At 62.1% G+C, this 227937-nt stretch carries 207 protein-coding genes, 2 tRNA genes and 6 pseudogenes (1 of these 215 only partly in view); 123 read left to right on the forward strand and 92 right to left on the reverse strand.

What is annotated here, in order from left to right; genetic code table 11:
* Window positions 1–2: 2 nt before the first annotated feature.
* The 6 genes from NKJ35_RS11545 to NKJ35_RS11570 form a co-directional block, all read right to left on the reverse strand.
* Window positions 3–1367: an NAD(P)H-dependent oxidoreductase gene (locus NKJ35_RS11545; protein WP_352647064.1), complete on the reverse strand. Its 1365-nt coding sequence runs from the start codon at window positions 1365–1367 to the stop codon at window positions 3–5.
* Window positions 1368–1414: 47 nt separating this feature from the next.
* A complete protein-coding gene (gene rfbC / locus NKJ35_RS11550) occupies window positions 1415–1948 on the reverse strand; it encodes a dTDP-4-dehydrorhamnose 3,5-epimerase (protein WP_352647067.1) in 534 nt (177 codons plus the stop codon).
* 105 nt (window positions 1949–2053) lie between these two features.
* Complete coding sequence (locus NKJ35_RS11555; RefSeq protein WP_352647069.1) at window positions 2054–3211, reverse strand: GHMP family kinase ATP-binding protein; 1158 nt, start codon at window positions 3209–3211, stop codon at window positions 2054–2056.
* Window positions 3168–4223 carry an NAD-dependent epimerase/dehydratase family protein gene (locus NKJ35_RS11560; protein WP_352647070.1) on the reverse strand — a complete coding sequence of 352 codons (1056 nt, stop codon included), beginning with the start codon at window positions 4221–4223 and terminating at the stop codon, window positions 3168–3170. The genes NKJ35_RS11555 and NKJ35_RS11560 overlap by 44 nt, the downstream gene beginning before the upstream one ends.
* Entirely contained in the window at window positions 4216–5484 is a 1269-nt protein-coding gene (locus NKJ35_RS11565) for an HAD-IIIA family hydrolase (protein ID WP_352647072.1), read from the reverse strand. The genes NKJ35_RS11560 and NKJ35_RS11565 overlap by 8 nt, the downstream gene beginning before the upstream one ends.
* Complete coding sequence (locus NKJ35_RS11570) at window positions 5484–6134, reverse strand: SIS domain-containing protein (protein WP_352647075.1); 651 nt, start codon at window positions 6132–6134, stop codon at window positions 5484–5486. The genes NKJ35_RS11565 and NKJ35_RS11570 overlap by 1 nt, the downstream gene beginning before the upstream one ends.
* 477 nt (window positions 6135–6611) lie before the next feature.
* Between NKJ35_RS11570 and NKJ35_RS11575 the strand changes: the two genes are divergently transcribed.
* Window positions 6612–7400, forward strand: a complete 789-nt coding sequence (locus NKJ35_RS11575; RefSeq protein ID WP_352647078.1) for a WecB/TagA/CpsF family glycosyltransferase — start codon at window positions 6612–6614, stop codon at window positions 7398–7400.
* Between the two features lie 163 nt (window positions 7401–7563).
* Window positions 7564–8883, forward strand: a complete 1320-nt coding sequence (locus NKJ35_RS11580; protein WP_352647080.1) for an oligosaccharide flippase family protein — start codon at window positions 7564–7566, stop codon at window positions 8881–8883.
* A 101-nt stretch (window positions 8884–8984) separates the two neighbouring features.
* Here the strand turns inward: NKJ35_RS11580 and NKJ35_RS11585 are convergent.
* Window positions 8985–9584, reverse strand: a pseudogene (locus NKJ35_RS11585) (DUF4372 domain-containing protein).
* 70 nt (window positions 9585–9654) lie between these two features.
* Here NKJ35_RS11585 and NKJ35_RS11590 point away from each other — a divergent pair.
* From NKJ35_RS11590 to NKJ35_RS11610, 5 genes are all read left to right on the forward strand, one after another.
* Window positions 9655–11340 (forward strand): Wzz/FepE/Etk N-terminal domain-containing protein, encoded by a 1686-nt coding sequence (locus tag NKJ35_RS11590; RefSeq protein ID WP_352647082.1) that lies wholly within the window; start codon window positions 9655–9657, stop codon window positions 11338–11340.
* A gap of 15 nt (window positions 11341–11355) precedes the next feature.
* Entirely contained in the window at window positions 11356–12666 is a 1311-nt protein-coding gene (locus tag NKJ35_RS11595) for a hypothetical protein (RefSeq protein ID WP_352647084.1), read from the forward strand.
* A gap of 763 nt (window positions 12667–13429) precedes the next feature.
* On the forward strand, window positions 13430–14614 hold the full coding sequence (locus tag NKJ35_RS11600) for a glycosyltransferase family 4 protein (protein WP_352647086.1): 1185 nt from the start codon (window positions 13430–13432) through the stop codon (window positions 14612–14614).
* A 298-nt stretch (window positions 14615–14912) separates the two neighbouring features.
* Window positions 14913–16070, forward strand: a complete 1158-nt coding sequence (locus NKJ35_RS11605; RefSeq protein ID WP_352647089.1) for a glycosyltransferase family 4 protein — start codon at window positions 14913–14915, stop codon at window positions 16068–16070.
* Entirely contained in the window at window positions 16067–16471 is a 405-nt protein-coding gene (locus NKJ35_RS11610) for a recombinase family protein (protein ID WP_352647092.1), read from the forward strand. The genes NKJ35_RS11605 and NKJ35_RS11610 overlap by 4 nt, the downstream gene beginning before the upstream one ends.
* A 37-nt stretch (window positions 16472–16508) precedes the next feature.
* On the opposite strand, the gene NKJ35_RS11615 is transcribed toward NKJ35_RS11610, so the two are convergent.
* Complete coding sequence (locus NKJ35_RS11615; protein ID WP_352647093.1) at window positions 16509–17726, reverse strand: hypothetical protein; 1218 nt, start codon at window positions 17724–17726, stop codon at window positions 16509–16511.
* 195 nt (window positions 17727–17921) lie between these two features.
* Between NKJ35_RS11615 and NKJ35_RS11620 the strand changes: the two genes are divergently transcribed.
* The 5 genes from NKJ35_RS11620 to NKJ35_RS11640 all read left to right on the forward strand — a co-directional run bounded on the left by NKJ35_RS11620 (window position 17922) and on the right by NKJ35_RS11640 (window position 24868).
* Window positions 17922–19577 carry a GMC family oxidoreductase gene (locus tag NKJ35_RS11620; RefSeq protein WP_352647096.1) on the forward strand — a complete coding sequence of 552 codons (1656 nt, stop codon included), beginning with the start codon at window positions 17922–17924 and terminating at the stop codon, window positions 19575–19577.
* Window positions 19578–19611: 34 nt separating this feature from the next.
* The gene (locus tag NKJ35_RS11625) at window positions 19612–20772 is read left to right on the forward strand and encodes a glycosyltransferase (RefSeq protein ID WP_352647098.1); all 1161 of its coding nucleotides are present in this window, start codon (window positions 19612–19614) and stop codon (window positions 20770–20772) included.
* A 428-nt stretch (window positions 20773–21200) separates the two neighbouring features.
* Complete coding sequence (locus NKJ35_RS11630) at window positions 21201–22646, forward strand: undecaprenyl-phosphate glucose phosphotransferase (protein ID WP_352647100.1); 1446 nt, start codon at window positions 21201–21203, stop codon at window positions 22644–22646.
* Window positions 22647–22697: 51 nt separating this feature from the next.
* Complete coding sequence (locus NKJ35_RS11635) at window positions 22698–23870, forward strand: PqqD family peptide modification chaperone (RefSeq protein WP_352647102.1); 1173 nt, start codon at window positions 22698–22700, stop codon at window positions 23868–23870.
* Window positions 23867–24868 carry a nucleotidyltransferase family protein gene (locus NKJ35_RS11640; RefSeq protein ID WP_352647104.1) on the forward strand — a complete coding sequence of 334 codons (1002 nt, stop codon included), beginning with the start codon at window positions 23867–23869 and terminating at the stop codon, window positions 24866–24868. The genes NKJ35_RS11635 and NKJ35_RS11640 overlap by 4 nt, the downstream gene beginning before the upstream one ends.
* 1034 nt (window positions 24869–25902) lie before the next feature.
* Here NKJ35_RS11640 and NKJ35_RS11645 read toward each other — a convergent pair.
* Window positions 25903–27639 carry a right-handed parallel beta-helix repeat-containing protein gene (locus tag NKJ35_RS11645; RefSeq protein WP_352647107.1) on the reverse strand — a complete coding sequence of 579 codons (1737 nt, stop codon included), beginning with the start codon at window positions 27637–27639 and terminating at the stop codon, window positions 25903–25905.
* A gap of 367 nt (window positions 27640–28006) precedes the next feature.
* On the opposite strand from NKJ35_RS11645, the gene NKJ35_RS11650 reads away from it, so the two are divergent.
* A complete protein-coding gene (locus tag NKJ35_RS11650) occupies window positions 28007–28243 on the forward strand; it encodes a hypothetical protein (RefSeq protein ID WP_352647109.1) in 237 nt (78 codons plus the stop codon).
* 611 nt (window positions 28244–28854) lie between these two features.
* Window positions 28855–29634, forward strand: coding sequence for a LuxR C-terminal-related transcriptional regulator (locus NKJ35_RS11655; RefSeq protein WP_352647111.1), 780 nt, complete (start codon window positions 28855–28857; stop codon window positions 29632–29634).
* A 113-nt stretch (window positions 29635–29747) separates the two neighbouring features.
* Here NKJ35_RS11655 and NKJ35_RS11660 read toward each other — a convergent pair whose 3' ends face one another.
* The 4 genes from NKJ35_RS11660 to NKJ35_RS11675 form a co-directional block, all read right to left on the reverse strand.
* A complete protein-coding gene (locus tag NKJ35_RS11660; protein ID WP_502904630.1) occupies window positions 29748–30506 on the reverse strand; it encodes a LuxR C-terminal-related transcriptional regulator in 759 nt (252 codons plus the stop codon).
* A gap of 743 nt (window positions 30507–31249) precedes the next feature.
* The gene (locus NKJ35_RS11665) at window positions 31250–31906 is read right to left on the reverse strand and encodes a Crp/Fnr family transcriptional regulator (protein ID WP_352647113.1); all 657 of its coding nucleotides are present in this window, start codon (window positions 31904–31906) and stop codon (window positions 31250–31252) included.
* 304 nt (window positions 31907–32210) lie between these two features.
* Window positions 32211–33188: an FAD-binding oxidoreductase gene (locus NKJ35_RS11670; protein WP_352647116.1), complete on the reverse strand. Its 978-nt coding sequence runs from the start codon at window positions 33186–33188 to the stop codon at window positions 32211–32213.
* A gap of 190 nt (window positions 33189–33378) precedes the next feature.
* Complete coding sequence (locus NKJ35_RS11675; RefSeq protein WP_352647118.1) at window positions 33379–34236, reverse strand: LysR family transcriptional regulator; 858 nt, start codon at window positions 34234–34236, stop codon at window positions 33379–33381.
* Between the two features lie 133 nt (window positions 34237–34369).
* Between NKJ35_RS11675 and NKJ35_RS11680 the strand changes: the two genes are divergently transcribed.
* The 7 genes from NKJ35_RS11680 (at window position 34370) to NKJ35_RS11710 (ending at window position 42096) form a co-directional block, all read left to right on the forward strand.
* Window positions 34370–35452, forward strand: coding sequence for an amidohydrolase family protein (locus tag NKJ35_RS11680; protein ID WP_352647120.1), 1083 nt, complete (start codon window positions 34370–34372; stop codon window positions 35450–35452).
* Between the two features lie 11 nt (window positions 35453–35463).
* Window positions 35464–35817, forward strand: coding sequence for a Rieske (2Fe-2S) protein (locus tag NKJ35_RS11685; RefSeq protein ID WP_292653661.1), 354 nt, complete (start codon window positions 35464–35466; stop codon window positions 35815–35817).
* Between the two features lie 113 nt (window positions 35818–35930).
* Window positions 35931–37538 (forward strand): ABC transporter substrate-binding protein, encoded by a 1608-nt coding sequence (locus NKJ35_RS11690; RefSeq protein WP_352647123.1) that lies wholly within the window; start codon window positions 35931–35933, stop codon window positions 37536–37538.
* Window positions 37539–37638: 100 nt separating this feature from the next.
* Entirely contained in the window at window positions 37639–38685 is a 1047-nt protein-coding gene (locus NKJ35_RS11695) for an ABC transporter permease (protein ID WP_352531700.1), read from the forward strand.
* Window positions 38682–39566 carry an ABC transporter permease gene (locus NKJ35_RS11700; protein WP_352647125.1) on the forward strand — a complete coding sequence of 295 codons (885 nt, stop codon included), beginning with the start codon at window positions 38682–38684 and terminating at the stop codon, window positions 39564–39566. Before NKJ35_RS11695 ends, NKJ35_RS11700 begins: the two co-directional genes overlap by 4 nt.
* Window positions 39556–41187 carry an ABC transporter ATP-binding protein gene (locus NKJ35_RS11705; RefSeq protein WP_352647127.1) on the forward strand — a complete coding sequence of 544 codons (1632 nt, stop codon included), beginning with the start codon at window positions 39556–39558 and terminating at the stop codon, window positions 41185–41187. Before NKJ35_RS11700 ends, NKJ35_RS11705 begins: the two co-directional genes overlap by 11 nt.
* Window positions 41188–41367: 180 nt before the next feature.
* Window positions 41368–42096: a protein-L-isoaspartate O-methyltransferase family protein gene (locus tag NKJ35_RS11710; RefSeq protein WP_352647130.1), complete on the forward strand. Its 729-nt coding sequence runs from the start codon at window positions 41368–41370 to the stop codon at window positions 42094–42096.
* A 542-nt stretch (window positions 42097–42638) separates the two neighbouring features.
* Here the strand turns inward: NKJ35_RS11710 and NKJ35_RS11715 are convergent.
* Window positions 42639–43151, reverse strand: a complete 513-nt coding sequence (locus NKJ35_RS11715) for a phosphatidylglycerophosphatase A family protein (protein WP_352647132.1) — start codon at window positions 43149–43151, stop codon at window positions 42639–42641.
* A gap of 235 nt (window positions 43152–43386) precedes the next feature.
* Here NKJ35_RS11715 and NKJ35_RS11720 point away from each other — a divergent pair, with 235 nt between their 5' ends.
* From NKJ35_RS11720 to NKJ35_RS11730, 3 genes are all read left to right on the forward strand, one after another.
* Entirely contained in the window at window positions 43387–44013 is a 627-nt protein-coding gene (locus NKJ35_RS11720) for a CDP-alcohol phosphatidyltransferase family protein (protein WP_352647135.1), read from the forward strand.
* A 68-nt stretch (window positions 44014–44081) separates the two neighbouring features.
* Window positions 44082–44516 (forward strand): Xre family toxin-antitoxin system antitoxin, encoded by a 435-nt coding sequence (locus NKJ35_RS11725; RefSeq protein WP_254819913.1) that lies wholly within the window; start codon window positions 44082–44084, stop codon window positions 44514–44516.
* Entirely contained in the window at window positions 44513–44995 is a 483-nt protein-coding gene (locus tag NKJ35_RS11730) for an RES family NAD+ phosphorylase (RefSeq protein WP_352647137.1), read from the forward strand. Before NKJ35_RS11725 ends, NKJ35_RS11730 begins: the two co-directional genes overlap by 4 nt.
* A gap of 52 nt (window positions 44996–45047) precedes the next feature.
* On the opposite strand, the pseudogene NKJ35_RS11735 reads toward NKJ35_RS11730, so the two are convergent.
* The 6 genes and pseudogenes from NKJ35_RS11735 to NKJ35_RS11760 form a co-directional block, all read right to left on the reverse strand.
* A pseudogene (locus tag NKJ35_RS11735) lies at window positions 45048–46066 on the reverse strand (LLM class flavin-dependent oxidoreductase).
* A 217-nt stretch (window positions 46067–46283) separates the two neighbouring features.
* Entirely contained in the window at window positions 46284–46490 is a 207-nt protein-coding gene (locus tag NKJ35_RS11740; RefSeq protein WP_352647140.1) for a hypothetical protein, read from the reverse strand.
* A 17-nt stretch (window positions 46491–46507) separates the two neighbouring features.
* The gene (locus tag NKJ35_RS11745; protein ID WP_352647142.1) at window positions 46508–47650 is read right to left on the reverse strand and encodes a DegT/DnrJ/EryC1/StrS family aminotransferase; all 1143 of its coding nucleotides are present in this window, start codon (window positions 47648–47650) and stop codon (window positions 46508–46510) included.
* Between the two features lie 252 nt (window positions 47651–47902).
* Window positions 47903–48826, reverse strand: a complete 924-nt coding sequence (locus tag NKJ35_RS11750; RefSeq protein ID WP_352647144.1) for a carbohydrate kinase family protein — start codon at window positions 48824–48826, stop codon at window positions 47903–47905.
* The gene (locus tag NKJ35_RS11755) at window positions 48823–49269 is read right to left on the reverse strand and encodes an RbsD/FucU family protein (protein WP_352647146.1); all 447 of its coding nucleotides are present in this window, start codon (window positions 49267–49269) and stop codon (window positions 48823–48825) included. The genes NKJ35_RS11750 and NKJ35_RS11755 overlap by 4 nt, the downstream gene beginning before the upstream one ends.
* Window positions 49270–49271: 2 nt before the next feature.
* The gene (locus NKJ35_RS11760; RefSeq protein ID WP_352507573.1) at window positions 49272–50501 is read right to left on the reverse strand and encodes an ROK family transcriptional regulator; all 1230 of its coding nucleotides are present in this window, start codon (window positions 50499–50501) and stop codon (window positions 49272–49274) included.
* 266 nt (window positions 50502–50767) lie between these two features.
* Here NKJ35_RS11760 and NKJ35_RS11765 point away from each other — a divergent pair, with 266 nt between their 5' ends.
* The 10 genes from NKJ35_RS11765 to bglA all read left to right on the forward strand — a co-directional run bounded on the left by NKJ35_RS11765 (window position 50768) and on the right by bglA (window position 66978).
* Window positions 50768–51745 (forward strand): sugar ABC transporter substrate-binding protein, encoded by a 978-nt coding sequence (locus NKJ35_RS11765; protein ID WP_502894341.1) that lies wholly within the window; start codon window positions 50768–50770, stop codon window positions 51743–51745.
* Between the two features lie 154 nt (window positions 51746–51899).
* Window positions 51900–52961, forward strand: coding sequence for an ABC transporter permease (locus NKJ35_RS11770; RefSeq protein ID WP_352479482.1), 1062 nt, complete (start codon window positions 51900–51902; stop codon window positions 52959–52961).
* Window positions 52962–52963: 2 nt separating this feature from the next.
* The gene (locus NKJ35_RS11775; RefSeq protein WP_254819893.1) at window positions 52964–53746 is read left to right on the forward strand and encodes an ATP-binding cassette domain-containing protein; all 783 of its coding nucleotides are present in this window, start codon (window positions 52964–52966) and stop codon (window positions 53744–53746) included.
* A gap of 175 nt (window positions 53747–53921) precedes the next feature.
* Window positions 53922–56390, forward strand: a complete 2469-nt coding sequence (locus NKJ35_RS11780; protein WP_352647149.1) for a glycogen/starch/alpha-glucan phosphorylase — start codon at window positions 53922–53924, stop codon at window positions 56388–56390.
* Between the two features lie 141 nt (window positions 56391–56531).
* Complete coding sequence (gene glgB, locus NKJ35_RS11785) at window positions 56532–58745, forward strand: 1,4-alpha-glucan branching protein GlgB (RefSeq protein ID WP_352647151.1); 2214 nt, start codon at window positions 56532–56534, stop codon at window positions 58743–58745.
* 35 nt (window positions 58746–58780) lie between these two features.
* Window positions 58781–60046, forward strand: a complete 1266-nt coding sequence (gene glgC, locus NKJ35_RS11790) for a glucose-1-phosphate adenylyltransferase (protein WP_254819896.1) — start codon at window positions 58781–58783, stop codon at window positions 60044–60046.
* A 3-nt stretch (window positions 60047–60049) separates the two neighbouring features.
* Window positions 60050–61495, forward strand: a complete 1446-nt coding sequence (gene glgA / locus NKJ35_RS11795; protein ID WP_352647153.1) for a glycogen synthase GlgA — start codon at window positions 60050–60052, stop codon at window positions 61493–61495.
* Between the two features lie 3 nt (window positions 61496–61498).
* Complete coding sequence (locus NKJ35_RS11800) at window positions 61499–63127, forward strand: alpha-D-glucose phosphate-specific phosphoglucomutase (RefSeq protein ID WP_352647155.1); 1629 nt, start codon at window positions 61499–61501, stop codon at window positions 63125–63127.
* Between the two features lie 226 nt (window positions 63128–63353).
* Window positions 63354–65360, forward strand: coding sequence for a glycogen debranching protein GlgX (gene glgX, locus NKJ35_RS11805; RefSeq protein ID WP_352647157.1), 2007 nt, complete (start codon window positions 63354–63356; stop codon window positions 65358–65360).
* A complete protein-coding gene (bglA, locus tag NKJ35_RS11810) occupies window positions 65350–66978 on the forward strand; it encodes a beta-galactosidase BglA (RefSeq protein WP_352647159.1) in 1629 nt (542 codons plus the stop codon). Before glgX ends, bglA begins: the two co-directional genes overlap by 11 nt.
* A gap of 16 nt (window positions 66979–66994) precedes the next feature.
* On the opposite strand, the gene NKJ35_RS11815 is transcribed toward bglA, so the two are convergent.
* Window positions 66995–68734, reverse strand: coding sequence for a pilus assembly protein TadG-related protein (locus NKJ35_RS11815; protein WP_352647408.1), 1740 nt, complete (start codon window positions 68732–68734; stop codon window positions 66995–66997).
* A gap of 45 nt (window positions 68735–68779) precedes the next feature.
* Window positions 68780–69259: a TadE family protein gene (locus NKJ35_RS11820; protein ID WP_352647161.1), complete on the reverse strand. Its 480-nt coding sequence runs from the start codon at window positions 69257–69259 to the stop codon at window positions 68780–68782.
* A gap of 380 nt (window positions 69260–69639) precedes the next feature.
* Here NKJ35_RS11820 and NKJ35_RS11825 point away from each other — a divergent pair, with 380 nt between their 5' ends.
* From NKJ35_RS11825 to NKJ35_RS11840, 4 genes are all read left to right on the forward strand, one after another.
* The gene (locus NKJ35_RS11825; protein ID WP_352479492.1) at window positions 69640–71232 is read left to right on the forward strand and encodes a peptide ABC transporter substrate-binding protein; all 1593 of its coding nucleotides are present in this window, start codon (window positions 69640–69642) and stop codon (window positions 71230–71232) included.
* Window positions 71233–71395: 163 nt separating this feature from the next.
* The gene (locus NKJ35_RS11830; RefSeq protein WP_352479493.1) at window positions 71396–72319 is read left to right on the forward strand and encodes an ABC transporter permease subunit; all 924 of its coding nucleotides are present in this window, start codon (window positions 71396–71398) and stop codon (window positions 72317–72319) included.
* Complete coding sequence (locus tag NKJ35_RS11835) at window positions 72312–73430, forward strand: ABC transporter permease (protein ID WP_254819905.1); 1119 nt, start codon at window positions 72312–72314, stop codon at window positions 73428–73430. The genes NKJ35_RS11830 and NKJ35_RS11835 overlap by 8 nt, the downstream gene beginning before the upstream one ends.
* Before the next feature lie 3 nt (window positions 73431–73433).
* Window positions 73434–75053 carry an ABC transporter ATP-binding protein gene (locus tag NKJ35_RS11840; RefSeq protein ID WP_352647163.1) on the forward strand — a complete coding sequence of 540 codons (1620 nt, stop codon included), beginning with the start codon at window positions 73434–73436 and terminating at the stop codon, window positions 75051–75053.
* A 70-nt stretch (window positions 75054–75123) separates the two neighbouring features.
* Here the strand turns inward: NKJ35_RS11840 and NKJ35_RS11845 are convergent.
* Window positions 75124–75200 (reverse strand) — tRNA-Pro (locus tag NKJ35_RS11845).
* Between the two features lie 205 nt (window positions 75201–75405).
* Here NKJ35_RS11845 and NKJ35_RS11850 point away from each other — a divergent pair.
* Both NKJ35_RS11850 and NKJ35_RS11855 read left to right on the forward strand, forming a co-directional pair.
* Window positions 75406–76920, forward strand: coding sequence for a phosphomannomutase/phosphoglucomutase (locus tag NKJ35_RS11850; RefSeq protein WP_502904635.1), 1515 nt, complete (start codon window positions 75406–75408; stop codon window positions 76918–76920).
* A 17-nt stretch (window positions 76921–76937) separates the two neighbouring features.
* On the forward strand, window positions 76938–79208 hold the full coding sequence (locus NKJ35_RS11855) for an AGE family epimerase/isomerase (RefSeq protein ID WP_352647167.1): 2271 nt from the start codon (window positions 76938–76940) through the stop codon (window positions 79206–79208).
* Here the strand turns inward: NKJ35_RS11855 and betB are convergent.
* Genes betB through betI form a run of 5 tightly spaced genes read right to left on the reverse strand, consistent with a single transcriptional unit; the run spans window position 79172 to window position 85474 of the window.
* On the reverse strand, window positions 79172–80635 hold the full coding sequence (gene betB, locus NKJ35_RS11860) for a betaine-aldehyde dehydrogenase (RefSeq protein WP_352647169.1): 1464 nt from the start codon (window positions 80633–80635) through the stop codon (window positions 79172–79174). The genes NKJ35_RS11855 and betB overlap by 37 nt on opposite strands.
* A gap of 59 nt (window positions 80636–80694) precedes the next feature.
* Window positions 80695–82347 carry a choline dehydrogenase gene (gene betA, locus NKJ35_RS11865; RefSeq protein WP_352647171.1) on the reverse strand — a complete coding sequence of 551 codons (1653 nt, stop codon included), beginning with the start codon at window positions 82345–82347 and terminating at the stop codon, window positions 80695–80697.
* A gap of 3 nt (window positions 82348–82350) precedes the next feature.
* On the reverse strand, window positions 82351–83358 hold the full coding sequence (locus NKJ35_RS11870; protein WP_502904632.1) for a threonine/serine dehydratase family protein: 1008 nt from the start codon (window positions 83356–83358) through the stop codon (window positions 82351–82353).
* The gene (betC, locus tag NKJ35_RS11875) at window positions 83358–84887 is read right to left on the reverse strand and encodes a choline-sulfatase (RefSeq protein WP_352647176.1); all 1530 of its coding nucleotides are present in this window, start codon (window positions 84885–84887) and stop codon (window positions 83358–83360) included. Before betC ends, NKJ35_RS11870 begins: the two co-directional genes overlap by 1 nt.
* Window positions 84884–85474 carry a choline-binding transcriptional repressor BetI gene (gene betI, locus NKJ35_RS11880; protein WP_352479501.1) on the reverse strand — a complete coding sequence of 197 codons (591 nt, stop codon included), beginning with the start codon at window positions 85472–85474 and terminating at the stop codon, window positions 84884–84886. The genes betC and betI overlap by 4 nt, the downstream gene beginning before the upstream one ends.
* Window positions 85475–85702: 228 nt before the next feature.
* On the opposite strand from betI, the gene NKJ35_RS11885 reads away from it, so the two are divergent.
* Together NKJ35_RS11885 and NKJ35_RS11890 are read left to right on the forward strand one after the other, a co-directional pair.
* The gene (locus NKJ35_RS11885; RefSeq protein WP_352647179.1) at window positions 85703–86869 is read left to right on the forward strand and encodes an acetyl-CoA acetyltransferase; all 1167 of its coding nucleotides are present in this window, start codon (window positions 85703–85705) and stop codon (window positions 86867–86869) included.
* Between the two features lie 26 nt (window positions 86870–86895).
* Entirely contained in the window at window positions 86896–87900 is a 1005-nt protein-coding gene (locus NKJ35_RS11890) for an asparaginase (RefSeq protein ID WP_352647181.1), read from the forward strand.
* On the opposite strand, the gene NKJ35_RS11895 is transcribed toward NKJ35_RS11890, so the two are convergent.
* Complete coding sequence (locus NKJ35_RS11895; protein WP_352647183.1) at window positions 87893–89269, reverse strand: TIGR03808 family TAT-translocated repetitive protein; 1377 nt, start codon at window positions 89267–89269, stop codon at window positions 87893–87895. The two genes, NKJ35_RS11890 and NKJ35_RS11895, sit on opposite strands and share 8 nt — an antisense overlap.
* 121 nt (window positions 89270–89390) lie before the next feature.
* Here NKJ35_RS11895 and NKJ35_RS11900 point away from each other — a divergent pair, with 121 nt between their 5' ends.
* Window positions 89391–89864 (forward strand): GreA/GreB family elongation factor, encoded by a 474-nt coding sequence (locus tag NKJ35_RS11900; RefSeq protein ID WP_254819923.1) that lies wholly within the window; start codon window positions 89391–89393, stop codon window positions 89862–89864.
* Here NKJ35_RS11900 and NKJ35_RS11905 read toward each other — a convergent pair.
* From NKJ35_RS11905 to NKJ35_RS11920, 4 genes are all read right to left on the reverse strand, one after another.
* Complete coding sequence (locus tag NKJ35_RS11905; RefSeq protein ID WP_352647185.1) at window positions 89861–90247, reverse strand: type II toxin-antitoxin system death-on-curing family toxin; 387 nt, start codon at window positions 90245–90247, stop codon at window positions 89861–89863. The two genes, NKJ35_RS11900 and NKJ35_RS11905, sit on opposite strands and share 4 nt — an antisense overlap.
* Entirely contained in the window at window positions 90244–90474 is a 231-nt protein-coding gene (locus NKJ35_RS11910; RefSeq protein WP_352647187.1) for an AbrB/MazE/SpoVT family DNA-binding domain-containing protein, read from the reverse strand. The genes NKJ35_RS11905 and NKJ35_RS11910 overlap by 4 nt, the downstream gene beginning before the upstream one ends.
* A gap of 73 nt (window positions 90475–90547) precedes the next feature.
* The gene (scpA, locus tag NKJ35_RS11915) at window positions 90548–92671 is read right to left on the reverse strand and encodes a methylmalonyl-CoA mutase (protein ID WP_352647189.1); all 2124 of its coding nucleotides are present in this window, start codon (window positions 92669–92671) and stop codon (window positions 90548–90550) included.
* On the reverse strand, window positions 92668–94110 hold the full coding sequence (locus NKJ35_RS11920; RefSeq protein WP_352647191.1) for a methylmalonyl-CoA mutase subunit beta: 1443 nt from the start codon (window positions 94108–94110) through the stop codon (window positions 92668–92670). The genes scpA and NKJ35_RS11920 overlap by 4 nt, the downstream gene beginning before the upstream one ends.
* A 275-nt stretch (window positions 94111–94385) precedes the next feature.
* On the opposite strand from NKJ35_RS11920, the gene NKJ35_RS11925 reads away from it, so the two are divergent.
* On the forward strand, window positions 94386–95918 hold the full coding sequence (locus tag NKJ35_RS11925; protein ID WP_352647193.1) for a helicase HerA-like C-terminal domain-containing protein: 1533 nt from the start codon (window positions 94386–94388) through the stop codon (window positions 95916–95918).
* 272 nt (window positions 95919–96190) lie between these two features.
* A pseudogene (locus tag NKJ35_RS11930) lies at window positions 96191–97959 on the forward strand (adenylate/guanylate cyclase domain-containing protein).
* Between the two features lie 109 nt (window positions 97960–98068).
* On the opposite strand, the gene NKJ35_RS11935 reads toward NKJ35_RS11930, so the two are convergent.
* Both NKJ35_RS11935 and NKJ35_RS11940 read right to left on the reverse strand, forming a co-directional pair.
* A complete protein-coding gene (locus tag NKJ35_RS11935) occupies window positions 98069–98893 on the reverse strand; it encodes a L,D-transpeptidase (protein WP_352479511.1) in 825 nt (274 codons plus the stop codon).
* A gap of 173 nt (window positions 98894–99066) precedes the next feature.
* Complete coding sequence (locus NKJ35_RS11940) at window positions 99067–99729, reverse strand: haloacid dehalogenase type II (protein WP_352647197.1); 663 nt, start codon at window positions 99727–99729, stop codon at window positions 99067–99069.
* 151 nt (window positions 99730–99880) lie between these two features.
* Between NKJ35_RS11940 and NKJ35_RS11945 the strand changes: the two genes are divergently transcribed.
* The 4 genes from NKJ35_RS11945 (at window position 99881) to NKJ35_RS11960 (ending at window position 103040) form a co-directional block, all read left to right on the forward strand.
* Entirely contained in the window at window positions 99881–100759 is an 879-nt protein-coding gene (locus NKJ35_RS11945; RefSeq protein WP_352479513.1) for a branched-chain amino acid aminotransferase, read from the forward strand.
* A 107-nt stretch (window positions 100760–100866) separates the two neighbouring features.
* Window positions 100867–101463 carry a superoxide dismutase gene (locus NKJ35_RS11950; RefSeq protein ID WP_023677850.1) on the forward strand — a complete coding sequence of 199 codons (597 nt, stop codon included), beginning with the start codon at window positions 100867–100869 and terminating at the stop codon, window positions 101461–101463.
* Between the two features lie 173 nt (window positions 101464–101636).
* The gene (locus NKJ35_RS11955; RefSeq protein WP_254819933.1) at window positions 101637–102080 is read left to right on the forward strand and encodes a c-type cytochrome; all 444 of its coding nucleotides are present in this window, start codon (window positions 101637–101639) and stop codon (window positions 102078–102080) included.
* A 9-nt stretch (window positions 102081–102089) separates the two neighbouring features.
* Window positions 102090–103040 carry a cytochrome c gene (locus NKJ35_RS11960; RefSeq protein WP_352647200.1) on the forward strand — a complete coding sequence of 317 codons (951 nt, stop codon included), beginning with the start codon at window positions 102090–102092 and terminating at the stop codon, window positions 103038–103040.
* Window positions 103041–103051: 11 nt separating this feature from the next.
* Here NKJ35_RS11960 and NKJ35_RS11965 read toward each other — a convergent pair whose 3' ends face one another.
* The 3 genes from NKJ35_RS11965 to NKJ35_RS11975 all read right to left on the reverse strand — a co-directional run bounded on the left by NKJ35_RS11965 (window position 103052) and on the right by NKJ35_RS11975 (window position 106391).
* A complete protein-coding gene (locus NKJ35_RS11965) occupies window positions 103052–103435 on the reverse strand; it encodes an SET domain-containing protein (protein ID WP_254819935.1) in 384 nt (127 codons plus the stop codon).
* 138 nt (window positions 103436–103573) lie between these two features.
* A complete protein-coding gene (locus NKJ35_RS11970; RefSeq protein WP_352647202.1) occupies window positions 103574–104200 on the reverse strand; it encodes a LysE family translocator in 627 nt (208 codons plus the stop codon).
* A gap of 79 nt (window positions 104201–104279) precedes the next feature.
* Window positions 104280–106391 (reverse strand): S9 family peptidase, encoded by a 2112-nt coding sequence (locus NKJ35_RS11975; RefSeq protein WP_352647205.1) that lies wholly within the window; start codon window positions 106389–106391, stop codon window positions 104280–104282.
* 115 nt (window positions 106392–106506) lie between these two features.
* Here NKJ35_RS11975 and NKJ35_RS11980 point away from each other — a divergent pair, with 115 nt between their 5' ends.
* Both NKJ35_RS11980 and NKJ35_RS11985 read left to right on the forward strand, forming a co-directional pair.
* Window positions 106507–106878 carry an SH3 domain-containing protein gene (locus tag NKJ35_RS11980; RefSeq protein ID WP_352647207.1) on the forward strand — a complete coding sequence of 124 codons (372 nt, stop codon included), beginning with the start codon at window positions 106507–106509 and terminating at the stop codon, window positions 106876–106878.
* A 414-nt stretch (window positions 106879–107292) separates the two neighbouring features.
* Complete coding sequence (locus NKJ35_RS11985) at window positions 107293–107718, forward strand: Ros/MucR family transcriptional regulator (RefSeq protein WP_023677844.1); 426 nt, start codon at window positions 107293–107295, stop codon at window positions 107716–107718.
* A 104-nt stretch (window positions 107719–107822) separates the two neighbouring features.
* Here the strand turns inward: NKJ35_RS11985 and NKJ35_RS11990 are convergent, their stop codons facing one another.
* Window positions 107823–108251 carry a SufE family protein gene (locus NKJ35_RS11990; protein ID WP_254819994.1) on the reverse strand — a complete coding sequence of 143 codons (429 nt, stop codon included), beginning with the start codon at window positions 108249–108251 and terminating at the stop codon, window positions 107823–107825.
* 113 nt (window positions 108252–108364) lie between these two features.
* The gene (locus tag NKJ35_RS11995; RefSeq protein WP_352647411.1) at window positions 108365–108733 is read right to left on the reverse strand and encodes a DUF5330 domain-containing protein; all 369 of its coding nucleotides are present in this window, start codon (window positions 108731–108733) and stop codon (window positions 108365–108367) included.
* Between the two features lie 519 nt (window positions 108734–109252).
* Here NKJ35_RS11995 and NKJ35_RS12000 point away from each other — a divergent pair.
* Together NKJ35_RS12000 and NKJ35_RS12005 are read left to right on the forward strand one after the other, a co-directional pair.
* Window positions 109253–110998: an ATP-binding protein gene (locus tag NKJ35_RS12000; protein WP_352647413.1), complete on the forward strand. Its 1746-nt coding sequence runs from the start codon at window positions 109253–109255 to the stop codon at window positions 110996–110998.
* Window positions 110973–111746 carry a peptidoglycan-binding domain-containing protein gene (locus tag NKJ35_RS12005; protein ID WP_352647209.1) on the forward strand — a complete coding sequence of 258 codons (774 nt, stop codon included), beginning with the start codon at window positions 110973–110975 and terminating at the stop codon, window positions 111744–111746. The genes NKJ35_RS12000 and NKJ35_RS12005 overlap by 26 nt, the downstream gene beginning before the upstream one ends.
* A 23-nt stretch (window positions 111747–111769) precedes the next feature.
* Here NKJ35_RS12005 and NKJ35_RS12010 read toward each other — a convergent pair whose 3' ends face one another.
* On the reverse strand, window positions 111770–112060 hold the full coding sequence (locus NKJ35_RS12010; RefSeq protein WP_254819939.1) for a type II toxin-antitoxin system RelE/ParE family toxin: 291 nt from the start codon (window positions 112058–112060) through the stop codon (window positions 111770–111772).
* Complete coding sequence (locus NKJ35_RS12015) at window positions 112053–112328, reverse strand: type II toxin-antitoxin system ParD family antitoxin (RefSeq protein ID WP_502904633.1); 276 nt, start codon at window positions 112326–112328, stop codon at window positions 112053–112055. The genes NKJ35_RS12010 and NKJ35_RS12015 overlap by 8 nt, the downstream gene beginning before the upstream one ends.
* A 156-nt stretch (window positions 112329–112484) precedes the next feature.
* On the opposite strand from NKJ35_RS12015, the gene NKJ35_RS12020 reads away from it, so the two are divergent.
* Window positions 112485–112832 carry a DUF1491 family protein gene (locus NKJ35_RS12020; RefSeq protein WP_352647211.1) on the forward strand — a complete coding sequence of 116 codons (348 nt, stop codon included), beginning with the start codon at window positions 112485–112487 and terminating at the stop codon, window positions 112830–112832.
* Window positions 112833–112842: 10 nt separating this feature from the next.
* Here NKJ35_RS12020 and NKJ35_RS12025 read toward each other — a convergent pair whose 3' ends face one another.
* Window positions 112843–113853: a DUF2336 domain-containing protein gene (locus NKJ35_RS12025; protein WP_352647213.1), complete on the reverse strand. Its 1011-nt coding sequence runs from the start codon at window positions 113851–113853 to the stop codon at window positions 112843–112845.
* Between the two features lie 187 nt (window positions 113854–114040).
* Here NKJ35_RS12025 and NKJ35_RS12030 point away from each other — a divergent pair, with 187 nt between their 5' ends.
* On the forward strand, window positions 114041–114226 hold the full coding sequence (locus NKJ35_RS12030) for a hypothetical protein (RefSeq protein WP_352647215.1): 186 nt from the start codon (window positions 114041–114043) through the stop codon (window positions 114224–114226).
* A gap of 14 nt (window positions 114227–114240) precedes the next feature.
* On the opposite strand, the gene NKJ35_RS12035 is transcribed toward NKJ35_RS12030, so the two are convergent.
* The 6 genes from NKJ35_RS12035 to NKJ35_RS12060 form a co-directional block, all read right to left on the reverse strand.
* Entirely contained in the window at window positions 114241–114789 is a 549-nt protein-coding gene (locus tag NKJ35_RS12035) for a DUF1254 domain-containing protein (protein ID WP_352647217.1), read from the reverse strand.
* The gene (locus NKJ35_RS12040) at window positions 114782–115366 is read right to left on the reverse strand and encodes a DUF1214 domain-containing protein (protein ID WP_352647219.1); all 585 of its coding nucleotides are present in this window, start codon (window positions 115364–115366) and stop codon (window positions 114782–114784) included. The genes NKJ35_RS12035 and NKJ35_RS12040 overlap by 8 nt, the downstream gene beginning before the upstream one ends.
* A 98-nt stretch (window positions 115367–115464) precedes the next feature.
* Window positions 115465–117624: a transglycosylase domain-containing protein gene (locus NKJ35_RS12045; RefSeq protein ID WP_352647221.1), complete on the reverse strand. Its 2160-nt coding sequence runs from the start codon at window positions 117622–117624 to the stop codon at window positions 115465–115467.
* A gap of 153 nt (window positions 117625–117777) precedes the next feature.
* The gene (locus NKJ35_RS12050; RefSeq protein WP_352479526.1) at window positions 117778–117939 is read right to left on the reverse strand and encodes a hypothetical protein; all 162 of its coding nucleotides are present in this window, start codon (window positions 117937–117939) and stop codon (window positions 117778–117780) included.
* Window positions 117940–118021: 82 nt separating this feature from the next.
* Window positions 118022–119641, reverse strand: coding sequence for a chaperonin GroEL (gene groL, locus NKJ35_RS12055; protein ID WP_352647224.1), 1620 nt, complete (start codon window positions 119639–119641; stop codon window positions 118022–118024).
* Between the two features lie 98 nt (window positions 119642–119739).
* Window positions 119740–120078, reverse strand: coding sequence for a co-chaperone GroES (locus tag NKJ35_RS12060; RefSeq protein WP_352479528.1), 339 nt, complete (start codon window positions 120076–120078; stop codon window positions 119740–119742).
* A 242-nt stretch (window positions 120079–120320) separates the two neighbouring features.
* Here NKJ35_RS12060 and NKJ35_RS12065 point away from each other — a divergent pair, with 242 nt between their 5' ends.
* The 16 genes from NKJ35_RS12065 to NKJ35_RS12140 all read left to right on the forward strand — a co-directional run bounded on the left by NKJ35_RS12065 (window position 120321) and on the right by NKJ35_RS12140 (window position 136791).
* The gene (locus NKJ35_RS12065) at window positions 120321–120593 is read left to right on the forward strand and encodes a hypothetical protein (RefSeq protein ID WP_352647226.1); all 273 of its coding nucleotides are present in this window, start codon (window positions 120321–120323) and stop codon (window positions 120591–120593) included.
* Entirely contained in the window at window positions 120590–120856 is a 267-nt protein-coding gene (locus tag NKJ35_RS12070; protein WP_254819951.1) for a DUF1488 family protein, read from the forward strand. Before NKJ35_RS12065 ends, NKJ35_RS12070 begins: the two co-directional genes overlap by 4 nt.
* A 255-nt stretch (window positions 120857–121111) precedes the next feature.
* On the forward strand, window positions 121112–121522 hold the full coding sequence (locus NKJ35_RS12075; RefSeq protein WP_352647228.1) for a DUF3168 domain-containing protein: 411 nt from the start codon (window positions 121112–121114) through the stop codon (window positions 121520–121522).
* 382 nt (window positions 121523–121904) lie between these two features.
* Window positions 121905–122204 (forward strand): hypothetical protein, encoded by a 300-nt coding sequence (locus NKJ35_RS12080; RefSeq protein ID WP_352647230.1) that lies wholly within the window; start codon window positions 121905–121907, stop codon window positions 122202–122204.
* 64 nt (window positions 122205–122268) lie between these two features.
* Window positions 122269–122934 carry a response regulator transcription factor gene (locus NKJ35_RS12085; RefSeq protein ID WP_352588745.1) on the forward strand — a complete coding sequence of 222 codons (666 nt, stop codon included), beginning with the start codon at window positions 122269–122271 and terminating at the stop codon, window positions 122932–122934.
* 82 nt (window positions 122935–123016) lie between these two features.
* The gene (locus tag NKJ35_RS12090; RefSeq protein WP_502904636.1) at window positions 123017–124372 is read left to right on the forward strand and encodes an ATP-binding protein; all 1356 of its coding nucleotides are present in this window, start codon (window positions 123017–123019) and stop codon (window positions 124370–124372) included.
* Between the two features lie 109 nt (window positions 124373–124481).
* Window positions 124482–124916 (forward strand): RT0821/Lpp0805 family surface protein, encoded by a 435-nt coding sequence (locus NKJ35_RS12095; protein ID WP_352647234.1) that lies wholly within the window; start codon window positions 124482–124484, stop codon window positions 124914–124916.
* 78 nt (window positions 124917–124994) lie between these two features.
* Window positions 124995–126131: a c-type cytochrome biogenesis protein CcmI gene (ccmI, locus tag NKJ35_RS12100; protein WP_352647237.1), complete on the forward strand. Its 1137-nt coding sequence runs from the start codon at window positions 124995–124997 to the stop codon at window positions 126129–126131.
* A gap of 3 nt (window positions 126132–126134) precedes the next feature.
* Complete coding sequence (gene ccmE / locus NKJ35_RS12105; protein WP_023718386.1) at window positions 126135–126578, forward strand: cytochrome c maturation protein CcmE; 444 nt, start codon at window positions 126135–126137, stop codon at window positions 126576–126578.
* 71 nt (window positions 126579–126649) lie between these two features.
* Entirely contained in the window at window positions 126650–128638 is a 1989-nt protein-coding gene (locus NKJ35_RS12110) for a heme lyase CcmF/NrfE family subunit (protein ID WP_352647239.1), read from the forward strand.
* Window positions 128635–129099, forward strand: a complete 465-nt coding sequence (locus tag NKJ35_RS12115) for a cytochrome c-type biogenesis protein (RefSeq protein WP_352647241.1) — start codon at window positions 128635–128637, stop codon at window positions 129097–129099. The genes NKJ35_RS12110 and NKJ35_RS12115 overlap by 4 nt, the downstream gene beginning before the upstream one ends.
* Window positions 129100–129215: 116 nt before the next feature.
* A complete protein-coding gene (locus NKJ35_RS12120) occupies window positions 129216–130760 on the forward strand; it encodes a Do family serine endopeptidase (RefSeq protein WP_352647243.1) in 1545 nt (514 codons plus the stop codon).
* A gap of 289 nt (window positions 130761–131049) precedes the next feature.
* Window positions 131050–131724 carry a response regulator transcription factor gene (locus tag NKJ35_RS12125; protein WP_254819962.1) on the forward strand — a complete coding sequence of 225 codons (675 nt, stop codon included), beginning with the start codon at window positions 131050–131052 and terminating at the stop codon, window positions 131722–131724.
* Window positions 131725–131730: 6 nt separating this feature from the next.
* Window positions 131731–133200 carry a sensor histidine kinase gene (locus tag NKJ35_RS12130; RefSeq protein WP_352647245.1) on the forward strand — a complete coding sequence of 490 codons (1470 nt, stop codon included), beginning with the start codon at window positions 131731–131733 and terminating at the stop codon, window positions 133198–133200.
* The gene (locus NKJ35_RS12135; RefSeq protein ID WP_352647246.1) at window positions 133200–136166 is read left to right on the forward strand and encodes a bifunctional [glutamine synthetase] adenylyltransferase/[glutamine synthetase]-adenylyl-L-tyrosine phosphorylase; all 2967 of its coding nucleotides are present in this window, start codon (window positions 133200–133202) and stop codon (window positions 136164–136166) included. Before NKJ35_RS12130 ends, NKJ35_RS12135 begins: the two co-directional genes overlap by 1 nt.
* Window positions 136167–136311: 145 nt before the next feature.
* Window positions 136312–136791, forward strand: coding sequence for an EF-hand domain-containing protein (locus NKJ35_RS12140; RefSeq protein ID WP_352479540.1), 480 nt, complete (start codon window positions 136312–136314; stop codon window positions 136789–136791).
* Between the two features lie 51 nt (window positions 136792–136842).
* On the opposite strand, the gene NKJ35_RS12145 is transcribed toward NKJ35_RS12140, so the two are convergent.
* A complete protein-coding gene (locus tag NKJ35_RS12145) occupies window positions 136843–139167 on the reverse strand; it encodes a PAS domain-containing sensor histidine kinase (RefSeq protein WP_352647248.1) in 2325 nt (774 codons plus the stop codon).
* 191 nt (window positions 139168–139358) lie between these two features.
* Window positions 139359–142004, reverse strand: a complete 2646-nt coding sequence (gene pepN, locus NKJ35_RS12150; RefSeq protein ID WP_352647250.1) for an aminopeptidase N — start codon at window positions 142002–142004, stop codon at window positions 139359–139361.
* A 154-nt stretch (window positions 142005–142158) separates the two neighbouring features.
* On the opposite strand from pepN, the gene NKJ35_RS12155 reads away from it, so the two are divergent.
* Both NKJ35_RS12155 and NKJ35_RS12160 read left to right on the forward strand, forming a co-directional pair.
* Entirely contained in the window at window positions 142159–142371 is a 213-nt protein-coding gene (locus NKJ35_RS12155) for a hypothetical protein (RefSeq protein WP_352647433.1), read from the forward strand.
* Window positions 142368–143345, forward strand: coding sequence for a DMT family transporter (locus NKJ35_RS12160; RefSeq protein ID WP_502904634.1), 978 nt, complete (start codon window positions 142368–142370; stop codon window positions 143343–143345). Before NKJ35_RS12155 ends, NKJ35_RS12160 begins: the two co-directional genes overlap by 4 nt.
* Here NKJ35_RS12160 and NKJ35_RS12165 read toward each other — a convergent pair whose 3' ends face one another.
* The 3 genes from NKJ35_RS12165 to NKJ35_RS12175 form a co-directional block, all read right to left on the reverse strand.
* Window positions 143346–144164, reverse strand: a complete 819-nt coding sequence (locus tag NKJ35_RS12165; protein ID WP_352647252.1) for a helix-turn-helix domain-containing protein — start codon at window positions 144162–144164, stop codon at window positions 143346–143348.
* Between the two features lie 105 nt (window positions 144165–144269).
* Entirely contained in the window at window positions 144270–145151 is an 882-nt protein-coding gene (locus tag NKJ35_RS12170) for a uracil-DNA glycosylase (protein ID WP_352647254.1), read from the reverse strand.
* A 37-nt stretch (window positions 145152–145188) separates the two neighbouring features.
* Window positions 145189–145833, reverse strand: coding sequence for a hypothetical protein (locus tag NKJ35_RS12175; RefSeq protein WP_352647256.1), 645 nt, complete (start codon window positions 145831–145833; stop codon window positions 145189–145191).
* 239 nt (window positions 145834–146072) lie between these two features.
* On the opposite strand from NKJ35_RS12175, the gene NKJ35_RS12180 reads away from it, so the two are divergent.
* Entirely contained in the window at window positions 146073–147752 is a 1680-nt protein-coding gene (locus NKJ35_RS12180; RefSeq protein WP_352647258.1) for an electron transfer flavoprotein-ubiquinone oxidoreductase, read from the forward strand.
* A 111-nt stretch (window positions 147753–147863) separates the two neighbouring features.
* Window positions 147864–148460 (forward strand): DUF922 domain-containing protein, encoded by a 597-nt coding sequence (locus tag NKJ35_RS12185; protein ID WP_352647259.1) that lies wholly within the window; start codon window positions 147864–147866, stop codon window positions 148458–148460.
* A 30-nt stretch (window positions 148461–148490) separates the two neighbouring features.
* Here NKJ35_RS12185 and NKJ35_RS12190 read toward each other — a convergent pair whose 3' ends face one another.
* From NKJ35_RS12190 to NKJ35_RS12210, 5 genes are all read right to left on the reverse strand, one after another.
* Window positions 148491–149513, reverse strand: coding sequence for an endonuclease/exonuclease/phosphatase family protein (locus NKJ35_RS12190; RefSeq protein ID WP_352647261.1), 1023 nt, complete (start codon window positions 149511–149513; stop codon window positions 148491–148493).
* Between the two features lie 80 nt (window positions 149514–149593).
* Window positions 149594–151096, reverse strand: a complete 1503-nt coding sequence (locus tag NKJ35_RS12195) for an AMP nucleosidase (protein WP_352647263.1) — start codon at window positions 151094–151096, stop codon at window positions 149594–149596.
* 85 nt (window positions 151097–151181) lie between these two features.
* On the reverse strand, window positions 151182–151376 hold the full coding sequence (locus NKJ35_RS12200; protein WP_352647265.1) for a hypothetical protein: 195 nt from the start codon (window positions 151374–151376) through the stop codon (window positions 151182–151184).
* 30 nt (window positions 151377–151406) lie between these two features.
* Window positions 151407–151559 (reverse strand): hypothetical protein, encoded by a 153-nt coding sequence (locus NKJ35_RS12205; RefSeq protein WP_023718367.1) that lies wholly within the window; start codon window positions 151557–151559, stop codon window positions 151407–151409.
* Window positions 151560–151765: 206 nt separating this feature from the next.
* Entirely contained in the window at window positions 151766–152110 is a 345-nt protein-coding gene (locus tag NKJ35_RS12210) for a DUF2147 domain-containing protein (protein ID WP_352647268.1), read from the reverse strand.
* Between the two features lie 459 nt (window positions 152111–152569).
* Here NKJ35_RS12210 and NKJ35_RS12215 point away from each other — a divergent pair, with 459 nt between their 5' ends.
* Window positions 152570–152836, forward strand: coding sequence for an SEL1-like repeat protein (locus tag NKJ35_RS12215; protein WP_115145099.1), 267 nt, complete (start codon window positions 152570–152572; stop codon window positions 152834–152836).
* Window positions 152837–153210: 374 nt separating this feature from the next.
* Window positions 153211–154332 carry a branched-chain amino acid ABC transporter substrate-binding protein gene (locus NKJ35_RS12220; protein ID WP_254819977.1) on the forward strand — a complete coding sequence of 374 codons (1122 nt, stop codon included), beginning with the start codon at window positions 153211–153213 and terminating at the stop codon, window positions 154330–154332.
* Window positions 154333–154414: 82 nt separating this feature from the next.
* Here NKJ35_RS12220 and NKJ35_RS12225 read toward each other — a convergent pair whose 3' ends face one another.
* The 11 genes from NKJ35_RS12225 to NKJ35_RS12275 all read right to left on the reverse strand — a co-directional run bounded on the left by NKJ35_RS12225 (window position 154415) and on the right by NKJ35_RS12275 (window position 164774).
* Window positions 154415–156403, reverse strand: a complete 1989-nt coding sequence (locus tag NKJ35_RS12225; protein ID WP_352647270.1) for an acetyl/propionyl/methylcrotonyl-CoA carboxylase subunit alpha — start codon at window positions 156401–156403, stop codon at window positions 154415–154417.
* Window positions 156404–156452: 49 nt separating this feature from the next.
* Window positions 156453–156827 carry a hypothetical protein gene (locus NKJ35_RS12230; RefSeq protein WP_352647273.1) on the reverse strand — a complete coding sequence of 125 codons (375 nt, stop codon included), beginning with the start codon at window positions 156825–156827 and terminating at the stop codon, window positions 156453–156455.
* Window positions 156828–156933: 106 nt separating this feature from the next.
* On the reverse strand, window positions 156934–157464 hold the full coding sequence (locus tag NKJ35_RS12235) for an O-acetyl-ADP-ribose deacetylase (protein ID WP_352647275.1): 531 nt from the start codon (window positions 157462–157464) through the stop codon (window positions 156934–156936).
* Window position 157465: 1 nt separating this feature from the next.
* Window positions 157466–159073: a carboxyl transferase domain-containing protein gene (locus tag NKJ35_RS12240; protein ID WP_352647277.1), complete on the reverse strand. Its 1608-nt coding sequence runs from the start codon at window positions 159071–159073 to the stop codon at window positions 157466–157468.
* 4 nt (window positions 159074–159077) lie between these two features.
* Complete coding sequence (locus NKJ35_RS12245) at window positions 159078–159461, reverse strand: type II toxin-antitoxin system VapC family toxin (protein WP_352647278.1); 384 nt, start codon at window positions 159459–159461, stop codon at window positions 159078–159080.
* Window positions 159458–159850, reverse strand: coding sequence for an AbrB/MazE/SpoVT family DNA-binding domain-containing protein (locus NKJ35_RS12250; RefSeq protein ID WP_352647280.1), 393 nt, complete (start codon window positions 159848–159850; stop codon window positions 159458–159460). The genes NKJ35_RS12245 and NKJ35_RS12250 overlap by 4 nt, the downstream gene beginning before the upstream one ends.
* An 82-nt stretch (window positions 159851–159932) precedes the next feature.
* The gene (locus NKJ35_RS12255) at window positions 159933–161096 is read right to left on the reverse strand and encodes an isovaleryl-CoA dehydrogenase (RefSeq protein WP_352647283.1); all 1164 of its coding nucleotides are present in this window, start codon (window positions 161094–161096) and stop codon (window positions 159933–159935) included.
* 48 nt (window positions 161097–161144) lie between these two features.
* A complete protein-coding gene (locus NKJ35_RS12260; protein ID WP_352480314.1) occupies window positions 161145–161807 on the reverse strand; it encodes a TetR/AcrR family transcriptional regulator in 663 nt (220 codons plus the stop codon).
* A 130-nt stretch (window positions 161808–161937) separates the two neighbouring features.
* The gene (locus NKJ35_RS12265; protein ID WP_352647285.1) at window positions 161938–162216 is read right to left on the reverse strand and encodes an acylphosphatase; all 279 of its coding nucleotides are present in this window, start codon (window positions 162214–162216) and stop codon (window positions 161938–161940) included.
* 91 nt (window positions 162217–162307) lie between these two features.
* Entirely contained in the window at window positions 162308–163414 is a 1107-nt protein-coding gene (locus NKJ35_RS12270; RefSeq protein ID WP_352647287.1) for a pyridoxal phosphate-dependent aminotransferase, read from the reverse strand.
* Between the two features lie 154 nt (window positions 163415–163568).
* Window positions 163569–164774 (reverse strand): porin, encoded by a 1206-nt coding sequence (locus NKJ35_RS12275; RefSeq protein ID WP_352647289.1) that lies wholly within the window; start codon window positions 164772–164774, stop codon window positions 163569–163571.
* A 206-nt stretch (window positions 164775–164980) separates the two neighbouring features.
* Here NKJ35_RS12275 and NKJ35_RS12280 point away from each other — a divergent pair, with 206 nt between their 5' ends.
* Window positions 164981–165262 carry a hypothetical protein gene (locus NKJ35_RS12280; protein WP_352647291.1) on the forward strand — a complete coding sequence of 94 codons (282 nt, stop codon included), beginning with the start codon at window positions 164981–164983 and terminating at the stop codon, window positions 165260–165262.
* Window positions 165224–165314, forward strand: a tRNA-Ser gene (locus NKJ35_RS12285). Before NKJ35_RS12280 ends, NKJ35_RS12285 begins: the two co-directional genes overlap by 39 nt.
* A 51-nt stretch (window positions 165315–165365) precedes the next feature.
* Here NKJ35_RS12285 and NKJ35_RS12290 read toward each other — a convergent pair.
* Together NKJ35_RS12290 and NKJ35_RS12295 are read right to left on the reverse strand one after the other, a co-directional pair.
* A complete protein-coding gene (locus NKJ35_RS12290; protein WP_352647293.1) occupies window positions 165366–166256 on the reverse strand; it encodes an alpha/beta fold hydrolase in 891 nt (296 codons plus the stop codon).
* A 223-nt stretch (window positions 166257–166479) separates the two neighbouring features.
* On the reverse strand, window positions 166480–168519 hold the full coding sequence (locus tag NKJ35_RS12295; RefSeq protein ID WP_352647420.1) for a lytic transglycosylase domain-containing protein: 2040 nt from the start codon (window positions 168517–168519) through the stop codon (window positions 166480–166482).
* A 227-nt stretch (window positions 168520–168746) separates the two neighbouring features.
* On the opposite strand from NKJ35_RS12295, the gene dapA reads away from it, so the two are divergent.
* From dapA to NKJ35_RS12315, 4 genes are all read left to right on the forward strand, one after another.
* A complete protein-coding gene (dapA, locus tag NKJ35_RS12300) occupies window positions 168747–169628 on the forward strand; it encodes a 4-hydroxy-tetrahydrodipicolinate synthase (RefSeq protein ID WP_352647295.1) in 882 nt (293 codons plus the stop codon).
* Between the two features lie 25 nt (window positions 169629–169653).
* Entirely contained in the window at window positions 169654–170133 is a 480-nt protein-coding gene (gene smpB, locus NKJ35_RS12305) for an SsrA-binding protein SmpB (protein ID WP_352647297.1), read from the forward strand.
* Between the two features lie 102 nt (window positions 170134–170235).
* Entirely contained in the window at window positions 170236–170964 is a 729-nt protein-coding gene (locus tag NKJ35_RS12310) for a glycoside hydrolase family 25 protein (RefSeq protein ID WP_352647300.1), read from the forward strand.
* A gap of 498 nt (window positions 170965–171462) precedes the next feature.
* The gene (locus NKJ35_RS12315) at window positions 171463–171594 is read left to right on the forward strand and encodes a hypothetical protein (protein WP_352508496.1); all 132 of its coding nucleotides are present in this window, start codon (window positions 171463–171465) and stop codon (window positions 171592–171594) included.
* Window positions 171595–171624: 30 nt separating this feature from the next.
* On the opposite strand, the gene NKJ35_RS12320 is transcribed toward NKJ35_RS12315, so the two are convergent.
* Window positions 171625–172302 (reverse strand): uracil-DNA glycosylase, encoded by a 678-nt coding sequence (locus tag NKJ35_RS12320; protein ID WP_352647302.1) that lies wholly within the window; start codon window positions 172300–172302, stop codon window positions 171625–171627.
* Window positions 172299–172880 carry a LabA-like NYN domain-containing protein gene (locus NKJ35_RS12325; RefSeq protein WP_352647304.1) on the reverse strand — a complete coding sequence of 194 codons (582 nt, stop codon included), beginning with the start codon at window positions 172878–172880 and terminating at the stop codon, window positions 172299–172301. Before NKJ35_RS12325 ends, NKJ35_RS12320 begins: the two co-directional genes overlap by 4 nt.
* Before the next feature lie 290 nt (window positions 172881–173170).
* Between NKJ35_RS12325 and rpoZ the strand changes: the two genes are divergently transcribed.
* The 9 genes from rpoZ to era all read left to right on the forward strand — a co-directional run bounded on the left by rpoZ (window position 173171) and on the right by era (window position 180756).
* A complete protein-coding gene (rpoZ, locus tag NKJ35_RS12330) occupies window positions 173171–173572 on the forward strand; it encodes a DNA-directed RNA polymerase subunit omega (RefSeq protein WP_023677773.1) in 402 nt (133 codons plus the stop codon).
* 111 nt (window positions 173573–173683) lie between these two features.
* The gene (locus NKJ35_RS12335; RefSeq protein ID WP_352647306.1) at window positions 173684–175912 is read left to right on the forward strand and encodes a RelA/SpoT family protein; all 2229 of its coding nucleotides are present in this window, start codon (window positions 173684–173686) and stop codon (window positions 175910–175912) included.
* An 86-nt stretch (window positions 175913–175998) separates the two neighbouring features.
* Complete coding sequence (gene pyrE / locus NKJ35_RS12340; RefSeq protein WP_352647308.1) at window positions 175999–176577, forward strand: orotate phosphoribosyltransferase; 579 nt, start codon at window positions 175999–176001, stop codon at window positions 176575–176577.
* 95 nt (window positions 176578–176672) lie between these two features.
* Window positions 176673–177053, forward strand: a complete 381-nt coding sequence (locus tag NKJ35_RS12345; RefSeq protein WP_352480324.1) for a VOC family protein — start codon at window positions 176673–176675, stop codon at window positions 177051–177053.
* 231 nt (window positions 177054–177284) lie between these two features.
* Window positions 177285–177866 (forward strand): DUF2062 domain-containing protein, encoded by a 582-nt coding sequence (locus NKJ35_RS12350; RefSeq protein ID WP_254820192.1) that lies wholly within the window; start codon window positions 177285–177287, stop codon window positions 177864–177866.
* On the forward strand, window positions 177863–178276 hold the full coding sequence (gene acpS / locus NKJ35_RS12355) for a holo-ACP synthase (protein WP_352647311.1): 414 nt from the start codon (window positions 177863–177865) through the stop codon (window positions 178274–178276). The genes NKJ35_RS12350 and acpS overlap by 4 nt, the downstream gene beginning before the upstream one ends.
* Window positions 178277–178353: 77 nt before the next feature.
* A complete protein-coding gene (gene lepB / locus NKJ35_RS12360; protein WP_352508500.1) occupies window positions 178354–179103 on the forward strand; it encodes a signal peptidase I in 750 nt (249 codons plus the stop codon).
* 4 nt (window positions 179104–179107) lie between these two features.
* The gene (rnc, locus tag NKJ35_RS12365) at window positions 179108–179833 is read left to right on the forward strand and encodes a ribonuclease III (RefSeq protein ID WP_352647313.1); all 726 of its coding nucleotides are present in this window, start codon (window positions 179108–179110) and stop codon (window positions 179831–179833) included.
* The gene (era, locus tag NKJ35_RS12370; protein ID WP_352647315.1) at window positions 179830–180756 is read left to right on the forward strand and encodes a GTPase Era; all 927 of its coding nucleotides are present in this window, start codon (window positions 179830–179832) and stop codon (window positions 180754–180756) included. Before rnc ends, era begins: the two co-directional genes overlap by 4 nt.
* 46 nt (window positions 180757–180802) lie before the next feature.
* On the opposite strand, the gene NKJ35_RS12375 is transcribed toward era, so the two are convergent.
* Together NKJ35_RS12375 and NKJ35_RS12380 are read right to left on the reverse strand one after the other, a co-directional pair.
* Window positions 180803–182308, reverse strand: a complete 1506-nt coding sequence (locus tag NKJ35_RS12375) for a winged helix-turn-helix domain-containing tetratricopeptide repeat protein (RefSeq protein ID WP_352647317.1) — start codon at window positions 182306–182308, stop codon at window positions 180803–180805.
* A 106-nt stretch (window positions 182309–182414) separates the two neighbouring features.
* Complete coding sequence (locus NKJ35_RS12380) at window positions 182415–183218, reverse strand: CPBP family intramembrane glutamic endopeptidase (protein WP_352647319.1); 804 nt, start codon at window positions 183216–183218, stop codon at window positions 182415–182417.
* Window positions 183219–183565: 347 nt separating this feature from the next.
* Between NKJ35_RS12380 and NKJ35_RS30890 the strand changes: the two are divergent.
* The 11 genes and pseudogenes from NKJ35_RS30890 to NKJ35_RS12430 form a co-directional block, all read left to right on the forward strand.
* Window positions 183566–183787, forward strand: a pseudogene (locus NKJ35_RS30890) (antitoxin Xre/MbcA/ParS-like domain-containing protein); the annotation flags it as partial.
* 49 nt (window positions 183788–183836) lie between these two features.
* A pseudogene (locus tag NKJ35_RS30895) lies at window positions 183837–184031 on the forward strand (antitoxin Xre/MbcA/ParS-like domain-containing protein); the annotation flags it as partial.
* Window positions 184032–184268 (forward strand): antitoxin Xre/MbcA/ParS-like domain-containing protein, encoded by a 237-nt coding sequence (locus NKJ35_RS12390; protein WP_352647323.1) that lies wholly within the window; start codon window positions 184032–184034, stop codon window positions 184266–184268. It begins immediately after the preceding pseudogene.
* A gap of 360 nt (window positions 184269–184628) precedes the next feature.
* Window positions 184629–185798 carry a porin gene (locus tag NKJ35_RS12395; protein WP_352647422.1) on the forward strand — a complete coding sequence of 390 codons (1170 nt, stop codon included), beginning with the start codon at window positions 184629–184631 and terminating at the stop codon, window positions 185796–185798.
* Window positions 185799–185926: 128 nt separating this feature from the next.
* Window positions 185927–186712 (forward strand): DNA repair protein RecO, encoded by a 786-nt coding sequence (gene recO / locus NKJ35_RS12400; RefSeq protein WP_352647326.1) that lies wholly within the window; start codon window positions 185927–185929, stop codon window positions 186710–186712.
* Window positions 186713–186962: 250 nt separating this feature from the next.
* Window positions 186963–189677, forward strand: a complete 2715-nt coding sequence (locus tag NKJ35_RS12405) for a DUF2339 domain-containing protein (RefSeq protein WP_352647328.1) — start codon at window positions 186963–186965, stop codon at window positions 189675–189677.
* A 153-nt stretch (window positions 189678–189830) separates the two neighbouring features.
* Window positions 189831–190349: a sigma-70 family RNA polymerase sigma factor gene (locus NKJ35_RS12410; protein ID WP_254820200.1), complete on the forward strand. Its 519-nt coding sequence runs from the start codon at window positions 189831–189833 to the stop codon at window positions 190347–190349.
* On the forward strand, window positions 190346–191137 hold the full coding sequence (locus NKJ35_RS12415; protein ID WP_352647332.1) for an anti-sigma factor family protein: 792 nt from the start codon (window positions 190346–190348) through the stop codon (window positions 191135–191137). Before NKJ35_RS12410 ends, NKJ35_RS12415 begins: the two co-directional genes overlap by 4 nt.
* Before the next feature lie 208 nt (window positions 191138–191345).
* Window positions 191346–192452 carry a peptidase C39 family protein gene (locus tag NKJ35_RS12420; protein ID WP_352647334.1) on the forward strand — a complete coding sequence of 369 codons (1107 nt, stop codon included), beginning with the start codon at window positions 191346–191348 and terminating at the stop codon, window positions 192450–192452.
* Window positions 192449–193912: a RimK family ATP-grasp domain-containing protein gene (locus tag NKJ35_RS12425; RefSeq protein ID WP_352508512.1), complete on the forward strand. Its 1464-nt coding sequence runs from the start codon at window positions 192449–192451 to the stop codon at window positions 193910–193912. Before NKJ35_RS12420 ends, NKJ35_RS12425 begins: the two co-directional genes overlap by 4 nt.
* Before the next feature lie 20 nt (window positions 193913–193932).
* Entirely contained in the window at window positions 193933–194205 is a 273-nt protein-coding gene (locus NKJ35_RS12430; RefSeq protein WP_352647336.1) for a DUF3303 domain-containing protein, read from the forward strand.
* Window positions 194206–194335: 130 nt separating this feature from the next.
* On the opposite strand, the gene NKJ35_RS12435 is transcribed toward NKJ35_RS12430, so the two are convergent.
* The 3 genes from NKJ35_RS12435 to ygfZ all read right to left on the reverse strand — a co-directional run bounded on the left by NKJ35_RS12435 (window position 194336) and on the right by ygfZ (window position 198031).
* Window positions 194336–196474, reverse strand: a complete 2139-nt coding sequence (locus tag NKJ35_RS12435) for a putative bifunctional diguanylate cyclase/phosphodiesterase (RefSeq protein WP_352647338.1) — start codon at window positions 196472–196474, stop codon at window positions 194336–194338.
* A gap of 64 nt (window positions 196475–196538) precedes the next feature.
* On the reverse strand, window positions 196539–197171 hold the full coding sequence (locus NKJ35_RS12440; RefSeq protein WP_352647340.1) for an HD domain-containing protein: 633 nt from the start codon (window positions 197169–197171) through the stop codon (window positions 196539–196541).
* Window positions 197171–198031, reverse strand: a complete 861-nt coding sequence (gene ygfZ / locus NKJ35_RS12445) for a CAF17-like 4Fe-4S cluster assembly/insertion protein YgfZ (RefSeq protein ID WP_352647342.1) — start codon at window positions 198029–198031, stop codon at window positions 197171–197173. The genes NKJ35_RS12440 and ygfZ overlap by 1 nt, the downstream gene beginning before the upstream one ends.
* Before the next feature lie 83 nt (window positions 198032–198114).
* Here ygfZ and NKJ35_RS12450 point away from each other — a divergent pair, with 83 nt between their 5' ends.
* The gene (locus tag NKJ35_RS12450; RefSeq protein ID WP_352647344.1) at window positions 198115–199446 is read left to right on the forward strand and encodes a dihydroorotase; all 1332 of its coding nucleotides are present in this window, start codon (window positions 198115–198117) and stop codon (window positions 199444–199446) included.
* Window positions 199447–199479: 33 nt separating this feature from the next.
* Here NKJ35_RS12450 and NKJ35_RS12455 read toward each other — a convergent pair whose 3' ends face one another.
* The 4 genes from NKJ35_RS12455 to NKJ35_RS12470 form a co-directional block, all read right to left on the reverse strand.
* The gene (locus tag NKJ35_RS12455) at window positions 199480–200283 is read right to left on the reverse strand and encodes a hypothetical protein (protein WP_352480334.1); all 804 of its coding nucleotides are present in this window, start codon (window positions 200281–200283) and stop codon (window positions 199480–199482) included.
* An 80-nt stretch (window positions 200284–200363) separates the two neighbouring features.
* Window positions 200364–200621 carry a hypothetical protein gene (locus tag NKJ35_RS12460; RefSeq protein WP_008874920.1) on the reverse strand — a complete coding sequence of 86 codons (258 nt, stop codon included), beginning with the start codon at window positions 200619–200621 and terminating at the stop codon, window positions 200364–200366.
* A 372-nt stretch (window positions 200622–200993) separates the two neighbouring features.
* Window positions 200994–201371 (reverse strand): TIGR02301 family protein, encoded by a 378-nt coding sequence (locus NKJ35_RS12465; RefSeq protein WP_023677748.1) that lies wholly within the window; start codon window positions 201369–201371, stop codon window positions 200994–200996.
* 48 nt (window positions 201372–201419) lie between these two features.
* Window positions 201420–201845, reverse strand: coding sequence for an NUDIX hydrolase (locus NKJ35_RS12470; protein WP_352508519.1), 426 nt, complete (start codon window positions 201843–201845; stop codon window positions 201420–201422).
* A gap of 121 nt (window positions 201846–201966) precedes the next feature.
* Here NKJ35_RS12470 and NKJ35_RS12475 point away from each other — a divergent pair, with 121 nt between their 5' ends.
* A complete protein-coding gene (locus NKJ35_RS12475) occupies window positions 201967–202728 on the forward strand; it encodes an SOS response-associated peptidase (protein WP_352647424.1) in 762 nt (253 codons plus the stop codon).
* A 57-nt stretch (window positions 202729–202785) separates the two neighbouring features.
* Here NKJ35_RS12475 and NKJ35_RS12480 read toward each other — a convergent pair whose 3' ends face one another.
* Window positions 202786–202935, reverse strand: coding sequence for a hypothetical protein (locus tag NKJ35_RS12480; protein WP_254820210.1), 150 nt, complete (start codon window positions 202933–202935; stop codon window positions 202786–202788).
* Between the two features lie 418 nt (window positions 202936–203353).
* Here NKJ35_RS12480 and cysS point away from each other — a divergent pair, with 418 nt between their 5' ends.
* The 8 genes from cysS to rarD all read left to right on the forward strand — a co-directional run bounded on the left by cysS (window position 203354) and on the right by rarD (window position 210516).
* A complete protein-coding gene (gene cysS / locus NKJ35_RS12485; RefSeq protein WP_352647346.1) occupies window positions 203354–204886 on the forward strand; it encodes a cysteine--tRNA ligase in 1533 nt (510 codons plus the stop codon).
* Window positions 204887–205166: 280 nt separating this feature from the next.
* Window positions 205167–205574 carry an endonuclease domain-containing protein gene (locus NKJ35_RS12490; RefSeq protein WP_352479205.1) on the forward strand — a complete coding sequence of 136 codons (408 nt, stop codon included), beginning with the start codon at window positions 205167–205169 and terminating at the stop codon, window positions 205572–205574.
* Window positions 205571–205957 carry a VOC family protein gene (locus tag NKJ35_RS12495; protein ID WP_254820212.1) on the forward strand — a complete coding sequence of 129 codons (387 nt, stop codon included), beginning with the start codon at window positions 205571–205573 and terminating at the stop codon, window positions 205955–205957. The genes NKJ35_RS12490 and NKJ35_RS12495 overlap by 4 nt, the downstream gene beginning before the upstream one ends.
* Before the next feature lie 6 nt (window positions 205958–205963).
* Window positions 205964–206455: a GFA family protein gene (locus NKJ35_RS12500; RefSeq protein ID WP_352479207.1), complete on the forward strand. Its 492-nt coding sequence runs from the start codon at window positions 205964–205966 to the stop codon at window positions 206453–206455.
* On the forward strand, window positions 206452–206928 hold the full coding sequence (locus NKJ35_RS12505; protein WP_352448982.1) for a GFA family protein: 477 nt from the start codon (window positions 206452–206454) through the stop codon (window positions 206926–206928). Before NKJ35_RS12500 ends, NKJ35_RS12505 begins: the two co-directional genes overlap by 4 nt.
* The gene (gene pip, locus NKJ35_RS12510; protein ID WP_352647349.1) at window positions 206925–207881 is read left to right on the forward strand and encodes a prolyl aminopeptidase; all 957 of its coding nucleotides are present in this window, start codon (window positions 206925–206927) and stop codon (window positions 207879–207881) included. The genes NKJ35_RS12505 and pip overlap by 4 nt, the downstream gene beginning before the upstream one ends.
* Entirely contained in the window at window positions 207878–209500 is a 1623-nt protein-coding gene (gene cimA, locus NKJ35_RS12515) for a citramalate synthase (protein ID WP_352647351.1), read from the forward strand. Before pip ends, cimA begins: the two co-directional genes overlap by 4 nt.
* 83 nt (window positions 209501–209583) lie before the next feature.
* Complete coding sequence (gene rarD, locus NKJ35_RS12520) at window positions 209584–210516, forward strand: EamA family transporter RarD (RefSeq protein ID WP_352647353.1); 933 nt, start codon at window positions 209584–209586, stop codon at window positions 210514–210516.
* 160 nt (window positions 210517–210676) lie between these two features.
* On the opposite strand, the gene NKJ35_RS12525 is transcribed toward rarD, so the two are convergent.
* Window positions 210677–211288 (reverse strand): LOG family protein, encoded by a 612-nt coding sequence (locus NKJ35_RS12525; RefSeq protein WP_254820219.1) that lies wholly within the window; start codon window positions 211286–211288, stop codon window positions 210677–210679.
* Window positions 211289–211401: 113 nt separating this feature from the next.
* Here NKJ35_RS12525 and NKJ35_RS12530 point away from each other — a divergent pair, with 113 nt between their 5' ends.
* From NKJ35_RS12530 to NKJ35_RS12545, 4 genes are all read left to right on the forward strand, one after another.
* Window positions 211402–212847, forward strand: coding sequence for a LysM peptidoglycan-binding domain-containing protein (locus NKJ35_RS12530; protein ID WP_352647355.1), 1446 nt, complete (start codon window positions 211402–211404; stop codon window positions 212845–212847).
* Between the two features lie 81 nt (window positions 212848–212928).
* Entirely contained in the window at window positions 212929–213282 is a 354-nt protein-coding gene (locus NKJ35_RS12535; RefSeq protein WP_352479323.1) for an ArsR/SmtB family transcription factor, read from the forward strand.
* 20 nt (window positions 213283–213302) lie between these two features.
* Window positions 213303–215189 (forward strand): ABCB family ABC transporter ATP-binding protein/permease, encoded by a 1887-nt coding sequence (locus NKJ35_RS12540; protein WP_352647359.1) that lies wholly within the window; start codon window positions 213303–213305, stop codon window positions 215187–215189.
* An 89-nt stretch (window positions 215190–215278) separates the two neighbouring features.
* Window positions 215279–215626: an antibiotic biosynthesis monooxygenase gene (locus NKJ35_RS12545; RefSeq protein WP_352647426.1), complete on the forward strand. Its 348-nt coding sequence runs from the start codon at window positions 215279–215281 to the stop codon at window positions 215624–215626.
* 5 nt (window positions 215627–215631) lie between these two features.
* Here NKJ35_RS12545 and NKJ35_RS12550 read toward each other — a convergent pair whose 3' ends face one another.
* Window positions 215632–216498, reverse strand: coding sequence for an SMP-30/gluconolactonase/LRE family protein (locus tag NKJ35_RS12550; RefSeq protein ID WP_352647361.1), 867 nt, complete (start codon window positions 216496–216498; stop codon window positions 215632–215634).
* Window positions 216499–216741: 243 nt separating this feature from the next.
* On the opposite strand from NKJ35_RS12550, the gene NKJ35_RS12555 reads away from it, so the two are divergent.
* The 4 genes from NKJ35_RS12555 (at window position 216742) to NKJ35_RS12570 (ending at window position 220159) form a co-directional block, all read left to right on the forward strand.
* Entirely contained in the window at window positions 216742–218055 is a 1314-nt protein-coding gene (locus NKJ35_RS12555) for a DMP19 family protein (RefSeq protein ID WP_352647363.1), read from the forward strand.
* Window positions 218056–218188: 133 nt separating this feature from the next.
* The gene (locus tag NKJ35_RS12560) at window positions 218189–218887 is read left to right on the forward strand and encodes a phosphatidylserine decarboxylase (protein ID WP_352647365.1); all 699 of its coding nucleotides are present in this window, start codon (window positions 218189–218191) and stop codon (window positions 218885–218887) included.
* Between the two features lie 3 nt (window positions 218888–218890).
* Complete coding sequence (locus NKJ35_RS12565) at window positions 218891–219706, forward strand: CDP-alcohol phosphatidyltransferase family protein (RefSeq protein ID WP_023677728.1); 816 nt, start codon at window positions 218891–218893, stop codon at window positions 219704–219706.
* A gap of 189 nt (window positions 219707–219895) precedes the next feature.
* Window positions 219896–220159, forward strand: coding sequence for a hypothetical protein (locus NKJ35_RS12570; protein ID WP_254820228.1), 264 nt, complete (start codon window positions 219896–219898; stop codon window positions 220157–220159).
* Window positions 220160–220177: 18 nt separating this feature from the next.
* Here the strand turns inward: NKJ35_RS12570 and NKJ35_RS12575 are convergent, their stop codons facing one another.
* Together NKJ35_RS12575 and NKJ35_RS12580 are read right to left on the reverse strand one after the other, a co-directional pair.
* Window positions 220178–222400 carry an AMP-binding protein gene (locus NKJ35_RS12575; protein WP_352647428.1) on the reverse strand — a complete coding sequence of 741 codons (2223 nt, stop codon included), beginning with the start codon at window positions 222398–222400 and terminating at the stop codon, window positions 220178–220180.
* A gap of 139 nt (window positions 222401–222539) precedes the next feature.
* Complete coding sequence (locus tag NKJ35_RS12580; RefSeq protein WP_352479219.1) at window positions 222540–222947, reverse strand: tautomerase family protein; 408 nt, start codon at window positions 222945–222947, stop codon at window positions 222540–222542.
* Between the two features lie 113 nt (window positions 222948–223060).
* Between NKJ35_RS12580 and NKJ35_RS12585 the strand changes: the two genes are divergently transcribed.
* Window positions 223061–223915 (forward strand): LysR substrate-binding domain-containing protein, encoded by an 855-nt coding sequence (locus tag NKJ35_RS12585; protein ID WP_352647367.1) that lies wholly within the window; start codon window positions 223061–223063, stop codon window positions 223913–223915.
* A 195-nt stretch (window positions 223916–224110) separates the two neighbouring features.
* Here NKJ35_RS12585 and NKJ35_RS12590 read toward each other — a convergent pair.
* Window positions 224111–225000 (reverse strand): annotated as a pseudogene (locus NKJ35_RS12590) (DMT family transporter).
* A gap of 346 nt (window positions 225001–225346) precedes the next feature.
* Between NKJ35_RS12590 and NKJ35_RS12595 the strand changes: the two are divergent.
* Complete coding sequence (locus NKJ35_RS12595) at window positions 225347–225853, forward strand: OsmC family protein (protein WP_352647369.1); 507 nt, start codon at window positions 225347–225349, stop codon at window positions 225851–225853.
* A 161-nt stretch (window positions 225854–226014) separates the two neighbouring features.
* On the opposite strand, the gene NKJ35_RS12600 is transcribed toward NKJ35_RS12595, so the two are convergent.
* The 3 genes from NKJ35_RS12600 to purF form a co-directional block, all read right to left on the reverse strand.
* Window positions 226015–226236, reverse strand: coding sequence for a hypothetical protein (locus NKJ35_RS12600; RefSeq protein WP_254820234.1), 222 nt, complete (start codon window positions 226234–226236; stop codon window positions 226015–226017).
* 133 nt (window positions 226237–226369) lie between these two features.
* The gene (locus NKJ35_RS12605; protein ID WP_352647371.1) at window positions 226370–227110 is read right to left on the reverse strand and encodes an SDR family NAD(P)-dependent oxidoreductase; all 741 of its coding nucleotides are present in this window, start codon (window positions 227108–227110) and stop codon (window positions 226370–226372) included.
* A gap of 74 nt (window positions 227111–227184) precedes the next feature.
* Window positions 227185–227937 carry the 3' portion of an amidophosphoribosyltransferase gene (gene purF / locus NKJ35_RS12610; protein ID WP_352479226.1) on the reverse strand. Its footprint extends 717 nt past the window's final position, so the window shows 753 of its 1470 coding nt (coding positions 718–1470); its start codon lies beyond the right edge, outside the window; it ends in the stop codon at window positions 227185–227187.

Raw genomic sequence — 227937 nt, forward strand, 5'->3', positions numbered from 1 at the left:
AACTACGCTCGTAAGGACGACCTTAAGAGCGCAGCCTCGCTACCATGCCATGCTCCCGCAAGGCGGCCTTCGCCGGAGGCGTACGCAAGATCCTGCTCCCGGCGCAGCGCGTCGCAAAGCCGCCCGACCGGAAGCTCGATGTCGTCATAGCCGAGCACCTCGTCCCGCTTCACGTCGCGCAGCAGCCGGCAGCCCTCGGCGAGCCCGATCGGCACAAGCCGCTCGGCGTGCACCGTCCGCGCGTTCTCGCAGAGCCCGTAGGTCATGTAATGTCCAAGGCCATCGAGGATCTCTCCGGCACTAAGATCCCGCTTGGCGGCGGCCACCACATCAACGGTCGGCGCGCCCAGGGGCGCAATCGCAGCATCGCGGAATATTGCGGCTCTCGCGACCGTAGAGGGCACCTCGAAATGACACAGATGATAAGGCCAATAGAAACAGTAGAGCGGTCCGGGGCCCATCTTGTAGAGTGAGAGATAATGCTTCTCTACGGTATCCTCTGTGGTGCCAAGAACGAAGATGCCGGGGTTGGGCATGGCGCCGACGCAATAATCAACTATCCCCGGCCCCTCGAGGAGCTGATTGAGCGGATACCAGCCGACCGCCCCCTGGATCGGGCTGCCAGGCTCGACAACAGGCCCGTACATGCCGCGCTTCGCCACCCGCATGCCCGTGGCGTTGGCTACGATGGCGTTCTCGAACGAGATCTTCGTGCCGTCCGCGAAGGAGGTGACCATCGGGGCCTTCATCCCCCACTTCTTGGCAAAGCCCTCCTGGGTCGTCGGGTTTCGGTAGGGATCGTGCAGGCCCTTGATATTCCCGCAAAGCACCGGACGTATGCCCAGGCCCCTGACCCAACGGTAGAGGTTCATGATTACACCGGGCTGATCCCCCTCCACGTTGGTGAGGACCACTCCTGCCTGGTCGGCATACACTTTCAGGATCGGTCCGATCGTGCCGTCGAGCTCGGCATTCATCAGGGCAACATGCTTGCCGTGCCGGATCGCGCACATTGTGACGTGGGCAGCGAACTCGATCGCGCCTGTCGCCTCGACGATGACGTCGATGCCGTCGGCCTCGCAAATGTGCATCGGGTCCGCCGTGATCGCCCGGCGACGGCACGCCACGAGATCCTCAAGCGCTTTGGTGCTGGTCGCCTCCGTCACATCGTCTTCGCCTGCAGCGGCATAGGCATCTCGGGCCTTTTCCACGTGCCTGTTGGAAATCGCCGCGAGCTCCATGCCTGGGACATATCGCAGCATCTGAAGCGCGATGCCTTGGGCCATGAAGCCGGCCCCCACCATACCCACGCGAATTGGCCGCCCCTGAGCGTGGAGCCTCTCCAACTCCCTGTCGACAATGAACATTTAGGTTTCCCCTGTGCTGCTCCCCAAAAGGTCGGGGCGGCGGAAGGTTAGCGGTCATAATCCGGCCAGCTTCGGTCCTTGTCAGAAATCTGCGCCGGCGCATCCACCGGCCAATTCACAGCGAAGGCAGGATCGTTCCAGCGAACACCGCGCTCGGCTGCCGGTGTGTAGAATTCGGAGACGAGATATGTCGCCTCGGAGTGGTCCTCCATGGTGAGAAAGGCGTTCGCGCAGCCCTTCGGTATCACCAGCATCCGTTGGTTCGCCGCTGAAAGTTCCACCGTGAGGTGCTCCTTGTAGGTGGGCGATTGGGGCCGCAGGTCGAGCAGCACGTCGTACAGGCTGCCCCGGATGCAGCGAAGCATCTTGTCCTCGCCATGGGGAGCCAGCTGGTAATGGAAGCCGCGCAGTGTGTGCTTGTGCCTGTTGTATGAAATATTCATCTGTACGACACGATCCGGAAGCCCCTGCTCGGCAAACTCCCGCGAACACCAGCCGCGTGCGAAAGAGCCTCGTTCGTCTTCGAATTTCTGCAGTTCCACCAGGGTGGCGCCGGGAATATCGGTCTTTATGAAAAACATCGTAGATCCATTAGGCAAATGAGTGTCACGTCGGGTCGCACCTTCGACAATCTCTCCTGAGGGTTGCTCGCGCCGGCGGTCCGCTTGTGCAATCGCGGGACGGCATCAGACTTGCGCCGGATGCAAGAGGCGCGAGCCGTGGACTTCATAGCCGATAGGCACATAGGCTAGGTGTGAGAGTGCGCGTCTTACGCTCTCCCGGCGTTCCGGCTTGACCGCGAACATAAGGAATCCGCCGCCGCCGGCGCCGCACAGCTTGCCGCCTTCCGCACCTGCATCCCTTGCGAGGTCGTAGTGGACATTGATCTCCGCGTTGCTCACGCGGGACGCCAAACTCCGCTTCATCTCCCACCCTGCGTGAAGGACGGCACCGAAGCGTTCTATGTCGATGACGGGCTCCGAAAAGATCTCCTGAAGCATGAAGGCATCGTCCCGCATCCGCCTGAGCGTATCGAGATTGCTTGTCGTTTTCGCCTTCTGCTCTGCCAGCACGGAACTGGCCGGTCGCTGATGCGATGTCCAGAACATCATCAGGTTGCTGAAGAGATGTTCGACGGCGCCATTGCGCACCCGCTGTGGCTCGACCGTTACCGCGCCGCCCGGCTGGAAGCGGAACAGGTTCATGCCCCCGAACGCGGCGGCATACTGGTCCTGCTTGCCAATCGGCTCCTTGAGGATGTCCATCTCGATGTGACATGCCTCTTCGGCCAGTTGGCCAGGGGTGACACGTTCTCCCCGGAATGCATGCAGGGCGTTGAGCAGTCCCACCGTGAACGAGCTCGACCCCCCCATGCCCGTCGAGGCTGGCATGTCTCCGACCGTCGAGATGTAAATTGGCGGGTCGACCTCCAGGAAACGCAGGCATTCGCGAGCGATGTTGTTCTTGATCTCCCCTATGGTGTTTACCTGCTCCGTCTGTGAATAGTTCAAGCGGATGGGTTCATTAAAGATCACGCTGTGACGCTTGACGGTGACATAGATGTACTTGTCCACTGCCGCGCTGAAGACCGCGCCGCAATCGAGATTGTAGAAATCGGGCAGATCGGTACCGCCGCCAGCAAAACTGACGCGCAAAGGAGTGCGCGTCAGGACCAGAGACGGTAAACGCTGCGCAGCGCGATCGATGATGGTCGGAAGGTCCGGTCCTGAGCGGCGCTCCACGACTTTGGTCCCGTCTAGCTGTTCCATATTTTGCCCTCGAAAATCGACGGAACGAAAATTAGGCAACACGCGGCTGTGCGGTTCGCCAGCGCAGCTGATCATCGAGCATCCCCGCCTTGAGCAAATGATCGAGCCAGCGCAGCCGCGTGAAGCGCTTGTCGGTAAAGTCTTCAAATGTAAGTGCGATCGAGCGAAACGCCTCGTAAAGCTCCTGCGCTCCCATTCGCGCCGTCCACTGAAACTCGAAATCCGGGAAAGTCCGTGAGAACTTGCTGAAGTCCGCCTTGTAGGTCCTTTGATCCGCGCCCGGCTTCGGTGTCATTGTGAGCTGCGCGCCGGGGACGGCCTCAACGGCGATCTCCGCTATCTCGCGCACCTGAAGATTGAGGCTTTCAACACCCATGTTGAACGCCTCATTGTGGATGTCCTGTAGCGGCGCCTCCAGCATCAATTTGAAATAGCGCGCGACATCCTGGACATGAACCACGGGCCGCCATGGCGTGCCATCGCTATGGACTTCGACACGTCCAGTGGTGAAGGCGCTGCCCATGAAATTGTTCAGCACGGTGTCGAAGCGCATTCGCGGCGAGAGACCGTAGACGGTGCCGTTGCGGCAATAGACGGGCGAGAACCGGTCGTCCGCCAGCGCGCGCAGCGCTTCTTCGGCAACAGCCTTCGATCTTGCGTATTCTGTTTGCGGCGCCAGCGGGGAGGTTTCGTCGACGACGGCGGCTTCCGACATGCCATACATGATGCAAGAGGAGGAAAATAGGAACCGCCGGACGCCGGCCGCCTTGGCCATCGTGGCAAGACGAACTGTCCCTTCCGCATTGATCTGCTTCGTCCAATCCGCGTTGAGATTTCCGATAGGGTCGTTCGAGAGTGCCGCCAGATGGATCACCGCGTCAAAGCCCTGCAGATCCGAGGATTCGATGGCGCGCAGATCCTTTGTGATCTCGGGCACACTGGTATTGTCCGTTCCCAGGGTGCACGCACGAAAATATCCTATGTCCAGCCCGACCACCTCATAGCCCGCTGCCTGTAACACGGGCACCATGACAGAACCGAGATATCCATTGTGTCCGGTGACGAGAACGCGTGTTGGTTCATTCATGTCTGCCCTGCTCCGTTTTCGAAAGGAGTTGACGGGTGAGGTCCAGAAGCGAGCATTGCTCGCTTACTTGCGCATATAGGCAGTCCGCGGCTTCGGCCGCTTGATGGTCACGATCGTCATCGCCGACAAAGAGTGTGCGTGTGAGGTCGAGATCAAAGTCGCGTTGTGCCTGATACAGCATGCCGGGTTTGGGCTTGCGGCAGTCGCAGCCGTCGTCCCAGCCGTGTGGGCAGTGGTAGATCTTTGCGATCTTGCCGCCCACGGCCTCGCATTCGGCGCACATGCGCTGGTGAAGCGCCTCGAGATCAGCGGCGGTCATCGCTCCGCGCGCTATCCCTGCTTGGTTGGAGATGATGACTGTGCGGTAGCCGGCCTCGTTCAGGAGGGCCAACGCCTGCTTTGCACCCGGAACCCACTCCCACTGATCCCATGAACACACATATTGAGCCGGTGGCGGTCTGCAGTTGAGTACGCCGTCCCTATCTACGAGCATGGTTTTTTCGCGGCTCATAAAGCGCTCCGTCGCGGGTAGACGCTCGATCGAGCCCACGCTGTAATAGCGGTGCTCGCTCACGAAGCTGGCGAGGCGATGCTGCGTCGCGAGCGGCGTGTAGATGGCCTCCTCGAAGAGGGTGTCCTCGTCGGGCAGGAGTTCGAGGGCGAGATCGGTCAGTATGGCATAGCTGATCTCGACTCCCTGCAGCCCGGGCGTGGTGCGGAGCCGGTCGAAGACGGTTACATTGTCGTTCGCATCAAGGATCACGCTACCGCGTGAATAGCCGTCCTTGTTGCCGTAGACCGTGATCATTGCAGGCTTGCCGGCCGCACAGAAGCGTTGCCACAGCCGCTCCATGCGCATCGGCCAGTAATTGTCGCAGTACAGCAGCAGGAAGCACGGATCTATGAGGTGACGGGCATTGGATACCCGGCGGCTGGTGAGGTCGTCGGGACGGGTAACGGCGTATTCGATACGGAGGCCGAACCTGCTGCCGTCGCCGAAGTGGTCCATCACCACATGGGGCAAATACCCAAGTAGAAGAAGAACCCTTTCGAACCCCTCCTGCCGCAGCTGTTCGATTTGGTATTCCAAAAAAGGGCGGCCGAGCACCGGCACCATTGGTTTCGGGCGATCGAGTGTGATCGGCCGCATGCGCGTGCCACGCCCGCCGGCCAGGATGACCGCCTGGCGCGGCCGGCTGTAGGTGCGGCCTTCGACATCTGCGTTTTGCAGGCAGGGAGAGCTCCGCAAGACAATATTCATTAACCGCGCTCCGGTCGGTCGGCGACGAGGTATCGCGTGATGGCGTGACAGATCGCGGCGTGGACGTCCTCGACGAGTTCGTAGGTGCCTTTTTCGGACCGCACCCATACTGGCTGATCGACGAGCTCTTTAAGTGTGCCGCCGTCAAAACCGACAATGCCGATGGTGGCTACCTTCCTTTCGCGAGCGAGTTCGACTGCCCGCACGAGATTGAGCGAGTTCCCGCTGGCTGAAATCACTATGAGCACGTCACCCGGCCTGGCGAAGTTCTCCATCTGGCCGGCAAAGATACGCTCGTAGCCTTCGTCATTGCCGAGCGCCGTCATCCAGGAGACGTTGTCTGTCAGGCCCATGACCCGGATTGGCTGCCTTCCTGAGCGTTTCGTGGCCTTACCGAGGTCATTGACCCAGTGGGAGGCGGTCGCTGCGCTGCCGCCGTTGCCAGCGACGAAGACTGTGCCGCCCGCATCGCGTACGGCGCGCAGCAACTGTATCGCCTCCTCCACGGCATCCGTATCGATCTGCGCCAATGCGGTGCACAGCGATGCCAGATAATCCTGCGTGAATTCTTTAGGCTCCAACCAGAGGGCATCATCCCGCGAACATTTGCGAGATGCCACCACTCCCTGATCGATCGCGAGCTCTGTCATGCCACCCTCGATTGCTGCAATGGGGAAGCCATCATCAGCGTGCGAGCACTTCGAGTTCAATTGCTATTCCGAACGGGAAGCTGGCGGGCGGCGCTCATCAGAGGTACGTACAAGGAATATCCCTTGTTCTCTCCGTTGCGGCCGGCACGTCGGCAGGTGGCCATATCGGGGCGTCAAGACCGTCACGGTGTCGCCCGACAACAATGCCTTAGGCAATCCGCGGTGATTGGCTTGCCTCCTGGTCGACGCGCGACCGGCTGCGCATTCCATGCGCTATAGCGCGGCCGATCAAGGAGAGATCTCATCCTGATCGCCGCGCCGCAATGCGCTCTTTCGGCACCACAGAGAGAACAAGGGATATTCCTTGTAAGTACCTCCGATGAGCGCCGCCCGCCAGCTTCCCGTTCGGAATAGCAATTGAACTCGAAGTGCTCGCACGCTGATGATGGCTTCCCCATTGCAGCAATCGAGGGTGGCATGACAGAGCTCGCGATCGATCAGGGAGTGGTGCGCGAGCAAGTGCTTGGGGTACCCGTGCACGCCCTGGGCTTAGCGCAGGCAGTCAACTGCGTCTTCGACTGGGCCCTACGGCGGGAGAGCCGAACGGTTTTCCTGTGTAACGTCCACAGTGTCGTCACCGCCCGCCGCAATCGCGCCCATGCCGAAGCGATGGATAGCGCCGACCTTGTCGCGCCGGATGGAGCGCCGGTGGCCTGGATGCTGAGGCGGCAGGGACACGCGGATCAGCCGCGCATCGCCGGACCGGACCTGATGTGGATTTGTTGCGGGAGGGCATCGGAACTCGGCTCGGCAATGTTCCTGTACGGCGGCAGCCCGGGCACCCTCCAGCGTCTCGAACAGCGCATTCGAACCGAGTTTGCCGGCATAAACATCGTGGGCGCTTACTCACCTCCGCTCCGCCCTCTGTCGGCCGAGGAGGATGAGGCAGTGGTCAGAATGATCAATCAGTCCGGTGCGAGGATCATGTGGGTGGGGCTCGGATGTCCCAAGCAGGAAAGCTGGATGCAGGCGCATCGCGGCCGGATCAATGCGGTTATGTTGGGGGTAGGAGCAGCTTTCGATTTCCACGCCGGAGACGTCAAGCGGGCGCCGCAATGGATGCAGAAGAGCGGGCTGGAATGGCTGCACCGGCTCTTTCAGGATCCCCGCCGTCTGGCGAGCAGGTATCTCGTGACGAACGGCCTGTTCATGCTGGCTTTGCTGCAGGCGCCGCTCCTTCCCAGGCGCAGACTTCGTGACGGTTAGAGGGAGGCGGAACCGGTGAACACACTCGGACCGCCATATTGCCGATCTTCGCCAACTCCTTCACGGGCGGCTGTTCTTTGGCGCTGCTTCTGGGAGGCGGCGCTGCCCATATCTGGACGGTGTGGCTTGCAGTGCCTCGAGGGGCACCTGACTGGAGGCTACCATGACTTTGAGCAAACAGGCCGCCAGTCTGGCTGTCCTGCATGTCGCCGACGTCCTGCAGCCGCTGATCATCTTGCCCTATGCCGGGCATGTCCTCGGACCCTTGAGTTTCGGGCGGTATGCCTATGCGCTCGCCATCGGACAACTCGCTACCGTCGTCGTGGCCTATGGATTTCATTGGACCGCGCAGCGCAGGGTTGCTTCCCTTCGATACGAGCCGGCGGCGATTGCGTACCTCGTTGCTCAGGTCATGGCCACCAAGGCAGTGCTGTTCGTTGCCGTATGCCTGGTTGGCCTCGTGCTGGCCGGCGATGTCCTGGCGCTCAGTAGGCCGACATTCCTGTGCGCGATGCTCTCGGCCGCCGGCAACATTATTTTTCCAGCCTGGCTCTTCATCGGCCTGGAACGCGCCTGGCAGGCAGCCGTGGCGGTGGTTGTTGCTCGCGTTCTGGCGCTCGTCTGTTTCGTCGCCATGGTCGCATCACCTGACCAGGTCGCGCTCGCCGTCGCCATCCAGAGCGCAGTTCCCGTCCTCAGTGGCGTCATCTGCTTACCTTTCATCCTTCCGATTGGGTTCGGCGGCTTCAGGTCCGTGACGCTATCGACGATTGGAATGCAGCTGCGCAATGGCTGGAAGGGATGCCTCTTCATAGCCGTGGAGACCGCCCTCGTCACCCTCCCTGTTGCCCTTGTCCAGCATTTCGAAGGTTATGTGGCAGCTGGACAATACTCTGTCGCCGAAAAATTTCTACTATCGGCACGTGTATTTTTCAAGTTACTTATGGATACATTCATACCGAGGGTATCATACTACGCTCATATCGACCCTGCTGCCGGGATACGACTTATAAGGAGATCACTATTCACCGTAGCAGGCGGAGCGGCGATGAGTATTGGAATGTTCTTTGTCGCTCCGTATATAATATTGCTCCTCTTTGGAGATCAATTTTCAGGCGCGACACCTATCGTGCGCGCAATGGCCATCATACCATTGCTGATGAACATAAATACATTCACATCGAATATATTCATGTTTAGTTACGGATATGAAAATGAATGGGCCGCCCTTAACGCATCCGGTCTGCTAGTATTCCTGGTGGCCGCATATTGTTTTTCTTTCCTCATGGCGGATCAAGCTATTGTTTATGCGATGGTGACGAAGGAAGTCCTGGTGCTGGTGGTTTCAGCCGGCTTCTTCCTCATTGGCGGAGCAGCCGTCCTTCGCACGGCGGCGGCTTGTGACGCAGGTCGGGTGCGAGGATATCCGCCGACGTCCCAATCCGCGCCGTTGGAGCACGAGGCCGACCGTTTCCGGTCATAGGAGTCTGGATGTTCGCCACTGATCAATTTGTCGTTCAACCGTCCGGGTCGCCTCACCAGCCGATTCCCCCCAAGGATCGCAGGGCTGTCCGGGGAAAAAACTCAAGCATAGGTAAAGCCGATCTGGTTGGGCGAGATGCGCTGCTTTCGGCGGCTTGGATTGATGGGCGGAGGCTTGTCGATAGCGATCCTTCGTCGCTGGAACAAGTATTGAGCCACAAGATCGGTGAACCTCAGGACGGGAATGATGATGCGATAGGCGCCGACTGCAATGCGCAGCAGCGCGTAGGCGAGCATTGCGGTGAAAAGCTGCAGGCGGATTGCATTGTGGGTCGAGTCGATCAGACGCAGAATTGCCGTGCCCTCGCAGGGCGTCTGCCGGTCGAGTTGGTCAGTCACCAGGCTGAACGTCTCGGAAAAAGCCGCTACGGGACGCCGCTTGTTGGCATCCGACAAGGTCGACCGCATCGGCGGATCGCTGGCCAGATGGTAATGATGCTGGCTGTTGGCGTCCCAGTTGGCCTCCAACCCGCGCGAGGTGGTGCTCCCACAGAACTGCGCTTAGATCTGCGCCACCAGATGGTCCCAGCTCCTGAACGATTTGTCGTAGGCATCGCCGTCGTGACGCTCGACGATCTCTTGGAGCTGACGTCGGTTGATGTTTTTAAGCAGCTGTCCGAAAATGCTAGGTGTAAAGCGCATGCCCCGTTCCTTTTCTGAGTCTCGTAAACCAGAAAATAGACAGAAAAACCCCGTCCTACGGGACATGCACGTGCGGCATTTCGATTCACCAGATACTTTCCCCGGACAGCCCTGCAAGGATCGCGACGAGCTGACCGCGAAAGACATCTTGAGATTTGTTCGAAGCAGTTGGCGCCTTTGCCTCCTCTGGATGGTTGTGAGCCTTGGTGTCGGCGGCGCATATGCGGTCCTTTCGCCTAGATATTACAGCGCCTATGCGACGATCCTCCTTTCATCTCCGCCCGCTTCGCAGCCGGGCGAAGCTGAGGCAGATGAGCGGGTCTATGTAGAGAGCCAGATACAGGTCATTCAGTCGGACGAGGTCATCGGAAGGGTTGTTGATGACACTGGCTTAGCGGAAGACGAAGAGTTTGTGATGGATGACAGCTTGCGCACGCGGATCTCCAGCTATGTGCGGGGCCAACTGGCGTCTCTCTTCGGCACCAAACTGCCGACGGCAGAGCCAAACATTCGGCATGAGGCGATGGTCCTTGTGAGGCGGGCGTCTTCCGTTCATCAGCTGGGTTCCTCCAGCGCCGTCGAGATCGGGGTCACCTCTTCCGATCCTTTGTTCTCGGCCATGCTCGCGAACGCGATCGCCGGCGGTTACATCGGAAATCAGCGTGAACGCCGGCAGGAGGCTCGCGCGGAAGAAACATCTGATCTGCACAAGCGGCTGGCGGAACTTCGGGAAAAGGCTTTTGTGACCGAATCACTGACGGAGGTGCCATCGGACCCTGAATCTGCGGAGAGGGTACGAGTCCTTATCCGCGAGCAGCAGAGCGCGGCCGAGGTTTATCGCTCGCTTTACAATGCCCTTCTGCAGCGGGCCCACTCCGATTTTGGCGCCTCGTTGATCCCGAGCGCAAGGGTCATCACGGCGGCCGAACCGCCTCGCCGACGCAGTTGGCCGCCAACCGTCCTGACGGTAGCGCTCTCCGTTATGGCCGGTGGGGTTGCCGGCGTTGGTCATGCATTGATCAAGCAAGCAATGAACCACCGCCTGATAAGGGTGGAGGATGTCCGCAGGTCGACCGGCCTTGATCGGATTGTAGGGATCCCCAGAATTCCCCGCCGCAGGTGGAATGTTGTGGGCCCATGCGAACAGTCTTTGCAGCCTGTCTACTCAAAGGACGCTCCCGAGCTTCACAGCTCGCTGAGCAAGATCGCCGCCCGGATGCGCGGAGTTCAGGGCCGCCAAGGCGGATTTGTAATCGGCGTTGCTTCACCCCTCGGCAAGTCCGGAAGCTCCACGGTGGCGGTTCATCTCGCAAGGATCATTGCGGCGACCGGGCAAAAGACACTGCTCGTTGATGCCAATTGGCAAAAGCCATCAATGGACCAGCCAATGCTGAACGCGGAGCCAGGTCGCAAGCTCGCCAGGGCGTTTGCCACCATTCCCGCGGATCAGGAAAGGCTGGAAGTTCTGGTTCTCAGGCCCACGGGGTCAATCCCCGACTTGAATGCCTCGCTCTCCATCTCCGCCGCACTCCAGCATCTGCAGCAAGAATACAGTTGTATAGTGGTTGATTTTCACAGCACCGACCGCACCGCTGATCTGGAAGTCGCCATGGGTGTCATCAGCGAGGTCCTCCTGGTGCTGAAGGCACGCCGCACTTTCGCTGACCACCTCGAGGGAATCCTGCGCATCATCCCTGCAGAGAAACTCGCGGCAGTAATTTTGACCAGGATCAACCGTGCGGGTTCCAGTTCCTAACCGGGAATACAGGCCATGACCTCGCCAGCGACCTTGTCACGCAGAAAGGGTTCAAAGCCGGTCGACCTCGTTTGCAGCCATTCCCCTGACGTGCTCGACTACACCCTCTTTCTCTCCGGCATTTGGCTGGCCTGCGCGCTCGCAGTATCCCTGCGCCTGCTTGGCCATTTTTTCATAGTGATCCCGATCGGTGTCTGTCTGGCCTATGCCGTGCTGCGGCAGACGGTGCCGCCTCGTCTGCTGGCGGTCTACACCGCCTTCTGCCTCTTCATTGCCCTGCTGTCCAGATACGGGCTGATGCCGGATTCGTGGCAGGTTCACTTCCTTCAAGAAGCAGTCATAAGGCAAATCGTCCCCATTGTAGGATTCTTCGCTGTCGCGTGGGCATCCAAGGCTTATTTCCGCCGCAGGTTGATCAGCGGCAATGCCTTTTTTGGTGCACCCGTTTTCCTGTTCCTGTCTCTCGTTGTCGCGCCGGCGGTGATGTTTCAGCAGGACGTGCAATATCAGGGCGCATCTCCGCAAGCCACGATACCGATTCTTTATGGTTCGCTGATCAACAACATGGCCATTGCCGTGTTTTTCATTGCAGGCGGTGTTTTTCTGACGAACGACTGGCGCCGATACGGCGGAATTTTGCTCTTATCGGGAATAGCCCTCGCCAGCCCCTTGGCTCAGTTCAAGGTGCTCGCGGTCACGATGATCGTCATTCTAATTGGCGTGCCCGGCCGGTTGATGGCCGCAGCTCTGGCGACCGCACTGGCTTTGGCCTATGCCGTCGGGCTGAACTTCATACCTCAAACCTTGGCTCTGGACCCGAACGCCGGGATCCGACTCGCGTTCATTTCGGACGCATTCGTATCCGTTGCGGATACATACGGATTTGGCATCGGGTTTGGGAAGGAATCGGTCCGATGGCGATATGAGTTTCCCGGGTTCGAGGATATTACCTTTCTTCCCGACACCAGCAATATTACGCATACCAAAATGCTTGAGATACTCTCGACAGGAATTCACAATTCGTTCGCTCAAGCCATGTTGCGGACGGGGGTCATTGGTTTCATTTTGATCGTGTCTGCCATTTTGGTGGCCTTCCCGCCAAGTCGACTGCCACGCGGTGTTCGCAATCATGCGTCCACAGTCTTCATCATGATTTTCCTCGCCATGTTCGTTAATCCAGTCCTGGAGAGCCCTCTACAAATTGTGGGAATTGCTTTCTCGTACGGCTATTTGATTGCGCTTCGCGCCAGCGTTCCGGCCTTGGCTGTGGAACTTCCTCCAGTTGAACCGGATCGAACGCAGCATTGCGCTTGCTCATACACCTGACCGCACATGGATGCGGCCCACCCGACATCGGCGGGCTATCGGTCTCGGTAGAAGGGGATCGCATTGTACCGATTTTGGCGCGGCAAGAGCAGGAGAGCCCTCCAATGATGTGCCCGCTCATGCGGCGGCGACGTGCCGCTTCCATGAGGAGTGCCTCGAAAGAGCCAGCGAGCCAGCCATTTTGCTTCGGCCTCGGCTATGCCTCCTCTGGTAGCATGGGGCCATCCACTGCGCAGGATCGCCTGCGCAGGTTCGCCCGCGCCGGAAAAACCCGAGCCAAGTCGCCCGTAGAGATCCGGGGGCAACCCGTTGGGGGACCTCATGAAGCTGCTGAGATCCTTGTTGTCGGCGCTGTCGATGACCATGGCTTCGACCCGCCTTTATCGTCCAGGCATCGAACATCGAGCACCAGCGCGGCGAATATATATCAGACAGATGAACAAGATCGACAGTGGACGCGAAATCGCGGCCTTGGGGGGAGCTACAGGAGGGCTATGAACCTCGGCCAGGTCTTGGTGCGTCTTAAGGGTACGGCGCAGAAGCTGGCGCTTACAGGACAAGTGGTAGCTGCGGACCGGCCCGACATAACAGTCCATAGAAAGCGAGAGGAGGGGGCCGAGACGCTCCCCGGCAGCGAAGATCTCTGGCTTGCGCCCGGCGACGTTGTGGAGATGGGTTTGCCAAAGGCCGACTTTGCCGGAGCCGTTGCGTCCTCGCACGTGCGTCAACGGTGCCGAACTGACATTCAACGGAGCGATCCCCGATGCGCGTTTTGCTAGTTCACAATTTCTACAGGATAAGGGCTGGTGAGGAGAGCGTTGTTGGGGAGGAGCTCGCGTGCCTCAAGCAGAATGGGGTCGAGGTCGAGTTGTTCTCCGCCACCAATGACGATGTCGTGGGGGTCTCTCGAAAGATTTCGACCGCCCTAGGGGTTGTCTACAATCCTCATTCACGGCGGGCCTTGTCCCGAAAATTGGCGGAATTTTCACCGGACGTCGTCCACGTTCACAATTTCTTTCCCCTCCTGAGCCCCTCCATCCTGGATGCGTGCCGGGATGCCGGCGTGCCATCGGTAATGACCTTGCACAATTTCAGGATCATCTGTCCCAGCGCCCTGCTTTATCCCGATGAGAGGCTTCGGGAGCGAAGTCTCCACCACGCCTGCTGGTGGACCGTTCCGAAGAAGGTCTACAGGAATTCCCTGCTAGGCACGCTCGCCCTTGCCGCAATGGTAGAGTTTCACAAGAGAGCCGGCACCTGGTCTCGCAAGGTCGACCGGTTCATTGCCCTCAACGATTGGGTCAGGGGCAAGCTTGTGGAAGGAGGCCTGCCTGCCGAGCGTATCGTCGTTAAGCCGAACACGGTTGCCAGGCCGCCGATCTTCGGTGACCTTCGTCGCAATGGAGGGCTGTTCGTCGGACGACTGGATGAGCATCACAAGGGGGTGGCCACACTGCTCGAGGCGTGGAAGCAGATCGATTACCCGCTGCGGATCATCGGCGACGGGACTCTTGCTCCGCTCGTCGAGCAGTCCGCGGGCGGGCGCGTGGAATATCTAGGGCCTCAGCCGCGCGAGACGGTGTTGAAGGAGATGCAGGCCGCAGAATTCCTGCTCTTTCCGTCGAAGGGCGCTGAAATGTTTCCTACTATGACCGTCCTCGAAGCCTTCGCGAGCCGGCTGCCGGTCATCTGTTCGGATATGCCGTGGATCAAGGGGGTCGTGGAGCCAGGCCTCACCGCCCTTGTCGTTCCTGCGGGCAATGCCGGCGCGTTGGCCGACCAGGTGCGTTGGGCGCTTTCAAACCGATCCGCCCTTGAGGAAATGGCAGACAGGGCCTATGCCGCCTATGAGGAGCGGTACACACCCGAGGCAAACCTCCGTCGGCTGATGGCGATCTACGAATCGGTGATCAGGCGTCCAGTCCTGGCCTTTGCGGCGGTGCCGTGAGGTGACCTCGGCGCCCGGCGGGAGCCTACCAGGACCGAGCGAGTTTCACGCGTTGTTGAGCGCGGCGCGGCCATGTCGGATGGCCGGGGGTACTCCCTGTTCGTTGTTGATCAATTCGATCTTAGCGTGCCATGTGCTTCATAGAGGTTCAAAGGCATGTCCCGATCATGACCACGTCTCTTGTTTTCGTTGCTGTAACAGCTACGGGTGCATCGGGAGTTGTGGGCAGCCAATTAAACGGCTTGGGAAAATGCGTATCATACTGACCCGGCGCGAACCTTTGGATTCGCCTGACGGAGTGAGCATTTTCATCGTGGCACTTGCCCAGGCGTTGCTCGAACTGGGGCACCAGGTCCAGATCGTAGTCGGTGCCTTCGAAAGCCACGCAAAATTTGAGCGGCTCCTTTCTCCTCGTCTCGTCTTGCCGATAACGGGATTGAGCCGGACACCTTTGACCGGGCCGGCCTCGGTCGCGGCGTGGCTGCGAGCGATAGGCATCATCAATCGCTTCCGGCCGGACCTTGTCATTCACAGCGAGGCGGTGCCGCTTCCGCTGCATGGCACGATCGTCCAGATCGTCCACGATCTTCAAAGGCGGAAAGGGGCGCTTGCGGCAGCCTGGCGAGCCATTCGACGGATAAGCACGCGGCGCTGCCACCACGTCGTCGCCACGACGACCGAGCTTCAGGAAGAACTCGCGCGAGATCTTGGGCTGCCAAGGGACCAAATCCTGAAAATTCCCGAATGCATCGATCGCCAGTCATACGCGTCTCGTGGGCTGGTAGATCGCGAGCGGGCAATCCTCCATGCCGGCACTTCGCCCTACAAGGTGCCGGAGGCGACGATCCGGGCATTCGGCGCCCTCAACGACACTTCCATACGGCTCTACGTGACGGGTGACATCACAAGACCGGTGCGGGAGGCGGTCGATGCTCTTCCTGAACCTATAAGGCGGCACGTGGTCCTTCTCGGCATGGCAGAGGGAGCACGCGTTCGCGAGCTGCACAGCCGTGTTCGCGTCGCCGCTTTCCCCACGCGCTATACGGTTCCTGTTGCCTCCGCAACGGTGATGGAGGCGATCGCCACCGGCACGCCCATCGTCGGATCTTCAAGGCTCAGCCGAGATCTGCTCGCGGATGACGTGAATGGGGCAGTGGTCGAACCACAGGCCGACGCGATGGCCGCAGCGCTGAAGGCGGTGCTGGACGATGATGACCTTTGGTCGCGTTTGTCGGCGGGTGCCCGCGAGAGGGTTAGACAGTTCGATGCTCACAGTGTTGCAAAGCAATATCTGGAGCTCGCGAACCCCTCTGGATTGCGGTCCAACATCGGAATCTTCGTGAAGGGGGAGGAAGACAAAGAGATTGACGAACCGCGGCTCGCAGATCGTCAGCGGCTTGTCGGGCCCCTTGCATCCCATTCCCTGAACGCTTCTTACGGTTGGGCAGGGCGGTGATCATCGGCTACTGTCGTATCAACATCTTCGAACCCGCTGCCAGGCTGGAGGCGCAAAAGCTTTATCTTGCCCGTTTGGGAGCGGAGAACTTCTTCTGCGAGAAGACCACCATATTCGGTTCGACGCCGGAGTTGGAGAGGGCGATCGCCTGTGCCAGGAAAGGAGACGTGATCGCGGTCACGAAGCCGTACCGTGTTGCGCGCACAACCGGCGAAGTGCTGGCGCTCATCGAAAGGCTTGGCACCAAGGATGTCGGTCTTCGCATCGTCGACACACCTGTCGATACGAGCACGACGACGGGACGTATGATTCTTGCATCAGCGCCTCTCTGGACGCTTGGGATGTCCCCGCCGCGGTCAATCCTAGCAGACCTGTTTCTCTTTTGGCGTCGTCGTCGGTAGGGCCTCGTCGGATTCTACGCACCAGCGCACCCTCCGCTCACCGCCAGTTGAAGGCAAGCCGCAATGGAGGCCTAGGATCAAATGTCTTGCGCTCGATGGACCACCCGGCATGCACGGCCGCCGTTTCCCAGAGGATGTTGCCGGGATTGGCGAGAGTGTAGACGCAGCAGTCCCTAATACTGTGCTTTTCAGCGCCTTCCGATATCCGGGTATGGAACGACAGGCCGTTGGATGTCGGGGCGCCCCTGCCGTCCCGTGGCTCATTGTAGGTGTCCCGGCTCCGGCAGCGGGTGAACGAGCAACCGCCACTGCCGACCTTACCCTGCGGAACGGCCGAGAAGGCGCCGTTGCCCTGTTGAACGGCATCGACGTCATCGACCCGGCAATTGAAGCTTCCCTCCAACATGACGCCAGCGCCCGTGGGGCTGTTGTTGTAGAAGACGAGTCCACGTCGAATGGTACAGCGATCCGAGTGAAAGGCGGAAATATTGTCCTCGGTCCAGGAGGTGGGACCGTTCTCGGCCGAGAATTCTTCCAGGCTCGTATCCGGAGAGCGGTTGAACTGCGCATTCTGTCCACGCGGGAACGGCCCGCGCGCGTCGCGAAGTTCGAGGAAGCTCATCTGGGTGCCCGGACAGTCGACGACATAGATATTGGAGGAGCCGCGGGACGCCTTGACACGGATGATGATCGCATCGGGGCAGCTTTCCAGCTCTATGTTGTTGCGGTTCTGGCTTGGTCCGGTCCCCGAGGGGGGAACGCCGACATGATCGATCTCGAGATCCTGCAAGCGTATTCCGGCGGCTCCGCGGGCGTATATCCCGCTGCCCATGGCATGACGAATGCGGCAGCTGCGGACGATGACGCCCTGATGGAGTGCCGTGATCCCGTTGCCACGGGGGGCATAGATGTCAAGGTTTTCAATGACCTGCCCATCTGCGCGCGAGAGCACCGGTCCGCTTGGACGCAGAAAGGTGGCCGCGCCCCCGAACCATTTACCGCCGCCCGATCGCCCCATGCCCAGATGCAGCGCTGCGCCGACGACGCCCGAGACGGACAGCGCCAGCCCGGCAAGGAGACAGCGCCGATTAAGGCGGGACTTCAAGAGATTGCCGGCCGCGCGACCCGTTCGGGTGTCAGACGTCGGCTCCGCTTGCGCGGAGACGTCGAGGTGGCCGACGAGATGATGTGGAAGGTCATGCCGCATCCGTCCTCTCGGGAAGGCGGTTTCCTCGACGAGGTTGTCGTCAGGCATCCCCATCTCCCCCTGTGCGCCAGCCGGCGCAGGTTCCCCAAGAATGCAGATTGGCAGCAGACTTATGCCCGCACAGCATCTCTCCATTCAGCCCGCCGCGAAAGACCTTCATAAGGCTTAATACCGATGGGCAAAGTGCCATCTACCGGATTTCCTGCCATTCTTTGAAGCTGGCGATAAGCGGAGCGCGAACCGATGTCGGTCGAGGCGGATGTCTTTGACTATGTGATCGTCGGAGCAGGCGCGGCAGGCTGCGTCTTGGCCAATCGTCTGGCGGCTGACGGGACCAATACGGTCTGCTTGCTCGAGGCGGGGCCGTCCGACAGGAGCATCCTTCTGCACATTCCGGCGGGGCTCTACAAGACATGCTCGAATCCTAAATATGCCTGGCGGTACGAAACGGAGCCGAGCCCGGGGACGGCCAATCGTGCCATTCCGATGGCGCAGGGCAAGACGCTAGGCGGGTCGACTGCAATTAACGGGATGATCTACAACCGTGGCGCCGCTGCGGACTTCGATGAGTGGGCCCGCCATGGCAATCGCGGCTGGGGCTACGCCGACCTGCTGCCTTACTTCAAGAGAACCGAGCGCAGGCTTGGGGCATGCGATGCCTACTACCGCGGAACGGACGGGCTGCTTCCGGTTACAGACTGCGATTGGCGACATCCGCTTTGTGATGCATTCATCGAGGCCGCGCTCAATGCCGGTGTCCCGCGCAATCCCGACTACAATGCGGCGAGCCAGACCGGCGTAGGCTATTATCAGCACTATATCTACAAAGGATGGCGCGTGAGCGCAGCGCGGGCCTTCCTACGGCCGATCGCCAAAAAGAAGAACCTGGAGGTCCGCACGAAAGCGTGGGCAACTGCCGTCCTGTTCGAGGGAAAGCGGGCTATCGGCGTTCGGTATGCACGAGGGCCGGGTCATCCCCTGAGCGAGGTGAAGGCCCGGAGCGAGGTGATCCTCTGCGCCGGAGCCGCGAACTCACCCAAGTTGCTGCAGCAGTCCGGCGTCGGTGCTGCGAATATGCTCTCCGAGCTCGGCATTCCGCTCGTGCACGAATTGTCCGGTGTCGGCGCAAATGTCCAGGACCACTATGCGGTCCACCTGATCGCCCGGGTAGAAGGCATTGAAACGGTTAGCGGACACGGCGTCGCCCTGCTGCGGGAGGCGGCCAAATGGATGCTTGGCCGCCCGAACTTTCTCGCAGTCGGCCCATCGCTGGTCTACGGGTACGTCAACTCGCGGGATCTTCACTCCACCCCCGACATTCAGCTTGAACTTGCCTTGGGCAATTATGCCGACAACAGCGCGCGGCGGTTTCCAGTCATCAAGCTGGGCTACTATCAGTTGCGGCCGAAGAGCATCGGACACGTGCGGGCCGTCTCGGCCGATCCGTTTCGAGCTCCGCTCATCCAGCCCAACTACCTCGCCGATGATCAGGACCGGCAGGTCGTTGTCGACGGCATGAAGACTGTGCAGCAGCTGTTTCGCGCCCCCGAGCTAAGGCGCTACAACTGCACGGAAGAGCTTCCCGGCCCGAAGATAACTGACGACGCCGACCGTCTTCAGTTCGCCCGCGAAATCGGGCTGACCACCTATCATTTGTGCGGATCGTGCCGGATGGGCCCACTTGTCAGTGCTGCATCTGTCGTGGACGACCAGTTGCGGGTCCACAAAATGCAGGCCTTGCGGGTGGTCGACGCCTCCATCATGCCCGCCGTTCCCTCGGCCAACACGTCGGCCGCTGTGTTTATGATCGCAGAGAAGGCGGCAGACATGATTCTTGGCCGACAGCCTCTTGCGGCGCTGGAGCACGCTGGGCCGGCCCAACTTGCAGCGGCCGAATAGTCGAAAGTTGAACGACAATTGGCGGGAGAATTCCTTGAAGAGACGTACACTTGTTGCCTCTGAATTCAACGCGAAGGACCGGGCACACTTTGCATTGGCTTACGAGTTCTGCCGCATCGTTGCCGAATGCGAGGAAGGCGATTTGATCGCCCCCGGCATCGACAACTATCTCACGCGGCGCTTTCACGCCATCTTGCCAAAACACGACGCCCACAACGTCCAGCGTGACTTCAACAGACTGACGAACGGGATTCGCAAAGGTCTGGGGTTAATGAATGCGCCAAGCATTGAGCATGTTCGGCTCACGCAAGATTATGACCTTTTCTTCTTCGTGGCTTGGAGCCCGCAAAGCCTTGTAGAATTGTCTCGCATCCACGAATGGCGCGGCCGCTGCAAGGTCGCTGTCGCGTATCTGTTCGAACTCTGGTCGAGCACGCTCGAACAGGACCGCCAATATCTCAAGCTCCTGGACCAGTTCGACTACGTGTTCCTGTTGCACAGCGCCTGCATACCGCGCCTGCCTCAATACACCCGCACGCCCTGCTCCTTTCTCCCCACGGCTGTCGACGGCCTTATTTCAACGCCGTATCTGTCGCCGGTTAAGCGCGTGGTCGACGTATATTCGATCGGCAACCGAGCCGCGAAGATACACGGACAGCTTCTAAAGCTGGCCGAAGAGCGGGACCTCTTCTATCTGTACGACACGCTCGCAAGCACGGGTTCACGGGTCAAGGACTGGCGTGAGCATCGGTCGCTGCTCGCCAACATCATCAGGCGCACGCGTTATTTCATGGCTTTCAGTCCAGCGACGCTGGCAAACCACAGGTCTGGCACGGTTGTCGGCGAGCAGGTGCTGCCTGCCCGTTTCTTCGAAGGGGCCGCGGGCGGCGCCGTCATCCTTGGGACCGCCCCGCAATGCGCCGAATTCGGCGAGCATTTTGACTGGCCAGACGCGGTGATCGAGGTATCACCAGACTCGGGCAGTATCGCAGACGTAATTAGCGAACTCGACGCAAACCCCCGCCGCACAGAATTGTTGCGCCGAACAAACGCGGTCCGTTGCCTAGAGATGCACGATTGGGCTTACCGTTGGGAGCACATCCTTGTCACGATCGGAATGGAGCCGTTCCCGCGACTCCACATTCGCAAGTCCCTGCTGCGACAGATCGCCGCCGATGCGATGGCGCTCGCCTAGACGATCAGGCCCGAAAGTGGGGACCGGTTTCGGGTTCGGTGCTCAAACGGTGCTCAAAAGAGAAAGAGCGGCAGTTCCGAACCGGTTGCTTCCGTCGGAGCGTCCGCCGCTCCAGTTCTGCGCGCGAGCATTTCATTCGAGGCACTCCGAAGGGCTAACAGGCGCCGGAAGCGGGCAAGGAGAAGGTCGTGTGTCCGCCGGCTCTGCCCTTTGGGGTTAGAGCTTATGCCGAATTGGATTCGCACAGTGTCGCTGCCAGTCTGTTAACCAAGAACCGAGTGCTACAGCAGCCACCGCAATCGAACTTCGCGTGAAGGGGCAATGACCGCAGGCGGCGGATGCGTCGCGCTGGGCTTTCTCGCGGCGTTCAGCAGAGGAGGGGGGCGTTGCGATATTGGTGGATGCGGCTTTGAACGCAGGTGAACGTCATGGCACTTCTTCATGAAGGCCCCCGTGCAGGCGCCACGTTAAACGCACCGCAGCGGAACGTGCCCCTCAAGGTCAATGTTCTTCTGCAGTCGCTTCCCCTTCTCGAGGCAATGTCCGTCGTGCTGCTCAGCCTCGTCTCGGGAATGGTATATGATCTTGTGAATTTCGGACATTTCGGCGAGTACGGCCGGAACTTCGGGCTCGGCGTAGCTGTAGCTGCCCTTTTTTCGACTTCCGCATATGCGCGCGGCCTGTATCTGAGTTCCGAGCCGCGGTCGCTGGCCTCTCAGATCAAGGAGGTCGCGCTGATCTGGATGGCGGTCTTTCTTTGCCTGTCGGTTGTGGCGCTTGCACTCAAGGTGGGAGACATGTTTTCGCGCCAAGCCGTCATGCTGTTCTTCGTGACGGGACTTGGCGGCATCATCTTCGTGCGCTTGGGGGCCGGACGACTGTTTGCCTCGTTGACCAGGTCGGACATGCTTGCCAAACCGCAGGTAGTGATCGTAACGCAATCGGACGTGCGCGTGCCAAGTAGCGTAGTCCAGGCAATCGAGGCTTCCGGATGCGAGGTCTGCCAAACGATTACATTGCCGGCTGCATCCAGCGAGGGCTCGCTCGTTGAGTGTATGGATAAGCTCATTGAATATGTGCGTCGGCGTTCTGTCGACGAGATAATCCTTGCTGTCAGTTGGGCTGACATAACCCTGATTGAGAAAATCACGGCTCACCTTTGCGTGGTTGCAGTACCCGTAAGGCTCCTTCCGGACAACGTCGTTAGCGCGCTCTTGAAGAGACCTGTGGTCAACCTGGGAGGGACGAGGGCGATAGAACTGCAGCGCGCGCCCCTGACGGCGCCTCAGCTCCTTACGAAGCGGCTCTTCGATCTTGTGCTGACCACTGTCGCCCTTCCATTCCTTCTGCCCACTTTGGCCGTTGTAGCGGCGCTGATTGTGCTCGAATCCAGGGCACCTGTGCTCTTCTGTCAGCGTCGGGCCGGGTTCAATGGCCGCACGTTCAAGATCTATAAGTTCCGAACGATGACGATCCTGGAGGACGGGCCCGTTGTCCCTCAAGCCTGCAGGGGCGATCCCCGCGTCACCCGCGTTGGGCGCATATTGAGAAGATTCAGTATCGACGAGATTCCGCAGCTGTGGAACGTGCTCAAGGGCGACATGTCGTTGGTAGGCCCACGACCGCACGCGTTGGCGCATGACAGCGAATACAGCCAGATCATCTCTCTCTATCCGGCTCGGCACAAGGTGAAGCCGGGAATCACCGGCTGGGCACAAATAAATGGCTGGCGCGGCGCGACGCCTGATGTCCACATGATGATCAAGCGTGTCGAACACGATATGTGGTACGTCAACAACTGGTCGGTCTGGCTCGACGTAAAGATCCTGCTTCTGACCATTCCCCGCATCTGGACGGGGCGAAATGCAGTCTAGCGCAACTTTGCCGATTCGAGGCCGCTGGAGGCAATTTTTGTGGCGAGCAGGATGACGGCTTCTGTGAGTCCGCAACAAACCCGAACCGCTGACCGAACCGCGGGGCCTCCCCTTGTCGAGTATGCTACGGCGAGGTTAGTTCCCCAAGGTCGGCTTACATGCATCAAAGGGCAAAATATCCTGCTCAGTGCAACGCAGGGGGCAGTTTTTGCGCTCAATGACACTGCGGCGGATATCTGGCGCTCGCTTGAAGAGGGCGTGCCGGTCGAGGCTATCTTGGGCGAGATGGCAGCCGGTGGAGTTGATAGGCAAGAGGCCTATGGCTATGTCGAGGCTGCCCTTCAAGACTGGGAACGGCTCGGCCTAATCCAGCCTGCTCCACCGCCGTGCCCAACCGAAACTCATCAAGGTATCTGCCAGGTCGTTGCTGTTCCGGGCGTGTGTGTGCGCATACTGTATCCGGCGGCGGTCGCCTTTCCGGCTGCGACCGTATTTCAGCATCTCGAGGTTCGAAACAGGGTCGTCGACGTTCTATTCCATTTGGTTGAACGTGGGGAGCGGATCCACCTGTTCCGGGATGGCCACTGGACTAATTCCTGTGCTCGAGACGAGATACCCATTATGGTCAAAGGCCAATTGCTGGCCGAAGTGCTTGGGCACAGCGAATATGAACTCGCCCTCCATGCGGCGGCGCTGTTCAAGAACGGCCGCACGCTCCTCCTTTGTGGGAACCCTGGTTCGGGCAAGACGACGCTGACCTTGGCGCTGGTCCACGCGGGGTTTGGCTTCGCGGCAGACGATGTGACACTTCTCGACTCGGCCGGACAGAGTATCGGCCTTGCTTTTGCGCCTGCAGTCAAATCGGGATCATGGTCCATACTCGGACATTATTTCCCCGAACTCGGCAGGTCTCCGGTCTACCGTCGCCCCGATCGCAGGCGCGTGCGTTTTCTTGTGCCTAAGGATCATGTCCCTCCCGTTCCCCGGCCCGTGGGCTGGGTGGTCTTGCTCTGTCGGACGCAGGATGCCAAACCTTCCCTGCGGGTGATTGACCCGACCGACATCCTCGGCGGTTTGCTGAACGGCGCCTTTGCGCGGAATAAAGAGCTAAGCAGCACCGCGTTCGACGTTCTTTGCCAAGTCATCCGATCGGCACAGGGCTTTTGCCTGACCTATGCCAAATTGGATGACGCGTTGGAACAGCTGAAGGCGGCGTGCCGATGAAGCCCACCGGGGATGCGCTCGAGGCCTTGATCGCGGGACTTAACGGCCGCCTGGTGGTAACGGCCGACTGGCTGTCGGTGATTGCACTCGCCAACCACACTCTGCTTACGCCTGTCTTGTTCGCCACTCTTGCGCACACGGGCCAGCTTGAACGCCTCCCCGAAGACGTGGGCCAGTATCTTCAGTTCATTCACCGCTGCAACCGGGAACGCAATTTGCGCTTGCGCAGGCAGCTGAATGAAGCCGTTGCTGCCCTCAATCAGGGGGGCATCGTTCCGGTCCTGCTCAAAGGGGCCGTTCCCTTGTTCCTTTCGTCGAGCGGCCGGGTTCCCGACAGAATGATGAGCGATCTCGACTTGGCTGTGGAAGCTGCCAAAGAAGGAGCTGCCCGGGCTTGCCTTGCCAAGCTTGGCTACGCCGAAGTGACAGGCCCTGGTGGCATGGCGCGCCCGCAAGACGTCGGTCTCCTGGAGCTCCGGCGATACCGGGAGATTGACCGCGAGCCCCCGAGGCTTGCCCGCCGTCACGGCCTTAGGGCGAAAATCCCCGCCCCACAGTCACGGGCCCTCCACTGGATCATGCATGATCTCATCAAGGAGGCGGACTACTGGCGCGGAAGGACCGACTTTCGCCACCTTTATGATCTGGCACGGCTGGCGGAACAGCATAAGCTGGATTGGGCGGTGCTGCGAACATCCTTGCCCGACCAGAGCGCGCGGAACGCGTTCGATACTCAACTCCTGGCATTGAGTCACTTCTTCGGCGTCAGAGCACCGGCGCAATATGTGCGGCGCCCATTGGTTCGCTTTCAACACTGGCGGCGTGTCTTCCCCTTGTACCATCCCGTCCTCGGCGTTCCATTGCGCCTGGTCGGCAATTCGCTGTGGGGTACGTGGCGACTCCTACACGGCGATGGCTTGGGCCGACCGAGTCCGCTCGACTTTGGACGCCGCGCCACGAGCATCCTCCTTGACGGCGATCTCGGGTCAAAAGTGTAGTAATACTTATTTTCCTGAATTGTATCTTGATCGCGCCTTGTCTTCACGAAATGCATATGTCAAATTAGGGCGTTAGAGTTGTTACTCGCCGGCTTGGAGTACATTCGATGAAGAGAGATAAGTATCTAAAAGGAAAGACAGACAAACTTGTCCCGGAAGAACAAGCGCGTCGTGAATTTCTAAAGAGTGCCGGGCGTTTTGCTGTTGTAACACCCCCATCGATTGCCGTGTTGCTTGGCACGAGCTTAAACTCGCAAGCTATTGCCGCATCGCATGGCGGACCTCCCGGGAGGCCTCCTGGCCACCATTGATGACGCGCACTCCGGATAGACGCGGCGAGAATTTGCGGAAAGCTAGCTCGAGTCACCCGTCCTGCACGCAAGAGCGCGGAAGTGTCGGCCCCACTGCGCTTACAGAGGCGGAGGCAGGAGTCGAGCGGGGCGTCCGCGCCGGAGCCCGCGAACGCGTCCAACGCGTCCTATGACTGCAGACCTTTTCGAGGTGTCAGGCATCATCATCATTGGTCACTCGTTACGCATCGACGCGTGTCCGGCGGAGGAGAGAGTGCGCTGGATGTCTGGATGTGAGGCCGGCGGTCCGGGGGGGCGACCACCGGTACATCGACGCCATCGATCCATCACAGGCCAGCTCGCTTCGACACACCGTAGGCCTGCGCCGCAAAGCTGGGAAAGACGTCGCTCGGTGACCGAAAGAGTCAGTTCCTCTCGACGCCACGGCATCAGCGGGCATTCTTGTGGATATTCAACTGGCATCCTCCGGTGAGTGCTGAAGGTTGGTAACTCCAGTCTCCTCGGTTCCGGTCCGAACGGACAACCAGGAAAGCTCACAAACTCGAGTCCGTTCCATCCCGATGACTTCGGGATGGAACTCCATGAGCGTGATCTTCTCCGAAACCGCCTCCCCTTTTGGTACGCTGACCTTCGGTTCGGGATCATGGTTTTGAGATACTGTGATCCAGTCCTTGTTTGGCCAAGGCGAGCCCCTCGCGGGATGTTAAGTTTCCGCGTAGTCCTTCAGGTCACATAAAACGAGGCTGCGGTGAGCGACAGATGTGGAGAAAGGGTGGCGAACTGTGTTTGAGATGCGCCGCCGGCCCCGTCAGTGTCGAAAGAGAGAGCCCCGGTCTCACTGTTGTAGATGATATGATCGGAGCTGTCATGCGCGGCTGCACCAACCAAGAAAGCTTTGAACGGAAGCCCCCCCGGCTGAAGCCCGGCAAAAACGGTATCGCTGAGATGGAACGTATCCTGGGAGCGCTTGAAGTCGGTGATCTTGTCGACATTGCCGGCTCCAAGAGCCGTATTGAACGAGAAGACATCGTGGCCCCCGTAGCCGGTCAAGACGTCGGCGCCGAGGCCGCCGTTGATGACATTGTTGCCGGCATTGCCCTGGATGGTCTGGGCGAACTCGTTGCCCGTGAGGGTCATTGTCTTCGTGTCTGACGCGTTGTTGGTGGCGAGAAGCTCGATCTCCGAGCCGGCCGAAAGCGCATAGCTCACCGAGGCGAGCACACTGTCGTTGCCACCGCCCACGGCCTCAACCACCTTCTCGTTGGCGTTATCGACATAGTAGGTGTCGTTGCCGCCGTAGCCGATCATGGTGTGGCCGCTGGTTCCGTGGAGTATATCGGCGCCGCTGGTGCCGTACAACGTGCCATCGCTGGTGCTGCCGGAAGGAGCGACAGTCCCGGTCCCAGACCCGGTCTCAGTTGTGCTAGTGGTTGGGGGAGTGACGCTCGCGTCCGTGACAGTGTCGGTCGAGCTATCCGCTGCGTAATCCCAGGTGAACTGGTTATCGACGTGTGCCGCTGGGGTGGCCGTGGGATCCTCGTGCACATCGGCCACGACCGCCTTTGACGCGTCCCAAATGATGTTGTTGGGATTACCAGGGTTGGTGTAGGTCGAGTTCAGGATGCTGACCCCACCGGAGCTTACATTCCAGATCAATCCATTCGACGAGGGAAGCCCGCGGCCTTGATCCTCATCGATACCGTCAAACGACCTCGTGTGGTCGAAGGTCACATCGCTCGCGTAGGAAGAGAACGCGCCATTGCCCTGATGGATGGCGTCAACGTGATCCACCCTGCCGCCGGTCGATCCGTTCTCGAACATGACGGCCACGCCGGTCTGAGAGTTGTTACCGTCGATCACCCCATTTGAGATCGTCGTATTCGGGCTGCCGTATACCGAGACGATGTCCTCAGGATGCGAACTGCCGGCGTGGTTGACGGCATAGAAGTCGGTCAGCGAACTATTGCCCGAGTTGTTGAACTGCACGAACTGACCGCGCGGCATTGGGCCATGGAAGTCGTAGCCATCGACGTGTGACAGACTCGCGCCGGGCGAGTTCACGAGATAGATGCCAGTCGAGCCTTCCCGCACCGTCGTGTTATGAACGGTCAGGTTCGAAGCGTTTTCTGCCTTGATGTTGTTGATGTCTGGGCTCGTCTCGGGGTCGATTCCCGCCGGGGGGGCGGCGTTGATGACCTCGGTGTTCTCGATCGTGACGCCGTTTGCGCCCGATACCATCACCCCGTCGCCATCGACGTGATGAATAAGACAATTGCGCAGGATGACATTGTCGTTCGTAATCGTGACCGCGTCCCCGTTGGTGACGTAGATGTCAAGATTTTCAATCACCTGGCCGTCGTACTCCGAATGGATCGGTGTGGTGGTATAGGTAAGACCCTGCGCCGGTTGCGTGATTGCCGTCGATGCGGAAGCGGTGGAAATGGGAGCCTCGGTCGTCATTCGGCGGCCTCCGTCGTCGCGCGTGAGTTGTTCAACCGTTCCGAGTGGGTCAGCAGTACTTCTTTGTAGGAATTCATCGATCTCAAGGGTCTTCTCCAGTTAGATATTAATCACCATAAGTATCCATAAGGACGATCATCGACCATCTATCGTCCTAACGAAATTCTGCTAATACAACCAGAAATTTCATCTGGAAATATAATGCTAACCTTCATGACCATAATGCGGCGCGGATAAGGCTATACTGAGATTCTCCCGGGCGATTGGCGCTGCGTTCAAGCTTGTGCCTACGTAGAATTGCAAACGTCGTCTAGTATCTCGGATCACGCGTGAACTTACCCCCGAGGAGCAGGAGGCAAGGTAATGCATGCTAGTCGGCCAACACAGCATGGGCGTTACCGACACGGTCAGGCACGGCTCGAAACAGGTGATCTACGAGGGCTATCCTGAATTCGGCTACAATCACCGCCTGACCGACCTGCACGCTGCCATCGGCGTGAGCAACTGCAACGGTTTCCCGACTCGTCACGCGGCGGGGGCGGCGCAATATGGTGAGAGCGCCTTCGACATCGCCGAACTGGAAACGCCTGTCGAGCCTTGCTAGACTCGCAGCAACTGGCAAAGCTACTGTGTGAAACTCCCCTACTGGTTCGACCAGCGGGGCCGTCTCCCCGGGAAGGGAAGGGCGCGGGCCTTTGCCCTATTGTGATACTGAGGCGATGCGGGAGCACGTCGCCGAGATCAGCCGGAGCGTCGACGACGGCGCGCATGCGGTGCTCATCTTGATCAGGCCGGACCGCATGTGACGCCGAAACTCAAGGTGTCGGACAACATCACCCTGACGCTCCTGCCGCCGCGCTCCCCCGGCGCCGTGGTTCGGCGCCCTGTTGTCTGACCTGATGCACAGCTTGACGCGTCAGGAATTAAGGCGCGAATCGATCAAGCCGTCAATCTTGGCAATCGTATCGAGGTACCCACAGCGGACGGGCTGTCCCATGCTTTCCTTTCATCGGCCCGCCGGAAACGAGCTCGGGTTCTTGACCAAAAAGCCCCAGGTTGAAGATCCGGGATACGCCTCGATGATGCTGCCCTACGCCTAAAGAGGGTATTTTGGTGTACGGTTTTCCTGGCGTAAAGTTAAAAAAAGAAACTGTGCGGTTGGCGCGTGGAGCGCCTAATCGGCGCGTGTATCCCAATCACGCCGGGTGAGAGGCGATGATGACAAGGCAATCTTTCATAACCGTGCTTGTCGGACCGAGCGAGTTACTTCGAGAAGGTCTAAGTCGAATCCTGAATGAAGAAGATTTTTGTGCACTTTTCTCTTCGGCTTCTGTTAACGAACTTTTGCAGAAGCCGCTACCGCGTCATCGGTCGATCTTGCTAATCATAGATATCGGCGGTGCTGATGCCGAAGCTGAATTCGCGCAAATTGTTGAGTTTAAGGCGATTTACCCATCCAGCCATGTGGTTGCGCTAGCTGATCACTGTCGCACGGCCGACATAGTCTCAGCTTTTCGTGCGGGGGCCGACGGGTATCTGACAAAGATTACTGCTTACGACACCTTCATCAAAGCCCTCGAATTGGTTATGCTTGGGCAAACGGTACTACCTGTGGAAACTTCGATGGTTATTCAAGATATAATCCAAGGTTCGAAAACTGAACCGACGGCTGAACCGATAGCTGATGAGTTACCAAAGGTGGAAGATAAAGTGGAGAGTGGTGATCAAGAAAAAGTAATTTTGTCGAATCGCGAGAACTGTATTCTGAGCCGTTTGATCGAAGGGCAGTCAAACAAAGCCATCGCGCGCGAAATTAACATCGCCGAGGCTACGGTGAAGGTACACGTCAAAGCCATACTTCGAAAGATTCGCGTGCGCAACCGAACACAGGCCGCAGTTTGGGCGATGAATCATGGTATGCTTACTTCGCCGTCGGGCAACGGCGCGTCGGGGGACCGATACGGTGGTAGCTCAGCGGTCTCACAATCGGCATGATCTACTTGAAGCAAAAAATGGACCTTCACAATATATAATTGAAGATAATTTATTGGCGCAGCAGTCGAACACGGCCCGCGGGACTCGCTAGGTGGGCAGTGTTGCGCTTGGGCTCACTCTTCAGCCAGAGTTCCTTCTGCGAGAAGATCGTTGACCTTGTAGGCGACTTCCGTGCGGTTGGTCGCCTTAAGTTTTTTCATGATATTGCGGATGTGGACCTTCACCGTGCTTTCGCGCAAATTCAGTTCGTAGGCGATCATCTTGTTCGCCTTGCCGCGCCGGAGCGCTTGCGCAACCTCGGCCTGCCTAAGCGTGAACATGCCTGCCAAAGGCTGCGCGTCGCGGCTGCCCGAATCTATCAGGTGCCGCATAGCAAGGACACTGCTCGCCGGCACGAAGATGCCTCCCGCTGCCGCTAGGTTGATAGCCTCGACGCAGACATCGATTCCAACAGAGGTCGGAATGTAACCGCGTGCACCGCATTCGAGAGCGGTCAGTATCTGGGCAAGGTCTTCGGTGTCGGCCAGGACGACCACAGGGACTGATTTGAACTCGCACGAGATTTGCCTGATCTCGTCAGCAATGCCACGATCGGTGACCTTCCGACTGCCAAGGTTGAAGAGTATGGCTGCAACGGGAGGCGCCGGGCTCTTTTTGACGCGCCATTCCTCGATGGAACCCAAGGCGGCGACATCCATGCCGAGTTTGTGGTCCACGAGAGCCGATGCGAGACACTCGCGGTCTAGAGCCCTTCCGTCCAAGATGAGGAGGCATTCCCTGCCTGTCTGCCCGTGGACGATTCCCGTTCCACCGGACGGGACTTCTGACTGATTGGCCGAATTATAATTGTGCAGTCCTGCCGTGGCACCCATGTCAATACTCGCTCTTCCAACACAAACCGCCTTGCGCTGGCCGACATAATTTCCGCGTTCTCTCGCAGTGAAGGTCTGGTACTGCGCGTTTTGAAAGGTCGAGACTGATTACCCCATTTGCGTCGTTTTCAGTTCCCCAACCCCAGCGATACCAGCGTGGATAAGTGTAGGGATTATTTATAAGCAGTCGCTAACATAGATTGCTTTTTTCGTAAATTTTCAGGGACCTGATGCCAAGCTGGACCCAAAGGGCTTCTGTCCGAAAGACGTATGCCTTGGACCACCCAGCTAGTCATCTTCGGCCAAGCAGCCAGTCGAATGTGGATCAGCTGGTGCCTGCGACATTTCACCGGCAGACCAGAACTGCCGAAGGTGCCGTTGACATTGTCGGGGGACAGTCCTGGTAGCCGTGGCTCAACACTTTCGTTCGAGCACGCGTTGATAAACGGCCCTTTGCGCATATCTCGGCAGCACGCCGCCCCCGCGATAGGCCAAGTTGCCGCGGTCATGATGACCTCGCCTTGTCACACCTTGGTCAGCACGAACGGGGTTGCGTTCCGCTCGGCCCAACCTTCGACCGCCCCAAGCCGGATACCGCTGCCGACGAGACATACCATGCTCTGCCAGGTGTCCCGCGCACGACCAGCCCTCCGTAAATGTCCTCTCGAACTGTTCCGGCGACGGAATGATATTTTCGGCGGAAATTTTGGTTTCCATGCGCTGGCGTTCAAAGAGATAGCCGCTTACCTGAGATACTCGCTGTCGAATCCGGCTGTTTCGACCAGCTTCTTGCGGTTGATCACCTCAACATGGCCTGACTTGAAAGACACGAGATCGGCCTTGCGGAGCTCCCTTAACGTTCGGTTGACGTGAACCGTGGTCATTCCGAGGATGTCGGCCAGTTCATGCTGCGCAAGAGGACACTCATATCTTCCATGGACCGACAGCCCAACCATGGAGAGCCTCTCCTCCAACTCGAGCAGGAAATGGGCGGTACGCTTCATCGCGTTCCGCCGACCGGAATTTGTGAGATGTTCGGCAAGGATGGCGTTCAGGCGCGCCAGCGAGGAGGCGATCTTCTTCCCGATGCGGCCGTCCGACAGGATGGCCTCGACCAGTTCCTTACTGGAAATTTCATAAACAGCTAGTTCGGTTATGGACGCCAGCGACGCAAGATGGGGTCCGTCCAAGCCACGGAAGCCGACGACGTCCCCCTTGAGGGGAGTGTCTATGATCTGCCGCTCTCCGTCCGGCAGTGCGTGATAAAGTATTGCCCAACCCGATTTTACAATGAATAGCTCACTGTTCTCGTCATCCTGGCGGCATATCACCGAATGGGGTTTATAGATTTTTGCGGTAACACCGAGAAAGTCGTTGTTCCCCCATTCGTTCTTCGACAACGTTCCCCCTATGGGATGCGAGCACATGAACTCCAATAGTGTCTGCATGAAGAATCGCGAATTTGCTTCTGTTTCCACGCGACTGACAATAGTTTCTCCCGGAAATATCGACAGAACGACCTCTTACCCTAAAGGCGGGCTGGCCCACTGTCCTCGTCTGTTCGAATGAGGTAAACTGCACTTAACTTGGGATATTCAAGGCCGCTAAGTTTCGCGGGTAGGCAAGACAACAGGCTCCGAAACGCTAATCACTCGCGGCGCAGTAACGGCCAGGCTGCCCCGATTTCACTGCGGTATGTGACAGTCACAGATCAAGCAAAACGTCGCCTTGCGGGCGGCTGCAGCACGCCAGGACGTAGCCTGCCGATTTGTCTTCCGATGTCAGCCCGCCTAAGTCATCCATGACGACTTCGCCGGACAGCTTGGCGATCCGGCACGTACCGCAAATCCCTTGCTGGCAAGCGGTGGGAACGTAGACCCCACATTGGCGCGCCGCTTCCAGCAAGGTCTCTCCGGGCGCGCAGTGATGCGAAATGCCGGAGCGGGCGAAGCGGACCGAAGACGAAACCGTTGAAACGGATAGCGAACGCGAAACGTTGCCGTCTCCGAAGCTCTCTTCATGATACTGTGAAGGAGCGAGGCCGATTGCGCCGAGGCAGCTGCGCACCGCCTTCATGTAGGATTCCGGCCCACAGGCAAACACCGTGCGGCTGTGGAGATCGGGAACCAAGGTCAGGAGCATCTCACTATTCATTCGCCCGGTTGGACCCGTCCATGCCGGGTCTTCCTGACTGCAAATGCAAGTCACTTGAACATTGGGAAAGCGAGCGGCAAGTGCGTCCAGTTCTAGCCGAAAGATGATGTCGTCCGGCGTTCTCGCACTGTGAATGAAGCGTATATCCTGGTCGGCTGCGCGGTCGGTAAATGCGCGCAGCATCGACATGACGGGAGTTATCCCGCTGCCACCCGAAAGGAAAAGGGACTTTCCGTGCGGCAGATCGTCGAGATTGAACGAGCCGAGCGGCCCTTCGATCTCGATCCCATCGCCGGGCTTCAAATTGTCATGCAGCCAATTCGAAACGAGCCCGCCCGGCGTTCGTTTCACGGTAATCTGCAGGTCGAGCGGTCGCGTCGGCGGTGACGAAACAGAGTAGGAGCGCGTCACTGCGGCACCGTCGATCGTAAGGTGCACCAGAACATACTGGCCAGCGCTGAAGCAGAACATCCGATCTGAAACGGGTGTGAGAACGAATGTTTTCACATCGTGCGTTTCGTCGATCACGCGCCGGCAGAGCACAAGTTGCGGCGTGCTCTGGGCCCACTGCCGATGACGCTTCGTCGGGACGAAGCCGGAAGGCCCAAAGGCGGCGTGTGCGTTCATCATTCAACTCGGGTTTGAAGTCGAGCCAAGATGCCATTTCAAAACCCGCTGAACAGCCGCGCAATCCTACCTTTATGATCGGCAATTTCGATTAAACTTCCAGTGACATGACAGCCACCTGGAGAGCTCGGATGCCTTTGCGAATAATGGGTTCGTGTTTGCGGCGCGCAAGTATCGCGGTATGGACTGGCTGGTGCAGCGTCGGCGCTCCCTCGACCAGGAACGATGGGAGTTCAGCTGTGAACCTGCGCGCATCATCGCTGCGCATGTAGCAGGTGCCGCCCGTTCGCCGCAGCATGATCTCCGCAAGAGTTTCCGATCCCGTCGAAAGCCGGCAGATCGCCAGTTGGGCCAGCAGTTCTGCGTGCGTCTTTTCCAGCACGGCGGTGTAGCCCGGGCGAATGTAGGTTTCAGGGTCGACGTCGGACAGCGTTCTGGCAGCCGTCGAAACCATCACATATTCCTCCACCATCAGATGTTCGTAGGCGATCTCAGGCAGGTAGCGAGGCGCATAAAGGACGGCGATATCCAGATTTCCCATGCTTAGGTCGCTGACCATCTGGTTCGAATAATCTGACTCGACATGGATCGAGGATTTTGGAAGCGCCTGGCACAATGTCTCGACCCATCCGGGCAGGACCGAGCGGGTCATGCCCACCTGTGCGGCGATGCGCAAGGTGCCCTCGAAGCGGTTGAACGCTCGCACGTCGTGTCGAGCTTGCGACCAGGTCGACAGCAAGGACCTGGCGTAGGCCTCGAACCGCCGCCCTGCGGCTGTCGGCTCAGCACCGGCACGCCCGCGCTGAAAGAGCTCCGACCCGATCGCACTCTCCAGATTCTTGATGCGGGTGCTGATCGTCGACTGGGTCAATCCCAACCGATCGGCGGTGCGGTTGAAGTTTCGCGACTCGATGATGTCGAGAAAGGTTTCGATGTGATCTAGCTGCACGCGACCTCCGATCGAAAAAGTCGATCATATTGCGCAGGATCATAAGCTTGATCAAACAATACTCAAGGCCGAAGCTGCACTCGGTGAAATCGGCCGGCAGATCGACCAGGCTGAAGCTACGGAGCTGAGCAACGTGTTCATAGTCGACTGCGATTGTCACAATTACTGGTCAAGCGCGACCGTGTTGGAGCCTTACCTTTCCGGCCTATGGAAGGACATGTTCGTTGAAGGCGAGAAGACAGGTCCCGTTGGCGCCTTCCCGCATGGCCATCGTCCCTGGTTTCATCCGCAGGACTTCTCCCGCAAGGACGTCCGTCCGAAGACGGAAGCCGACAACTATCTCATCATGAAGGAGAAGCACCTCGACAAGTACAAGGTCGATGTGGCGATCCTGACTGGCGATGAGCCGATCGAGGCTTCCACTCTCGCCAATCCCTATTATGCCAGCGCCCTCGTCAGCGCCTATAATGACTACCAGATCGACCAATGGCTGCCGAAGGACGACCGCTTCATGGGCTCGATCATCATCGCGCCACAGGATCCGAAGCTCGCGGCCGCCGAGATACGCCGCCTGGGCAATCATCCGCGCATGGTTCAGGTTCTTGCCTCGCAAGGCTCCGTCAAGCCCTATGGCGATCCGTTTTACCATCCGATCTACGAAGCATGCGCCGAGGTGGGGCTGCCCTTTGCCATACATCTGGGCGGCCATGGCGGCGTGAATTCGACTGCGATTGCTCCTGCGCCGACGACATTCTTCTGGGAGACCCATGCCATCCTGCACATGTCGGCAATTTCGCATGTCGCAAGCATGATTGCGCATGGCGTCTTCGAAAAATGGCCGGACCTCTACTTCGTGGTCATCGAATGCGGCGTCGCTTGGGTGCCGTCGGTGTTGTGGCGCCTGGACGCAGATTACAAAGCCCTACGCAAAGAGACGCCATGGCTGAAGATGCTGCCTTCCGAATATTGCCGGCGCAACATCCGCTTTTCCACACAGCCGCTGGAGCAGCCCGCAAATATTCAGCATCTCTGGTCCACTCTCGAGGCGATGGACGGTGAAAACACGCTGATGTTTGCCTCTGATTATCCGCATTGGGACTACGACGATGCCAACACGCTACAAATCCCTCCTGCCTGGAAGAACAAGATCATGGGGCTGAACGCGCTGGAGGTCTACAAGCGCATCCCCCGCGCGCAAGCGGCGAATGCCGCCTGAGGAAGCACACGATGCCTGAGAAGACATACATCTGCAGAGTCGACGAGATCGAAACCGGATCTCCCTTCATCGCCAAGATCCGCAGCCTTTCGGTCGGCGTTTTTCGCATCGGAGATTCATTCCACGCGCTGCTGAATGTTTGTCCGCACCGTGGAGCTCCGCTTTGCGAGGGGCCGCAATGCGGAACAACTGCACCGGTCGAAGAGGCGCAATTCATCTATCACCGCGAAAACGAGATCGTGCGCTGCGCCTGGCATGGCTGGGAATTCGACATCAAATCAGGCGCGGCCCTGGTCGATCCGTCCGTTCGCGCGCGCACGTTTCCAGTCACTGTCGAGGCGGGAAGCATCTATGTGACGGCCTGATTGAGGTGCGGATTTGAGCAGTCAGAAGAAAGGGTGATCGCAGCTAACAAGCAGATTTCTACACAGGGTGCGTGACGAACAATAACGCGGAAAATCCGCAATGGGAGAGTCAAATGTCAGAATCTGAATACAAGCTTGGTATCGCTCAAAGCCTGATTGGTCGCGGCAAGATTTCCCGTCGCGACTTCATTCATCTTGGGCTGGCCGCTGGGCTGACGCTCACCGCTGCGGACAAGCTCTTCGTCAGCACGGCGCGGGCCGAACCGCTTCAGGGCGGCTTCGCCAAGCTGGGCATGGCACATGGCGCAACGACAGATTCGATCGATCCAGCCGGCTACCTGGATACGTTCACACAGACCGCGTTCTCGGGCTCGATGTCCAACAGCCTCACCGAGGTCGACGCGAAAGGCAACGTCCAACCGGACCTTGCCGAGAGCTTTGAATCGTCGGACGGGGCCAAAACCTGGGTCTTCAAGCTACGCAAGGGCGCAACCTTCCACAATGGCAAGAATGTCACGGCGGACGACGTCGTGGCTTCGCTGCGCTATCATATGGGCGACGAAACCAAGTCGGCGGCGAAGCCACTGCTTGAGCCTGTGGCGAGCATCAAGGCGGATGGCCCGGAGACGGTTGTCTTCACGTTGAAGAGCGGCAACGCCGATTTCCCCTACATCATGAGTGACTACCATCTGGTCATTATGCCGTCCAAGGACGGCAAGGCGGATTGGGGATCGGGCGTTCGCACCGGAGCTTTCGTGCTCGAGAATTTCCAGCCCGGCGTTTCGGCCAAACTCAAGCGCAATCCGAACTATTTCAAGAACGGCAAACCCTACCTCGATGAGGTGGAGTTCATCGCCATCACCGATCTCGCCGCCCGCATGGCCGCGCTATCGACAGGGGAGGTGGACTATATTGGCCGTGCCGACCTCAAGACACTCGGCATGCTGAAACGCAACCCCAAGGTGGAGATCGTCGAGGTCACCGGCTATGGCCACTATACCTTACCGATGAATGTCACCATGGCGCCGTTCGACAATCCGGACGTCCGAATGGCTTTGAAATGGGCGATCAACCGTCAGGAGATCGTCGACAAAATCTTTCTCGGTCACGCCACCGTGGCCAACGACAACCCGATCGCGCCGGCGATCAAATTCGCCACCAATCCGCAGCCGCAGCACAGTTTCGATCCGGAAAAAGCCAAGCATTACCTGAAAAAGGCAGGAATGGAAAAACTGAAGGTGGACCTCTCGGTCGCCGATGCCGCTTTTGCAGGCGCGGTGGATGCGGCTGCGCTCATCCGCGAGACGGCAGCCCAGTGCGGCATCGACGTAAACGTCGTGCGTGAGGCCGAGGACGCCTACTGGGACAATGTCTGGCTCAAGAAACCTTGGTGCGCTTCGTATTGGAGCGGTCGCGCGACAGCCGACTGGATGTTCACGCAAGCCTTTGCCGCAGACTTCAGCTGGAACGAGTCGTTCTGGAAGAATCCCCGCTTCAACGAATTGCTTGTCCAGGCGCGCGCCGAAACGGACGAGGCCAAGCGGGCGGCAATGTATGCCGAGATGCAGCAACTGACCCATGATGATGGCGGCAGCATCGTGCTGGTCTTCAACAATTTCGTCAGCGCCAAATCCAGCAAGCTCGCACATGGCGAAGTGGCGCCGAACTGGGAGAATGATGGATTGAAGATGGCCGAACGCTGGTGGATCGCCACTGCGTGAGAGTGCGGGCCGGACCCGCGATGGCTACTGGGCTCCGGCTTGCAGCCGCGGGCCCTGCCTGGTGTGGCAGGGCAGCGACGGCAACGGGAAACGCGTGCAAATGAACCCCGTCGCAAGAACGGTCCTGCAACGCCTTGGCCTCGGCCTGGTCACGCTGTTCATCGTGTCCATCATTATCTTCTCTGCGATTGCAATGCTGCCGGGCGATTTCGCCAAGGCGATGCTCGGGCAATCCGCGACACCCGAAACGGTCGCCGCCTTCCAGCGAGAAATCGGCATCGACCGTCCGCCTGTCGAGCGCTACTTCGTCTGGGTCGGGCAAATGCTCCACGGTGATTTCGGCTCTTCATTCGCCAGTCGCACCGGGTACCGGCGTACCGTCGCCGAGATCATCGCGCCACGCCTCTACAATACGATGTTCCTTGCATCGATGACCGCGCTGATTGCAGTTCCGCTAGCCCTGGGACTGGGCATCCTCGCTGCGCTCTACCGCAATGGCTGGTTCGACCGGCTGGTGAACGCAGTGACGCTGACAACGATTTCGTTCCCGGAGTTTTTCGTCGCCTATATGCTTGCCTATCTCGTCATCTCGCGCGACACGTTCATCGGATCCGAGTTCGCACAATCACTGCCACACTGGCTTGCGGTCTCATTGAACTGGATACTCAATGCAGTTCCCAAGTTTCCGACATTGTCGAATGTGAACGACCAGACGCCGTTCTGGGAGCATGTTTGGAGAGTAGCCTTGCCGGCGATCACGCTTACGCTCGTCATCGTGGCGCACATGATGAGAATGACACGAGCGGCGATCATCAACATGCTGGCAAGTCCCTATATTGATATGGCGCGGCTCAAGGGAATGTCGCCCATGGCTATCGTACTCAGGCACGCCTTGCCCAACGCATGGGCGCCGATCGTCACGGTGGTGGCGTTCAATCTGGCTTATCTCGTCGTCGGAGTGGTCGTGGTCGAAGTGGTGTTCGTCTATCCCGGCATTGGTCAGCTGATGGTTGATGCGGTCAAATCCAGGGATGTTCCGGTTGTCCAGGCCTGCGCCCTGATTTTCGCGGCGACCTACATCCTGCTCAATCTGACCGCCGACATCATTTCGATCGCCACTAATCCAAGGCTCTTGCATCCACGATGACCAGCTACGAACCAATCGCTCAGGTTCACAGGCTGAGGCGCTCGCGCACCACCCGGGCGAAGACGGCGCTGAAGAAGGCACCCTTCAGTGCATGGTTCGGCATCCTCGTGATCCTCGGCTATGTCATCGTTGCGGTGTTCGCGCACTGGATAGCCCCATACGGCGAAACGCAGGTCTTCAGCGAAGCCTTCGCACCGTGGAGCCAGCAGTTCAAACTGGGAACCGACCAGCTCGGCCGCGATATGCTCACACGCTTGATCTACGGAGCGCGCAACACCATCGGTATCGCGGTCGCCACCACATTGCTGTCCTTCGCGGTTGGCGTCTCGCTCGGCCTTCTTGCCGCATTGTACAGGGGATGGCTCGACCAGATACTGTCGCGTGCCGTGGATGTGTTGATGTCGATCCCAAGCCTGATCTTCGCCCTGGTGCTGCTTTCGATCTTCGGCTCGTCGATCACTAGCCTGATAATCATCATTGCGCTGCTCGATTCTACCCGTGTCTTTCGGCTCGCACGCGCTGTCGGGCTTAACGTGGCAGTGATGGAATATGTCGAAGTGGCGCGATTGCGCGGCGAGGGCCCGAAATGGATCATCGCCAAGGAAATCCTTCCCAACGTGATGCCCCCGCTGGTCGCGGAATTCGGCTTGCGATTTTGCTTCGTATTCCTCACGATCGCGGCACTGTCCTTCCTGGGCGTCGGTATTCAGCCCCCGACCGCCGATTGGGGATCGATGGTGCGCGAGAATGCGACCCTGATCACCTACGGCGACGTCACCCCGCTGCTGCCGGCCGGCGCGATTGCCCTCCTCACGGTCTCCGTGAATTTCGTCGTCGACTGGTTCCTCCACGCAACAAGTGGGTTGCGGGATGAAAAATAGCGCCCCCGGATTGCGCGAAAAAGGCAAGCATCTGCTTCAGATCCGCAATTTGCATGTGGAAGGCTTCTCGGACGAGCGGTGGCATCCCATTGTCCGCGGGGTCGATCTGGCGCTGAAGCGGGGGGAGGTTCTTGGCCTGATCGGCGAGTCAGGCGCCGGAAAATCCACCATCGGCCTCGCCGCGATGGGTTACGCCAAGCCTGGCTGCCGAATCACAAAGGGCTCGATCCTGTTCGATGGTATCGATCTTCTGGCAATCAGCGAAACAGGACGTCGCCGCCTCCGAGGCTCGCGCATCGCCTATGTCGCGCAAAGCGCCGCGGCCTCTTTCAATCCAGCCCACCGTCTCCTCGATCAGACTGTCGAAACTGTGGTGGCTCATGGGATTGCCAGCCGAGAAAAAGCGAACCGGAGTGCGGTCGATCTCTATCGCCGTCTTCAGCTTCCAGATCCGGAGACCATCGGCTTTCGCTATCCTCATCAGGTTTCCGGCGGACAGTTGCAACGGGCAATGACCGCGATGGCAATGGCTTGCCATCCGGACCTCATCGTCTTCGACGAACCAACGACGGCGCTCGATGTGACGACACAGGTCGAAGTTCTCGCCTCCATTCGCAATATCGTGGAGGAATTCAACACCGCTGCAATCTATGTGACGCATGACCTGGCGGTGGTGGCGCAAATGGCGGACCGCATCATGGTTTTGCGCCATGGACTTACCGTGGAGGAGGCAGAAACGCGCCAGATGCTCGCCTCGCCCAGCCAGGAATATACCAGAACGCTCTGGGCCGTGCGCAAGCTCGCAAAGCCCGAAGTTCCGGCCGATGACTATCTGCTTACGATAGACAACGTTGCGGCGGCCTACGGCCGGGCGGTCAAGGTGCTCCAGGATGTCTCCATCAAAGTTCCACGTGGAAGAACAGTGGCCGTGGTCGGCGAATCCGGTTCCGGGAAATCGACGCTCGCCCGCGTCGTTACCGGCCTGTTGCCGCCGCTTTCGGGGTCGATTTCCTTTGCCGGCCATGCCCTTTCCAAGACCCTTAAGGCGCGCCCAAAAGAGATTCTGCGCCGTATACAGATGATTTATCAAATGCCCGACAACGCACTAAATCCGCGCCAGACGGTCGAAGAAGTCATAGCACGGCCGCTTGAGTTCTACCTTGGCCTCCAGGGTGCGCAGAGGGACCGGCGGATCGACGAACTCATGCACATGGTCGAGATGAGCGAAACCTACCTGGACCGTCTGCCGGCCGAACTGTCGGGGGGCCAGAAGCAGCGCGTTTGTATCGCTCGGGCCTTGGCCGCCGACCCGGAACTCATTATCTGCGACGAAATCACGTCCGCGCTCGACCAGATTGTGCAAGAGGAAATTCTGAAGCTGTTAATGCGGCTTCAGCGCGACCTCGGCATGAGCTACATTTTCATCACCCATGACATTGCCACCGTGCGGGCCATCGCCGACGAAATTGTGGTCATGCACCAGGGTAAAGTCGTTGAGCAGGGATTAAAGAGCGAAATTCTCACGCCGCCGCATGCCCCCTATACCGAACGGCTTTTGTCCTCCGTGCCGGAAATGGATCCGGACTGGCTCACAAGGCTGCTCGCCAGCCGGAGGATGTGATCGTCGGGCAGAGTGTTCTTCCATATCGCCAGGACTTATAGGCTTCGCGGTGGGCGCTGGGCGAAGCAGCGGTCGATCGCACAGCGCGCAGCACCCGTCCATACGAGGATAGCGAGCCTTTGCCGCCGTTCGGCTTTCTGAAACGATGGTTGAATACGCGCAATTCGGGAGCCATAGTCCATGCCAACAAGAAGCGATGCTAGTGAAGCGCGCCGGTGGTTTGCCGAAGACCTGCGTGTCTCGTCACCGGGCTTGCACAACCCTGCTGTCATCGAGGCCTTCGCAAAGGTTCCGCGCGAACACTACCTCGGCAACGGGCCATGGCGTATCCATTCGAGATTGCAGATCGGGGCGGTCCATACCAGCCCTTCAGCCGCACTTCATGAGATTTACCACGACGTGGTCTCACTTGACGAAAAACGCGGATTAAACAGCGGTTTGCCGTCGCTTTGGGCCTTGGTTTTCGACCATGTGAACATCGCTCCCGGCCAGACCGTCCTTCAGGTAGGCGCCGGTGTCGGCTATTTCACCGCCATCCTCGCTGAACTGACGGGTTCTGAAGGACGCGTGATTGCCTATGAGATCGACGAAGAACTCGCCCGGCGCGCGCAAAGCAATCTTGCTCATTATGCCCATGTCGAAGTGGTATCCGGTGATGCAACGCAGGCAGTTGATCTGCCGGACCTCGATGTCGTTGTCGCCTTTGCCGGAGTGACGCACGTGCCGGAACGGCGGCTTTCAAATTTGTCCGACGCTGGCCGGATGGCGCTGCCGTTCACGGGCGAAGACCAACGAGGCTTCATGATGCTTCTGGAAAGGGCTGGCGATACCTTTCCCGTACGGCCACTTGTGCCATGCGGGTTTTACCCTGCAGCGGAGCCAGGCGCAGTGACGAAGAAAAGACCTTGAAGGCTGCCCTCAAGGGGGCCCGAGGCAAAGTCACCGGTCTCGCCCAATATCATCGAGGCCGACCAGCAAACGGCATCGAGAACGCTTGGCTGGTGACTGAGACGTACTGGATTTCGAAGGCCTAGAGATCGACATCAATGTCGCGTGTCGCCGTCGTAGCGTGCGGCACGGCTTTCCAAGGGCGATCCATCCGTCGGGAGCAGTCCTAAGCATTGTTATTGCGTCCGAAATTTCCCCGGTCCGCGCGTGGGAATTGCAGCCGCGGTCCTGGCCGGCTGCAGCACAGGCTTCCTCTTGTCCGACCACCGACCAGACCCACGCGGGGTTGAAAGCGGCGGTGCTGTCTTGGTCAGGCCGGACGGCTTTGTCGCGCGGCGGTCATCGCACGGTGTGCCTGATCCCGTACAGGTGATGATCGAAACACTTGACGGGTTTGGTTTCCGCACGCAGGCACACGAACACCATCGGTGAGCGCGCGGATGCCTCCTGCGTTCTGGCACGCCGATGTCGCCACGGTGGCCTTGGCAGACCGAATGTCGCCATTACCGCAAATGGTCAATCAAACCGTTCAGCAGGAGCAGCAACGCCGCAGCGACGACAGCCGCGGCAGCATCGTCCAGCATGATGCCGGCCCCACCCCTTACTTTGTCATGCATGATACGGATGGGCCAAGGCTTGACGACGTCGAAAAACCGGAAAGCAAGGAAGCCTGCTGCCCACCAGAGTGGGTCGAGCGGCAGCATGGACAGTGTCACGGCGGCGCCGAAGGTCTCATCGACGACGACGATCTGCGGGTCCTCCGTCCCGGTTCGGGAGATGACATGCGACGACGCCCATACGCCGACGGCGAACAGGGCCGCATAAGCAAGCACGGTCAGCCAAGGCGATGCCGGTATCAGAGCTGCGGCAACAGCCATTCCAACCATTGCGCCGGCCGTGCCCGGCCATATTGGAGATAATCCCGCGCCAAGAGAGGTCGCGAGCAGGTAAGCAAACTTGGGTGAAAATTTATGCATCGAGTTTCGGCCGGCTTCCGACGGATGGCAAGCAATCATAGTCACATCGTTCGGGCGCGGCCGCCAGACCGCCGGTCGATTTGCGCCGTCGGCTTGGCGAGCGCCTTAATCCGCCGGCCGCTTCCGCCAAAAAGAAATCGCTGTTGCCGCCGGTTGAGAACGTTGCTGAGCCCGGTCTCGGCCCGCTTTGACCAATTGGAACGGTAGCGACGGTGGAACAAACCCGCAAATTGCTGGTAAAGCTCGGTGAAACGACATCATCAGAGGAGCCGCCATGATCGCCGGTCTCATGAAAAGTCGCATCGACCCGCTATGGGAGCAGGCCGCCTCTCCGCTGATCGGGATCGGCATGACGCCGAACCAGGTTACGGCCAGTGGGCTCGTGCTCGTTGCTTTGTCGTCGGCGGCCTACGTCTATCACCATTCAAGCCTTGCCTTTGGCCTTTGCCTGGCGTTTGCCTTCACCTTCGATGCGCTGGACGGTGCTGTCGCCCGCCGGACAAATATGATCACCAAGGCCGGTGGCTATTTCGACGCTGTCGTCGACCGCTATCAGGAATTGGCCGTCTTTGCGGCTATCGGCTGGGTCGCCGATCTGTGGGCGATCGCAATGTTCGCGTTCGCCGGCGGGATACTCACAAGTTACGCCAAGGCGCGGACGGCGCTGGAAATCCCTGTGGAAAACCATGGTTGGCCGGATTTCTTCGAGCGGATGGAACGTCTGGTTTTCATTTGCGTGCTGCTCGCCGCCGACGGAGTCGCGGCCGCCCTGGGCGCGGCATCGCCCTGGATTCTGGCGGGTGGGTTCGCGCTTTACGCAGTGCTGGCCAACGCCACAGCGCTGCAACGGATCAGTCGCGCATTCACGATGCTGAAACGAGCCGACGGAAAGCAGCCGTGAGACTGCAGCCCACTTGCGCGTAGTCTCACATGAAGGTATATCATGCTTCACATGAGGAGGCAGTGATGATGCTGGCGTTCGGAAATGTCGCCGACGTGCTGGGCTTGCCGCCCAAGGAAACGGCTGCACGGTCGCCATTCGGGCTGATGGCTCGAATTGAAGACGGATTGCCCATCGGCGCGCTCGAACGCGTCTCACAATTGCTGGCACCGGCCGATGCCCAGTTCAAATATCGCCTCGTTCCAAAGGCAACCTATGAACGTCGCAAGAGGGGTGCTCTTCGACTGTCTTCGGAAGAGGGCATGCGGGTGGCACGAGTTGCTCGTGTATGGGACTTGGCCCTCGACGTCTGGAAGGTCGAAGATGAGGCTCGTGACTTTCTATTTCGGCCTCATCCCATGCTGGAAGACCGGCGCCCGATCGAAATGGTCATCCAAAACGAGATCGGCGCCGAGCTGGTGATCGATATCCTTGCAGGCCTGAAGTACGGCACCGCCGCTTGACGGCGCAGATACTCGATCGGACGCTGCTGTGCTTCAGGATCGGCGATCCTGCCGGCACTTATCCGATCTTTGACGCGACGGGCTCGACGATTGCGCCCGGCCGCTGGAACACGCCCGGCAGCCCGGTGATCTACGCCAGCGAGCATTATTCGACTGCCTTGCTGGAAAAGCTAGTGCACGGCAGCGGCAGACTGCCGCCCAACCAGCACTACGTCCAGATCATGGTTCCGCGCGGGCTGAGCTACGAGACCTTTTCTCAGCCGTCGCTGCCGGGTTGGGACGTAATGCCGGCAAAGGTGAGCAAGGAATTCGGTGAGACTTGGTGTATCGAGCGCCGCAGCGCGCTCGTAATCGTACCAAGCGTCGTGGCTCGCCTCGACAACAACGTGTTGATCAATCCGGCCCATCCGGAGTTTGCCTTGATCACAGCCAGCCTGCATCAGCCCGTGTATTGGGACAGGCGGCTGTTCGGTTCCTGAGCGGGGCCGGGAGGGGAGGTTCCTGCCTCCTGCGGTCGATTGCTCAAACTCGTCAGCGCCAGCCCAAGCCCGGAGCGACATGGGTCAGGATTGCCTCGACGACATGGGCATTGTAGTCGACGCCGAGCTGGTTTGGGACGGTAAGCAGCAGCGTATCGGCCTCGGCGATGGCCTCGTCGCCCTTTAGCTGCTTGATCAGGACGTCCGGTTCGGCGGCATAGGAGCGGCCGAAGACGGCAAGCCTGTCTGCCTCGATATAACCGAAATGATCTCCGCTTTGGTTGCCGCCGAAATAGGCCCGGTCGCGATCGTCGACCAAAGCAAAAATGCTCCGGCTGACCGACACCCGCGGCTCGCGCGTGTGTCCGGCCGCCTTCCAGGCCTCACGAAAAGCCCGGATCTGTTCGGCCTGCTGGATGTGAAACGGCTTTCCGCCCTCATCGAATTTGAGCGTGGAGCTCTGCAGGTTCATCCCCAGTTTCGCCGCCCATTCGGCGGTGGCGTTTGTGGCGGCGCCCCACCAGATGCGCTCGCGCAGGCCCTCCGAGTGCGGCTCGACGCGAAGCAGCCAGGCGGGTTGGGAAACATCGGCCGCGGGTTGGGCTGCGCAAAGCCTTTGCCCAGCAACACTTCGAGCAGCACTCCGGTGTGTCTGCGGGCCATGTCGGCATCGCTCTCGCCCTCTTGCGGGGCGTAGCCGAAGTAGCGCCATCCCTCGATTACCTGCTCCGGCGAGCCGCGGCTGATGCCCAGCTGCAGACGCCCTCCGGCGATTAGGTCAGCGGCGCCGGCGTCCTCCGCCATATAGAGCGGGTTCTCGTAACGCATGTCGATCACCGCCGTGCCGATCTCGATTCGGCTGCTCTTCGCCCCAACCGCTGCCAGCAGCGGGAAGGGCGAGGCGAGCTGGCGCGCGAAGTGATGCACGCGAAAATACGCGCCGTCTGCACCCAGCTCCTCGGCCGCGACAGCCAGCTCGACGGACTGCAAAAGCGCATCAGATGCCGTCCGGGTCTGTGATTGCGGCGAGGGCGTCCAGTGCCCGAACGAGAGGAAACCAATCTTCTTCATGAAATAGCCAGCCTAGAGGGAAGACAGGTGCAGACTATGCTTCGACGCGGAGCAAAGCACTTCAAAAATGTTGCCCTAACGGCACTCTTCAAAGCCGCTCCGGCCGATTTGGGAGTGAGGGCAGGCGACGAGTTTTGGCAATGCAGAAGCACAATGTGCGACCCGAAAATGGGCGCGTGGCGACGTGTGACGCTGGTCGACACCAAAATAGGGTCCGCTAGGAAGGCGCCGCGAATGCGAGCACGATCGCGATGATGATCAACAGCGGCCCCATCCATTTAAAATGGGTTCCAAAGTTGGTCCACCATGCCTGCCGTTGGCCGGGGCGAGCTTGAGAGGGGTCCGAGAAAAATCCGAAGCCGACGCCAGCCATCCACAACCCGGCGCAGAACATGATGAACTCGTCGATGTAATCCGCGGCCACGCTTCGAAGCTTCGAATTTATGCCGCCGCTACATGCGCCGAATTCGAGCCGATATAGTTACGGATCGTTTCGATGATCCGGTCCTGGTCAGCCTCGCTCAGATAGGGATGCATCGGCAGGCACAGGATGCGCTTCGGCAGCTCTTCCGAAACGGCAAGGCCGGTCGGGGTGCGCGGATAATCGCGATAGGCAATCTGGCTGTGCAGCGGTTTCACATAGTAGATGACCGACGGAATGCCCTTTTCACCGAGATGTGCCTTGAGCCCGTCGCGTTTCGGCGTTTCGATGGCGTATTGCGCCCAGGCCGAGCGGCCGCCGCCCAGATTGCGCGCCGCCTTGACGATATCGCCGAGACCTTCGGCATAGCGATTGGCGACCGCTTGCCGCGCCACCATCTCGTCCTCGAGGATGGCCAGCTTCTCTATCAGGATCGCCGCCTGAAGCGTGTCGAGCCGTGAATTGATGCCGACGCGGACATTGTCGTATTGCGTTTCGCCTTTGCCGTGAAAGGCGAACGAGCGCAGCTGTTCGGCCAGCGCATCGTCATTGGTGAACATCGCACCGCCGTCGCCATAGCAGCCGAGCGGCTTTGCCGGATAGAAGCTGGTCGAGCCGACGGTGCCGAACGAGCCGCACATCTTGCCGTCGGCCGAGCCCCCGGTCGCCTGCGCCGCATCCTCGATGACCATCAGGCCTTCGCCATCGGCGATGGCCATGATCGCCTCGTAATCGGCGGCGAGGCCGAACAGGTCGACGGGAATGATTGCCTTCGGCCTCAGCCGGCCTTCCGCCTTGATCATGGCGATTGCCGCCTCGAGGCTGGCGGTGTCGATATTGTAGCTGTCGGCATCGACATCGACGAACACCGGTTCGGCCTTGGTCAGCGCCACCACTTCGGCCGTGGCGGCAAAAGTGAAGCTCGGCACGAACACCGCGTCGCCCGGGCCGATGCCGGCGGCAAACAGCGGCAACAGCAGCGCATCGGTGCCGTTGGCGCAAGCGACCACATGCTTGGTGCCAATATAGGCGGCGAGCTTGTTTTCGAATTCGGTGACCTGAGGTCCGAGGATATAGCGGCCTTCGTCGACGACCCGGTCGATTGCCGCTTTCAGCCTGTCGCGGATGCGTTCGCGCTGCGCGCCAAGATCGATGAACTGCATGTCGGCCTCAAACGGTTTAGTCAGATAACCGGCCGCTGGTAGCAGACTTGACACGGCCGAGAAAGCCGCGGGGCAAAACCCTGAATTGCTCAAATGTCGCAGCCTGTTACCGCTGACTTCCGACCTGCCCTCTTAAACGCGGGGAAATCCGGGCTTCGGCCGGCTCGATATGGACCTCACAGCCCGTCCCGCCGGGTCGACGAAACATAAAGTGATCGCGGCAGGCAGGTCCTTGAGCGTGTTGCCAGCCGGTTAGGCAATTTCATGCCGCGACGGCGGGTTGGCGCCGGCCCGCGAGACCGTCACAGCCGCGGCTTTCGCGCCGAGCGTCAGCGCCTTATGGATGGCTTCTTCCGGCAGGCCGGCGATGGCCGTCTTCGACAACAGGCCCTGTTCGTGCAAGGAGGCAAGGATGCCGGCATTGAATGTGTCGCCGGCGCCGACCGTATCGACCACCTCGACCTTGTCCGGCACGACCGTGACCCGGTGCCGGCTGCTGTAACCGACCGCGCCCTCGCTGCCGTGGGTGACGACGATCAGCTTCGGACCGCGGTCCAGCCAGTTGCGCACGACGTCCTCATGCGAGCCGGCTTCGTCGAACCAGTTCAGATCCTCGTCCGACAATTTGACGATGTCGGCCATCGCCATCATGCCGCGGATGCGCCTGAGGTGCTTGGCCTTGTCGGGAATGAAGTTTGGCCGGATGTTGGGGTCGAGCATCATCACTCGGCGCTCATGCTCGCGTCGCATGAACTCTTCATAGGCCGACCCGGCCGGCTCCGAGATCAGGCTGATGGCGCCGAACAGCATGGCCTCGATCTCGCTGCCGAGTTCCGGCAGGTCCTCGATGGTCAGCATGCGCCCGGCGGTGTTCTCGTCGTAGAAGGTGTAGGTCGCCTGGCCGTTGTTGAGCCGCACGAAGGCGAGCGTAGTCGGGCGCGGCGAGGTGTGTGCATAGGTGGAACTGACCTTGCTGGCTCCCAGTGCCTCCCTGAGCTGGCCCCCGAACAGATCCGACGACAGGCCGGAGAAGAAGGCAGCGGGCGCGCCGAGCCGGCCAAGCGCAATTGCCGAGTTGAAGACGGCACCACCAACATAGGGCGCAAAGGCCGACTCGCCCTCCGTCGTGGTCCGCGGCAGCATATCGATCAGGGCTTCGCCACAGCAGAGGATCATGAAGTCTTGCTTTCCGGCGGATAGATCACGCCCTTGCGAATGATGATGTTGGCATAAAGCCGCGGCTCGCTCGTCGCGACAATTGCATGTGCGGCCTTGACCCGTGCATAAAAGTCGGCGCCGGCAAGCGCAACCACCTTGCGGCCCGGCGCACGGCTGGCGCAGATCGCTTCCATCTCATGGTGAACCGGATCGGCGAGCAGGGGATCGCCTTTGGCCGAGGCGCGAAACAGCGCCTGCGGCACGGCGTCGTCGACCGGCAATACGCTCAATACCGCATCGAGCACCGGGACGAGATGATGACCGTCGGCGCGGATCAGCCGCTGTGCCTGCTGCTCGGCCGGGTAGTTGCCGTCGACCAAGGCTATCTCGTCGCCATGGCCCATGGCGCGCAATATCGCCAGAAACTCCGGGCCGAGCAGCGCCGGGATGCCGATCAGCATGCTCAGAAGCTCCGGGAAATCGTGGTCGAACCGATGAGGAAGCGCTCCGACAGCGGCAGGCTGGCGCCACCCAGCGCCCGCGCATGGATGCCGACGGTTCCCTCACGAATGGCCGGCAGCCTCAGGCCCTCGCCGTCGATCCGGCCGATGGCCTGGATGACGGCATCGACAAGCCGCCTGCGCACGGCAAGCGGCATCCACCCGTCGATCACCGCGGCTTCGAAATCAATGACGGAGGACGCCGAAACGATGGCATAGGCGAGCGCCTGCGAGGCGCTGGCGATCCAGTCGTCGAGCTCGGCGCCGATCTCGCCCCAGTCCCCCGGTGATGTCCACAGATGCGAGGCCTCGATGCCGCGCGCGTTGAGCGCCTTTTCCAGCATGGCGATCGACGCCACGTCGATCAACTGCGTCGGCTTGCCGTCCGGCCCGGGCACCGGCATCGAGCCCAGCGCGCCGGCATTGCCGGTTGGGCCGCCAAACAACCGGCCGTTCAGCACGATGCCGCCGCCGGCAAAGGCGCCGATGTAGAAATAGACGAAATCGCGTGCCGCACCTGCCGCGTGACCGAACACGAGCTCGGCACCGCAGGCCGAGGTGGCATCGTTCTGCAGATAGACTGGAAATTCGCATTGCGCCTGGATGTCGGCGCGGATGTCGCGATGGCGCCATTCGTCCATGATTTCGCGCGGCGCGCCCGCGGTATCGGCCCAGTTCCACAATTCGAACGGCATGGCGATGCCAAGCCCGGCAATGCGCTTGTCTTGCGCCGGGGTGAGCTCGCCGCGCATCTTGTTCATGCCGCCTGTGACGAATTCCACCGTCTCGCGCGGGGCAGGGTAGCGGTAGGAATGCTGCAGCATCGAGCGTACGTTGCCGAGGAAATCGATCAGCACCAATTCGGCGCTGCGGCGGCCGATCTTCAGGCCGATGAAATAGGCACCGTCGGGATTGAGCGCCATGGGTATCGAGGGCTGGCCGATCTTGCCGCGCAACGGCGCCTGGCGGACGAGCAGGTCGTCCTCCTCCAGCTCGCGCATGATCACCGAGACCGTCTGCGCCGAAAGGCCGGTCATGCGTGCAATGTCGGATTTGGCCAGGCTGCCATGCTGGCGCACCAGCGACAGCACCAGCCGCTCATTGTGGTCCCGCATGCCGCTTTGATTGGTGCCGCGGTGCAGACGGCTTTCGGCCGCATTGGGCGAACCGTGCCTCGTAACGCCGGTCTCCACCCTGTTCCTCCGTCGTTTCCCCTCAATGCTTTTGGTCTAGAGTGGGTGAACAATCCTGCGTTGTCAATAATAAATAAGAGTGATTTAATTATTGACAGTGCTGGCGGACTGGTGTCTCTTGGGATCGGCGCCGATGCTGGGAGATTTCGTCGGACGCGCTGCAGATGTCGGTTGGCCGGCATCCTAAATGGTTCCATGGGAGGAAAATCGTGACCACGTCAAAACTGTTGAAATCCACCGTGTTCGCCGCGGCCGGACTGAGCCTGATGGCCTTTGCGTCGACGGCGTCGGCCGCCGGGGTCGGCGCCTGCTTGATCACCAAGACCGACACCAATCCCTTCTTCGTCAAGATGAAGGAAGGTGCGACGGCCAAGGCCAAGGAGCTTGGCGTCGATCTCAAGACTTACGCCGGCAAGATCGACGGCGACAGCGAGAGCCAGGTTGCTGCAATCGAGAGCTGCATCGCCGACGGCGCCAAGGGTATCCTCATCACCGCGTCCGATACCAAGGGCATCGTGCCGACGGTGAAGAAAGCGCGGGACGCCGGGCTGTTGGTGATCGCGCTCGACACGCCGCTTGATCCGATCGATGCGGCTGACGCGACCTTCGCGACGGACAATCTGGAAGCCGGCAAGCTGATCGGCGCATGGGCCGCCGCGACACTCGGCGATAAGGCCAAGGATGCCAAGATCGGCTTCCTCGACCTGACGCCGTCGCAGCCGACGGTGGACGTGCTGCGCGACCAGGGCTTCATGATGGGCTTCGGCATCGACGTGAAGGACCCCAACAAGATTGGCGACGAGGACGACCCGCGCATCGTTGGCCATGACGTGACGAACGGCAATGAAGAGGGCGGCCGCAAGGCGATGGAGAACCTTCTGCAGAAGGACAACACCATCAACGTCATCCACACCATCAACGAGCCGGCAGCTGTCGGTGCCTACCAGGCGCTCAAGGCCGTCGGTCTCGAAAGCCAGGTGCTGATCGTCTCGGTCGACGGTGGTTGCCCCGGCGTGAAGTCGGTCACCGAAGGCGTAATCGGCGCTACCTCGCAGCAATATCCGCTGCAAATGGCGGCGCTCGGCATCGAGGCGATCGCCACTTTCGCCAAGGACGGGACGAAGCCGAAGCCGACCGAAGGCAAGAACTTCTTCGACACCGGCGTCAACCTTGTCACCGACAAGCCCGCCAACGGTGTGAAGTCCATCGACACCAAGGAAGGCCTCGCCAAGTGCTGGGGCTGAGGCTGGCCTGACCGGCAACAGATCGCGATCGGCCGGGGCTTGATCCCCGGCCGCTCAGGGTGGACGATGTGCCGGTCTAAACGCAAATAGTCCCGGCGGCAGACCGGAAGGCGTGGACGGCGTTGGCTCTTGGCTGAAGCCCAGGGGAGGAAACATGTCTCAAGCACAAGAATTCGAAAAAGTTCTATCGAGCAGCGACACAAGCGTCGCCGCGTTCGACGAGCATAAATCGGCCGTCAAGCGCGCCCAGCATTTCCTGCATTCCACGCCGGCAGCGGTGCCGCTGATCGTGCTGGTTCTCGCGATAATTATCTTCGGCATCACCATCGGCGGGCGTTTTTTTTCATCCTATACGCTGACGCTGATCCTTCAGCAGATCGCCATTGTCGGCATTCTGGGCGCCGCGCAGACGCTGGTAATCCTGACCGCCGGCATCGACCTGTCGATTGGCGTGATCATGGTGATTTCGGCTGTGATCATGGGCAATTGCGCGGTCAGCTACGGTATGCCGGCCGTGCTCGCGGTGGCAATCGGGCTTGTCGCTGGTGGCGCATGCGGCCTGCTCAACGGGGTGCTGGTCGCCTACATGAAGCTGCCGCCATTCATCGTGACGCTGGGCACCTGGAACATCGTCATGGCCACCAACTTCATCTATTCGGCCAATGAGACGATCCGCGACACCGACGTCGACGTTCAGGCGCCTCTGCTGCACCTGTTTGCCTTGAGCTTTAAGGTCGGCACGGCCGTGCTGACGCTTGGCGTCATTGCCATGGTCGTTCTCGTGTTGGTCCTCTGGTACGTGCTCAACCACACCGCGTGGGGCCGCCATGTCTACGCGGTTGGCGACGATCAGGAGGCCGCGAAACTGTCGGGCATCCAGACGAAGAAGGTGCTGGTGACGGTCTATGCCCTTGCCGGGCTGATCGCCGCCTTCGCAGCCTGGGTCTCCATCGGCCGCAATGGCTCGATCTCGCCTTCCGCCGCCGTGACCGACTACAATCTTCAGGCCATCACCGCGACGGTGATCGGCGGTATTTCGCTGTTCGGCGGGCGCGGCTCGATCCTCGGCACGCTGTTCGGCGCCATGATCGTCGGCGTCGTCTCGATGGGCCTCAACATGCTGGGCGCCGATCCGCAGTGGAAGGTGCTGCTCACCGGCGTGCTGATCATCGGCGCCGTGGCGATCGATCAATGGATCAGAAAGGTTTCGGCATAGCCATGACCCAGGAACCCATCCTCACCGCGCGCAGCCTGGTCAAGCGCTACGGTCGCGTTACCGCACTCGACAATGCCGATTTCGATCTCTATCCGGGCGAAATCCTTGCCGTCATCGGCGACAATGGCGCCGGCAAATCGTCGCTCATCAAGGCGATTTCCGGCGCGGTCGTGCCCGATGAAGGTGAGATCCGGCTTGAAGGCAAGCCCGTCGCCTTCAAGTCGCCGATGGAGGCCCGCGAGGCCGGCATCGAGACCGTCTACCAGAACCTGGCTCTGTCGCCGGCGCTGTCTATCGCCGACAACATGTTCCTCGGCCGCGAGATACGCAAGCCGGGGTTCCTCGGCGAATGGCTGCGCATGCTCGATCGCCCAGCCATGGAAAAGCGCGCTCGCGACAAGCTCACGGAGCTTGGCCTGATGACCATCCAGAACATCAGCCAGGCCGTGGAAACGCTTTCTGGCGGCCAGCGTCAGGGTGTGGCGGTGGCGCGCGCCGCCGCCTTTGGCAGCCGGGTGGTGATCATGGATGAGCCGACGGCGGCACTTGGCGTCAAGGAGAGCCGCCGCGTCCTCGAATTGATCCTCGACGTGAAGAAGCGAGGCCTGCCGATCGTGCTGATTTCACACAACATGCCGCATGTCTTCGAGGTGGCCGACCGCATCCACATTCATCGGCTTGGCCGTCGCCTGTGTGTCATCGATCCCAAGCAGCATACGATGTCCGACGCCGTCGCCTTCATGACCGGCGCCAAGGTGCCGCCGGAAGCGGCGCTGGCAGCTTGAGCAAGAGCTTGAGGCCCATCGCCGAGGAACCCGAACGCGCTGTTTCCAAATGCCAAATTGCCGCAGGGCAACCCGGCTTTCGGTCGACTGAATCGATTGAACATCCTGTGGGATACACTAGCATTGGTAGAGATGGTGAAAGCCGCATGATCCTGGCAACGTCACGAGAGGCAGCATGACGCGCGCGATGACAACCGAAGCTCCTCCGCCCACACTCGAAAACCCGGATCCCAAGACGCTCGCCGACGAAGTCTTGCAGGCCCTCAAATACAGGGTCGGCAAGGGCACCAACGTTGCAACCCAGTACGATTGGCTTACCGCCTCAATCAAGGTTGTGCGCGACCGCATCGTCGATCACTGGATGCAGGCAACCCAAGAGGCCTACGCCCAGCAGGAAAAGCGGGTCTATTACCTGTCGCTGGAATTCCTCATCGGCCGCCTGATGCGCGATGCCTTCTCCAATCTCGGCCTGATGGACAATATGCGCGAGGCGCTGTCGTCGCTTGGCGTCGACCTCGACATCATTGCAGCGCTCGAACCGGACGCTGCCCTTGGCAATGGCGGTCTTGGCCGGCTCGCCGCCTGTTTCATGGAAAGCATGGCTACCGTCGATATCCCCGCGCATGGCTACGGCATTCGCTATGCCAACGGCATGTTTCGGCAGGAGATTCATGACGGCTGGCAGGTGGAACTGCCCGAGACATGGCTCGATCACGGCAATCCCTGGGAGTTCGAACGCCGCGAGCGCTCCTTCGAGGTCGGCTTCGGCGGCTCGGTGGAATCGATCACCTCGAAGGACGGCAGGCTCGAGCGCCACGTCTGGAAGCCGACCGAACATGTTCTGGCCGTTGCTTACGATACGCCAGTGGTCGGCTGGCGGGCCAATCGCGTCAATACGCTGCGTCTGTGGTCCGGCATGCCGGTCGACCCGATCCTGCTCGACAAGTTCAACGCCGGCGATCACATCGGCGCGCTCGCCGAAAGCAACAAGGCCGATGCATTGTCGCGCGTCCTTTACCCGGCCGATTCCCACAAGGCCGGCCAGGAGCTGCGACTGAGGCAGGAGTATTTCTTCTCCACCGCCTCGCTGCAGGACATCGTCCAGCGTCATCTTAGCCAGTATGGCGACTTGCAATCGCTGCCCGACAAGGCGGCGATCCATCTCAACGACACCCATCCGGCGATCGCCGTAGCTGAGCTGATGCGCCTGTTGATGGATGTCCACGGCATGGATTTCGACCAGGCCTGGAGCATCACCAAGCGCACCTTCGGCTACACCAACCACACGCTGCTTCCCGAAGCGCTCGAAAGCTGGCCCGTGCCGCTGTTTGAGCGGCTGTTGCCGCGCCACATGCAGATCGTCTACGCCATCAACGCCGAAGTGCTGCTCGAGGCGCGCGCCTCCGACCAGTTCTCGGACGAGCAGATCAGCCGCATCTCGCTGATCCAGGAAAATGGCGATCGCCGCGTGCGCATGGGCAATCTGGCCTTTGTCGGCTCGCACTCGATCAACGGCGTCTCGGCCCTGCACACGGAATTGATGAAGGAGACGGTGTTTGCTGATCTCCACAGGCTCTACCCGGACCGCATCAACAACAAGACCAACGGGATTACACCGCGGCGCTGGCTGATCCAGTGCAATCCCGGCCTCACGACACTCACCCGAGAGGCGATTGGCGACGGTTTCCTCGACGACATCGACGAGATAAAGCGGCTTGATCCTTTCGCCGGGGACGCCGCCTTCCGCGACAAGTTCGCCGCCGTCAAACGGGCGAACAAGACGAGGCTTGCCAATCTTGTTGCCGACCGGCTCGGCATCAAGGTGGACCCCTCGGCGCTGTTCGACATCCAGGTCAAGCGCATCCACGAATATAAGCGCCAGCTCTTGAACATTCTCGAAGCGGTCGCGCTTTACGACCAGATCCGCTCACATCCAGAGCGCGACTGGATGCCCCGCGTCAAATTCTTCGGCGGCAAGGCGGCGCCCAGCTATCACAATGCCAAGCTGATCATCAAACTTGCCAACGACGTCGCCCGTGTCATCAACCGCGACCCTGCGGTGCGCGGCTTGCTGAAAGTGGTGTTCGTGCCGAACTACAATGTCAGCCTGGCCGAGATCATGATGCCGGCCGCCGATCTTTCGGAGCAGATATCGACCGCCGGCATGGAAGCCTCCGGCACCGGCAACATGAAGTTCGCGCTGAACGGTGCGCTGACCATCGGCACGCTCGACGGCGCCAATGTCGAGATCAAGGAATGCGTCGGCGACGACAACATCTTCATCTTCGGCCTGACCACAGAGGAAGTCGCCGAGCGGCGCAACAATGGTTACGATCCGCGCGCCGTGATCGAGGGCTCGCCCGAATTGGCGCAGGCGCTGTCGGCGATTTCATCGGGCGTCTTCTCACCTGACGACCCGGACCGTTATCGCGATCTGATCAACGGTCTTTACCAGAGCGACTGGTTCATGGTCGCCGCGGATTTCGATGCCTACGCCGCCACCCAGCGCGACGTCGATGCCGTCTGGCGCAACAGCCCGGACTGGTACGCCAGGGCGATCCGCAATGTCGCCCGCGTCGGCTGGTTCTCGTCCGACCGCACAATCCGCCAATATGCGAAAGACATCTGGCACGTGCCCGCCTGATGTGATTGCATGAGTCCAGGAATAATGTGGCCCTAGTGGAGTGATTTGACCTTCGCATCCCTTGGAAGGTCAGGCGGCCTGTGACTGTCGAAAACTTCACTAGAAACACACACTTGGTGCCCCGGGGAGGATCACTGCCTGATGAGCAAGCCGCGCGCGACCGTTGCGACAAGCGGGCCGGACGGACTGGCGCAAACCAGCGATGTCGCGGCGATTGTCGCGGGCACGCACGGCGACCCGTTTGCCGTGCTCGGCGTGCATGAGGCTGGGAAGGGATTTGTCGCCCGTTGCTTCGTTCCTCATGCCGAGTCCGTCACTGCCTACACGCTGACCGGCAAGAAGGCTGGCGAGCTGTCGAGGCGTGACGATCGCGGTTTCTTCGAAGGCAAACTGTCGCTGCGCAAACGCCAGCCGCTGCGCTACCACGCCAGGAACGCCGGCGGTGACTGGTGGCTGACCGATCCATATTCCTTCGGCCCCGTGCTCGGTCCGCTAGACGATTATTACATCGCCGAAGGATCGCATCTCAGGCTGTTCGACAAGCTCGGCGCCCATCTCATAGACCATGAAGGTGCATCGGGCGTACATTTTGCGGTGTGGGCGCCCAATGCAAGGCGCGTCTCGGTGGTCGGCGACTTCAACGAGTGGGACGGCCGCAGGCATACCATGCGCGTCCGCCGCGACACCGGCATCTGGGAACTGTTCATTCCCGACATCGGCGCTGGCCGCCCTTATAAGTATGAAATCATCGGGCCGGATGGCGTGAGATTGCCGCTCAAAGCCGATCCGTTCGCCTTCAAGTCCGAACTGCGCCCGGCCACCGCCTCGGTGACGGCTTTGCCGCCGGCGCATGAATGGGGTGACGAGGCGCACCGGAACTACTGGCGCAATGCCGACCACAGGCGCGAAGCCGTATCGATCTACGAGGTCCATGCCGGGTCATGGCGGCTTCACGACGACGGCAGCTTTCTGTCGTGGGATGAGCTCGCCGACAGGCTGATCCCTTACGTGGTCGAGACCGGTTTTACCCACATCGAATTCATGCCGATCTCCGAACACCCTTATGACCCGTCCTGGGGCTACCAGACGACGGGTCTTTATGCGCCGAGCGCCCGCTTTGGCGATCCGGGCGGTTTTGCCCGCTTCGTCGATGGCGCCCACCGTGCAGGCATCGGCGTCATCCTCGACTGGGTGCCGGCGCATTTCCCTGTTGACGAACACGGTCTGGCAAAGTTCGACGGTACCGCGCTCTACGAACATGCCGATCCGCGCAAGGGCTTCCATCCCGACTGGAACACAGCGATCTATAATTTTGGGCGCCGCGAAGTGATTTCGTTTCTGGTCAACAATGCGCTGTTCTGGGCCGAGAAATATCACGTCGACGGACTGCGCGTCGATGCGGTCGCCTCGATGCTTTATCTCGATTATTCGCGCAAGGCCGGCGAATGGATCCCCAACGAGAAGGGCGGGCGCGAAAACCTCGAGGCGGTCAGCTTCCTGCAGCGTATGAACAAGGAGGTCTACGGCCACCATCCGGGCGTGATGACCATCGCCGAGGAATCGACCTCGTGGCCGAAAGTCTCGCAGCCAGTGCATGAAGGCGGGCTGGGCTTCGGCTTCAAGTGGAACATGGGCTTCATGCACGACACTCTGGAGTATTTCTCCAAGGAGCCGATCTTCCGCAAGCATCACCACAACGACATCACCTTCGGCCTGGTCTACGCCTTCAGCGAGAATTTCGTGCTACCGCTGTCCCATGACGAGGTGGTGCACGGCAAAGGCACGCTGCTCAACAAGATGGCCGGCGACGACTGGCAGAAATTCGCGACGCTGCGCGCCTATTACGCCTTCATGTGGGGCTATCCCGGCAAGAAGCTGTTGTTCATGGGCCAGGAGTTCGCGCAGCGCCGCGAGTGGAGCGAGGCGCGCGCGCTCGACTGGAACCTGCTCGATTTCCGGCTCCACCGTGGCGTCTGGCAGACGGTGCGCGACCTCAACTATCTCTACCGCTCGCGCCCGGCGCTGCATGCCCGCGACTGCGAGCCGGAGGGCTTTTCCTGGCTGATCGTCGACGACAGCGCGAACTCGGTCTTTGCCTGGCTGCGCAGCGCGCCGGGCGGCAACCCGGTCGCCGTCATTTCCAACTTCACGCCGGTGCCGCGCGACAACTATCGCGTGCCGTTGCCGCAGGCCGGAAAATGGCGCGAGATCATCAACACCGATGCCACGGATTATGGCGGTTCCGGCATGGGCAATAGCGGCGCGGTCGAGGCTCAGGCGGAAGGAGGAGGCATTTCGGCGACGATGCTTTTGCCGCCGCTGTCGACAATCATGCTCGAATTCGTCCCAGACTAAGCTATGTCTGGAGTATCTAACCTGGGAGGATAAGAATGGCTGAAATAAAACGAACCCAGCCGCTGGCACGCGACGCCATGGCTTATGTGCTGGCCGGCGGCCGTGGCAGCCGGCTCAAGGAACTGACCGACCGCCGTGCCAAGCCGGCGGTCTATTTTGGCGGCAAGACCCGCATCATCGATTTCGCGCTCTCCAATGCGCTCAATTCCGGTATCCGCCGCCTCGGCGTCGCCACCCAATACAAGGCGCATTCGCTGATCCGCCACCTGCAGCGCGGGTGGAACTTCCTGCGGCCCGAGCGCAACGAGAGCTTCGACATCCTGCCGGCCAGCCAGCGTGTGTCGGAAACGCAATGGTACGAGGGCACCGCCGACGCCGTTTACCAGAACATCGACATCATCGAGGCCTATGGGCCGGAATACATGGTCATCCTGGCCGGCGACCATGTCTACAAGATGGACTACGAAATGATGCTGCGCCAACATGTCGAGGCCGGCGCCGACGTCACCGTCGGCTGCCTCGAAGTGCCACGCATGGAAGCTACCGGCTTCGGCGTCATGCATGTCGATCCCAAGGACACCATCATCTCGTTCATCGAAAAGCCCGCCGATCCGCCGGGCATTCCCGACAAACCGGATTTTGCGCTGGCCTCGATGGGAATCTATGTGTTCAAGACCAAGTTCCTGATGGAGCAGTTGCGTCGCGACGCGGCAGAGCCCGGCTCGAGCCGCGACTTCGGCAAGGACATCATCCCCTACATCGTCGAGCACGGAAAGGCGATCGCCCATCGCTTCGCCAAATCCTGCGTGCGCTCGACCGCCGAGAACGAGGCCTATTGGCGCGACGTCGGCACGGTCGACGCCTATTGGGAGGCCAATATCGACCTGACCGACATCACGCCGGAACTCGACCTCTACGACCGCGACTGGCCGATCTGGACTTATGCCGAGTTGAAGCCGCCGGCAAAGTTCGTGCATGACGAGGATGGCCGCCGCGGGTCGGCCGTGTCGTCTCTCGTGTCGGGCGATTGCATCGTTTCGGGCGCTTCGCTGAAGCGAAGCCTGATCTTCACCGGCGCGCGCATCAATTCCTATTCGACACTGGAGGAGGTCGTCATGCTGCCCGACGTCCATGTCGGCCGCAACGCCAGGCTGAAGCGCGTAGTCATCGATCACGGCGTCAGGATTCCGGAGGGGCTGGTGGTCGGCGAGGATCCCGTCCTCGACGCCAAGCGTTTCCGCGTTTCGGAAAAAGGCATCTGCCTGGTCACGCAGGACATGATCAACAGGCTGGGATCGTAGTGCATGCAGGTTCTGTCGGTGGCGCCCGAGATCTTTCCGCTGGTCAAGACCGGAGGGCTCGCCGACGTAACCGGCGCCTTGCCCATGGCATTGGCCGGCAAGGGCGTCACCATGCGCACGCTCGTCCCCGGCTACCCGCAGGTGATGGGCGCCTTCAAGAAAAAGAAGGCGGTTCAGCAATATCCGTTGCTGCAGGGCGGCAAGGCGTCGGTGCACGCCGTCCAGATCGCCGGCCTCGACCTGTTCGTGCTCGACGCGCCGCATCTTTTCGACCGCCCCGGCGGTCCATACGGCAACGCGACCGGCGCCGACTGGCCGGACAATTGGCGGCGGTTCGCTGCCTTGAGCCAGGTAGGCGGCGACATCGCCGGGGGCTCCATCTCGGGCTACCTGCCCGATATCGTCCATGCCCATGACTGGCAGTCGGCAATGACGCTCGCCTACATGCGCTACGGCAAGGCGGTGGGCACGCCGTCGATGATCACCGTGCACAACCTCGCCTTCCAGGGCCAGTTCGGCGCCGGTATCTTTGGCGAGCTTGGCCTGCCGGCGGCGGCGATGGCGCTCGACGGCGTCGAATATTACGGCGGCGTCGGCTTCCTCAAGGCCGGCCTGCAGGCCGCCTGGGCGATCACCACGGTCAGCCCGACCTATGCGCAGGAAATCCGTTTGCCCGAATTCGGCATGGGCCTCGACGGCCTGATCAACATGCGCTCCGTCGATCTCCATGGCATCGTCAACGGCATCGATACCGAGATATGGAACCCGGAAACCGACAAGCATCTGGTCTCCAACTACACGGCAAAGACGCTTAAGGCGCGAATGCCCAACAAGGCCGCGGTCGAGGACCGTTTCAGCCTCGATCGCGATGACAGCCCGATCGTCTGCGTCGTCAGCCGGCTGACCTGGCAAAAGGGCATGGACATATTGGCTGCTGCCGTCGACGGGATCGTCGCGGCAGGTGCACGGCTGGCAATCCTTGGGTCTGGCGACGCTGGGCTGGAAGGCACGTTGCTTGCCGCCGCAGCCCGCCATCGTGGCCGCATCGGCGTCGTCGTCGGCTATGACGAGGGGCTCTCCCACACCATGCAGGGCGGCTGCGACGCCATCATCATCCCGTCGCGCTTCGAACCTTGCGGGCTGACGCAACTTTACGGCCTGCGCTATGGCTGCGTGCCGGTCGTCGCGCGCACCGGCGGCCTTGCCGATACGGTCATCGATGCCAACGAAGCCGCCATCTCGGCCGGCGTGGCGACCGGCTTCCAATTCGCGCCCGCCAATGCCGGCGCCTTGCTGCACGCCGTCCGCCGCCTTGTCGAGGCGCATGGCAATCCCACGGTGTGGACGTCGATGCAGCGGCAAGGCATGAAGGCCGACGTTTCGTGGGACAAAAGCGCCGAAAAATATGTTCAACTCTATCGCTTGCTGCTTTCGAAAAGGGCTGCCTGACTGATGATCCGCACCGTCGCCACCAAACCCTATCCCGACCAGAAACCCGGCACCTCCGGGCTGCGCAAGAAAGTCCCGGTGTTCCAGCAGGAGCACTATGTCGAGAACTTCATCCAGTCGATCTTCGACGCGCTGGATGGATTCGATGGCAAAACCCTGGTGATCGGCGGCGACGGCCGCTTTTATAACCGCGAGGTCATCCAGAAGGCCATCGCCATGGCCGCGGCAAACGGCTTCGGCAAGGTGATGGTGGGGCAGCGCGGCATCTTGTCGACGCCGGCCGCTTCGCATGTAATCCGCAAATACAAAACCTTCGGCGGCATCATCTTGTCGGCCAGCCACAATCCGGGTGGCCCACATGAGGATTTCGGGATCAAGTACAATGCCGGCAACGGCGGCCCGGCGCCGGAAAAGCTGACCGATGCGATCTTCGAAAAAACCAGGGCGATTTCAAGCTTCAAGATCGCCGATATCGGGCCGGTCGACATCGACACGATCGGGACGGTCAAGGCGGCTGACATGACCGTCGAAATCATCGATCCGGTTGCCGACTATGCCGATCTGATGGAAAGCCTGTTCGATTTCGAGGCCTTGCGGGCGCTGTTCAAATCGGGCTTCCGCATGCGCTTCGATGCCATGCATGCGGTGACCGGCCCCTACGCCAAGGAGATCCTCGAAAACCGGCTCGGCGCGCCGAACGGCACCGCCCGCAATTTCATTCCGCTGCCGGATTTCGGCGGCCACCATCCCGATCCCAATCTGGTGCATGCAAAACACCTCTACGACGAGATGATGGGGCCGAATGCGCCAGACTTTGGCGCCGCCTCCGATGGCGATGGCGACCGCAACCTGATCATCGGCAAGGGCATTTTCATCACCCCGTCGGATTCGCTGGCGATGCTCGCCGCCAACGCCCATCTGGCGCCGGGCTACAAGGCCGGGCTGAAAGGTATCGCGCGTTCAATGCCGACCAGCGGTGCTGCCGACCGTGTCGCCGAAAAGCTCGGCATCGGCATCTACGAGACGCCGACCGGCTGGAAGTTTTTCGGCAATCTGCTCGATGCGGGCATGGCAACGATCTGCGGCGAGGAGAGTGCGGGGACCGGCTCTAACCATGTCCGCGAAAAGGACGGCCTGTGGGCCGTGCTTTTGTGGCTCAACATCCTTGCCGTGCGCGGCGAAACCGCCAGTGAGATCGTCACCCAGCATTGGGCAGCCTACGGCCGCAATTACTATTCGCGGCACGATTACGAGGAGGTCGAGACCGACCGTGCCAATGCGCTCGTCGACGAACTGCGCGCCAAGCTCGGCTCGCTGCCTGGCACCAGCGTGCGCGGCATGACGATCGCCAGCGCCGATGATTTCGCCTATCACGATCCGGTCGACGGCTCGGTCAGCAAGAACCAGGGCATCAGGGTGTTGTTCGAAGGTGGCTCACGCGTCGTCTTCCGCCTGTCCGGCACCGGCACCTCGGGCGCGACACTGCGGCTTTATGTCGAGCGCTACGAGCCGGACAACAGCCGCCACGATCTCGACACCCAGGAGGCGCTTGCCGACCTGATCGCGGCGGCCGACGACATCGCCGGGATTCGCAGCCATACCGGTCGCGCCAAGCCGAGCGTGATTACGTGACTTTGGTTGACAGTCGGCCGTCTGAGTTCGGCCTGCGTTGCGAGGCTCCCCCTTCTCCCCTTGCGGGAGAAGGTGGCCGAGCGAAGCTCGGTCGGATGAGGGGTGTTCCAGCTTGGCGCACACCTTTGCTCAAATCGCCCATACCTCGTTTCTTCCAGCACCCCTCGTCCGTCTCGGCGCTGCGCGCCGATCCACCTTCTCCCACAAGGGGAGAAGGAGACGCCGTATGAGCCAACTCGGCGCAACCACCACCAAAGAAGGCATCCGCTTCGCCGCATGGTCCTCGTTGGCTCGGCACATCTGGGTCTCGATTTTCGACGAACACGGCAACCGCGAGATCGACCGGCTTGAACTCCGGCCAGAGGGCGACGGCGTCCACGCACTTTTTGTTGCCGGTCTCACCGCCCGCACCCGATATGGATTCCGCGCCGACGGCGACTACGCGCCGGAACACGGTCTCTGGTTCGATCCCGACAAGCTGCTGGCCGATCCCTATGCCGTCGAGATCGACAGGCCCTATGCCTATGATGGCCGACTGGCCGCGCGGCGGGGCGAGGGGGTCGATACCGCGCCGCTGATGCCGAAGGCGATTGCCGGCGCCTTGCCGGAACCCTGGCCCGCCTTGCTGCCGCTGTTTCGGCCCGGCGGCCTAATCTACGAAGTGCCGGTACGCGCCTTCACAAAGCTGCATAAGGACATCCCCGAGAAACAGCGCGGCACCATTGCAGCTCTCGCTCACCCCCTTGTTGTAGAGCATCTGCAAAAACTCGGTGTTGCAGCCGTTGAGTTGATGCCAGTGACGGCATCGATCGACGAACGGCATTTGCCGCCGCTCGGGCTGCGCAACGCCTGGGGTTATAATCCCGTGACCTTCATGGCGCTCGATCCGCGACTGGCGCCCGGCGGTCTGGCCGAGTTGCGCGGAACGGTCGCCGCGCTGCGCGAGGCCGGCATCGGCACCATTCTCGACCTGGTGTTCAATCACACCGGCGAAAGCGACCGGCTCGGCCCGACATTGTCGCTGCGCGGCCTAGACAGCCGCGCCTACTACCGGCACGAGGCCGACGGCGCTCTGGTCAATGACACCGGAACCGGCAATACGGTGGCCTGCGACCATCCGGTCGTCCGGGACATGGTCCTCGACACGCTTCGCCACTTTGTCCAGCGGGCTGGTGTCGACGGATTCCGCTTCGACCTGGCGCCGATCCTCGGCCGCGGCGACGGCGTTTTCGACGCCGATGCGCCGCTGCTGAACGCCATTCGCAACGACCCTGTTCTTGGCGACCGGGTGCTGATCGCCGAGCCTTGGGATGTCGGACCGGATGGCTATCAGCTCGGCAATTTTCCGCCGCCCTTCCTAGAATGGAACGACAGATACCGTGACGATATCCGCCGCTTCTGGCGCGGCGACGGCGGCATGATCGGTGCGCTGGCGACGCGGCTTGCCGGTTCGTCCGACGTCTTTTCCAAAGCAGGCCAGACAACGAGCCGAAGCCTCAATTTCATCGCTGCGCATGACGGCATGACGCTGGCCGATATCGTTGCCTACGAGCACAAGCATAACGAGGCCAACGGCGAACAGAACCGCGATGGTCACGATGACAACCTGTCCTGGAACAATGGGGTCGAGGGTCAGACGGACGACCAGTCAATCGTTACGGCCCGTTTCGATGACCGGTGCGCGCTGCTGGCGACGCTCTTTGCCTCGCGCGGCACGATCATGCTGACGGCCGGAGACGAATTCGGCCGCACGCAGCGCGGCAACAACAACGCTTACGCGCAGGACAATGACATTACCTGGCTCGACTGGTCCGGGCGCGACCGGGCGCTGGAGCGGTACACGGCTCTGCTCGCCAGGATGCGTCGTGCCGCGCCGGCGCTTTCGGACACCAGCTTCCTGACCGGAGAGCTGCCAGCCGGCTCGCAAATACCTGACGTCGCCTGGCTGACGGAAACCGGCGTGCCGCTCGATGAAGCAGCCTGGCACGACCCTGGGCGACATCGGCTGGTCATGGTGCTCGGTAGCAATGAGGACGGTCGCCTTGCGGTGGTCATCAATGGCGACCGCCGAGCCTGCGTGTTCACGCTGCCGGAACGGGCGGGTTTTCATTGGCGCCCAGCCATCGAAACGGACACTGGCGACATCTCACGGCCGGTGCCTGGGCGAACGGTCATGTTCATGATTGAACACTGGGCCGGGCAGGAGCGCGCAGGGGGAAGCTATGATGGCTGACAATGCCGAATGGTGGCGCGGCTGCGTCATCTACCAGATTTACCCGCGCTCCTTCCAGGACACGACAGGCGACGGCAGCGGCGATCTCAGCGGCGTCACCTCGAGGCTGGCCCATGTCGCATCGCTCGGGGTCGACGCAGTGTGGCTGTCGCCTTTCTTCAAGTCGCCAATGGCCGATATGGGCTACGACGTTTCGGATTACTGCGCCGTCGATCCGATGTTCGGCACATCAGAGGACTTCGACGCGCTGGTTGCCGAGGCACACCGGCTCGGCCTGAAGGTGATCATCGACCAGGTCCTGTCGCACTCATCGGATCGGCACGAATGGTTCGTCGAAAGCCGCACGAGCCGCGACAACCCCAAGGCCGACTGGTACGTCTGGGCCGATGCGAAGCCCGACGGCACCGCCCCCAATAATTGGCTGTCGCTCTTCGGCGGACCCGCCTGGGAGTGGGATGCGACGCGCAGGCAATATTACCTGCACAATTTCCTCGCCTCGCAGCCGGACCTGAATTTCCACAACCCGCAGGTGCAGGACGCCTTGCTGGAAACGGTGCGGTTCTGGCTCGAGCGCGGCGTCGACGGTTTCCGGCTGGATACGGTCAACTATTACGTCCACGACCGCTGGCTGCGCAGCAACCCGCCTTTGGCGGAAAGCGTCGCCGGCTCCAATACGGCAACCAGCCCCTATCTCTATCAGGAGCATCTGTTCGACAAGAGCCAGCCGGAAAACCTTACTTTTCTCAAGCGCTTCCGGGCCTTGCTTGACGAGTATGAAGGCCGCGTCGCTGTCGGCGAGATTGGCGACGAAACTCGTTCCTTGCAGACACTCGCCGCCTATACCGGCGGTGGCGACAAGCTCCAAATGTCCTACACGTTCGATCTGCTCGGCCCGCAATTCTCGGCGTCGCATGTGCGTGGCTGTGTCGAGGCCTTCGAGAGTAAGGTGTTCGACGGCTGGGTTTGCTGGGCGTTCTCCAACCACGATGTCGTGCGCCACGTCAGTCGATGGACAAGGCCGGGCGGCGATCCGGACAGGGTGGCGAAATTCTCGATCGTGCTGCTTTCCTGCTTGCGCGGATCGATCTGCCTTTACCAGGGCGAAGAACTCGGGCTGGAGGAGGCCGAACTGGCGTTCGAGGATTTGCGCGATCCCTTCGGCATCCGCTTCTGGCCGGCAATCAAGGGGCGGGACGGGTGCCGAACGCCGATGGTCTGGGAGGCTGTCGCCGACAATGCCGGCTTTTCAACCGGCAAGCCGTGGCTTCCGGTCCCGGCAAGCCATCGCGCCCGGGCGGTCGACGTCCAGAATGGCGAGCAAACCTCCGTCCTGGCGAGCTACCGGGCGATGCTGGCCTTGCGCAAGCAGCATCCGGCGCTGGTTCGAGGCTCGATCCGGTTCCTCGATGCCGAAGGCGACGTCCTTGCTTTCATTCGCGAAGGCGGTGACGAAAAGCTGCTGTGTGTCTTCAATTTCGCCGACGAGCCGGCCGGCTGGCAATTGCCACCGGATCTGGAAGCGATTGAGCCGAGAGATCTTGGCGGTGCTGCCGGCGTCTTGCAGGAAAGAACTCTGTCGCTGCCGCCGCTGGGCTGCTTCTTCGGCCAGATCGGCTGAGCTCTATTTCATCATCTCATTGAACAAGCACGGAGCGCCCGCAAGTCGCGCCGACAACCCGCACATCGGCCTCGCCGACATGCACGCCGACCGCCGCAAGCACGTTGTAGACCAGTGCGTCGACCGGCGCCGTCACGCCGTTCAGAACCGTTACCACCGCCGGCTTAACCGTTCCGAGCAGGGCCGTCACGTCCAGCCCGAGGCCCAGTGCATTGACGGAGAGCGAGAGGCCGCTGACCAGCGATGTCGTGAGCGATTGCGTCAGGTTTTTTGTGGCGACAGTTTTTATCGTCTTGTTGGCGATATCGGTGCTGTCGAAGGTCAATGTGGTCGGATCGTTGTTGGTGATGGCAAGTGATGAAGAACCCTTCACATCGAGCAGATTGAGGGTAAGCAGCAGAAGCTTCACGCTTACCTGGGCAATCGTGGCATCGGAGAACGATTGCGGATTGCTGAAATCGGCGAAGGCCGATGGATTGTTGTCGGCGTCGCTGGCGGCTAGGTGCAACGAGGCCACGCCAGGCTGCGCGGCGATCGACACCTTGATGCTATCCGGCCGGCCAGTCGGGCAGCTGATGTCAGTCAGCTTGGCTTCCGCATAGGCGACTTCGACATGCAGAGGCAGATTGACGGACAGCAGACTGATGCCGCCGCCGAGATTGGAATTGCCGATGCCGACTGTGGTGACCAGCTTGATTCGTGTCTGCGCGGTGCGCACCACGGTGCCTTTTTCACCTACGGCCAGCCAGGGTGAATATTGCAACGGTTCACCGATGGCGATGGCGAGCGTAGTGGAGGTAAGTCCCGGAATAGTGGCGCCGAGATCCACCTGGACCTGGTTTGAGCCATTGGCCAGCGAGGCGGCGGCACCCAGCATGCCCATCGCGCTTGCGTCGACGGAAAAGCCGGGAGACTTTTGCCCGAGGCCGAGCTTACCGATCGGGCCAAGATCGATAAGATGACTGAGGGGTATCTTGACCGTGTTCGTGGCCCTTGACGCGATCGTCTGCAGCACAAGTTTGCTGGCGCTGCCCGACCCGGACGCATTGGCCATGGCGGTCGCGATCTGGCCTACCGTCGCTTTTGACGCCAGCACGTCGGAATAGCTGACACCTGTCAGTTGCAACTGTACGGCAAGGGCATCGACGAACGAAAGCACGTTGACGTCGGCCGAGATCAGCGCGTTGTAGTCCATGACGCTGAGCGAGATGTTGCCGCCCAGCAACTTGCTTAGAAGCGCGTTAAGGATGCCGCCATTGACGCTGAGGAGCCTTGACCCGACCGAGAACATCGCTTGCGGGGTCACGCTGGCAATGGCTTCGGTGCCGATAACCGGAGTAGGGATGAGCGAACTGGCGAAATACCGGGCGGGGATTTTGTGCAGAGTGACGCGAACGGCGTTGTACGGCGTTTTACCGGCTTCGAAGCGCTTGTCGACACCAACGGAGGAAGCCGCTGAGTATCGACCGCCGGTGACGGACACGACGGTTTTCCCAGCCGTGGGGACGATTGTCTGACCTGGCTTTTGAACAATGATGCCGGGCATTCGGTTGTCACTGAGCGTGGTTACTGCCGCGGCTTCCATATTGTTGATGTTCGACGCCGCGGTGATCGCCGCCAGATCCGTCATCGCCTGGGCTTCCCTGCGCTCCGTGTAGATCGAACCTTCGTCGACGGCGAAGGCCGCAAGCCCCAGGGCGAATGGCGCTATCAGCGCCGTCATGACGGCAAAGTTCGCCTTCTCGTCGCCAACCATCGAGCGAGCGATCCGCCCGATGCCCCTCAGCAAGAACTGCGACATTCAAATGCCTCCAATCCTTATGGTCGACCTGCGTGAGATCGTGGTTTGTGGCATCGCAAGGCTTGGTAACAGGTTCCAGATCGGCAGGTTGCTCGCATCGTACTGGATCGACACGACGAACTGATTTCCATCGGCCGTGCTGTCCGTCGCCTGATATGTCAGCTTGCCGGAATCGACGAACGGGTATCCACTGGCATTGTTTTTGACGAAACTCGCCACCAGCGCTTGGCGCTCGGTTTGGTTCAATCCGGCAATCGCAGTGCGGGCGGCATCGGCGGCGATCTGCTGCAAGGAGTTGCTTGCACCAAAATAGATACCATATGCAACCATTCCGAGCAGGAGCAGGATGAAGACCGGTGAAAGCAGGGCAAATTCGATCGCGGAAGTTCCGGACTCATCTCCAATTTTGCGTAGATTTGTCCTTATTCCACACGTGTTTTTTGCCGCTAATGAGACAGCTTTACTGTCTGTCTTATCCATTGCCCTTGTCCACGGAACTTAAGAGGGATGTGCCGAACCCGACCAAATATGTAACCCGTGGTTGACTAAGAACCAATTAAGACATTCCCGCAAACTGAAATGATCCGCCAGATTATCTCCCACGCACGGGCGTTTTCTGGGCGATGAAACGCAGCCAAGCCCATGGTTCGATCATTGATTGGCCGTTCGCAAGGCGACTATCCGGCGCCTTACTTTGGGTGACCCCGAGAGACTGTTGAAATAAAAAATCTCCACGTTACTGTTTGGCCACCAGCTGCCGGAAAGGGAACCGGCTGCGCGCTCGAAAGGAACCAGCCAATCGGTTTCGGGGCGTCAACGCTTAGAGACGTGGCTGAAGGGCGACGTCTAGGGAGAACTCCATGTTGAAACATGTGCTGAAGGCGACGGTACTCGCCACGACTATGGCCTTGGCCGCCGGTACGTTCTACACGCCGGCTTTCGCCGAGACCGTCTACAACCGCGGAGCCGCCGCCGAAGCGGAGACGCTCGATCCACACAAGACCTCGACGGTCTACGAAGCCGATATCATACGCGACCTGTTCCAGGGCCTCGTCATGCACGACCAGAAGACGAACCTCATTCCGGGTGCCGCCGAAAGCTGGACGGTCTCCGACGACGGCACTGTCTACACCTTCAAGCTGCGCAAGGACGGCCTCTGGTCGGATGGCAGCCCGGTGACGGCGGACGACTTCGTTTATTCGTTCCGTCGGCTGGAAGATCCGGCCACCGCTGCCGAATACGCTTCCATGCTCTATCCCGTGAAGGGTGCCGAGGAAGTCAACACCAAGAAGGGCAAGCCGGAGGATATGGGCGTCAAGGCGATTGACGCAAATACTCTCGAAGTCACGCTCAAGGCGCCAACGCCTTACTTCCTGGAGATGCTGACCCATCAGGCGACCTATCCGGTTAACAAGGCGTCCATCGAAAAGCTTGGCGCCGACTGGATCAAGGCAGGCAAGCTGGTCTCCAACGGGGCCTTTACAGCGGCGGAGTGGATTCCCAACGACCATCTGAAGCTGGTCAAGAATCCGAAATTCTGGGACGCCGCGAGCGTCAAGTTCGACGTGGTCAACTACATCCCGACCGAGGATCGCTCGTCTGCGATGAAGCGGTTCGAGGCCGGCGAACTCGACAGTTACGGTGACCTGCCGACCGAACAACTCGCCGATCTCAAGGCCAAATTCGGCGACCAGGTCCGCGTCGGGCCATATCTCGGCATCTACTATTATGCGATCAAGACCGACAAGGCGCCGTGGGACAATGTCGAACTGCGCAACGCCATCTCTATGGCGATCGATCGCGACTTCCTGGCCGAAAAAGTCTGGCAGAATTCGATGCTGCCCGGCTATTCGATGGTACCTCCGGGCATCGAAGGCTACACGCCGGCACTGGCAAAATACGCCGACATGCCGCAGATCGACCGCGAAGATGAAGCCAAGAAAATCCTGGAGAAGCTCGGCTATACGCCCGAGCATCCGCTGAAGATGCAGATCCGCTACAACACTTCGGAGAACCACAAGAACACCGCTGTCGCCATCCAGGAACAGCTGAAGCCGCTCGGCGTCGAGGTCACGCTGCTCAACACCGACACCAAGACCCACTACTCCTTCCTCGAGCAAAAGGGTGACTATGACGTGGCGCGTGCCGCCTGGATCGCCGACTACAAGGATCCGGAGACCTTTCTCGGCATCTCTCGCAAGGCCAGCGGCAACAACTATTCGGTTTACAACAGTCCGAAATTCGAGGCAGCCATGGACGAGGCGGCCGCCGCGGGCGGCAAGCCCGAAGAGCGTATGAAGAAACTCGCCGAAGCCGAGCGCATCCTCGTCGACGATGTCGGCGAGATACCACTTCTCTACTACAGCTACCACGATATCGTTTCCTCGAAGCTGCATGGCTTCGACGACAATGTGATGGACATCCATCCGTCCCGCTTCATCAGCAAGGACTGATCCCTTAGCTGGGCCGCCGCGCAACTCAATGCGCGGCGGCGCTGGTTTGCCATCGCATCGGCCCGGGAATCGGAATAGATTTTCGGCAATGTCGGTGCGAAGATTTGAAGGCTAGAGCGCAATCGTCCAGCTGGACGCGCGCTCTGGATCAAGCGGGGCACCGATGCTGCGTTACGTATTCCGGCGGCTTCTGACCGCCATTCCGACGCTGTTCGTCATCGTGACCATAGCGTTCTTCCTGATACGTGTCGCGCCGGGCGGCCCGTTCAACCAGGAGCGGGGCCTGAGCCCCGAGATCAGGGCCAATCTCGAAGCCCAGTTCGGCCTCAATGATCCCCTCTGGCTGCAGTACGTCCACTATCTGGGCAATCTTCTGCGCGGCAATTTCGGTCCCAGCTACAACATGCCGGATTTCACCGTCGGCGAGTTGTTCAGGGAAGGCCTGCCGATCTCGATCCAACTCGGCGCTTCGGCACTCGTTCTGGCGTTGCTCCTCGGTAGCGTGCTCGGCACCGTTGCCGCGCTCAACCAGAATAAGCTTGCCGACTATTCGGTGATCGCGCTGGCGACCGCCGGCAGCACCATTCCGACCTTCGTCATCGCCCCGGTAATCCAGCTTGTATTCGGATTGACCTGGAAGCTGCTGCCGATCGGTGGCTGGGGCGATGGAGCCCTCATCAACAAGGTCGGCCCGGTGCTGACGCTCGCTCTGCCGCAGATCGCCATCGTTGCCCGCCTGATGCGCGGCTCGATGATCGAATCGCTGCACTCGCATCACATCCGTACCGCGCGCGCTCTCGGCCTGTCCGACTGGTCAGTCGTCGTCAAGCATGCGCTGCGCGGCGCCATCCTGCCGATCGTCTCCTTTACCGGTCCGGCAGCTGCAGCCCTTCTCACCGGCTCGATCATCGTCGAGACCATCTTCTCTATACCGGGCATCGGCCGCCATTTTGTCGTTGCCGCGCTCAACCGCGACTACACTCTGGTTATGGGGACGGTGGTGGTCATCGCGCTCTTCACTATTGTCTTCAACCTGATCGTCGACGTCCTCTATGGTGTCGTCGATCCGAGGGTGCGCTATGACTGATATCGCAGTTGCCGCACCGGTCGTCGGCCGATCCCTGTGGGGTGACGCCTGGGCGCGCCTCAAGGCCAATCGCGCGGCCATGTTCAGTCTGTATTATCTTGCCTTCATCACCGTCATCAGTGTGTTTGGGCCCTATTTCGTGCCGCACCAGTATACCACCATCTATGCCGACTATGTGCGCACGCCGCCGAGCTTCTCCGCCTATCCGCAGGCCGACATGATCGAAGGCGCTCTCGATGAGGCGATCAGGCGTATGCGCGTCGACATCAAGGATTGGCGGCAGGAGGGCAGCCGTGTGTTCGTTACCGTCAGATCGTCCAAGCCGATCGACGACCGCAACATTCGCTACCTTGATCGTTCCGATACCTTTGATGACACAAAGATCGAGAGCAAATCGCCGGATGGTCTCGAAATGGTGATGAGTGCCTCGATCAAGCAGCAATATTTCCTGTTCGGCACCGACAACACCGGCCGCGATCTGCTATCGCGAACGCTGATGGCCGGGCGCATATCGCTGGCCATCGGATTGCTTGCCGGCATTGTGGCCGTGGTCATCGGCGTGCTCTACGGCGCCACCGCCGGCCTTGCCGGCGGCAGGGTCGACGAGGTGATGATGCGTGTCGTCGACGTGCTCTATTCTTTGCCGTTCATCTTCTTCGTCATCATGCTGGTGGTGTTTTTCGGCAGGAACTTCGTGCTAATGTTCCTGGCCGTCGGCGCGGTGCTGTGGCTCGACATGGCGCGCATCGTGCGCGGACAGGCGCTGTCGATCCGCCGGCAGGAATATGTCCAGGCGGCGGAGGCGATGGGCGTCGGACAGCGTGGCATTTTGCTGCGCCACGTCATCCCCAATTTGCTCGGGCCGGTGGTGATCTACATGACGCTGCTGGTGCCGCAGGTCATTATCCTGGAGAGTTTTTTGTCGTTCCTCGGGCTCGGCGTCCAGGAGCCGATGACCAGCTGGGGCGTGCTGATCTCGGTCGGCGCCCAGAACATCGGCTCGGCCAACTGGCTGCTTCTATTCCCGGCCTTCTTTCTCGTTTCCACGCTGTTCGCGCTGAATTTCGTCGGCGATGGGCTGCGCGACGCGCTCGACCCGAAGGATCGTTGAGAGATGGCTGCCTCCGAAACCATCCTCAGCGTCAAGGACCTTCGGGTCCGCTTCCGCACCCTCGACGGTGTGGTGGAGGCGGTGAAGGGCATCAATATCCACGTCAAATCAGGCGAGACCGTCGCCGTCGTCGGCGAATCCGGTTCCGGCAAGAGCCAGACGATGATGGCGGCGATGAGCCTGCTCGCCTCGAACGGCGAGGCCACCGGCACCGTCGATTATCGCGGCCGCAATCTTTTGACCTTGAGCAAGCCCGAGCTCAACAAGATCCGTGGCCGCAAGATCAGCATGATCTTCCAGGAGCCGATGACTTCGCTCGACCCGCTCTATTCGATCGGCAACCAGTTGATCGAGCCGATCCGCAAGCATCGCGGGCTGGGCGCCGCGGCGGCGCGCGAGGAGGCGCTCAAGCTGCTGCGGCTGGTCCATATTCCCGATCCGGAGCGGCGGATGAAATCCTATCCGCACGAGTTGTCGGGCGGTCAGCGCCAGCGCGTCATGATCGCCATGGCGCTGGCCAACGACCCCGACATACTGATCGCCGACGAGCCGACGACCGCGCTCGACGTCACCATCCAGGCACAGATCCTCATGCTGCTCGCCGAATTGCAGCGCAAGCTCGGCATGGCGATCGTCTTCATCACCCACGATCTCGGCATCGTCCGGCGCTTTGCCGATCGGGTCTATGTGATGCGCTATGGCGAGGTGGTCGAGGAGGGCGATGCGGAAGCGATCTTCGCCAACCCGCAGCACGCCTACACCAAGATGCTACTTGCCGCCGAACCGACCGGCACCAAGGCGCCGCCGCCGCCGAATGCCCCTGTCCTGCTTGAAGGCAGGAACGTCGAGGTGACCTTCAAGATCGGCGGCGGATTTCTTGGCGGCGAGCCGCTGCTGCTGCGCGCTGTCGATCGCATTTCGATACGGCTGAAGCGCAACCAGACGATCGGCATCGTCGGCGAATCCGGCTCGGGAAAATCGACGCTCGGCCGCGCCTTGCTGCGGCTCCTGCCCAGCGACGGCATCATCCGGCTTGGCGACCGCGACATTTCCCACGCCGATCGCCAGGCGATGCGGCCGCTGCGGCGCGAATTACAGCTCGTCTTCCAGGATCCATTTGGCTCGCTGTCGCCACGCATGACCGTCGGCCAGATAATCACCGAGGGGCTGCTGGTCCACGAGCCCAATCTGTCGGGCAGGCAGCGCGATCTCCGCGCGGTCGATGCATTGCTAGAAGTCGGGCTCGACCCGAACACGCGCAACCGCTATCCGCACGAATTCTCCGGCGGCCAGCGGCAGCGCATCGCCATTGCGCGCGCCATGATACTCAAGCCTAAAGTGGTGGTGCTGGACGAGCCGACCTCGGCGCTGGACCGCTCCGTGCAGAAGCAGATCGTCGAATTGCTGCGCAAGCTGCAGGCCGACCACGAGCTGTCCTATCTGTTCATCAGCCACGACCTCGCCGTCGTGCGCGCCATGGCCGACTACATCATCGTCATGAAACAGGGCAAGATCGTCGAGGAGGGACCGGCCGAGGCGATCTTCAGCAATCCGCAGGCAACCTATACACAGACACTGATGGCCGCGGCCATCGATGTCACGCGATTTCGCCTGAGCGCATAGCGCGATTGGTCAGAACTGCGGCGGATAGTGGTTGTGTCGGGAACAAAAACAGCTAAGCCGCTGTTTTTTCTGGTCGGAGTGGCAGGATTTGAACCTGCGACCCCATCGTCCCGAACGATGTGCGCTACCAGGCTGCGCTACACTCCGTGACCAGACCGCGGGCTTATAGCCGCCGCGTTTGGTTACTGCAAGCGTCAATGGAGGCGCTTCTGTCGCATTTCTTTCGCTTTCGCCGCCACGTCATACAGGTTTCAGTTTCCTGTCGCACAAACACGGCTTAAAGGGCTTCTGGGTAACCGTCGCCTTGCCTCGAAGCACCTGATTCAGCAGCCTGGAGTTTGCAGCCTTGTCGATGAAGATCGTTAGCGATGTCAGACCAAACACTTTTGAGTTTGAAACCTCGGCGCTGATCAAGCCGTCCGGGTTTCGCGAATATGATGCGCGCTGGTGGTTCGGCCATCCCGGCTCGAACGAAACGCCGGAACTCAATCTGATCGGCGTCCAGGCGCTCGGCATGGGGCTCGGCACGCTGATCCGTCGCCTGGGTGCCGGGCCCGACATCGTCACCGGTCACGATTTTCGCTCCTATTCGCTTGCCATAAAGCTGGCACTGGTTTCCGGGCTGATGGCGGCCGGCGCACGGGTCAAGGATGTCGGACTGGCCCTGTCGCCGATGGCTTATTTCGCCCAGTTCGCGCTAGACACGCCGTCCGTTGCCATGGTCACTGCCTCGCACAACGAGAATGGCTGGACCGGCGTCAAGATGGGCGCGGCGCGCCCGCTGACTTTTGGTCCGGAGGAGATGAGTGCGTTGAAGGCGATCGTGCTGTCCGGCGATTTCGATCTTGTCGGTGGCGGCTCCTATGACTTCGTTGCGGACTTCCGCAAAACCTACCTTGACGATCTGACAGCGGGAAAGCGTATCTCCAGGAAGCTCAAGGTGGTGGCCGCTTGCGGCAACGGCACCGCCGGGGCTTTCGCTCCCGAGGCACTGGAAAGGATCGGCTGCGAGGTGATCCCGCTCGACGTCGAGCTCGATCATACGTTTCCCAATTACAATCCCAACCCCGAAGACATGCAGATGCTGCACGCCATTCGCGACAAGGTGCTGGAAACGGGCGCCGATGTCGGGCTCGGTTTCGACGGCGACGGCGATCGCTGCGGCGTGGTCGACAATGAGGGCAACGAGATCTTCGCCGACAAGGTCGGTGTCATGCTGGCGCGCGACATTTCGCACCTCTATCCCGGCTCGACTTTCGTCGTCGACGTCAAGTCGACCGGATTGTTCATGACTGACAAGGTGTTGCGGGAAAATGGCGCGGTCACCGACTATTGGAAAACCGGTCACTCCTATATCAAACGGCGCGTCGCCGAACTCGCCGCCGCCGCCGGTTTCGAGAAATCGGGCCATTTCTTCTTCAATCCGCCGATCGGCCGCGGTTATGACGATGGCCTGGTAACGGCCATCGCCATCTGCCAGATGCTGGATCGCAGCCCGCAAAGCAGCATGGCCGACCTCTATCGCGATCTGCCGCTGACCTTCGGCACGCCGACCATGTCGCCACACTGCGCCGACGAGCTCAAATACGGCGTCGTCGAGCGCGTCGTAGGCGATTTTCGCAAGATGAAGAACGACGGCGCGGTCTTCGCCGGCCAGAAGATCGCCGAACTGATCACCGTCAACGGCGTAAGGGTCGTGGCGGAGGACGGCACCTGGGGCCTGGTGCGGGCATCCTCGAACAAGCCGGAGCTTGTCGTGGTGGTCGAAAGCCCGGTATCGTCGGAGCGGCGCCGGCAGATGTTCGAAGCCGTCGATGCCGTGCTGCGCCGCAGCCCCGAAGTCGGCGCCTACAATCAGACCTTTTGAGCACGAGGCTTGTTTTCATGACCGAACGGATCGTCAGTTTTGTGATGAGCGGCGGCGTCGGCTCGCGGCTGTGGCCGCTGTCGCGCGAGGACAATCCCAAGCAGTTCCATGATTTTTCCGGCGACGGCTCGATGCTGGCCAAGACGCTGCGCCGGCTGACCGCGCGGCCGGAGGGCGAAACGCCGGTCTTCCTGATTGCCTCGGAAAGGCACGCCGACCGCGTTCATGCCGATATTGCCGGTCTCGAGCTCTCCGGCGGCGGCCCGCTGTTCGAGCCGACCGGCCGCAACACTGCCGCGGCCGTTGCCTTGGCAAGCCTGCGCACCTTGTCGGAATTCGGCGACAGCCTGGTGCTGGTGGTGCCGTCCGACCACGAGATCGCGACGGCGCAGCAATTCTGGCAGAGCGTCGAAGCCGGCACCGCGGCGGCGCGCGAGGGCAGGCTGGTGGTTTTCGGCATCAAGCCCGCGCAGCCCGAGACCGGCTATGGCTACATCGAGGTGGCCGGCGAGCGGGACGGCATCTGCGACGTCTCGCGTTTCGTCGAAAAACCCGATCTCGCCACGGCGCAGAGCTATCTCGAGGCCGGTAACTTCTATTGGAACACCGGCATCTTCCTGTTTCGCGCCAGCGCCATGCGCGACGCATTCATGGCTTTCCAGCCCGATATCTGGAGCGCCACCGAGGCTGCCTTTCAGGCGGCGACATCAGACCTTTCGGGCCTCTACATGCCTCTGGAGCTCTATGCCGCCATCCCATCGACATCGATCGACTATGCGATCATGGAGCGCGCCAGCGGCATCGCCATGGTGCCGGCGGGCTTTCGCTGGAACGATCTCGGCTCCTGGCAATCGCTGCTCGACGTCGGCCCCTCCGACAGACAGGGCAATGTCATCGTCGGCGATGTTGTCGCCATCGATTGCGAGAACTCCTATATCCGCAGCGATGGTCGCCTCCTGTCGGCCATTGGCCTGAAGGACGTCGCCATCGTGTCGACCGCCGACGCCACTTTCGTCGCGCCGGTGAGCCACAGCCAGAATGTCAAAAAAATAGTCGAGCAGCTCGAAAAGAGCGGTCGCCTTGAGACCAGGTTCACGCCCGCCGACGATCGCGTCATCGAAAGCGGCGCCTGGCAGCGCCGCGTGCACCATTGGCTGTTCGAGGAGACGGTGCCGTTGTGGTCGACGGTCGGCGTCGATGAGCGCCATGGCGGTTTCCACGAAGCGCTCGGCTTCGATGCCGCCCCGCTGATGAAACCCAAACGCATGCGCACGCAGGCCAGGCAGATCTACGCCTTCGCCGTCGCCAAGGCGCGCGGCTGGAACGGCCCGGCCGATCGGCTGATCAGCCACGGCCTCGAATTCATGGCCAGGCACGGACGTACCGACAATGGCGGCTGGGTACGCACCCTCAACATCGACGGCACCGTCGCCGACGGCGCCGAGGATGCTTACGATCATTCCTGCGTGCTCCTGGCGCTGGCGCATGCCCATATGTGCGGCAATCCCGATGCGTTGCGGCTTGGCGAGGAGACCTTTGCGTTCATCGACGCGCATCTCGAGGACGAACGCCTGACCGGCTTCCGCGAGACCTCGAGCGGCGAGGGCGAGCGCCGCTCCAACCCGCACATGCATCTGCTCGAGGCGTTCCTGGCCTGGCATCAGGCGACCGGCGAGCGCGCTCATCTCCGCCGCGCCGCGCGCATCGTCGATCTGTTCCGCAGCCATTTCTTCGACCCGGAAAGCTGGACCCTTGGCGAGTATTTCGACCATGAATGGCGGCCGGCCCCTGGCGAGAAGGGCACCTGGACCGAACCGGGCCATCATTTCGAATGGGCCTCGCTGCTGGTCGACTTCGCCGGTCGCAGCCGCCAGAGCGACTTGACCGGCCTCGCCAGGAAGCTCTACGCGTCGGCGATCGCCAATGGCCTGAACCGCGCCACGGGCCTCGCCTACGGCGCCGTCTCGCGGCAAGGACTGCCGCTCGACCGCGTCTCGCGCAGCTGGCCGCAGGCCGAAGCGATCAAGGCGGCGATCGCGCTGGACGGTTCGGGGGGTCCCGACCTGAAGCCGGAAATCGAGGCGCGGGTCGGCCGGCTGTTCCGCTGGCACATCAATCCGGCACCGCTCGGCCTGTGGATCGACCGCATCGACGAGCGTGGCCGCTCGCTGGCAAACGAGGTGCCGGCCAGCATCTTCTATCATCTCGTCTGCGCGCTGACCCAGTATCTCGACGGCACGGCCCGCAAGGATCAGTACGGGCTGGCGACATCCCCGGTCTCGACATAGACCGACTTCAGCTGCGAATAGAGTGCTAGCGCCGCGAGCGAGTTCTCGCGGCCGATGCCGGACTGCTTGAAGCCGCCGAAGGGGATTTCGACCGGCGTCAGATTGTAGGCGTTGATCCAGCAGGTGCCGGCCTGCAGTTCGGCGATGACACGATGGGCGCGCGCCAGGTCGCGGGTGAACACGCCGGCGGCGAGGCCGAATTCGGTATCGTTGGCGCGCTCGATCACCTCGTCCTCGCTGTCGAACTTCAGCACGCTCATCACCGGCCCGAAAATCTCCTCGCGCGCTATGCGCATCATGTCGGTGACACCGGTGAACACCGTCGGCTCGACGAAGAAGCCACCCTGGAAACCCTGCAGCGAAGGCACATTGCCGCCGCAGGCGAGCACCGCGCCATCCTGCTTGCCGGCCTCGATGTAAGAGACCACCTTGTCGTGCTGCGCCCTCGAGACCAGCGGCCCCATCTGCGTGTCCGGATCGAGCGGATCGCCGATGCGGATTTTCTTCGTCCGTTCGGTCAGCCTCTCGACGAAACGGTCATGGATGCCGCTCTGCACGAAGACCCGCGTGCCGTTGGAGCAGATCTGGCCGGTCGAATAGAAATTGCCGAGCATCGCGCCGCCGATGGCATTTTCGAGGTTGGCATCTTCGAAGACGATCAGCGGCGACTTGCCGCCGAGCTCCATCGTCGCGTGCTTCATCTTCGAGCCGGCGAGCGACAGCACCTTGCGGCCGGTCGGCACCGAGCCGGTCACCGAGACCTTGGCGACGACATCATGTCCGACAAGCCCGGCGCCGACATCGCCGAAACCTTGCACGACATTGAACAGCCCGTCCGGTAGCCCTGCCTCGGTATAGATCTCCGCAAGCGCCAGCGCTGAAAGCGGCGTGTTCTCCGAGGGCTTGAACACCATTGCGTTGCCCATGGCGAGGGCCGGTGCGGACTTCCAGCCGGCGATCTGGATCGGGTAATTCCAGGCGCCGATGCCGACGCAGACGCCGAGCGCCTCGCGCCTGGTATAGGCAAAGGGTCCGCCGAGATCGACGGCCTCGCCATTAAAGGCGGCGACGGCGCCGCCGAAATATTCCAGGCAGTCGGCCGCCGACGGGGCGTCAGCAACCAGCGTCTCCTGGATAGGCTTGCCGGTATCCAGCGTCTCGATGCGCGCCAGATCGGCATTGCGCGCGCGCAGAATGTCGGCGGCACGGCGCAGGATGCGGCCGCGTTCGACCGGCTTCAGCCGCGCCCAGGCCGGTTGTGCTGCACGCGCCGCCTCGATCGCGAGCTCCAGCACGTTCGGCGTCGCCGAGCGCAGCATGGCGATGGCCTCGCCGGTTGCCGGATAGATGACCGGCAGCGCTGCGCCGCGCTCGTCGTCGATATAGCGGCCGTTGACATAATGCGATGCCGTTGGTTGGGCGCGCATGACTGTTCTCCAAATCGTCTTGTCGCGGCATGCGGAATATGCGTCCGCCGGATCATGGCCTATCTGTCCGACACCTGCCAGCGCGGATTAATCCATGGTTCCTGGTTGGAAGGTGGCAGCGGCGTGCGCCCGAGAATGTGGTCGGCGGCCTTCTCGCCAGTCATGATCGACGGCGCGTTGAGATTGCCGTTGGTGACGCGCGGGAAGATCGAGGAATCGGCGACCCGCAGCCCTTCGACGCCAATGACGCGGCATTCCGGATCGACCACGCTCATCGCATCATCGGCACGGCCCATCTTGCAGGTGCCGCAAGGGTGGTAGGCGCTTTCGGCGTGGTCGCGAATGAAGGCGTCGAGCTCCTCATCGGACTGCACATGCGAACCCGGCGACAGTTCCTTGCCGCGGTACGGATCGAAGGCCGCTTGCCCGAAGATTTCGCGGGTCAGCCGGATGCAGTGGCGGAACTCCTTCCAGTCGTCCGGATGCGACATGTAGTTGAAGCGGATCATCGGCTTCGATTTGGGATCGGGCGAGCGCAGCGTGACCGAACCGCGCGACTTCGACCGCATCGGCCCGACATGCGCCTGGAAACCATGCGCCTTGGCCGCCGCCTTGCCGTCATAGCGGACCGCGGCCGGGATGAAGTGATACTGGATATCGGGATAGTCGACGCCAGCGCGCGAGCGCACGAAGGCGGCGGCCTCGAAATGGTTGGTGGCGCCGAGGCCGGATTTGAAGAACAGCCATTGTGCCCCGATCAGCGCCTTCGAGAACGGGTTCAAGACGGAGTTCAGCGTGATCGGCTTTGTCGATTCCTGCTGGATGTAGAGCTCCATATGATCCTGCAGATTGCGGCCGACACCCGGCCGGTCGGCGATCACCGGAATGCCGTTCTCCCTAAGGTGCTGGCCGGGGCCGATGCCGGACAGCATCAGGATCTTGGGCGAGTTGATCGAGGACGCGGCAACGATCACCTCGCGCCGCGCTCTGACCACCTGAATCCGTTTGCGCGCTTCGATCTCGACGCCGGTGGCGCGTTGATTCTCGATGATCACCCGCCGGGCGAAACCCTTGACCAGGATGACATTTTTCCGCCTCAGCGCCGGCCTCAGATAGGCGCTAGCCGCCGACCAGCGACGGCCGCCGCGGATGGTCTGCTCCATCGGCCCAAAGCCCTCCTGCTTCGCGCCATTATAGTCGTCGGTCAGCTCGAAGCCGGCCTGACGGCCTGCCTCGACGAAGGCGCCATAGAGTGGGTTCGTCCTCGAGCCGCGCTGCACAGTCAGCGGGCCGCCATGGCCGCGCCAGCCATCCTCGCCGCCTGCGCTGTCCTCCATGCGCTTGAAATAGGGGAGCACGTCGGCAAACCCCCAGCCGGCCGCGCCCTGTTCGGCCCAGTGGTCGAAGTCGCGGGCATGGCCGCGCACATAGACCATGCCGTTGATCGACGACGAACCGCCGATGACCTTGCCGCGCGGCGTCGCCAGCACGCGGCCACCGAGGTGCGGCTCGGGCTCGCTGGCAAAGCCCCAATCGTAGAGGCTCATATTGAGCGGGATCGACAGCGCCGACGGCATCTGGATCAGCGGCCCAATATCGCTGCCGCCATATTCGATGACGATGACCGAATGCTTGCCGTCCTCCGACAGCCGGTAGGCCATGGCCGAGCCGGCCGAGCCGGAGCCGATAATGACGAAATCCGCTTCAAGCATGGTTCATGCGCGCCCGTGGTTCATATGCGCAATGAAATCGGCCAGCGAGACGTTGCCGCCGGTCGCCACTACGAGAACGGTCTTTCCGGTGACGTCGACCTTGCCGCCGAGCACCGCCGCCAGCGAAGCAGCGCCGGATGGTTCGAGCACCAGCTTCAGCCGCTCGAAGGCGATGCGCATGGCGCGCCGCACCGACGCATCGTCGACGGTGACGCCGCGAACGCCGGCCGCCTTCACCGCTGCGAACGGCGCCTCGCCCGGCCGCCGCGACATCAGCCCGTCGCAGATCGATTTCGGCCCGATCGGCATGGTTTCGATGGCGCCATGCGCCAGCGACGACCCCATGCCGTCAAAACCTTCCGGCTCGACGCCGATGATCTCCGTGGCGGGCGACAGGTAATGGAAGGCCAGCGAAACGCCGCCGATCAGGCCGCCGCCGCCGACTGAGCAGAACAAGAGATCGGCCTCCGCTTGCCTGGCGGCGAGCTGATTGAGTGCCTCCAGCCCGGCACCGGCCTGGCCGGCGACGATCTCCGGATCGTCGAACGGGTGCAGCAGCGCCAGGCCTTCGCTCGCAGCGATCTCGCGCGCCTTGGCGGCGGCGACTTCCTCACGCGCGCGCTCGCCATGGTCAGTCAGCACCACGCGCGCGCCGTAGCCCGATGTGGCGTCGCGCTTAGCGGCCGGAGCGTCGATCGGCATGACGATGGTGACGGGAATGCCAAGCGCCTGGCCTGCCGCCGCTAGCCCCTGCGCAAAATTGCCGGAGGAGTAGGCGACGACGCCCTTTTTGGTTTCGTCAGGCGAGAGCTTCTTCAGCCGCCAGGAGGCGCCGCGCACCTTGAACGATCCGGCCCATTGCAGCGATTCGGCCTTGACGAAGACACGGGCAGCGCCGGTCTCGCGGGCGAGTGCCGCCGATTCCAGCAGCGGCGTGACCTGCGTTGCCTTGGAGGTGACGGCATAGGCCTGCCTGAGATGGTCGAGCGAGGGGACGAGACGGTCTGCCATCATTTGCCTCGCGGAAAGCGCTTCTGCTCTTCGAGCAGGTCGAGGTTCATGTGGTTGCGCATGTAGCGCTCCGATGCCTTCTGCAGCGGCTGGAATTCCCAAGGATAATGGGTGCCGTTGCGCAGCGCCGGGTAGACTACCCAGCGGCGTGCCTGGCTGGCACGCACCGCGGCATCGAACGCCGCCATGTCCCAGCGCGCCCGCACCTTGTCTGTGAAAGCGGCCACCAAAGCCGCATTGGGCGGATCGGCGGCGAGATTGGTCAATTCCCGCGGATCCGATTCAAGATCAAACAGTTGCGGCGGATCGATCTCGCAATGGATGAATTTGTAGCGACCCTCGCGCATCGCCACCATCGGCGCGTTGGAGCCTTCGGCGGCATATTCCATCAGCACCGGCGCGGAGCGTTTCTTTCCGTTCAGCAACGGCAGCAGCGACTGGCCGTCGGTCCACGGGGCAATCGCGCTGATGTCGATGCCGGCGAGGTCGCAAAGCGTCGGCGTCACGTCGAGATTGGAAACCGGCGTCTCGATTAGCCCGGCGTGTATGCTCTTGCCGGCGATCATCAGCGGCACCCGCGCCGAACCTTCGAAAAAGCACATCTTGAACCACAGGCCGCGCTCGCCAAGCATGTCGCCATGGTCCGAGCAGAACAGGATGATCGTATCGTCGAGTATTCGCGTGCGCTCGAGTACCGACAGCAATTCGCCGACCTTGTCGTCGAGATAGGAGATGTTGGCGAAATAGCCGCGCCGTGCGCGGCGTATCTGCTCAGCGGTGATGTCGAACCTGTCATAGTCGCTGGCGCGGTAGAGCCGCTGCGAATGCGGGTCCTGCCTGTCGTAAGGAATGAAGCCGACCTCGGGCTCGAGCGCCGGGCAATCCTGGTAGAGGTCCCAGTAGCGCCGCCGTGCGACGTAAGGATCGTGCGGATGGGTGAAGGAAACCGTCAAGCACCAGGGCCGATGTGCGGCATCGTCGGAGACGCGGGCAAAATCGTAGAGCTTCTGCACCGCATGGAAGGCGACCTCGTCGTCATATTCCAGCTGGTTGGTGATCTCGGCAGTACCGGCGCCGCTGACGGAGCCGAGATTGTGATACCACCAGTCGATGCGCTCGCCGGGTTTGCGATAGTCGGGTGTCCAGCCGAAATCGGCCGGATAGATGTCGGTGGTCAGCCGCTCCTCGAAACCGTGCAACTGGTCCGGCCCGACGAAATGCATCTTGCCGGAGAGGCAGGTGTGATAACCGGCAGCGCGCAGATGATGGGCAAAGGTCGGGATCGAAGACGCGAATTCGGCGGCGTTGTCATAGACACCGGTGCGTGACGGCAACTGGCCGCTCATGAATGCGGCGCGGCCCGGGGCGCAGAGCGGCGAGGCAGTGTAAGTGTTGCAAAACCGCGCCGAACGCGCGGCGAGCGCCTTCAGATGCGGCGCGTGCAGGAAGTCCGCCGGCCCATCCGGGAACAGCGTTCCGTTGAGCTGATCGACCATCACGATCAGGATGTTGGGTCGCTTGGATGTCACTGCTTCTGCCGTCCGCTGAGCTTCGTTTCGAGATAGTCCTCGACCAGTGCGATTGCGGTCGCGGCATCGGGGACGCCGTCCTTCAGCGCGCGCCTGATATAGAGCCCGTCGATCAGCGCCGCCGTCGCTTCGGCGACCCGGTCGGCCTCGCTCCTCGGCAGGATGCCGGTCAGCCCGCTGAGCAGATTGGAATGCAGCCGCCGCGCATAGACCTTGAGCAGCCGACGAAGTGCTGACGACTTCTGCGCCTCGACATAGAAAGCGAGCCAGGCGGCGATCGTTTCGGGCTGGAACTGGACGTCGGAGAAGTTGACCGCGACCACCGCCGAGACGCGCTGGCGCGCCGTGCCGGCCGCGCGAAGTGCACGGCGCGTATCGGCGGTGAGTTCGCTGAGGATGTGGCGCATCGTCGCCAGCAGCAATTCGTCCTTCGCGCCGAAATAATGGTGGGCAAGCGCCGAGGACACGCCGGCGCGCCCGGCGATTTCCGACATCGTCACATCGAGCGAACCACGCTCGCCGATCGCCGAGATCGTTGCGTCGATGAGCGCCCTGCGGCGCAACGGTTCCATTCCGAGTTTCGGCATTCTTGCTCCGGCCTGTTGGCACCAAGATTATTTTTTATTGACGCATCAATCAACAAAAATCCGGTCTGATTTGCTGGCAAAAGCCAGGCACTATGACCAGATGTTCAAGATCAAGCGATTGTGCGGTTCTGGCCCCTTCACGAAGCCGGCGGAACGGTTCATGCTTGAACAATGCTGAGGGCGCGCGCCAAGTATCGCGTAGCCCGGGTCCACAGGATGGAGATCGCCATGACAGCATGCATCGTCGGTTGGGCGCATTCGCGCTTCGGCAAGCTCGAAGGCGAGACGCTGGAGGGCCTGATCACCAAGGTGGCAGTCGAAGCGCTTGATCATGCCGGCATCGGTCCGGATGACGTCGACGAGATCGTGCTCGGCCACTTCAACGCCGGGTTTTCCGCCCAGGATTTCACCGCGAGCCTGGTACTCCAGGCCGACGACCGGCTGCGCTTCAAGCCGGCGACCCGCGTCGAGAACGCCTGCGCCACCGGCTCGGCGGCAGTCAGGCAAGGCATCCGCGCCATCGACGCCAATGCCGCCCGTATCGTGCTGGTGGTCGGCGCCGAGCAGATGACGACGACGCCCGGTCCCGAGATCGGCAAGAACCTGCTCAAGGCCTCGTATCTGCCGGAGGACGGTGACACGCCGGCAGGCTTCGCCGGCGTCTTCGGCAAGATCGCCCAAGCCTATTTCCAGCGCTACGGCGATCAGTCGGATGCGCTGGCGATGATCGCCGCCAAGAACCACAAGAACGGCGTCGACAATCCCTATGCGCAGATGCGCAAGGATTTCGGTTACGAGTTCTGCCGGCAGGAAAGCGAAAAAAACCCCTTCGTCGCCGGTCCGCTGAAGCGCACGGACTGCTCGCTGGTCTCAGACGGCGCCGCCGCGCTTGTCCTTGCTGATACGGCCACGGCGCTGAAGATGCGCCGCGCCGTCGCCTTTCGCGCCAATGAGCATGTGCAGGATTTCCTGCCGATGTCGAAGCGCGACATTCTCGCCTTCGAGGGCTGTGAGCAGGCCTGGAACCAGGCGCTGAAGCAGGCGGGCGTGACGCTCGGCGACCTTTCCTTTGTCGAGACGCATGACTGCTTCACCATCGCCGAACTGATCGAGTATGAGGCGATGGGCCTGGCCAAGCCCGGCGAGGGCGCCAAGCTGGCCCTGGATGGCGAGACGGCGAAGAATGGAAGGTTGCCGGTCAATCCGTCGGGCGGGCTGAAGGCCAAGGGCCACCCGATCGGTGCCACCGGCGTATCCATGCATGTGCTGAGCGCCATGCAGCTTGTCGGCGAGGCGGGCGGCATGCAGGTGCCGGGAGCAAAACTCGGCGGCATCTTCAACATGGGTGGTGCCGCGGTCGCCAACTACGTTTCCATTCTCGACAGGATCAGATAAACCCGCCCGCATTTGCGGGAGGTGACATGGCAAATCCGGTTCTGGTCGAAGTCTTGCGCGGCGCAATCGTCGAGAGTGCCCATCGCGGCGCTGTTGCCGTCTTCGACGCCGATGGCAAGCCTGTCTGGGAGATCGGCGACACGGCACAGCCGGTGTTCCCGCGTTCGGCGGTCAAGGCGATCCAGGCGCTGCCGCTGGTCGAGAGCGGCGCTGCCGATGCCTACGGCTTCGGTGATCGGGAGCTGGCGCTGGCCTGCGCCTCGCATTCCGGCGAGCCGCCACATGTCGAGTTGGCGCGCGCCATGCTGGCGAAGGCCGGCCTGGACGAGACGGCACTCGAATGCGGCGCGCATTGGCCGTCGAGCCATGGAGCGACGCTGGCACTTGCCCGCGCCGGCAGCGTGCCGAGCGCGCTGCACAACAATTGTTCCGGCAAGCACTCAGGCTTTCTATGCACATGCGTTCACAGCGGCATCGCCCATCGTGGTTACGTCAAGGCTGGCCATGCCTCGCAGGAGATGGTGCGCGAAGCGATGCAGGCGGTGACCGGTGCTGCCCATGACGCCGATCACCGCGGCACCGACGGCTGCTCGATTCCGACCTATGCCGTGCCGCTGCGCAGCTTTGCCCTTGGCTTTGCCCGCATGGCGACAGGTGCCGGCTTCGAGCCGGTGCGCGCCCGGGCGGCGAAGCGGCTGCTCTCCGCCTGCATGGCCGAGCCGTTTTTCGTCGCCGGCACGGGCAGGTCCGATGTTGCGATGATGGAGGCCGCGCCCGGGCGGATTTTCGTCAAGGGAGGCGCCGAAGGTGTTTTTTGCGCCGCCCTTCCGGAACTCGGCCTTGGCATCGCACTGAAATGCGACGATGGCGCCGGCCGCGCCGCTGAAGCGATGGTCGCGGCCGTGCTGGCTAAGCTGCTGCACGCCGACAAGATTGTAGCGGCGAAACTGGTCGAACAGGCAAATCCGCCCATCGAAAGCCGGATCGGCGCCAAGGTTGGCGCGCTCCGGCCGACGGCCACCCTCAACTGACGTGGTTGCGCTCGACGGTCAAATGCGCGTAGCCGGCATTGCCTGATGCGGCGAGATCGCCGGTCACCGGCTCGGTCCAGCGTTGGCCGACGATCGCGCCGTGCTGGACCCCGTCGATGACGTTGTCGGAGATGATTGCCGTCCCGGCACCTTCGACCACGGTGACGACGATGCCGGTCCCGGCCTTGCGGATGACGTTTCCCGTGGCGACCACATTGCGCATGAACGGTCCCCAGCCGATCTGCATGCCGTAGAGCGGCGCATTCTCGACGACATTGCCGGAAACTACGGTGTCTGCCTCGACGCTGATGCCGACGCCGAAGCCGGGCGCGTCGGCAGGGTAGGGGCCGCTGGTCGACAGATTGCGGACGATGTTGCCGGAGCAGACGCCCATGCGGCCGCCCTCGTTGAAATTGACGATCGAAATGCCGTTCGCGGCGCCATCGACAATATTGTTGCCGATGATCGCGCCTTCGAATGAGAATTCGGAATACACGGCCGTTTCGCCCGAGCGCGAGCAGGTATTGCCGGTGATCTGCACATTGCTGGCACTGTTGGCGCGGATCGCCGAAAACGCGCAGTCCGAAACAATATTGCCGGAGATGATGACGTTGCCGGTGCGGAAGGCATTGATGCCATTGCCGTTCTGGCCGGTTCCGCCGCTGCGCGCCTGGATGCGTTCGATGCGGTTGCCGCTGACGATGGTGCCGTCTTCCGCTGCCTGCCAGCGGTGCACGAGTATGCCGCCATTGGCGCAGTCGGAGACGCTATTGCCTGATATTTCCAGGCCAGCGGCCTCGACCGAATAGATGCCGGCGTCGGCCGCGCCGGATATCTCCGAGCGCTCGATGCGGCCCGAGGCGTGTTCGAGCGCCAGACCGTTCTTGCCGCTGCCGGTCATCTGGCAGTTGTCGACGACCAGATGGACGATGCGGCGCAGATCGAGCAGGCCTTGCGTGTAGTCGCCCATCCAGCGCTTGCTGCCGTCGAACACCAGCCCGCTGAGTTCGATATGCTCGGCCTGTTCTGCCATGATGAGATGGCCATTGCCGCCATAGACGATCCGCGATGCGCCCGGCACCCCGGACAGGCGCACGCGGCCGGGCAGCGACAGGTTGGAAACGATATAGGTCCCCGGCGGCAGGAACACCGGCATGTCGCGGTCGTGCGCGTCGCGCAACAGCTTGGTGAAAGCCTTGCTCTGGTCGTCAAGCGCGCCGGGCCGGACGCCGAGATCGGTCGCGTTGATCGCGCCGCGCAACGCGGCTCTCTCGATGCCGGGCAGGTTTTTCGCCGCTGCCTTACCGAGCGAAAGCCCCATGACGGCAAATCCGGCGGTCTGCGCAAGCAGCGTTCGTCTGTTCAACATCGGCACAGATTCCTTGTGTTCGACGGTCGCGCCGCAGGATTCGTGCCAGACAGGATCGGCCCCGACGTCGGTTCGCCGGCTACGGCTTGTGGAGTCGTCGCGTCAGGCATAAGTTCGTCGGATGAGCAGGGCCTTCACCCGCGAGGAAGACAGCGAAAACGCCATCGCTGGCATCGGCGAGCGGCCGATCAGCCATCATCGCAATCTGGTGACGGAACGCGGCCTGGCGCTGATCGACGCGGAGGTGGCCGCTCTGCGCGACGAACTGGGCAGAGCCGAAAAGCGGGCCGACCGCGAGCGCATCGCGCTGGTGTCGCGTGATCTTCGCTATTGGACGGCGCGGCGCGAAAGCGCCGAACTTTCGGTGCCGGAGCCGGGCAGCGACATGGTTCGCTTTGGCATGGGTGTCACGTTGGAAAGCGACGACGGCAAGAAGGTGCACTGGAAGATCGTCGGCGAGGATGAGGCCAATCCCGCCAAGGGGACAATTTCCCATGTGTCGCCGATGGCGATGGCGCTGTTCGGCAAGAAGGTCGGCGAAGTTGCCGTGGTCAATGGCAAGGAGTGGGAGATCGTCAAGCTCTCCGACAGTTAGTCTTCGAGCTTGACGACATGATCGCGGAAGAACGCCGCGGCACCAGCCTCGTCGATTTCGCCGGCGGCGACCATCATGACCAGTTGAATAATGTCCGCCTGCTCGGCTTCGATGCTCAAGCCATTGAAATAAAGGAACAGATCGGCCGCCGCGAAAGCAGTACGCTTGTTTCCGTCGACGAATGGATGGGTTTTGGCGATACCGAAAAGATCAGCGGACGCCAGCTCACAGAGATCGGGCTCGCCATAGATTTCCCTCTGCTGCGGCCTGTAGAGAGCCGACTCCAGCATTCCCTCGTCGCGGATGCCCGCTGCGCCGCCGTGGAGGCGCAGCTGCTCGGCGTGAAGCGCCTCCACGAATTCCCGCGAATGATGCTCGGTCATTTTGCGAGCGCGCGGTAGGCTACCTCATACTTCTTCATCCGCTCGCGCGCGATCTTCATCTTGCGCTCGAATTCTTCAGCAGTGTCCTCGGTGCGGCGCAGACGAAGTTCATCGCTTTCCTGAATGATGACGATGCTGTCGCCCGCCTTCAGGTTCATGCGGTCGAGAATTTCCCTCGGCAGGATCACGCCTTCGGAATTGCCGATCTTGCGAATGGTGGTGTTCATGGTGAGACATCCTGTTGCAACGCTGATTATAACTCTGCGTGTTTCTCGTTGCAACAGACATTATAACAAAGCGTCAGCCGGCCTGCAGCAGCTGGTCCATCAGCCGCTCCGCCGCTTCCGGGATAACCGTGCCGGGCGGGAAGATTTCGGCGGCGCCTGCCTGCCGGACTGCGTCGTAATCCTGTGGTGGAATGACGCCGCCGGCGACGATCAGCATGTCGTCGCGGCCGAGCTTCTTCAGCGCAAGTTTGAGTTCGGGAATAAGCGTCAAATGGCCCGCAGCCAGCGACGAGGCGCCGACGATGTGCACGTCATGCTCGACGGCCAGCCTGGCGATCTCTTCCGGCGTCTGGAACATCGGCCCGACGGTGACGTCGAAGCCTAGGTCGGCAAAGGCGGTGGCGATCACTTTCTGGCCGCGATCATGGCCGTCTTGGCCCATCTTGGCGACCAGAATGCGCGGCCTGCCGCCCGACTTCTCCTCGAACGCCACGATCTTGTCCTGCAGCCGATCGACCACTGGACTGTGACCAAGCGCGTTGCGATAGACGCCGGAGATCGTCTGCACCGAGGCGACATGGCGGCCGAAGACTTTTTCCAGCGCCAGCGAAATCTCGCCGACCGTGGCGTTGGCGCGCGCCGCCCGGATGGCGAATTCCAGCAGGTTTCCGTTACTCCCGGCAGCACGGGTCAGCGCATCGAGCGCGCTCTCGACGGCAGCGACGTCACGCGTGCCTTTCAGCCGCTGCAGCTTCGACAATTGCCGTGCCCTGACCTCGGCATTGTCGATCCTCAGCACGTCGACTTCGATGTCCGTCCCGGGCTGGTGGGCATTGACGCCGACCACGGCCTGTTCGCCTGAATCGATGCGCGCCTGGGTGCGCGCGGCAGCCTCTTCGATGCGCAGCTTCGGTAGGCCCTTTTCGATTGCCGCGGCCATGCCGCCGAGGCTCTCGACCTCCTCGATATGCGCAAGCGCACGCGCCGCCAGGTCATGCGTCAACCGTTCGACATAGGCGGAGCCGCCCCACGGGTCGATAATGCGCGTCGTGCCGGACTCCTTCTGCAGGATGAGCTGTGTGTTGCGGGCGATGCGGGCCGAATGGTCGGTCGGCAGCGCCATTGCCTCGTCGAAGGAATTGGTGTGCAGCGACTGCGTATGCCCTTGGGTCGCGGCCATCGCCTCGATCATGGTGCGGATGATGTTATTGTAGGGGTCCTGCGCCGTCAGCGACCAGCCCGAAGTCTGGCAATGGGTGCGCAGCGACAGCGAACGCTCGTCCTTCGGCGAAAAATTCTTCAGCATCAGGCTGGCCCACAAAAGGCGCGCTGCTCTCAGCTTCGCGACTTCCATGAAGAAATTCATGCCGATGGCCCAGAAGAAGGAAAGGCGCGGAGCGAAACGGTCGATGTCGAGGCCGGCCGCGACGCCGGCGCGGGCATATTCGATACCGTCGGCAATCGTGTAGGCGAGCTCGAGGTCCGCCGTCGCTCCCGCCTCCTGCATGTGGTAGCCGGAGATCGAGATCGAATTGAACTTCGGCATGTGCTTCGACGTGTAGGAAAAAATGTCCGCCACGATCCGCATCGAAGGTTTTGGCGGATAGATATAGGTGTTGCGCACCATGAACTCTTTCAGGATGTCGTTCTGAATGGTCCCGGCGAGATCCTTCTGCGCGACGCCCTGTTCCTCCGCCGCCACGATATAGAGCGCCATGATCGGCAGCACCGCGCCGTTCATCGTCATCGATACCGTCATCTCGTTAAGCGGGATGCCGTCGAACAACTGGCGCATGTCGAGAATGGAATCGATGGCGACGCCGGCCATGCCGACATCGCCGGCGACGCGCGGATGGTCGCTGTCGTAGCCGCGATGCGTGGCGAGATCGAAGGCGACTGAGAGGCCTTTCTGGCCGGCGGCAAGGTTGCGCCGGTAGAAGGCGTTGGACTCCTCTGCCGTCGAGAAGCCGGCATACTGCCGGATCGTCCAGGGTTGCTGGACATACATCGTCGGATAGGGGCCGCGCACGAAGGGCGGCAGGCCCGGATAGGTATCGAGATGAGGCAAGCCCTTGAGATCGCCCTGGTTGTAGAGATGCTTGATGGCGATGCCTTCCGGCGTCATCCGCTGATCTTTGACCTCGACAGGCGCCCGCCGTGGCGGCGACCAGGCGATCTGGCTGAAATCCGGGATCATGGTACCGCTCCGATCGACTGATCGATGCGGATCGGAAACAGCGGCTCGCACACCGCAACGCCTTCGTCGAAGGCAGGCCGCCGCGCCGCCGCCAGCGTCTCGACCGGACGCTCGGTCTTCGACGGGTGCAGCGTCGTGCCGACGATCGCCCGTTCGCCCGCCTCGTAGGCTGTGTTGCGGCGCGCGGAAGCTGCCTGGACGCGCCTCTGGATGTGGCCTTGCTCAAGGCTGGTCAGCACGCCGCCTTCCGCCTCGATCTGCTGGAACTCCTGCCAGGCCGCCGCGCAGAGCTCCGCAGTCAGCGCTTCGACGGCGCCCGAACCGCAAACCGGATCGGCGACGTGGTCGATGTGGCTTTCATTGGCCATGATCAGTTGCGCGTTGCGGGCAACGCGGCGGGCAAAACCCGCGGGCAGGCCGTGCGCGATCGTGTGCGGCAGGATGGCGATCGAATCCGCGCCGCCGGCGGCAGCCGCGAAAGCGGCGATGGTGGTGCGCAGGATGTTGCTTTCCGGGTCGGCCGCCGTCATCATCCGGAAGGAGGTTTCGGCATGGATGCTGGCAGTGGAGGGCGGTATCGAGCAGGCTTCCTGGACACGCGCCCACAGCCTGCGCAACGCCCTGACCTTCGCCGTCGATACGAACTGGTCCTGGTCGACGCTCAGCGCAAAACCGATATGCGGCGCCGCGTAGACGAGCGGCTGGCGCGCCTTCTCGAACAGCCTCAGATAGGAGACGGCCGAGGCGAGCATGGTGCCAAGCTCCTGCGCCTCGGTGGCGCCGGCATTGTGGAATACCCGCCCGTCGGCCTCCAGCAGCACGCCGGGCACACCCATCGAAAAGAAATGCGCCAGCGATTGCGGCATCGAAGCCTGTAAAGCGTCGATCGACATGCGCAGCCTGCCGGTCCCGGCAAAAATCGCCGCCGGATCGATGCCGAAGGAGAGGTTGAGCTTTGCCGGGTCGGAGCGGCGCTTGGTCAAAAACGCCACCAGCCAGTCGGCCACGGCGCGGCTCCAGGGATGGGCGTCGATGCGGATCTGGATGCGGTTGAGCGGCACGCCGTCGAGCACGCCCTCCAGCGCCTCCGCCGTCCTCGGCAAGCCATAGCCGAAGGCGTTCGGCGCACCCTCGAAGACAAGCGACAGTCCGGTGGCACCCTGCGCGACGTCTTCCAGCGCCTGCGCACTGGCGCGGCCTATGTCCGGATCGTCGATACGCTGGCTGACGATCCACGGTGATCCCGGGTTGGCGCGCACGACAGGCTCGGCGGTTACCGAACGCTCGTAGAGCGGTTCGATGCGGATGGCGTCGTCCGTATGCGAGACGAGCTTTTCCTCGAAGGACCCGCCGGCCAGCGCCTTCTCCGCCAGCGCCAGCCATCGTTGCCGGTCGGCGTTCGGAAGTTCGGCATCCTGGGTCAAGGCACCGGCGCCCATCCGTTCTCCTCATTCTAGCGGCCGCAGCGGCCAGCTACGTCAGTCTACGTTCCCCGGTCGCATATCACAATGCAGCGTACACGCCGTGCAACACGTCTTGCGTGACTGCGACCGTCAATCGATTGCCAAACATGGGCAGGCTCCGCAAGCTCCAAAAGCCATTTTCGACGACGCCCATTGTCGCTGCGCAATGGCCTCACTATACCTGCGGCGGGGCTCCCTTTTCTTCAAGGGATCAGGGCATTCAACCCTATAGGTTTGCGGAGACCGGGCACATGGCCGACGACACCAGTATCTTCATAGGAGCCAGCCGCAAGCCGGACGACAGCTATCAGCGGCCCGAACAGCTTTTGCTGCAATATGGCAATCGTCACGGCCTGGTCACCGGCGCGACCGGCACCGGCAAGACGGTGACCCTGCAGATATTGGCCGAGGGTTTCTCCAATGCCGGCGTGCCGGTGTTCTGCGCCGACATCAAGGGCGACCTGTCAGGTATCGCCATGATGGGGGCGGCGCAGGATTTCCTGGTCAAGCGGGCCGAGCAGGTCAAGCTCGATCCCTATGAATTCCAGGAATTCCCGGTCATCTTCTGGGATCTGTTCGGCGAGCAGGGCCACCCGATCCGCGCCACCATCTCGGAGATGGGGCCGCTGCTTCTGTCGCGGCTGATGAACCTTTCCGAGGCACAGGAAGGCATCATGAACATCGCCTTCCGCATCGCCGACGAGGAAGGCCTTCTGCTGCTCGACTTGAAGGACCTGCGGTCACTGCTTGCCAACATCGCCGACCGCGCCGAAGAGATCGGCGATCGCTACGGCAATGTGACGAAGCCCTCGGTCGGCGCCATCCAGCGCACGCTGCTGGTCCTGGAGCAGCAGGGCGCGGCCAATTTCTTCGGCGAGCCGGCATTGCGGATCGCCGACATCATGCGCACCACGCGCGATGGACGCGGCGCCATCAGCGTGCTCGCCGCCGACAAGCTGATGATGAATCCGCGGCTCTATGCGACGTTCCTGCTGTGGTTGATGTCGGAACTGTTCGAGGAACTGCCCGAGGTCGGCGACCCGGACAAGCCGAGGCTGGTCTTCTTCTTCGACGAGGCGCACCTTCTGTTCGACGACGCGCCGAAAGTGCTGATCGACCGCGTCGAACAGGTGGTCCGGCTGATCCGTTCGAAGGGCGTCGGCGTTTATTTTGTCACGCAAAATCCGCTGGATATCCCTGAAACCGTGCTGGCCCAGTTGAGCAACCGCGTGCAGCACGCACTTCGTGCCTATACGCCGCGCGAACAGAAGGCCGTCAAGACGGCGGCCGAGACGTTCAGGCCCAATCCCGATTTCGACTGCGCAACCGTGATCACGCAGCTCGGCACCGGCGAGGCGCTTGTCTCGACGCTGGAAGCCAAGGGCGTGCCGTCCATGGTGCAGCGGACGCTGATCCGCCCGCCATCATCGCGCCTTGGCCCGATCACGCCCGAAGAGCGCCGCAAGCTGATCACTGAAAGCCCGGTTGCGGGACAGTACGACCAGACCGTCGATCGCGAATCCGCTTTCGAGATCCTGCAGAAAAAGGCCAAGGACGCCCAGGAGGCACAGGCGCAGCAACAGGACGCAGGCCGTTCGCGCTGGACCATTCCCGGCTTCGGCAACGACGATCCCCAGCCGACCGGCGGCCGCCGCGCGCCGCGGCCCTCCAACCGCCAGACGGTGGCGGAGGCTGCGATCAAATCCGTGGTGCGCTCGGTCGGCTCGTCGGTCGGACGAGCGATCGTCCGCGGCATTCTGGGCAGCCTGTCCAGGGGGCGGTGAAGAGCATCGGACCCGAAGGCGGGCATCGGTGTTGGCAAATTCTGCCTTGGCATGGAGCGCCAGTAGCCAGATCTGGAGGACAGCGGACGGCGGCTATGCGCCATTTCGAGACCTTTCTGACAATCGCCGACAATGTCGCGCTTCGGACCCGAAGCCGCTTTCCGGCCAGTGGGACTCCGGGCGCCATCCGTCGTCGCGAATTCACGCCGTTCCAAATGGAGCGGTCTTGCGCTTGAGTCTGTGCTATGTTGGGCAGTGAAGGAAGGGGCAAGGTGAGCGAGATCCGCAAACTTGCGGCGATCCTGGCCGCCGATGTTGTCGGATACAGCCGGCTGGCTGGGTCGGACGAAGATCGGACGCTCGCGCGACTCCGGGCGCTCCGCAGCGATCTCATCGACCCCATCATCGCGGTTCACGCCGGTCGGGTAGTAAGCGAACAGGTGACGGAGCCCTCGTGGAATTCCGCAGCGTTGTCGATGCCGTGCGCTGCGCCATCGAAGTGCAAAATGGCATGGTCGAGCGCAACGTCGGCCTCCCACCGGAGCGCCGCATTGAATTCCGGATCGGTATTCATCTTGGCGATGTGGTCGAGGAGAGTGACGGCGACCTGATGGGCGACGGCGTCAACATCGCGGCCCGTCTGGAAGGAATCGCCGAACCAAATGGGATCTGCCTCTCAGGTGCGGCCTATGAACAGGTGCGCGACAAGTTGAAAGAAGAATTCGTCGATCTCGGCGACAAGGAGCTCAAAAACATTGTACGGCCGGTGCGAGCCTATCGTCTGAGCCTGAGCCAAAACGTGGCGAAGTTGGAGCTCGTCGCGTCGGCCGTGTCCGGCGGAAACCTGCCGCTTCCCGACAAGCCTTCCATTGCCGTACTACCATTCCAGAACATGAGCGGAGACAGGGACCAGGAGTTCTTGAGCGACGGTATCAGCGAGGATATCATCACCGCGCTGTCCAAGCTGCACTGGCTGTTCGTCATCGCCCGCAACTCGACATTCGCCTACAAGGGCAAATCGGCCGACATCCGCCAGGTGGCCCGTGAGCTCGGCGTCCACTACGTGCTCGAGGGCAGCGTTCGCAAAGCCGGCGACCGTATTCGCGTTACTGCCCAGCTGATCGAAGCCGCATCCGGGACGCATGTGTGGGCCGAGCGCTATGACCGCGCGGTGAGCGACATATTTGCCGTGCAGGACGAGATCACGGGAAGCGTCGTCGGATCGCTGGAGCCGCAGCTCTATGCTGCAGAGAACGTGCGCCTCAGGAAGCGGCCGACCGAGAGCCTGGACGCCTGGGGCTGCGTCGTGCGCGCCATGCCCTACGTGTGGACCTGGGTTGCCCGGGACAACGAGGTCGGTGTCGGTCTGCTCAAGCGGGCCATCGAGATCGATCCGGAATATGCCCGCGCCATTGGCCTGCTCGGCTGGCTTTATGCCGCGAGGGCGCATCTAGGGGTGGCGGAGCCTTCCGAGGTGCTCGACGGGGCACTCGCGCTCGGCCAGCGCGCGCTCGACCAGGACAATGACGATCCGTGGGCTCATCTCGTGCTCGGTTACGTCCACATGGTCGCGCGGCGTCCCAAGCCTGCCAGGGAGGCGCTTACCGAAGCGATCGAGCGAAACCCGAGCTTTGCCATGGCGCATATGGTTCTGGGCTCGAGCTACGGCTACGCCGGGATGGGCGCGGAGGGCGCCCGCCACGCAGAACTAGCGATGCGGCTCTCCCCACGCGACACGATCCAAGCAGCGGTGCTCTCGACGATCGGCACCTGTCATTTTGCGGCCGGGCGCATCGCCGAGGCGGTCGAGTTCCAGCACCGCGCGGTGCAGCTCAGGCGCGACTTCGGCACCGCATGGCGCAGTCTCGCGGCAGTGGCCGGGCTGTCCGGCGACCTTGCGCTCGCCGCTTCCGCACTTGCGGAGGCCCTGCGGATCCAGCCGAACCTCACGCTGGACTGGATCGAGCGCTATCATCCGATCGCCCCCGCGGAGCTTCGTGCGCTCTATGCCGAAGGGCTGCGCCGGGCGGGCCTAAGCTAATTAATCAACCTGGCCGTACAAAGCGACACCCAACAACCTGGCAACCGCCGGCTCGAGGCAGAACGACCGCTTGAGCCTCGAGGAAGATCCCGCCCGCGCTTTCACCAGCTCAGAAGATCGAATTTGTGATCGATTTTATCGGGCCGAGCAGGATCGATCCTTCCGGCACGCCGGCGTCGATCGGAATGGCTCTGCGGTTTGCTGTTGCCACCACCGGCTGGCCGACATCGGCTGTCACCACGACCGGGGTCTTGTTCGGCACACGATCGTAGAGATCGATAATGTCCTGGTTCATCAGGCGCACGCAGCCCGACGACACCGACTTGCCGATCGACCGCCATTCCGGCGAGCCGTGCAACCGGTACAGCGTATCCTGGTTACCCTGGAACAGATAAAGCGCACGCGCGCCAAGCGGGTTGTCCAGCCCGCCGGGCATGCCGCCGTTATCGGCGCTGTATTTTGCGAGCTCGGGCTGGCGGGCTATCATGTCGTCCGGTGGCGTCCATTTCGGCCATTTCTGCTTCCATTGGACCACCGCATCGCCCGACCATTCGAAGCCGGCGCGGCCAAGGCCGACGCCGTAGCGGATCGCCTGGCCGCCCGGGCGCACCAGGTAGAGGAAGTGGTTGGTCGTGTCGACGACGATGGTGCCGGGCTGCTGCCCGGTCGGATCGTCAACGATCTGGCGCAGGAACTGCGGGTCGATCTTGTCGACAGGTATGGCCGGCAGCTCGAAGCCGCCATCCGACATCGGCCCATACATCGTCACGTAATCGCCGAGCGCCGGCTCGACATAGGTCGGCGGCGGTGGCTCGACCGGCTGCTGCGACAGGGTGGTGCAACTGGAGACCGCGACCGAGGCGGCGCCAAGGGCTGCTGCGTTGAGGAAACCGCGACGGCTAAGGCGCAGAGAGGACGATTGGGGTGTGAACATGATTGCCTTTTTTAAGTCTCAAATCGCAACAAAGCGTGAATGCGTCCGATACGGCGCAGGTGCTTGAGCAATGCCAGTGCGATAGGCGGTTCCAATTCTGGCCGCAGGGTGGACAAACAAAGGCAAAGCTGTGACTGGACCGTACTGTTGCGTCGAGGCAACATGTCCGACCGTCAAACCCCGGAGATCAGACCATCGAGGGACGGCAGGATCAGGGCCGGTGGAAGATCCCGGTATTCCTCTGGCTGATTGGCGCGGTTGATCCACACCGTCCTGAAGCCGAACTTGGTGGCGCCGGCGACGTCCCAGCGGTTGGATGACTGGAAAGAGACGGCGCCCGGATAGAGGCGCCAGCCCGTGGTGACCATGTCGTAGACCGACGGATCGGTCTTGAAGCGCCTGACGCTGTCGACGGAAAAGACGTCGTCCAGGACCTGGTCGAGCGCGGCGGATTTGACCGCCGCTTCCAGCATCTCAGGCGAACCGTTTGACAGGATCGCCAGCCTTGCCCCCGATGCCTTGAGCGCCTTGAGCACGGCCGGTACCTCCGGATAGCAGTCCAGCCGCCAATAGGCCTCGAGCAGCTTCGCCCTCAGCCCGGCATCCGCGGATGGAACCTTGCGCAGGGCGAAGTCGAGGGCCTGCTCGGTGAGCTGCCAGAAATCGGCATAGGCCCCCATCAGCGTCCTGACCCAGGAATATTCCAGCTGCTTGGCGCGCCAGATATCGGACAGCAACTGGCCGTCCGGCCCAATCTGGTCGGCGTGACGGCGCACGGCCGCATGCACGTCGAACAGCGTGCCATAGGCGTCGAAAACGTAAGCCGCGAACTGCATTCGACAGTTTTGAGGCCGCGTAAGGCAAGGCGCAAGCGCTGATTGCAGTCCGCCAGCCCGCTGGCCTCAACAAATCTCAGCCAAGCCGGTTGACGGCGGCCGCCAAAGCATCTTCCAATGCGCCGCAACAAGCATCGAACGGAACCTGGCAATGACACTGGCGACTGCGGCGCAATCCGCGACATGGACCTTCGTCGACGGCGACTGGTACGAGGGCAATGTTGCCATTCTAGGGCCGCGCAGCCACGCCATGTGGCTCGGCACCAGCGTGTTCGACGGCGCCCGCTGGTTCGAGGGCGTCGCTCCCGATCTCGATCGCCATGCAGCGCGGGTCAATGCCTCGGCGATCGCGCTCGGCCTGAAACCGACGATGAGCACTGACAAGATCGTCGGCCTGACCTGGGACGGGCTGAAGAAGTTCGACGGCAAGACGGCGGTCTACATCAGGCCGATGTATTGGGCCGAGCATGGCGGCTATATGGGCGTGCCGGCCGACCCGGCCTCGACGCGTTTCTGCCTTTGCCTCTACGAATCGCCGATGATCTCGCCTGCGGGGTTTTCGGTGACGGTGTCGCCGTTCCGGCGCCCGACCATCGAAACCATGCCGACCAACGCCAAGGCTGGCTGCCTTTATCCCAACAACGGCCGGGCCATCCTCGAAGCCAAGATGCGCGGGTTCGACAATGCGCTGGTGCTCGACATGCTGGGCAATGTCGCCGAGACCGGCACCTCGAATATTTTCCTGGTCAAGGACGGCCATGTCCTGACGCCGGCGCCGAACGGCACCTTCCTGTCCGGCATTACCCGCGCGCGCACGATGGCCCTGCTGGGCGAATACGGCTTCACGACGACGGAAAAGACGCTGTCGATCCGCGATTTTCTCGAGGCGGACGAAATCTTCTCGACCGGAAACCACTCGAAAGTCGTGCCGGTCACCCGTATCGAGGAGCGCAATCTGCAACCCGGACCGGTGGCCAAGAAGGCGCGCGAACTCTATTGGGAATGGGCGCATTCGACTTCGCCCGGCTGACCCCCTAAAAAGCGGCCGGCGCTTCGTTTCCGGAGTTGTTCCAGACCAATCCAGTCCTATGTTAGTCCGGTATCGACACCGGATTTTTCCACGAGGGAGTACGACCGATGGCTTTTGAATTGCCCGCCTTGCCCTATGATTACGAGGCCTTGCAGCCTTATATGTCAAAGGAAACGCTGGAATATCACCACGACAAGCACCACAAGGCCTATGTCGACAACGGCAACAAGCTGGCCGCCGAGGCGGGCATGGGCGATTTGTCGGTCGAAGAGGCCGTCAAACAGTCCTTCGGCAAGAATGCGGGCCTCTTCAACAATGCCGCCCAGCACTACAATCACATCCATTTCTGGAAATGGATGAAGAAGGGCGGCGGTGGCAACAAGCTGCCGGGCGCATTGCAAAAGGCGGTCGACAGCGATCTTGGTGGCTACGACAAGTTCAAGGCCGACTTCATCGCCGCCGGCACCACCCAGTTCGGTTCGGGCTGGGCCTGGGTCTCGGTCAAGGACGGCAAGCTGGCGATCTCGAAGACGCCGAATGGCGAGAACCCGCTCGTCCATGGCGCGACGCCGATCCTCGGCGTCGATGTGTGGGAACATTCCTATTACATCGATTATCGCAACGCCCGGCCGAAATATCTCGAAGCCTTCGTCGACAGTCTCATCAACTGGGACTATGTGCTCGAACTCTACGAAAAGGCCTGATCCGTTCCAGAAAAGCCCCGGCAGAACCGGGGCTTTTCTTTTTCAGCATCAGAACGACAGTTGCAAAATTTCACGCAAGCGTGAGGCGCAGCGTCGGAATTTTTAAGCCATCCTTGCCGTTTGTCATCGGGTGGGACCGCATCCAGAATTGCCTTCAACATGGAGCCAAGTGAATGAGAAAGCTTATCCTCGCCATCTCGATGCTCGCCTTCGCCGGTTCGGCGGCGTTTGCCGACCCGGTTGCTGACCGGCAGGCCCTGATGAAGGAACGTGGCAAGATCGCCGCCGGCTTGTCGAAAGTGGTCAAGGGCGAGACGCCCTACGACGCAGCTTCGGTGCTGACCGCGTTGCAGGCACTGCAGGCCAATGCCGAGAAATTCCATGCCGGCGTCGACACGCTTTTCCCGGCGGGCAGCGACACCGGCGACACCACGGCGTCTCCCAAGATCTGGCAGGACATGGCCGGCTTCAAGACGGCTGAAGGCAAGTACCTCGCAGACGTCAAGGCAGCGGTCGCCGCAGCACCTGCGGACGCCGAGGCGTTGAAGGCACAGTTCAACACCATCGGCGGCGGCTGCGGCAACTGTCATCAAAACTACAGGGTGAAAAAAGGCTGATGGCGGGCAATGCGCTTGCTGAAGAAACTTGCCGGCGCCGCCCTCGTTCTGGGCGGCGCGGCCGCGATTGCCGGCTGGTTCCTGTCGGCTCCGGTCAGGCTCGATGCCGCAACGCTGGCTGAGCTTGGTCCCGGCGACGCCGCCAGGGGCAAGCGCATCTTCTACGCCGGCGGCTGCACGTCCTGTCATGCCAAGCCCGGCTCGCAAGGCGACGCCCGCCTTCAGCTGGTCGGCGGCCTCGAGCTCAAGACGCCGTTCGGCACCTTCGTGCCGCCGAACATATCGCAGGATGCCAGGGACGGCATCGGCGCCTGGTCGGTCGAGGACTTTGCCAACGCCATGCTGAAGGGCGTATCACCGTCGGCCGAGCATCTTTATCCGGCATTTCCCTATACTTCATACGCGCGCATGAAGCCGGCCGACATTGCCGATCTCTATGCATTCCTCAAGACCTTGCCCGCGGTCGCCGGCAAGGCGCCCGCCAATTCGCTGGCATTTCCCTTCAATGTCCGACGCGGTCTTGGCTTGTGGAAGCTGCTCTATTTGAGTGACCAGCCGGTCGTTTCCTTTCCCGACGGCACGCCCGACCCGGTGCTGGCCGGCCGCTATCTGGTGGAAGGCCCCGGTCATTGCGGCGAATGCCACACGCCGCGGGACCTCGCCGGCGGCACCAGGAAGGGCCAGTGGCTGGCAGGTGCGGCCGCCGCCGAAGGCAGCGGTATCGTGCCGAACATCACGTCGGGCGAGGGCGGCATCGCCGATTGGTCCGAAGCTGACATCGCCAACTATCTCGAAACCGGCTTCACGCCGGACTTCGATACGGTCGGCGGCGCGATGGTCGACGTGCAACGGAACATGGCCGTGCTGACCCCGGAGGACCGTGCGGCGATCGCCGCCTATCTAAAAGCCGTGCCGCCGCATCCCAACGGCTATCCGGCTCGCAAGAAGCCGGCGAGCTGACGGCCGTTGCGTCAGCGGTCGCCGAGAAAGTCGAAGCCGGTTTCGAAGAAGTGATTGTAGTCGCAGGTCATTTCCTCGCCAGGCGCAATGTCGCGCAAGGCATAAGTCTCCTCCGGCTGCGAGACGTCGCAATTCGGGTCGTCGGCATGGTTCATGTAGCGCGCATCGTCGGCTTCGAAGACGATGTAGTTCGGGTCGCACCGGTCCGGGTAGGCGTAGCGGTCAAGGTAGGTTTTCACCGGCCCGGTTTCCCGCTCGTAGGTCGTCACCTCGATGCGGCGGTCGTATTTCGGGTCGAGCTTCCAGACCAGCGTGCCGCGGGGAATGTGGTTCTTGGCAAAGACGCCGATGCCCTGGATGGGCGATTTGTCGAGATAGACATCGACGAGCAACATGGCAGATCCCTGGGTGATTGAGTGTTGGCGGCGAGTGAAAAGGCCGCGCATTGGGTAGCGCGCGACCTTTGCAATTGCGAGCGGAAAATCAACTGTGCCTGCCCAGTATCCGAAGCCTCATAGGCGTCGCATGTCGAGTTAGCGCTGTTGCAGCGCCAGCCGGATGCCCAAGGCGCAATAGATGCCGCCGACAGCCTGGCCCTGCCATCTCAGCACCGTCGGGTTTCGGCGCAGGAAAGCGCCGAGGCCGCCCGCACCCACGGCGAAAACCACCGTGCTGACGAGGCCCAACAGAACAAAGATCACGCCCAATGTCGCCAGTTGAAGCATCACCGATCCGTTTTCAGGCCGCACAAACTGCGGAAGAAATGCAAGGAAGAAAAGCGCGGTCTTGGGGTTGAGAATCTCGGTCAAAACAGCCTGCCGAAATGCTTTGGCAGCGGGGATCGCAAGTGCGCCGGCGGCCGGATAGGCAGGCATTTTCTCGATGATCGCGCGAATGCCGAGATAAATGAGGTAGGCTGCGCCGATGTACTTCACTATGCTGAAAAGCGCCGCCGACGTGGCAATGATCGCCGAAATGCCGACGATCGCCATGAAGGTGTGAACCACGTCGCCGGCCGCGATCCCCGCGCCGGTCGCGATGCCCACCCTGGTTCCAGAGCTGGTTGCTCGCGCCACGGTCAAAAGGGTGGCAGGACCCGGGATGAAAACAAAGCCAAGCACAACCGCGACATACGCAATCAATGTGGCAAGATCGATCATTGGTGGGCTTCTCCGCAACTTTCATCCTCAATGAAGGCATGTAGCGGAACAGCAAGCAATACCTGCCTATCCGCGGTGTTCACGCGGCAAGCTCTGCCTTCCCTGTGACCTTGAGCGCAAAGGCATAGGTGAAGGCGATTTCCTCCAGCCTCGAAAACCGGCCGGAGGCGCCGGCATGGCCTGAATCCATGTTGATCTTGAACAGCACCGGATTCTCACCTGTCTTGCGGTCGCGCAACCGCGCTACCCATTTGGCAGGCTCCCAATAAGTGACGCGCGGGTCGGTCAGGCCGGCCAGCGCCAGAATCGGCGGATAGCCGAGTGCGGCGACATTGTCGTAGGGTGAATAGGCGGCGATGGTCCGGTAATCCTCCGCCGAAGCGATCGGATTGCCCCATTCCGGCCATTCCGGCGGCGTCAGCGGCAGGCTGGCGTCGAGCATGGTGGAGAGCACGTCGACGAAGGGAACTTCGGCGATGATGGCGCCGAAACATTGCGGCGCCATGTTGGCGACCGCCCCCATCAGCATGCCGCCGGCCGAACCGCCTTGCGCGACGATGCGGTCATGCTGCGTATAGCGTTCGGCGACGAGGTGCTGAGCGACCGCGATGAAATCGGTGAACGTGTTCCTCTTGTTCGCCCGCTTGCCGTCGTCGTACCAGCCATAGCCCTTGTCCTTGCCGCCGCGAACATGGGCTATCGCGTAGACAAAGCCGCGGTCGACCAGCGAAAACAGATTGGTATTGAACGCGGCCGGCACGGTGATGCCGTAGGAGCCGTAGCCGTAAAGCAGGCAAGGCGCCGACCCGTCGAGCGGCGTATCGCGGTGATGGAGGAGCGAGATCGGCACCAGTTCGCCGTCGGCGGCAGGCGCCATCAGCCGGCGCGTGACGTAGTGCTCCGGGTCATGGCCGGCCGGCACTTCCTGGGTCTTGAGCAGCACCCGCTCGCGGGTGCGCATGTTGTAATCGAAGACCTGCGCCGGGGTCGTCATCGACGAATAGGAAAGGCGCATGATCTCGGTGTCGTATTCGTAGGAGCCGGACAGGCCGAGCGAGAAGGCCTCCTCGTCGAAGGAGATCAGGTGCTCCTCGCCGCTCTTGCGGTCGTGCACGACGATGCGCGGCAGGCCTTCCTTGCGCTCGAGCCGGACCATGTGGTCTTTGAAGCCGATCACCGAAAGGATCAGCCGTCCCGCTTCGTGCGGCACCAGTTCCTGCCAGTTGGCCCGCACCGGATCATGCGCCGGCGCCGTCATGATCTTGAAGTCCTTGGCGCCGTCGGCATTGGTGAGGATGAAGAAGATGTCGCCGCCTTCCTCGAGCTCGTACTGCAGGCCGGTCTGGCGCGCCGCAACCAGCTTCGGCTCGGCGAATGGATCGTTGGCGCTCATGATGCGGTACTCCGAGGTCTCATGATCGTTGATGCCGATCATGATCCACTCGTTGGAGCGCGTGCCGCCGACATCCATGAAGAAGCCGGGATCAGTCTCCTCGTAGATCAGCCGGTCGTTTTCAGGACTGTCACCAAGCGCATGGAACAGCACTTTGGAAGGACGGTGGTTGGGGTCGAGGCGAGTGTAGAAAAAACCGTCATTGCCGGCATCCCAAACACCGCCACCGCCGGTGTCCGGAACCCTGTCCGCCAGATCGTTGCCGCCGGCGAGATCGCGGACACGCAGCGTGTAGAATTCGGAACCCTTGTCGTCGAAGGCCCAGAGCAGCTTGCTGTGGTCGTCCGAATGATCGACGCCGCCCAGCCGGAAATAGGGTTTACCCTCGGCCTCGGCATCGCCGTCGAGCAATATCTGCTTGTCGCCGCCGTCGCGCGCCGTGCGGAAATAACGCGGCTGCTGGCCGCCAAGCTTGAAGGAGGAGCCGTAGGCATAGGGCCCATCCTTCATAGGCACAGAGGAATCATCTTCCTTGATACGCCCCTTCATTTCCGCGAAAAGCTGCTTCTGCAGCTGAGCCGTATCGGCCATCAGCGCCGCCTGGTAAGCATTCTCGGCTTCGAGGTGGGCGCGGATTTGGCCGTCGAGCAGAGACGGATCCCTGAACATCTCTTGCCAATTGGTGGCCCTCAGCCAAGCATAGTCGTCCGTCCGCGTCATGCCGTGATGCGTGTCGAAGATCGGCCGTTTCTCCGGCTGCGGTGGGGTGGCGGTCGGAAACACTGGGGTTCTGGTCATTGCGTCTCGCTGTGGAAGTTACTTGAATAGCGAATGAACACGCCGCTCAGCGCGGGTTCAACGGCTATGATCTATTGTCGTGGTGGCTCGAGGGGACGGGCTGAAGGAGAGGACAATGAACATTTTTTCTCGGACTGTCGCGGCCCTTGCCGTCGCTGCGACGACCCTGGCCAATGCCGGTCATTCTCATGCAACTGCCTTTGCGGCTTGGCAAGTGGCCAATGTGCCGTTCGGCGACACACTCAATGTGCGCAAATATCCTTCGGGAGCTTCGCAGAAGCAGGCCGCCTATCCCAACGGGACGGTTCTGCAGATGACCGGCAAATGCACCGGTGGGATAAATCTGCTCAATCTCGCCAACCATTCGTACTGGCAGCAGAAACACAAGATCCGCAATCACTGGTGCCAAGTCTGGCATGATCCGGCACGGAACGGCCAGTTCGTCACCGGCTGGGTCTACGGAAAATACATCACTCCGTTTCAGTGACGCGGCACGCCGCTCCCGGCCGACGGCTCACGAGCAACAGTAATGCTTCGCAACCTATGATTTTACTGAATCCGCCGATTGGCCAGGCTGTAATGCTGCCGGCTGGATCAAGCATTGAGCTCTATTTACCTGCTGCAGTCTGTGTAATGGCTGCTTGCCGCCGCGTCAGTCGATGCTGGTCTGACCAGAAAAAACGGCAAGTTTACACTCTGCACGAAAGAGTGAAGCTGAATATGAAAGATTTGACTTGCATCGCTGAATAGAGCGCAAGAAGCGAATTGACTTACTTGACGCCAAGGCCCATTAAGGTGCCGCGACGCGAATCGCGGAGGCTTTTTCCTGCACAAGTTCGCGCGATGCCCAACTATCGAAACGGGCGCAAACAGAAACAATTCTCGTTGGGGCCTGAACGCCATGGATATTACCGAAACACCTTCCAGAAACAGTGACGCGCTGATCGAGCTTACCGCCGACGTGGTGGCCGCCTATGTCAGCAACAATCCCGTGCCGGTCGGCGAATTGCCGAACCTCATTGCCGATGTCCATGCCGCTTTGGGGCGCGTCGGCGGGGCCGCCGAGCAGCCGCCTGCCGACAAGCAGAAGCCGGCGGTAAATCCGAAGCGTTCGGTGCATGACGACTACATCATCTGTCTCGAAGACGGCAAGAAGTTCAAGTCGCTCAAGCGTCACTTGATGACCCACTATGATCTCACGCCCGACCAGTATCGCGAAAAGTGGAACCTGGACCCGAGCTATCCGATGGTTGCGCCCAATTATGCGGCCGCCCGTTCGCAGCTCGCCAAGAAGATGGGTCTCGGCCGCAAGCGCAAGGGACGCTGATAACCGGCTCTTCCGGTTTGACACTCAAACGGCGCCTGCGGGCGCCGTTTTGTACTATGGGGTCAAAGGTCGGACCCGCCATGCTGCCGGCAACTGCCGTCCGGTCAGGCGGTCTGCTTCAGCGCTGCTTCGGCGTCACGCTTGATGCGCTTGACCATCGAGCGAAGACCATTGGCGCGCTGCGGCGACAGGTGCTCGTCAAGTCCGAGCGCCTTCAATGTGGCCTCCGCGTCGGTCCTCTGGATTTCGCTGGCCGGCCGTCCCGAAAACAGCGCCAGCATGATGGCGACCAGACCGCGCACGATATGGGCGTCGGAATCGCCCTTGAAGGTGATAACGGGGTCGGGACCACCGCCCTGTTCGGTGGTCAACCAGACCTGGCTGACGCAGCCGGGCACCTTGTTGGCCGGTATGCGTTGCTCGTCGGGAAACGGCGGCAGCGCTTCACCCAGTTCAATCACATAGCGATAGCGGTCTTCCCACTCGTCGAGCAGGGAAAAGTCGTCGCGGATGGTCTGGATCATCGTGGTCATCACCCCGGATATAGTCATCCGGCACTGCCACGTCACGGAAAAAGAGGAGAAACTCCGCAGGCGCCGAGAGCGGGGAGCCTTGCGGTCTGGCGACGAATTCGGCCGAAACCGTCTCAGTTCTTCGCCGGCAAGTGCAGTTTCGCCGGCAGATCGACTTTCGCCGGCAAGACGATTTCCTCGGGCACGCTGCCGGTGGTCGTCACCGTATCTGGTTCAGGGGTCTTGTCGTCCAGCATGGCGGCCGCGATCTTGGCGGTCTCCTTTGCCCTTGCGGTAATTGTGTGCATTGCCGATTTGCCGGTCTCGCAGACGTCCGGCTTGCGCTCGCAGATGCCGGCGATGTCGCCGACGGCTTCGCGCGCCGCAAACAGCGCCTGTAGCGGCCCGACGCTTTCGCGGCCCGCATCATCGGCGCCGACACCCAGCGGCAGCGCCAGAAGCACGAGCGAAAACCAGAAAGCAGCTCTTATCAGAAAGCCCATCTGTCTGTCCTTTATGACGGTCATGCCTCCGAACCACACGACCCTTGTACCGCGATACTGGCACAGACGCGCAAAGGACGGCTTGTCCCGAAAGCAACAGTTTTCCTCAAATTTTAGGCAGATTCGAAACGAAGCGTTTTGAAGTTCATTTTCCTCGAATGGTTCATATTTCATTCAGCAAATGATTACCATATAATACGCTGTTTTTACTCGTTATTTTTTGCATTGGTGACAGTTTGATGCGATTGGCCGCAAGCTTAGGCGCGGGTGGTCTGGATAACGCTCCGTTTACTATGGCGGCAATTGCCCCGGTTTTTCCCCACCGGTATCCCGATATTTGCAGCCTGCCGGGGGACGATCGGCGCAGCCTTATCCATTCCTTAAACGCTGGATGCGAGTTTCGGATCGACAAAAGCCGCCTGCAAAGCAGAGCCGTTCACGACCGGGTGCGTTGAGTTGAGTGCGATCAAGGCCAGATACGCCGAGTTGCCGGGCGCGATAGCCGCCGGTTGCGAACGGATGGTTCATCCGTCCGTCCTCGGCCAGGACGACCGCCGCCGTGAGAGCCGGTTCATTGGCGTCATGCTGGCGGCTCCCTTCTTCAGCGCGGGTGCAGCGGTGACGCTGGTCACTTCGGGCATGGGCGCGGCCGTGACTGTGGCTGCGATCTTTGCGGCGTTCGGCCTTTGCTGGTTCGCCGCCCTGCTGGTGGCTGCATCGGGCAAGATGACCCTGGCCGGCCAACTCGCCTTGGTCGTCGGCAGTGTTGCCCTGGGTGCCCTTATCGCTGCCGCCGGCGGTGTGGCCTCGCCGGTTGCCTTGCTCGCGGTGGCGCTGCCGTTTGAAGCCTGGTGGATCGGCCAGTCGCGCCGTGCCGTGATCTGGGGCGCCATCTCGGCCCTTGTCGCAGTCTTGCTGCAGCCTTTAGCCGGTTCCGTCTTGCCGCTCGGCCAGACCGAAATCGCCGCATGGCACTGGCTGGTGCCGTTGGCCTGGGCGCTCACGCTCATTCCGCGTGTCGCTTCACTTCGTGCCACCGCCAGCGCTCAGCTCGATCCGGCCGGCAGCCACCGGCTCGAAGACCTGATCGACGCCGTCGTGCTGCGAATCGCTGCCCATGGCGAGGTTCTGGACGCCTCGGCTAAGGCACGCACGATACTGAGGCTGCCACCGGAGCTGCTTTTCGGCACCGGACTTTTCGATCGCATCCATCTGTCCGACCGCGTCCCATATCTCAGTGCGCTGGCCGATATGCGCGAGGGCGCCCTGTCGCGCCGGCTCGATCTTCGCGTCCGGCTGCCGCAGAACAGCGGCGTGAGGGCCGACAACTACCAGCCGTTTTCGCTCGAGATGATGCGCGCACCGGGGCAGGAGACTGTCTTCACGCTTGTTCTGCGCGAGAACGATGAACTGGCCGGACTGCGCCAGGAGCTTGCCGCTGCCAACGAGGCGGCTGCTTCGGCCGAGGTGGCGAAAGGACGCTTCCTTGCCGTCGTCAGCCATGAGTTGCGCACCCCGCTCAATGCCATCATTGGCTTTTCCGACATGCTGCTGCACGAGATGTTCGGCAGCTTCAAGGATCCGCGCCAGAAGGAATATGTCGGGCTGGTCAGGGATTCGGGCCAGCACCTGCTTGCCGTCGTCACCTCGATACTCGACGTATCGCGGATCGAATCGGGCGCCTACGCGACCGAACCGGAACCGTTCCGCTTTCGCGAAGCGGTCGAGATGTGCCAGTCGATGATGCGCCTGCAAGCCGAGGCAAAGGCCATCGATCTGCAGGCCCAGATCGCGCCGGACGCAGGCGAAATAAATGCCGACCGTCGCGCCGTGCAGCAGATCCTGATCAATCTCGTCTCTAACGCGATCAAGTTCACGCCCGAAGGCGGCAATGTCGTCATCGGCGCCAAGCGCATCGGCTCGCGGCTGCATTTCTGGGTCCGGGACACCGGCATCGGCATCGCCGAGGAAGACTTTGTCAATCTCGGCAAGCCGTTCATGCAGATCCAGAACGACTATACCCGCCGTTTCGAAGGTACAGGGCTCGGGCTTTCGCTGGTGAAGGGGCTGGTGGCGCTGCACGAGGGCACAATGTCGATCGAAAGCATGCCGGGCGAGGGCACCACGGTGACGATCAGCCTTCCCGTGAGCGGCCCGACGCGCCGCTCGGCGGAGAAGACCGGCGTGGTGCCAATGTCCGCGGTCAAAGCCAAGGCGGACGGTGGCAAAGGGGAGAGCAATGGGTCGCTCCGCAAAACAGCCTAAGGCGGTCAAACGCCGCGGCAATGCCTTCGAGCACGGAGCGATGGCGCTGGGCAGCCTGATCTCGCGCAATCCTGTTGTGGTCGGCGGCTCCACCGCGTTCCTGGTGACGCTGTTCTACGTCTCGGCGAACGCTCTTTGGTACCAGCCCTTTCCGCATGCCGGCGCGTTTTTCGCCACCAGAAGCATCGAACGCTTTCCGCAGTCGGATAGCGATGAGCCCGAAACCACCATCAATATCGTGCGTCCAGCCGCTGCGCCGATCAAGAGCGACCCGGTCGTCGAGCAGGTCCAGGGCATCTTGAAGGATCTCGATTTCTATTCCGGCACCGTCGACGGGATTCCCGGACCGAATACGCGCAAGGCCATCCAGGCCTATCAGCAGAAAGTCGGATTGAATGCCTCCGGCGAGATCGACGGCGTCCTGCTGGATCAACTGGGCGCCACGCCAAAGACCGCGGCCGTGGTTCCGCATCCCGTGCCGCGGCCGGTCGAAACGGCCGCTGCTCCGGCCGCCATTCCGGTATCCGCACCAGCAAATGCAGCGGCGCAAACGCCGGATCCCCGCATCGTCAAGATCCAGGCCGGACTGAAAGCGTTCGGCAATGAGGACATGCAATTGGATGGCGTCGTCGGCGCGCGCACCAAGGCCGCGATCAAGGAATTCCAGGCGCTGTTCGGCTTGCCGGAGACCGGCGAGCCAGACGAGATCGTCTACGTCAAGATGCGCGAGATCGGCCTGACCAACTGAGGGCCGAAACCTAGTCTCCCGGCCTATTTAAGCCATTGCTCCGGGTCACGCATTCCATGGACTATCGCCACGGCTAACACGCCGTAGGGCATGGGCTCGTAAATCACGATGTAGCGCCCCTCGACCAGAATGCGGGCGGTGGCGCTCAATTCCGGTCGAGCTGCGCCCATTTTGGCGTGCTCGCAAGCCAATTCCAGCCTGTCGAAAATGCGTCCGATCAGCTTGTCAGCCGCCTTCTCGTTATCGACGGCAATGTGATGCCAAATATCTCGCAAATCCTGAGAAGCTCGCGGGGTGAGCCGGTATTCAGCCACGGATTGCGCGTTCGGCCTTCAGAGCGCGTAAGAAAGCCGTACGATTTACGTGTTGACCTTCGCCACTTGCCATCCCTTCGTCATAGGCCCTTTTGAGGCGTTCCAGTTCAAGAGTGCGGAATTCCTCGCGCTGCTCCCATAGACGTAGTGCTTCCCTGACGATTTCACTGTTGGAAGCATAGTCTCCGCTGTTCACGGCGTCTTGTAGACGGGCGGCCTGCTTGGGGGTAAGCGACACAGTAAGAGTGCGCATGGGCTGGGCTTTCATACCGGGCACGATAGCATTTTTCACAGAGGCCAACAAGTTTTGTTAAACTTTGTTGGTAAATCGTCGCATTCCGGGACTTGCTTTGATGGCCAACCGTTGCTCGCGAATAAGTGAGAATCTCGATACCACAAACCCGAAATCGTACAGGGTCCTGCCATGCGGGTAACCACCGATCTGTGGGTGTCGGCCCTGTTGCGCCGGGTTTTTAGCGCCGGCGGCTTTGCCGCCGTGGTCAAGCGCGGCGCCACGGAAGCCGGCGCAGTTTTCGTGTTGGCGCGTGGCCGGCTAGGAGAGATGGCGCTGTTCGGGCCGGCGCCGCAGACGAGCTACGATTCGGCCAAGCCGGACGACCGTTTTTTCAGTCTGCTTGGCGAAGGCGACGATGCCGCCATTTTCGACGCGCGGCTGGAGCGCGAGAAGAAATTCGATCCGGATATCTGGGTAATCGAGATCGAGGCGGGCGCCGTTCCCGTCGAGGAGCTTATCTCGGTCAAGGCGTCGTAACGGCAGGCCTTCAGATGCGAAGCGCCTTTGGGGTGGCGGTTATATCGGCGCTGTTCGGCTTGCGCAGGTCGGCATTTGCCGCGACGCGCCCGGGCTTGCGAACGATTTTCGACACGGTGTCGGCCTTCCAGCCGCGGAGCCTGTCCAACGCAGCGTCGCGGTGCAGCAGGCGGTAGCGGTCGAGGAAGATGCGGATCGCCTGCGGGTGCGGAAACTCGGTCGGATAGATGGCAGCCGTGATCAGGAACGCCTTGTCTTCGCTGAGGTCGAGCGCGCGCAAGGCGGCCAGCAGCGGTGTGTAATTTTGGCTCGCGGTGAGCGTCCGCGCCGTTGAAAAATCGACTTCGAGCGCATCGGCGAGCGCTGTCTGAAAGAATGCCGCATTGCCGGTCAGCGCGGTTTCGCGCAGCTTGACGTAGGTTTGTGGCTCGACGAACGGTCTGATGGCGGTGCCGCGCTCGGAGCGCATCATGGATCGCAACCGGCGACGTACAGTTTCGGCGGCGTCGGCCGCCTCTTGTCTGTTTGCGTCGCTCGCGACCATTTCCGCGTTTTCGGACGGGGCAATGGCAGTTGCTTCCGGCTGCTGCTGCGACCGCACCAGCGTCGGCCTTTCAAGCACTTTGATGAGATCGGCGATGGTTTGGTTGAGATCCTTGCGGCGGGCAATAGCACGGGCATGCGGCAGGCCGTGACGCCCGATCAGCGCGATGAGGTCGACGTCGCTGAGGGCACGCGAGCGGATGAGTAGCGGAGCGGCGATGTCGACCCGCTCCTGGCAAAGCCGCCGCACCAGCCCGGCGGGTGCATATTCGCATTCGGAAAGGGCTGCTGCGACGTAGCGGCGCGATTCGACCGAGACATTCTCGAAAAGCGGCAGCGTCAGGTCTTCGAGCTGCGCGATCTCCCGGCGCGAAGGGCGGGTGAGCGAGCAGAATGCCGATACCGCGGCGCGAAACAGCCTTTCGGCCTTTCCCGGTTCAGCTCCTGCTGCGATTTGCCTGAAATCCGAAGCTGACACGAAGGATACGCCCGACACTCGACACGATCTGGAGGGCGCTCTGCCGGGCTGTACCGGTTTCGCGTTTCCCAAGAACAAAGATCAATTTAGCGGCGATCCGTTAGCGCTCCGTTAACCTACTGCCTTCTTAATCGACTATGGAGGCGTTGCGTTGTGCTCCGGGGCAACCGAGAGGAATACGCGAACCATGGGCATGGTACTGTCTTTCGTGCCGCGAACGGCGGCAACCAATCGAGCACAACAAGCCGCGCCGGCGGCAGTGATCATATTTCCCGGGGTGCGCTACGAGCAGCGGCCGCTGACAGGCGAAACGCGGCCGACCGGCCCCGACAAGCCGGGACCTTCGGGAACATTGCCGGTACCGCATCACTGAGCATCGGAACCGGCCTAAAAATCCTGCAGTTCGCAGGAACTCTGTTCGAGAAACCGCGAGACGATCGGCTTCCAACTGTCGTCGGGCACGAACGAACGGATGACGAACACGCCTTCCTCTATCGGCGCCTCGACGAAGATGGCCCCTTGCAGTTCCGCGGGAAGATCCTTGCGGACCTCGATCATCTGGGCCGGCGTCAGTACAACGGTGTCGAGCACGCCTGCGGTCGCGCTGTGGTCGTTGAAAGAGTAGATGTTGTGGCCGCCGCGGTCGTAGACCGATATCGACCAGAACGGCACCTTGCCCGGCGCCTTGACCCGCACCGTCCCCTCGGCAAGGTCGAAGCGGCAAGCCGCCGCATAAAACAGCGGATCGACCGATTTCACCAGCGGCGCGCCGCCGGCTTCCGCGTCGAGCCTGGTCATCTTGTAGAGATCCGAAGCCATGGCCAATCGCGACCAGGCGTCGCGTTCGGAGAACTCGGGGACGAGCAGCAGCACGACGATGTGCACGATGCCGGCGCCGAGCAGGCCGAGCAGCACGGCATGCAGCAGGCTACGCATTGCAGCCGACCTTCTGGATCTGTGGCAGCGTGACGTCCGACAGACCGGTGCTGCTGGCGATCGGTGTGTCGTAGAACGTGAGCACCAAGTACATCTTGCCGGCGCCGCTGGTCAGTAGCCAGTTGCCGGGCGCAGGGCGGCTGCCAACGGAAATGACCACCGAATTGTCGGCCTGGCGCAGCACTTGATAGGACTGCAGCGCAGCCGGCCCCGGCGTGCCGGTCTCGACCACCCCAAGCGACTGGTCGGCGGCATAAAGCGTCCAGAACCGGGCGGTGGGAAAACCGCCCGCAATCTTGTAGGCGCATTGCCGCTTGAGCTGTTCGCCGCCGGAATCGCGTTCGGCTATGAAGGACAGTCCTTCCGCCTGTCCGAGCGCCAGCACGCCTTCGCGAGCCACGCGGGCTTTGGAATAGGGATCCGCCGTCGGCGTGCCGATATCCGGGAAGGCGGTCCATTGGCCGATCCTGATGGCGCCGACGCCATCCTGCAGCTTTAGCGCGTACCAGACGCTGGCGCCACCGCCACCGATGGCGATGGCAAGCGAAAGCAGCGTCAGGAAGGCGTTCTTGAGCATGACGAGCCGGGAGAACCGAAGGCCGGGGACAGAAAGATTGCCGCCCGGGGATATCTCGGCGCAGGGGCTTATGGCAAGCGGCCCCGCGGAATTGGCCGTCACAGCGCCGACAGGGTCTCCGGCGCAGCGGGCGCGTCGAGCACGGGTGCCGCCTGGAAAAGCCTGGTCAGTTCTTTCAGGGTCCGGGTGGTCCGGCTGGACAGCACCGGCGGACGCTCGGCGGCGGCATCGGCTGCTGCCTGTTCGGCGTTCTTCTTTTCCGCTTCCTCGGCCTTGGCGGCGATTTCGGCATCGACGAAGGGGTGATCGATACCGGGGATCGGTTTCCGGTCTATATTCTGGTGCGCATAGAGCATCAGCCGCTGCCACACCATTGCCGGCAGCGTGCCGCCGGTCATCTTGTTGGTCGCGGTGAAGTCATCGTTGCCGAGCCAGACGGCGGCTGTGTAGTTGCCGGTAAAGCCGACGAACCAGGCATCGCGGTAGGATTGGGTCGTGCCGGTCTTGCCGGCGACAACGATGTTTGGAAGGGCCGCGCGCCGGGCCGTGCCGATCACCGGCACCGCCGCCAGCATGGTGTTCATGTATTTGAGCGCCTGCTCCGACAGCACCCGGTGCGGCGGCGGCGCGTCCTTGGCGAAGTCGTAGACCACCTCGCCGGTACGGTTGAAGAGTTGGCTTATGCCGTGCCGGGTCCCGGCAAGGCCGTTCTGGGCGAACACGCTGTAGCCCGTCGCCTGGTCCATCACAGTCATGCCCGATGTACCGAGCACCATGGTCTTGTGCGATTCCAGCGGCGACTCGACGCCCATGGCTTCCGCCATCGCCTTGATCGGCTTGATGCCGAGATAATCCTTAGCCAGCCGCACCGGCACGGTGTTGATCGATTTGGCCATCGCCGTGATCAGCGTCACCTTGCCGGCCGACCCGCCATTGTAATTGTGGGGCGACCAGCTGCCCCAGGAGATGGGTCCGCCGGACACCACCGAATCCGGCGTGAAGCCATGCTCCATCGCCGTCGCATAGACATAGGGCTTGAACGAGGAGCCGGTCTGGCGAAGTGCCTTGGTGGCGCGATTGAACTGGCTGGCGCCGTAGTCGCGGCCGCCGACGATCGCCCGGACCGCGCCGTTGGTCTCGATGACGACGATGGCGCCCTCGGTGACGTTGTATTCCTTGCCGAACTGGCGGAGGTGGAACTCCATCGATTCTTCGGCCGCCTTCTGGATGTTGGCGTCGAAGGTGGTGTGGGCGACAAGCGAGTGCGGGCCGCCTTTGGCGGCGATCTTCTTGACCTCGTCGAAGGCCCAGTCGAGGTAATAATCGGGGCTCTTCCGCTCGCCGCGGTCGACGATTTCGGCCGGGTGTAATCTTGCCTGCAGCACCTGGCCTTCGGTCATGAAGCCGGAATCGACCAGATTGGACAGCACCACATTGGCCCGCGCCCGGGCGGCGGGCAGGTTTATGTGCGGCGCGTATTTGGTCGGCGCCTTGAACAGGCCGGCCAGCATCGCCGCCTCGGCAAGGTTCAGGTCCTTGACGCTCTTGCCGAAATAGAAATCGGCTGCCGCCTCGATGCCGAAAGTGCCGCCGCCCATATAGGCGCGGTCGAGGTAAAGCTGCAGGATTTCCTTCTTCGACAGATTGGCTTCGAGCCACAGCGACAGGAAGGCCTCCTTGATCTTGCGCTCGAAGGTCCGTTCGTTGGTCAGGAACAGGTTCTTGGCCAGCTGCTGGGTGATGCTCGAGCCGCCCTGGACGACGGAATTGGCCCGCACATTCTCGAATATCGCCCGCGACAGGCCGAGCACATCGATGCCGTAATGGTCGAAGAAACGGCGGTCCTCGGTGGCCAGCACCGCCTTGATGACATGGTCGGGCATCTCGTCGACCGGCACCGAATCGCGCTGGATGATGCCGCGCTGGCCGATCTCGTTGCCGTAGCGGTCTAGGAAGGTGACGGCGAAGTCGCCTTGCGTGCGCCAGTCGCCGGCGGTTATCTGGAAGGCCGGCAAGGCCAGCGCCAAAAGGACGACGATGCCGCCGGCACCGAGCGTAAAGCCTTCACTCAACAGTTCGATCAGGCCGCGGCGCCAGCCGCCGACGCGGAAACGCCGCGAGAAGATGGTGGCCGCCTCCCAGAACTGGCGCGCCCTGAAGCCGATTTCGTAGGCAGAGGAATCGATCCACGCATCCACCGCCAGCAGCCTTGCGGCGATCGGACCTCTTCTCTTGCGTGGTTCCAAAGGACTGGCCATTCCAGGATCCGGCTGCGGGGACGCCGCCAACTGAGAAACCGCATGCCGGCAATTTCACGGCGGCGCGCCTTTCAAGACTATTCGTCCATTTTGGTGCTGCCTACAAGGGCGATGAAGGTTCCGCGCTTGCGTGGGTGCTGAGGATCGGCAGCGTCACATGGGACGCTTGTCCGCGATCTTTTTCGGGTCGCGGCCTATCATACCGGCGTTGGCTTTCCTGTGCTTGTCGGCAAGCCTGCGAATGCGATCGAAGCGGCTTTCCTCGGCCACTTCGATTTTCGCCGCTGCATTTGGCTTCGGGACGAATGCGATCATTGATCGATCTCCTTGCCGATGGTGCGCGCCGGGGAAGATACCCCGGAGGCTGTCTTTCAGGCTTGTTTCCGGCAGTGGCTGGTCAATAGCCCATGCCGCCGGGCGAAGCAGCGGCTTCCTTCGCCGGAACGTCGGTGATCATGGCTTCCGCCGTGATCAGAAGCGCCGCAATGGAGCCCGCGTCCTGCAGCGCCGTCCGTACCACCTTCGCCGGGTCGACGATGCCGGCCTTGATCATGTCGACATAGACCTCGTTCTGGGCATCGAAGCCCTGATTGTGATCCTTGCCGTCGGCGAGCTTGCCGACGACGATCGAACCTTCGACGCCGGAATTCTCGGCGATCTGCCGGATCGGCGCTTCGAGCGCTCTCGACACGATCGAAATGCCCGCCGTCACATCGGCATTGGCTCCGGTCATCCCGTTCAGCACAGCCTTGGCGCGCAGCAACGCGACACCGCCGCCCGGAACGATGCCTTCTTCAACGGCCGCGCGCGTGGCGTTCAGCGCATCGTCGATGCGGTCCTTCTTTTCCTTGACCTCGGATTCGGTGGCGCCGCCGACGCGGATGACCGCAACGCCGCCCGCCAGCTTGGCGAGACGTTCCTGCAGCTTCTCCTTGTCATAGTCGGACGTGGTTTCCTCGATCTGCCCCTTGATCTGCTGGACGCGCGCCTGGATGGTGGTCTTCTCGCCGGCGCCGTCGATGATCGTGGTGGTGTCCTTGTCGATCAGCACGCGCTTGGCGCGGCCGAGCATCTCTATGGTGATGTTCTCCAGCTTGATGCCGAGATCCTCGGAAATCATCTGTCCGGCGGTGAGCACGGCGATGTCTTCCAGCATCGCCTTGCGGCGGTCACCGAAGCCAGGCGCCTTGACGGCCGCGACCTTGAGGCCGCCGCGCAGCTTGTTGACGACCAGCGTTGCCAGCGCTTCGCCCTCGACGTCCTCGGAGATGATCAACAGCGGCCTGCCGCTTTGCACCACGGCTTCGAGGATGGGCAGCAGTGCCTGCAGATTTCCGAGCTTCTTTTCGTGGATGAGGACGTAAGGGTCTTCCAGCTCGGCGCGCATCTTCTCGGCATTGGTGACGAAATAGGGCGAGAGATAGCCGCGGTCGAACTGCATGCCTTCGACGACGTCTAGTTCGGTTTCGGCGGTCTTGGCCTCCTCGACGGTGATGACGCCGTCATTGCCGACCTTGTCCATGGCCTTGGCGATCATGGCGCCGACGCTGGTGTCGCCATTGGCGGCAATGGTGCCGACCTGCGCGATCTCGCCTGAGGACTTGACCTTCTTGGCGCGCGCCTGGATTTCCTGGACGACGGCGCTGACGGCAAAGTCGATGCCGCGCTTGAGGTCCATCGGGTTCATGCCGGCGGCAACGAATTTGGCGCCCTCGCGCAGGATGGAAGCGGCAAGCACCGTGGCGGTGGTGGTGCCGTCGCCGGCGAGGTCGTTGGTTTTCGAGGCCACTTCGCGCACCATCTGTGCGCCCATGTTTTCGAACTTGTCGGAAAGCTCGATTTCCTTTGCCACGGCCACCCCGTCCTTGGTGATGCGCGGCGCGCCGTAGGCCTTGTCGATGATGACGTTGCGGCCTTTGGGGCCGAGCGTCACCTTGACGGCGTTGTTGAGGATTTCGACGCCGCGCAGCATGCGGTCACGCGCGTCGGTGGAGAATTTGATTTCCTTGGCAGACATGATCTTTTCCAGTTCGGTTGTCGTGGCACGGCGCTTGCAGCGCCTGAATCAAAGCTCGGAGCGTCCTTGCGCGCCCGGGAGCGCGCGCGGCCTTCCAATCAGGCGGCCTTCTTGGCAGCCACGGTCTTATCGACGGTGCCCATCTCGCTTTTGTCGATGATGCCCATGATGTCGGCCTCCTTCATGATCAGAAGGTCCTCGCCGTCTATCTTGACCTCGGTGCCGGACCATTTGCCGAACAGGATGAGGTCGCCGGCCTTGACGTCGAGCGGGATCAACGCGCCGCTTTCGTCCCGCGCACCCGGCCCGACGGCGATCACTTCGCCTTCCTGCGGTTTTTCCTTGGCATTGTCGGGGATGATGATGCCGCCCTTGGATTTGGTGTCGCTTTCGGCGCGCCGAATGACGACGCGATCGTGGAGTGGCCGGAATTTCATGGGGACTCTTTCTGGGGCCGGCTTAGGCGGCCGCCCCTCTCTATAGGCGCCTTGGCACTCGATTGATAGGAGTGCCAAAAAATATTCATAGGGCACATCAAATATTGAATTTATTATCTTGCCTGGCCATCCCCCTGTGTTCGGGCCTTGCCGAATATTATTGAAATTGAATTTCTGTCTTTGAACACCTATTTACGATGAAGTCCACAGCCATGACTTTCGCTGCAAGGGAGATTTTACCGATGGCCGAAGGCAATCAGAACATCATGGAAAAAGCTCAGGCTCGCTTCATGGAAAACCAGAAGAAGACGGCGGAACGGAACAAAGCAACTGCCGAATATCTCTCGGAGGCCAAGGCCAGGAGCATCAAAACGGCAAGGCTGAGGGAATTGCGACTGGCCAAGGAAGAGGCGGACCGCGCGGCGGAAGCTCTGAATCCGGTCGCCGCAAAGAAGAAGCGGGCGTCACGGGCAGTCAAGAAGGCCGTATCCGCATCGATGGAGGCGAAATCATGAGCCTGACATTTCCCAATCCCAGCCGCAGCTACGACGAGGCAAGCAAACGCATCCGCTTCGTCGGCCATGACGGCATGTTCCAGATTTCCTTCTCTGTCGCTACCGATGCCATCTCCAAGATGCAGCCGGGAACGGCGGCCTCAGAAGCTACCTACCTGGCAGCCTTCGACACGGCTTCCAACTCGATCCACGATGTCGCCAGGAATGCCTATGCCCGCACCCGCAGGAGCATATATGTGCTGACTGCGGCGGATTTTCGCTAGTCGCGATCCGTCCACAAGACGCTTTCTCAGGGCGTCCAACTTCGCTCGCCGTTTGACGTCGCGACCGTTCAGCCGGTCACGGGTCCGTGACGCGGACGGCTGCGGCGTCGCGCATTCCAGGAGCAGGGCTTATTGCCGAGATCATGAAGGTTCATAATCCGTATGAGACGCGCTGATTCGCGCTTTTGCCGGGATGCCGTCATGCAACGCAGCTACGCAGCCGGGAGGTCGACGCGACGGGCGAGGGCAAAGACAATGACCGCGCCGGCCGTCGAATTGCAGAAGGCCATATTCGAGGCAGTAAACGACGATCCCGATTTATCGGTGGCACTGGGCGACGCACGATTGTTCGACCGTGCGCCGGAAAATGTTGCATTTCCCCACATGACCGTCGGCCGCACCAGCGTCTACGACTGGGCAACAGGGACGGAGAACAACGCCGAGCAGTTGCTGACGCTGCATGTCTGGTCGAAGTCCGAGGCCAGCAAGGAAACCACCGACATCATGGACCTGGTCAGCGCCCGCCTGCGAGATGCGGCGCTCTCGCTTGGCGAACATCGTCGCGCCCATCTCAAGCTCGAATTCGCCGAAGCCCGCTACGACGAGGACCTTTCGGCCCATCACGGGCTGCTGCGCTTCCGCGCCGTGATCGAGGAAGACGGCTGACCGTCCGGCACTTTCCGTAAAATCGGGCATTTTGTTCTTGCTTTGTGCCGGCAGCTATGCTACTAATCTGGCTATGGTGCTGATTGGCGCCAATGACCCGTCGCAGAGCGGGTTTTTTTATTTCCGGTCGGTTCGGCTGAATCTGCCTTCGGTTGCCGGATCAATTGTCGAAGTCGGGCAAACCTAAAGCGATTGCCTTTCACCGCCAAACGATGCCCGGTTGTCGGCGGAGGATCGGAGGGCTAGGTTAAACTTGCCAATTTCGCGGGATGGGCGGCGAAATGGCAATCCGGTAATCTCGCGCTTCAGGGGTGTGGCGGGCATGCATTCGAGCGTTCACCGTTCATATCACGTTCAGCACCGGCGCGTTAGAACGCTGGCCATGAAAACCCTTCGCTCCCACTTCCGGACCGCGGCACTGGCGCTCTCAGCCGCCGGCCTGCTTGCGTCGCAAGCGATGGCGATCCCCGCTGTCACCCCCGAGCAGCCCCAGCCGGTCGTCCTCGCCGCGTCCGACTGCTACGCGATCGGCCAGCAGGTGGCGGAGCAGAATGGCGGCACCTTGGCCAAGGCCTCGCAGTCGACACGCGGCGGCCAGCCGGTCTGCGTCATCGTCGTGCTCCTTCCGGGCAAGGACGGGCAGCGTCCCCGTCGCTCGGAGATCGTCGTTCCGCTGAACTGAACCGTGCCGTTTCCCAGTCTGCCGGAATCGGCCTATATCTGAACAGCTTCAACAGGCCTTCCGCATGCGCGTACTCGTCGTCGAAGATGACAAGGATCTCAACCGGCAGATCGGCGACGCGCTGGTCGATGCCGGCTATGTCGTCGACCGCGCTTTCGACGGCGAGGAAGGGCACTTTCTCGGCGACACAGAGCCCTATGATGCCGTGGTGCTCGACATCGGCCTGCCGCAGATGGACGGCATCAGCGTGGTCGAGCGCTGGCGGCGCGGCGGCCGCAAGATGCCGGTGCTGATCCTGACGGCACGCGACCGCTGGAGCGACAAGGTTGCCGGCATCGACGCCGGCGCCGACGACTACGTCACCAAACCCTTCCACATCGAGGAAATCCTGGCCAGGGTGCGCGCTCTGATCCGGCGCGCTGCCGGGCATGCCTCGTCCGAGCTGACCTGCGGGCCGCTGCGTCTCGACACCAAGGCCTCCAAGGCCGACGTCGACGGCGTACCGCTGAAGCTGACCTCGCACGAATTCCGCTTGCTTGCTTACCTCATGCACCATATGGGCGACGTCGTATCCCGGACCGAACTGGTCGAGCATCTCTACGACCAGGATTTCGATCGCGATTCCAACACGATCGAGGTCTTTGTCGGACGGCTTCGCAAGAAGATGGGCATCGACATGATCGAAACCGTTCGCGGCATGGGCTACCGCATGCGTAAGCCGGAGGCGTAACGCGGAACCGCTTCCTACAAGACCCGCCGTCTCGAACACGCCGTCGCTGCGGTCATGGCCGCGTTCGCTGGCGTTTCGCGTCATCGCCTTTTCCACGGTCTGGGCGATCCTCACTCTGGTGGTCATCTTCACCTTGATCACGACGCTCTATCGCCAGGCCAGCGAGCGCGGTTTCGACAGCCTGCTTTCGGCGCATCTGTTCAACCTGATCGGCTCGGTGGGCGTTTCCGAAGGCGGCCAGTTGACGGGCGCTCCCGACCTTGGCGATTTGAGATTCTCGGAGCCGAATTCCGGCTGGTACTGGTCGGTCGAGCCCGCCTCGGAAGGCGTGCACGGCGATCTCCATTCGTCGTCAATGACCAAGGCGATCCCGTCGCCAAGCGTTGCCGAGGTGCCCTTCAATGCCAGCTTCCAGCGCAGCTATTCAGCGGACGGCATCGAAGGCGAGCAGTTGGAGGTGTTCGAGAGCGAGTTCGTCCTCGATGCGAAAAATCGCGCCGCGCGCTTCCGTGTCATGGGCAACCAGACCGAGCTCGAGCAGGAAATCGCTACCTTCCAGCGGCGCCTGTTGACCTATCTGTCGCTGTTCGGCGTCGGCATGATCGCCATCAACGCGATTGCGATCCTGCTCGGCCTGCAGCCGTTGCGCAGGGTCAGGAATGCGCTTGCGATGGTGCGCGAAGGAACCGCGCAACGCCTCGACGGCCGTTTCCCGGCCGAGATCGAGCCGCTCGCCAACGAGACCAATGCGCTGATCGAGAACAACAGGCGTATCGTCGAGCGGTCGCGCACGCAGGTCGGCAACCTGGCGCACTCGCTGAAGACGCCGCTTGCCGTGCTGCTCAACGAGGCGCGGGCGCTGGGTGGCGCCAAGGGGCAGCTGATCGCTGAGCAGGCTGCTTCCATGCAGAAGCAAGTGGACCATTATCTGCAACGTGCCCGCGTCGCCGCGCAGCGCGACAGCGTCGTCTACCGAACGCCGGTGACACCGCTGGTCCAGCGCATGGTTCGGGTGCTGCAGAAGCTCAACCCGCAGACGGCGCTGTCGCTCTCACTGCCGGCCACCGACATCGTCTTTGGCGGCGAACGCGAGGACCTGGAGGAGTTGCTCGGCAATCTGCTCGACAATGCGATGAAATGGGCAAGGAGCGCGGTTGCCGTTTCCGTGAAGCCAATCTCCAGCAAGGGTGGCGCCAGCAAGGAAGGCGCGGCCAATCTGTTCGAGATAGCCATCGAGGATGACGGCCCCGGCATTCCCGACGACAAGGCGCGCGAGGTATTGCAGCGCGGCCGGCGTCTCGACGAGACAAAACCGGGCAGCGGGCTCGGACTTGCCATTGTCGCCGACCTTGTCAACGAGTATGGAGGCTCTCTGGCGCTGGAACGATCCGTCATGGGTGGATTGAAGGCGATGGTTCGATTGCGGAGCCTTCAGTAATGCTTTTCCAGGTGGCCGGCTGCGGCCAAATTTCCGACAAACATCGACATTATGGCCGCGCCAGCCTGATGACAGCGCGGCGGTCCAGCTCAAGAAAGCCGGTATTGGCATGAAGATTCGCGTCGCGCTCGTTTCCGCCTTGCTCGCCATCTCCGGCTGCACGACGCTCAGCAAGGGCCCGGCCGTTACGGCAACGCCGGCCGCCACGCCCCCCAGCGGCGCCAAGGTGGCGACGACGATCATCTCCGCCATGGGCGGCGGCCTCGTCGGCGGCTCTATCGGCGCCGGCCTGAGCGAGACCGAGAAACGCAGCGCGCTCGAGGCGGAATACAAGGCGCTTGAATACACGGCGAGCGGCCAGAAAGTGGCTTGGAAGAGCGACAGTTCGGCCCATCGCGGCGAAGTGGTTGCCGCCCAGCCCTATCGCGTCGGATCGCAGGACTGCCGGCAATACACCCATACGGTGTTTACCGGCACCGCCGGCGCCACCGCGCGCGGAACCGCCTGCCGCAATGCCGACGGCAGCTGGACGCCGCTGACGTAGCTGGTCCGGCCGTTCCCGCCAAAGCGTCGCAGCACGCTTGTGTTGGCAGGGCAGGGGTCTCGTTCTATTGGAAGAGCCATGCTGTTCTGGGTCATAGCCGCAATCCTGACGCTGGGCGCAAGCCTGGCGGTGCTGCTGCCGTTGGCTGGCGGTTCGAAGAACGCGTCCGCTGCCGGCGATCACGACCTCGAAGTCTATCGCGACCAGCTGGCCGAGCTTGACCGCGATATGGCGCGTGGCCTGATCCAGCCGATGGAGGCCGAAGAGGCTCGCGCCGAAATCGCCCGCCGCATCCTTCGCCTGAGCAATGCCGGCCAAGCCGGCGAGACGGCGACGCAGCCGTCGCGGTCGACAAGATTGGTGGCGACGGCTGCCGTGCTGGTGGTTCCACTGGTCAGCTGGGGCCTCTATGGCCAGCTCGGCTCACCCGACCTTCCATCGCAGCCACTCAGCGAACGCCTGGCCAAGAACCCCACCGACAGCTCGGTCGACGAGCTGATAGCCCGCGCCGAGGCGCACCTGGCGGCCAACCCATCCGATGGCCGTGGCTGGGACGTTCTGGCGCCGGTCTATCTGCGCATGCAGCGATACGCCGATGCGGTGACCGCCTATCGCAACGCCATCCGCCTCGACGGCGACAGCGCTGCCCGTCAGGCGGGTCTTGGCGAGGCGATAGCCAATGCGGCCGGCGGCATTGTCTCGGCCGAAGCGCAGGCGGCGTTCGAGGCGGCGTTGAAGCTCGATCCGGCCAATCCGAAGGCCGCGTTCTATCTCGCCATGGGCATGGCACAGGAGGGCCGCGTAGCTGAAGCCACGGCGGCCTGGCAAAAGATGCTGGCCGCCTTGCCGCAGGGCTCGCCGTGGCGCGGCGCCGTCGAGCAGGCGCTGGCCGAATCCGCCGCCCGCAGCGTCGCTTCGGAGGGGCCTGCGAAAGGGCCGAGCGCCGAGGATATCGATGCTGCCTCCTCGATGTCGCCGCAGGACCGGCAAGCCATGATCAGCACTATGGTTGCCGGCCTCGACGAAAAGCTTCGGCAAAATCCGCGCGACGAGGAAGGGTGGATGCAGCTCGTTCGTTCTTATGTCGTGCTGGGCAAGACAGATCAGGCACGTGACGCGCTCAATCGCGGTATTGCCGTCTTTGGCGCCGATAGCGACCAGGCCAGGAAATTCACCGCCTTTGCCGCCTCGCTCGGCGTGACGGCGACGGAGTAGACGATGACGCGCAAGCAGAAACGACTGTCGGTGATCGCCGCGGGGCTGGCGTTTCTCGGTGTTGCAACCGGGCTGACCTTCTATGCGCTCGGCCAGAAGGCCTCCTATTTCTACATGCCGGCTGATCTGGCCACCGCCAGCCTTCAGCCGGGCCAGCGCATCAGGCTCGGCGGCCTCGTCGAAAAAGGCACGGTCGAGCGTAGCCAAGGCGCCACCGTCGCCTTTTCGGTGACCGACAACCAGAAGGACGTCAAGGTTACCTATACCGGCATTCTTCCCGACCTTTTCCGGGAAGGGCAGGGCGTGATCACCGAAGGCTCGTTTGGCCCCGACGGCATCTTTGTCGCCGACAGCGTGCTCGCCAAGCATGACGAGACCTATATGCCCAAGGAGGTGGCCGACGGCCTCAAGGCCAAGGGCGTGTGGCAGGAGAGCAAGAGTGACTGAGCAGGTTCCGCAAAAGTGTTCCACGGTTTTGCGGCAAGAACCTGCGGCAAGATCTAGCGGGTGCGGCGACAATGGTTGAAACCGGACATTTCGCCCTGGTCCTGGCGTTTGCGCTGGCCCTGGTGCAGACGGTGGTGCCGGTGTTCGGCGCGCGCACCGGCAACCACAAGATGATGGCCGTCGGCGCACCCGCCGCGCTGACCGGCTTTGCCTTGACGGCGCTGTCCTTCGTAGCGCTGGCGACCGCCTATGCAGGGTCCGATTTTTCGGTTGAGAGCGTCTGGGAGAACTCGCATTCGCTGCAGCCGCTGATCTACAAGATCACCGGAACCTGGGGCAATCACGAAGGTTCGATGCTGCTCTGGGTGCTGATCCTGACCTTCTTCGGCGCGCTTGTCGCCGTTTTCGGCGGCAATCTTCCGGCGACGCTCCGGGCCAATGTGCTTGCCGTGCAGGGAGCGATCGGCGCCACGTTCTTCCTGTTCATCCTGACAACGTCGAACCCGTTCGTCAGGCTCAATCCGGCGCCCATCGAGGGCCGCGATCTCAACCCGATCCTGCAGGACCTCGGCCTCGCCATCCATCCGCCGCTGCTCTATCTCGGCTATGTCGGTTTCTCGATCTGCTTTTCCTTCTCTGTCGCTGCCCTCATCGAGGGCCGCATCGACGCTTCGTGGGCGCGCTGGGTAAGGCCATGGACGCTGGTCGCCTGGATGTTCCTGACCGGCGGCATCGCCATGGGCTCCTACTGGGCCTATTACGAGCTCGGCTGGGGCGGCTTCTGGTTCTGGGATCCGGTCGAGAACGCATCCTTCATGCCGTGGCTGGCGGGCACGGCGCTGCTGCATTCGGCCATCGTCATGGAAAAGCGCTCGGCGCTGAAGATCTGGACGCTGCTTCTGGCGATCCTGACCTTCTCACTGTCGCTGCTCGGCACCTTCCTGGTGCGTTCCGGCGTGCTGACCTCGGTGCACGCATTCGCGACCGATCCGACGCGTGGCGTTTTCATCCTGTGCATCCTGACGCTGTTCATCGGCGGCTCGCTGGCGCTGTTTGCCTTGCGCGCCTCCCGGCTGACGGCCGGCGGCCTGTTTCACCCGATCTCGCGCGAAGGCGCGCTGGTCCTGAACAATCTGTTCCTGACCACCGCCACCGCCACCGTGCTGGTCGGCACGCTCTACCCGCTCGTCGTCGAAGCCCTGTCTGCCGACAAGATTTCGGTCGGCGCGCCGTTCTTCAACCTGACATTCGGCCCGCTGATGGTGCCGCTCTTGGTCGTCGTGCCGTTCGGGCCGCTGCTCGCCTGGAAGCGCGGCGACATTTTCGCGGTCGCCCAGCGCCTGATGGCGGCTTTCGCCGCGGCGCTGCTCACCGTACTGGTGACGGCCTTGTTCATCGATCGCGCATCGGTGTTCGCAGCGCTCGGGGTCGGCCTTGCCTTCTGGCTAATCTGCGGTGCGCTCACCGATCTCGCCGTCAAATCCGGCTTCGGCACCGTCGCGCTCGCCACCATGCTCAGGCGCTTCGCCGGCCTGCCGCGCTCGGTCTTCGGTACAGCGCTTGCGCATCTCGGTCTCGGGCTGACGACGCTCGGCATTGTCGGCACGCTTTGCTTCGGCACCGAAAAAATCCTGTCGATGCATGCCGGCGAGACCGTCGAACTGTCCGGTCACAAGCTGCGCTTCGAGGGGCTCTACCCGGCCCAGGGGCCTAACTACAGTGAGGATCGCGGCCGCTTCGCCCTGCTTGGCGCCGACGGCAGCGTCGCAGGCGAGATCACCTCGGCCAAGCGCTCATATCCGGTGCGCCAGATGACCACGACCGAATCCGGCATCAGGACGATCGGCTTCAGCCAGCTCTATCTTTCGCTTGGCGACGAGGGCAGCGATGGCTCGGTGGTCGTTCGTCTGTGGTGGAAGCCGCTGGTGACGCTGATCTGGGGCGGCGGACTGGTGATGATGGCGGGCGCGGCGATGTCGCTGCTCGACCGCCGCCTGCGCGTCGGCGCACCGTCGCGCCGCAAGCCTGCAGGCGCCATGCCATCGGCGAGCCCGCAATGAGAAGGAGCACGCTGGCCTCGCTGGTCCTGCTGCTGGCGCTGTTGTTCGCCGGCGCCGCGCAGGCGGTCAAGCCCGACGAGGTGCTCGCCGACCCGGCACTCGAGGCGAGGGCGCGCGCTTTGTCGGAAGGCCTGCGCTGCATGGTCTGCCAGAACCAGTCGATCGACGAGTCCGATGCCGATCTTGCCCGTGACCTGCGCATCCTTGTGCGCCAGCGCCTGGTCGCCGGCGATACCGATCAGCAGGTGATGGACTATGTCGTTTCGCGCTACGGCGAGTTCGTGCTGCTGAAGCCACGCTTCAATCTGCGCAATGTCTTGCTCTGGGGGACGCCAGTTCTTCTGCTGCTCGTTGGCGGGACGTTTATCCTGCTGGCCGCCCGCTCGCGCCGCTCGACGGCGACCAATGCCCTGACCGCGGACGAGCAGGCGGCGTTGGACGCAATGCTCCGCCGCGATTGATCGATACATTACGAAAGTTTCATGTACCGGAAATGGCGCCGTAATGTGCGGCTCTCTATTTCCTTTGTCGAGGATGCCAAACAAGGGGCGTCCCTTGAAAAGAGGATACGAGAACCATGAATGTTGCCCCCAATTCATCTCTTCGCACTCGCAAACGCCTGCTGGCCGCAGCCGCATCCCTGGCCATTGCCGGCGCGATCGGCTTCGGCGCCGTTGCCACCGGGACAGCCCCGGTGCTGGCCGACGCCGTGCGTGTCGAGGCACCGCAGGTCCCAAGCTTCGCCGATGTGGTCGAGCGCGTTTCACCGGCGGTTGTCAGCGTGCGCGTCAAGGCCAAGATCCAGCCGACGGCGGATGACGGTTCCGACCAGATGGACGACGAGGACGGCTTAGGCAATCTTCCCGATAACCCGCAGCTGCGGCGTTTCTTCCGCGAATTCCGCGGCTTTGGCGATCAGGGCCCGAACGGAATGCGCCGTTTTGGACATCGTGACCGCAACAACGACCAGCCGCGGCCGGTGGCGCAAGGGTCGGGTTTCTTCATCTCCGATGACGGCTATCTCGTCACCAACAACCATGTCGTCGAGGAGGGCGCCGCCTTCACCGTGGTGACCAATGACGGCAAGGAACTCGACGCCAAGCTGATCGGCACCGATCCGCGCACCGATCTTGCCGTGCTCAAGGTCGATGACGGTAACAGGTTCACCTATGTCGACTTCGCCGATGATTCCAAGGTTCGCGTCGGCGACTGGGTGGTGGCTGTCGGCAATCCGTTCGGCCTCGGCGGCACGGTTACCGCCGGCATCGTTTCGGCCCGCGGCCGCGATATCGGCGCCGGTCCCTATGACGACTTCATCCAGATCGACGCCTCGGTGAACCGCGGCAATTCGGGCGGCCCGACCTTCAACCTCAACGGCCAGGTTGTCGGCATCAACACCGCGATCTTCTCGCCGTCGGGCGGCAGCGTCGGCATTGCCTTCGATATTCCCGCTTCGACCGCCAAGCAGGTCGTGCAGGATCTGATGAGGAACGGTACCGTCCAGCGCGGCTGGCTCGGCGTCGAAATCCAGCCGGTCACGCCCGAAATCGCCGAGTCGCTTGGCCTTGGGTCCGGCAAGGGCGCGCTCGTTGCCAGCGCGCAGGACAGCGGTCCCGGCAAGAAGGCCGGCATCACCGCCGGTGACGTGATCACCCAGGTGGACGGCAAGGACGTTGCTTCACCGAAGGAACTCGCCCGACTGATTGGCGCTTACCCGCCCGGCAAATCGGTCGATGTCACGGTGTGGCGCAACGGCAAGAGCGAGGCGGTCAAGGTCGACCTTGGCAAGCTGCCGTCGAGCGACAAGCAGGCCTCGGTCGACCAGCAGCCTGCTCCGGCACCGAAGACCGACACGCTCGCCGATCTCGGCCTGACCGTTACCAAGTCCGAAAATGGCAAGGGACTTGTGGTGACCGACGTCGACCCCGACAGCGATGCCGCCGATCGCGGCATCCAGCCCGGCGACGTCATCACCTCCGTCAATTCGACGGAAGTGAGCGGCACCGCCGACGTCGACAAGGCGATGGCCGACGCGGTGAAGTCCGGCCGCAAGGCGGTGTTGATGCAGATCACCCGCGACGACAGCAACCGCTTCGTCGCACTGCCCGTCGCCAAGGGCTGACTTTTCCGGTGCGGCGGTTTTCAACACCCCCGAGCCGCTGCACGGGAAAGCACGGGGCCTGAATACGTTAGTCAGTCATCGTGTTCCGCCCCAGCGGCAGCGGGCTTCCCATCGCCCGCTGCCGCTCGAACATGTCGCTCAAAGCGTGAAGCGGTTTTAGGCTACGACATGCTAAAACAAAGACTTACCGCGTATCCCTGAATCACTTTGTTCGCGATACGCCATGGAGAAGGCCACGATGCGTATGCCGGCCACTCAATCTTCCAGCGAAATCGCGTATAACGGTTCTATGAAGATTCTCGTCATAGAAGACGATCGCGAGGCAGCCGACTACCTGCAGAAGGCGTTCGCCGAGGCCGGCCATACCGCCCATGTCGCCGGCGACGGCGAAACCGGCTTCGCGCTCGCCGATTCCGGCGACTATGACGTCATGGTCGTTGACCGCATGATGCCGCGCCGCGACGGCCTGTCTGTCATTGCCGGGCTCAGGTCCCGAGGCAACACGACGCCCGTGCTCATCCTGTCGGCGCTCGGCGAAGTCGACGACCGGGTCACCGGTCTGCGCGCCGGCGGTGACGACTACCTGACCAAACCCTACGCCTTTTCCGAACTGCTCGCCCGCGTCGAGGTGCTGAACCGCCGCGCCAGCGCCAGGGAAGCCGAAACCGTCTACCGGGTCGGTGATCTCGAACTCGACCGGCTGTCGCATTCGGTGCGCCGCGCCGGGCGCGAGATAACGCTGCAGCCGCGCGAGTTCCGCCTGCTCGAATATCTGATGCGCCATGCCGGCCAGGTGGTGACGCGCACCATGCTGCTCGAGAACGTCTGGGACTACCATTTCGATCCGCAGACCAACGTCATCGACGTTCATATCTCGCGGCTGCGGGGCAAGATCGAGAAGGGCTTCGACAAGCCGATCCTCCACACGGTTCGCGGCGCCGGCTATATGCTGAAAAGCGGCTAGAACCCCATGGCTCTTTCCGTGCCGGCCATCATGAAGACGACGGCAGCGCGGCTTTCGGCGCTTTATCTTCTGCTTTTTGCGCTGTGTGCGGTGTTGCTGGTCTTGTACATGACCTCGCTCTCGGTGCGCATGCTGACCGCCCAGACGCAGGAGACGATCAACGACGAGGTGCTCGGCCTTGCCCGCGCCTATCAGCGCGGCGGCCTGCCGCTGCTGGTCCGCGTCGTCGAGCAGCGCTCCCGCCAGCCCGGCGCCAATCTCTATCTGATCGCCGATGCCAACGGCCAGATCCTGACCGGCAACGTGCAGAGCCTGGAGCCAGGCGTGATCGAGGCCGAGGGCTGGACCACCGAACCGTTCTCCTACCGCCGCTTCGGTGAGGGCGAGCTCGAGCGGCAGCGCAACCCGGTCTCCGACCCGAACGAGCCCGCCCAGAGCGAAGTCCAGGCCGAAGGCGAGAAAGGCCACAACGCCGTTGCTCTGGTGCTGCGCCTGCCCAACCAGATGATCATGCTGGTCGGCCGCGACCTCGGCGAGCCGGAGCGCTTCCGCGCCGTCATTCGCCGCGCCTTGATGCTGGCGCTCGGCATGATGGGCGTCGGCGGGCTGCTGATCTGGTTCTTCGTCGGGCGCGCGGCGCTGAAGCGCATCGACAGCGTGTCGGAGGCGAGCCGCCGCATCATGGGCGGCGATCTTTCCGGCCGGCTGCCGGTCACCGGCGCCGGTGACGAGTTCGACCGGCTGTCGGAAAACCTCAATTCCATGCTGGCCCGGATCGCCACGCTGAACGAGGGCCTGAAGCAGGTCTCCGACAACATCGCCCACGACCTGAAGACGCCGCTGACCAGGCTGCGCAATCGCGCCGAGGCGACGCTTTCCGGCAAGCACAACACCAGTGGCTACCGGCAGGCGCTGGAAGGAACGATCGCCGAATCCGATCAGCTGATAAAGACCTTCAACGCTATCCTGATGATTTCGCGGCTGGAGGCCGGCTATTCCTCGGAAAGCACCACCAGGGTCGATCTGGCCGCTGCCGTGCACGACGTCGTCGAACTCTACGAGCCGGTAGCGGAGGAGGGGGGCGTGACGCTCGAAACTTCGGTGCAAGGTTCTTTCCTCGTCGACGGCAATCGCGAGCTGATCGGCCAGGCGCTGTCCAACATCGTCGACAACGCGATCAAATATTCGACCGACTCGACCTCCAGGCCTACGGTTCGCGTGACGCTGGAGCGTATCGGTAGCGAGATCAGACTCGCCGTCTCCGACAACGGCCAGGGCATTCCCGACGATGTCGACCGCGCCAGGGTGACCGAGCGTTTCGTGCGGCTGGAAAAGAGCCGCTCGCAGCCGGGTTCCGGCCTTGGCTTGAGTCTCGCCAAGGCGATCATGACATTCCACAACGGACGGCTTGAGCTTCTGCCCGGCAATCCCGGATTGTCCGTCGTCATGAGTTTTCCCGGGCGGGAGGATCGCTGATGGTGGCGAGGATGGCCGTGCGACGCCTGGAAACGGACTGGCTGTTGAAGCCGGCGGTAGAGCTCGTTCCGCTGGATGCAAGCCGCGCCAGGCAGGAACTGTCGGAGATCGCCGACGCCGCGCGGCAAAAGGAACTGCCGCGACTGGCGAAATTTCTCGCCGGCAAGGGGGTCGTCCAGGATTTCCTCGCCGCTGTGTTCGACCTGTCGCCGTTCCTGCGCGATACCGCGCGCCGCCGGCCGCGGATACTCGATGCGCTTTTCGACGGGAGGGTCGAGGCGCGGCTGTCATCGATCGGCGCCGCGGTCGACAAGGCAGCACGCGCAGAGGCCGTCTCCGAAAGCAACCTGATGATGGAGCTGCGCCAATGCAAGGCGGAGGCGCATTTCCTGATCGCCTTGGCCGATCTCGCGGGCGAGGCCGAGACCTCGTTGACAGTGCGGCGACTGAGCGACCTTGCCGACGCCTGCACGCGTGCGGCCGTCGATTTCCTGCTCCGCGACGCGCATGAGCAGGGCAGGCTCCGATTGCCGGATCCCAAAAATCCGGCGCGACGCTCGGGCTGGATTCTGCTCGGCATGGGTAAGCTCGGCGCGCATGAGCTGAACTTCTCCTCCGACATCGACCTCGTCGCCTTCTTCGACCCCGATGCGCCTGCCGTCGTCGATCCGCTCGATGCCACAGAGCTGTTTTCGCGCCTGACCCGTCGGCTGGTCCGTATCCTCCAGGACCGCACCGAGCATGGTTACGTCTTCCGCACCGATCTCAGGCTTCGTCCCGACCCCGGCTCGACGCCGCTGGCGATCCCGGTCGAGGCGGCGCTGCGCTACTATGAGGCGCGCGGCCAGAACTGGGAGCGCGCCGCCATGATCAAGGCTCGCCCGGTGGCCGGCGATGTTGCCGCCGGCGCCGCGTTCCTGAAGGAACTGCAGCCCTATATCTGGCGCAAATACATGGACTATGCGGCGATTGCCGACGTCCATTCGATCAAGCGCCAGATCCACGCCCACAAGGGCCATGGCGAGGTCGCGGTCAAGGGCCACAACGTCAAGCTTGGCCGCGGCGGCATCCGCGAGATCGAGTTCTTCGTCCAGACCCAGCAGCTTATCGCCGGCGGCCGCTTTCCCGAACTGCGCGGCCGCGAGACCGTGCCGATGCTCGGCGAACTCGCCGCGCGCGGCTGGATCACCGCCGACGCGCGCGATGCACTCACCAGGCAATACTGGTTCCTGCGCCGCGTCGAACATGCCATCCAGATGGTTGCCGACCAGCAGACGCATATTCTGCCGGAGGACGAAGAGGGGCTGGAACGCGTCGCCCGCATGCTGGGCTTTGCCGATGCGGCAGGCTTTGCCGAAACGTTCCGCGCGGCGCTGCATCAGGTCGAGCGCCACTATGCAGCGCTGTTCGAGACCGCGCCGGAGCTTTCGGCCGGCATCGGCAATCTGGTCTTTACCGGCGACGTCGACGATCCCGATACCTTGCAGACCCTGCGGCGGCTCGGCTTCCAGCGGCCGAGCGACATCTGCCGGGTTATCCGCGGCTGGCACTTCGGCCGCTACCGCGTCACCCGGTCGGCGGAGGCACGCGAGCGGCTGACCGAACTGACGCCGGCGCTGCTGCAAGCCTTCGGCCAGACGCGGCGGGCGGACGAGGCGGTGATCCGCTTCGACGAATTCCTTGCCGGCCTGCCTGCCGGCATCCAGCTCTTTTCGCTGCTGCAGTCGAATCCGGCGTTGCTGAAGCTGATGGCGACGATCATGGGCGCAGCACCGCGGCTGGCCGCCATCATCACGCGCCGGCCGCATGTCTTCGATGGCCTGCTCGATCCGGCGCTGCTGAGCGAACTGCCCAACCGCGCCTATCTGTCGGCGCGCCTTGCCGCCTTCCTCGAAGGCGACAGGGCTTACGAGGACGTGCTCGACCGGCTGCGCATCTTTGCTTCGGAGCAAAAATTCCTGATCGGCGTCAGGCTGCTTGCCGGGTCGATCGATGCGCCGCGCGCCGGCCGCGCCTTTTCCGATCTCGCCGACCTGACCATCGAGGCGGCGTTGCAGGCGGTGACAGCGGAATTCGCATTGCGTCATGGCTATATTGCCGGCGGCAGGGTCGCACTGCTCGGCATGGGCAAGCTCGGCAGCCGCGAACTGACGGCGGGTTCCGACGTCGACCTCATCCTGCTCTACGATCACGACGCCGATGCCGAGGAGTCCGACGGCGACAAGCCGCTTGCCCCGTCGCATTACTACAGCCGGCTGACGCAGCGGCTGATCGCCGCCGTTTCCGCGCCGACCGCCGAGGGCGTGCTCTACGAGCTCGACCTTCGTCTGCGACCGTCCGGCAACAAGGGGCCGGTGGCCACGCACGTCGATGCCTTCAAGAAGTACCAGCGCCAGGACGCCTGGACGTGGGAGCATATGGCGCTGGCGCGGGCCCGCACGATCGGTGGCGATGCCGAGCTCTGCCGCGAGGTTGAGGAGGAAGTTGCCGCAGTGCTCGCTCTGCCGCGCGATCCAGCCAAGGTGATGGCCGAGGCATCCGAGATGCGCGCCATGGTCGACAAGGAGAAGCCGCCGCGCGATCCCTGGGACATCAAGCTGATCCCGGGCGGCCTCATAGATCTCGAATTCATTGCCCAGGTTGCGTTGATCACGGGAAAGATCGAAGCCGGCCGCAGGGCCACCGGCACGGCTGAGGTCCTGTCGCGCCTGGCGCCGGATTTCGTCGACGCCCAGGTCAGGCAGGAACTGGTGGATGCCTTTTCGCTCTATCTGGCGCTGACTCAGATGATCCGGCTTTGCCTCACCGGCGCGTTCGAACGCGACGACGTTCCGCCAGGGCTTTCCGATCTGCTTCTTGCAGTCACCGACCTGCCTGATTTCGGTGTGCTTGAAGCGCATCTCAAGGAGACGTCGCAGAAGGTCAGAAAGGATTTCGACCTTCTGCTTCGTGCGAAACTACCGTGACGGCAACCAGCCGTACGGGCGAGAGCATCGGACCCAAAATTGCGACCTTTTCTGGGAGGTTCCGATGTTCAATCAAAGAGATAGAGCGGGGGATTGAAGGTCCGCCGCTCTAGCATCGGGGGTGACGATGCAACAGGAGAAGACCATGAGAAAGACAACCAGACTTGCACTCGTTTTCGCAGCCCTGGCCGGCGCCGTCGGCACCGCAGCCTATGCAGACGAGCACTCCGGCGCCGGGCCGCGCGGCGGCATGATGATGCGCCTCGGCAAAGTCATGAAGGACAATGACGGCACCATCACCTTCGACCAGTTCTCCGACGCCATGAACGCTCGACTGAAGAAGATGGTCGCTGACAATGGCGGCAAGCTGACCGTGGCGCAGCTCGCCGACGCGCTGGAGAAGGCACGCTTCGAGCAGATGGCCAGGCGCATCATCGCCCGCTACGACACCAAGGGCGACGGGACGCTGACCGCCGACGATATCACCAGCCGCCAGAAGAAGGTGTTCGCCATGCTCGACCGTGACAATGACGGCAAGATCGAGAAGAACGAACTGCCGAAGGGTCTCGGCCGCCACCGCCAATGGGACGGCGAGGGCAATGATGGCGCTGACGGCATGCAGTGAGAATTGACAACCGCTCCGGCGACGCGAGCCGCCGGAGACTTATCTGGTCATTCAGGCAGCCGCCCTGACCGCCTGCGCGACTTTCCTCATCGGGATGCGTACCGAGACGATCGTGCCGATGCTTTCGGTCGAACGGATCTTCAGCGCGCCACCCTGAAGCTCGGCCAGCGAGCGCGAGATGGCGAGGCCGAGACCGGAGCCGGCATGGCTCTTGGAGAACTGGTTCTGCACCTGTTCGAATGGCCGTCCGAGCTTGCTCAGCGCGGCTTTCGGGATGCCGCAGCCATTGTCCTCGATCGTCAGGATCAGCGCGCTGGAAATGCTGCGGGCTCTGACCGAAATGTGGCCGCCTTGCCCGGTGAACTTCACCGCATTGGACAGAAGGTTGATAAGGATCTGCTTGATCGCCCTGCGGTCGGCGAACAGCGTCAGCGAATCGGCGATGCGGGTTTCGACGGTGATCGACTTTTCCGCCGCCTGCAGCGAGACGACGCGAACCGTCTCCCTGATGAGCGGGCAGAGATCGATTTCTTCCTGATCCAGGGCGAACTGGCCGGCCTCGATCTTCGACATGTCGAGGATGTCGTTGATCACGCCGAGAAGATATTTGCCGCTGCCGTTGATGTCGGTAGCATACTCTTCGTAGCGCGGCGACCCCAGCGGCCCGAACAGCCGCCGTTCCATCAGTTCCGAGAAGCCGATGATCGCGTTGAGCGGCGTGCGCAACTCGTGCGACATGTTGGCCAGGAATTCGGATTTGGCCCGGTTTGCCGCTTCGGCCCGCTCGGTTTCCTTCATGTATTTGCGATTGAGCTCGACGAGCTCACGAGCCCGTTCTTCTTCCGCGCGGCGGGCAAGGCTGAGGTCGTGAATTGTCGCCATCAGCCGGCGCTCGCTGTCGACCAGCTTCTCCTGGTGCAGCTTGATCTGGGTGATGTCGGAGCCGACGGAGACGGTGCCGCCGTCCCTTGTCTGCAACTCGTTCACTTGCAGCCAGCGGCCGTCGGCAAGCTGGCGCTCGAAGGTCACGCCCCCTTGCGGTCCATTGGTATTGGCAAGCCGCCGCTCCGAGGCAAAGGCTAGCATGCGTTCCTCCAGAACGGCGCGCGGAGCGCCCGGCATCACGTCGCGATCCGACAGGCCGTTGTCCTGCTGGTATTTGGAATTGCACATGATCAGGCGCTCGGACGAATCCCACAGCACGAAGGATTCGTTGATGTTTTCGATGGCCGTCCTCAGGCGCAGGTCCGCCGCTTCGGAGCGCAGCGCCAGGTGCCGCTGCTCGGTGACGTCGACGGCGATGCCGATCAGCTGGATCTCCGGCGCTTCCGGGTCGATAACCTGTGCTCTTGCGCGCATCCAAACCCATTGCCCGTCGGCATGGCGCATCCGGAACACCTGGTCGATATGATCGATCTCGCGTGCGACGATCCTGTTGGCGAGTTCGAACAAATCGCCGTCCTCGGGATGAATGATTTCGTCGACTTCGCCGAACGACAGCATCGTGTCGCAAGGCTCGTAGCCCAGCATGTCGTACATTGAGCGCGACCAGTACATCTTGCCGCGCACCATGTCCCAATCCCACAGGCCGCAGCGGCCGCGCACCAACGCCATGTCGATGCGCTGGTGGGCTTCGAGATAGATGCGGTCGGCGGCCTGGGCACGCGCCGCCTGGCCGAAATAGGCATAAAGGATGACGATCAGCACGCCGGCCGTCAGCACGAACAGCGTGACATTGAGTGAGACCGTCTTGCGCCAGGCGTCAAAAACTGCCTCCTGCGGCACGAACGCTGCCGCGGCACCCTTTCGGCCATTCGCCAGGCTCACTGCCGCGTACCAGTCCTGTCCGCCGATGCTGACCTCCATCACTCCGGCGCGGTCGCCGAACATGAACAGCGGCTGCCCGCCCTGCACGACGCCATCGAGCGATCGGCCCTCCCAGTGCATCGACTGCGGCGATACGGCAATGATCTTGAAGGCGTTGTCGGTGATCGCCAGTACGTGGCTTCGGCCCATCGCGCCCTGACGACCGGTGCTCTCCAGCAGGTCCTGGATCGCACCTGGCGCGGAAACCATGGTCGCGTCGGCGATCGAACTGGCCAGTTGGCCGGCGGCCAGCGCAAGGATCGCCTTGGCATCGCGCTCGATCTCGTCGCGCTCGTTCATCAGCGACAGAAAGCGCAGTACTGCGATGATCAACAGAAACATGATAATGAGGGCCGGTATCGATCGCCGCAACAGCGGCTCGGCTGCCAGCAGCCGTCGGTAGGCAGGTTCAGCGATGAGCCGCGTATTGCCCGCGAGACCGTCGTTTCGCGCCTCGCGACGCTCAAACGCCGTCCCACCGGGCGCGCCCCACGCGTCCGCCTTCGCCATAAATGGCACTCCCCGATTTTCTGTCCCGCTTGACGATCCGGCAACGCCGCACTTCCGAATCGTCACTAAAGAATCAAAGGTGATTCGCCTTGTCCAGAGGTGCGGCGAAAAAAGATTAAAAATCGACTAAAATAATGGGTTTTCGGATGGTCTTCCCTTTCTCCCACGATAAGGGGAGAAGGGGGGGTCGCTTACGCCAGGGTGCGCTCGACGATGTCTCGCAAATCGGCCGACAGCTTCTCGGTATTGGCGATTGAAAGCAACGCCTCCCTTGCCTTGGCCTGCCGCACGGGTTCGAGCGAGCGCCACGACCTGAGCGCCGTCGCCAGCCTGGCGGCCACCTGCGGGTTGCGTTTTTCGACCTGCAGCACCGTTTCGACGAAAAGCCGGTAGCCCTCGCCGTCGGCGCGATGAAAGCCGGTCTGGTTGGCGCTGGAAAACGTACCGATAAGCGAGCGTACCCGGTTCGGGTTGGCCATCGAGAACGCTGGGTGGCTGGTCAAAGCGCGCACCGCGTCGACGGTTTGCGGGCCGGGCACGCTGGCCTGGATCTGGAACCATTTGTCCATGACCAGCGGATCGGTTGCATATTTCGCCTCGAAATCGGCCAGTGCCTTGGTTGCCTCAGGTGAGCCGTGGTGACGGTGCGCAAGCACGGTCAACGCCGCGGCACGATCCGTCATGTTGGTCGCCAATTGGAAGTGCCGGGCAGCGAGTTCCGCACCTCCCGGCAGCAAGGAGAGATAGTCCAGCAGGACATTGCGCAGCGCCCGCCGCCCGGCACTGGCCGCGTCCGGGCTGAACGGACCATTGTCGGCGAGCCGATCGTAAAAGTTGGAGAATATCTCGCGGTTGGCCTCGGCGATCGCAACTGCCAGCGCCCCGCGCGCCGCGAGAATGGCATCGGGGTCGATGTTCTTGCCGATGTCGCGGGCGATATCGGCCTCGCCGGGCAGCGCCAGCGCCAGTGCCCGATAGGCGGGTTCGAGCGCGTCGTCGCCGGCTATTTTGCCGGTAAGCCCGGTCAGCCGGGCGCTGAACTCGGGTTGCCTGTGGTCCAGGATTTGGCGGAAAGCTGCAATCAGCGCATCGGTCAAAAGCGTGTTGAACGCCTGCCAGCGCGAGAAGGCGTCGCTGTCGTGGCCAGCCAGAAAAAACAGGTCGTCGGGCCGCTGCTCGACCGAAAGCGTCACCGGCGCCGAAAAGCCGCGGTTGAGCGACATGGCCGGCCGCTCGGCAATCCCGGAAAACCTGACGACATGGCGGCGTTTGCGGATATGGATGACGCCGTCCTCGACATTCGCCCCCTCCACGCCGCTATAGGCTGTCGCCTCTCCGCCGGCGCCGACCAGGCCGAAGGCAAGCGGAATGTGCATCAGCCGTTTGCGGCTTTCCGACGGCGTTGGCGGCACCGACTGCTCGATTTCGAGCGTGAATTCCTGCGCCGCAGGATTATACGCCGAACTGACGGTCAGGTTCGGCGTACCGGCCTGATGATACCAGAGCGAAAACTGCGACAGGTCGCGACCGGAAACGTCTTCGAACACCTTGATGAAGTCTTCGATCGTCGCCGCCTGGCCGTCGTGACGTTCGAAGTAGAGGTCCATGCCGGCGCGGAACGTCTCTGCGCCGAGGATAGTGTGGATCATGCGCACGACTTCCGAGCCCTTTTCATAGACCGTCGCCGTATAGAAATTGTTGATCTCGCGGTAGCGGCGCGGCCGCACCGGATGCGCCAGCGGCCCTTGGTCCTCGGGAAACTGATGGGCGCGCAGCGTACGTACCTCGGCGATGCGCTTGACGGCGCGCGAGCGCTGATCAGCGGAGAATTCGTGGTCGCGGAAAACGGTCAGGCCTTCCTTCAGGCAAAGCTGGAACCAGTCACGACAAGTGATTCTGTTACCTGTCCAATTGTGGAAATACTCATGCGCAATGATGGCTTCGATATTGGCGAAATCGGCGTCGGTCGCGGTTTCCTGGTCGGCCAGCACATATTTGTCGTTGAAGATGTTGAGACCCTTGTTCTCCATCGCGCCCATATTGAAGTCGGACACGGCGACGATGTTGAAGACATCGAGGTCGTATTCGCGGCCGAATGCCTCCTCGTCCCATTTCATCGACCGTTTCAAAGCGTCCATGGCGTAGCCGGCGAGCCTCTCTTTGCCCGGTTCGACATAGATTGCGAGCTCGACTTTGCGGCCAGACAGGGTAACGAAACTGTCCGAGATCTTGCCGAGGTCGCCCGCCACCAGCGCAAACAAATAGGACGGCTTGGGGAAGGGGTCGTGCCAGACCGCATAGTGCCAGCCGCCGGCAAGCTCGCCGCTGCCGGCCGGGTTGCCGTTGGACAAAAGCAGCGGCGCCTCATTGCGCTCCGCTTCGATACGCACCGTATAGACCGACAGGATGTCGGGACGGTCGAGGAAATAAGTGATGCGGCGAAAGCCTTCGGCCTCGCATTGCGTGCAATAGACGTCGCTGGAGCGATAGAGGCCCATCAGCGCTTCGTTCTGCGCCGGCGCCAACACGGTTTCAATTCTCAGCTGGAAGCGCCTAGTGGCAGGGGGGCTGATGATTGTCAGTTGATCGGGCGTGATGAGAAAATCCTCAAGGCTCGGTTCCTGGCCGTCGATGGCGATACTGCGGAGCGTCAGCCCGTCGCCATCCAGCACCAGTGGGACCGACACGGCAGTCTCGTCGCGACGTTCGACCGTCAGCACGGCGGTGACATGCGTTGCTTCAGGCGAAAGGCGGAAAGTCAGGCTGGTTTCCGGAATCAGATAATCACTAGGGCGATAGTCTTCGAGTTTGAAGACCTGGCCGGTATCTGTGCGCATTCCTTGATTTTTCCTGTCGATCCGGGAGCGGCGGGCGGGTCCGCTGGTCCAAATAATTTGAAGTCTGCGCTCTTTACACGAAACGGTCCCTCGACAAAACTGCAGCGACGTCTATTTCAGGCGATCATTTCCCAAGCATCATCGCGAGGCTTCCATGACCATCGTCACGCCGAAATTCGGGATGGGCGCCTCTGTGTTGCGTCGCGAGGATCGGGCCTTCATCAAAGGCGCCGGGAAGGCGGGTACGATCGGGTCGACGCCTGCCGCGCTCGATGCGGTGGCCGACGCGCTCTACCGCACCTGCGGCATCATGCCGGCAACGCCGGCGTGCATCTGCGCGGCGATCCAGGAAGCAAAAGGGGCGTGACAGCCAGACCGGATTCGCCAGTGCTTGCTGCCGGCGATCTTGCCGGCGAGCACAGCACGCTGACCGGGATCGTGCTCAAGATCGTATCGGTGGCGGTCTTCGTCGGCATGTCGTCCTGCATCAAGGCGGCAGGCACCGTGCCGGCGGGCCAGATCGTCTTCTTCCGCTCCTTCTTTGCCATCTTTCCGATCATCGCCTTCCTCGCCTTCCAGGGAAAACTCGGAACCGCCTTTTCGACAAAGCGCCCGCTCAACCACATTGCGCGCGGCGTCGTCGGTGTCTGTGCCATGGGGCTCGGCTTCTTCGCGCTGACGCGGCTGCCGCTGCCGGAGGCGATCACGCTGAACTACGCGCAGCCGCTGCTGGTCGTGGTGTTCAGTTCGATCTTCCTCGGCGAAGCCATCCGCATCTATCGCTGGAGTGCGGTTGCCGTCGGCCTGGTCGGGGTGCTGATCATCTCATGGCCGGAACTGACGCTGCTCAGTTCGGGCGCTGCCCTCGGCGATCAGGAGGTGCTCGGCGTCATTGCCGCCCTCATAGCCGCGGCGATCTCCGCCATCGCCATGCTCCTGGTTCGCAACCTCGTCCAGAGCGAGCGGACGGCGACCATCGTGCTGTGGTTTTCGGTTACCGCGAGCCTCATGGCGCTGCTTTCGCTGCCATTCGGCTGGCAGGCGCTGACGACGACACAGGCGGGGCTTCTGATTGCCGCGGGTTTTTGCGGCGGGCTTGGCCAGATCCTGATGACCTCGGCCTATCGCCATGCCGAGGCTTCCGTCGTGGCACCCTTCGAATACACTTCGATGATCCTCGGCGTCGTAGTCGGGTATCTGGTCTTTGGCGACGTCGCCACGATCAACATGCTGGTCGGCGGCATGATCGTGGTTGCGGCGGGGATTTTCATCATCTGGCGCGAGCGCCAGCTTGGTCTCGAACGCACCCGCACCCGCAAGGCCGTCGCGCCGGAAGGGTGATCACGGCTTCACTGCGTCAGTCCGCTCTGTCGCCAGCCGCACCAGCACCGCCCGCGTCTGTTCGTCGGCGGGGAAAAAAGATTCGATCGCCAGCTCCGACAGCGTCACGTCGAGCGGCGTGCCGAACACGGTGATGGTGCTGATGAACGACAGCACCGCGTCGCCATGGGCAAGCTTGAGCGGATGGACAATCGCGTTCGGTTCGACCGGCGCCGGCCGGCTGCCTCTAAGGCCGGACGGATAGGCCCGAAGCTCGCGCTCGAGCTCGACAAGAACCGGATCGGCGGTAGCGTCGTTCTGCCGCTTCAGCCGCTCCAGAAGATGCGTCCGCCATTCCGCTAGGTTGACGATACGCGGCGCGATGCCGCCGGGATGCAGGCTGAGGCGCAAAACGTTGACCGGCGGCTTCAGCAGGGAGGCATCGGCGACATTGGCGAGGAACGGGCCGATGGCGGCGTTCGCCGACACCAGGTTCCAATGCCGGTCGACGGCAAGCGCCGGGAACGGCTCGTGCGCCTTGAGCACGGTCTCGACCGCCGCCATCGCCGGTGCCATCGAGGCATCGTCAAGTGGTCGTTCGCCGAAGCTCGGGGCAAAGCCGGCGGCCAGCAGCAGCTGGTTGCGCTGCCTGAGCGGGATCGAAAGCTGCTCCGCCAGATGCAGCACCATGTCACGCGAGGGTGCGGCGCGGCCGCTTTCAACGAAACTCAGATGCCGCTGCGAGATCTCGGCCTCCATAGCGAGGTCGAGCTGGCTCATGCGCCGGCGTGTACGCCATTCGCGAATGAGAGTGCCGGCGGAAATCTGGGCTGCTGTCATAACGAGATGACTAGGCCGGCAGTGGGCGCATTTCAATTACCTGCGAAGTCATGATGCCGCCCTTCCTTTCTCGCAAGGGGAGAACTGAAGACGCGCTCTGCACCATCACCCAAGCGCCCGCAACTTCGCCTTCACTTCGAGGAAATCCCGCCACGCCAGCTTCTTGTGCGCCGGCGTTCTCAGCAAATAGGCCGGATGCAGGGTCGGCATGGCAGGAATGGCGACGCCGGACGGGGTCGTGTGGACGCGCCAGTTGCCGCGCAGCCGCAATATGCCTTCAGAGGTGTTGAGCAGGGTCTTTGCCGACGGGCCGCCGAGATTGACCAGCACCTTCGGATTGACCAACTCGATCTGCCGCTCGATGAACGGCCGGCAGATCTCGGTTTCGTGCGGGGTCGGCGTGCGGTTGCCGGGCGGCCGCCAGGGAATGACATTGGCGATGTAGACGGACGTCCGGTCAAGACCGATCGCGCCTAGCATGCGGTCGAGCAGCCGGCCGGACCGTCCAACGAACGGCAAGCCCTCTATGTCCTCATCGCGACCCGGCGCCTCGCCGACCAGCATCACCTCGGCAGTCGGATTGCCGTCGGCGAACACAAGGTTCTTGGCAGTGAATTTGAGATTGCAGCCGTCGAATGCCGCCATGTGCTGGCGAAGCTCGTCGAGGCTTGCCGCCGATCTCGCCAATTGCCGCGCCAATGCCGCTTGCGCCTCGTCGGGCACCGTTGACATGGCCGGGGACGTTCGCACTGCCGGTGCCGTATTGGGTCTCTCGCCCATTTCGGCGCGCGACACGCTCGTCGAGCGTTGTGGCGCCGCATTTTCACCGGCCGGCATAGCGGCCGCCGCAGGCACCCGCTCCGGTGGCCTGGCTTCTGCAAACCTGTTTACCGGGTGTTCTTCAAGTGCCTCGTCGACGCCGGCGCTGGCGTAGAAGGCCAGCAGCTCGGCGAGATCGGCTCGGCTATTGTGGGGGGCGGCAGTCATGGTTTCACATTCGGCCGCAAAGCTTGAATTTGCAAGTTCAGCTCGACGGTATGCGCGGATCCTGCACCAGATAGAACGTCCAGCGCGGCGTGTAGTCGGTGATCAGGAAATAGAAGCTGGCGGTCTTCAGCGGGTCGATCTTGCCGTTCTTGAACAGCAGGCGGTCATACGGTTCGAAATTGCGGTCGAAATCGGCGTAGCTGCTCGACCAGATATTTTCAGGCGTTTTGTTGCGCTGGTCAAACGACAGGCCGTCGCCGAACACGCTCGGCTGGTCGAGGATCTCCTGGAGTTCGAACTGGAACTCGACCCAGGCCTGGCCGCTATTGTTGAGCACGTCGATGCGCATATACATCAGACCATTGGCGAAGTCTCCCGCCTTGCCGAACGGCTGGATCGGCTTTGTCGTGCGAATGGCAAGCGTTACCGGCGTCGCTGAATTCAGCTCTTCGGTGATGACCAGCGGATCCTCTTTCGTGCCGATGCCGGAAGCCCCGGTGATGCGGAAGCCGCCACGCTCGTCGGAAAAGGAATAGGCGCCGGTCGCCCAGACCAGTTGCTGCTCGGCATGGGCATCGAGGGTCGTCAGTGGCAGAAGCGCCAACAGCGCCGCACGGCAAATCCGGCCGGGCGTGAAAAAAAAGCGCGTCGATGAAAAGCCAGCCGGCCTGAATATGCGCATGGCGGGAAGTATGGCCGATAAGCAAGCCGTCGAACAATTAAAAACATCAGTGCGACATATCTGAGCAAACGGAATAGGATTGAAGATTGATGCTCGCCACCGCGAATCTGTGTGGCAGGACGCGACTTTTTGATGAAATCGGTATTGTCACGTCCGCGCCGGTTTCCCGTCGCTATTTGATGCGCTATGCAGCGCGTGAGCCAGCAAGATGCCGGGAATAGCGAGCCAGTGAGGGGTCGATGAGCGATATCGAACGCGAAAGCATGGAATTCGACGTGGTCATTGTCGGCGCCGGCCCGGCCGGTCTCGCCGCCGCGATCCGTCTCAAGCAGGTCAATCCCGAGCTTTCCGTCGTCGTGCTGGAAAAGGGCGGCGAAGTCGGCGCGCACATCCTGTCCGGCGCCGTCGTCGATCCGATCGGCATCGACCGGTTGCTGCCCGGCTGGCGCGAAGAGGAGGGTCATCCCTTCAGGACACCGGTCACCGACGACCATTTCCTGGTTCTCGGCCCCGCCGGTTCGTTCCGTCTGCCCAATATCCTGATGCCGCCGCTGATGAACAATCACGGCAACTATATCGTCTCGCTCGGCAATGTCTGCCGCTGGCTGGCGACCAAGGCCGAGGCGCTGGGCGTCGAGATCTATCCGGGCTTTGCCGCGGTCGGCCTGCTCTACAACGAGGCCGGTGCGGTCACCGGCGTCGTCACCGGCGACATGGGCGTCGAGAAGGACGGCACGCACGGTCCGGGCTTTGCGCCGGGCATGGCGCTGATGGGCAAATATGTCTTGATCGGGGAGGGCGCGCGTGGCTCGCTCGCCAAGCAGCTGATCGCCAAATACCACCTTTCCGACGGCCGCGAGCCCGGAAAATACGGCATCGGCCTCAAGGAACTCTGGCAGGTCAAACCGGAAAACCACCGGCCGGGCCTTGTCCAGCATTCCTTCGGCTGGCCGCTCGACATGAAGACCGGCGGCGGCTCCTTCCTCTACCATCTCGAGGACAACCAGGTGGCAGTCGGCTTCGTCGTTCACCTGAACTACAAGAACCCCTATCTGTCGCCCTTTGACGAGTTCCAGCGCTTCAAGACCCATCCGGCGATCCGCGGTACCTTCGAGGGTGCCAAGCGGCTGGGCTATGGTGCCCGCGCCATCACCGAAGGCGGCTGGCAGTCGGTGCCGAAACTGTCCTTCCCCGGCGGTGCGCTGATCGGCTGCGCGGCCGGCTTCGTCAACGTGCCGCGCATCAAGGGCTCGCACAATGCCGTGCTCTCCGGAATGCTGGCGGCCGAGCATGCCTGTGATGCGATAGCCGCCGGCCGCGCCAATGACGAGCTGGCCTCCTACGAGGCCACCTGGCGCGCCACCGATATCGGCAAGGACCTGAAGAAAGTGCGCAACGTCAAGCCGCTATGGTCACGTTTCGGCACCATTGTCGGTGTTGGCCTTGGCGGGCTCGACATGTGGCTGAACACGCTGTTCGGCTTCTCGCCCTTCGGCACGATGAAGCACGGCAAGGCCGACTACGCCACGCTGGAACCGGCCGCCGCGCACCAGAAGATCGCCTACCCGAAGCCGGACGGGGTGCTGACCTTCGACCGGCTGTCGTCGGTGTTCCTGTCCAACACCAACCACGAGGAGAACGAGCCGGTCCATCTGCTCGTCGCCGACATGGACCTGCAAAAGCGCTCCGAGCATGACGTCTATGCCGGGCCCTCGACGCGTTACTGCCCGGCCAGCGTCTACGAATGGGTCGACAAGGACGGCAATGCCGCCGCCGATCCTGCGGCAAAGGATGTGCGCTTCGTCATCAACGCGCAGAACTGCGTGCACTGCAAGACTTGCGATATCAAGGACCCGAACCAGAATATAAATTGGGTGCCGCCACAGGGCGGCGAGGGCCCGGTCTACCAGAACATGTAAGTCACAAGGTTTGTTCCGGACTAAACAAGATGAGGAGCAGCGCAACCGTAGGATTGTTGAATAAACCGCCTGCCTGTGTTTCCTTTCTGCGGCGACAGGGAGGAAGGAAAAATGCGCCTGGCAGTTCTGACGAGCGTTGTGGCGATCGGGGCATTGTGCGCCCCTGCAGCCTTGGCCGGCACTAAGGTGCTGGTCAAGACACGAACTTACAACATTGCCGGAACCACCGGCGCGGCCCTGATCCAGGCCATGGATCGCAGTGGGCCGAAGCACGGCTTCATGACCCACGCCATCGCGCAAACCGGCTACAGCGTCGGTGATTGGACCTTCGACGCCCATCAGGAAAACGGCGTCTGCCGCCTGCGCCAGGCCAACGGGACGCTCAATCTCTTCTATACCTATCCCAAACTGGTCTCAGCCCCATCGCCTGCGCTGCAGAAGCGCTGGAAGCGGTTCTTCGCTGGCGTCCGCGCCCATGAAGAGACCCATGGCCGCATCGCCAGACAGATGATGCGGGCCACCGAAAAGTCGGTTCGAGGGCTGACAGTCGCTGATGACCCGCACTGTTTCGAGGCACGTCGCGAGGCAAAGCGCCGGATCAATGCCATCTATGCCGAATACGAGGCAAAGCAGATCGCCTTCGATGCGCACGAGCATCGCGACGGCGGCCCTGTCGAGCACCTCATCCGCGCTTTTGTGGGCCAGTAATAAGCCAGGTCGAGACTGGACTGCGGATTTTCAGCTTCGCGTCCCGCCAGGCAGCGCTGCAAGCGCGGTCGCCGTCTGGTGCTCGTCGAGCGACCGTAGCGAAAACTCCACCAGCACCGGCAGATGGTCTGAGCCGGTGTCCTCAAGGGTCGACGCCGAACGGATAACGATGGCGCCCTTGCTGAAAACCTGGTCGATCGGCAGTCCGGCGAAGCGCAGGAAATCCGGCAGCTTTCTGTAGAGCCAGGTCGGCCCGACCGACGGCATTACAGTCAGCTTGCCAAGCGATGCGACGCGCCGGACGGCGGCGCTCCATGGCGCTGCGTTGCAGTCGCCCGCCAGGATCGACGTCTCGCCAAGCGAGGCGATTTCGTCAGACAACCCTCCAATCTGCCGTGATTGGTTGTGCGGCCATGGCCAGGTGAGGTGGATGGCGCCGACATCGACGTCGGTTCCGCCGAAATCGACCGTGGCGATCGCCATTGCGCCGCGGCTGTCGCAGTGCGGCGCTGTGCCTATGGCAAACGGTCGTCTGGACAGCAGCGCAACGCCGAACACGCCATTGGGATACGGGCAGAGGATCCGGTAGGGATAAGCGCCGGACAGCAGCCCAAGCTTTGCCTTCCACATCTCGGACACCTCGTCGAGGGTGATCACATCGGGCTGGGTCCGGCCGATCAGCGACAGCACTTTCTCAGGCGTTGGATTGTTGAACCTGAGGTTCATCTGCAGCAGGCGGTAGACCGGCTCGTCACCAGGTTTGGCTTCGTAGGCGGCCTGCACCTGCCATAGCCGCGAAAGCGGCAAGGCATTCGACGTGGTGGCAAAGGAGGCTACCGCAAACAGCAAGGCGGCCGCAGCCTGCAGGCGAAACGAGGTGGCGAGCAGGGGCAGCGCGCAAAGCGCCATCAGCACCGAAAAATGGACGCGGAAATGAGCAAAGGAATCGAGGGCCGGATGCAGCGATCCGAAAAACCCGGCCACCAGCGCGGCCGAGAGTGCAAGCATTGCGACGAATGCCAGCGCAACCGTCATTTCCCGAATACGTGCCATCGCTTTGTCTATCGGCAGAAGTGCGGCTCAATCAAGATGACGAAATGTCCTGACCCGGACCGACACATGCGATTCGGCATTTACTGGAAGGCCGTTTCCGAAAAGCTCCTGAGCTTGCGCGAATGCAATCGCTCCATCGGCATTTCAGCCAGCTTCTCCATCGCCCTGATGCCGATGGTCAGGTGCTGCGCCACTTGCCGCTTGTAGAACTCGGTCGCCATGCCGGGCAGTTTCAATTCGCCATGCAGCGGCTTGTCGGATACGCAAAGCAGCGTGCCATAGGGAACCCGGAAGCGGAAGCCGTTGGCGGCGATCGTTGCCGATTCCATATCGAGCGCGATCGCCCGCGACTGCGACAGCCGCTGCACCGGCCCGCGCTGGTCGCGCAGCTCCCAGTTGCGGTTGTCGATGGTGGCGACGGTGCCGGTGCGCATGATGCGCTTGAGGTCGTAGCCGGAAAGCCCGGTGACCTCGGCGACCGCTTCCTGCAGCGCCACTTGGATTTCAGCCAGCGGCGGGATCGGCACCCAGACCGGAAGATCGTCGTCGAGGACATGGTCTTCCCGAACGTAGGCGTGTGCCAGCACATAATCGCCCAGCGCCTGCGTGTTGCGCAGGCCGGCGCAATGGCCGAGCATCACCCAGGCATGCGGCCGCAGCACCGCAATATGGTCGGTGATGGTCTTGGCGTTGGAAGGGCCAACGCCGATATTGACCATGGTGATGCCGCCATGATTCGGCTTCTTCAGATGATAGGCCGGCATCTGCGGCAGGCGAGGGGGCGCAGCACCCTCACCAGGCGCGCTGTCGCCCACTTTGGTCACGATATTGCCAGGCTCGACGAACTCTACATATCCGTCACCGCCATTGGCCATCAATTCGCGTGCACGGGCGACGAATTCGTCGATGTAGAACTGGTAGTTGGTGAACAGCACGAAGTTCTGGAAATGCTGGGGACTGGTCGCCGTATAGTGCGACATCCGATGCAGCGAATAGTCGATCCGTTGTGCCGTGAACGGCGCCAGCGGCCGTGCCTCGCCCAATCCCACTTCAAATGTACCGTTGGCGATCTGGTCGTCGGTGCCGTCGAGATCCGGCACGTCGAACAGGTCACGGATCGGCCGTTTGATGCGTTCCGCAGCGGAACCGTCGACATGCGTGCCTTCGAGAAAGGCGAAATGCAGGGGGATGGGAGTGGTCGATTCTGAAACCGTGACCGGAACGCCGTGGTTGCGCATGATCAGCCGAAGCTGTTCGGTGAGATAGCTCTCGAAAAGAGCAGGCTGGGTGATTGTGGTTGAGAAATGCCCCGGCGTCGGCATGTGACCATAGGCCTGCCTCGAGTCGATCTGGGTGAACGAACTCGTGGTGACGCCGATCTCCGGATAGAAGGCCCGGTAGCGTTTGTTGTTGTCGCCGCCCGCGGCGAGCGCGGCAAATGAATCGCGCAGGAACTTGGTGTTGCGGTCGTAAAGCACCTGCAGGGCCGCGACCGCCTTCTTGGCGTCGTTGAAGCTCTGTCGGCCAAACGGCTCCGGCGTGACAACCGATTCAATGGCTTGGGGATAGATTCGCTTTTCCATGACCCAATATAGAGAGTTGGGCGCGCAGTTGGGAGGGGGTAAGGCGGTCTCAAAACGCGCTGTCGGCGGTTTTCTTTCCGGCGACCTAGCCTCGCCGCAAGCTGACCAGCAGCACAAAGCCGACGCCGGACTTTCTCAGCGCGGGCGCCTCGATGGTCGAACCGGCATCGGCGCGCATCGTCGGCACGGCCAGGACCGGGGCCGCCAGAAGCGTCAGGATGAGTGCCGTCCGCGGCAGCAGCCGAAGGATCTTGACGACATTGGCGGTGAGGCGGGTCATGGCGTGGGTTTCAATATCTCGCTGTCGGGTTCAGTGGCGAAGCTGGTTCGGGCAACCGAGCCGGCAGGAAATGGCGACGTCCCAGGCGCGGGCCGGCCGGCCGGCTTCGGCGACAAGGACGGCGAACAACATGCCGAACAGGCTCATCAGCAGGCAGACGATGGTGAAGCGGCGGGCAAGCATCGGGCGGTGTCTCCTTCAACACGCATCACAATGCCTTGCCCAGGCTGAACCGGCTCTGATGCCGGCGTTCATCTGAGGTTCAAAATGGTTGATGATCTCTGGGCGGGCCGCCTTGAAAGCAGTGACCTATGGCGAGCCGCGGCTGCGAGACCGATATATGAAAACGGGGCCGACTGGCCCCGCGCACCCCGGCAGGAATGGCACGATCAGAGCTTGTGCCAGGTCTGGCTCTTGCAGATCAGCCCGCCGAACACGCAGCCGCTCATCTTGAGCGAACTGCCGGAAAGCGAAGCCTTGCCCGAATAGGTCTTGTCGGTTTCGGGGTCGGTTATGGTGCCGGCATATTTGTTGTCGCCGGCCACCTTCAGTGAACCGATGTTCTTGCCGGCAAATTTGCCGGATTTGAGCGTAATCGAAAATGCCCCGCCGCCACCCGAAATGGCGGCAGTCGCTCCGGCTTGCGTTTTCCAATTGCCTTCGATCGGATCGGCCCATGCCGCGCCGGTCATCATTATTGCGGCCGCGAGGGCCAGGCTCACGTGTCGAAACATGTCTTTCCTCCCTCAGGCAAGTCCAATCGGGCTCCGTCCCGGCTGTCTGCCCCTTACGCAAAGGTAAGCTAGTCCAGCTCCCGGAAAAACAAAAGCGGTGCCGCGACGGAAGGGTTGCGGGTTTTTGCCCGCTCCCGAACGGGCGCGCCGGCGAAAAATGAAACGGGCCGCACACGTCTTTGTCTTCTGTGGTTAGCGGAGTCTTGATCCGCGCCTCGCAAGTTTTCTTCAAATTTTGTGCAAACTGGCGCAGTTGCTGGCTTTGTATCCTTAACGAATTTTCGCGTTTACCTCTTGTTTTAGCTTTGTTTTCCTCAAATTAAGCACGCCATTTAACGACGGATTCAAGCCTCCGCGGCATTCTCGAAAGCATCGAAAGAGCGGCCGCCCCCGAAGGTAATCAAGGACACCGAGGGACAGACGGAGACAGCTCTCGGGAGCCAGAACAGGGGATTTGAAATGGCACGTTTTGAAATGCTTGAAGCCGGCTTCGGCGCCATGGGGGCAACTGCCCAGGCCGATATCCTTTTCGAGTTGGGCATGATGTATGCGACCGGTCGCGATTGCGAGACCGATGTCGTCGCCGCCCACAAATGGTTCAACATCGCCGCGATCAAGGGTTCGGCCCGCGCGGCGGAACTGCGTTCTGAATTGTCGGCCGCCATGTCGAAAGTCGAGATCGCCAGGGCGCTGCGCGAAGCTCGCGAATGGATGACGATGCACTGAATACGCCGACACTGAGTTCACTGACAGGGACGCTTCGGGTCAAGGCCGCGCAGACGGCTGGCCCCGAAAAAAAAGGCCGCGCAAGATGGCCGACCAAGTCAAAACCAAGAACACGGCAGGCTGATCAGGCCGAGCCGTGCAACAGACAGGGAAGGCCAGCGGGTTCCGGCGCGGATGCGCCGGCAAGCTCAATGGCAAAAGCCGCGACCGGCCGGAACAGGGCTGGCGCGGCTTTGTCTTTGGGACCGCATGTTACAGGCCCAATCGAGCGCCGACGATGCGTCTAGACAGCTCCGGCGAAGGATGAAATTCTCCCGCCACTCTGGAAGAGGCGCGGCCGGGCGGCTGCGCGAGAGTGGAGGAGTTATGTTACCATGAAGAAATTCAGTATTTTGAGCGCAGCCATATTTGGCCTGATGATGACCGCGCCGCTCGCCTTCGCCGACGACATCACCTTTTCGGTGGTCGGACCGATGACCGGGCAGCTTGCCACCATCGGCGATCAGTTCAAGCAAGGCGCGCAAGCCGCCGCCGACGCGATCAACGCGGCTGGCGGCGTCGACGGTCGCCAGATCAAGCTCGACATCGAGGATGATCAGTGCGATCCGAAGCAGGCGGTTTCGGTCGCCAACCGCATCATCGCCAATGGTGTCAAGTTCATCGATGGCCACGCCTGCTCGGGCTCCAGCATCCCGGCCTCCGCCGTCTACGCCGAAGCCGGTGCGCTGATGATGAGTCCGGCTTCCTCAAACCCCGTGTTGACCGACGCAGCGGCGAAGGCGGGCTGGCCGACGATCATGCGCCTCTATACGCGCGACGATGCGCAGGGCGCTTTCATCGGTCCCTGGATCGCCAAGAAATATGCCGGCAAGAAAGTCGTCATCCTGCACGACAAGAGCGCCTATGGGCAGGGCGTGGCCGATGCCGTGAAGGCAACGATGAACCAGAACGGTCTCAATGAAATCCTCTACGAGGGCATCAACGCCGGCGAGAAGGATTATTCCGCGCTCGTTACCAAGCTCAAGGAGCTGAAGGCTGATGTGGTCTATTTCGGCGGCTATCACCCCGAAGCCGGCCTCATCCTGCGCCAGTCGGCGGAGCAGAACCTCAAGTTCCAGTTGATCATGCCGGACTCGATCGCTTCGCCGGAATTCTGGCAGGTTGCCGGTCCGGCCGGCGAAGGCACCATGTTCGTCTTCCCATCGGATCCGCAGTCGAAGCCCGAAGCCAAGGAAGCCATCGCCAAGATCAAGGCCGGCGGCTTTGTGCCGGAGGGCTTCACGCTGTTTTCCTATGCCGTGATCCAGGCATTCGCCGAGGGCATCAAGCGCGCCGGCAGCGACGACCCGGCCAAGGTCGCCGAGGCGTTGAAGAACGGCCAGCCGATCAGCACGGTTGTCGGGCCGGTCACCTTCGACGAGAAGGGCGACCTCAAGAACGCCAGCTACGACATCAACCAGTGGCATGACGGCAAATACGCGCCGATCCAGCCCTGATAGAACTATGTTGTAATTGAAAATGGCCGGGTCGAACCTGGCCATTTTCATCTTTGCGGTGCCTTTTGTGACGCGCTCGGGGTCACTTCGTGGATAAGGAAACTGCGGTCAGCTGTGGTTCCTCGGCAAAGCGAACCAGCACGGTTCCGTCTGTGACCTGCGCGCCTTCGGCGGCGATCTCGGCAATAAGCCCGTCATGGGGCGCGGCAATGGTGTGCTCCATCTTCATCGCCTCCAGTATCAGCAGCGGCTGGCCCTTGATCACCGCCTCGCCTTTTGCCGCACGCACCAATTTGACCAGGCCCGGCATCGGCGCGCGCAGGCTGCCGGAAGCGGCGGCTTCGTCGGCTCGCGCCAGCAGGTCCGGCACGGCAAAATCGTAGCCGATAGCGCCCTCGAAGACGGTGACGTGGCCCGGCCAGCGGGCGAGGCGAGGGGCGGTACGGAGATCATGCGAATTGACGCTGTCATAGGGCGCTTCCAGCGCCACCTCGAACCGTCTGTCCGGCCGCACCGACACGCGCGCGACGATCCCCTGCTCGCCAAACTTCAGCAGCACGCGCCGCCGCACTACAGCTTGGAAATGCGCATAGCCGGCCAGCGACAACCAGGGATCGTCCGAGGACGGCAAGTCGCGCGCACCGGACGCGGCAAGTGCCGCGGCGGCAATCGTCTCACCGCTCGGCGGCGCAACCGCCGTCAACGCCTGCTGATGCCTGGAGATCAGGCCGGTATCGACATCGCCCGCCGCAAAAGCTGCATCAGCGGCCAGCGCGGCAAGAAAGCCAGTGTTGACGGTCGAGCCGGCGATTTCGGTCTGCGACAGCGCCTCGCCAAGTGCCGTGAGCGCCGCCCGCCTGTCCTTGCCATGGACGATCAGCTTGGCGATCATCGGGTCGTAAAACGGGGAAATCGCATCGCCGGCGCACACACCGGTTTCGACGCGCATGGTCGCACCCTCCGGTGCCGGCTGCGGAAATTTCAGATGGTGCAACGTGCCGGTCGCCGGCAAAAACCCTCTTGCCGCGTCCTCTGCATAGATGCGCGCCTCGAAGGCGTGGCCGGAGAGCGCGATCTCGCTCTGCGTCTTCGGCAGTTTTTCGCCGGAGGCTACCCGCAACTGCCACTCGACCAGGTCGATGCCGGTGACCATTTCGGTGACGGGGTGCTCGACCTGCAGGCGGGTGTTCATTTCCATGAACCAGAAACGGTCGGCCTTCAGACCTTGCGAGGCATCGACGATGAACTCGATGGTACCGGCGCCGGAATAGTGGATTGCCTTGGCGGCTTTCACCGCCGCTTCGGTCATCGCCTTGCGCAGTGCCGGCGTCATGCCCGGGGCAGGCGCCTCCTCGATCACCTTCTGGTGGCGGCGCTGTGCCGAGCAGTCACGTTCGTAGAGGTGCACGACATTGCCGAAACTGTCGCCGAATACCTGCACTTCGATGTGGCGCGGCTTGTCGACATATTTTTCCACCAAGACGCGGTCGTCACCGAACGCGGCTTTCGCCTCGCGCCGCGCGCCCGACAGTGCTTCCGAAAAATCATCGGGATGCTCGACGCGCCGCATGCCTTTGCCGCCGCCGCCGGCGCGCGCCTTGATCAATACGGGGTAGCCTATCTCGCGCGCCTTAGAGGCGAGCAACACGATCTCCTGCGCTTCGCCATGGTAGCCCGGAACGACAGGCACGCCGGCCTTTTCCATCAGCCGCTTGGCCGCGTCCTTCAGTCCCATGGCACGGATCGAGGCCGCCGACGGCCCAATGAAGATCAGCCCGGCCGCGACCACCTGGTCGACGAAATCGGGGTTTTCCGAAAGAAAGCCGTAGCCCGGATGGATGGCCTCGGCACCTGTGGCCAAGGCCGCCGCAATGATCTTGTCGCCGCGCAGATAGCTTTCGTTGGCGGGAGAGGCGCCGATATGCACCGCTTCGTGGGCCATTTCGACATGCAAGGCGTGAGCGTCGGCATCGGAATAGACGGCGACGCTGCGCACACCCATCCTGCGTGCCGTGCGGACCACCCGGCAGGCGATCTCGCCACGGTTGGCGATCAGGATCTTGGCGAACATCGGGCCTCCCGGATTTGGCGCGGGCAATCCCGGATCGGCGTTTGCCCGTCTACTTCGAAGCCGCGATCTGACAGTTGCCGCTGGCCGCCACCTTGTAGTACGCCCGTGCGCTCTGGCAGGATTTCATCGCCATGGCCTCTGCCGCCTTTTGCGACGAGGCGTTGTAGTGGGCGCCACACAGGACGTAACCGTCCCTGACCCGCACGAAAGACGTCGTGGCGTATGCCGAATGGCCGCTTGCAGCGACATAGGCCTTGTAGGCCTTGGTGCACTCGTCCTTGGCGCTGCCAGGCAGAAGTGGTGAAAAGCGCTTGTCGCCTTCGCTTCCGGCCAGCGATCCCGCCGCGCCAGTGCCTGGCGCAGCTAATATAAGTAACCCCGAAAGTATTGCGGCAGTAGTTTTCTGGAAAAGTTGCTGTTTCACCTTCGCCCAAGCCCCATTGACGTTGAAAAACAGCAATAGCCGCAATTTTTCTGTATGGCCAGTTGGATGACTGAAAATGCGTCTGCAGATTTCTCATGGCTGTGGATCACGCTTTGCCGAGCGCAGCAACGACCCGCTGATACAATTCGGCCGTCGGCTCGTCGAAGCAGCAGAAAATGACGGTTTCCGGAACGATGTTCTGGCCGATGAAGGCGCTCACGGTCCCGACAGCAATTTGCGTCGCCTGATCCTTCGGGTAGCGGTAGGCCCCGGTCGAGATCGCTGGAAACGCCACCGTCCGGCAGTCCTTTGCGGCGGCGAGTTCGAGCGACCGGCGATAGCAGGAGGCGAGCAGTTCGGCTTCTCCTTTGCTGCCACCTTGCCAGACCGGCCCGACCGTATGAATGACGTAGCGCGCGGGCAGTCTGTAGCCCTTGGTGATTTTTGCGTCTCCGACCTTGCAGCCATGCAAGGTCCGGCATTCTGCCACAAGCTCGGGGCCGGCCGCGCGATGGATAGCGCCGTCGACGCCGCCGCCTCCGAGAAGAGAAGTGTTGGCGGCGTTGACGACGGCATCGACCGCCAGCTTCGTGATGTCGCCGGTTTGAATGCGAATCCTCTGGCCGATTTCGCTCATCTCACATCCTGAACACGCCGAACCTTGTCTCTTCGATCTTGGCGTTGAGCGCGGCCGAAAGGCTGAGCGCCAGCACATCGCGGGTCTTGGCCGGGTCGATGACGCCGTCGTCCCAGAGCCTTGCCGACGAATAGAGCGGGTGGCCTTCATGCTCGTATTTCATAAGGATCGGCTTCTTGAATTTCGCCTCCTCCTCGGCGCTCCATTCCCCGCCCTTGCGCTCGATGCCTTCGCGCTTGACCACGGCCAGCACCGTTGCAGCCTGCTCGCCGCCCATCACCGAAATGCGGGCATTCGGCCACATCCACAGGAAGCGTGGCGAATAGGCGCGTCCGCACATACCGTAATTGCCGGCGCCGAACGAGCCGCCGATGATCACGGTCATCTTCGGCACCTTGGCGGTGGCGACCGCCATGACCAGCTTAGCGCCGTCCTTGGCGATGCCGCCGGCCTCGTATTTCCGCCCGACCATGAAGCCGGTGATGTTCTGCAGGAAAATCAGCGGGATCCTGCGCTGGCAGCACAGCTCGATGAAATGCGCGCCCTTTAGCGCGCTTTCCGAAAACAGCACGCCATTGTTGGCGATGATGCCGACCGGCATGCCGCTGAGATGGGCAAAACCGGTGACCAGCGTGGTGCCATAATTCTGCTTGAACTCATCGAATTCGGAGCCGTCGACGGTGCGGGCGATTACCTCGCGTACGTCGTAGGGCTGGCGCAGATCCGTCGGCACGATGCCGTAGAGTTCATGTGGATCGTGAAGCGGCGGAATCGATTTCTGTAAGGCAAAGCTTACAGTCTTGTTCCGATTCAGGTTTTTGACGATACGCCGGCATATGGCCAGCGCATGCTCGTCGTCGAGCGCATAGTGGTCGGCAACGCCGGAAAGCCTTGTATGCACGTCGGCACCGCCGAGGTCCTCGGCGGTGACGTCCTCGCCGGTGGCCGCCTTCACCAGCGGTGGGCCGCCGAGAAAGATGGTTGCCTGGTTGCGCACCATGATTGTCTCGTCCGACATCGCAGGCACATAGGCGCCGCCGGCCGTGCACGACCCCATGACGCAGGCGATCTGTGGAATGCCGGCGGCCGACATGTTGGCCTGGTTATAGAAGATGCGGCCGAAATGATCGCGGTCGGGAAACACCTCGTCCTGATTGGGCAGATTGGCGCCGCCGCTGTCGACCAGATAGACGCAAGGCAGATTGTTCTGCAGCGCGATTTCCTGTGCACGCAGATGCTTCTTCACTGTCAGCGGATAATAGGTGCCGCCCTTCACCGTGGCGTCGTTGACGACGACCATCACTTCGGTGCCTTCGACGCGCCCGATGCCGGCGATGAGACCGGCCGACAGGATGTCCTCGCCATACATCGACCATGCCGCGAACTGGCCGATTTCGAGGAAGGGCGAGCCGGTATCGAGCAATTGGGCGAGACGTTGCCGCGGCAGGAGCTTGCCGCGGGAGACGTGGCGCTCGCGCGCCTCTTCCGAGCCACCGCGCTCGACCGTGGCCGCTTTCTCAGCAATATTGGCGACCAGCGCCCGCATGCGCTCGGCATTGGCGCGGAAGGTGTCGGAGGCGGGCGAGATCTGCGAGGTGAGGGGGGCCATGGCGCTACCGGATCAGCTCGATCTTGCAGCCGACATCGAGGTCGCTCCAATCGCGATCAGCGGTGACGGCAATGGCGTTCTCGCGAATTGCCAGCGCAAGGCAGGCCCGATCGCCCAACGACAGGCCGCGATGCCGCGTCAGTTGGCGAAGCTGCCCGGCGGCGATGCCCATCGCTTCGTCGAAAACGGCGATCGGCATGCCGAGACTGGCGAGGTCGTCCGCGGCCTGTTCCATGCTGCGTCCCTTGTCGATCAGTTTGGCGATGATTTCGGCCGCATTGACCGAACTGCATTGTGCATCCGGCGCGAACCCCAAAGCATTATCGGTGCCTTGCTCGTGGAGCAGGATTGCGAGTGCCGCCGAACTGTCCATGACGTAGGGCTTCATTTCGCCCGCTTTCCTGTCGTCCCTTCGGCGTGAAGCCGGTCGAGACGGTTGTCGCTTCGACGTTGCTCTTCCCGCCGCTCCTTCAGAAATTCGTCGACGACGCTTTCACCGGGCTGTTTCAGCGCCGACAATTCGGCCTGGACGCGTCGCAGATTCTGCAGCCACGATCTTACCCGCAGCTCGCCGTTTTCGACATGCAGGATCATCTCCTCGCCAGGCTTCACGCCCATCTCCTCGCGCATCGCAGCAGGGATGACGAAGCGCCCGCCCTCGCCAAGCTTGACACGCTCGCGTTTCGCCGGAACCCTAAGCGGCGTTTTGCGAGCGCTGGCATCGAACTGTGCTTGCTGATCTTCGTCAAATCCGGACTTTCCCGTTCTGCCCGCCATGGTTCGTCTCGCTAGGATTGTGGCACATAGTCCGAAATATGCCACATCGCATGGCTTCTGGCAAAAGTTCAAAAGGATGCCATTAGGCGCTCTCCGCCATGATTTCCCGCCCGATCAGCCAACGACGGATTTCGCTGGTGCCGGCGCCGATCTCGTAGAGCTTGGCGTCGCGCAGCAGCCGTCCGGTCGGGTAGTCGTTGATGTAGCCATTGCCGCCCAAAAGCTGGATGGCCTCGAGCGCCATCAGCGTCGCCTTTTCGGCGGCGAAGAGAATACAGGCGGCAGCATCCTTGCGGGCCGTCTCACCGCGATCGCAAGCGGCGGCCACGGCATAGACGTAGGCGCGCGCCGCGTTCACCGTCGCATACATGTCGGCGAGCTTGCCTTGCACCAGCTGGAATTCGCCGATCGGCTGGCCGAACTGCTTGCGCTCGTGCACGTAAGGTATCGCCACGTCGAGGCACGCCGCCATCAGCCCGATCGGCCCGCCGGCCAGCACGGCACGTTCGTAGTCGAGGCCCGACATCAACACCTCGACGCCGCGCCCTTCCTCATGCAGCACATTGTCGAACGGGACTTCGACATTCTCGAACACCAGCTCGCCGGTGTTCGAGCCGCGCATGCCAAGCTTGTCGAGCTTTTGCGCCACCGAAAAACCGGCAAAGGCCTTTTCGACGATGAAAGCGGTGATGCCGCGCGAATTGAGTTCCGGATCGGTCTTGGCGTAGACGACCAGCGTCTCGGCATCCGGTCCGTTGGTGATCCACATCTTGGTGCCGTTGAGCACATAGCGGTCATTGCGCCTTTCCGCGCGCAGGCGCAGCGACACGACATCGGAGCCGGCACCGGATTCCGACATTGCCAGTGCGCCCACCTTTTCGCCACTGCAGAGCGAAGGCAGATATTTTTCCTTCTGCGCCTGCGTCGCCCAGCGATTGATCTGGTTGACGCAGAGGTTGGAATGGGCGCCGTAGGAGAGGCCGACCGAGGCGGAGGCGCGCGAAATCTCCTCCATCGCCACGACGTGGGCGAGGTAGCCCATGCCGCTGCCGCCGAAATCAGGATCGGCGGTGATGCCGAGCAGGCCGAGCCCGCCGAGCTCCACCCACAGATGCGCCGGGAATTCGTTCGTGCGGTCGATCTCGGCGGCGATCGGCGCGATTTTCTCCTGGGCGAAGCGCCGCACCAGGTCGCGCAGCGCCTCGATGTCTTCGTCAAGCCCGAAGTTGAGCGTATTCGTGTACATGCCGTTCCTCCCGGCGCACGACCCCGAAAATCGGGATCATGCGCGAAATCAAAGTGCTAGAGCGTCCTTTGCGCGCTCGAATGGACGCACAGTGCCGTGGCTTGTCCTCGCGCCATCGCTCTTTGCTCCGACAAGCCGCATTGTCATTGCTAGATATGTAGCGGTGACTTCGGCGATCGACAGCCGTTCGCCCGGCCGGAACCAGACGATGACGCCGGTCATCATCTGGATCAACGCCATGGCGGTGAGCCCTGTGTCTTCGATGCTGAACAGGCCCGCTTCGACGCCGTCGCGCAGGATGGTGCGCAGTTCCTTCTCGTAGGCCGTGCGCATGCGCAGGATCTGCGTGAGTTTTTCGTGTGACAGGCTGCGCAGCTCCATGTTCGAAACATGGGTGGAATGGCGGCGTTCGATATGGAAAGCGATGTGGTTTTCGACATAGGCGGCGAGCCGCGCTGCCGGATCGGCGCCGACAGGGCGTGTTGCGCGCCACGCCTCGATCAAGCCTTCCATATGCTCATGCATCAGCGTGAACAGAAGATCCTGCTTGGTCGGGAAGTAGCGGTAAAGCGCCGCTGCCTGGACGCCAACCTCGGCCGCCAGCTGGCGCATCGACATCGCCTCGTAGCCGAGACGCGCAATCAGGCTGACCGCCGCCTCGCGGACCGCAGCTTCGGTCTTTTCTCCGTGGGAGCCGGTCGTACGCGCCATGACGCAAAGCAATAAAACAAACGTTCAATTAATTCAAGGGCGGAGGCATGTGCGGCAGTAGCTTCAGGTTTGCTCTATCTGCACCCGGGAATTTTGTGCGATGGAAGCGAATGAGCAGGATCGTGCTTTGCTAGGCAACAATCCTGAATCCCGCGGACGTGTTGCGTGCCTCGAGGTCCTCGACATCGACCTTCGAAACTGCTGCCCCTGGTGGCCCTTGCCAAAGTCGCTCAATCATCGTCGAGACCGCCGCCCCGGTCCCGGCAATCAAGGCTGTCACCGAGCCGTCAACTTCGTTGCGCACCCAACCGGCAAGGCCAAGCGCCGACGCCTCGCGCCGCGCCCAAACCCGGTAGCTGACGCCTTGCACCTTGCCATATATGCGTACCTGTACAGTGCGGTCGGTCATCGCGCTCTCCATCCTCAGAGTCGAGTCTGGCGCATCGCCGTGCAAATTCAACCGCGCTGCCGCCCGGTCAGCCACATAGGGCGAAGGCTCTTCAGTTCCCCCGTGCTGCCGCCAGTGCGCCGGGCAGTTCCTCGGCAAAAATGTCGAGCTCGTGGTCGAGGCCGACGCTGACCCGGATGCAGCGATCGAGCACCGGCACCATCGGCTTGCGGATGAAGACGTCGCGCGACAACAACGCCTGCAGCACCTTCAGCGCGAAGGCGCCGTCGCGGCCGCAATCGATAGTGATGAAATTGGTCGCCGAAGCCAGCGGCTTCAGCCCGTTCGCTTCGGCTATTGCGGCAATGCGCCGGCGGCCGGCGGCGACCCGCGCCACCACGCTTTCCAGCCAGGCCTGATCGGCAAGCGCCTCGACGCCGGCAATCTGCGCCATGCGGCTGACGCCGTAATGATTGCGGATCTTCTCGAAATCGCGAATCACTTGGGCCTCAGTCACCGCATAGCCGCAGCGTATGCCGGCCAGCCCATAGGCCTTGGAGAAGGTGCGCATGCGGATGACGTTCGGCCGCGCGACATCGATCGGCGGCAGCGCCGAGGCCGGTCCTAGTTCGCCATAGGCCTCATCGAGCACCAGCATTGTGGTTTCCGGCAAGGCCTCGATGAAGCGGCCGAGCTCGGTCGCTTCCCACCAGCTACCCATTGGATTGTCCGGGTTGGACAGGTAGACCAGCGGTGCTTTTTCCCTGGCGACCGCCTCCAGTAGGCCATCCAGGTTTTCCCGGTCGTTCTCGTAAGGCACCGCGACCAGCCGGCCGCCGACGCCGGCAACGTGAAAGTTGAAGGTCGGATAGGCGCCGCGCGAGGTCACCACCGCGTCGCCGGGCGCCACATACATGCGCGCAACCAGGCTGAGCAGCCCGTCTATGCCTTCGCCGATGACGACGTTTTCGGCGCCGACGCCGAGATGCCGGGCTACGGCTGCCTTCAAATCGTGATTATCGGGGTCGCAATACATCCACATGTCGCCGGCAATCTCGGCCATGCGGGCAACGACGCGCGGCGAAGGGCCAAAGCTGCTCTCATTGGCGCCGATGCGGGCGCGAAAGGCGCGGCCGCGATCACGCTCCTGCGCCTCCGGGCCGACAAACGGCACCGTGGAGGGAAGCGCGGCGATGAGCGGTGTAAGGGGAGGGCGCATGGCAAAGGCTCGTCAAAAAAGGGGCCTTCTTGCTAGCCTGCCGGCTTGGCCTGCGCAAGTTCCGCGGCAGCCTTGAAATGTGGCAGCCGGCGAATGGCTCAAAGAAAAACCCGGCGGTTGCCCGCCGGGTTCAATATTGGTCAGGTCGAACTTATTAGAACGAGCGCTGGAAGCGGAGGAGGCCGCCAATGCTGTCCTTCTTGTCCGCACTGGTCCAGTTGACGTTGGTGAAGCTGGCCGGATCGTTAAACCGCCCGTAGTGGTCCCAATCGACTTCGGCGGTGATCGTCAGGCCAGGAACGATGTCGTAGGCGATGTTCGCCGCGACGGCATAGTTCTTGTCGTCGTCAGCCGAAGCCTGCACGTTGAACGAGGTCTTCTCGTTGAACTTGTAGGTGCCGCCACCCCAAACTGCCCAGTTGCCGCCCCACTGCTTGTAGAAACCACGGCCATTGGCTGGGACAAAGTTGCCCGGGTCATTGAGGTTATCGTCAGTGCCGTAGCCCGCCATGATGAACAGCGACAGCGCGTCGGTTGCATTCACGTCCAAACGAACCTTGCCGGCCACTTCTTCGTAGTTGCTGTCGTAGGCGATGACGCCGGTGATCGCGCCCCAGCCCTGCGTCCACTTCAGGCCGCCGACGACATGCGGAACGTAGCTGTCGATGGTCCCAACGCGGCCCGCGCCCTGCTCGAGCGAAGCCACGGCCGAGAAGCCGTTGCCGAAATCGAAGTAGTACTGGACGACGTTGGTGTCGAAATCACCGTAAGGAACCAGCGTATCCTGGATGACGTTGCCGGCGTAGCCGATGAACGTGTTGAAGGCCGATTCGTCCTTACCGACGCGCAGGCCACCGAGCTGGATCCAGGCGAAGTTCAGCGAAACGCCCTTGTTTTCGGCGTCATTTCTGACGATGGTCGTGACCGGCAGCAGCGGACCGGGGCCGTCCGGATCGACGGTTGTGCTGCTGACGTGACGGTTCCGGTTGCCGAAATTGAACCGGGTCTCGGTGTAGGTCTTCAAGGTGCCGAGTTCGGTTTCCTGAGCGGTCCAGGTCTTCAGGTTGAAGCGGGCGTTCTTGGAGTAGGTGTCCTGGATATCGCCATCTTCGTGATCGAAATTCTCAGCACCGTCGAACGAGCCGACGTCGCCGATGCCGATGTCGTAGCGGACATAGCCGCCGATGCGCAGGCAGGTTTCGGTGCCGGGGATGTAGAAGTAGCCAGCGCCGTAGACGTCGCAGATCTTGACGTATTCAGCGGGTTCCGGCTCGGCGACGACGACGGCGTCGGCGGCGCGCGCACCGGATACTGCGATCAGCGCCGCAGCGGAGCCGAGAAGCAGGCTCTTGATGTTCATTTTCTGACCTCCAGTCAAAAGTTAAAAAACGGGTCTGGGTATTCTTTGCTGAAGGACAGCGTTCCCTGCCCCATCCCCACTACCGAAAAAGATGCGCACCGCGCCGCTCCTTCAAACCCGACATTACCCATGAGGCGGCGTCGTTCAACCACGATCGTACCGGCAAAAGGTTTGTGGTGGCGCTATCGCCGAGCGTTGTTGCACAAATGACACGATTTGGCCTCACTCCGAAAGCTCCCATTAACTATCAGGCCCCGGCAACCCCGCATTCCAGCCAATTCCGGCAATGGCCCGCTCAAACTGTGACCATGCGCCGACTCAACAGCCAGGGAATTGCCGCAGAATCGCCGCAAGCCACAGGTGGCATTTTGGCGGAAGCCCGATTTTTCGACGATAGTGACACCAGCTTGTTGATTGTGGCGGCGCTTTTCTTTATCCACCGGCGCAACGGAGAGGTGGCCGAGTGGTCGAAGGCGCTCCCCTGCTAAGGGAGTAGAGGTCAAAAGCTTCTCGTGGGTTCGAATCCCATCCTCTCCGCCACCGCTCAAAGTCGGTGCAGCACTGCCCAATAAATTCCTCAGTTCTCGAGCCTTACTTCCAACCGCCCGCCCGCTCCGCCCGATCGAAAAAACCAGCGATCCTGCCCGGCAGGATCCCGGACTCCAGAAACGGTGCATGCCCCTGGCCGTCGGCGGTGATCGTCTCGATATCGGTATGGCGCGTCCGCATTTGCTCGAGCGTTTCGGCGGACAGCAGCTTCGAATTGGCGCCGCGTATGACGAGCATCGGGATGGCCGCCAGCGCCTCGAACTGCGGCCACAGATCGGGCAGCGGCCGGGTGGGATCGAGGCCCGTTAGCGTCTCGACAAGTTTAGGATCGAAATCGGGCAAGAACCCTTCCTCGGTCTCGCGGTAGAGGGCTGACGCCATCCGCTCCCAATCCGCATCGGTCAGCGCCGGAAAATCCGCGCCATGGGTGCTGCGCAGGTCGCGGACCACCTCGGCGTATGTCTTCGGCCTTGGGGCGGGGTCGAGGTAGGAGCGGATATGGGCGAGACCTTGCGACTCGATCACCGGGCCGATGTCGTTGAGGACGATGGCCTTCAGCACGGCCGGCCGCATCGCCCCGAGCACATGGATGATCAATCCACCGCGCGACGTGCCGATGAAATCAGCCTCCTCGATGCCAAGTGCTGCCAACCCAGCGAGAATATCGCCGGCTTCTATGCCGATATTGTAGTGGCCGATATCGGGATCGTAGGCGGACTGCCCACGCCCGCGATAGTCGAAGGTGACGACCTTGCGCTTCGCCTGTGCCGACAGAAAAAACGCCAATTCGTGAAAATCACGGCAATTGCGGGTCAGGCCGGGCAGGCAAACGACTGGCCAATGGCCGGAATTCGCTTCGCCGTAGATACGGGCGTGCAGGGACAGCCCGTCCGGCGCGGCGTAGAAGAAGTCGGAGAAGCCTTGGCTTGCCATGGTATTCCCTTGCCTCGTCCGGGTCGTTTCCGACAGCTACAGGTGGGACGAGACTAGCTTCCCCTTCTCCCCTTGTTTGTGGGAGAAGGTGGCCGAGCGAAGCTCGGTCGGATGAGGGGTGTTCCAGCTTGGCACCGCCGGCACTCCGGCCAACACCCCTCAACCGTCTCGGCGCTGCGCGCCGATCCACCTTCTCCCAAAGGGGAGAAGGAAAGGAATGTCGTCACCCCCGGCCGTTCACCAGATCTCCGACAATATCGTACTTGCCGGAGATACGCATCTTGTAGACCTCGTAGTTCTCCATCACGCGCTGGACGTAACTTCTTGTTTCCGTATAGGGAATTCGCTCGATCCAGTCGACGATGGCGTCGACGTCCTTGCCGCGCGGATCGCCGTATTTCGCCACCCACTGGGTGGCCCGGGTGGGGCCGGCATTGTAGCCTGCGAAGGTCAGCACGTAGGAGCCATCGAAACGGCCGAGCTGCTCGCCGAGAAAGGCAGCGCCCAGCGTTGCATTGTAGCCGGCATCGGTGGTCAGCCGGGCCTGAGAAAATGTCATGCCGGCCTTCTTCGCCAATTGCTTGGCCGTGCCCGGCATCAGCTGCAGCAGTCCGCGCGCGCCGGCGCTGGAGACAGCGCCGATGTTGAACTCGCTTTCCTGCCGGGCAATCGCATAGGCCAGCGCCTTGCCCGAGCCGGTGATGTTGGCGGTGTCGGGAATGACGCCGAGCGGATGCGACAGCGCGCCGACGTCGATGCCGCGGGCGCCGGCGATCTTGCCGACCTTCAGCGCCATGAAATGGTTGCCTTGTCTTTCCGCCAGCGCCGCAAGCAGCGCCAGTTCGCCGGGGCTGTTCAGCTGCCCGGCAAGGTCGCGGTAGAGCGTTTCGGCGTAGCGGTCATAGCCGGCCTCCTGCAGCCGCTTGATGGCGCTGACCGCCTCGCGGGTGGCAAAATTCCGGCGGTCGACGGCACTTGGCTGGGGGTAGACGATGTTGAGGGTCTGCCGGCCGACGCGCTCGCCGGCGAGCTGGCCGTAAAAGGTCGTGCCGTAGCTGGCGGCGCGGCTGAAATAATCCTTGGCATTGCCGGGCCCGCCGACTTCGGCGGCGCGGCCGAGCCAGTAATAGGCGCGCGACAGCGACATCGGCCCTTGGGCGAGCTCCGCGATTCGCGCAAAATGCTTCGCGGCGGTGGCGGGATCGTTGAGGCCGCGTAGCGCGTACCAGCCGGCATGGAATTCCGCCTCGGCGGCATTGGCGGCACTTTCGGCGGCGTGCGCGGCGACTATTCTGTAGGCGGTCTTCATGTCGCCCTGGTCGACCAGCGCGCGCGACAGCACCCGGCGCTCGACCCACCAGGCGTCCGGATCGACCAGCGCGTCACGGTCGCCCGGCGCCTTCAGCACCAGCGCGGCAGCGTCTGAAAATTTCTGCTGCTTGCGCAGATATTCGGCTTCGGCAAAGAGATAGCCCGCCGCCCGCTGCGCTGTCGGCACCGCCTTCAGCAGCTTGGCCGCGTTCTTGTCGCCTTTGGTGACTGCCGTCCAGACGTCGGCCAATTGCTGGGCGCCGGCGAGACCGGCGACGCGCAGCGCCGAAGCGACCCGGTCGGCATAGAACATGCGCTCCATGCGGAAGCGATGGTCGGCGGCCGGGATCAGCGCGCCGAACTCGCGGATGACCGCCGCCTCGTCCCTGGCTTCGAGCTTTTCGGTGCGCCAGAATGGCGACAGCACCGAGCGCGCCGCCTTCGTATCGCCCAGCGCTACATAGGAGCGGGCCAGGATCACCACGCCCTCGAAGGTCAGCGGCTGGCTCCCGTCGAACGCCCGCACCACGACATGTGGCACGGGGTTCTCGCGATAGAGCGCGCGCTCGCTGTTCTTGCGCAAGGCGATCGTGCCCGGCCAGTTCGGCAGCATCTTCGCCGCATCGGCGATGTCGCCGCTCGGCACCTGGTCGCCGCCATAGAGTGCTATCGCCCAGGCAAGGATGTGCCGGTCGAGCGATTTGGCCGGCAGCGCCTCGCGCACCTGGCGCGCGCGCTGAATGTCGTTTGCCGCCAGCGCGTCGAGACCGCTCTTCAGCACCGCAACGCTGGCGGACGGCAACGGGGACTGCTGCAGCGCATCGTTGTCCGGCGCCGTCATCGGGATCCCCGACGTGACCCGCACATCGACGCTGCCGCCGATCGCCGCGCCGGGTATCAGCGCGACGATCGCGCCGAAAAGCGCGAAAAGATGAGGCCGCCTGGCCGGCATGGATCTGGTCATTTCCTGTTCTTCGACGTTACAACAGGCACAGTTGAACCGAAGCCTATTCGTCGGTGGTGAAGGGCCCGTAAAGAAAACTTTGTCGAGGTCGTTCGAATTGCGATTGCCGGCGCAATGCTTGCCGCGCAACAATGTCGAGACTATGGTGCGCCGCTTCGCTTTCGGCTAGAAGGCGCGCACGACAAAACCCGAAAGGCCCCAAGGAGTTGGACGACATGCTGAGAGGCTCGCTGACCGCGCTCGTCACACCGTTCGAAAAGAGCGGCCGTTTCGACGAGAAAGCCTTTCGCGCGTTCATAGCCTGGCAGATCGCCGAAGGCACGACGGGCGTGGTCCCGGTCGGCACCACCGGCGAGTCGCCGACGCTGTCGCATGACGAGCACCGCCAAGTCGTCAAGGTTTGCATCGAGGTCGCCAAGGGCCGGGTTCCGGTCGTCGCAGGCGCCGGCTCCAACAACACCGAAGAGGCGGTCGGCCTGGTTCAATTTGCCGAGAAGGCGGGCGCCGACGCGGCCCTTGTCGTGACGCCCTATTACAACAGGCCGACGCAGCGCGGCCTCTATGCGCATTTCGCCGCCGTCGCCAAGGCGACCAGCCTGCCGATCATCATCTACAACATTCCACCGCGCTCGGTGGTCGACATGAGCCCGGAGACGATGGGGCAATTGGTGCACGACTTCAAGAACATCGTCGGCGTCAAGGATGCCACCGGCAAGGTCGAGCGGGTTTCAGAGCAGCGCGCCACCTGCGGCAAGGATTTCATCCAGCTCTCCGGCGAAGACGCCTCGGCACTCGGCTTCAACGCGCATGGCGGTGTCGGTTGCATCTCGGTGACAGCAAATGTCGCGCCCAGGCTCTGCGCCGAATTCCAGGAGGCAACGCTTTCCGGTGACAGCGCCAAGGCGCTCGACCTGCAGGACCGTCTGTTGCCGCTGCATAAGGCGATTTTCATGGAGCCCGGCGTTTCCGGCGCGAAATATGCGCTGTCGAAGCTGGGCAAGGTCGAAAACGTGCTGCGCTCGCCGCTAATGACGGTCGAGCCGTCGACCGCCGAGAAGATCGACGCGGCGATGAAGCACGCCGGCTTGATAAACTAGGGATGAGGCGCCACCTCTCCGCATCATGAATCAAGTCAGAAAAGCCGATCCCAACAACAAGACCGTTGCGGAAAACCGCAAGGCGCGGTTTTCCTATGAGGTGCTCGACACGATCGAGGCCGGTCTTGTGCTGACCGGCACCGAGGTGAAGTCGCTGCGCCAGGGCCAGGCCAACATCCAGGACAGCTACGCCTCGGTCGAGGGCGGCGAGATCTGGCTGATCAATTCCTATTTGCCGGAATACCTGCAGGCCAACCGCTTTAACCACGAGCCACGCCGCCGCCGCAAACTCCTGCTCAACAAGCGCGAGATGGCCAAGCTGGCGCAAAGCGTCGACCGCGAAGGCATGACGCTGGTGCCGCTGAAGATCTACTTCAACGACCAGGGCCGTGCCAAGCTGCTGCTCGCCGTTGGCCGCGGCAAGAAGCTGCACGACAAGCGCGAGACCGAAAAGCAGCGCGACTGGTCGCGCGAGAAGGGCCGGCTGCTGAAAGTGCGAGGGTGAGGGCGGTCCGAAGCGGACGAAAAGCCAATGATTTGGCTTTTCGAGCGACGAACGCCCGGAGCATGGCGGCGGGCAGGGCGGGCCAATGGGGATAGGTCTCTGTTGAAAAACCGGATCGTCTTGTGGGGTGCTGCCGGTCTGCTCATGGCGGGCCTCATCCTGGCCGGCGGCTATACCTACTTTCAGACGTTTTCTCCGGATCGCGGCAAATATCCGGTCAGGGGCATCGACGTTTCCCACCATCAGCGGCAGATCGACTGGCGGCGTGTTGCCGCCGACGATGTCGCCTTCGCCGTTATCAAGGCAACTGAAGGCGGCGACCATGTCGATGATGCCTTCGCGGGCAATTTGCATGCGGCCCGCGCCGCCGGCCTTGCCGTCGGCGCCTATCACTTTTTCACCTTCTGCAGGCCCGGTGCCGATCAGGCACGCAACTTCATCTCGGTGGTGCCGCGCGATCAGCCTTTGCTGCCGCCGGTGGTAGACATCGAGTTCGGCGGCAATTGCCCGCAGCGCCCAACTCCCGAACAGCTGAGCGCCGAACTCTCAGCCTTCCTCGGCCCGGTCGAAGCAGCGTTCGGCAAGACGGCCATCCTCTATGTGACCGACGAGGCCGCCCAAGCCTATGCCGGGCAGGTAGCCGGCCGCCCACGCTGGCTGCGTTCGCTGGCGCTGCGGCCAGGCCATGACGACTGGATTTACTGGCAGTACCACAACCGGGGCCGCGTCGACGGGATCAGCGGCGACGTCGACCTGAATGTTCTCCAAGGCGGGCCGGCGACGCTGGCAGCGATGTTTGCCGCAGCGCCTGAAGCGACGGCGTCGGATTGACACTATTTCTGTCCGCCCGAAAGCACCCTCGGTGGCGCGATGACGGGAACGACGAAGCCTTCGCCAATGTGGCTATTCATATCGCAGGTGGCGCTGTGCTAACTACATTTGATGCCGGAGCGCCCTTCATCGACCAATGACAGCAACGCCCCGCCTGCAGCGGCGGACGGCGGCGACCCCCCCTGGCATTTGTCTACGCGGAGGCGGTGCGTGGCCTCCAACACCAGCAGGGCGTGGTTGAAAGTCTCAATACGCGCGCCGGCAATCTGATTTTCGCAACTGCGTTCGCGAGTTCTCTCCTTTGAGGCAGGGCGCTCCTGGATGGCGTAGGGCCTTGGGACTGGCTGGCACTGACGTTGCTTTTTCTGATCGGACTGCTGGTCGCGATTATGTTGTGGCCGTATTATAACTATACGTTCCGTTTCGATCCCAAGAAGCTGCCCCAGGACTTCGTCGACCAGCACCCTCCCGCAACCGTGGACGGGATGCAATGAGCGCTTGCTGCGCATCAAATCCGACATGGCCAGCAATTGGCGGATCATCCAACGCCTGCGCGTCGCGCTGCAGCTTGCACTGTTTCTGTGGTTGCTGGATCTCCTGGCCTGGTTGTTTGCGATCGCCCGAATCTAAGGCTCGTGCCCTGGCGGGCCTCGTCCGACTCTATGTCTTCAGAAAAGCTTCTATCTGACTGAAGACGTCGACGAACATCGCTTCCGTCAACACGCCGGTATTGGTGTTGTAGCGCGAGCAATGATAGCTGGAAAACAGCGTGATGCCATTGGCCTGCTGCTGCCCACCATGCCGGAACGGATAGGCGGCAACGCGTTGGCCGAGCGCCCGCACGGTCGACTGGTGCGCGATCGAGCCCAGCGCCAGCACAGCGCGCAGATTTGGAAACCGCGCAATCGTCGGTACCAGGAACGTCCGGCAGGTCGCTATCTCGGCGCCAACCGGCTTGTTATCCGGCGGCACGCAGCGCACCGCATTGGTAATCGCCGAACCGACAAGCTCCAGCCCGTCATCTGGTCGCGCTTTGAATTCGCCGCGCGCAAAGCCGTGCGCGATCAGCGTGTTGTAGAGCAGGTCGCCGGCAAAATCGCCGGTGAAGGGGCGCCCCGTCCGGTTCGCCCCGCGCAGGCCAGGCGCCAGGCCGACGATCAGCAAGCGCACCGCATCCTCGCCTTCCGGCGGCAAAAAGGTCGGCACTGGCGCGTTGAACCAGGACGGCTCGCGCCGCCGCCACTCGGCGATGAAGTCGTGCAGCCGCGGGCAGAGCGGGCAATCGCGATCGGGTTCGGGCGAGACGACCAGGGGCGCGGTCAAGGCAACGACCGTCAATAGTCTTCCTCGTCGACTTCGGCCGGTTCGGGCCGACGCACCGGCCGCTCCGACGGATCGCGGCCGACTTCGTTCTTGAGTGTCATCAGGTCAATGAAATGGTCGGCCTGGCGGCGCAGATCGTCGGAGATCATCGGCGGCTGCGACGCCATCGTCGAGACGATCGACACCTTGCGCCCGCGCCGCTGCAGCGCCTGGACCAGCGTACGGAAATCGCCGTCGCCTGAGAAGATGACATAATGGTCGACGACGTCGGCAAGCTCCAGCGCATCGACGGTCAGCTCGATATCCATATTGCCCTTGATCTTGCGCCGGCCGGTCGAGTCGGTGAATTCCTTGGCCGGCTTGGTCACCACCTTGAAGCCGTTGTAATCGAGCCAGTCGATCAGCGGACGTATCGAGGAGTATTCCTGATCCTCGACCAGCGCGGTGTAGTAATAGGCGCGCAGCAGATAGCCGCGTTTCTGGAAGCTCGACAAAAGTTTGCGGTAGTCGATGTCAAAGCCCAGCGCGCGCGAGGTGGCGTAGAGATTTGCACCGTCGATAAAGAGAGCGATTTTTTCACGAGGATCGAACATGGAAAAATGTCCTTTTTCGAAATAAGCGGTCGTCTAAATGCGTCGCGACTACCGGCCAGTCTGATACCGGTCTGATAATAGACCTGTTGGCCTTCATTATTCGAGATAACGCCAGTTTTACGGCAATCCAAGGCGCCATGCCGCACTGCAAGCAATTGTGATCGGCGCTGTGTCGTCGCAGGCGGCTCGCGTCAGAGCTGCGCACCGCCATAAAAGCTTGTATTTTGGCGGCGTTCGGGTTATGGACCGCGCCTGTTTTCCATCAAAACCAGGCATGAAAGGGGCAACTCATGGCCCGCGTAACCGTTGAAGATTGCATCGACAAAGTCGACAACCGCTTCGAGCTGGTGCTCCTGGCCGGCCACCGCGCCCGTCAGATCAGCCAGGGCGCGCAGATCACCGTACCGCGCGACAACGACAAGAACCCGGTCGTTGCGCTCCGCGAAATCGCCGAAGAGACGCTGTCGCCGGACGACCTCAAGGAAGATCTCATCCATTCGCTGCAGAAGCATGTCGAGGTCGATGAGCCGGAAGCCGATGGCGAGGCGATTGCCGACCAGACCGGCAGCGCCGTTGCGGCCACCGATGCCGACGACGCCGAGGACAACGTCACCTTCGATCGCATGACCGAAGAAGACCTGTTGGCCGGCATCGAAGGTCTGGTGCCGCCGGAAAAAAGCGACGATTATTGATCTTAGCGACAACTGCCGACACTTTCGCGTCGGCGGTTTCGTGGCTATCTATGACATGCGCCGTACGCCAGTGCGGCGCATGATTCATTTCAGCATTGCGAGATCCCGCCCATGATGCGTCAGTATGAGCTTGTCGAGCGCGTCCAGCGCTACAAGCCTGACGTCAACGAGGCGCTGCTCAACAAGGCCTATGTCTACGCCATGCAGAAGCATGGCCACCAGAAGCGCGCTTCCGGCGACCCCTATTTCTCGCATCCGCTCGAAGTCGCCGCCATCCTCACCGAAATGCATATGGACGAGGCGACGATCGCCGTTGCCTTGCTGCATGACACGATCGAGGACACCACGGCGACCAGGGCCGAGATCGACGAATTGTTCGGCCCGGAAATGGGCAAGCTGGTCGAAGGCTTGACCAAGCTGAAGAAGCTCGACCTCGTCTCCAAAAAGGCCGAGCAGGCGGAGAACCTGCGCAAGCTGTTGCTGGCGATCTCGGAAGACGTTCGCGTGCTGCTGGTCAAGCTCGCCGACCGCTTGCACAACATGCGCACGCTCGACCATGTGCCGGAAGCCAAGCGCCTGCGCATCGCCGAGGAAACGATGGACATCTATGCGCCGCTGGCTGGGCGCATGGGCATGCAAGGCATGCGCGAGGAGCTCGAGGAGATCGCCTTCCGCTTCATCAATCCGGAAGCCTACCGCGCCGTCACCGCACGGCTGGCCGAAATCTTCGAGCGCAACAAGGGTGTGCTGTCCGAAATCGAGAAGGCGCTCTCCACGCTGTTCGACAAATATTCGATCAAGGCCGAGGTCAAGAGCCGGCAGAAGAAGCCGTGGTCGGTGTTCCGCAAGATGGAAGCCAAGGCGTTGTCGTTCGAGCAGCTGTCCGACATCTTCGGCTTTCGCGTCGTCGTCGAGACGGTCGAGGACTGCTACCGGGCGCTCGGCGCCATCCACACCACCTGGTCGATGGTGCCCGGCCGCTTCAAGGACTACATCTCCACGCCGAAGCAGAACGACTACCGCTCGATCCACACCACCATCGTCGGCCCGTCGCGCCAGCGCGTCGAATTGCAGATCCGCACCTACCAGATGAACAAGATCGCCGAATACGGCGTCGCCGCTCATTCGATCTATAAGGATACCGGCGGCAAGATGAATGGTGCCGCCCATGCGATCTCGAAGGAAACCAATGCCTATGCCTGGCTGCGGCGCACCATCGAGCAGCTTGCCGAAGGCGACAACCCCGAGGACTTCCTCGAAAACACCAAGCTGGAACTGTTCCAGGACCAGGTGTTCTGCTTTACGCCGAAGGGCATGCTGATCGCGCTGCCGCGCGGCGCCACGCCGATCGACTTTGCCTATGCCGTCCACACCGATGTCGGCGACACTTGCGTCGGCGCCAAGGTCAATGGCCGCATCATGCCGCTGATGACGGAGCTGAAGAACGGCGACGAGGTTGAGATCATCCGCTCGAAGGCGCAGGTGCCGCCTGCGGCATGGGAATCGGTGGTGGTTACCGGCAAGGCGCGGTCGGCCATCCGCCGCGCCACCAAGAACGCTATTCGGAAGCAATATTCAGGTCTCGGTATCCGCATTCTGGAGCGCGCCTTCGAACGGTCCGGCAAGACCTTCACCAAGGAAAGCCTGAAGCCGGTGCTGCACCGCCTCGCGCGCAAGGACATCGAGGATGTGCTGGCCGCGGTCGGCCGAGGCGAAGTTGCCTCCACCGATGTCATGAAGGCGGTGTTTCCCGACTACAAGGACGAGCGCGTCACGCTGGTCGCGCCCAAGCAGCGCGAGGAGGGCTGGTCGAAGATCCGCAATGCCGCCGGCATGCTGTTCCAGATTCCGGGCCGCGCCGCGCGCAAGGATAAAAACCAGCCGCGCGACGATGCGGTGCCGATCCGCGGTGTGCGCGGCGATTTGCCGGTGCGCTTCGCGCCGGAAGGGGCAGTGCCAGGCGATCGCATCGTCGGCATCGTGCAGCCGGGAACTGGTATCACCATCTATCCGATCCAGTCGCCGGCATTGCAGGCCTTTGACGACCAGCCCGAGCGCTGGATCGACGTGCGCTGGGATATTGACGAGCGCACCAAGGAGCGGTTCCCGGCGCGCGTCTCGGTCACCGCCATCAACGCGCCGGGTTCGCTAGCCGACATTGCGCAAGTCGTCGCATCCAACGATGCCAACATCCACACTTTGTCGATGGTGCGCACCGCGCCCGATTTCACCGAAATGCTGATCGATCTCGAAGTGTGGGACCTCAAACACTTGAACCGGCTGCTGTCGCAGCTAAAGGACAATTCGAGCGTCAGCGACGCGCGACGCGTGAATGGGTGAATAGTGAATAGTGAATAGTGAAAGAGAGTGCACTCACTACTCACTACGATTCACCATTCACATTCACCATGGGCATGGAGTGAACGATGAACACCGACGAAGTGCTGGGCATTTTCCGCGAGGCCGGCGCCGTTCTCGAAGGGCATTTCATCCTGACGTCCGGCCTGCGCAGTCCGGTCTTCCTGCAGAAGGCGCGCGTTTTCATGCATGCCGACAAGACCGAGCGCTTGTGCAAGGCGCTCGCCGAAAAGATCCGCGCTGGCGTGCCCGGCAGGATCGACTACGTCGTCGGCCCGGCGATCGGCGGGCTGATCCCGGCCTATGAGACCTCGCGCCATCTTGGTGTGCCGGCGATCTGGGTCGAGCGGGAAGGGGGCGAATTCAGGCTGCGCCGCTTCGAGATCGCCAAGGGATCGCGCGTCGTCATTGTCGAGGACATCGTCACCACCGGCCTGTCGATCCGCGAGACCATCGACTGTCTGCGCGCACTTGGTGCCGATGTCGTTGCCGCTGCGTGCATCATTGACCGCTCGGCCGGTAAGAGCGATGTCGGCGTGCCGCTGATCGCGCTCGCCAAATACGAGGTTCCGGCATATCCGGCCGACAGGCTGCCGCCCGAACTCGCCGCCATACCGGCGATCAAGCCGGGCAGCCGCAATATCTAATGCATGTCGCCCAAAGCTTATCCTCGGGCTTGAACCGAGCATGTGCAGCGGTTTTGGGACAAAGAAATGCATAAAACAAGTCAAGAGGCGCTGCCGTGATTGCTGGTATCGACCATTTCGTGCTGACGGTTCGCTCCGTTGAAGACACCTGCGCCTTCTATCAGCGCGTGCTTGGCTTCAAGCGCCTCGACGAGCCGGACCGGCCGACGGCGCTGCTGTTTGGAACGCAAAAGATCAATGTGCATGAGGTCGGGCACACCTTCGAGCCGAAGGCCAAGGCGCCGACGCCGGGCTCCGGGGATTTCTGCTTGATTGCCGCCCGGCCGCTCGCCGAGATATGTGCCAACCTCGCCGCCAATGGCGTGGTGATAGAGGTCGGCCCGGTCGAGCGTGCCGGCGCTCGTGGCGCGATGATGTCGGTCTATTTTCGTGACCCGGACGGCAACCTCGTCGAGGTCAGCGAATATCGACCCTAAGTGGCGCTCCTTAAATTCGCCGCGATCATGCCCTGTTCAGAACGGCGATACCCAAGGCTGGCGCGACCGGCCACCGAGCGGATGCCCTCGGCCTCGTTGTTCTTCGGCCAGCGCATCGCTATATCAAAGTCGTAGTTGCTTTTCGGCGACCGTAGAGCGCAGCATGGGGCTGTCGCGCCCGGCTGGAGAAGCCGGCGTGAAGTTATTGACGGAACTAGGAACAGGAACAGCGTGCTTTTTCGACGGCGCAAGCCTGATGGTTTCTTAGAGCGGGTGCGTACTTATTTGTGGCCGCGCCGCTCGTTCTCGCGCTCGCTGCGGTATTTTTCCAAGCGCATCCTGCGGCTTAGAGCCACGCCGCATGCCGTGGCCGCCGGTGTTGCGGCGGGCGTATTCGCGTCGTTTTTCCCGCTTGGCTTCCACTTCATCATTGCCGCCATCCTGTGCTGGCTGATCGCCGGCAATCTGGTTGCCGCAGCACTCGGCACGGTCTTCGGCAACCCCCTTACCTTTCCGCTGCTATGGGCCGCCTCCTGGGAGGTCGGCAAGCTGATCCTGCATGAACACCTGCCGGCACACGGACCGCCTGCCCATCTCGGCGACATGCTGCACAATCTTTCCTTCGCGCAATTGTGGGGACCGGTACTGAAGCCGATGACGGTTGGCGCAATACCGCTCGGCCTGGTTTTCGGGCTGCTGTTTTACGGCATCACCCGCTGGGGCATGGTCACTTTCCAGGAGCAGCGCCGCAAGCGTCTGGCCGAAAGAGCGGCAAAGGCTGGAAAAACCGGGCCGGAAGTTCCCGCCGAATGATTATCGGTATCGGCAGCGATCTCATCGACATCAGACGCATCGAGAAGTCGTTGGAACGTCACGGTCAGCGCTTCATCCAACGCATCTACACCGAGATCGAACAGGCGCGCTCCGAAAACCGCGCGGCGCGTGTGGCCTCCTACGCCAAGCGTTTCGCCGCCAAGGAGGCCTGCGCCAAGGCGTTGGGCACCGGTCTTGCGCAGGGTGTGTTCTGGCGTGACATGGGGGTCGTCAACCTGGCCAGCGGCAAGCCGACCATGGCGCTCACCAACGGGGCGGCAGCGCGGCTGGACGAAATCCTGCCTGAAAGGCACCGAGCCGTGATCCACCTCACCATAACCGATGATTTTCCGCTCGCTCAAGCCTTTGTGATCATTGAAGCGTTGCCGGTCGAAGAAGCGCCACATTGATTGCATCTGACCACCGGCATGACGTTGCCCAGCGCGCGCCGAGACTCTATACCATCCAACGCACAATCGAGGACGACATGAGCGTGGCTGAAAAAACCCAGAAGAAATCCGGTGGACTTGGCGAAACCGTCAGCGTCATCGTCCAGGCCCTGCTGCTTGCGCTGGTCATCCGCACGCTCCTGTTCCAGCCGTTCTCGATCCCGTCCGGGTCGATGCGGCCGACTTTGCTCGAAGGCGACTATCTCTTCGTCACCAAGTGGTCCTACGGCTTTTCCCGCTATTCGCTGCCGTTCGGGCCGAACATCTTTTCGGGCCGCATCTGGGGCTCCGAGCCGAAGCGCGGCGACGTGGTGGTGTTCAAGTTTCCGCCGGATCCTTCCGTCGATTATATCAAGCGCGTCGTCGGCCTGCCGGGCGACAAGATCCAGGTCAAGGATGGCCAGCTCTTCATCAACGACGTGGGCGTGCCGCGCGTCAAAGTCGGGCAGATCGACAACCGCGACATCACCGAGGAGAACGGGCCGGTCGATGTCTATCGCGAGACGCTGCCGAACGGCGTCAGCTACGACACGCTCGACCTGACGCAGGCTTCGATCGGCGACAATACCAAAGAGTTCAAGGTGCCGCCCGGTCACTATTTCATGATGGGCGACAATCGCGACAACTCGTCGGACAGCCGCTTCACCGTCGGCTTCGTGCCGGACGAGAATTTGGTCGGCCGCGCCAACCTCATTTTCTTCTCGATCGGCGGCAGCGCCAGCCCGCTCGAAATCTGGAAATGGCCGTCGCAGATGCGCGCCTCGCGCCTGTTCCATTTCGTCAATTAGGACCATGGCGGCGACGAAACGGCTGACCGCCGATGCGCTCGCCGAGGCGCTCAAGGAGCGCACCGGCCACAGTTTTGGCGACCACCAGCGCCTGCAGCGGGCGCTGACCCATGCCAGCGCTCGCGGCAGTCATGCCGGCGTCGACTACGAACGTTTCGAATTCCTGGGCGACCGCGTTCTCGGCCTTGTCGTTGCCGATATGCTGCTGGCGGCATTTCCCGACGCTGCCGAGGGTGAGCTGTCGCTCAGACTGAACGCCCTGGTCAACGCCGAGGCCCTGGCGGAAATCGCCGATGAGATCGGCCTGCCGGAACTCATTCGCGCCGGTTCGGACGTACGCGGCCTCGATGGGCGCAAGCGCGTCAATCTGCGCGCCGATGCATTGGAATCCCTGATTGCCGTGCTCTATCTCGACGGCGGGTTGGAAGCGGCCCGCGCGTTCATCCACAGATACTGGCAGCCGCGCTCGCAAGCTATTGACGCCGCCCGTCGCGATGCGAAAACCGAACTCCAGGAATGGGCGCATCAGGCGGCAGGCGCAGTGCCGGTTTACATAATCGACAGCCGCGAGGGGCCGGACCACGATCCGCTGTTCACCGTCAGTGTCAAGGTCGGCGCCTATCCGCCGGCGACCGGCAGCGGGCGCTCCAAGCGCGAGGCGGAGCAGGCTGCAGCCACGGCACTTCTGCAGCGGGAAGGCGTCTGGCCCGATCAAGGGAGTGCCGCATGACCGCCACCGAAGCTCCCACAACAGAAGCGCCCGCTACCCGCTCCGGCTTCGTCGCGCTGATTGGCGCGCCCAATGCGGGGAAATCGACGCTGGTCAACCAATTGGTCGGCGCCAAGGTGTCGATCGTGACACACAAGGTGCAGACCACGCGCGCCATCGTGCGCGGCATTGCCACCCACAACAACGCGCAAATCGTCTTCGTCGACACGCCGGGCATATTCAAGCCGAAGCGCCGGCTGGACACCGCGATGGTGACCACAGCCTGGGGCGGTGCCAAGGACGCCGATATCGTGCTGCTCTTGATCGATGCCGAGCGCGGCATCCGGGGCGATGCAGATGCCATCCTCGAGCGGCTGAAGGATGTCCGGCAGCCGATGGTGTTGATCCTCAACAAGGTCGATCGGGTCAAGCACGAGACGTTGCTTGCATTGTCGGCGGCAGCCAACGAAAGGGTGCCGTTCAAGCGCACCTTCATGGTTTCGGCGCTGACGGGGTCCGGCTGCAAGGACCTGCTCGACTATCTCGCCGAGACCCTGCCGGCCGGACCCTGGTACTACCCTGAAGACCAGATCTCCGACCTTCCGATGCGCCAGCTCGCAGCCGAGATCACCCGCGAAAAGCTCTATCTCAGGCTGCATCAGGAACTGCCTTATTCCTCCCACATCGAGACAGAGAAATGGGAAGAGAAGAAGGACGGGTCGGTGCGCATCGACCAGACAATCTATGTCGAGCGCGACAGCCAGAAGAAGATCGTGCTCGGCCATAAGGGCGAGACGATCCGCGCCATCGGCCAGGCCGCGCGTATGGAGATCGCAGGCATCCTCGAGCAGAAGGTGCACCTCTTCCTGTTCGTCAAGGTGCGCGAGAACTGGGGCGACGATCCCGAGCGCTACCGCGAGATGGGGCTCGAATTTCCGCACTGAGCTATCCAAAGATTTGGCCGATCGGTCGAGCTGTCTGTTGGTCGTCTCAGGATTCTGAGCGGTCCCCAAGTGCCAACGACACACCGTTGGCAAGATGCTCGGCGTCGGACGCGTTTTCGAACGGGATGCCCGTTCTTGCATAGTCGAGCGGTGAGAAATCGGAGCCGTCGGCGTTGATCAGCGCAGCCTGGCGCCTTGCCGCTTGCATGTCGCCGAACTGAGCGTAACAGGCGGCAAGCCGGGTGCGGATCCACGGCGTCGGTCGCGTCGCCAACTCCAGCACCTCGGCAGCCGTGCGGTATTCGCCCAGCATGTATAGCGCGAGCGCGCGATCGTACTGATACCAGTGAGGATGCAGCGGGTTGATGCGGATGGCGCGCGCCAGCCAGGCGAGCGCGTCGAGCGGCCGGCCGCGCATCGTCAACAGATGCCCCATCTGCTCGATACAGTCTGCGTCGCCCGGATTGAGCTCGAGCGCGATGCGCAAATGATGCTCGGCCGCCTCGTGGTCGCGCATATTGAGCCGCACCAGCGACTGGATGCGGTGTGCCGTTGCCTGGTCCGGCGACAATGCGATGCCCCGGTCGGCCAGGTCGCGGGCCTTCGTCAGCACGGCGTCGCTGCTCGGTCCGAATTCGCTGTTAAGCACATGCGACAGCGCCAGATAGGTGTAGGCGAGGCCATAGGCCGGGTCCCTGACGATAGCAGCCTCGAAAAACGCTGCTGCTTGTTTCAGTTCGCTTTGCGCCGGATCGCGCAGCAAGGCGACGCCGCGCAGCACCAGTTCATGGGCGGCGAGGCTGGCTACCGGCTGCCGCGAGGCACGTTGCAGGCCGGCATTGTTCACCCGAACCACCAGCCGGCCGACGATCTTTTCGACGATCTCCTGCTGGATCGCGGACAGCCCGGCGTAATCGGCCTGGTAGCGATCGCCCCAGAGCTGGGAAGCGCTGGCTGCGTCAACGAGATTGACCGCACAGACGATGCTGTCTGCCTGCCGCCGCACCGAGCCCTCGACGACATAGTCGGCGCCGATGCACGAACGCACCACAGGCCATTCGCCAGGCGAATAGGAGGCAAACGAGAAGCTCGAGTTGCGCGCCAGCACCGTCAACGTGCCGAAGCGGGCGAGGCCATTGATAATGTCTTCGGCAATACCATCGACGATCGCTTCGTCGGCCGGATCGGCGCCGTCATTGCGGAATCTGAGCACCGCCACGATCGGCTGGGCGCCGGGTTCGGGCACCGGCTCAGGGATCAGCATGTAGCCGCGCTTCGATACGGTCCGTATCGTTTCCTCGCCGAGCACCTTGCGGATCTCGCGAATCGACTGCGTCAGCGAATCCTCGGTGACGAAAACACCCGGCCAGACCGCATCCATCAATTCCGACTTCGGCACCACACGGCCGATATGGCGGGCGAGATGCGTCAGCAATGCGTAGGCTTTCGGCCGCAGGAAGGCCGGCTGTTCGGCCCGGCCAAGCGTACCTTTGCCCAGATCGAGCGTGAAACCGCCAAACTGAAAAACCTGGTCAGTGGCCGAACCCGCCATCGAAACGGCCGCTCCCTGAAGCCGTGCCTGTATTGGCCTACGGCTGGAGGGCTAGGTCAAGGTCTGTCGCCGCCGAAAGCGGCGCTTTGGATTTGGACGCCGCAAATTAGACGGCGCCAGCAAGGGCGGGCTGCGTTGCCGGCCTGCGGACGAAGCTCTCGGTGCCGTAGACGGCAACGATCGCGATCGCAGCCACCGCCCAGATCGCAACACCGATCCATTGCTGCTGCACATGGTCGGCGTCGATGAACGCCTTGCCCAGGAAGCGCACGCTGTTCTGATGGGTGACATGCATCAGAATGGCGAGAAGCACACTGCCGGTGTTCTGATAGAGCCAGGTGAACACCACTGCCGCCAGCACGACGTTGATCGTGCCATAGAGGCTGAGATCGCCGACCAGGCCGAGCGGAAAATGCCAGATCGCCCAGATCGCGCCGAGGATCAGGCTTCCGGCCAGCGCCGAATGCTTGGCCAACAGACGCGGTGTCGCAAAGCCGCGCCATCCCGGCTCTTCGCCAAGCGGGCCGCTGAAGACCGCATAGAGCGCGATGATCGGCAGTATCTCAGTGACGGCTGGAATGTTGCCCCAGGCCGGCGTCGCCGAGCCGAACAGCGGATTGACCAGGATCGAGGCAAGCTGCGTGCTCAATGGCAGGCCGAATGCCACCAGATACCATAGCGGAGATACCCGCCACTTCACCATGGAAGCGAGAATGGCCTTGACCGAAGCCCAGCCTCCGGAAAGAGCGGCGATGACGAATCCGGACACCATCGGGCCGAAGGTAAACCAGGGAATGCTATCGCCATTCGACAGGTAGAATGGGATGAAGGCAAACCAGGTCAGGGCAAGCGTCAACGAAAAGAAGGCAGCCAACTGATGCTGCCGCACCAGGCGCAGGAAAGAAGTCATGTCGGGCCTCTCACGGGCAGATGACAATGAGAGGTCGCCGGGCTGCCCAATCGGTCGACTTACATCTTGAACAGCCGGCCGAAACATTCCGGGAGGCTATGCGCCGACCACCTCGGTCGACCCGTTTCTTATTGGCAGCCGCGCTACCCGAAATCCTGAGCGGGTTCTGAGAAATTTCCGATATTTCATGCAGAACCGGCCAGTCAGACCGGTTGGAACGCCTGCCGACACGGCGGTCGTCCAGCGTTCCCGTTCGTCGTCTCTCCGTCATACACCCTGCCTATAGGCTGTGCGAAGACCCGCTTCCGAGCAAACCGGGACCGGCAGGCAAACAGCCAGATCAGGACATGACCGGGACTTGGAATCGCATCGACCCCATCCGTCAGACCGAGTTTGCAAATGCCGTCGCCGTTGAGATCGAGCGCGTGCTGGCGCGGCAAGGCAAGGTCGCGAACAGCGATGCGATCGTAGCAGCAGGTAAGGTCGCCGCCGCCGTTGCCGCCGCCGTCGCCCTGCTTGCGCCGAACGACATCAGGGCGATCGACACCATGCAGGAGACATTGCCCGCCATCGCGTCGCAGTTCGTGCGGATATTGGCTGCCGAAGCTGCGGAACGCAGTGCCCGGACGCGTCTGTCGAGCGCGCACGGAGGCCAAAGGACGGACGTCCAGCCGCCTGGAAGCGGCGACCTCGACGCGATGCGGGTCGAGGACTGGGCCGGGTCGGGTCGCCGGGTCGACGTTCCTGCAGCAAAATCTCGACATATCGCGCTCGACCCTGCATCGCTGGCAGCGGAGCGGCACGGTTGTTGCGTTGCGCACCGGTGGCCGCAAACATGTGTTTCCGCTGGCGCAGTTCGTCGACGGCAGGCCGGCTCCGGGTATCAAGGAAGTGTTGTCCGCGATGCCCGATCCGCGGCGTGCCTGGGCGTGGCTGATCGGCCCCGCGCCCGGCCTCGCCGGACGTATTCCCATTGAACTGCTCAAACAGGATCTGGTGTCGGAAGTCGTTCTTGCCGCACAGAACGCAGCGATGGCGAAGTTGGCTTGATCTAGCTGCCAAACATTAGAAGTCTATTCCAAAAAAGAACACGTAAAAGGAATGTCTGTCGGATTTTCGATCGATTTGCCGGCTAACGGCATAAGTATATTTTCGTATAATTGTGACAAATGTCTCGTTTGTGCTGAGGGAAATGTGAAGAAAATATGAAGTGATATTTGTGCAACATTGATTTATTCTGTTGTGCAAACATCGATTATTTTTGGAATCGTCATTGAGACTGGAATGAAGATGAGTATGTTCGCCGCCTGAAGAGGGGGTGCGGTGCGCGCCTTTTTCGACGTGGGTGAGGCGTTCAGCCGTTCAACCATGAATCCAAGCCATTTTAACTTTGACTGGAGAGGTCAGAAAATGAATATCAAGAGCCTTCTTCTCGGCTCAGCCGCGGCATTCGTCGCGGTCTCCGGTGCGCGCGCCGCCGACGCCGTTGTCGTCGCCGAGCCGGAACCGGCAGAATACGTCAAAATTTGCGACGTCTACGGCGCCGGCTACTTCTATATCCCGGGCACCGAGACCTGCCTGCGCATCGGCGGCTATGTCCGCTATGATATCGGCGTCGGCGATGCCGGCTCGCTCGATGGCGTCAACCATGTCCCTGACCATCAAGGCGACGACACTCATTCGACCTACTACAAGAACGCCCGCTTTACGCTGAAGACCTGGACCGGTCAGGAGACTGAGCTCGGTACGCTTAAGACCTACACCGAGACCCGCTTCAACTTCGGCAACAGCAGCGGCGACTACCTTAATCAAAAAGCCTCCAATGCCAACGACTGGCAGGGCCGCAACAAGTCTCTTTCGCTGCGTTACGCCTGGATTCAGCTCGGCGGCCTGCGTGTCGGCAAGGACGATACGGCTTTCGATACGTTCATCGGTTATGCCGGCGCCGTCATCCAGGATACGCTGATTCCGTATGGCGGCCAGGAGAGCAACGTCGTTCAGTATTACTTCGACGCGGGCAACGGCTTCTCGGGGTTGGTCTCGCTCGAAGAAGGCGCCGGCAGCGTCGGCACCATCGACAGCTATATTCCGCATGTCGTCGGCGGCTTGAAGTACAAGGGCGACTGGGGTGCGATCACCGGCGTCGTCGCTTATGACAGCAATTACGAGGAAGTGGCCGGCAAAGTTCGTTTGGACGTAAAGGCCACCGACGAACTGTCGCTGTTCATCATGGGTGGTTACGGCACGGACGACAACCTCAACGACAATGCAGGCAACGCCATTGATGCGAGCGGTCGTGGCTTCTACAAGCAGTGGGGCGGCAATTGGGCAGTCTGGGGCGGCGGCACCTACAAGTTCAACGAAAAGACTTCGTTCAACGCCCAGGTCTCTTACGACGACTGGAAGAACCTCGGCATCGCCGCTAACGTTGCTTATACCGTTGTGCCCGGCTTAACGGTCACGGCTGAAGTCGATTACCTCAATGCTGGAAAGTTCGAAGACGCAGACTTCAACAACTGGACCAAGGCCAACAAGAAGAGCAGCGTCGGCGGCATTCTCCGCTTCCAGCGCTCGTTCTGATCAGCTGAAGATTTGACAGGCGGCCCGCGGTGCAAATGCTGCGGGCCGTTCTGTTTTCTGGCAGGACGATTCGGGCATCTGACGACCTAATCTTGATTTCGCCATCCAACCGGTGACAAGCTCTCGTCATGGAATGGCGCGACGAGGGAATCATTCTGGGCACCCGCAAGCATGGCGAAACCAGCGCCATTCTCGAGGTGATGACGCGCGTGCATGGCCGCCATCTCGGCCTCGTGCGCGGCGGCCGTTCGCGCAAACAGCAGCCGGTCTTGCAGCCCGGCAATCGCGTCGACCTGTTGTGGCGGGCGCGGCTCGACGAGCATCTCGGCACCTTCCAGGTCGAGGCGATCGAGATGAACGCCGCCCGGCTGATGGACAGCGCCGTTGCCGTCTACGGCCTGCAGACGATGGCCGCGCATTTGCGTCTTCTGCCCGAGCGTGACGCCCATGGCGGCCTTTACGAGACGCTTGCGGTGATGATCGCTCATCTCGGCGATGCCGATGCCGCCGGCGAGCTGGTGGCCCGCTTCGAGCTGCTGGTCCTCGACGAACTCGGTTTCGGCCTCGATCTCAGCCAGTGTGCGGCGACCGGCACCAGGCAGGACCTTGCCTATGTCTCGCCGAAATCCGGCCGCGCCGTGTCGCGGGCGGCGGGCGCGCCCTGGCGCGACAAGATGCTGGTGCTGCCTGCCTTCCTGCAGCGCGGCTCCGGGCTACGCGCCGATCCGGCGGCGATCGAGGACGCCTTCCGGCTGACCGGCTTCTTTTTGACCCGCCATGTCTACGAACCGCGCGGCATCGAGCCTCCCGGCGCCCGCGCCGGGTTTCTCGCCGCCTTGCGCAGGCATCATTCACCCGGCCATGAATCCGGCAAGGCGAGCGCCGCAGAAACCGCCGGGGAGACCACCAGATGAGCGACGTTGAACCTTATCCCGGCAACGTTTCGCCGCTCGGCCTTGGCACAAGGGCGGCACGCTGGCGGTTTCGGAAGCGGCGCTGAAGGATGTCAACGGCAAGCTGCTGGCTTTCGGCACTGAAACATGCTCGATCTGTCCGGCGGCCAATCTGGTGGCACGTTGAATGGACCGGCCGTTTGGCCGCCGCATTTGAATGTCACTGAACATTGAATGTCAGTGACAACTGGCCTGGTTTGGGGGAACCGCCATGTTTGAAAGCCTGATTGGCCTCGTCGCCATCATCGCGCTGTTCGTCATCATTTCACGCCAGCAGAGCCGTATCGGCCTGATCGAGCGCGAGCTTGGCGCCTTGCGCAGCCTTGTGCTTTCGGGCATGCCTGCGCTGCCGCCGCAAGCCAAGGAACCGGCAGCAAACGACAGCAAACCGGCGGATGCCGCAATACCGCTTGCGGCCGCAGCCGACCTGGCATCGCCAGGGACCGCATCCCTCGCATCAGCCACAGAGGCCGAGGCCGATACCGCGGCGCCATCCGCGCCGGAGTCGGCGCAACCGGCGGCCGCGGCGAAGCCAGCTCGCCAGTCCGACGTCGAAACGGCTCTCGGTACTCGCTGGGCGGTCTGGGTCGGCGGCATCGCGCTGGCGCTGGGCGGCCTGTTCCTGATCCGCTACACCATCGAGGCCGGCATTTTCGGGCCGCGCGTGCGGCTCGCCATGGCGGCGGCACTCGGGCTGGTGCTGGTCGCCGGCGGCGAGTTCATCCGGCGCACCGGCTTCAGGGTGCCGGTGCAAGGTGCCGCCGGTGCCTATATCCCGGCAATCCTGACGGCGGCCGGCGCCTTCATCTTGTTCGGTACTGTCTACGCCGCGTACAGCATTTACGGCTTCATCGGCTCGACGCTCGCTTTCACGCTGCTCGGCGCCATCGGGGTGGCGACGATCGCGGCAAGCCTGGTCCACGGTCAGGCGCTGGCCGGCGTCGGCCTGCTCGGTGCCATGGTGACGCCGCTGCTGGTCGCCTCGCAGGCGCCCAATCCGTGGGCGCTGTTCGGCTATCTGGCGATCGTGCTCGTCGCCACCGGCGTCATCGCCCGTATCCGCGACTGGAGGCTTTTGATGGCCGCTGCCTTCGTCGCCACCGGCATTTGGACCATCTTCTACATGACCGAAGCGCCGGGGACGAACCTTTCCGTCATCCTTTTTATCGACGGGGTGACACTGGCCGTGCTCGCCTTCGTCTGGCTTGGCCGCCGCGACGAAGCGGTCGCCGGCAGCGGCTTCGATTGGCCCTCGATCGCGCCGGGCTTCTTCGTCGGGCTTTCGGCGCTGGCCCTGTTCGTCGATCCGGCCTTCGCCGCCATCCGCGGTGCATTACCGGGTGCCGCCCTTGTCGCAGCCCTGGTGGCGGTGGCGCTCTATCGGCCGCGGGCGCTGGCATTGCTGCACGCCGCCGGGCTGGCGACGGTACTGGTCTATCTCGGTATCATTCCGCCGACCACGATCGCTTCCGATTTTTCGGGCGGCGCTCTTGGCGTCGACGGCATGCCGGTTGTGGCGTCCGATGCCTTGATGCTCAGGGTCGGCATCGTTCTCGGCCTGGTCTTCATCGGCCTCGGCTTTTGGGCAGCGCGCCGTTTTGCGGCCCATGGCTGGCTGCGCGCCGCCACATGGGCGGCCTGGAGCGCTGTCGCGCCACTGGTCATCCTGCTGGCGCTCTGGTCTACCTTCGGCAATCTCGACCGTGACCTTGCTTATGCGGCGGTCGCAGCCGTTTTGGTCGGCGTCTTCGTCGCCGGCGGCGAATGGATAGCGCGCGGCGAAGCGCCGCCGCTGACCGGCGGCGCTGCCGTCTCCTTCGCGCTCGGCGGCGCGGCGATTGCCGGCCTGCTGATGCTGCACATGGCCTTTGGTTCCGGCTGGACAACCATCCTGCTCGGAGCAGCCGCCGCCGTGCCGGCGCTGGCGACGCGCTGGCGTAGCTATCCGGTGCTTGGCTGGATTTCCGTTGGTGCGGTGATTGCAGTGCTTGGTCGCGCTGCCTTCGACCCGACCATCGTCGGTGCCGAGTTCCTGTCGAAGACGCCGGTGTTCAACTGGCTGCTGCTTGGATATGGCGTGCCGGCGCTCGCTTTCGGCTTTGCCGCCTGGCAGCTTGCCCGAACTACCAATGGCCGACCGCGCCTTGCCATGGAGGCCGGCGCCGCGCTGTTTTGCCTGCTCACCGTCGCCATGCTGGTGCGCCATGCCATGCATGGCGGCGTCATCGATACGGCTGCTGCGACGCTGGCCGAACAGGCGATCTACACGCTGATCGCCATCGGTGCCGGTGCCATCCTGGTCGCTATCGACATGCGCTCGCCAAGTCAGGTGCTGCGTTACGGCTCGATTGCAGCGGGCGTGGTCTCGGTCGCCTTCATCGTCCTCCAGCATTTTCTGGCGTTGAACCCGTTGCTGACGGATGAATCGACCGGCAGCATTCCGGTGTTCAACCTTCTGTTCCTCGCCTACCTCTTGCCGGCGGTCGCGGCAGGCGCACTGGCACTCTATTCCCGTGACAAGCGGCCGGAATGGTATGCGGCGATGCTGGCGGTGGTGGCGGCGGTGCTCGCTTTTGCCTATGCCACGCTGTCGGTCAGGCGCCTGTTCAAGGGTGAGTTCATCGGACTGTGGAGCGGTCTCGGCCAGCTTGAGACCTATACCTATTCGGCACTGTGGTTGGTCATCGGCGTGGTGCTGCTCACCGCCGGTGTCTGGCTGAAGTCCCAGGTGCTGCGCATAGCGTCGGCGGCGCTGATCTCGATCGCCGTGCTCAAAGTCTTCATCTTCGACATGTCGGAACTGGAAGGGGTGCTGCGGGCGCTGTCCTTCATCGGCCTCGGGGCGGTGCTCATCGGCATCGGCCTGTTCTATCAGCGTTTGCTGACAAGGGCGGCGAAAGCAAAGCTTGAGACGAGCAATAGCTGACGATTTCAATTTGGCCGGGAATAAACCTGCCACTGGCAGCGTTATTCAGTTGCTTGGGTGACCGGGGCGGCCGACCGCTTCGCGCTGGCCGCTTGCGCCGCGCTGCAAAGGCGCGTTCAATCACCACGGACAGGGGCTCCAGAACCAGCGGTCATGGACGAAAAGAAGGCAGCAATCCTGGGTGAAATACCGCGTCTGCGCCGCTATGCACGCTCGCTGTTGCGCGACCGCGATTCCGCCGACGATCTCGTCCAGGATTGTCTCGAGCGGGCGCTTGTGCGGCTCGACAATTGGCAGACAGGAGAAAGCCCCAGGAGGTGGCTGTTTACGATCATGCACCATTTGTTCATCGACCAGATGCGCAAGGTGAACCGGCGCGGCGAGGCGGCGATGCTGCCGCTCGAGACAAGCGAGGCGCAGGCAGCACCCGCCGAGCAGGTCGAGAGCATCGCCTCGCGCGAGATCGTCGACGCGCTGCAGGCGATCAGCCCTGACCGGCGCGCGGCACTTGTGATGGTCGCCATCGAAGGGTTTTCCTATGCCGAAGCCGCCAACATCCTTGGAGTGCCCGCCGGCACTTTGATGTCGCGCATCGCGCGCGGGCGTGACGAACTGCGAGCGCTGCTGGATGATACCGCGCGCCGCCGCTCGATAAGGATCGTTGAGAAATGAGCCGGCGCGATTTCTCCGAACGCGACATCCACATGGCTCTCGATGGCGAATTGCCGGGCGACGAGCGGACGGCCTATGAGGTATGGCTCGAGGCCAATGCCGAGATGAAGGCCAAGAGCGCACGCTACGCCGCCGACCGGGAAGCGTTGCGCGCAGCCTTTAATGGCGTGCTGGACGAACCCGTGCCGGTGCGGTTGAGCAAGGTGGTGCTTGGCGAGGCGCCGGTGGCCAGAGTATCGCCGTCGCGCTCGCGTTGGTGGCTTGCGGCCGCCGCTGCCGCCATCCTGGCGATTGGCGGTGCTGGCGGTTACCTTGCCGGCATCGGCGGCCTCGGCCTGGAAAATACCGCCGAGGACCAGCTTGCCGAAGAGGCGATCGCCGCCCACGTCATCTATGCCGCCGAAACGCGGCATGCGGTGGAAGTGCCGGCAAGCGACAAGGATCATTTGCAGAGTTGGTTGTCGAACCAGGTGGGTCTGAAGCTCGTCGCGCCGGATCTGGCGGCGCAAGGATTCCAACTGGTCGGTGGCCGGCTGCTGCCCGCCGGCCAGGGCAAGGCCGCGATGCTGCTTTACGAGGACGTCAAGGGCGAGCGCATATCGCTCTTCGTCACCGCCGAATCGGCAGCCAAGGCCAAGGGCACCTATGGGGAGGACGATGGTCCTGAGGCCGTCTATTGGCTGGACAAGGGTTATGGCTGCGCCGTCGTCGGCTCGCTGCCGCGCGAGCAACTGGCCGCAGTGGCCAAGAGCGCCTATGGCCAGCTTTTGGCGGGCTTGCAAAGCTGAGCAGGCTCTCGCTCTTCCGAAGCCGCGCCGATGCCTAAACACGGAGGTCGTTCAAAGCCTTTGCGCGACCTGCCTGCAGTCAAAACTGTCACAATTCGGCCCTAATCGAGGTGCGATAGCGCTTGCTTAATGCTGGCACTTCGGCTGGTGTGACCGATGTTTAGACTAGGGCCGTTTCCACAACCCAATCGAGGTTTTCTGAGCCCGCATGCCTGCCGAGATTCGCAAGGCCCGCGCGTCCGACGTCGATGACCTCGCCGCCATCGAAAAAGCCGTTTTCTCGAGCGATCGCATTTCTCGCCGCTCCTTTCGCCAACTGATCGAACGCGACACCGCCGAGCTGCTGGTTGGCGAAAGCGATGGCCGCATCGCCGGCTATGCAGTCGTGCTGTTTCGCAAGGGCAGCGGCGTCGCGAGGCTTTATTCGATCGCCGTTGGTCCATTTTTCGGCGGCCGTGGCGTTGGCCGGCTGCTGCTGGAAGAGGCCGAGGCCGCCGCTTTCGAGCACGGCCGGATGATGCTTCGTTTGGAAGTCCGCGAGGACAACCCGCGCGCGATCCAGATCTACGAGCAGAGCGGCTATCGCAAGATCGGCCGCGAGCCGGACTATTACGAGGATGGCGCCACGGCGCTGCGCTATGAAAAGACTTTGCGCGGCGACATTCCGGTGGCCACCGAAGTGCCGTTTTATCAGCAAACTTGCGAATTCACTTGCGGACCATGCTGCCTGATGATGGCGATGGCTTACTTCGGCCCCGGATTCGTGCCGGATCCGGTGATGGAAATCAGGCTGTGGCGTGAGGCGACGACCGTTTTCATGATGTCGGGGCCGGGCGGCTGCGAACCGTTCGGGCTTGCCGTCGCCGGCTATGAGAGCGGGCTTGCTGCTGAGATCTATGTCTCCTTCTACGGCGCGCTGTTCCTGCAGTCGGTGCGCAGCGAGGACAAGCGCCGCGTCATGGAGCTGGCGCAGGTCGACTTTCGCCGCCGCGCGGAACTTTACAGCATCCCGGTGAATTACCGTTCATTCGGGCTTGACGACATTCGCACCGCGATCGCAGAGGGAAAACTGGTGCTGGTCCTGATCAGCGGCTTCCTGATGTTCGGCAAGAAGGTTCCGCACTGGGTATTGGCCATCGGTGACGACGGCGATCATATCCTGATCCACGACCCCTGGGTCGAGGACGAGCGGCAGGAGACGATCCTCGATGCTGCCAACATTCCCGTGCCTTACGGCATCTTCATGAACATGGCGCAATTCGGCCGCGACGGATTGCGCGCCGCCATCACTCTCGGAAAGCGCGATAGCCAATGACCTGGGTCATCCTTACCGGCCGGCAGAACGATCTCGACCAAGTGGCGACGCCGCACAAGATCATCACCAATCGCGACTACCTTGCCCATCCGGCACTGTTTCGCGGTCAGCGGCCGAAGGTCATCAACCTGTCGAACAATTACGGCTACCAGAGCCGCGGCTATTACGCGTCGCTGCTTGCTGGTTCGCGCGGCCATAAGGTCATCCCGACGGTCGAAACGATGATCGACCTGTCGGAGCGCAAGCTCTATGAGCACGCGTTGCCGGAACTCGAACTCGCACTCAACAAGTGCCGCAAGGATCTGGGTGGCGCTTTTCCCCAGAAGGTCTGCATCTTCTTCGGCATCGGACCATCCAGGATCTGGGACCGCTTCGCCAAGCTGCTGTTCGACTGGTTCCGTGCCCCGGCGCTCGAAGTCCACATCAGGGACAGCGCCGAATGGGCCTCGATCCGCAAGATCGGCTTCCATCCCCTGGCCAGGATGACCGAGGACGAGGAAACGCACTTTCTCCAGTGCCTGGAGACCTACACCAACCGCGAGTGGCGCGACACCAAGGGCCGCACGCCGGCGCGCTACACTTTCGCCACTCTGGTCGATCCGCATGAGGAACTGCCACCGTCGGAGATTTCGTCGCTGCGCCACTGGGCCAAGATCGCTGAAAAGATGGGCGTCGAAATCGAGCCGATCACCAAACGGGATCTGGCCAAGCTCGCCAACTACGACGCGCTGTTCATCCGCGAGACCACTTCGATCTCCAACCACACCTACCGCTTTGCCCGCCGCGCCCAGCAGGAAGGCATGCCAGTCATCGACGATCCGCTGTCGATGATCCGCTGCACCAACAAGGTCTATCTCAACGAGCTGATGACCTACAACAAGGTACCGGTGCCGCCGACGGTGATGATAGCCGGTACCTCGGACTTGGAACTTGCGGCGCAGACGCTGGGCTTCCCCCTGGTGCTGAAGATCCCGGACTCCTCGTTTTCGCGCGGCGTCAAGAAATGCGGCACCTTCGACGAGCTGAAGACGCTCGCAACCGAATGGCTGGAGGATTCCGACCTCCTGATCGCGCAAAAATTCATTCCGACGGAATATGACTGGCGCGTCGGCGTCCTCGGCGGCCAGCCGTTGTTTGCCGTCCATTATCTGATGGCCAAGAAACATTGGCAGATCGTCAATCACAAGGCCAACGGCAAGCCCGACCAGGGCGGCATCAAGACCTTCACCCTTAAGGAAGCGCCGGCCCATGTCGTCGAGACGGCGGTGAGCGCGGCGCGTTGCATCGGCGACGGCCTCTACGGCGTCGACCTCAAGGAAACCAGGGACGGCGTCTTCGTCATCGAGGTCAACGACAACCCCAACCTCGACCACGGCTGGGAAGACTCCGGCGAAAAAGACGAGGTCTGGGTGCGGCTGACGCAGTGGTTCCTGGAGCGGCTGGACCGGCCGGGCCGATGATATCCGATTGAGGGGAAAAGATGCTGTTCTTCGTGATCGAGGATTTTCGCGGCTGCGACCGCAAGGAGATCTACCGCCGTTTCCGCGACCAGGGCCGCCTGAAGCCGGACGCGCTTCTCGTGCACCACAGCTGGATCGCAGCGGATATGAGCCGCTGCTTCCTGCTGGTGGAGGCCGATGACATCACGCTCCTGCAGCGGTGGGTCATCGAATGGGCCGATCTGGTCGAATTCGAGATTGTTCCTGTGGCGACGAACAAGGATATGGTTGAGGCTTTGAGCGGGCACCTCTGACCCGGCAAGAAAACCTCCTGGTTCGCCACACCTGAATGCCGCCTTCTCTATCAAGGAATTAACACGCGAATCGAGCGTCATCTCAAGGAGATCTAAGCCGGTTGCCCGCGCTTCCGCGAGACTGTCGCACTTAGCCGGACTGCCGGATCGTCGCGCTCGACTTCAGCAGCCGATTGATGTCCGACGCCTTTGACGGCACCCCGATCAAATAGCCCTGGGCCTCGACACAACCCTCCTTTTGCAGGAATTCAAGCTGCGCTTCGGTCTCGACACCTTCGGCGGTGACGGTGATGCCCAGTTGTGCGCCAAGCCCGATGATGGTGCGCACGATCGCCGCGGTATCGCGACTGTCGATGTCACGGGTGAACGAGCGATCGATCTTTATCTTGTCGACGGGAAAGCGCCTGAGGTAGCCCAGCGAGGAATAGCCGGTGCCGAAATCGTCCAGCGCGATGCGGACGCCCAGATCGCGTAGCTGCCTGAGTGTCTTGAGCACCAGATCGCTCTCGTCCATCAGCACCGTTTCGGTGATTTCCAGTTCAAGTCGGTTGGCCGGCACGCCCGAGAACGCCAGTGCCGAAATGACGCTGCGGGCAAAGGTACCGCTTTTGATCTGCACGGCGGAGACATTGACTGCGATGCGCCAAGCCGCCCAGCCGGCCGCGGCCGTGCAGGCTTTTCGCAGCGCCCATTCTCCAAGCGGCACGATCAGCCCGGTCTCCTCGGCGGCCGGAATGAAGTCGTCCGGCCGCACCAGGCCGCGCACCGGCGATCGCCAGCGCATCAAGGCTTCGGCGCCGACGATTTCGCCGGAGGCGATGTTCATGATCGGCTGGAAATCCAGCTCGAATTCGCGGCGCGACAGCGCTGCCCTGAGATCGATTTCGAGCGCCCGGCGTGCCCGCACCATCGCGTCCATGGCCGGTTCGAAGAAGCGGTAGAGGTTGCGCCCTTCGCTCTTTGCCCGATAGAGCGCCATATCGGCATTTTTCAGCAAAGTCTCGGCGTCCTTGCCGTCATTCGGAAACAGCGCGATGCCGAGACTGATGCCGACACGCATGTCGTGTCTCTTGTCGCGAAACGGCTTTCCGATGATCTCGACTATGCGTTTGGCCAGCTTTTCCGCGTCGCCCGGGCTTTTGAGATTGAACAGGATTATGACGAATTCGTCGCCGCCGAAGCGGGAGACAACGTCCGTTTCATTGCGCAGGCACCGTTGCAGCCGTTCGGCCACGCATTTCAGCAGCCAGTCGCCGGCGGGGTGACCCCAAGTATCATTGACTGCCTTGAAGTGATCGAGGTCGAGCGAGAATATCGCCAGCGATCCGTCTCTCGTCTCGCTCAGGGCTTGGTCGAGCCGTTCGCGAAGCATCGAGCGATTGGGCAGGTTGGTCAGTGTGTCGTGGTGCGCAAGATGGGTCATGCGCTCTTCCACACGCCTGCGCTCGGTGACATCGTCGAACGTCGCGACCCAGCCGCCGCCGCTCATCGGCCGGCGCGCAACCAGCAGCGTCCTGCCGTCGGCGAGATGACGATGCGTTATGTGTGTTTTCCCCGCCCGCAGGCAGGCTTCGATTTGCGAGATTTCGCTGTCGGGGTCGAGCTTTGTATAAATGCCCAGTTCCAGCAGCCGCTTGAACGCATCACGGTGGCTCATGCCAAGCGGGAAGTCGGCGGGCCTGACATGATAAAGTTCCAGGAAACGTTCGTTGCGGACGATCAGCTTGCCGTCCGCATCGTACATCAAAAGGCCTTGCGACATGTTGGCAAGTGCTGCGTCAAAACGGCGGTGCTGCTCCTTCAACTCCTGCTCGGCGCGCCGTTGCTCGGTTATGTCCTCGTAGATCGAGACCCAGCCACCTGACGCCAGCGGCCGATGCGAAATGTTGACGATGCGCCCGTCTGCAAGCGTTTCCTCATAGGTGGAAGGTTTTGCCTGGTCGATATAGGGCTTGCGGATGGCATAGAGTTGCTCGGCGGTTTGCGAGGCGATGCCGATATCCACGCTGTGCTGGAGGATGTCGAAAAACCGGATGCCGGGCCGCACCACTTCGGCGTCGAGGCGAAAGATGCTGATGTAGTTCCTGTTGCAGATGATCATCCGTTCATCGGCATCGAACATGCACAGGCCATGCGACATGTTCTCGATCGCTGCCGAAAAACGCTCGTTCTGTTCGCGCAGCTCGTCTTCGATCCGTCGCGGCAGACCAACGCCTTTGACCCTCCGTCGGCGCACGGATGAACCAGCCTTGATACCGGCAACGGGCATGAGGCAAGCCTATGGACCATGGTTAACCACGGCACTGTTGTCCCTGCCGGTTAATTTACCGTTTTCAGCCGGCTGGAACGGCAGTCTGGCGTCGCGACTTTTCGATCGCCGCAAACCGTTTGAGAAAGGCATTCTGTGCCCAGGTCACCGAGCGCGGCGTGACATCGAAGCGCTCGGCGTTGAAACCGCGCGGCCTGCCGAAGAACTCGGTCGCCTCTGCCGTCGAAAAACCCGCAAGCAGCGTTGCTTCGAAATAAGCGGCGATCTGATCCGCTCGCTTGATTTCCTTGCGCAGCCCCGCGTCGAGTTCGGCCGGCAGTGAAAAGCGCGAATGGATGGCGCGCTGCAGCCTGATCTCGCAATCCCTGTAGCTGCCGCCCATCACGGATTTGAACGGCGAAATCATATCGCCGATGACGTATTCCGGCGCGTCATGCAGCAGCGCCGCCAACCGCGCGTCAGCGTCGGCATCCGGCATCAGTTCGCCGACAAGCGTTTCGACCAGCAGCGAATGCTGGGCGACCGAAAAGGCGTGATCGCCTCTCGTCTGGCCGTTCCAGCGTGCGACGCGGGCAAGGCCATGGGCAATATCGGAGATCTCGATGTCGAGCGGCGAGGGATCGAGCAGGTCGAGCCGGCGGCCGGACAGCATACGTTGCCAGGCACGCGGCGGCGCCCCGGCGCGGTCGGCCGCCATCAGGCGTCCTCCGCGCCAACGGCTTCCTGCGGAAAGCTGAATTTCGCCCAGGACGGAATGGCGAGCGACACGGCGACGTCGCCAGCCAGGATCGGCAGGCCGGCGTCGAGCGCTGCCTTGACCCGGTCGATGCGGGCAATGGCAAGGCCTGTCGTGCCGGCGGTAGAGCCAAGCGTGCCGACTGGTCGCCCCGCCACGGCCAACTCTGCGCGCGAAGTGGGCAGGGGGCGTTCGGCCGAGACGATCAACACTCGGCGCCTGGCAGTGCCGCGATGCTGCATGCGCGAGACGACCTCCTGGCCGACGTAGCAGCCTTTCTTGAAGCCGACGCCGCCGATCTCGTCGAGCAGCACATCATGCGGAAACGCGTCGCCGAGCTGATAGTCGCTGCCGCTTTCGGCAATGCCATTGGCGATGCGAAAGGCTTGCCATGCGGCAAGGTCGCCGCCGTCTGCGGCGCCACCATAGAAGCGCGTGACGATAGCATCGACAAACCGCGCATCGGCAAACGGTGCAGATTCAAATTGCGAGGCAGTTGAATGGCTTTCCCATACGACGGTCACAATCGACTGATCTGCCTTGGCAATTTCGACTTTGGCGCGCACCTTGTAGAGCGTCAGCCGGCGCATGAAGTCATCGGTGGTCTCAGCACGGCATTCGAGCCGGAAAATATTTTCGCCAGCGCGCGAGATCAGGAAGTCGAAAAGGATCTTGCCTTGCGGCGTCAGTAAGGCGCCGGGCTTTGCTTCGCCGCGGCCGAGCGCGTCGAGGTCGGTGGTCAGGATGTTCTGCAAAAAGTGCTCGGCATCCGGTCCGGACACGGAAACGAGTGCGCGATCTCTGAGCGAGGCAAAGGGCATGGTGGGAAAACGAGCCTGATCTTGCAAAACTATCGGTCATTACGTAAGCCGCTGGCACTTCCCCCGCAAGAGACCGGATCCGCATGGCCCCCCTCTACGATCTCATCCTGACAGGCGGCACCGTGGTCAATCACGACGGCGAGGGTTTTCGCGACGTCGGTATCAATGGTGGGCGCATCGCTGCCATCGGCGACCTCCGCCAGACATCGGCGGGCGAGACGATCGACTGCCACGGGCTGCATATCCTGCCGGGTGTCGTCGACAGTCAGGTGCATTTCCGCGAGCCGGGACTGGAGCACAAGGAAGATTTGGAGACGGGCTCCCGGGCAGCGGTGCTTGGCGGCGTCACCGCCGTCTTTGAGATGCCGAACACCAATCCGCTGACCACCAGCGAAGCAACCCTTGTCGACAAGGTGCGGCGTGCCACCGGCCGCATGCATTGCGACTTTGCCTTCTGGGTCGGCGGGACCCGCGACAATGCAAAAGACGTTGGCAATCTCGAGCGGCTGCCGGGTGCGGCCGGCATAAAAGTGTTCATGGGCTCGTCCACCGGCGACCTGCTGGTCGAGGACGACGAAGGCGTTGCCTCGATCCTGAGGAACACACGCCGCCGCGTCGCCTTTCATTCAGAGGACGAGTTCCGGCTGCGCGAGCGGCTTGGCGAGCGCATCGGTGGCGATCCGTCCTCACATCCGGTGTGGCGCGACGAGATCGCTGCATTGCGCTGCACAGAGCGCCTTGTGCGCATCGCGCGCCAGGTTCGCGCCCGGATCCATGTGCTGCACATCTCGACCGCCGAGGAAATAGGCTTCCTCGAACAGCACAAGGATGTCGCGACCTGCGAGGCGACGCCGCATCATTTGACGCTGAGCGCCGATGACTATGCGCAGCTCGGTACGTTGATCCAGATGAACCCGCCGGTGCGCGCCACGCGCCATCGCGAGGGGATCTGGCAGGGCATTGCGCAAGGGGTTGTCGATGTCCTCGGCTCCGACCATGCGCCGCACACGCTGGCCGAGAAGGCAAAACCTTATCCGGCGTCGCCGTCCGGCATGACCGGGGTGCAGACTTTGGTGCCGGTCATGCTGGACCATGTCAACGCCGGCCGGCTGACGCTGCAGCGCTTTGTCGACCTGACCAGCCACGGCCCGCAGCGTATTTTCGGCATCGCCAGGAAAGGCCGTATTGCCGCCGGCTACGATGCCGATCTGACCATCGTCGATCTGAAGCGCCGCGAGACCATCGCCAACGCCCAGCAAGGCTCCAAGGCCGGCTGGACGCCTTATGACGGCAGGCAGGTGACCGGCTGGCCGGTCGGCACCATCGTTCGGGGCCGGCGCGTGATGTGGGAAGGCGAGATCGTCGCGCCGAGCCAGGGCAGGGCGGTGGAGTTTTGCGAGGCGTTGGCGGGCTAAGCTCCCTGCCTCATAAGGGCCAGGCTAAACCACTCAATCCCCAGCAACGAAGAACGTCCATTGTCCGGTCGGCGTGATGCCGACCCGGTAGAAGATGTACGCACCGAACTGCTTCATATCGTCATAGTCGCTGGCGGTGACGATCTTGAACAGCTCGACCCGCTGCCTGGCATCGAGTTTGTCCAGCGGCAGGGCGAAGAAATAGGGCCAGACATAGAGATCCTGCGGCGTGCCGGCATCGACATGGACATAACCGGCACTGAGCACCTCTTCCAGGATGGCGAGGATCTCCTGGCCTTCCGTATCGCCCGAAAGGCCCTTCAGGAAGGCGATCGGGTCGCCCTCGATGTCACCCAGCGACAATTGGGTCATCATGTCTCCCGTGCCGATCAGCGGCCGAAGCTTTTCGATGTCACCGCTTTTGCACGCCTCGACGATCAGATCGTGCATGCGCCTGACCGGTTCCGGCAACTTGGCCAGGTCGTAGACGACTTCGGGCACAGGCGCGTCCGGATCGACATGCGGATTGGCCATCCCGCCATCGTCCGTTGGCCCCTTCGGTTCGGTTTGCTCTGGCTCCTCGGACGGAGTCGGCTGGCGGGCTGGAGGTGGTACCGTGCCGAGTGGGCCGGGCATCGGGACGGTACTTCCAGACGGCGACATGTCGCCGTCCGGCGGCGGCGTGACCGGCGAGGGCAGGTCTTCGCGTTTGATCTCGCTGAGGGCGTGAGCGGGACTGCTCGCAAGAAACAGTGCAAGGGGAATTGTGGCGCAGGAAGCAGTAAGCCAAATGCCGAGGACCAGGCCGCGTGGCTTGCCTGATATCGAAAAATTCACCGCCTGCTACTCCCTGGTTCCAGCCCATCCATGTGCCCGGACATGATGTCCGGCGGCGCGCCGTCGTCAAAGAACCGGGATCAGTGCCGCAGTCTTTCGGGCTCGAAGGCCCCGGCAATCACCTTTTCACGCATGCGATCGAGCAGGGCAAGCGCCGAGGTCTCGCCATTGGCGCGCAGCATTTCGCCGAATGCCGTTTCGAGGGCTGCCTCGGCGATGATTTCCGGCTCGATCCCGGCCGACAATCCTTCTGCCCAGGCTTCGCTGTGGCTTTCCACGGCAGTCAGGCGCTTTTCTTCCCTGACCAGCGCGTCGATGTCGTTGACGCCATGTTCCATTGCGATGTCCACCCTTTCAAGCGGTGATCCGTTGGACAGGGATCAAGCTTGAGTTGTCCCTTTTACACGCAGGCGCAAGTAAGTATCTGTAAATGCGACATTTTTTTGGTCGTTGTCTACAAATTCCGTCGCGTCCAGCAAACTTGCATCCGATCCGTTTCAAACTTAGCCGATTAGGTCGGCCAAGGGGACGGAAACCTTCAGTTTGAGTTAATTTCACCTCTGCGCGCTAACGTTTCGTTAACATAGTTGCAAAAGTGCAACATTAGGTTTGCACCAAGACCTCAGTCGAGGCAAGTGGGAAGTGTCGAACGCGTCCGCCGCGACGGCGCCGACCCTTGATGCGGCTTTTCCGGAAAGCGGCTGCCGTCGTCAGTTTCCGTAGCGCGAAGCGATGTCGCGAGACAGCGTCTCGCCTTCCTTCATGTAGCGGCTGATGGCTTCCGTCGCCGAGGCGGTGCATTGCGTATAAGTGCCGCCGAATGACCGGTAGCCGCGGTTGAAGCTGGCGATGAAGCGGGCGCGCCGCTCCGGGTTCGGATTTTCCGATGCGATCAGTTTTTCCATCTCGGCTCGCCACCGATCGCCCTTCTCGCCACACAGATTACGCAGGAAATGCAGCGAGCCGAGCACTTCCGCCAGCCGCATCAGCCCGGGCTCGAACGGTGCTTCGGCGGCAATCGCCGGGCGCGCACCGACAACCACACTGACGGCGAGGCATGCGGCGAGAAACGAAGACGTGCGGCTCATGAGGCTTTGTGCTGGAACAATTTGTCGCCTGCAAGGCGATTCTCTGGCTCACGTCTCGCCGTCTTTTTTGGGACCGAGTAGATCGTCGGCAATTTCAAACACTGCATCGGCGAGCGGCATCGCCATCATTTCGGCCAGCGTATAGAAAGCCGCGGTTTCGGCGTCGTCGCTGGCAACCGCCTCGCCGCCGGCATAATCGGCCCCAAACACCGTCAGCCAGTAGTCGACCGGATGTCCGTCCCCGCTGCCGTCAATGTGGATTTCCCGCAGCGGCCGGTAGCTGCACGCCTGCAATCCGGTCTCTTCCAGCAATTCGCGCCGTGCTGCCTGTTCCAGCGTCTCGCCGGCTTCGACCTTGCCGCCGGGAAAGGCATAGAGGCCTTGCGAGGGCGGCCTGGCCCGCTTGACCAGCAGCACCGTGTTCTCGCGCACGACGCAGGCCGAGACTGCCGGAATGATCTTGCGTGCTTCCATGGCTCCGGATCGCTCGATTGGCACAGCCCGTTGTGGACCGACCGTCGGCGAACAGCTTTAGCGGTTGCGAAAGGCAGGTTCCATGGCCACTTTCATACGCCACCAATCGAAAGCTGAATTCATGTGCGGACGCTTTGCTTTGACAGCCACTCCGGACCAGACCGCTGCCTTTCTCGGCCTGGCGGAACTTGAGGAGTTTCCGGCCCGCTACAATATCGCGCCGACGCAGCCGGTGCTGATGGCGCTCGCCGGATTGACGCAGGCGCCGGGCTCGAACCTGCCCGACCGCCGCTCGATTCTGGTGCGCTGGGGCCTGATCCCTGCTTGGGTGAAGGATACGCGTAACTTCCCGCTGCTGTTCAACGCGCGTTCCGAGGGGGCTTCGGAAAAGGCGTCGTTTCGCGCTGCCATGCGCCATCGCCGCGCCCTGGTGCCGGCTTCGGGATTCTACGAATGGCACCAGACCGGTGGCAGAAGAGGGCAGCCCTATTGGGTGCGGCCAAGACAGGGCGGGCTTGTCGCCTTCGCCGGGCTGATTGAGACCTATGCCGAGCCGAGCGGCTCGGAAATGGACACCGGCGCCATTCTGACCGCCCACGCCAATGCCGATACTGCCCATATCCACGACCGCATGCCGGTAGTGATCCATCCCGAGGATTTCGCACGCTGGCTGGATTGCCGCACGCTCGAGCCGCGCGACGTGGCCGATCTGCTGAGACCCGCCCAGCCCAATTTCTTCGAAGCGATCCCGGTTTCCGACCTCGTCAATAAGGTCGCCAATACCGGGTCGGAGATTCAGGAGAAGGGCGTCGTCGAGCCTGAGCCCGAGAAGGTCAAGCGCCAGAACTCCGGCGCGAACGACAATCAGATGAGTTTATTTTAGCAAAAGCTACTGTTACTGGCTCGCCGTGAGCGCCTCAATCTTTACCCGACCGCATTCTTAGGCAGCGCGCGGCGAGACGATCTTCTGTGCCGGCTTCTTCTTCTTCGCGGTGTGCAGAAGAGCGGCGACGATTGCTGCCGGACCGATCGCTCGGTAATAGCTGGCGAGCGCCGGTTGCTTGGCACGGCTGGGTTCCTGCTTGGGCATTCTTCTCTTCCCTAGTAACGTCTTCGTGTCTGCGTTTGCTGGCCGAATCCGACCAAATCGTGACGCTTGCTGATCTAGCCGGCGAATGTTTCATGACAGTGCCGACATGTTTAATAAAATGTTTCAGTGCCGCATTTCCTGTGATCCAACGATATTTTTGGCGAAGGTAGCGACTTGACGGCAACACCGGGCAAGGCGATAAAGCCGGCCATGAAAACGCCTTTCGCCATTTGTGGCATTTGCATTATCGGCTAGCCTCGCGCTGGTCCTGGACGTTTTCGCCTCATCTCCTCCAAGATTGGACAAACGCCCCGGCCAGCAGGCTGGAGCCCGATTTGCGCCTCGGCGTAACTGGCTTCATCCAGAGCACGATCCCAAAGATCATGCTCAACCAAAGTAACGCACCGGGAACGCACGTATGTCTGACGCATCGAAGAGCCTGCGCCTCTACAACACGCTAACGCGGAGCAAGGAGGATTTCTTCCCGATCGATCCGCGCAACGTGCGCATGTATGTCTGCGGCCCGACGGTCTATGACTTCGCCCATATCGGCAATGCGCGGCCGGTGATCGTCTTCGACGTGCTGTTCCGTTTGCTACGCCATCTCTACGGGCAAGCGCACGTCACTTACGTCCGCAACATTACGGACGTCGACGACAAGATCAACGCTCGCGCGCTGCGCGATTTCGGCGGCGAGATTGCATCGGGCAAGCTGTCGCTGAACGAAGCGATCAGGCGGGTCACCGAAAAGACCGCCGGTCAGTTCCACAAGGACGTTGCGGCGCTCGGTTGCCTGGAACCGACGGTCGAGCCGCGCGCCACCGAGTTCGTCGAGCCCAGGCCCGACGGCAAAGTCGACATGATCTTCTTGATTCAACGCTTGATCGAACGCGGCCATGCCTATGTCGCGGCTGGAGAAGTCTTGTTCGACACCGCTTCCATGCCGGATTATGGGCAATTGTCGAAGCGCAATCTCGATGAGCAGCAGGCCGGCGCCCGCGTCGCCGTCGATGCGCATAAGAAGAACCCGCAGGATTTCGTGCTGTGGAAATTGTCTTCGCCCGAGGAGCCGGGCTGGGACAGCCCGTGGGGCAGGGGTCGGCCGGGCTGGCACATCGAGTGCTCGGCGATGTCGGCCGCCTATCTCGGCGAGGTGTTCGACATCCATGGCGGTGGTCTCGACCTGATCTTTCCGCACCACGAGAACGAGATCGCGCAGTCGCGTTGCGCCCACGGCACCGAAACGATGGCCAAGGTGTGGATGCACAACGGTTTCCTGCAGGTCGAAGGTCAGAAGATGTCCAAGAGCCTGGGCAATTTCTATTCGATCACAGAATTGCTGGAGACGGATACCTTTGGCGGCCGCAAATGGCCGGGCGAGGTGCTCAGGCTGGCGATGCTGATGACGCATTATCGCGAGCCGATCGACTTTTCCGTGCGCAAGCTGGAAGAGGCGGAAAGGCTGCTTACGAAACTCTACCGTCGATTTGATGAAATCTGGCCCGTGAACCCAATCACACCGGAACCTCGAATATTGGAGCATCTGCTCGACGATTTGCAGACATACGATGCGTTCCGCACCGCTTCTTCATCTGCGTACGGAGCTGGGGATGATGCGGGCCGAGTCTTGGCTGGTCTAAAACTTCTGGGTCTTATGCAGCACACCCCAGATGAATTCTTACGTGGCGTCCCAGCTGTGACTGAGACGAAGGCCGTCGCCCACGCAAGCATTCAGGAGGAGGACGACACCCTCGATGCATACGGCTCTGTTGGTCCCACCAAGGATCGTATCAGAGCGCGTATAGACGAAAGACTCGGTCTTATTCGCGAAAAGAACTGGGCTGAGGCCGACCGCATCCGCGAGGAGCTTCTGGCGCAAGGCGTGCAATTGAAGGACGGAAAGGACCCGGTCACCGGCGCCCGCATCACCACCTGGGAGGTAAAGCGGTGAGGGTGGAGGTCGAAATGTGTGCAAGGCTGGCGAAGGCTTTTGTGATGGCCGATCTCCCCCCTTGCGGGGGAGATGTCCGGCAGGACAGAGGGGGGTGGGAAGGATCGCCGACTTTCGACGTAACCCATTCGCACCCCGGAACCTGCTTGAGGGCGTGGCTGCCATCGGTTGACAGGCCGGAGGGACAGTACCCCCCTCTGTCCTGCCGGACATCTCCCCCGCAAGGGGGGAGATTGGCTGTCGTCGATGATTTCGCCAATCGCGAAGGCGAGGGTGCTTGATGGGTCACGACCTCGTTCCATCGCGTCAGCGAAAGAATGCAAAATCTATGCGCCGTTGCATGACCGATGCCGAGTTGAAGCTTTGGAACGAATTGCGCGCCCATCGGCTGATGGGGATGAGCTTTCGCCGGCAGGTGCCGATCGGACCTTACATCATCGACTTTGCTTGCTCGACACACAGCTTGATCATTGAGGTTGACGGCAGCCAGCACGCGGATCCCGAAAGCGTCCAGCGTGACGAGGCACGAAGCGCGTACTTGAATGCCAGCGGCTGGACCATCCTGCGCTTTTGGAACGACGACGTCGTTCGCGATATTGACAATGTCTGCCAGCACATCGTGATCGTGGCCGGCCTGACTGGCGCCGACGTGTTGGCAGGCGAGCCAGCAACGGAGGTAGTTCCATGATCGATCATCTCGGCATCACTGTTTCGGATTTCGATGCGTCGAAGGCTTTTTACGACAGGGCGATGGCGCCGCTCGGCGCCTCGCTGCTTTACATGGTGCCGCAGGAATATACCGGCGGCGCTAAGGTCGGCGGCTACGGCCGCGACCGGCCGGTGTTTTGGCTGCACGCGGGCAAGGACAAGTCGAAGCATCATCAGCATGTCGCTTTCACCGCGCGCAGCCGCGCCGAGGTCGATGCCTTTCACGCCGCGGCAATCGCCGCCGGCGGCAAAGACAATGGCGGGCCTGGCCTGCGCCCGCACTACCATCCGAACTATTATGGCGCCTTCGTCCTCGATCCCGACGGCAACAATGTCGAGGCGGTCTGCCATGCTCCGGAGTAGTGCGCGATGAGCCTCGACAACAGACCGGTGTATACAGGCGGCTGCCAGTGCGGCGCGGTGCGCTTCCGTGTCGAAGGCACGCTCGGCGATGCTTCCGTCTGCCATTGCCGCATGTGCCAGAAGGCGAGCGGCAATTTCTACCTGCCGCTGGTCTCGGTGCGCGGCGCCAGGCTGGACTGGACGCGCGGTGAGCCCAAACGCTTCCGCTCGTCCAACGCGGCTTTGCGCGGTTTCTGCGCCGAATGCGGCACGCCACTGACCTTCGAAGCGCCCGATGGCGTGGCGCTCGCCATCGCCGCATTCGACCACCCCGAGGAGATTGCGCCGACGATCCAATGGGGTGTCGAAGCCAAGCTTCCCTATGTGGATCATGTTCACGAATTGCCCGGTGAGGAAACGATGGCCGACGTCTCGTCTGCCTCCTATCTCGCCGACCTCGTCTCCTACCAACATCCCGACCACGACACCGAACAATGGCCGCCGGAGGAAAAATCATGACCGAAACCGTTCGTACCGGCGGCTGCCAGTGCGGCGCCGTGCGCTTCCGCATCCACGGGGCGCTCGGCCGCCCGTCCATTTGTCATTGCCGCATGTGCCAGAAACAGTTCGGGTCGTTTTTCGGCGCGCTGGTGACAGTGCCGAGCGACGGCGTCGAATGGGTGCGCGAGGAGCCGAGTTACTTTCAGTCGTCGGTCAACATCGATCGCGGCTTCTGCGCCCGCTGCGGCACACCGCTGACCTACCGCCAGCCCGGCGCGCTGGAGATCGCCATCGGCGCCTTCGACGACCGTTCCGATCTGGCGCCGCAGATCCAGGTCAACTACGCCGCTAGGCTGCCTTGGGTCGAGACGATCTTCGACGCGCCGATCCATGACGACCCGGATTTCTACGCGCGACAGGAATCCATCATCTCCTTCCAGCATCCCGATCACGAGACGGCCAACTGGCCGCAGCAGGGCCTGAAATTATGAGCAGCGAATTCCGTACCCTCTATCCCGAGATCGAGGCTTTCGAGTCCGGCATGCTCGACGTTGGCGATGGCCATCAGGTCTATTGGGAGCGCTCCGGCACCAAGGGGGCCAAGCCGGCTGTATTCCTGCATGGCGGGCCGGGCGGCACCATTTCGCCAAAGCACCGGCGGCTGTTCGACCCGAAGCTCTACGACCTCGTTCTGTTCGACCAGCGCGGCTGCGGAAAATCGACGCCCAATGCCTCGCTCGAAGCCAACACCACCTGGCACCTGGTCGCCGACATCGAGCGCCTGCGAAGAATGTGCGGCTTCGACAAATGGCTGGTGTTTGGCGGCTCGTGGGGTTCGACGCTGGCGCTGGCCTATGCCGAGACACATCCCGAGCGGGTCAGCGAACTGGTCGTGCGCGGCATTTACACGCTGACCCGCGCCGAACTCGAATGGTACTACCAGTTCGGCGTCTCGGAGATGTTCCCCGACAAGTGGGAGCGGTTTTTGGCGCCCATTCCGGAGGCTGAGCGCGGCGACATGATGGCCGCCTACCGCAAACGGCTGGTCGGCAGCGATCCTGTGGCGCGGGTCGAGGTCGCCCGCGCCTGGAGCCTGTGGGAGGGCGAGACGATCACGCTGCTGCCGGAACCGGAAACCAGCGGTCCCTTCGGCCAGGATGATTATGCCCTGGCTTTCGCCCGCATCGAGAACCACTATTTCGTCCATGCCGGCTGGCTGGAAGAGGGACAGCTGCTGCGCGATGCATGGAAGCTTAAGGATATCCCGGGTACCATCGTTCACGGCCGCTACGACATGCCGTGCCCGGCGCGCTATGCCTGGGCGCTGCACAAGGCGTGGCCGAAAGCGGACTTCCATCTGATCGAAGGCGCCGGCCACGCCTATTCGGAGCCGGGCATCCTCGACAGGCTGATCCGCGCAACGGACATGTTTGCCGGGAAATGACCATGGCTCGCGAGCGCCTTTATCTGTTCGACACCACGCTGCGCGATGGTCAGCAGACGCCGGGTATCGACTTTTCCGTCGAGGACAAGATCGCCATCGCCAAGCTGCTGGACGCGTTCGGCATCGACTACGTCGAGGGCGGCTACCCCGGCGCCAATCCAACCGACACCGCCTTCTTTGCCGAGCGCCGCACGGCCGATGCCAAATTCGTTGCCTTCGGCATGACCAAGCGGGCAGGCGTGTCGGCTTCGAACGACCCCGGCCTCGCGACGCTGATCCAATCCAAATCTGATGCCATCTGCTTCGTCGCCAAGAGCTGGGACTACCACGTCCGCGTCGCGCTCGGCTGCACCAATGAGGAGAACCTCGAGGCGATCAAGACCTCGGTCGAGGCGGCGCTCACTGCCGGCAAGGAGGCGATGGTCGACTGCGAGCATTTCTTCGATGGCTTTAAGGCCAACCCCGATTATGCGCTGGCCTGCGCCAGAACGGCTTATGAAGCCGGCGCGCGCTGGGTGGTTCTGTGCGACACCAATGGCGGCACCCAGCCCTCTGAGGTGCGCGCCATCGTCGAAAGGGTGATCGCCGCCGGCATACCAGGCGACCATCTCGGCATCCACGCCCATGACGACACCGGCCAGGCGGTGGCGAATTCGCTTGCCGCCGTGGAGGCCGGCGTGCGCCAGATCCAGGGCACGCTGAATGGCATCGGCGAGCGCTGCGGCAACGCCAACCTGATCTCGATCGTGCCGACATTGGCGCTGAAGCCGGCCTTTTCGGGCCGCTTTGCTACAGGCATTTCGGCAGAGAAGTTGACCGGTATATCGCGTCTGTCCCGCGCCTTCGACGAGTTGCTGAACCGCGCGCCCGAAGCGCAGGCGCCCTATGTCGGTGCCTCCGCTTTCGCCACCAAGGCCGGCATCCATGCCTCGGCGCTGGCCAAGGAGCCGGCGACCTACGAGCATGTGCCGCCAGAGACTGTCGGCAACCGCCGCCGCGTCATGGTTTCGGACCAAGGTGGGAAGGCCAATTTCCTCGCCGAGCTGAAGCGGCGCGGCATCGACGTGCCCCGGGATGACCATCGCCTCGACGCTCTGATCGCCGTGGTCAAGGAACGTGAGGCGGAGGGTTACGCTTACGAAGGCGCCGACGCCAGCTTTGAGCTTCTGGCGCGCAAGATGCTGCATGGCCTGCCGGAATTCTTCCGCGTCACCTCGTTCCGCTGCATGGTCGAGCGCCGCTTCGACGCCAACGGCCAGCTGAAGACGGTCTCGGAGGCGATTGTGAAAGTGCTGGTCGAGGGCGAGGAGAAGATGTCGGTCGCCGAAGGCCATGGCCCGGTCAACGCGCTCGACATTGCGCTGCGCAAGGATCTCGGCAAATTCCAGAGCGAGATCGCCGATCTCGAGCTGGCCGACTTCAAGGTGCGTATCCTCAATGGCGGCACCGAGGCGATCACCCGCGTGCTGATCGAATCCCATGACGGCACCGGCGCGCGCTGGTGGACGGTCGGCGTCTCCGAAAACATCATCGATGCTTCGTTCCAGGCGCTGATGGATTCGATCGTCTACAAGCTGATGAAGAACCGCGACATGGCGGGATTGGCGGCGGCGGAGTAGCGTTGAACCATCAGCGAGACTCCATTGATCCATCAGAAATTTGCGATGGTTTTGACAGGGCGGCTGGCGCATAGCGTTGGGCCATGACCGCCCAAGCAATGCAAATCGAAGCCGACACCAAAGCTCGTCGCGGTTTTCTGCTGGCGCTTGGCGCCTACCTCCTTTGGGGGCTGCTGCCCTTCTACATGAAGGCTGTCGCGCATCTGCCGCTGGCCGAAGTCATCGCCCACCGCATCGTCTGGTCAGTGCCGATCGCCGCCGCTGTCCTGGTCTGGGCAGGCAGGACTGCCGATTTCAAAGCGGCAGTTCGTTCGCCGCGCATCATTTCGATGGCCGTGCTGACCGCAGCGCTGATCTCGGTCAACTGGGGCATCTATGTCTGGGCGATCGCGGTCGACCGCACCATCGAGACCGCGCTTGGCTACTACATCAACCCGCTGGTCAGCGTCGTTGTCGGCGCGCTGCTGCTCGGCGAACGGCTCGACCGCCTGCAGGTCGTGGCGGTGGTGCTCGCGGCAATCGCCGTCGCGGTACTGACCATCGACGCCGGCAAACTGCCCTGGGTGTCGCTGGTGCTGGCCTTTTCCTTTGCCGCCTATGGCTTCTTCCGCAAGACGCTGCCAATCGGCCCGAGTCAGGGCTTCCTGCTTGAAGTGCTGCTGCTGTCGGTGCCGGCGCTCGGCTACATCATCTTCCTGATCGCCACAGGACAGGATCATTTCGTCTCCAGCTCGTTGAACGACACCGCCTTGCTGATCGGCTGCGGGCCGGTCACCGCCGTGCCGCTGCTGTTGTTTGCGTTCGGCGCCAGGCTGCTGCGCCTCTCCACCATCGGCATCATGCAATATATCGCGCCGACGATCGTCTTTTTGATCGCGGTGCTGATTTTCGGCGAACCCTTCGGCAGCGTTCAGGCCATAGCCTTCGGGCTGATCTGGGCGGCGCTGGCGATGTACTCCTGGTCGATGTTTTCGTCGGTGCGCAAGACCGTCGCCGCAGCCGCTCGAGCCGCGTAACGAAGAAAGGCGGCTGGCCGGTCACTGCGGATTTAAGGAAGGCAGTAGGGAAAGGAATGAATAGTGAATAGTCAGTAGTGGATAGACAGGCGCGGTCTGGAACGTCTTGTGTTTCACTATTCACTATTCACTATTCACTATTCACTATTCACTGTTCACTCTACATCTTATCAATCACCGACTGTACGCCCTCCGTCGGAGCGTCGACGGACGATCCCGCCACCATGATGGCGGCGACGATTGCTTCCGGATCCTCGACCACCAGCGGCTTTACCCGTTGCGCCGTGTGGATGAAGCCTTCCGTTGCCATGTGGTCGAGCAGCGCTAGCATCGGATCCCAGAATCCCCCGACGTTACCGAAGACGATCGGCTTGCGGTGGTGGCCGAGTTGCGCCCAAGTCATGATCTCGACGATCTCCTCGACCGTGCCGATGCCGCCGGGTAACGCCACAAAGGCGTCGGATTTCTCGAACATCCTATGTTTGCGCTCATGCATATTGTCGGTAATGACGAGCTCGTCGAGCCGGTTAAGCGCGGTTTCGGTCGCCTCCCGGTTGATCAGAAAACGTGGAATTATGCCGGTTACCTTGCCGCCGGCCTTTAATGCCCCTTCAGCGACGGCACCCATGATCCCTTTAGTGCCACCGCCATAAATCAGACGCAGGCCGGACTTGGCGATCGAGCGGCCAAGCAGATGTCCGGCCTTGATATAAGTTTCATCTCGGCCCGGGGACGAGCCGCAATAGACGCAGACAGATCGAATCGTGTTCATGTTATGATTGGTGATAGGGACTATTGGCATGGTCAAGCCCTGGGGCGGGCTTTTTCTTGTCGGATTTGGTAAAACAGGCTAGACCGAATTAGGTGGCTAAGGGGCAGGGAAACATGGCAATTAATCCGTTGAAGGCGTTTTTGTTCGCGGCTGGCGGCTCTGTCGCCGCGGCGGGAACCGCCTATCTATCGGGCGCGCTCGACCCGTATCTCAATTCTACCCGGCCTGCGGAGGTCGCGGCGCTGACGCCGCCGGCTTCGAAACCGGTCGCTCCGGCGACCGAGGGGCGGCTGCCGCCTGCGCCCGCGGCGTCCACCGATGCGGCAGCGCCCGCTGCGCCGACCGCAGCAGGTGCAATCGTGCCGACCTTCGACATCGTGCGCGTCGAAAGCAACGGCTCGATCGTCGTCGCCGGCAATGCGGCGCCCAACGCCAAGGTCGAGATTCTCAACAGTTCGACTGTGCTCGGCTCGACGGTCGCCGGTCCCGATGGCGCCTTTGCCATTATTCTCGACGATCCGCTGAAGCCCGGCGACTACACGATCACGCTGCGCTCAACGGCTGGCAATGTCGTGACCGCCTCGGCGCAGACCGCCGTCGTTTCGATCCCCCGGAATTCCACCGGCCAGGTGCTGGCAATGGTCGAGGAGCCGGGCAAGCCGTCCGAACTGCTCACTGTTCCGGCCCCTGAGGCAAAATCTGATGCCGCGCTGCTTGCCCCCGGCACCGAACTGCCGGCCGCCGCCGCGCCGGCGCCAGCCGCGCCGGCCGCCATTGAAGCCGCACCGGCTCCGGTGGCGCCCGCCACACCGGCAGCGCCCGCTGCTCCCGCGGCGGAGCCCAAGATCGTCGTCGAAGCCGTCGAAATCGACGGCAACAAGATTTTCATTGCCGGCGTCACTGATCCCGGCCGCAAGGTGCGCGCCTATGCCAACGATATCCTGCTCGGCGACGCGAAGACCTCGCCCGACCGCCACTTCCTGGTCGAAGCGACACGTGACATCCCGGTCGGCACCTACACCATCCATGTCGACGCGCTCGACACCGACGGCGTGAGGGTGGTGGCCCGTGCCGCCGTGCCGTTCGAACGCGAGCCGGGCGAGGCGGTTGCCGCCGTCGCACCCGCCGAGCCTAAGCCTGCCGAGATAAAACCAGCCGAGCCGAATGCTCCGGCGACCAAAGCCGCGCCGGCTACACCGGCAACAGCCGCCGAAACGCCGGCAACCACCCCCACTCCCGCCACCGAGGCCCCGGCCGAAATGGCCGCGACAACGCCTTCGGGCGAAACTCCCGAGACCGTCGCTCCTAAGCTCGAACATGCCGATGGGGCAGTCATTATCCGCCGCCATGACACGCTGTGGCGGATTTCGCGGCGAGTCTATGGCCAAGGCATGCGCTACTCGACCATCTATCTCGCCAACCAGGACCAGATCAGCAATCCGAACCGAATCTGGCCGGGGCAGGTGTTCAAGGTGCCGGAGAAATCGAAGGAAGGCGAGCCCGCCGATCTCAAGGCAATGGGCGACCAGATGACGACGGCGCCAGTCAAGACCGAGTAGCCGTTCTGCCCATCAGGATAGCTTGCGACAGGGCCAGTCATCGTTTATCGCCGATGCACGATGATCGACTCTCCCCCCGTAATGGACCGACGCCAGGCGGCAGATGAACGCGCGCCGGCCAACTGCACGCCGGCCAAATGCACGCCGGATAGCCGCGCTGTCGCTGTCCGGCTCGCGGCCCTTTCGCATCCGGCGCGGATCGAAATTCTCAAACACCTTTCCGCCAGCCGTTCGTGCTGCTGTCGCGAGGTCGTCGAGCATCTCGATCTGGCGCAGTCCACCGTTTCCCAGCATTTGAAGATCCTGGTCGAGGCCGGGCTGATCCGCTTCGAGCCTGACCGCCAGCGCTCGCGCTATGAGCTCGACCGCGCCGCGCTCGCCGATGTTTCGGCATCGCTGGCCGCGCTGGTCGATTCCTGCTGCTCCGGCCGCTAAAATCATAAAGGTAAACAAGAATGGCCGAGAAAACCGTTTCCGCCGATTCCGGCTCGACCTTCAGAACGTTGCGCAATCTCTGGCCCTACATGTGGCCGGCCGACCGCGCCGACCTGAGGGCCCGGGTGGTGTGGGCCACCGTGCTGCTGGTCGTCGCCAAGCTGACCCTGGTGGCCGGACCCTATTTCTTCAAATGGGCGACCGACGCACTGGCCGGCGATAGCAAATCGCCGCCGCCGCTGCCGGCCTTTCTGCTGGCGCCGGTCATGCTGGTCGTCGCCTACAATGCCGTGCGGCTGGTGCAGCTCGGCTTCAACCAGCTGCGCGACGCCCTGTTTGCACGGGTCGGCCAGCATGCCGTGCGTCGGCTCGCCTTCCGTACCTTCGTGCACATGCACGAATTGTCGCTGCGCTTCCACCTCGAACGGCGCACCGGCGGACTGTCGCGCGTCATCGAGCGCGGCACTAAAGGCATCGAGACGATCGTCCGGTTCACCATGCTGGCGACTGCGCCGACGATCGTCGAATTCGCGCTCACCGCCGGCATCTTCGCCGTCACCTATGGCTGGCTATACGTCTTGGTGATCGCGGTCACGGTCTGGCTCTATGTCTGGTTCACCGTCAGGGCGAGCGATTGGCGTATTTCGATCCGCCGCGAGATGAACGACAGCGACAATGAAGCCAGCACGAAGGCGATCGATTCGCTGCTCAACTACGAAACAGTCAAATATTTCAACAACGAAGCCATGGAGGCCGAGCGCTTCGACCGTTCCACGGCGCGCTATGAGGTGGCGGCGACCAGGACCTGGACCTCGCTTGGTTGGCTGAACTTCGGCCAAGGCGTGATCTTCGGCATCGGCATGACCGTCGTCATGGTGCTGTCGGCACTTGAGGTGAAGGCAGGCACACAGAGCGTCGGCGATTTCGTCTTCGTCAACGCCATGCTCATGCAGCTTTCGGTGCCGCTGAATTTCATCGGCATGATCTACCGCGAAATCCGCCAGGGCCTGACCGACATCGAAAACATGTTCGATCTGCTTGACGTCAAGCGCGAGATCGTCGATCGGCCGGGCGCCAAGCCACTGGTCGTCAGCGCCGGCAATGTCGAGTTCCGTGACGTGCATTTTTCCTACGACCCCAACCGCAAGATCCTGAAGGGTATCAGCTTCGAGGTGCCAGCAGGCAAGACGGTGGCCATTGTCGGTCCCTCCGGAGCCGGAAAGTCGACCATTTCGCGGCTTTTGTTTCGTTTCTACGATATCCAGCGCGGCAAGGTTCTGATCGACGGCCAGGACATTCGCGACGTGACGCAGGAGAGCTTACGCGCCGCCATCGGCATGGTGCCGCAGGACACGGTGCTGTTCAACGATACCATCGCCTACAACATCCGCTACGGCCGCATCGGCGCCAGCGAAGAGGATGTGCGCAAGGCGGCAGAACTGGCCCAGATTGGACCGTTCATCGAGCGGCTGCCCGACGGCTATCGCTCAATGGTGGGCGAGCGCGGGCTGAAACTCTCCGGCGGCGAGAAGCAGCGGGTGGCGATTGCCCGCACCATCTTGAAGGCCCCGCCGATCCTGATGCTCGACGAGGCGACTTCGGCGCTGGACAGCCACACCGAGCAGGAGATCCAGGCGGCACTCGACCTGGTCAGCCAGGGCCGCACCACCCTCGTCATCGCCCATCGGCTGTCTACAGTGATTTCCGCCGACGAAATCATCGTCCTGCAGGACGGCCGGATCGCCGAGCGCGGCACCCATGCCGCCTTGATGGCCAAGCGCGGCCTTTATGCATCGATGTGGGACCGCCAGCGCGAGGCAAGCGAGGCCGAGGAGCGGCTACGCATTGCCCGCGAAAGCGACGAGTTCGGCGTCGTCGTCCGCCGCCGCACCTCGGAGGTGAGCTGAAAATTTGTGCTTGACCTCAACTTAAGTTGAGATCGTAGGCCGTTTTGGATCGCAGCAAGATGCGTCGTTCAAAAACGGAGACAATCGACATGAATGGGATAAATCAGGCAGGTAGCGGCGGCAGCGTATTCCGGGTGGACAAGTTTGTCGTTCCAGCCAACGCCCGCGAGGAGATTCTTGCCAAGGTCCGAATGACGCATGAATTGCTGCGCCAGCAGCAAGGGTTCGTCCAAGATTTCCTGCTTGAGCAATTCTCGGGGCCGGGCGAGTTCAACCTCGTGACCATTGTCGAATGGGAAGGGCAAGCCGCTGTCGACAAGGTCGTGCCGATCATCAAGGCTGCGCATGAGCGCAGCGGCTTCAATCCTCAGGAGACCATTGCGCGACTTGGCGTCAAGGCCGATATTGCCAACTATCAGCGGATTCCCGGGATGTAAGCTCTCTACGGCCAGCCGGCGCCCGGCGCAGTAGCGTCGACGCTGAGCACTTGGCCGGTACGGGCATCGCTGATCATATGTTCGAAGCCGCGCCATTCGGCGGCGACGATGAACAGCGTTTTTCCCTCGCTGCCGCCGAGCATGCAGGCAAAGCAGCCGCGGTCGACATCGACGCTTTCGAGCATCGCGCCGCCCTGGCGCACCCGCACGCAATGCCGGTTCGGAACATCGGCATACCACGCCGCACCTTCGGCATCGAGGCAGATGCCGTCGGGAAAACCGTTGCCGAGATTGGCCCAGACCCTGCGGTTGGAAAGGCCACCATCGGCAGCGATGTCGAAGGCGGTCAGCCGGTTGGCGTGGGATTCGGCAACGATAAGCGTCTTGTTGTCAGGCGTCACCGCCATGCCATTGGCGAAGGCGAGGTTCTCAGCCACCTGCTGAACCGAGCCGTCAGGCGCGACCAGCACGATGGCGCCGGGGCCGAAATGCTGGCCGGGACCCGGAGCAGGCCCACCACCATTGACATAAATGTTGCCGCGTCCATCGACGACGATCTCGTTCCACGGGCTCTTTGATAGTTGTCTCAGATCGGCATGGGTGACCAATGTCCCGTCTGCCTCCTGCCTGAGGATCAGCCCTTCGCGGCCGGAGACGACAAGCAGGCGCCCGTCCGGCAGCCAGTCAATGGAATAGGGCAGGGTGGCCGGCACGGTGAGTGCGATCTCGCTGTTGCCTAGGGCGTCAACGGCGATGATCTGGCCCGTACCCCAGTTGCAGAACCACAGCCGGCCATCGTGCCAGCGCGGTGACTCGCCGAAAGCCAAGCCGTTCATCACCACTTGCACTTGCCTAGCTGCTGATTTCTGCATGGGCCGAGAACCTCCGGGTTTGCGCAGATCGTCATGGCCGAAAGGCCGATGAGAGGCGCTGTCTTGCCAAGGACGGGCGAGAGTGCTGCGTTCCGACAATGAGGATGGCGACGGCGTCGTTTATATTTGACCTGAGTAGCCGCACGGAACCGCGCGATGCGCCGTGCGCCTTCACTCATTCTTCTTCAATGAAGTATAACCGGCCGGTGCTTGCGGACGGGAAAGTCAAATGCAAGAATCACGTTGGCCCGCAGAATCCTGTTGTGGCAAGCAGGAAGGGCGTTTGGCGTGTTTGAAAGATTTTCCCGCTGGGCTAAGAAGAAATTTCAGCGATCAGCGACCATTTCACCGACTCGGTCCAAGCAGTCATTCCCAGGCAAGCCATCATCTTCGGTGATCGTGCCGCGCTCAGTCGTGGAAGACGCGGCCGACAATCCTTTCGGTCTCATTGTAGCCGTCAGAGAATTCGTCGAAGCCATGGTCTCGCAAGGCCTTTACCGTTCCACGGAAATCAGCCCCAAGGCAATGCAGGCCTGTCATGCCGATGACTATTTGGCTGAGGTCAACAATGGCGGCCATAGCCAGTTCATCTATAATTCTGGCGAAGAACTCGACACCGTCATTGCCGACGCACGCACCGCCCTCGCTGAGATGGGCGCGCACGGACAACTGGCGACTTTGGACCAAATGGCTGCCTGGGTCGCGGAGCACCCCGAGGAGACTGAGGAACAGACAGGCTTCGAAGGAGGTACTGACGATAAGCTCAGTACTCTCGACCGTCTATTCTACCAAGCCGATCAGGCCGCATCGATGCTCGCTCTATCGGCGCGCTGGATAAACTCGTGGCCTGAACTCGCAATCGTTGAGGATGCCGACTACCGAGAAGCCATTCATCAGCTGGCCGTGACCAATCCCCGGCGCCAGCCGAGGCTACTCCATCGTTCTGTTGGCAAGCTGGTCAATCAAATGACGGGCTGGCGTGATGTCGGCGTCGGCCTTGCATGCGCCGAGGCGCCTAGGCCCGAGGTCAAGCTGGCGCTCGGCATGGCAAGGGTGCTGGACGTCGAGGGCGAAAAACTGTTGGCTTTTCAGCTGCGCACCAATGCCAAGGAGCCGCGTCTAGCCGTCGCCACGCCCACGCATGCGGCCGTCTATGAATATATCGCCCCGAAGGATCCGTCCGTCGCGCGTCCAGGCGAGAATCCATTCGCTGCCGGCGCCCCGCGCGTCGGCAAGAGACTTGCCCGTGTTGAAGCGCAGGCAATAGAAACGGTGCTCGAATTGGCCGCAGCCTATCATGCGCCGGTCGCTGTCGACCTCTTGCTACGCAGGGCCGGGTTCGATCCGACCGATGCTGTCGTCTCGGCGAACTCGGTCGTGGCCAGGGAAGGCGACACGGTTGTGAACTGGGTGGTTATGGCCGACGGGCACGTATTCTTCCTCCAGTCGACCCCGAACGGCGCCGAGCTGCGCGGCAGCCACGAAGAGAGCCTGGCGGAGGCCGATCGGCGCGAGCTCGACGAGTATTTCGACCAAGCGGCGGCAGCGGGTGCCTGAGTGGATTTCGCTTGGTCGTTCTGAGAGACGGCGGCGCGACCGCCAAACCCTCAACCGCCCCCATTGTCGCGTTGCGACCGCGGGGTGTTTCCGCTATTGAGGCCGGACTTGGAACCAAGGTTGTCCTGATCCCATGAGCCTCGTTGACACGATCAAGAATGCGTTCGTTCCGATCCATCGCGAGGGTTATCCCTTTATCGCTGCGTTCGGCGCGGCGACGCTCTTTCTTGGCTATTTCTCCTCGACCCTGTTCTGGATCGGTCTCATCCTGACGGCCTGGTGCGCCTATTTCTTCCGCGATCCCGAGCGTGTCACGCCGATCGACGACCGGCTGGTTGTCAGCCCGGCCGACGGCATCGTCTCGGCGGTTGGCCCGGCCGTGCCGCCGCGCGAGCTTGGCCTCGGCGGCGGCGAAATGACCCGCATCTCGGTATTCATGAACGTCTTTTCCTGCCACGTTAACCGCTCTCCGGTGCGTGGCCGCATTTCCAGGATCGAGCATCGGCCAGGAAAATTCCTCAACGCCGAACTCGACAAGGCAAGCACCGAGAACGAGCGCAACGGGCTGGTCATCGAAAGCCCCAATGGAACGGTCGCCGCGGTGCAGATTGCCGGCCTGGTGGCGCGGCGCATCGTCTGCTGGGCCGAGGCCGGCGGCGCCATCGGCACCGGCGAGCGCTTCGGGCTGATCCGCTTTGGCTCGCGCGTCGATGTATTCCTGCCTTCGACCGCGACGCCGCGTGTCGCCGTCGGCCAGACCGCGGTTGGCGGTGAGACGGTGCTGGCGGAATTCGGCGGCGTTGCTGCAACGCCGCTCGTGCGGATCTCCTGACCGGTGGCGCCGCCGTTCAAGAAATTCGAGGCGCATGGCGGCGGTGGACCGCGCATTCGCGAAATCCCGATGCGCATGGTGCTGCCCAATCTGGTCACGGTGCTTGCCATCTGCGCTGGCCTGTCCGGTATTCGCTTCGGCTTCGAGGGCCGCTTCGAGCCAGCGGTGGTGATGGTGCTGCTCGCCGCCTTCCTTGATGGTATCGACGGCCGTCTGGCGCGAATGCTGAAGGCGACTTCCAAATTCGGCGCCCAGATGGATTCGCTGGCCGATATCGTCAATTTCGGCGTGGCACCGGCGCTGGTGCTCTATGCCTTTCTACTCGACAGGGCAGGTTCGCCGGGCTGGATCGCCGCACTGCTGTTCACCATCGCCTGTGGGATGAGGCTTGCCCGTTTCAACGTGCTCGACGAAGAGCTCGACCGTCCGCAGTGGCAGACCGAATATTTCGTCGGCGTGCCGGCGCCGGCGGGTGCGGTGTTGGTGATGCTGCCGCTCTATCTGTTCTTCCTCAGGCTTGGGCTTGAACCCAGCCGCCTGGCGGCCTTCATTGCCACCGGCTTTACAATCTTGGTGGCGTTCCTGCTGGTCAGCAGACTGCCCGTCTATTCCGGCAAGAGCGTCAGGATACCGGGCGACAGGGTGCTGCCGATCATTCTCGCAGTCGTTCTCTACGTCCTGCTTTTGATGACTTATCCCTGGTATACGCTGACGGCCTCGGTTGCCGGCTATCTGGTCTTCTTGCCGTTCAGCGTGCGCGCCTATTCGAGACGCGCCAAGCGCGAAGGCGAGAAGGTGCCGTCGTCGGACATTGGCTGACGGATTTTGACTTGGGAGCGGCTCGCAGAGCACGCGGCGCTGTGGAACGCACCTCAAAAACCCGTTTTCGGAACTTGCTGGGCGGCCAGACCGTTTGTGTTGGTAGGTCCGTTTGAGCGGCTGGTCGTGATACGTCGTCAACGTCGCGCAAGCTGCCGCATCGGGCAGAACCATCGGAAACGAGGAGAAATGGCTGTTATCCTCATCGGCGCGTTACTGACTGTCGCCGGCCTCGTCTATATGGCGGTTGCGGCCATCTTGCGCGGGCGGCTCAGTGAGCCGGCCGCTGTCTCCACCGCGCCGGATAGTCCGACGCCCAATCTCGCAACACCAGGTCCGACGCTGGAGCCGCGGCAGCGCGGGCTCCGTTTTCTCGGCCTGTCGCAGAACTGGCCGGGCCTGCTGATGATGGCCGTCGGCGTCATTCTGCTGTTGTCGGTGGTGGTCCTCTAGAGTTTTCGACAGCAAACCTCAGGCGGCTGCGCTCAGTCCCAGCCTCTCGAGTGCCAGCTTTCTAGTCGTGACATAGTCGGTCTTGCCCGAGCCCAGTACCGGGATCTCTTCGACCTTGACGATGTCGTTCGGCACCATCAGTTCGGCCGCCCCGGCTTTTTTGCCGAATTCGCGCAATTCGTTGGGATCTGCATTATCGGCGGTGGTGACCAGAACGAGGCGCTCGCCGCGCCGCTTGTCCGGCACTGCCACCACGGCGTGATGTTCTTCCGGCCACAGCGACTGCACCAGCATCTCGACCGCACCAAGCGATACCATCTCGCCGGCTATCTTGGCGAAGCGCTTGGCGCGGCCGCGAATGGTGATGAAGCCTTCGCGATCGACCGAAACGATATCGCCGGTGTCGTGCCAGCCTTCGAGCGGCTGCAGCTCGCCCGGCCTGTCGGCGGTCATGTAGCCCATCATCAGGTTCGGCCCGTCGAGCCACAGCCGGCCGGCGTCGCTGATGCCTTCGACCGGTTCGAGTTTCATGCGCATGGCCGGCAGCAGCCGCCCGACCGTTCCGTCGCGGCCGTGGATGGCGGTGTTGACGGCAACCACCGGTGCGGCCTCGGTCAAGCCAAAACCTTCGATGATCTCGGCCTGGAAGCGCTCACGGTAAACGCGGCGCGTCTCCGTCTTCACCGCCTCGGCACCGGCGACGACGAAGCGCAGGCTGGAAAAATCATCGTCCTTGGCGGTGCGGGCATAGTTGGCGAGGAACGTGTCGGTGCCGAACATCACCGTTGGCCGGACCTTGCGCGCCACCTCCGGAATAAGTTTGTAGTGGAGCGGTGACGGGTAGAGGAACAGCTTTACTCCGGTGACCAGCGGCAGGATGGTGCCGCCGGTCAACCCGAACGAGTGGAACACCGGCAGCACGTTGAGCAGGATGTCGGCAGGCGAGATGGTGATGCGGGCTTCCGCCTGCATCGCATTGGCAAGAAGGTTCCGGTGCGACAGCACCACGGCCTTGGGCGTGCCTTCCGAGCCGGAGGTGAACAGGATCACCGCCGGTTTGGCCGCATCCTGGCGCTGCAGCGGCCAGCGCCACAGCAAGGCGGCTGCGGCCTTGTCCAGCACGGTCACGCTTGCGCGAACATCCTCCAGCCACAACAGTTTCGCCCCGCCTTTTTCCACCGCCTCGACGATGTCGGCGAGATTGGCCTTTTCGACAAAGGCGCGTGAGGAGACCACGGTGCGGATCATCGCCGTGCGGACGGCGGCGGTGACGCTGGCCGGGCCGGCGGTATAGTTGATCATTGCTGCCACCCGCGCAGCCGACAAAAGTCCGACGAACGACAGCACGACCCCATTGGCGTTGGGCAGGAGCAGCCCAACCGCTTCGCCCGGCGCTGTTATTGCCTCGAAGCGGTGGCCCAAAACCCTGGCGCCGATGAACATTTTCCGGTAGCTCAGCGCGCCACCAATGACGTCCTCGACAATTGGATGCGAAGCGCCAACCCGGTCGGCGGCATCGCGCATGGCAAGAAACAGGCCGCGATCGAGATCGTTGCCGAAAAGCCTGGCCTCAGCGAAGCGATCGAACAACGCATTGGTGTTGGAGGCCTGATCGGGATTCCGCGCCACCAGCTCGGCAATGGTCATCGGCTCCAGCACGCTGATCGACAGCTGCGGAAACCAGTGGCGGGGCACCTTGTCCGCCGGCGTCAGTGAAGCCGGCAGGCTGCGTGCGCCGGCAACGAAGATCGGCACGATGCGCGCATCGGCCTGCATGGCGATACGGGTGATGGCGCGAAACAACCGAAATGACTTGACGTCGGGCTCGACCGCATCCGGCAGGTAAACGGCGAGCCGGCCCTTGCCCTTCAGCACCCGCACCAATCTGCGGCTGACGAAGACATGCTCGGCGTTGAAGGCGATGGTGCGGCCGAGCTCACGCCACGGCTCCAGCCACGGCGACCTGGCCGAAGCCTGGTCGAGGATGTGCAGCGTGTCCTCCGGCAGCAGCGACAGCATCAGCGCCGGCTCGATGCGTGACTGATGCCAAACGACGTAGATGACCGGGGCCGCCGACTTGCGGGCAATCTTGATGCGCTCGTCGCTGATCCGGTAGGCGAGCTTGAACGGCACGTAGAGCAGCGCCTGGCTCAAACGCAGGCCGAGGCGGAACGTCTCCACCACGCCGATCAGCAGCCAGGCCGCGACAAGACCCGCAAGCAGCGCCAGTGTCAGGATCATCGCCGCATCTCCCAACAATCTCACGTCACGGCTCTTCAGTGGCCGCTTCGGGTGAGAACCTAGCCGAAGTTGGATCAACGTCAATGCGGCTCCATTTTCCTTTTCTCCTGTCATCACTGGATTCGGCTGCCTATCGCAGCTACGCCGCTTTCATCCTTCCGCTGATGAAGCGGAATTCCTGCGTCTTGCCGCCAAAGCCATAGGCGGCCGCAGGCACTTCATGCACGAGGGCGTAGCTTTCCTCATGCACCTTGCCCAGAAGCCGGCCGAATGCGGCAAAAATTGCCTGCAGATACGCCTCCAGCTCGAGCTTGGTGTTGGTGCCGTCGACAACCTTGATGTCGAGCCAAGCCGTGTTGGCGCCATGCTCGGCCAGCGACTTGCCGCCGGCGAACCAGTGCTCGGGGTCGTGATAGGAAATGGCAACAGCTGTAATCGTTGCATCTTTGCGCAGATGCATTGCCGTCAGTTCGGTTACCTCCTTTGCAATGGCGGCTGACAAACCGGCATCGGGTTTGCCGGTAACGCTGACATTGATGATCGGCATGTCTCTTCTCCTCGGCTTCAAGCGGCGTTTCTCGCCGTCGAAAAAATCATGCCATTGTCCTTTCATCAGAAAAATCGAATTGTTTTTGATAGACACTTTGATAATATCGAATTATGCAGATGTTCGATCCCGACCTCCTCAAGACTTTCCTTGCTTTCGTCGATGGCGGTTCCCTGGCGCAGGCTGCGTCGATCGTCGGCCGCTCGCCGTCCGCAGTGACCGCGCAGATGCAACGGCTGGAGGATGTTGTCGGCGAAGCGCTGCTGGTACCGCAGGGGCGAGGACGCGGCCTGACGCCGGCAGGCGAGGATCTGGTCGGCCACGCGCGTCGCATCCTTGCCGCGCACCGCGAGGCGTGGCTGGCCCTCAAAGGGGCGCATGCCGACGGGCGCGTCGCCATCGGCACCACGCAGGACTTCGCCGACAGCGGCTTGCCGCAGCTTCTTAGGGCTTTCGCTGTCAGCCATCCGCGCGTCAGGATCGAATTGCGCGTCGGCCGTTCCGCCGAACTGGCGCAGGCTTTGCAGGCCGGCACCCTTGATCTGGCCATTGCCATGCGGCAGGTGCCGACACGCGATGAAGTCGGCGTGCTCAAGGAACCAATGATCTGGCTTTGCTCACAGAATGGGCTGGCCACCCGCCACGACGAACTGCCCCTGGCACTGCTCGATCCTCATTGCGGGTTTCGCGAAGCGGCGACCAGGACACTCGATGCGGCCGGCCGTCGCTACCGTATTGCTGCCGGCAGTGCCAGCCTTGCCGGCCTGCGCACGGCAGTGCACGCCGGCATCGCCTTGACGTTGAGGACGGCGCGCTTCGCTCATTCCGGCATCGTCGAGGCGCCGCGCGATCTTGATCTGCCGCCAGTGCCGGTCGCCGAATTCGCCATCCGCTTGCGTGAGGATGCCGATCGGCCAGCGCAGGATCTGGCCGCGTTGTTCAGCGGCAACCTGGCCTTAGCCAACTGAGCCAGCAAAGAAAAAGCCGACCTTGCGGTCGGCTCTGAGTAGGACGGGCCGAGGGGTTTGGGGGGACTTGGGGTGGCCCGTCGCAGCCATAATGACTGAGCCCTATGATGGTTCCATGACTTTTCAAATTTATTTTGAGGAACGGACTTCTCGTGATCGGACCGCCAACTCGCCCTCGGACGCGGCGAGGATCGGTCATGCATCCGCTGCGCGCTGCCTGGCCATCAGCCAGTCTCGGCCGGCGTGAGCGACACCGCGCAAAGCACGATGGCCCCGCCGAGCATGCTGGCTGCCGGCGGGATCTCCGCGAGGAACAGGAAGGCAAACAGGATCGCGAATGGCACTTCGGCCGAGCCCAGCAATCCTGACTCGGCCGCCGGAATAAGCCGGGTGCCCTCCGTCCACAGGATCGAGGCCAGCGCGAACGAGGCGCCGAAGGTGGCTAGAAGCACAGCGTCACTGGCCGAGACGGCCAGCGGATCGGTGATGAGCCAGCCGAGCACGAACAGGAGGAACGCCGACACGGCACCCGCCCACACCACCGGCGTGTCGCGGAAGGCCCGCACCATGATCATGTAGAGCGCGCTGCCGATCGTCATCAGCAGCGCCAACCCGTCGCCGAACAGATGGCCGGTGCCGAAGCCGGACCAGACCATGATCGCCACACCGCACAGTGACACGGCGGCGGCGGCAAGCGTCTGCAGCCGGAACGGCTCGCGGACCAGCATGAAGGCAAGCAGCGCGGTGACGAAAGGGGCCGTGGCATAGATGATCGCGACATTGGCGACAAAGGTGAACTTGAACGCCGAGATGAAGGCGATGCTGGCGAGCGCGCCCTCGATCGCCAGCAGCCAGCCGCGCCAGCCGAGCCGCAGGCTGTCGCGACCGCCGGAGCGCTGGCGACGCCATAGCACATAAAGGCTGATCAGGATCGAGCCGACGAAGCCGCGCCAGCAGGTGATGGTCAGCGGGTCGGCATGGATCGATTTGGTCAGCACGCCGGTGAGGCCGAAGACGGCCGCCGATGCCGAGACCAGGATGATGCCGAGGGTACGTTCGCGGGCGCTTTCCACTGTGCCTGACATGTCCAGCGATTCCGTCATTTTACCAGCTTACGCTGCCCCGTCCTGACACCATAGTGTCAGCTCGATCGAGGCGTCGTGCATCGAAACAGTAGACGGCAGCGCCGTTGAACAGGATGCCCGCAAGAACCCTTTCGCGGGTTTCCAGGGTGGCGATATCGGCCATATGTCCGGCGGCCTTACGAATGTGTTGCGAGAGAGGGTGTGAAGGCGTTGGATGTCGGGCACCCGTACCGTCAGGCTATACGGGCGAAAGCCTGCCAAGCGCTACGCCAGCGGGGACTTGCGTTTGGGGCAGGCGACACCGCCGTTAAGCGGCGAAGCCAGACAACTATGGGAGAGAAATGAAATGGACGCGATCGCATTGAAGGCCATGCAGGGGCCGCTGAAGGAGGCCTATCGCGACGACGCCTCGCGCGCGCTGATTACCCTCAGGGCCAAGGGCTCGATCGACGACCAATCGATCGCCTGCAAGGTCGAGACGGGCAGGGCGATTGCCATTGCCGGGCTGCATCCGGCGACCGGCGGCACCGGGCTCGAACTCTGCTCCGGCGACATGCTGCTGGAAGCGCTGGTGGCTTGCGCCGGTGTCACGCTGAAGGCAGTGGCGACGGCGCTGGAATTCAAGCTTGGGGCCGCCACGGTGGAAGCCGAAGGCGATCTCGACTTTCGCGGCACGCTTGGCGTGGCGAGGGATGCGCCGGTTGGCTTCCGCGCCATCCGGCTGACATTTGGGCTCGACACCGACGAACCGCAGGAGCGCATCGATGCGCTGCTCAAGCTGACCGAGCGCTACTGCGTGGTGTTTCAGACCATCAGCCAGAAGCCGGAGCTGACGGTCAGCGCGCGACGCTGACGATCTCCCCCTTGAGGGTCCCTCAGGGGGAGATGTCGCCGAAGGCGACAGAGGGGTTGTCTCGCGTGAAGCGCCAACCGCTGCAGCAGGCCGAGCCCGGTCGGACCAACCCCCTCCGGCCTGTCGACCATCTCCCCCTCAAGGGAGGAGATCACGCTGTCCTACTGCGCCGACGGCTCCTCAGCATCGCCCTCGTCGGCGAAGGGCGAGGCGCTCGGCACGCACTGCACCGACCAGCCGGCCGGCGTCGGCTGCTTCTGGTATTCGGTTATAGCGAAGGCGCACTGTTCGCGGGTGTCGAATGTGCTGGGCAGCACGACCATGCCGCCTTGCGGGCCGGCGATCACCAGATACCAGACTAACGCTACGCTCGGTGCCGCCATGAGTATTTCCTCGCTCTGCTTGTTTGGGAGTCGCACGATCCTAGCAACTCCGGCTATTTTCGTGCCGTCCGGCTTGGAGCCGGTCAAAACGTCGTGCCGGTTGGGCGTGTCGCCGCGGCCGTTGACCATTTGGCTACTCCGGCTGCCGGTAGGCGACAAAGCGATTGTGCTTGGCCTGAAAGATCAGCCCGGTCTCCTTGAGCGCAGGGCTGGCCAGCGGCACGATACGCTTGGCGATCTCCGAAGGGTGCGGCAGTGTTTCAGGATCCTCGCCGGGTACGGCCTGCGCCCGCATCGCGGTGCGCGTTGCCCCGGGATCGGCGGCATTGACCCTGAGCGGCAGGTTTTCGGTCTCATGCGCCCATGAACGCGTCATGGCCTCGACCGCCGCCTTCGACGCCGCATAAGGCGCCCAGAAGGCGCGTGCGGAGTGGGCAAGGCTGGAGCTCAGCACGATAGCACGGCCGGCATCGGAAAGCCTGAGCAGCGGGTCGACCGAGCGGATCAGCCGCCATGTTGCGGTGACGTTGATGGTCATCACCTTCTCGAAGGTCTTGGCCTCGACATGGCCGATCGGGGCGATGACGCCGAGCACAGCGGCGTTGGCGACCAGTATATCGAGCTTGCCCCAGCGCTCGTGGATGGCGCCGCCCAGCCGGTCGATCCCCGCCATGTCGGCAAGATCGAGCGGTACCAGCGTCGCCTGTCCGCCACCTGCCTTGATCTGGTCGTCGAGTTCTTCCAAGCCGCCGACGGTGCGAGCAACCGCAATTATGTGCGCACCGGCCGCGGCAAGCTCCCTGGCGATGAAATAGCCGATACCGCGCGACGCGCCGGTGACGACCGCAACGCGGCCGGAGAGGTCAAGGCTCATACGATGGATTCCGACAGGCAAGGTGAAGCCGCCGTAAGGGGCCAAGGGGAGGGAGACAAACGGACCGGCAAGGCCTACGACCCGCCGGCCGCTAACAGCGACAGCGTGCGCACATTGTCGGAGCCTTCGAAATCGGCAAGCCGGGTCGGATACTGACCGGTGAAGCAGGCGTCGCAGAATTGCGGCTGCTCGTTGTCGCGGCCGGCTTCGCCGACGGCGCGATAGAGCCCGTCTATCGATAGGAAACCGAGCGAATCGACGCGGATGAACTCGGCCATCTCCTCCACCGACATGCGCGATGCCAGCAGCTTCGATTTCTCCGGCGTGTCGACGCCGTAAAAGCAGGAGGCGCGCGTCGGCGGCGACGCAATGCGCATATGCACTTCCTTGGCGCCGGCATCGCGCACCATCTGCACGATCTTCTGGCTGGTGGTGCCGCGCACGATCGAATCGTCCACCAGAACCACGCGCTTGCCTTCGATCATGCGGCGATTGGCGTTGTGCTTGAGCTTGACGCCCATGTGGCGGATCGAATCGCCGGGCTGAATGAAGGTACGGCCGACATAGTGGTTGCGGATGATGCCGAGCTCGAACGGAATGCCCGCGGCCTGTGAAAAGCCGATCGCCGCCGGCGTGCCCGAATCCGGCACCGGCACGACGATGTCCGCCTCGACCGGGCTTTCCAGCGCCAGCTCGGCGCCGATGCGCTTGCGTACTTCGTAGACATTGCGGCCTTCGACAGACGAATCCGGCCGCGCGAAATAGACATATTCGAAAATGCAGAAGCGGGTCTTCTGCGGCTCGAACGGGAACAGGCTTTCGATGCC

It is taken from the genome of Mesorhizobium sp. M0136 (assembly GCF_040322515.1).
Classification (GTDB): Bacteria; Pseudomonadota; Alphaproteobacteria; order Rhizobiales; family Rhizobiaceae; genus Mesorhizobium.

Excerpts from the sequence above, each read along its gene's own strand:
- NKJ35_RS11545 (WP_352647064.1), bottom strand. The coding sequence starts at position 1,367 with ATGTTCATTGTCGACAGGGAGTTGGAGAGGCTCCACGCTCAGGGGCGG.
- rfbC (WP_352647067.1), bottom strand. The coding sequence starts at position 1,948 with ATGTTTTTCATAAAGACCGATATTCCCGGCGCCACCCTGGTGGAACTG.
- NKJ35_RS11555 (WP_352647069.1), bottom strand. The coding sequence starts at position 3,211 with ATGATCAGCTGCGCTGGCGAACCGCACAGCCGCGTGTTGCCTAATTTT.
- NKJ35_RS11560 (WP_352647070.1), bottom strand. The coding sequence starts at position 4,223 with ATGAATGAACCAACACGCGTTCTCGTCACCGGACACAATGGATATCTC.
- NKJ35_RS11565 (WP_352647072.1), bottom strand. The coding sequence starts at position 5,484 with ATGAATATTGTCTTGCGGAGCTCTCCCTGCCTGCAAAACGCAGATGTC.
- NKJ35_RS11570 (WP_352647075.1), bottom strand. The coding sequence starts at position 6,134 with ATGACAGAGCTCGCGATCGATCAGGGAGTGGTGGCATCTCGCAAATGT.
- NKJ35_RS11575 (WP_352647078.1), top strand. The coding sequence starts at position 6,612 with ATGACAGAGCTCGCGATCGATCAGGGAGTGGTGCGCGAGCAAGTGCTT.
- NKJ35_RS11580 (WP_352647080.1), top strand. The coding sequence starts at position 7,564 with ATGACTTTGAGCAAACAGGCCGCCAGTCTGGCTGTCCTGCATGTCGCC.
- NKJ35_RS11595 (WP_352647084.1), top strand. The coding sequence starts at position 11,356 with ATGACCTCGCCAGCGACCTTGTCACGCAGAAAGGGTTCAAAGCCGGTC.
- NKJ35_RS11600 (WP_352647086.1), top strand. The coding sequence starts at position 13,430 with ATGCGCGTTTTGCTAGTTCACAATTTCTACAGGATAAGGGCTGGTGAG.
- NKJ35_RS11615 (WP_352647093.1), bottom strand. The coding sequence starts at position 17,726 with ATGCCTGACGACAACCTCGTCGAGGAAACCGCCTTCCCGAGAGGACGG.
- NKJ35_RS11620 (WP_352647096.1), top strand. The coding sequence starts at position 17,922 with ATGTCGGTCGAGGCGGATGTCTTTGACTATGTGATCGTCGGAGCAGGC.
- NKJ35_RS11630 (WP_352647100.1), top strand. The coding sequence starts at position 21,201 with ATGGCACTTCTTCATGAAGGCCCCCGTGCAGGCGCCACGTTAAACGCA.
- NKJ35_RS11635 (WP_352647102.1), top strand. The coding sequence starts at position 22,698 with ATGACGGCTTCTGTGAGTCCGCAACAAACCCGAACCGCTGACCGAACC.
- NKJ35_RS11640 (WP_352647104.1), top strand. The coding sequence starts at position 23,867 with ATGAAGCCCACCGGGGATGCGCTCGAGGCCTTGATCGCGGGACTTAAC.
- NKJ35_RS11645 (WP_352647107.1), bottom strand. The coding sequence starts at position 27,639 with ATGACGACCGAGGCTCCCATTTCCACCGCTTCCGCATCGACGGCAATC.
- NKJ35_RS11650 (WP_352647109.1), top strand. The coding sequence starts at position 28,007 with ATGCTAGTCGGCCAACACAGCATGGGCGTTACCGACACGGTCAGGCAC.
- NKJ35_RS11655 (WP_352647111.1), top strand. The coding sequence starts at position 28,855 with ATGATGACAAGGCAATCTTTCATAACCGTGCTTGTCGGACCGAGCGAG.
- NKJ35_RS11660 (WP_502904630.1), bottom strand. The coding sequence starts at position 30,506 with ATGGGTGCCACGGCAGGACTGCACAATTATAATTCGGCCAATCAGTCA.
- NKJ35_RS11685 (WP_292653661.1), top strand. The coding sequence starts at position 35,464 with ATGCCTGAGAAGACATACATCTGCAGAGTCGACGAGATCGAAACCGGA.
- NKJ35_RS11690 (WP_352647123.1), top strand. The coding sequence starts at position 35,931 with ATGTCAGAATCTGAATACAAGCTTGGTATCGCTCAAAGCCTGATTGGT.
- NKJ35_RS11695 (WP_352531700.1), top strand. The coding sequence starts at position 37,639 with ATGAACCCCGTCGCAAGAACGGTCCTGCAACGCCTTGGCCTCGGCCTG.
- NKJ35_RS11700 (WP_352647125.1), top strand. The coding sequence starts at position 38,682 with ATGACCAGCTACGAACCAATCGCTCAGGTTCACAGGCTGAGGCGCTCG.
- NKJ35_RS11705 (WP_352647127.1), top strand. The coding sequence starts at position 39,556 with ATGAAAAATAGCGCCCCCGGATTGCGCGAAAAAGGCAAGCATCTGCTT.
- NKJ35_RS11710 (WP_352647130.1), top strand. The coding sequence starts at position 41,368 with ATGCCAACAAGAAGCGATGCTAGTGAAGCGCGCCGGTGGTTTGCCGAA.
- NKJ35_RS11715 (WP_352647132.1), bottom strand. The coding sequence starts at position 43,151 with ATGATTGCTTGCCATCCGTCGGAAGCCGGCCGAAACTCGATGCATAAA.
- NKJ35_RS11720 (WP_352647135.1), top strand. The coding sequence starts at position 43,387 with ATGATCGCCGGTCTCATGAAAAGTCGCATCGACCCGCTATGGGAGCAG.
- NKJ35_RS11725 (WP_254819913.1), top strand. The coding sequence starts at position 44,082 with ATGCTGGCGTTCGGAAATGTCGCCGACGTGCTGGGCTTGCCGCCCAAG.
- NKJ35_RS11745 (WP_352647142.1), bottom strand. The coding sequence starts at position 47,650 with ATGCAGTTCATCGATCTTGGCGCGCAGCGCGAACGCATCCGCGACAGG.
- NKJ35_RS11750 (WP_352647144.1), bottom strand. The coding sequence starts at position 48,826 with ATGATCCTCTGCTGTGGCGAAGCCCTGATCGATATGCTGCCGCGGACC.
- NKJ35_RS11755 (WP_352647146.1), bottom strand. The coding sequence starts at position 49,269 with ATGCTGATCGGCATCCCGGCGCTGCTCGGCCCGGAGTTTCTGGCGATA.
- NKJ35_RS11765 (WP_502894341.1), top strand. The coding sequence starts at position 50,768 with ATGGCCTTTGCGTCGACGGCGTCGGCCGCCGGGGTCGGCGCCTGCTTG.
- NKJ35_RS11770 (WP_352479482.1), top strand. The coding sequence starts at position 51,900 with ATGTCTCAAGCACAAGAATTCGAAAAAGTTCTATCGAGCAGCGACACA.
- NKJ35_RS11775 (WP_254819893.1), top strand. The coding sequence starts at position 52,964 with ATGACCCAGGAACCCATCCTCACCGCGCGCAGCCTGGTCAAGCGCTAC.
- NKJ35_RS11780 (WP_352647149.1), top strand. The coding sequence starts at position 53,922 with ATGACGCGCGCGATGACAACCGAAGCTCCTCCGCCCACACTCGAAAAC.
- glgB (WP_352647151.1), top strand. The coding sequence starts at position 56,532 with ATGAGCAAGCCGCGCGCGACCGTTGCGACAAGCGGGCCGGACGGACTG.
- glgC (WP_254819896.1), top strand. The coding sequence starts at position 58,781 with ATGGCTGAAATAAAACGAACCCAGCCGCTGGCACGCGACGCCATGGCT.
- glgA (WP_352647153.1), top strand. The coding sequence starts at position 60,050 with ATGCAGGTTCTGTCGGTGGCGCCCGAGATCTTTCCGCTGGTCAAGACC.
- NKJ35_RS11800 (WP_352647155.1), top strand. The coding sequence starts at position 61,499 with ATGATCCGCACCGTCGCCACCAAACCCTATCCCGACCAGAAACCCGGC.
- glgX (WP_352647157.1), top strand. The coding sequence starts at position 63,354 with ATGAGCCAACTCGGCGCAACCACCACCAAAGAAGGCATCCGCTTCGCC.
- bglA (WP_352647159.1), top strand. The coding sequence starts at position 65,350 with ATGATGGCTGACAATGCCGAATGGTGGCGCGGCTGCGTCATCTACCAG.
- NKJ35_RS11815 (WP_352647408.1), bottom strand. The coding sequence starts at position 68,734 with ATGGTTGGCGACGAGAAGGCGAACTTTGCCGTCATGACGGCGCTGATA.
- NKJ35_RS11820 (WP_352647161.1), bottom strand. The coding sequence starts at position 69,259 with ATGGATAAGACAGACAGTAAAGCTGTCTCATTAGCGGCAAAAAACACG.
- NKJ35_RS11825 (WP_352479492.1), top strand. The coding sequence starts at position 69,640 with ATGTTGAAACATGTGCTGAAGGCGACGGTACTCGCCACGACTATGGCC.
- NKJ35_RS11830 (WP_352479493.1), top strand. The coding sequence starts at position 71,396 with ATGCTGCGTTACGTATTCCGGCGGCTTCTGACCGCCATTCCGACGCTG.
- NKJ35_RS11835 (WP_254819905.1), top strand. The coding sequence starts at position 72,312 with ATGACTGATATCGCAGTTGCCGCACCGGTCGTCGGCCGATCCCTGTGG.
- NKJ35_RS11840 (WP_352647163.1), top strand. The coding sequence starts at position 73,434 with ATGGCTGCCTCCGAAACCATCCTCAGCGTCAAGGACCTTCGGGTCCGC.
- NKJ35_RS11850 (WP_502904635.1), top strand. The coding sequence starts at position 75,406 with ATGAAGATCGTTAGCGATGTCAGACCAAACACTTTTGAGTTTGAAACC.
- NKJ35_RS11855 (WP_352647167.1), top strand. The coding sequence starts at position 76,938 with ATGACCGAACGGATCGTCAGTTTTGTGATGAGCGGCGGCGTCGGCTCG.
- betB (WP_352647169.1), bottom strand. The coding sequence starts at position 80,635 with ATGCGCGCCCAACCAACGGCATCGCATTATGTCAACGGCCGCTATATC.
- betA (WP_352647171.1), bottom strand. The coding sequence starts at position 82,347 with ATGCTTGAAGCGGATTTCGTCATTATCGGCTCCGGCTCGGCCGGCTCG.
- NKJ35_RS11870 (WP_502904632.1), bottom strand. The coding sequence starts at position 83,358 with ATGGCAGACCGTCTCGTCCCCTCGCTCGACCATCTCAGGCAGGCCTAT.
- betI (WP_352479501.1), bottom strand. The coding sequence starts at position 85,474 with ATGCCGAAACTCGGAATGGAACCGTTGCGCCGCAGGGCGCTCATCGAC.
- NKJ35_RS11885 (WP_352647179.1), top strand. The coding sequence starts at position 85,703 with ATGACAGCATGCATCGTCGGTTGGGCGCATTCGCGCTTCGGCAAGCTC.
- NKJ35_RS11890 (WP_352647181.1), top strand. The coding sequence starts at position 86,896 with ATGGCAAATCCGGTTCTGGTCGAAGTCTTGCGCGGCGCAATCGTCGAG.
- NKJ35_RS11895 (WP_352647183.1), bottom strand. The coding sequence starts at position 89,269 with ATGTTGAACAGACGAACGCTGCTTGCGCAGACCGCCGGATTTGCCGTC.
- NKJ35_RS11900 (WP_254819923.1), top strand. The coding sequence starts at position 89,391 with ATGAGCAGGGCCTTCACCCGCGAGGAAGACAGCGAAAACGCCATCGCT.
- NKJ35_RS11905 (WP_352647185.1), bottom strand. The coding sequence starts at position 90,247 with ATGACCGAGCATCATTCGCGGGAATTCGTGGAGGCGCTTCACGCCGAG.
- NKJ35_RS11910 (WP_352647187.1), bottom strand. The coding sequence starts at position 90,474 with ATGAACACCACCATTCGCAAGATCGGCAATTCCGAAGGCGTGATCCTG.
- scpA (WP_352647189.1), bottom strand. The coding sequence starts at position 92,671 with ATGATCCCGGATTTCAGCCAGATCGCCTGGTCGCCGCCACGGCGGGCG.
- NKJ35_RS11920 (WP_352647191.1), bottom strand. The coding sequence starts at position 94,110 with ATGGGCGCCGGTGCCTTGACCCAGGATGCCGAACTTCCGAACGCCGAC.
- NKJ35_RS11925 (WP_352647193.1), top strand. The coding sequence starts at position 94,386 with ATGGCCGACGACACCAGTATCTTCATAGGAGCCAGCCGCAAGCCGGAC.
- NKJ35_RS11935 (WP_352479511.1), bottom strand. The coding sequence starts at position 98,893 with ATGTTCACACCCCAATCGTCCTCTCTGCGCCTTAGCCGTCGCGGTTTC.
- NKJ35_RS11940 (WP_352647197.1), bottom strand. The coding sequence starts at position 99,729 with ATGCAGTTCGCGGCTTACGTTTTCGACGCCTATGGCACGCTGTTCGAC.
- NKJ35_RS11945 (WP_352479513.1), top strand. The coding sequence starts at position 99,881 with ATGACACTGGCGACTGCGGCGCAATCCGCGACATGGACCTTCGTCGAC.
- NKJ35_RS11950 (WP_023677850.1), top strand. The coding sequence starts at position 100,867 with ATGGCTTTTGAATTGCCCGCCTTGCCCTATGATTACGAGGCCTTGCAG.
- NKJ35_RS11955 (WP_254819933.1), top strand. The coding sequence starts at position 101,637 with ATGAGAAAGCTTATCCTCGCCATCTCGATGCTCGCCTTCGCCGGTTCG.
- NKJ35_RS11960 (WP_352647200.1), top strand. The coding sequence starts at position 102,090 with ATGCGCTTGCTGAAGAAACTTGCCGGCGCCGCCCTCGTTCTGGGCGGC.
- NKJ35_RS11965 (WP_254819935.1), bottom strand. The coding sequence starts at position 103,435 with ATGTTGCTCGTCGATGTCTATCTCGACAAATCGCCCATCCAGGGCATC.
- NKJ35_RS11970 (WP_352647202.1), bottom strand. The coding sequence starts at position 104,200 with ATGATCGATCTTGCCACATTGATTGCGTATGTCGCGGTTGTGCTTGGC.
- NKJ35_RS11975 (WP_352647205.1), bottom strand. The coding sequence starts at position 106,391 with ATGACCAGAACCCCAGTGTTTCCGACCGCCACCCCACCGCAGCCGGAG.
- NKJ35_RS11980 (WP_352647207.1), top strand. The coding sequence starts at position 106,507 with ATGAACATTTTTTCTCGGACTGTCGCGGCCCTTGCCGTCGCTGCGACG.
- NKJ35_RS11985 (WP_023677844.1), top strand. The coding sequence starts at position 107,293 with ATGGATATTACCGAAACACCTTCCAGAAACAGTGACGCGCTGATCGAG.
- NKJ35_RS11990 (WP_254819994.1), bottom strand. The coding sequence starts at position 108,251 with ATGACCACGATGATCCAGACCATCCGCGACGACTTTTCCCTGCTCGAC.
- NKJ35_RS11995 (WP_352647411.1), bottom strand. The coding sequence starts at position 108,733 with ATGGGCTTTCTGATAAGAGCTGCTTTCTGGTTTTCGCTCGTGCTTCTG.
- NKJ35_RS12000 (WP_352647413.1), top strand. The coding sequence starts at position 109,253 with ATGGTTCATCCGTCCGTCCTCGGCCAGGACGACCGCCGCCGTGAGAGC.
- NKJ35_RS12005 (WP_352647209.1), top strand. The coding sequence starts at position 110,973 with ATGGGTCGCTCCGCAAAACAGCCTAAGGCGGTCAAACGCCGCGGCAAT.
- NKJ35_RS12015 (WP_502904633.1), bottom strand. The coding sequence starts at position 112,328 with ATGAAAGCCCAGCCCATGCGCACTCTTACTGTGTCGCTTACCCCCAAG.
- NKJ35_RS12020 (WP_352647211.1), top strand. The coding sequence starts at position 112,485 with ATGCGGGTAACCACCGATCTGTGGGTGTCGGCCCTGTTGCGCCGGGTT.
- NKJ35_RS12030 (WP_352647215.1), top strand. The coding sequence starts at position 114,041 with ATGGGCATGGTACTGTCTTTCGTGCCGCGAACGGCGGCAACCAATCGA.
- NKJ35_RS12035 (WP_352647217.1), bottom strand. The coding sequence starts at position 114,789 with ATGCGTAGCCTGCTGCATGCCGTGCTGCTCGGCCTGCTCGGCGCCGGC.
- NKJ35_RS12040 (WP_352647219.1), bottom strand. The coding sequence starts at position 115,366 with ATGCTCAAGAACGCCTTCCTGACGCTGCTTTCGCTTGCCATCGCCATC.
- NKJ35_RS12045 (WP_352647221.1), bottom strand. The coding sequence starts at position 117,624 with ATGGCCAGTCCTTTGGAACCACGCAAGAGAAGAGGTCCGATCGCCGCA.
- NKJ35_RS12050 (WP_352479526.1), bottom strand. The coding sequence starts at position 117,939 with ATGATCGCATTCGTCCCGAAGCCAAATGCAGCGGCGAAAATCGAAGTG.
- groL (WP_352647224.1), bottom strand. The coding sequence starts at position 119,641 with ATGTCTGCCAAGGAAATCAAATTCTCCACCGACGCGCGTGACCGCATG.
- NKJ35_RS12060 (WP_352479528.1), bottom strand. The coding sequence starts at position 120,078 with ATGAAATTCCGGCCACTCCACGATCGCGTCGTCATTCGGCGCGCCGAA.
- NKJ35_RS12065 (WP_352647226.1), top strand. The coding sequence starts at position 120,321 with ATGGCCGAAGGCAATCAGAACATCATGGAAAAAGCTCAGGCTCGCTTC.
- NKJ35_RS12070 (WP_254819951.1), top strand. The coding sequence starts at position 120,590 with ATGAGCCTGACATTTCCCAATCCCAGCCGCAGCTACGACGAGGCAAGC.
- NKJ35_RS12075 (WP_352647228.1), top strand. The coding sequence starts at position 121,112 with ATGACCGCGCCGGCCGTCGAATTGCAGAAGGCCATATTCGAGGCAGTA.
- NKJ35_RS12080 (WP_352647230.1), top strand. The coding sequence starts at position 121,905 with ATGAAAACCCTTCGCTCCCACTTCCGGACCGCGGCACTGGCGCTCTCA.
- NKJ35_RS12085 (WP_352588745.1), top strand. The coding sequence starts at position 122,269 with ATGCGCGTACTCGTCGTCGAAGATGACAAGGATCTCAACCGGCAGATC.
- NKJ35_RS12095 (WP_352647234.1), top strand. The coding sequence starts at position 124,482 with ATGAAGATTCGCGTCGCGCTCGTTTCCGCCTTGCTCGCCATCTCCGGC.
- ccmI (WP_352647237.1), top strand. The coding sequence starts at position 124,995 with ATGCTGTTCTGGGTCATAGCCGCAATCCTGACGCTGGGCGCAAGCCTG.
- ccmE (WP_023718386.1), top strand. The coding sequence starts at position 126,135 with ATGACGCGCAAGCAGAAACGACTGTCGGTGATCGCCGCGGGGCTGGCG.
- NKJ35_RS12110 (WP_352647239.1), top strand. The coding sequence starts at position 126,650 with ATGGTTGAAACCGGACATTTCGCCCTGGTCCTGGCGTTTGCGCTGGCC.
- NKJ35_RS12115 (WP_352647241.1), top strand. The coding sequence starts at position 128,635 with ATGAGAAGGAGCACGCTGGCCTCGCTGGTCCTGCTGCTGGCGCTGTTG.
- NKJ35_RS12120 (WP_352647243.1), top strand. The coding sequence starts at position 129,216 with ATGAATGTTGCCCCCAATTCATCTCTTCGCACTCGCAAACGCCTGCTG.
- NKJ35_RS12125 (WP_254819962.1), top strand. The coding sequence starts at position 131,050 with ATGAAGATTCTCGTCATAGAAGACGATCGCGAGGCAGCCGACTACCTG.
- NKJ35_RS12130 (WP_352647245.1), top strand. The coding sequence starts at position 131,731 with ATGGCTCTTTCCGTGCCGGCCATCATGAAGACGACGGCAGCGCGGCTT.
- NKJ35_RS12135 (WP_352647246.1), top strand. The coding sequence starts at position 133,200 with ATGGTGGCGAGGATGGCCGTGCGACGCCTGGAAACGGACTGGCTGTTG.
- NKJ35_RS12140 (WP_352479540.1), top strand. The coding sequence starts at position 136,312 with ATGAGAAAGACAACCAGACTTGCACTCGTTTTCGCAGCCCTGGCCGGC.
- NKJ35_RS12145 (WP_352647248.1), bottom strand. The coding sequence starts at position 139,167 with ATGGCGAAGGCGGACGCGTGGGGCGCGCCCGGTGGGACGGCGTTTGAG.
- pepN (WP_352647250.1), bottom strand. The coding sequence starts at position 142,004 with ATGCGCACAGATACCGGCCAGGTCTTCAAACTCGAAGACTATCGCCCT.
- NKJ35_RS12155 (WP_352647433.1), top strand. The coding sequence starts at position 142,159 with ATGACCATCGTCACGCCGAAATTCGGGATGGGCGCCTCTGTGTTGCGT.
- NKJ35_RS12165 (WP_352647252.1), bottom strand. The coding sequence starts at position 144,164 with ATGACAGCAGCCCAGATTTCCGCCGGCACTCTCATTCGCGAATGGCGT.
- NKJ35_RS12170 (WP_352647254.1), bottom strand. The coding sequence starts at position 145,151 with ATGACTGCCGCCCCCCACAATAGCCGAGCCGATCTCGCCGAGCTGCTG.
- NKJ35_RS12175 (WP_352647256.1), bottom strand. The coding sequence starts at position 145,833 with ATGCGCATATTCAGGCCGGCTGGCTTTTCATCGACGCGCTTTTTTTTC.
- NKJ35_RS12180 (WP_352647258.1), top strand. The coding sequence starts at position 146,073 with ATGAGCGATATCGAACGCGAAAGCATGGAATTCGACGTGGTCATTGTC.
- NKJ35_RS12185 (WP_352647259.1), top strand. The coding sequence starts at position 147,864 with ATGCGCCTGGCAGTTCTGACGAGCGTTGTGGCGATCGGGGCATTGTGC.
- NKJ35_RS12190 (WP_352647261.1), bottom strand. The coding sequence starts at position 149,513 with ATGGCACGTATTCGGGAAATGACGGTTGCGCTGGCATTCGTCGCAATG.
- NKJ35_RS12195 (WP_352647263.1), bottom strand. The coding sequence starts at position 151,096 with ATGGAAAAGCGAATCTATCCCCAAGCCATTGAATCGGTTGTCACGCCG.
- NKJ35_RS12200 (WP_352647265.1), bottom strand. The coding sequence starts at position 151,376 with ATGACCCGCCTCACCGCCAATGTCGTCAAGATCCTTCGGCTGCTGCCG.
- NKJ35_RS12205 (WP_023718367.1), bottom strand. The coding sequence starts at position 151,559 with ATGCTTGCCCGCCGCTTCACCATCGTCTGCCTGCTGATGAGCCTGTTC.
- NKJ35_RS12210 (WP_352647268.1), bottom strand. The coding sequence starts at position 152,110 with ATGTTTCGACACGTGAGCCTGGCCCTCGCGGCCGCAATAATGATGACC.
- NKJ35_RS12215 (WP_115145099.1), top strand. The coding sequence starts at position 152,570 with ATGGCACGTTTTGAAATGCTTGAAGCCGGCTTCGGCGCCATGGGGGCA.
- NKJ35_RS12220 (WP_254819977.1), top strand. The coding sequence starts at position 153,211 with ATGAAGAAATTCAGTATTTTGAGCGCAGCCATATTTGGCCTGATGATG.
- NKJ35_RS12225 (WP_352647270.1), bottom strand. The coding sequence starts at position 156,403 with ATGTTCGCCAAGATCCTGATCGCCAACCGTGGCGAGATCGCCTGCCGG.
- NKJ35_RS12235 (WP_352647275.1), bottom strand. The coding sequence starts at position 157,464 with ATGAGCGAAATCGGCCAGAGGATTCGCATTCAAACCGGCGACATCACG.
- NKJ35_RS12240 (WP_352647277.1), bottom strand. The coding sequence starts at position 159,073 with ATGGCCCCCCTCACCTCGCAGATCTCGCCCGCCTCCGACACCTTCCGC.
- NKJ35_RS12245 (WP_352647278.1), bottom strand. The coding sequence starts at position 159,461 with ATGAAGCCCTACGTCATGGACAGTTCGGCGGCACTCGCAATCCTGCTC.
- NKJ35_RS12250 (WP_352647280.1), bottom strand. The coding sequence starts at position 159,850 with ATGGCGGGCAGAACGGGAAAGTCCGGATTTGACGAAGATCAGCAAGCA.
- NKJ35_RS12255 (WP_352647283.1), bottom strand. The coding sequence starts at position 161,096 with ATGTACACGAATACGCTCAACTTCGGGCTTGACGAAGACATCGAGGCG.
- NKJ35_RS12260 (WP_352480314.1), bottom strand. The coding sequence starts at position 161,807 with ATGGCGCGTACGACCGGCTCCCACGGAGAAAAGACCGAAGCTGCGGTC.
- NKJ35_RS12265 (WP_352647285.1), bottom strand. The coding sequence starts at position 162,216 with ATGACCGACCGCACTGTACAGGTACGCATATATGGCAAGGTGCAAGGC.
- NKJ35_RS12270 (WP_352647287.1), bottom strand. The coding sequence starts at position 163,414 with ATGCGCCCTCCCCTTACACCGCTCATCGCCGCGCTTCCCTCCACGGTG.
- NKJ35_RS12275 (WP_352647289.1), bottom strand. The coding sequence starts at position 164,774 with ATGAACATCAAGAGCCTGCTTCTCGGCTCCGCTGCGGCGCTGATCGCA.
- NKJ35_RS12280 (WP_352647291.1), top strand. The coding sequence starts at position 164,981 with ATGACACGATTTGGCCTCACTCCGAAAGCTCCCATTAACTATCAGGCC.
- NKJ35_RS12290 (WP_352647293.1), bottom strand. The coding sequence starts at position 166,256 with ATGGCAAGCCAAGGCTTCTCCGACTTCTTCTACGCCGCGCCGGACGGG.
- NKJ35_RS12295 (WP_352647420.1), bottom strand. The coding sequence starts at position 168,519 with ATGCCGGCCAGGCGGCCTCATCTTTTCGCGCTTTTCGGCGCGATCGTC.
- dapA (WP_352647295.1), top strand. The coding sequence starts at position 168,747 with ATGCTGAGAGGCTCGCTGACCGCGCTCGTCACACCGTTCGAAAAGAGC.
- smpB (WP_352647297.1), top strand. The coding sequence starts at position 169,654 with ATGAATCAAGTCAGAAAAGCCGATCCCAACAACAAGACCGTTGCGGAA.
- NKJ35_RS12325 (WP_352647304.1), bottom strand. The coding sequence starts at position 172,880 with ATGTTCGATCCTCGTGAAAAAATCGCTCTCTTTATCGACGGTGCAAAT.
- rpoZ (WP_023677773.1), top strand. The coding sequence starts at position 173,171 with ATGGCCCGCGTAACCGTTGAAGATTGCATCGACAAAGTCGACAACCGC.
- NKJ35_RS12335 (WP_352647306.1), top strand. The coding sequence starts at position 173,684 with ATGATGCGTCAGTATGAGCTTGTCGAGCGCGTCCAGCGCTACAAGCCT.
- pyrE (WP_352647308.1), top strand. The coding sequence starts at position 175,999 with ATGAACACCGACGAAGTGCTGGGCATTTTCCGCGAGGCCGGCGCCGTT.
- acpS (WP_352647311.1), top strand. The coding sequence starts at position 177,863 with ATGATTATCGGTATCGGCAGCGATCTCATCGACATCAGACGCATCGAG.
- lepB (WP_352508500.1), top strand. The coding sequence starts at position 178,354 with ATGAGCGTGGCTGAAAAAACCCAGAAGAAATCCGGTGGACTTGGCGAA.
- rnc (WP_352647313.1), top strand. The coding sequence starts at position 179,108 with ATGGCGGCGACGAAACGGCTGACCGCCGATGCGCTCGCCGAGGCGCTC.
- era (WP_352647315.1), top strand. The coding sequence starts at position 179,830 with ATGACCGCCACCGAAGCTCCCACAACAGAAGCGCCCGCTACCCGCTCC.
- NKJ35_RS12375 (WP_352647317.1), bottom strand. The coding sequence starts at position 182,308 with ATGGCGGGTTCGGCCACTGACCAGGTTTTTCAGTTTGGCGGTTTCACG.
- NKJ35_RS12380 (WP_352647319.1), bottom strand. The coding sequence starts at position 183,218 with ATGACTTCTTTCCTGCGCCTGGTGCGGCAGCATCAGTTGGCTGCCTTC.
- NKJ35_RS12395 (WP_352647422.1), top strand. The coding sequence starts at position 184,629 with ATGAATATCAAGAGCCTTCTTCTCGGCTCAGCCGCGGCATTCGTCGCG.
- recO (WP_352647326.1), top strand. The coding sequence starts at position 185,927 with ATGGAATGGCGCGACGAGGGAATCATTCTGGGCACCCGCAAGCATGGC.
- NKJ35_RS12405 (WP_352647328.1), top strand. The coding sequence starts at position 186,963 with ATGTTTGAAAGCCTGATTGGCCTCGTCGCCATCATCGCGCTGTTCGTC.
- NKJ35_RS12410 (WP_254820200.1), top strand. The coding sequence starts at position 189,831 with ATGGACGAAAAGAAGGCAGCAATCCTGGGTGAAATACCGCGTCTGCGC.
- NKJ35_RS12415 (WP_352647332.1), top strand. The coding sequence starts at position 190,346 with ATGAGCCGGCGCGATTTCTCCGAACGCGACATCCACATGGCTCTCGAT.
- NKJ35_RS12420 (WP_352647334.1), top strand. The coding sequence starts at position 191,346 with ATGCCTGCCGAGATTCGCAAGGCCCGCGCGTCCGACGTCGATGACCTC.
- NKJ35_RS12425 (WP_352508512.1), top strand. The coding sequence starts at position 192,449 with ATGACCTGGGTCATCCTTACCGGCCGGCAGAACGATCTCGACCAAGTG.
- NKJ35_RS12430 (WP_352647336.1), top strand. The coding sequence starts at position 193,933 with ATGCTGTTCTTCGTGATCGAGGATTTTCGCGGCTGCGACCGCAAGGAG.
- NKJ35_RS12435 (WP_352647338.1), bottom strand. The coding sequence starts at position 196,474 with ATGCCCGTTGCCGGTATCAAGGCTGGTTCATCCGTGCGCCGACGGAGG.
- NKJ35_RS12440 (WP_352647340.1), bottom strand. The coding sequence starts at position 197,171 with ATGGCGGCCGACCGCGCCGGGGCGCCGCCGCGTGCCTGGCAACGTATG.
- ygfZ (WP_352647342.1), bottom strand. The coding sequence starts at position 198,031 with ATGCCCTTTGCCTCGCTCAGAGATCGCGCACTCGTTTCCGTGTCCGGA.
- NKJ35_RS12450 (WP_352647344.1), top strand. The coding sequence starts at position 198,115 with ATGGCCCCCCTCTACGATCTCATCCTGACAGGCGGCACCGTGGTCAAT.
- NKJ35_RS12460 (WP_008874920.1), bottom strand. The coding sequence starts at position 200,621 with ATGGAACATGGCGTCAACGACATCGACGCGCTGGTCAGGGAAGAAAAG.
- NKJ35_RS12465 (WP_023677748.1), bottom strand. The coding sequence starts at position 201,371 with ATGAGCCGCACGTCTTCGTTTCTCGCCGCATGCCTCGCCGTCAGTGTG.
- NKJ35_RS12470 (WP_352508519.1), bottom strand. The coding sequence starts at position 201,845 with ATGGAAGCACGCAAGATCATTCCGGCAGTCTCGGCCTGCGTCGTGCGC.
- NKJ35_RS12475 (WP_352647424.1), top strand. The coding sequence starts at position 201,967 with ATGTGCGGACGCTTTGCTTTGACAGCCACTCCGGACCAGACCGCTGCC.
- NKJ35_RS12480 (WP_254820210.1), bottom strand. The coding sequence starts at position 202,935 with ATGCCCAAGCAGGAACCCAGCCGTGCCAAGCAACCGGCGCTCGCCAGC.
- cysS (WP_352647346.1), top strand. The coding sequence starts at position 203,354 with ATGTCTGACGCATCGAAGAGCCTGCGCCTCTACAACACGCTAACGCGG.
- NKJ35_RS12490 (WP_352479205.1), top strand. The coding sequence starts at position 205,167 with ATGGGTCACGACCTCGTTCCATCGCGTCAGCGAAAGAATGCAAAATCT.
- NKJ35_RS12495 (WP_254820212.1), top strand. The coding sequence starts at position 205,571 with ATGATCGATCATCTCGGCATCACTGTTTCGGATTTCGATGCGTCGAAG.
- NKJ35_RS12500 (WP_352479207.1), top strand. The coding sequence starts at position 205,964 with ATGAGCCTCGACAACAGACCGGTGTATACAGGCGGCTGCCAGTGCGGC.
- NKJ35_RS12505 (WP_352448982.1), top strand. The coding sequence starts at position 206,452 with ATGACCGAAACCGTTCGTACCGGCGGCTGCCAGTGCGGCGCCGTGCGC.
- pip (WP_352647349.1), top strand. The coding sequence starts at position 206,925 with ATGAGCAGCGAATTCCGTACCCTCTATCCCGAGATCGAGGCTTTCGAG.
- cimA (WP_352647351.1), top strand. The coding sequence starts at position 207,878 with ATGACCATGGCTCGCGAGCGCCTTTATCTGTTCGACACCACGCTGCGC.
- rarD (WP_352647353.1), top strand. The coding sequence starts at position 209,584 with ATGACCGCCCAAGCAATGCAAATCGAAGCCGACACCAAAGCTCGTCGC.
- NKJ35_RS12525 (WP_254820219.1), bottom strand. The coding sequence starts at position 211,288 with ATGAACACGATTCGATCTGTCTGCGTCTATTGCGGCTCGTCCCCGGGC.
- NKJ35_RS12530 (WP_352647355.1), top strand. The coding sequence starts at position 211,402 with ATGGCAATTAATCCGTTGAAGGCGTTTTTGTTCGCGGCTGGCGGCTCT.
- NKJ35_RS12535 (WP_352479323.1), top strand. The coding sequence starts at position 212,929 with ATGGACCGACGCCAGGCGGCAGATGAACGCGCGCCGGCCAACTGCACG.
- NKJ35_RS12540 (WP_352647359.1), top strand. The coding sequence starts at position 213,303 with ATGGCCGAGAAAACCGTTTCCGCCGATTCCGGCTCGACCTTCAGAACG.
- NKJ35_RS12545 (WP_352647426.1), top strand. The coding sequence starts at position 215,279 with ATGAATGGGATAAATCAGGCAGGTAGCGGCGGCAGCGTATTCCGGGTG.
- NKJ35_RS12550 (WP_352647361.1), bottom strand. The coding sequence starts at position 216,498 with ATGCAGAAATCAGCAGCTAGGCAAGTGCAAGTGGTGATGAACGGCTTG.
- NKJ35_RS12560 (WP_352647365.1), top strand. The coding sequence starts at position 218,189 with ATGAGCCTCGTTGACACGATCAAGAATGCGTTCGTTCCGATCCATCGC.
- NKJ35_RS12570 (WP_254820228.1), top strand. The coding sequence starts at position 219,896 with ATGGCTGTTATCCTCATCGGCGCGTTACTGACTGTCGCCGGCCTCGTC.
- NKJ35_RS12575 (WP_352647428.1), bottom strand. The coding sequence starts at position 222,400 with ATGATCCTGACACTGGCGCTGCTTGCGGGTCTTGTCGCGGCCTGGCTG.
- NKJ35_RS12580 (WP_352479219.1), bottom strand. The coding sequence starts at position 222,947 with ATGCCGATCATCAATGTCAGCGTTACCGGCAAACCCGATGCCGGTTTG.
- NKJ35_RS12585 (WP_352647367.1), top strand. The coding sequence starts at position 223,061 with ATGCAGATGTTCGATCCCGACCTCCTCAAGACTTTCCTTGCTTTCGTC.
- NKJ35_RS12595 (WP_352647369.1), top strand. The coding sequence starts at position 225,347 with ATGGACGCGATCGCATTGAAGGCCATGCAGGGGCCGCTGAAGGAGGCC.
- NKJ35_RS12600 (WP_254820234.1), bottom strand. The coding sequence starts at position 226,236 with ATGGCGGCACCGAGCGTAGCGTTAGTCTGGTATCTGGTGATCGCCGGC.
- NKJ35_RS12605 (WP_352647371.1), bottom strand. The coding sequence starts at position 227,110 with ATGAGCCTTGACCTCTCCGGCCGCGTTGCGGTCGTCACCGGCGCGTCG.